At 71.9% G+C, this 230686-nt stretch carries 198 protein-coding genes, 1 other RNA gene and 3 pseudogenes (1 of these 202 cut by a window edge); 129 read left to right on the plus strand and 73 right to left on the minus strand.

The genetic code is table 11. The features are described from left to right. Window positions 1-382 precede the first annotated feature (382 nt). Window positions 383-2590: a 1,4-alpha-glucan branching protein GlgB gene (glgB, locus tag EDF34_RS07410; RefSeq protein ID WP_123370755.1), complete on the minus strand. Its 2208-nt coding sequence runs from the start codon at window positions 2588-2590 to the stop codon at window positions 383-385. A gap of 83 nt (window positions 2591-2673) precedes the next feature. After that, the gene (locus tag EDF34_RS07415) at window positions 2674-3714 is read right to left on the minus strand and encodes a LacI family DNA-binding transcriptional regulator (RefSeq protein WP_233575260.1); all 1041 of its coding nucleotides are present in this window, start codon (window positions 3712-3714) and stop codon (window positions 2674-2676) included. Window positions 3715-4097: 383 nt separating this feature from the next. On the opposite strand from EDF34_RS07415, the gene EDF34_RS07420 reads away from it, so the two are divergent. Together EDF34_RS07420 and EDF34_RS07425 are read left to right on the plus strand one after the other, a co-directional pair. Next, window positions 4098-5315, plus strand: a complete 1218-nt coding sequence (locus EDF34_RS07420; protein WP_233575261.1) for an AGE family epimerase/isomerase — start codon at window positions 4098-4100, stop codon at window positions 5313-5315. Continuing rightward, complete coding sequence (locus tag EDF34_RS07425) at window positions 5312-6202, plus strand: carbohydrate kinase (protein WP_123370756.1); 891 nt, start codon at window positions 5312-5314, stop codon at window positions 6200-6202. Before EDF34_RS07420 ends, EDF34_RS07425 begins: the two co-directional genes overlap by 4 nt. Window positions 6203-6205: 3 nt before the next feature. Here the strand turns inward: EDF34_RS07425 and EDF34_RS07430 are convergent, their stop codons facing one another. From EDF34_RS07430 to glgX, 5 genes are all read right to left on the minus strand, one after another. Then, window positions 6206-7453, minus strand: coding sequence for a phosphotransferase (locus EDF34_RS07430; protein WP_123370757.1), 1248 nt, complete (start codon window positions 7451-7453; stop codon window positions 6206-6208). Next, window positions 7450-9159: a maltose alpha-D-glucosyltransferase gene (treS, locus tag EDF34_RS07435; RefSeq protein WP_233575313.1), complete on the minus strand. Its 1710-nt coding sequence runs from the start codon at window positions 9157-9159 to the stop codon at window positions 7450-7452. The genes EDF34_RS07430 and treS overlap by 4 nt, the downstream gene beginning before the upstream one ends. Before the next feature lie 68 nt (window positions 9160-9227). Further along, on the minus strand, window positions 9228-11222 hold the full coding sequence (locus tag EDF34_RS07440) for an alpha-1,4-glucan--maltose-1-phosphate maltosyltransferase (protein ID WP_123371244.1): 1995 nt from the start codon (window positions 11220-11222) through the stop codon (window positions 9228-9230). 570 nt (window positions 11223-11792) lie between these two features. After that, a complete protein-coding gene (locus tag EDF34_RS07445) occupies window positions 11793-13451 on the minus strand; it encodes an FAD-binding dehydrogenase (RefSeq protein WP_123370758.1) in 1659 nt (552 codons plus the stop codon). Window positions 13452-13491: 40 nt separating this feature from the next. Then, on the minus strand, window positions 13492-15690 hold the full coding sequence (gene glgX / locus EDF34_RS07450; protein ID WP_233575262.1) for a glycogen debranching protein GlgX: 2199 nt from the start codon (window positions 15688-15690) through the stop codon (window positions 13492-13494). Window positions 15691-15805: 115 nt separating this feature from the next. Between glgX and EDF34_RS07455 the strand changes: the two genes are divergently transcribed. Together EDF34_RS07455 and EDF34_RS07460 are read left to right on the plus strand one after the other, a co-directional pair. Next, window positions 15806-16594 (plus strand): electron transfer flavoprotein subunit beta/FixA family protein, encoded by a 789-nt coding sequence (locus tag EDF34_RS07455; RefSeq protein WP_123371246.1) that lies wholly within the window; start codon window positions 15806-15808, stop codon window positions 16592-16594. Window positions 16595-16632: 38 nt separating this feature from the next. Continuing rightward, window positions 16633-17607 carry an electron transfer flavoprotein subunit alpha/FixB family protein gene (locus EDF34_RS07460; RefSeq protein ID WP_123370759.1) on the plus strand — a complete coding sequence of 325 codons (975 nt, stop codon included), beginning with the start codon at window positions 16633-16635 and terminating at the stop codon, window positions 17605-17607. Window position 17608: 1 nt separating this feature from the next. Here the strand turns inward: EDF34_RS07460 and EDF34_RS07465 are convergent, their stop codons facing one another. Beyond that, window positions 17609-18598 (minus strand): phosphotransferase family protein, encoded by a 990-nt coding sequence (locus tag EDF34_RS07465; RefSeq protein ID WP_123370760.1) that lies wholly within the window; start codon window positions 18596-18598, stop codon window positions 17609-17611. 70 nt (window positions 18599-18668) lie between these two features. On the opposite strand from EDF34_RS07465, the gene EDF34_RS07470 reads away from it, so the two are divergent. The 6 genes from EDF34_RS07470 to EDF34_RS07495 are packed head-to-tail and all read left to right on the plus strand — an operon-like array spanning window position 18669 to window position 25997. After that, window positions 18669-19850 (plus strand): cysteine desulfurase family protein, encoded by a 1182-nt coding sequence (locus tag EDF34_RS07470; RefSeq protein WP_123370761.1) that lies wholly within the window; start codon window positions 18669-18671, stop codon window positions 19848-19850. Continuing rightward, complete coding sequence (gene mnmA, locus EDF34_RS07475) at window positions 19850-20968, plus strand: tRNA 2-thiouridine(34) synthase MnmA (protein WP_123370762.1); 1119 nt, start codon at window positions 19850-19852, stop codon at window positions 20966-20968. The genes EDF34_RS07470 and mnmA overlap by 1 nt, the downstream gene beginning before the upstream one ends. Then, a complete protein-coding gene (locus EDF34_RS07480) occupies window positions 20965-21984 on the plus strand; it encodes a hypothetical protein (protein ID WP_123370763.1) in 1020 nt (339 codons plus the stop codon). Before mnmA ends, EDF34_RS07480 begins: the two co-directional genes overlap by 4 nt. After that, window positions 21981-22352, plus strand: coding sequence for a hypothetical protein (locus tag EDF34_RS07485; RefSeq protein WP_148076592.1), 372 nt, complete (start codon window positions 21981-21983; stop codon window positions 22350-22352). The genes EDF34_RS07480 and EDF34_RS07485 overlap by 4 nt, the downstream gene beginning before the upstream one ends. Before the next feature lie 28 nt (window positions 22353-22380). Next, window positions 22381-24741, plus strand: a complete 2361-nt coding sequence (gene ligA, locus EDF34_RS07490) for an NAD-dependent DNA ligase LigA (protein WP_370450037.1) — start codon at window positions 22381-22383, stop codon at window positions 24739-24741. Beyond that, on the plus strand, window positions 24738-25997 hold the full coding sequence (locus tag EDF34_RS07495; protein ID WP_123370766.1) for a GNAT family N-acetyltransferase: 1260 nt from the start codon (window positions 24738-24740) through the stop codon (window positions 25995-25997). Before ligA ends, EDF34_RS07495 begins: the two co-directional genes overlap by 4 nt. A 16-nt stretch (window positions 25998-26013) precedes the next feature. Here EDF34_RS07495 and EDF34_RS07500 read toward each other — a convergent pair whose 3' ends face one another. Further along, on the minus strand, window positions 26014-26664 hold the full coding sequence (locus EDF34_RS07500; RefSeq protein ID WP_123370767.1) for a ThuA domain-containing protein: 651 nt from the start codon (window positions 26662-26664) through the stop codon (window positions 26014-26016). 40 nt (window positions 26665-26704) lie between these two features. Next, complete coding sequence (locus EDF34_RS07505; RefSeq protein ID WP_123370768.1) at window positions 26705-27886, minus strand: ROK family protein; 1182 nt, start codon at window positions 27884-27886, stop codon at window positions 26705-26707. Window positions 27887-28047: 161 nt separating this feature from the next. Here EDF34_RS07505 and EDF34_RS07510 point away from each other — a divergent pair, with 161 nt between their 5' ends. The 9 genes from EDF34_RS07510 to gatB all read left to right on the plus strand — a co-directional run bounded on the left by EDF34_RS07510 (window position 28048) and on the right by gatB (window position 37803). Next, window positions 28048-29571, plus strand: coding sequence for a sugar ABC transporter ATP-binding protein (locus EDF34_RS07510; protein WP_199737726.1), 1524 nt, complete (start codon window positions 28048-28050; stop codon window positions 29569-29571). Further along, the gene (locus EDF34_RS07515; protein ID WP_123370769.1) at window positions 29568-30617 is read left to right on the plus strand and encodes an ABC transporter permease; all 1050 of its coding nucleotides are present in this window, start codon (window positions 29568-29570) and stop codon (window positions 30615-30617) included. Before EDF34_RS07510 ends, EDF34_RS07515 begins: the two co-directional genes overlap by 4 nt. Window positions 30618-30667: 50 nt before the next feature. Continuing rightward, entirely contained in the window at window positions 30668-31732 is a 1065-nt protein-coding gene (locus EDF34_RS07520) for a substrate-binding domain-containing protein (protein ID WP_123370770.1), read from the plus strand. A 130-nt stretch (window positions 31733-31862) separates the two neighbouring features. Beyond that, window positions 31863-33005, plus strand: coding sequence for a Gfo/Idh/MocA family protein (locus EDF34_RS07525; RefSeq protein ID WP_123371248.1), 1143 nt, complete (start codon window positions 31863-31865; stop codon window positions 33003-33005). Window positions 33006-33007: 2 nt separating this feature from the next. Continuing rightward, window positions 33008-34009 carry a sugar phosphate isomerase/epimerase gene (locus tag EDF34_RS07530; RefSeq protein ID WP_123370771.1) on the plus strand — a complete coding sequence of 334 codons (1002 nt, stop codon included), beginning with the start codon at window positions 33008-33010 and terminating at the stop codon, window positions 34007-34009. Between the two features lie 39 nt (window positions 34010-34048). Then, window positions 34049-34471 (plus strand): pilus assembly protein CpaE, encoded by a 423-nt coding sequence (locus tag EDF34_RS07535; protein ID WP_123370772.1) that lies wholly within the window; start codon window positions 34049-34051, stop codon window positions 34469-34471. Window positions 34472-34493: 22 nt separating this feature from the next. Then, window positions 34494-34793 carry an Asp-tRNA(Asn)/Glu-tRNA(Gln) amidotransferase subunit GatC gene (gene gatC, locus EDF34_RS07540; protein WP_118768119.1) on the plus strand — a complete coding sequence of 100 codons (300 nt, stop codon included), beginning with the start codon at window positions 34494-34496 and terminating at the stop codon, window positions 34791-34793. Beyond that, on the plus strand, window positions 34790-36298 hold the full coding sequence (gatA, locus tag EDF34_RS07545; RefSeq protein WP_123370773.1) for an Asp-tRNA(Asn)/Glu-tRNA(Gln) amidotransferase subunit GatA: 1509 nt from the start codon (window positions 34790-34792) through the stop codon (window positions 36296-36298). The genes gatC and gatA overlap by 4 nt, the downstream gene beginning before the upstream one ends. Then, complete coding sequence (gatB, locus tag EDF34_RS07550) at window positions 36295-37803, plus strand: Asp-tRNA(Asn)/Glu-tRNA(Gln) amidotransferase subunit GatB (protein WP_123370774.1); 1509 nt, start codon at window positions 36295-36297, stop codon at window positions 37801-37803. Before gatA ends, gatB begins: the two co-directional genes overlap by 4 nt. Window positions 37804-37841: 38 nt before the next feature. Here gatB and EDF34_RS07555 read toward each other — a convergent pair whose 3' ends face one another. Beyond that, entirely contained in the window at window positions 37842-38435 is a 594-nt protein-coding gene (locus tag EDF34_RS07555; protein WP_158615062.1) for a TetR/AcrR family transcriptional regulator, read from the minus strand. Window positions 38436-38529: 94 nt separating this feature from the next. Here EDF34_RS07555 and EDF34_RS07560 point away from each other — a divergent pair, with 94 nt between their 5' ends. Together EDF34_RS07560 and EDF34_RS07565 are read left to right on the plus strand one after the other, a co-directional pair. Continuing rightward, window positions 38530-39540 carry a hypothetical protein gene (locus EDF34_RS07560; protein ID WP_148076593.1) on the plus strand — a complete coding sequence of 337 codons (1011 nt, stop codon included), beginning with the start codon at window positions 38530-38532 and terminating at the stop codon, window positions 39538-39540. Between the two features lie 94 nt (window positions 39541-39634). Beyond that, on the plus strand, window positions 39635-40180 hold the full coding sequence (locus EDF34_RS07565; RefSeq protein ID WP_123370777.1) for a GNAT family N-acetyltransferase: 546 nt from the start codon (window positions 39635-39637) through the stop codon (window positions 40178-40180). 60 nt (window positions 40181-40240) lie between these two features. Here the strand turns inward: EDF34_RS07565 and EDF34_RS07570 are convergent, their stop codons facing one another. Beyond that, window positions 40241-40816 (minus strand): DoxX family protein, encoded by a 576-nt coding sequence (locus EDF34_RS07570; protein WP_123370778.1) that lies wholly within the window; start codon window positions 40814-40816, stop codon window positions 40241-40243. Between the two features lie 100 nt (window positions 40817-40916). Next, complete coding sequence (locus tag EDF34_RS07575; RefSeq protein ID WP_123370779.1) at window positions 40917-42263, minus strand: deoxyribodipyrimidine photo-lyase; 1347 nt, start codon at window positions 42261-42263, stop codon at window positions 40917-40919. A gap of 74 nt (window positions 42264-42337) precedes the next feature. Here EDF34_RS07575 and EDF34_RS07580 point away from each other — a divergent pair, with 74 nt between their 5' ends. After that, window positions 42338-43870 carry a peptide MFS transporter gene (locus EDF34_RS07580; protein WP_123370780.1) on the plus strand — a complete coding sequence of 511 codons (1533 nt, stop codon included), beginning with the start codon at window positions 42338-42340 and terminating at the stop codon, window positions 43868-43870. A 178-nt stretch (window positions 43871-44048) separates the two neighbouring features. On the opposite strand, the gene EDF34_RS07585 is transcribed toward EDF34_RS07580, so the two are convergent. Continuing rightward, on the minus strand, window positions 44049-45299 hold the full coding sequence (locus EDF34_RS07585; protein ID WP_123370781.1) for an HNH endonuclease signature motif containing protein: 1251 nt from the start codon (window positions 45297-45299) through the stop codon (window positions 44049-44051). Window positions 45300-45834: 535 nt separating this feature from the next. On the opposite strand from EDF34_RS07585, the gene EDF34_RS07590 reads away from it, so the two are divergent. From EDF34_RS07590 to EDF34_RS07605, 4 genes are all read left to right on the plus strand, one after another. Next, on the plus strand, window positions 45835-46497 hold the full coding sequence (locus EDF34_RS07590; RefSeq protein ID WP_123370782.1) for a VOC family protein: 663 nt from the start codon (window positions 45835-45837) through the stop codon (window positions 46495-46497). Window positions 46498-46631: 134 nt separating this feature from the next. Continuing rightward, window positions 46632-48494, plus strand: coding sequence for a dihydroxy-acid dehydratase (gene ilvD, locus EDF34_RS07595; protein ID WP_123370783.1), 1863 nt, complete (start codon window positions 46632-46634; stop codon window positions 48492-48494). Between the two features lie 26 nt (window positions 48495-48520). Continuing rightward, window positions 48521-48775 (plus strand): CopG family transcriptional regulator, encoded by a 255-nt coding sequence (locus EDF34_RS07600; RefSeq protein WP_123370784.1) that lies wholly within the window; start codon window positions 48521-48523, stop codon window positions 48773-48775. Then, window positions 48769-49113, plus strand: coding sequence for a type II toxin-antitoxin system PemK/MazF family toxin (locus tag EDF34_RS07605; RefSeq protein WP_123370785.1), 345 nt, complete (start codon window positions 48769-48771; stop codon window positions 49111-49113). Before EDF34_RS07600 ends, EDF34_RS07605 begins: the two co-directional genes overlap by 7 nt. A 6-nt stretch (window positions 49114-49119) precedes the next feature. On the opposite strand, the gene EDF34_RS07610 is transcribed toward EDF34_RS07605, so the two are convergent. Next, window positions 49120-49800 carry a TIGR00266 family protein gene (locus EDF34_RS07610; protein WP_199737728.1) on the minus strand — a complete coding sequence of 227 codons (681 nt, stop codon included), beginning with the start codon at window positions 49798-49800 and terminating at the stop codon, window positions 49120-49122. Window positions 49801-49912: 112 nt separating this feature from the next. Between EDF34_RS07610 and ilvD (EDF34_RS07615) the strand changes: the two genes are divergently transcribed. From ilvD (EDF34_RS07615) to EDF34_RS07675, 13 genes are all read left to right on the plus strand, one after another. Further along, complete coding sequence (gene ilvD / locus EDF34_RS07615) at window positions 49913-51628, plus strand: dihydroxy-acid dehydratase (RefSeq protein WP_123370787.1); 1716 nt, start codon at window positions 49913-49915, stop codon at window positions 51626-51628. Window positions 51629-51705: 77 nt separating this feature from the next. Beyond that, entirely contained in the window at window positions 51706-52434 is a 729-nt protein-coding gene (locus EDF34_RS07620) for a DUF2306 domain-containing protein (RefSeq protein WP_123370788.1), read from the plus strand. Window positions 52435-52444: 10 nt separating this feature from the next. Then, window positions 52445-53020, plus strand: coding sequence for a pyridoxamine 5'-phosphate oxidase family protein (locus EDF34_RS07625; protein ID WP_123370789.1), 576 nt, complete (start codon window positions 52445-52447; stop codon window positions 53018-53020). Between the two features lie 94 nt (window positions 53021-53114). After that, the gene (locus EDF34_RS07630) at window positions 53115-54059 is read left to right on the plus strand and encodes an ABC transporter ATP-binding protein (protein WP_233575263.1); all 945 of its coding nucleotides are present in this window, start codon (window positions 53115-53117) and stop codon (window positions 54057-54059) included. Next, window positions 54056-55048: a hypothetical protein gene (locus EDF34_RS07635; RefSeq protein ID WP_148076594.1), complete on the plus strand. Its 993-nt coding sequence runs from the start codon at window positions 54056-54058 to the stop codon at window positions 55046-55048. Before EDF34_RS07630 ends, EDF34_RS07635 begins: the two co-directional genes overlap by 4 nt. Before the next feature lie 164 nt (window positions 55049-55212). After that, window positions 55213-56142, plus strand: coding sequence for an ABC transporter ATP-binding protein (locus EDF34_RS07640; protein WP_123371250.1), 930 nt, complete (start codon window positions 55213-55215; stop codon window positions 56140-56142). Beyond that, window positions 56139-57131, plus strand: coding sequence for an ABC transporter permease subunit (locus tag EDF34_RS07645; protein ID WP_123370791.1), 993 nt, complete (start codon window positions 56139-56141; stop codon window positions 57129-57131). The genes EDF34_RS07640 and EDF34_RS07645 overlap by 4 nt, the downstream gene beginning before the upstream one ends. Before the next feature lie 264 nt (window positions 57132-57395). Then, complete coding sequence (locus tag EDF34_RS07650) at window positions 57396-59255, plus strand: acetolactate synthase large subunit (RefSeq protein WP_123370792.1); 1860 nt, start codon at window positions 57396-57398, stop codon at window positions 59253-59255. Between the two features lie 5 nt (window positions 59256-59260). Next, a complete protein-coding gene (gene ilvN / locus EDF34_RS07655) occupies window positions 59261-59785 on the plus strand; it encodes an acetolactate synthase small subunit (protein WP_123370793.1) in 525 nt (174 codons plus the stop codon). A 43-nt stretch (window positions 59786-59828) separates the two neighbouring features. Next, window positions 59829-60857 carry a ketol-acid reductoisomerase gene (gene ilvC / locus EDF34_RS07660; protein WP_123370794.1) on the plus strand — a complete coding sequence of 343 codons (1029 nt, stop codon included), beginning with the start codon at window positions 59829-59831 and terminating at the stop codon, window positions 60855-60857. A gap of 92 nt (window positions 60858-60949) precedes the next feature. Continuing rightward, complete coding sequence (locus tag EDF34_RS07665; protein ID WP_123370795.1) at window positions 60950-61390, plus strand: ASCH domain-containing protein; 441 nt, start codon at window positions 60950-60952, stop codon at window positions 61388-61390. A gap of 58 nt (window positions 61391-61448) precedes the next feature. Further along, window positions 61449-62507 carry a 3-isopropylmalate dehydrogenase gene (locus EDF34_RS07670; protein ID WP_123370796.1) on the plus strand — a complete coding sequence of 353 codons (1059 nt, stop codon included), beginning with the start codon at window positions 61449-61451 and terminating at the stop codon, window positions 62505-62507. A gap of 102 nt (window positions 62508-62609) precedes the next feature. Next, on the plus strand, window positions 62610-63719 hold the full coding sequence (locus EDF34_RS07675) for a branched-chain amino acid aminotransferase (protein ID WP_123370797.1): 1110 nt from the start codon (window positions 62610-62612) through the stop codon (window positions 63717-63719). A 55-nt stretch (window positions 63720-63774) separates the two neighbouring features. On the opposite strand, the gene EDF34_RS07680 is transcribed toward EDF34_RS07675, so the two are convergent. Then, window positions 63775-64440 carry a DUF6069 family protein gene (locus EDF34_RS07680; RefSeq protein WP_233575264.1) on the minus strand — a complete coding sequence of 222 codons (666 nt, stop codon included), beginning with the start codon at window positions 64438-64440 and terminating at the stop codon, window positions 63775-63777. Window positions 64441-64848: 408 nt separating this feature from the next. On the opposite strand from EDF34_RS07680, the gene cimA reads away from it, so the two are divergent. From cimA to EDF34_RS07700, 4 genes are all read left to right on the plus strand, one after another. Next, window positions 64849-66462, plus strand: a complete 1614-nt coding sequence (gene cimA / locus EDF34_RS07685; protein WP_123370798.1) for a citramalate synthase — start codon at window positions 64849-64851, stop codon at window positions 66460-66462. A gap of 77 nt (window positions 66463-66539) precedes the next feature. Beyond that, complete coding sequence (locus EDF34_RS07690) at window positions 66540-67427, plus strand: hypothetical protein (protein WP_148076595.1); 888 nt, start codon at window positions 66540-66542, stop codon at window positions 67425-67427. 2 nt (window positions 67428-67429) lie between these two features. Beyond that, window positions 67430-68506 (plus strand): biotin/lipoate A/B protein ligase family protein, encoded by a 1077-nt coding sequence (locus EDF34_RS07695; protein ID WP_123370800.1) that lies wholly within the window; start codon window positions 67430-67432, stop codon window positions 68504-68506. A 4-nt stretch (window positions 68507-68510) separates the two neighbouring features. Next, window positions 68511-68909 (plus strand): YccF domain-containing protein, encoded by a 399-nt coding sequence (locus EDF34_RS07700; RefSeq protein WP_123370801.1) that lies wholly within the window; start codon window positions 68511-68513, stop codon window positions 68907-68909. On the opposite strand, the gene EDF34_RS07705 is transcribed toward EDF34_RS07700, so the two are convergent. Together EDF34_RS07705 and EDF34_RS07710 are read right to left on the minus strand one after the other, a co-directional pair. Then, on the minus strand, window positions 68910-69221 hold the full coding sequence (locus EDF34_RS07705) for a DUF202 domain-containing protein (RefSeq protein WP_123370802.1): 312 nt from the start codon (window positions 69219-69221) through the stop codon (window positions 68910-68912). It abuts the gene before it with no gap. 13 nt (window positions 69222-69234) lie between these two features. After that, window positions 69235-69600, minus strand: coding sequence for a YidH family protein (locus EDF34_RS07710; protein ID WP_123370803.1), 366 nt, complete (start codon window positions 69598-69600; stop codon window positions 69235-69237). 71 nt (window positions 69601-69671) lie between these two features. Here EDF34_RS07710 and EDF34_RS17515 point away from each other — a divergent pair, with 71 nt between their 5' ends. Continuing rightward, entirely contained in the window at window positions 69672-69815 is a 144-nt protein-coding gene (locus EDF34_RS17515; RefSeq protein WP_158615063.1) for a hypothetical protein, read from the plus strand. Window positions 69816-69817: 2 nt separating this feature from the next. On the opposite strand, the gene EDF34_RS07715 is transcribed toward EDF34_RS17515, so the two are convergent. From EDF34_RS07715 to EDF34_RS07725, 3 genes are read right to left on the minus strand one after another with little or no spacing between them, the layout of a single operon-like run. Continuing rightward, window positions 69818-70525, minus strand: coding sequence for a YggS family pyridoxal phosphate-dependent enzyme (locus EDF34_RS07715; protein WP_123370804.1), 708 nt, complete (start codon window positions 70523-70525; stop codon window positions 69818-69820). 28 nt (window positions 70526-70553) lie between these two features. After that, window positions 70554-71045, minus strand: coding sequence for a Cys-tRNA(Pro) deacylase (ybaK, locus tag EDF34_RS07720; protein WP_370450038.1), 492 nt, complete (start codon window positions 71043-71045; stop codon window positions 70554-70556). Window positions 71046-71055: 10 nt separating this feature from the next. After that, a complete protein-coding gene (locus tag EDF34_RS07725) occupies window positions 71056-71640 on the minus strand; it encodes a VIT1/CCC1 transporter family protein (protein WP_123370806.1) in 585 nt (194 codons plus the stop codon). Between the two features lie 237 nt (window positions 71641-71877). Between EDF34_RS07725 and EDF34_RS07730 the strand changes: the two genes are divergently transcribed. Continuing rightward, a complete protein-coding gene (locus EDF34_RS07730; protein ID WP_148076596.1) occupies window positions 71878-72459 on the plus strand; it encodes a hypothetical protein in 582 nt (193 codons plus the stop codon). A gap of 43 nt (window positions 72460-72502) precedes the next feature. Here the strand turns inward: EDF34_RS07730 and EDF34_RS07735 are convergent, their stop codons facing one another. Next, on the minus strand, window positions 72503-75136 hold the full coding sequence (locus tag EDF34_RS07735; RefSeq protein WP_123370808.1) for a DEAD/DEAH box helicase: 2634 nt from the start codon (window positions 75134-75136) through the stop codon (window positions 72503-72505). Here EDF34_RS07735 and EDF34_RS07740 point away from each other — a divergent pair. Continuing rightward, window positions 75135-76280 (plus strand): N(5)-(carboxyethyl)ornithine synthase, encoded by a 1146-nt coding sequence (locus EDF34_RS07740; RefSeq protein WP_123370809.1) that lies wholly within the window; start codon window positions 75135-75137, stop codon window positions 76278-76280. The genes EDF34_RS07735 and EDF34_RS07740 overlap by 2 nt on opposite strands. 31 nt (window positions 76281-76311) lie before the next feature. On the opposite strand, the gene EDF34_RS17820 is transcribed toward EDF34_RS07740, so the two are convergent. Both EDF34_RS17820 and EDF34_RS17825 read right to left on the minus strand, forming a co-directional pair. Continuing rightward, window positions 76312-76842 (minus strand): GNAT family N-acetyltransferase, encoded by a 531-nt coding sequence (locus EDF34_RS17820; protein WP_233575266.1) that lies wholly within the window; start codon window positions 76840-76842, stop codon window positions 76312-76314. Then, window positions 76827-77669 (minus strand): SDR family NAD(P)-dependent oxidoreductase, encoded by an 843-nt coding sequence (locus EDF34_RS17825; RefSeq protein WP_123370810.1) that lies wholly within the window; start codon window positions 77667-77669, stop codon window positions 76827-76829. Before EDF34_RS17825 ends, EDF34_RS17820 begins: the two co-directional genes overlap by 16 nt. Window positions 77670-77800: 131 nt before the next feature. On the opposite strand from EDF34_RS17825, the gene EDF34_RS07755 reads away from it, so the two are divergent. Continuing rightward, on the plus strand, window positions 77801-79426 hold the full coding sequence (locus EDF34_RS07755) for an HNH endonuclease signature motif containing protein (RefSeq protein ID WP_123370811.1): 1626 nt from the start codon (window positions 77801-77803) through the stop codon (window positions 79424-79426). 32 nt (window positions 79427-79458) lie between these two features. On the opposite strand, the gene EDF34_RS07760 is transcribed toward EDF34_RS07755, so the two are convergent. Then, window positions 79459-80034 carry a hypothetical protein gene (locus tag EDF34_RS07760; protein WP_123370812.1) on the minus strand — a complete coding sequence of 192 codons (576 nt, stop codon included), beginning with the start codon at window positions 80032-80034 and terminating at the stop codon, window positions 79459-79461. A 77-nt stretch (window positions 80035-80111) separates the two neighbouring features. Between EDF34_RS07760 and EDF34_RS07765 the strand changes: the two genes are divergently transcribed. Together EDF34_RS07765 and EDF34_RS07770 are read left to right on the plus strand one after the other, a co-directional pair. Beyond that, window positions 80112-80840: a glutamine amidotransferase gene (locus EDF34_RS07765; protein WP_123370813.1), complete on the plus strand. Its 729-nt coding sequence runs from the start codon at window positions 80112-80114 to the stop codon at window positions 80838-80840. Between the two features lie 96 nt (window positions 80841-80936). After that, window positions 80937-82856, plus strand: a complete 1920-nt coding sequence (locus tag EDF34_RS07770) for a carboxypeptidase-like regulatory domain-containing protein (protein WP_158615064.1) — start codon at window positions 80937-80939, stop codon at window positions 82854-82856. On the opposite strand, the gene EDF34_RS07775 is transcribed toward EDF34_RS07770, so the two are convergent. Beyond that, window positions 82828-83730, minus strand: a complete 903-nt coding sequence (locus tag EDF34_RS07775; RefSeq protein ID WP_123370815.1) for a 3-methyladenine DNA glycosylase — start codon at window positions 83728-83730, stop codon at window positions 82828-82830. The two genes, EDF34_RS07770 and EDF34_RS07775, sit on opposite strands and share 29 nt — an antisense overlap. A 54-nt stretch (window positions 83731-83784) precedes the next feature. On the opposite strand from EDF34_RS07775, the gene EDF34_RS07780 reads away from it, so the two are divergent. The 8 genes and pseudogenes from EDF34_RS07780 (at window position 83785) to EDF34_RS07810 (ending at window position 91579) form a co-directional block, all read left to right on the plus strand. Next, complete coding sequence (locus EDF34_RS07780) at window positions 83785-84171, plus strand: DUF1304 domain-containing protein (RefSeq protein ID WP_123370816.1); 387 nt, start codon at window positions 83785-83787, stop codon at window positions 84169-84171. Window positions 84172-84238: 67 nt separating this feature from the next. Beyond that, complete coding sequence (locus EDF34_RS07785) at window positions 84239-85066, plus strand: methyltransferase domain-containing protein (RefSeq protein WP_123370817.1); 828 nt, start codon at window positions 84239-84241, stop codon at window positions 85064-85066. Window positions 85067-85094: 28 nt separating this feature from the next. Then, complete coding sequence (locus EDF34_RS07790) at window positions 85095-85880, plus strand: fumarylacetoacetate hydrolase family protein (RefSeq protein ID WP_123370818.1); 786 nt, start codon at window positions 85095-85097, stop codon at window positions 85878-85880. Between the two features lie 254 nt (window positions 85881-86134). Next, window positions 86135-87256 (plus strand): annotated as a pseudogene (locus EDF34_RS17675) (cytidylyltransferase domain-containing protein); the annotation flags it as partial. Window positions 87257-87373: 117 nt separating this feature from the next. Continuing rightward, the gene (locus EDF34_RS17680) at window positions 87374-88273 is read left to right on the plus strand and encodes an N-acetylneuraminate synthase family protein (protein ID WP_199737776.1); all 900 of its coding nucleotides are present in this window, start codon (window positions 87374-87376) and stop codon (window positions 88271-88273) included. 2 nt (window positions 88274-88275) lie between these two features. Then, window positions 88276-89295, plus strand: a complete 1020-nt coding sequence (locus tag EDF34_RS07800; protein WP_123370820.1) for a hypothetical protein — start codon at window positions 88276-88278, stop codon at window positions 89293-89295. 17 nt (window positions 89296-89312) lie between these two features. After that, window positions 89313-90815 (plus strand): glutamate--tRNA ligase, encoded by a 1503-nt coding sequence (gene gltX, locus EDF34_RS07805; protein WP_123370821.1) that lies wholly within the window; start codon window positions 89313-89315, stop codon window positions 90813-90815. Next, window positions 90812-91579: an HAD family hydrolase gene (locus EDF34_RS07810; RefSeq protein WP_123370822.1), complete on the plus strand. Its 768-nt coding sequence runs from the start codon at window positions 90812-90814 to the stop codon at window positions 91577-91579. The genes gltX and EDF34_RS07810 overlap by 4 nt, the downstream gene beginning before the upstream one ends. On the opposite strand, the gene EDF34_RS07815 is transcribed toward EDF34_RS07810, so the two are convergent. From EDF34_RS07815 to EDF34_RS07835, 5 genes are all read right to left on the minus strand, one after another. Continuing rightward, window positions 91548-92282, minus strand: coding sequence for a class I SAM-dependent methyltransferase (locus EDF34_RS07815; protein ID WP_123370823.1), 735 nt, complete (start codon window positions 92280-92282; stop codon window positions 91548-91550). The two genes, EDF34_RS07810 and EDF34_RS07815, sit on opposite strands and share 32 nt — an antisense overlap. Continuing rightward, a complete protein-coding gene (gene hisN / locus EDF34_RS07820) occupies window positions 92279-93085 on the minus strand; it encodes a histidinol-phosphatase (protein ID WP_123371253.1) in 807 nt (268 codons plus the stop codon). Before hisN ends, EDF34_RS07815 begins: the two co-directional genes overlap by 4 nt. 50 nt (window positions 93086-93135) lie before the next feature. Beyond that, the gene (gene rsgA, locus EDF34_RS07825; RefSeq protein WP_123370824.1) at window positions 93136-94191 is read right to left on the minus strand and encodes a ribosome small subunit-dependent GTPase A; all 1056 of its coding nucleotides are present in this window, start codon (window positions 94189-94191) and stop codon (window positions 93136-93138) included. After that, window positions 94191-95471 carry a 3-phosphoshikimate 1-carboxyvinyltransferase gene (aroA, locus tag EDF34_RS07830; RefSeq protein ID WP_123370825.1) on the minus strand — a complete coding sequence of 427 codons (1281 nt, stop codon included), beginning with the start codon at window positions 95469-95471 and terminating at the stop codon, window positions 94191-94193. The genes rsgA and aroA overlap by 1 nt, the downstream gene beginning before the upstream one ends. A 68-nt stretch (window positions 95472-95539) precedes the next feature. Next, on the minus strand, window positions 95540-96058 hold the full coding sequence (locus tag EDF34_RS07835) for a DoxX family membrane protein (RefSeq protein ID WP_123370826.1): 519 nt from the start codon (window positions 96056-96058) through the stop codon (window positions 95540-95542). Between the two features lie 308 nt (window positions 96059-96366). On the opposite strand from EDF34_RS07835, the gene EDF34_RS07840 reads away from it, so the two are divergent. Further along, window positions 96367-97005: a sigma-70 family RNA polymerase sigma factor gene (locus EDF34_RS07840; protein ID WP_123370827.1), complete on the plus strand. Its 639-nt coding sequence runs from the start codon at window positions 96367-96369 to the stop codon at window positions 97003-97005. Then, window positions 97002-97313, plus strand: coding sequence for a mycothiol system anti-sigma-R factor (gene rsrA / locus EDF34_RS07845; protein ID WP_123370828.1), 312 nt, complete (start codon window positions 97002-97004; stop codon window positions 97311-97313). The genes EDF34_RS07840 and rsrA overlap by 4 nt, the downstream gene beginning before the upstream one ends. Before the next feature lie 109 nt (window positions 97314-97422). Here rsrA and EDF34_RS18010 read toward each other — a convergent pair whose 3' ends face one another. Beyond that, entirely contained in the window at window positions 97423-97497 is a 75-nt protein-coding gene (locus EDF34_RS18010) for a 50S ribosomal protein bL37 (protein WP_123371254.1), read from the minus strand. Between the two features lie 139 nt (window positions 97498-97636). Between EDF34_RS18010 and EDF34_RS07855 the strand changes: the two genes are divergently transcribed. The 3 genes from EDF34_RS07855 (at window position 97637) to EDF34_RS07865 (ending at window position 100266) form a co-directional block, all read left to right on the plus strand. Beyond that, complete coding sequence (locus EDF34_RS07855; RefSeq protein ID WP_123370829.1) at window positions 97637-98725, plus strand: type IV pilus twitching motility protein PilT; 1089 nt, start codon at window positions 97637-97639, stop codon at window positions 98723-98725. Window positions 98726-98857: 132 nt separating this feature from the next. Continuing rightward, the gene (locus tag EDF34_RS07860) at window positions 98858-99661 is read left to right on the plus strand and encodes a DUF4097 family beta strand repeat-containing protein (RefSeq protein WP_123370830.1); all 804 of its coding nucleotides are present in this window, start codon (window positions 98858-98860) and stop codon (window positions 99659-99661) included. Beyond that, window positions 99661-100266: a PadR family transcriptional regulator gene (locus EDF34_RS07865; protein ID WP_123370831.1), complete on the plus strand. Its 606-nt coding sequence runs from the start codon at window positions 99661-99663 to the stop codon at window positions 100264-100266. The genes EDF34_RS07860 and EDF34_RS07865 overlap by 1 nt, the downstream gene beginning before the upstream one ends. A gap of 45 nt (window positions 100267-100311) precedes the next feature. On the opposite strand, the gene EDF34_RS07870 is transcribed toward EDF34_RS07865, so the two are convergent. The 4 genes from EDF34_RS07870 to EDF34_RS07885 all read right to left on the minus strand — a co-directional run bounded on the left by EDF34_RS07870 (window position 100312) and on the right by EDF34_RS07885 (window position 106970). Then, complete coding sequence (locus tag EDF34_RS07870; RefSeq protein ID WP_123370832.1) at window positions 100312-100905, minus strand: GDSL-type esterase/lipase family protein; 594 nt, start codon at window positions 100903-100905, stop codon at window positions 100312-100314. Window positions 100906-101064: 159 nt separating this feature from the next. Continuing rightward, on the minus strand, window positions 101065-104835 hold the full coding sequence (locus tag EDF34_RS07875; protein ID WP_123371255.1) for a multifunctional oxoglutarate decarboxylase/oxoglutarate dehydrogenase thiamine pyrophosphate-binding subunit/dihydrolipoyllysine-residue succinyltransferase subunit: 3771 nt from the start codon (window positions 104833-104835) through the stop codon (window positions 101065-101067). Window positions 104836-105121: 286 nt separating this feature from the next. After that, the gene (locus tag EDF34_RS07880) at window positions 105122-106222 is read right to left on the minus strand and encodes a cell wall metabolism sensor histidine kinase WalK (protein WP_123370833.1); all 1101 of its coding nucleotides are present in this window, start codon (window positions 106220-106222) and stop codon (window positions 105122-105124) included. Between the two features lie 4 nt (window positions 106223-106226). Beyond that, the gene (locus EDF34_RS07885; protein ID WP_123370834.1) at window positions 106227-106970 is read right to left on the minus strand and encodes a response regulator transcription factor; all 744 of its coding nucleotides are present in this window, start codon (window positions 106968-106970) and stop codon (window positions 106227-106229) included. 215 nt (window positions 106971-107185) lie between these two features. Here EDF34_RS07885 and EDF34_RS07890 point away from each other — a divergent pair, with 215 nt between their 5' ends. The 3 genes from EDF34_RS07890 (at window position 107186) to EDF34_RS07900 (ending at window position 111658) form a co-directional block, all read left to right on the plus strand. Beyond that, window positions 107186-108505, plus strand: a complete 1320-nt coding sequence (locus EDF34_RS07890; protein WP_199737730.1) for a hemolysin family protein — start codon at window positions 107186-107188, stop codon at window positions 108503-108505. Beyond that, window positions 108502-109557 carry a hemolysin family protein gene (locus EDF34_RS07895; RefSeq protein ID WP_123370835.1) on the plus strand — a complete coding sequence of 352 codons (1056 nt, stop codon included), beginning with the start codon at window positions 108502-108504 and terminating at the stop codon, window positions 109555-109557. Before EDF34_RS07890 ends, EDF34_RS07895 begins: the two co-directional genes overlap by 4 nt. A 430-nt stretch (window positions 109558-109987) precedes the next feature. Next, window positions 109988-111658 (plus strand): M15 family metallopeptidase, encoded by a 1671-nt coding sequence (locus tag EDF34_RS07900; RefSeq protein WP_148076597.1) that lies wholly within the window; start codon window positions 109988-109990, stop codon window positions 111656-111658. Window positions 111659-111720: 62 nt separating this feature from the next. On the opposite strand, the gene EDF34_RS07905 is transcribed toward EDF34_RS07900, so the two are convergent. Continuing rightward, the gene (locus EDF34_RS07905) at window positions 111721-112629 is read right to left on the minus strand and encodes an aldose 1-epimerase family protein (protein ID WP_233575267.1); all 909 of its coding nucleotides are present in this window, start codon (window positions 112627-112629) and stop codon (window positions 111721-111723) included. Between the two features lie 175 nt (window positions 112630-112804). Between EDF34_RS07905 and EDF34_RS07910 the strand changes: the two genes are divergently transcribed. From EDF34_RS07910 to EDF34_RS07995, 18 genes are all read left to right on the plus strand, one after another. Continuing rightward, entirely contained in the window at window positions 112805-114031 is a 1227-nt protein-coding gene (locus EDF34_RS07910) for a CpaF family protein (protein ID WP_123370838.1), read from the plus strand. 3 nt (window positions 114032-114034) lie between these two features. Then, window positions 114035-114898, plus strand: a complete 864-nt coding sequence (locus EDF34_RS07915) for a type II secretion system F family protein (RefSeq protein ID WP_123370839.1) — start codon at window positions 114035-114037, stop codon at window positions 114896-114898. Further along, window positions 114898-115827: a type II secretion system F family protein gene (locus EDF34_RS07920; RefSeq protein ID WP_123371257.1), complete on the plus strand. Its 930-nt coding sequence runs from the start codon at window positions 114898-114900 to the stop codon at window positions 115825-115827. Before EDF34_RS07915 ends, EDF34_RS07920 begins: the two co-directional genes overlap by 1 nt. A 69-nt stretch (window positions 115828-115896) precedes the next feature. Further along, a complete protein-coding gene (locus EDF34_RS07925; RefSeq protein WP_123370840.1) occupies window positions 115897-116115 on the plus strand; it encodes a hypothetical protein in 219 nt (72 codons plus the stop codon). A gap of 17 nt (window positions 116116-116132) precedes the next feature. Continuing rightward, window positions 116133-116483 carry a TadE family protein gene (locus EDF34_RS07930; protein ID WP_370450045.1) on the plus strand — a complete coding sequence of 117 codons (351 nt, stop codon included), beginning with the start codon at window positions 116133-116135 and terminating at the stop codon, window positions 116481-116483. Beyond that, on the plus strand, window positions 116480-116929 hold the full coding sequence (locus tag EDF34_RS07935; RefSeq protein ID WP_123370841.1) for a TadE/TadG family type IV pilus assembly protein: 450 nt from the start codon (window positions 116480-116482) through the stop codon (window positions 116927-116929). Before EDF34_RS07930 ends, EDF34_RS07935 begins: the two co-directional genes overlap by 4 nt. 77 nt (window positions 116930-117006) lie before the next feature. Further along, window positions 117007-117435, plus strand: a complete 429-nt coding sequence (locus EDF34_RS07940) for a hypothetical protein (RefSeq protein WP_123371259.1) — start codon at window positions 117007-117009, stop codon at window positions 117433-117435. A 136-nt stretch (window positions 117436-117571) separates the two neighbouring features. Continuing rightward, the gene (gene prfB, locus EDF34_RS07945) at window positions 117572-118687 is read left to right on the plus strand and encodes a peptide chain release factor 2 (protein ID WP_123370842.1); all 1116 of its coding nucleotides are present in this window, start codon (window positions 117572-117574) and stop codon (window positions 118685-118687) included. Window positions 118688-119481: 794 nt separating this feature from the next. Beyond that, window positions 119482-120573 carry a sugar ABC transporter substrate-binding protein gene (locus EDF34_RS07950; RefSeq protein ID WP_233575269.1) on the plus strand — a complete coding sequence of 364 codons (1092 nt, stop codon included), beginning with the start codon at window positions 119482-119484 and terminating at the stop codon, window positions 120571-120573. Window positions 120574-120752: 179 nt separating this feature from the next. Continuing rightward, on the plus strand, window positions 120753-121586 hold the full coding sequence (locus EDF34_RS07955; protein ID WP_123371260.1) for an ATP-binding cassette domain-containing protein: 834 nt from the start codon (window positions 120753-120755) through the stop codon (window positions 121584-121586). Next, window positions 121583-122857, plus strand: a complete 1275-nt coding sequence (locus EDF34_RS07960; RefSeq protein WP_123370844.1) for a sugar ABC transporter permease — start codon at window positions 121583-121585, stop codon at window positions 122855-122857. The genes EDF34_RS07955 and EDF34_RS07960 overlap by 4 nt, the downstream gene beginning before the upstream one ends. Before the next feature lie 29 nt (window positions 122858-122886). Next, window positions 122887-124155, plus strand: a complete 1269-nt coding sequence (locus EDF34_RS07965) for an ROK family transcriptional regulator (RefSeq protein WP_123370845.1) — start codon at window positions 122887-122889, stop codon at window positions 124153-124155. 148 nt (window positions 124156-124303) lie between these two features. Then, window positions 124304-124993 carry a cell division ATP-binding protein FtsE gene (gene ftsE / locus EDF34_RS07970; protein WP_123370846.1) on the plus strand — a complete coding sequence of 230 codons (690 nt, stop codon included), beginning with the start codon at window positions 124304-124306 and terminating at the stop codon, window positions 124991-124993. Continuing rightward, window positions 124993-125907 (plus strand): permease-like cell division protein FtsX, encoded by a 915-nt coding sequence (gene ftsX / locus EDF34_RS07975; RefSeq protein WP_123370847.1) that lies wholly within the window; start codon window positions 124993-124995, stop codon window positions 125905-125907. Before ftsE ends, ftsX begins: the two co-directional genes overlap by 1 nt. Before the next feature lie 2 nt (window positions 125908-125909). Beyond that, entirely contained in the window at window positions 125910-127292 is a 1383-nt protein-coding gene (locus tag EDF34_RS07980; RefSeq protein ID WP_123370848.1) for a peptidoglycan DD-metalloendopeptidase family protein, read from the plus strand. A 77-nt stretch (window positions 127293-127369) separates the two neighbouring features. Continuing rightward, window positions 127370-127840, plus strand: a complete 471-nt coding sequence (smpB, locus tag EDF34_RS07985) for an SsrA-binding protein SmpB (protein WP_123370849.1) — start codon at window positions 127370-127372, stop codon at window positions 127838-127840. A gap of 70 nt (window positions 127841-127910) precedes the next feature. Beyond that, window positions 127911-129191: a DUF2207 domain-containing protein gene (locus EDF34_RS07990; protein WP_123370850.1), complete on the plus strand. Its 1281-nt coding sequence runs from the start codon at window positions 127911-127913 to the stop codon at window positions 129189-129191. Continuing rightward, a complete protein-coding gene (locus tag EDF34_RS07995; protein WP_123370851.1) occupies window positions 129188-129520 on the plus strand; it encodes a hypothetical protein in 333 nt (110 codons plus the stop codon). Before EDF34_RS07990 ends, EDF34_RS07995 begins: the two co-directional genes overlap by 4 nt. Before the next feature lie 15 nt (window positions 129521-129535). Here EDF34_RS07995 and EDF34_RS08000 read toward each other — a convergent pair whose 3' ends face one another. After that, window positions 129536-130594 (minus strand): ATP-dependent DNA ligase, encoded by a 1059-nt coding sequence (locus tag EDF34_RS08000; RefSeq protein ID WP_123370852.1) that lies wholly within the window; start codon window positions 130592-130594, stop codon window positions 129536-129538. 225 nt (window positions 130595-130819) lie between these two features. Here EDF34_RS08000 and EDF34_RS08005 point away from each other — a divergent pair, with 225 nt between their 5' ends. From EDF34_RS08005 to EDF34_RS08020, 4 genes are all read left to right on the plus strand, one after another. After that, on the plus strand, window positions 130820-131740 hold the full coding sequence (locus tag EDF34_RS08005) for a S1C family serine protease (RefSeq protein WP_158615065.1): 921 nt from the start codon (window positions 130820-130822) through the stop codon (window positions 131738-131740). An 80-nt stretch (window positions 131741-131820) separates the two neighbouring features. Continuing rightward, window positions 131821-132190, plus strand: a transfer-messenger RNA (tmRNA) gene (ssrA, locus tag EDF34_RS08010). A 921-nt stretch (window positions 132191-133111) separates the two neighbouring features. Further along, on the plus strand, window positions 133112-133447 hold the full coding sequence (locus EDF34_RS18015; RefSeq protein WP_123370854.1) for a tyrosine-type recombinase/integrase: 336 nt from the start codon (window positions 133112-133114) through the stop codon (window positions 133445-133447). 145 nt (window positions 133448-133592) lie between these two features. Continuing rightward, window positions 133593-133823: a hypothetical protein gene (locus tag EDF34_RS08020; protein WP_123370855.1), complete on the plus strand. Its 231-nt coding sequence runs from the start codon at window positions 133593-133595 to the stop codon at window positions 133821-133823. A gap of 104 nt (window positions 133824-133927) precedes the next feature. Here the strand turns inward: EDF34_RS08020 and EDF34_RS08025 are convergent, their stop codons facing one another. Further along, window positions 133928-138184, minus strand: coding sequence for a DUF3883 domain-containing protein (locus EDF34_RS08025; protein ID WP_123370856.1), 4257 nt, complete (start codon window positions 138182-138184; stop codon window positions 133928-133930). A 644-nt stretch (window positions 138185-138828) separates the two neighbouring features. Here EDF34_RS08025 and EDF34_RS08030 point away from each other — a divergent pair. Next, window positions 138829-139155, plus strand: coding sequence for a hypothetical protein (locus EDF34_RS08030; protein ID WP_123370857.1), 327 nt, complete (start codon window positions 138829-138831; stop codon window positions 139153-139155). 961 nt (window positions 139156-140116) lie between these two features. Continuing rightward, window positions 140117-140566 carry a hypothetical protein gene (locus tag EDF34_RS17410; protein ID WP_148076598.1) on the plus strand — a complete coding sequence of 150 codons (450 nt, stop codon included), beginning with the start codon at window positions 140117-140119 and terminating at the stop codon, window positions 140564-140566. 412 nt (window positions 140567-140978) lie between these two features. Here the strand turns inward: EDF34_RS17410 and EDF34_RS08045 are convergent, their stop codons facing one another. Beyond that, entirely contained in the window at window positions 140979-142031 is a 1053-nt protein-coding gene (locus EDF34_RS08045) for a matrixin family metalloprotease (RefSeq protein ID WP_123370860.1), read from the minus strand. Between the two features lie 637 nt (window positions 142032-142668). Here EDF34_RS08045 and EDF34_RS08050 point away from each other — a divergent pair. Then, entirely contained in the window at window positions 142669-143433 is a 765-nt protein-coding gene (locus EDF34_RS08050; RefSeq protein WP_148076599.1) for a zinc ribbon domain-containing protein, read from the plus strand. Window positions 143434-143598: 165 nt separating this feature from the next. On the opposite strand, the gene EDF34_RS08055 is transcribed toward EDF34_RS08050, so the two are convergent. From EDF34_RS08055 to EDF34_RS18020, 3 genes and pseudogenes are all read right to left on the minus strand, one after another. After that, window positions 143599-144072, minus strand: coding sequence for a hypothetical protein (locus EDF34_RS08055; protein ID WP_123370862.1), 474 nt, complete (start codon window positions 144070-144072; stop codon window positions 143599-143601). Between the two features lie 17 nt (window positions 144073-144089). Further along, window positions 144090-144917: a hypothetical protein gene (locus EDF34_RS17835; RefSeq protein WP_233575271.1), complete on the minus strand. Its 828-nt coding sequence runs from the start codon at window positions 144915-144917 to the stop codon at window positions 144090-144092. Between the two features lie 59 nt (window positions 144918-144976). After that, window positions 144977-145162: pseudogene (locus tag EDF34_RS18020) on the minus strand (AAA family ATPase); the annotation flags it as partial. Between the two features lie 62 nt (window positions 145163-145224). On the opposite strand from EDF34_RS18020, the pseudogene EDF34_RS08070 reads away from it, so the two are divergent. Continuing rightward, window positions 145225-145410 (plus strand): annotated as a pseudogene (locus EDF34_RS08070) (ISL3 family transposase); the annotation flags it as partial. Window positions 145411-145539: 129 nt separating this feature from the next. Here the strand turns inward: EDF34_RS08070 and EDF34_RS08075 are convergent. The 3 genes from EDF34_RS08075 to EDF34_RS08085 are packed head-to-tail and all read right to left on the minus strand — an operon-like array spanning window position 145540 to window position 150510. Further along, entirely contained in the window at window positions 145540-146580 is a 1041-nt protein-coding gene (locus tag EDF34_RS08075; protein WP_123370865.1) for an Eco57I restriction-modification methylase domain-containing protein, read from the minus strand. A 2-nt stretch (window positions 146581-146582) separates the two neighbouring features. Then, a complete protein-coding gene (locus EDF34_RS08080; RefSeq protein WP_123370866.1) occupies window positions 146583-149870 on the minus strand; it encodes a DEAD/DEAH box helicase in 3288 nt (1095 codons plus the stop codon). Then, complete coding sequence (locus EDF34_RS08085) at window positions 149863-150510, minus strand: methylase (RefSeq protein ID WP_123370867.1); 648 nt, start codon at window positions 150508-150510, stop codon at window positions 149863-149865. The genes EDF34_RS08080 and EDF34_RS08085 overlap by 8 nt, the downstream gene beginning before the upstream one ends. Window positions 150511-151611: 1101 nt before the next feature. Here EDF34_RS08085 and EDF34_RS08090 point away from each other — a divergent pair. Both EDF34_RS08090 and EDF34_RS08095 read left to right on the plus strand, forming a co-directional pair. After that, window positions 151612-153051, plus strand: coding sequence for a CBS domain-containing protein (locus EDF34_RS08090; RefSeq protein ID WP_158615066.1), 1440 nt, complete (start codon window positions 151612-151614; stop codon window positions 153049-153051). A gap of 749 nt (window positions 153052-153800) precedes the next feature. After that, window positions 153801-154697: an SDR family oxidoreductase gene (locus EDF34_RS08095; RefSeq protein WP_123370869.1), complete on the plus strand. Its 897-nt coding sequence runs from the start codon at window positions 153801-153803 to the stop codon at window positions 154695-154697. On the opposite strand, the gene EDF34_RS08100 is transcribed toward EDF34_RS08095, so the two are convergent. Then, complete coding sequence (locus EDF34_RS08100) at window positions 154698-157415, minus strand: LuxR family transcriptional regulator (RefSeq protein WP_123370870.1); 2718 nt, start codon at window positions 157413-157415, stop codon at window positions 154698-154700. It lies immediately after the preceding gene. A gap of 109 nt (window positions 157416-157524) precedes the next feature. Between EDF34_RS08100 and EDF34_RS08105 the strand changes: the two genes are divergently transcribed. Further along, the gene (locus tag EDF34_RS08105) at window positions 157525-158610 is read left to right on the plus strand and encodes a class I SAM-dependent methyltransferase (protein ID WP_123370871.1); all 1086 of its coding nucleotides are present in this window, start codon (window positions 157525-157527) and stop codon (window positions 158608-158610) included. A 53-nt stretch (window positions 158611-158663) separates the two neighbouring features. Further along, window positions 158664-160838, plus strand: a complete 2175-nt coding sequence (locus EDF34_RS08110) for an alpha/beta hydrolase (protein ID WP_123370872.1) — start codon at window positions 158664-158666, stop codon at window positions 160836-160838. Window positions 160839-160900: 62 nt separating this feature from the next. Here the strand turns inward: EDF34_RS08110 and EDF34_RS08115 are convergent, their stop codons facing one another. Both EDF34_RS08115 and EDF34_RS08120 read right to left on the minus strand, forming a co-directional pair. Beyond that, on the minus strand, window positions 160901-163564 hold the full coding sequence (locus tag EDF34_RS08115; RefSeq protein WP_199737734.1) for a discoidin domain-containing protein: 2664 nt from the start codon (window positions 163562-163564) through the stop codon (window positions 160901-160903). A 755-nt stretch (window positions 163565-164319) separates the two neighbouring features. Then, window positions 164320-164979, minus strand: coding sequence for a hypothetical protein (locus EDF34_RS08120; RefSeq protein ID WP_233575272.1), 660 nt, complete (start codon window positions 164977-164979; stop codon window positions 164320-164322). Window positions 164980-165778: 799 nt separating this feature from the next. Between EDF34_RS08120 and EDF34_RS08125 the strand changes: the two genes are divergently transcribed. Continuing rightward, window positions 165779-167026, plus strand: coding sequence for an alkaline phosphatase (locus EDF34_RS08125; protein ID WP_233575273.1), 1248 nt, complete (start codon window positions 165779-165781; stop codon window positions 167024-167026). Window positions 167027-167033: 7 nt separating this feature from the next. Here the strand turns inward: EDF34_RS08125 and EDF34_RS08130 are convergent, their stop codons facing one another. Next, the gene (locus tag EDF34_RS08130) at window positions 167034-169088 is read right to left on the minus strand and encodes an acyltransferase family protein (protein WP_233575274.1); all 2055 of its coding nucleotides are present in this window, start codon (window positions 169086-169088) and stop codon (window positions 167034-167036) included. Window positions 169089-169261: 173 nt separating this feature from the next. Here EDF34_RS08130 and bglX point away from each other — a divergent pair, with 173 nt between their 5' ends. Continuing rightward, window positions 169262-171622 carry a beta-glucosidase BglX gene (bglX, locus tag EDF34_RS08135; protein ID WP_123370876.1) on the plus strand — a complete coding sequence of 787 codons (2361 nt, stop codon included), beginning with the start codon at window positions 169262-169264 and terminating at the stop codon, window positions 171620-171622. A gap of 232 nt (window positions 171623-171854) precedes the next feature. On the opposite strand, the gene EDF34_RS08140 is transcribed toward bglX, so the two are convergent. From EDF34_RS08140 to EDF34_RS08150, 3 genes are all read right to left on the minus strand, one after another. Continuing rightward, complete coding sequence (locus tag EDF34_RS08140) at window positions 171855-173645, minus strand: ATP-dependent endonuclease (RefSeq protein ID WP_123370877.1); 1791 nt, start codon at window positions 173643-173645, stop codon at window positions 171855-171857. Between the two features lie 264 nt (window positions 173646-173909). Further along, window positions 173910-174371 carry a phage tail protein gene (locus tag EDF34_RS08145; protein WP_123370878.1) on the minus strand — a complete coding sequence of 154 codons (462 nt, stop codon included), beginning with the start codon at window positions 174369-174371 and terminating at the stop codon, window positions 173910-173912. A 35-nt stretch (window positions 174372-174406) separates the two neighbouring features. Then, window positions 174407-175141 carry an IclR family transcriptional regulator gene (locus EDF34_RS08150; RefSeq protein ID WP_123370879.1) on the minus strand — a complete coding sequence of 245 codons (735 nt, stop codon included), beginning with the start codon at window positions 175139-175141 and terminating at the stop codon, window positions 174407-174409. An 87-nt stretch (window positions 175142-175228) separates the two neighbouring features. On the opposite strand from EDF34_RS08150, the gene hutH reads away from it, so the two are divergent. The 6 genes from hutH (at window position 175229) to EDF34_RS08180 (ending at window position 183716) form a co-directional block, all read left to right on the plus strand. Next, the gene (gene hutH / locus EDF34_RS08155) at window positions 175229-176758 is read left to right on the plus strand and encodes a histidine ammonia-lyase (RefSeq protein WP_123370880.1); all 1530 of its coding nucleotides are present in this window, start codon (window positions 175229-175231) and stop codon (window positions 176756-176758) included. Further along, a complete protein-coding gene (hutU, locus tag EDF34_RS08160) occupies window positions 176755-178416 on the plus strand; it encodes a urocanate hydratase (protein WP_123370881.1) in 1662 nt (553 codons plus the stop codon). Before hutH ends, hutU begins: the two co-directional genes overlap by 4 nt. Next, window positions 178413-179576, plus strand: a complete 1164-nt coding sequence (locus EDF34_RS08165; protein WP_123370882.1) for an allantoate amidohydrolase — start codon at window positions 178413-178415, stop codon at window positions 179574-179576. Before hutU ends, EDF34_RS08165 begins: the two co-directional genes overlap by 4 nt. Continuing rightward, window positions 179573-180889: a formimidoylglutamate deiminase gene (locus tag EDF34_RS08170; protein WP_123370883.1), complete on the plus strand. Its 1317-nt coding sequence runs from the start codon at window positions 179573-179575 to the stop codon at window positions 180887-180889. The genes EDF34_RS08165 and EDF34_RS08170 overlap by 4 nt, the downstream gene beginning before the upstream one ends. Then, complete coding sequence (gene hutI, locus EDF34_RS08175) at window positions 180886-182028, plus strand: imidazolonepropionase (RefSeq protein ID WP_123370884.1); 1143 nt, start codon at window positions 180886-180888, stop codon at window positions 182026-182028. The genes EDF34_RS08170 and hutI overlap by 4 nt, the downstream gene beginning before the upstream one ends. Before the next feature lie 254 nt (window positions 182029-182282). Further along, window positions 182283-183716 carry a glycoside hydrolase family 18 protein gene (locus tag EDF34_RS08180; RefSeq protein ID WP_123370885.1) on the plus strand — a complete coding sequence of 478 codons (1434 nt, stop codon included), beginning with the start codon at window positions 182283-182285 and terminating at the stop codon, window positions 183714-183716. 21 nt (window positions 183717-183737) lie between these two features. On the opposite strand, the gene EDF34_RS08185 is transcribed toward EDF34_RS08180, so the two are convergent. Together EDF34_RS08185 and EDF34_RS08190 are read right to left on the minus strand one after the other, a co-directional pair. Next, window positions 183738-184391 carry a 3-oxoacid CoA-transferase subunit B gene (locus tag EDF34_RS08185; RefSeq protein WP_123370886.1) on the minus strand — a complete coding sequence of 218 codons (654 nt, stop codon included), beginning with the start codon at window positions 184389-184391 and terminating at the stop codon, window positions 183738-183740. Beyond that, window positions 184388-185152 carry a CoA transferase subunit A gene (locus EDF34_RS08190; protein WP_123370887.1) on the minus strand — a complete coding sequence of 255 codons (765 nt, stop codon included), beginning with the start codon at window positions 185150-185152 and terminating at the stop codon, window positions 184388-184390. Before EDF34_RS08190 ends, EDF34_RS08185 begins: the two co-directional genes overlap by 4 nt. Window positions 185153-185295: 143 nt before the next feature. Here EDF34_RS08190 and pdhA point away from each other — a divergent pair, with 143 nt between their 5' ends. From pdhA to EDF34_RS08205, 3 genes are read left to right on the plus strand one after another with little or no spacing between them, the layout of a single operon-like run. Then, a complete protein-coding gene (pdhA, locus tag EDF34_RS08195) occupies window positions 185296-186426 on the plus strand; it encodes a pyruvate dehydrogenase (acetyl-transferring) E1 component subunit alpha (protein ID WP_123370888.1) in 1131 nt (376 codons plus the stop codon). Further along, on the plus strand, window positions 186426-187433 hold the full coding sequence (locus EDF34_RS08200) for an alpha-ketoacid dehydrogenase subunit beta (protein WP_123370889.1): 1008 nt from the start codon (window positions 186426-186428) through the stop codon (window positions 187431-187433). Before pdhA ends, EDF34_RS08200 begins: the two co-directional genes overlap by 1 nt. Continuing rightward, window positions 187430-188812 (plus strand): dihydrolipoamide acetyltransferase family protein, encoded by a 1383-nt coding sequence (locus EDF34_RS08205; protein WP_123370890.1) that lies wholly within the window; start codon window positions 187430-187432, stop codon window positions 188810-188812. Before EDF34_RS08200 ends, EDF34_RS08205 begins: the two co-directional genes overlap by 4 nt. Here the strand turns inward: EDF34_RS08205 and EDF34_RS08210 are convergent, their stop codons facing one another. Beyond that, entirely contained in the window at window positions 188813-189406 is a 594-nt protein-coding gene (locus tag EDF34_RS08210; RefSeq protein ID WP_123370891.1) for a TetR/AcrR family transcriptional regulator, read from the minus strand. 103 nt (window positions 189407-189509) lie between these two features. Here EDF34_RS08210 and EDF34_RS08215 point away from each other — a divergent pair, with 103 nt between their 5' ends. From EDF34_RS08215 to EDF34_RS08235, 5 genes are read left to right on the plus strand one after another with little or no spacing between them, the layout of a single operon-like run. After that, on the plus strand, window positions 189510-191108 hold the full coding sequence (locus EDF34_RS08215) for a carboxyl transferase domain-containing protein (protein WP_123370892.1): 1599 nt from the start codon (window positions 189510-189512) through the stop codon (window positions 191106-191108). A gap of 5 nt (window positions 191109-191113) precedes the next feature. Then, window positions 191114-193045, plus strand: a complete 1932-nt coding sequence (locus EDF34_RS08220) for a biotin carboxylase N-terminal domain-containing protein (RefSeq protein ID WP_123370893.1) — start codon at window positions 191114-191116, stop codon at window positions 193043-193045. Next, entirely contained in the window at window positions 193042-194226 is a 1185-nt protein-coding gene (locus tag EDF34_RS08225; protein WP_123370894.1) for an acyl-CoA dehydrogenase family protein, read from the plus strand. The genes EDF34_RS08220 and EDF34_RS08225 overlap by 4 nt, the downstream gene beginning before the upstream one ends. Continuing rightward, a complete protein-coding gene (locus tag EDF34_RS08230; RefSeq protein ID WP_123370895.1) occupies window positions 194223-194699 on the plus strand; it encodes a MaoC family dehydratase in 477 nt (158 codons plus the stop codon). Before EDF34_RS08225 ends, EDF34_RS08230 begins: the two co-directional genes overlap by 4 nt. Window positions 194700-194710: 11 nt before the next feature. After that, window positions 194711-195508 carry a CoA ester lyase gene (locus tag EDF34_RS08235; protein ID WP_123371262.1) on the plus strand — a complete coding sequence of 266 codons (798 nt, stop codon included), beginning with the start codon at window positions 194711-194713 and terminating at the stop codon, window positions 195506-195508. 1 nt (window position 195509) lies between these two features. Here the strand turns inward: EDF34_RS08235 and EDF34_RS08240 are convergent, their stop codons facing one another. Next, the gene (locus EDF34_RS08240) at window positions 195510-196532 is read right to left on the minus strand and encodes a LacI family DNA-binding transcriptional regulator (protein ID WP_233575275.1); all 1023 of its coding nucleotides are present in this window, start codon (window positions 196530-196532) and stop codon (window positions 195510-195512) included. A gap of 137 nt (window positions 196533-196669) precedes the next feature. On the opposite strand from EDF34_RS08240, the gene EDF34_RS08245 reads away from it, so the two are divergent. The 5 genes from EDF34_RS08245 (at window position 196670) to EDF34_RS08265 (ending at window position 203977) form a co-directional block, all read left to right on the plus strand. Further along, the gene (locus tag EDF34_RS08245; protein ID WP_123370897.1) at window positions 196670-198703 is read left to right on the plus strand and encodes a beta-galactosidase; all 2034 of its coding nucleotides are present in this window, start codon (window positions 196670-196672) and stop codon (window positions 198701-198703) included. Beyond that, complete coding sequence (locus tag EDF34_RS08250; protein ID WP_123370898.1) at window positions 198700-199623, plus strand: carbohydrate ABC transporter permease; 924 nt, start codon at window positions 198700-198702, stop codon at window positions 199621-199623. Before EDF34_RS08245 ends, EDF34_RS08250 begins: the two co-directional genes overlap by 4 nt. Further along, a complete protein-coding gene (locus EDF34_RS08255) occupies window positions 199620-200519 on the plus strand; it encodes a carbohydrate ABC transporter permease (protein WP_123370899.1) in 900 nt (299 codons plus the stop codon). The genes EDF34_RS08250 and EDF34_RS08255 overlap by 4 nt, the downstream gene beginning before the upstream one ends. A 69-nt stretch (window positions 200520-200588) precedes the next feature. Further along, complete coding sequence (locus EDF34_RS08260; protein WP_123370900.1) at window positions 200589-201923, plus strand: ABC transporter substrate-binding protein; 1335 nt, start codon at window positions 200589-200591, stop codon at window positions 201921-201923. Between the two features lie 5 nt (window positions 201924-201928). Next, entirely contained in the window at window positions 201929-203977 is a 2049-nt protein-coding gene (locus tag EDF34_RS08265) for an alpha-galactosidase (protein WP_199737736.1), read from the plus strand. Here EDF34_RS08265 and EDF34_RS08270 read toward each other — a convergent pair whose 3' ends face one another. Both EDF34_RS08270 and EDF34_RS08275 read right to left on the minus strand, forming a co-directional pair. Then, entirely contained in the window at window positions 203978-204283 is a 306-nt protein-coding gene (locus EDF34_RS08270; protein WP_123370902.1) for a DUF5808 domain-containing protein, read from the minus strand. Between the two features lie 62 nt (window positions 204284-204345). Next, window positions 204346-204966: a TerD family protein gene (locus tag EDF34_RS08275; protein ID WP_123370903.1), complete on the minus strand. Its 621-nt coding sequence runs from the start codon at window positions 204964-204966 to the stop codon at window positions 204346-204348. Window positions 204967-205110: 144 nt separating this feature from the next. Here EDF34_RS08275 and EDF34_RS08280 point away from each other — a divergent pair, with 144 nt between their 5' ends. Next, window positions 205111-206595 carry a hypothetical protein gene (locus EDF34_RS08280; RefSeq protein WP_148076600.1) on the plus strand — a complete coding sequence of 495 codons (1485 nt, stop codon included), beginning with the start codon at window positions 205111-205113 and terminating at the stop codon, window positions 206593-206595. A gap of 30 nt (window positions 206596-206625) precedes the next feature. On the opposite strand, the gene EDF34_RS08285 is transcribed toward EDF34_RS08280, so the two are convergent. After that, on the minus strand, window positions 206626-207450 hold the full coding sequence (locus tag EDF34_RS08285; protein WP_123370905.1) for an alpha/beta fold hydrolase: 825 nt from the start codon (window positions 207448-207450) through the stop codon (window positions 206626-206628). A 348-nt stretch (window positions 207451-207798) separates the two neighbouring features. Between EDF34_RS08285 and EDF34_RS08290 the strand changes: the two genes are divergently transcribed. From EDF34_RS08290 to EDF34_RS08305, 4 genes are all read left to right on the plus strand, one after another. Further along, on the plus strand, window positions 207799-209214 hold the full coding sequence (locus EDF34_RS08290) for a dicarboxylate/amino acid:cation symporter (RefSeq protein ID WP_123370906.1): 1416 nt from the start codon (window positions 207799-207801) through the stop codon (window positions 209212-209214). Window positions 209215-209377: 163 nt separating this feature from the next. Beyond that, a complete protein-coding gene (locus EDF34_RS08295) occupies window positions 209378-210748 on the plus strand; it encodes a ferric reductase-like transmembrane domain-containing protein (protein ID WP_123370907.1) in 1371 nt (456 codons plus the stop codon). Beyond that, entirely contained in the window at window positions 210748-211356 is a 609-nt protein-coding gene (locus tag EDF34_RS08300) for an FMN-binding protein (protein WP_123370908.1), read from the plus strand. The genes EDF34_RS08295 and EDF34_RS08300 overlap by 1 nt, the downstream gene beginning before the upstream one ends. A gap of 25 nt (window positions 211357-211381) precedes the next feature. Further along, window positions 211382-212110, plus strand: a complete 729-nt coding sequence (locus EDF34_RS08305; protein WP_123370909.1) for an FAD:protein FMN transferase — start codon at window positions 211382-211384, stop codon at window positions 212108-212110. A 4-nt stretch (window positions 212111-212114) separates the two neighbouring features. On the opposite strand, the gene EDF34_RS08310 is transcribed toward EDF34_RS08305, so the two are convergent. Genes EDF34_RS08310 through EDF34_RS08320 form a run of 3 tightly spaced genes read right to left on the minus strand, consistent with a single transcriptional unit; the run spans window position 212115 to window position 214734 of the window. Continuing rightward, on the minus strand, window positions 212115-213152 hold the full coding sequence (locus EDF34_RS08310) for an NAD(P)/FAD-dependent oxidoreductase (protein ID WP_123370910.1): 1038 nt from the start codon (window positions 213150-213152) through the stop codon (window positions 212115-212117). Beyond that, window positions 213149-213664 carry an isoprenylcysteine carboxyl methyltransferase family protein gene (locus tag EDF34_RS08315; protein ID WP_123370911.1) on the minus strand — a complete coding sequence of 172 codons (516 nt, stop codon included), beginning with the start codon at window positions 213662-213664 and terminating at the stop codon, window positions 213149-213151. Before EDF34_RS08315 ends, EDF34_RS08310 begins: the two co-directional genes overlap by 4 nt. After that, window positions 213661-214734 carry a type III polyketide synthase gene (locus tag EDF34_RS08320; protein ID WP_123370912.1) on the minus strand — a complete coding sequence of 358 codons (1074 nt, stop codon included), beginning with the start codon at window positions 214732-214734 and terminating at the stop codon, window positions 213661-213663. The genes EDF34_RS08315 and EDF34_RS08320 overlap by 4 nt, the downstream gene beginning before the upstream one ends. A gap of 80 nt (window positions 214735-214814) precedes the next feature. Between EDF34_RS08320 and EDF34_RS08325 the strand changes: the two genes are divergently transcribed. Next, a complete protein-coding gene (locus EDF34_RS08325; RefSeq protein WP_123370913.1) occupies window positions 214815-216161 on the plus strand; it encodes an NAD(P)/FAD-dependent oxidoreductase in 1347 nt (448 codons plus the stop codon). A gap of 8 nt (window positions 216162-216169) precedes the next feature. Here the strand turns inward: EDF34_RS08325 and EDF34_RS08330 are convergent, their stop codons facing one another. Beyond that, a complete protein-coding gene (locus tag EDF34_RS08330; RefSeq protein ID WP_123370914.1) occupies window positions 216170-216676 on the minus strand; it encodes a hypothetical protein in 507 nt (168 codons plus the stop codon). A 110-nt stretch (window positions 216677-216786) separates the two neighbouring features. Further along, complete coding sequence (locus tag EDF34_RS08335) at window positions 216787-217344, minus strand: hypothetical protein (RefSeq protein ID WP_123370915.1); 558 nt, start codon at window positions 217342-217344, stop codon at window positions 216787-216789. A 163-nt stretch (window positions 217345-217507) separates the two neighbouring features. Here EDF34_RS08335 and EDF34_RS08340 point away from each other — a divergent pair, with 163 nt between their 5' ends. Further along, on the plus strand, window positions 217508-219748 hold the full coding sequence (locus EDF34_RS08340) for a LuxR C-terminal-related transcriptional regulator (RefSeq protein WP_123370916.1): 2241 nt from the start codon (window positions 217508-217510) through the stop codon (window positions 219746-219748). A gap of 4 nt (window positions 219749-219752) precedes the next feature. Here EDF34_RS08340 and EDF34_RS08345 read toward each other — a convergent pair whose 3' ends face one another. Further along, on the minus strand, window positions 219753-220070 hold the full coding sequence (locus EDF34_RS08345) for a carboxymuconolactone decarboxylase family protein (protein ID WP_123370917.1): 318 nt from the start codon (window positions 220068-220070) through the stop codon (window positions 219753-219755). Between the two features lie 206 nt (window positions 220071-220276). On the opposite strand from EDF34_RS08345, the gene EDF34_RS08350 reads away from it, so the two are divergent. The 4 genes from EDF34_RS08350 to EDF34_RS08365 are packed head-to-tail and all read left to right on the plus strand — an operon-like array spanning window position 220277 to window position 221971. Next, entirely contained in the window at window positions 220277-220723 is a 447-nt protein-coding gene (locus EDF34_RS08350; protein ID WP_123371263.1) for a DUF6325 family protein, read from the plus strand. A 31-nt stretch (window positions 220724-220754) separates the two neighbouring features. After that, a complete protein-coding gene (locus tag EDF34_RS08355; RefSeq protein ID WP_123370918.1) occupies window positions 220755-221057 on the plus strand; it encodes an SHOCT domain-containing protein in 303 nt (100 codons plus the stop codon). 32 nt (window positions 221058-221089) lie between these two features. Then, window positions 221090-221467, plus strand: coding sequence for an SHOCT domain-containing protein (locus EDF34_RS08360; RefSeq protein ID WP_123370919.1), 378 nt, complete (start codon window positions 221090-221092; stop codon window positions 221465-221467). A gap of 36 nt (window positions 221468-221503) precedes the next feature. Beyond that, entirely contained in the window at window positions 221504-221971 is a 468-nt protein-coding gene (locus EDF34_RS08365; protein ID WP_123370920.1) for an NUDIX domain-containing protein, read from the plus strand. On the opposite strand, the gene EDF34_RS08370 is transcribed toward EDF34_RS08365, so the two are convergent. The 7 genes from EDF34_RS08370 to dinB form a co-directional block, all read right to left on the minus strand. After that, window positions 221968-222867 (minus strand): patatin-like phospholipase family protein, encoded by a 900-nt coding sequence (locus EDF34_RS08370; RefSeq protein ID WP_123370921.1) that lies wholly within the window; start codon window positions 222865-222867, stop codon window positions 221968-221970. The genes EDF34_RS08365 and EDF34_RS08370 overlap by 4 nt on opposite strands. Before the next feature lie 146 nt (window positions 222868-223013). Next, a complete protein-coding gene (locus EDF34_RS08375) occupies window positions 223014-223685 on the minus strand; it encodes an alpha/beta hydrolase (protein WP_123370922.1) in 672 nt (223 codons plus the stop codon). Continuing rightward, on the minus strand, window positions 223682-224863 hold the full coding sequence (locus EDF34_RS08380) for a glycine C-acetyltransferase (protein ID WP_123370923.1): 1182 nt from the start codon (window positions 224861-224863) through the stop codon (window positions 223682-223684). Before EDF34_RS08380 ends, EDF34_RS08375 begins: the two co-directional genes overlap by 4 nt. After that, complete coding sequence (gene tdh / locus EDF34_RS08385; protein ID WP_123370924.1) at window positions 224863-225906, minus strand: L-threonine 3-dehydrogenase; 1044 nt, start codon at window positions 225904-225906, stop codon at window positions 224863-224865. Before tdh ends, EDF34_RS08380 begins: the two co-directional genes overlap by 1 nt. Beyond that, a complete protein-coding gene (locus EDF34_RS08390) occupies window positions 225903-227471 on the minus strand; it encodes an AMP-binding protein (RefSeq protein WP_123370925.1) in 1569 nt (522 codons plus the stop codon). The genes tdh and EDF34_RS08390 overlap by 4 nt, the downstream gene beginning before the upstream one ends. Window positions 227472-227566: 95 nt before the next feature. After that, window positions 227567-227929, minus strand: a complete 363-nt coding sequence (locus tag EDF34_RS08395; RefSeq protein WP_123370926.1) for a VOC family protein — start codon at window positions 227927-227929, stop codon at window positions 227567-227569. A 33-nt stretch (window positions 227930-227962) separates the two neighbouring features. After that, a complete protein-coding gene (gene dinB, locus EDF34_RS08400; protein ID WP_199737746.1) occupies window positions 227963-229156 on the minus strand; it encodes a DNA polymerase IV in 1194 nt (397 codons plus the stop codon). Window positions 229157-229220: 64 nt separating this feature from the next. Between dinB and EDF34_RS08405 the strand changes: the two genes are divergently transcribed. Further along, the gene (locus EDF34_RS08405; protein ID WP_123371265.1) at window positions 229221-229583 is read left to right on the plus strand and encodes an AtzH-like domain-containing protein; all 363 of its coding nucleotides are present in this window, start codon (window positions 229221-229223) and stop codon (window positions 229581-229583) included. Between the two features lie 52 nt (window positions 229584-229635). Further along, window positions 229636-230686: the 5' portion of a threonine/serine exporter ThrE family protein gene (locus EDF34_RS08410; protein WP_123370928.1), read on the plus strand. It continues 200 nt past the right edge of the window; the window shows 1051 of its 1251 coding nt (coding positions 1-1051); the start codon lies at window positions 229636-229638; its stop codon lies off the right edge, out of view.

Here is a 230686-nt window from a genome sequence, read left to right on the forward strand (position 1 = left end):
GGTACTGCACTCGCCAGGGTGTGGGAGAGTAGGACGCCGCCGGACATCATTCAGCAAAGAGCCACCCCTTCGGGGGTGGCTCTTTCTGTTTCCCCGACACAATGCGCACAGGCGAACGCCGTACCGCCGGCCACTTCAAGCGCCCGATCCCAGCGCCGGGCGCGGCCCTTGCCGTGCGAGTGCGCCCGAAACAACGGGCGCACTCGAGCAGGATGGGTAGCAGTGGCGGCAGGCGAGGGCGGTGCACTCGGGCGGCGAAGGCCGTGCACGCGGCCGGCGCCGCGGTGCAAAGACGGGCTCACCTGCGTGGATGCAGGTGAGCCCGCCGTCGTCTCTTGGCCGTCGTGGAACTGTCAGCGCCCGGGATGGCGCGGGGAACGCGTCAGAAGAGGTCCGGGCCCGGTGCGGCCGTCGGCGCGACGAAGATGACCGCGCCCAGGGGCGGAATGCGCACCGATGCCGAGTAGGGCCGTCCGTAGTGGGGGTCGGGAAGGGCGTCGATGGCGCCCAGGTTGCCGACTCCCGAGCCGCCGTAGAGCTCGGCGTCGGAGTTGTACGCCTCGGTCCAGCGGCCGCCCTGTGGCAGGGCCAGGCGGTAGTTCTCGTGCGGCGTGCCCGCAAAGTTCACGACCACGACGACGTCGGGCGTGTCCACGCCGCGGCGGATGTAGGCGAGCGTGTTGCGGTCCGCGTCGTCCGAGTCGATCCACTCGAAACCCTCGGAGGAGTGGTCGAGCTGCCAGAGCGCGGGTGTCGCCCGATAGACAGCGTTGAGGTCCTTGAGCGCGCGCTGCACGCCCTGGTGGCCGGGGTCGTCGAGGGCCCACCACTCGAGGCCGTGCGACTCGGTCCACTCGTTCTGCTGCGCGAACTCCTGGCCCATGAACAGCAGCTGCTTGCCCGGGTGGGTCCACTGGTAGGCGAGCAGCGTGCGGACGCCGGCGAGCTTCTGCCAGTGGTCACCGGGCATGCGGCCGTACAGCGAGCCCTTGCCGTGCACGACCTCGTCGTGGCTGATCGGCAGGATGTAGCGCTCCGAGTAGGCGTAGACCATCGAGAAGGTGATCTCCCCGTGGTGGTACCGGCGGTGCACCGGCTCCTCCGCCATGTAGCGCAGGGTGTCGTTCATCCAGCCCATGTTCCACTTGAGCCCGAAGCCGAGCCCGTTGTAGTCCGTGGGCGCCGTGACGCCGGGCCAGGCGGTGGACTCCTCGGCGATCATCATCGTGCCGGGGGTGCGGCGGTAGGCGGTGGCGTTGGCCTCCTGGAGGAAGGAGATCGCGTCGAGGTTCTCGCGGCCGCCGTAGCGGTTCGGCCGCCACTGGCCCTCCTTGCGCGAGTAGTCGAGGTAGAGCATCGAGGCGACGGCGTCCACGCGCAGCGCGTCGACGTGGAACTCCTCGAGCCAGAACGTGGCGTTCGCGACGAGGAAGTTGCGGACCTCGGAACGGCCGAAGTTGAAGACGTACGTGCCCCAGTCGGGCTGCTCGCCGAGCAGCGGGTCCGGGTGCTCGTACAGTGCGGTGCCGTCGAACTGCGCGAGGGCCCACTCGTCCTTGGGGAAGTGTCCCGGGACCCAGTCGACGATGACGCCGATGCCGGCGCGGTGCAGCGTGTCGATCAGGTAGCGCAGGTCGTCGGGGTGCCCGAACCGCGAGCTCGGAGCGAAGTACGACGTGACCTGGTAGCCCCACGACGGCCCGTACGGGTGCTCGGCGACGGGGAGGAACTCGACGTGCGTGAAGCCCATTTCGAGGACGTACTCGGTCAGCTGGTGGGCGAGGTCGCGGTAGGAGAGCCCCTCGCGCCACGAGCCCAGGTGGACCTCGTACGCGCTGAGGGCCTCGGTGTGCGGGTCCCGGGCGCTGCGGGCCTCGATCCAGGCGTCGTCCGACCACGTGAACGCGGACTCGACGACGACGGAGCCGGTGGCGGGCGGGATCTCGGTGCCACGCGCCATGGGGTCGGCCTTCTGACGCCATGACCCGTCGTGCGCGAGGATCTCGAACTTGTACCGCGTGCCCGCCACGACACCCGGGATGAACAGCTCCCAGACGCCGCTCTCGCCGAGCGATCGCATCGCGTGCGTCGCGCCCTGCCAGTAGTTGAAGTCGCCGATCACGCGCACGGCGCGGGCGTTCGGCGCCCACACGGCGAACGACGTGCCGTGGACCTCGCCGAGCTCACCTGGGTAGGAGTGCACGTTCGCGCCGAGCACCGTCCACAGCTGCTCGTGCCGGCCCTCGCGGATGAGGTGGCGGTCGAGCTCCTGGACCGTGGGCAGGAAGCGGTAGGGGTCGTCGGCCGTCGTGGTGGTCTCGCCGTAGGTGACCTCGAGGCGGTAGTCCGGGACGGTGGTGCCGGGCAGCACCACCACCCAGACGCCGTCCTGCTCGTGCGTGAGGTCGTATCGCCCCGTCGCCGTGCGCACCGCGACGGCGTCCGCCATCGGCTTGACGGTGCGGATCGTGACCCCGGCCTCGCCCACGTGTGGGCCGAGGACTGCGTGGGGGTCGAACCACGCACCGTGGGCGACGGTTCGAAGGGTGTCGGAGTCGACGGGGACCGGGGGTGATGCGGCCGGGCTCATTGCACTACCCAACCACTGACGGCGTTCCCGTGCACCGCCAGCGCGCCGCGGGAGCGGGGCGTTCCTGCACGTCGGCGCCGAGATCAGGCCGGCGGACGCTCGCCGGAGCCGCGCGGGACCAGGTGGACGGGCACCTCGATCGCCCGGGTGGGTGCGTCGGGCTGGTCCAGGCGGTCGAGGACGCACTGCGCCGCGAGCCGGCCGAACTCGCGCATGTCGTAGGCGACGACGCTGAAGCCGAGGACGTCCGCGAGGTCGAAGTCGTCGAAACCGACGTACGCGAGGTCGCTCCGGTCGGTCCCCACGGCCCGCAGCAGGGCCGCGCTCGCGCGGTTGTTCCCCGTCAGGACCGCGGTCGGCGCGTCGGCCTGGTGCAGCACGTCGTGGATCGCGGCCTCGAAGTCACGGCCGTCGCCGTCGGTGCGTTCCCAGTGCGCGGTGTCGTGGACGCCGACGCGGGCGAGCGCCTCGCGGTAGCCGGCCAGCCGCTCGCGGTTCGTGTAGAGGTCGCCGGGGCTGCCGACGTAGGCGATGCGGCGGTGCCCGATGGCGGTCAGCGCGTCGACGGCCGCGGCGGCGCCGGCCCGGTTCTGCAGCAGGACCGTGTCCACGTGCAGGCCCGTCGGGGGACGGTCGACGCACACGATCGGGGTGCCCAGGCTGCGCTCGTGCTCGAGGTAGGCCTGGTCGCCCGCGATCGGGACGACGACGAGAGCGCGGACCCGCTGCGCCAGCAGGGAGCCGACGACGCGCTCCTCAGCCGCGGGGTCGTCCTCCGTGGCGGTGAGCACCATCGTCAGGCCGACGCGGTGCAGCTCGCGCTCCATCCCGGCGCCGAGCTCGAAGTAGAACGGGTTCGTGATGTCGCCCATCACGAAGCCGACGGTCTTGGAGACGGCGCCGTGGCGCAGGTCGCGGGCCAGGAAGTTGGGCCGGAACCGCAGCTCGGCGACGGCCGCCTCCACGCGCGCCCGGGTGGCGGGGGCGACCGTGTCCGTGTCGGTTACGACGCGCGAGACGGTCTTCGCGCTGACTCCGGCGAGGCGGGCGACGTCCGCGAGGGTCGCTCGGACGGTGGACGACGCGGTGCGGGGGGCGTCGTCGGCCGGGGGTCGGGTCACCACGGGCGCACCCTAGCAGCGCCCGGCAGGCGCCCGGCTGGTGCCCCGCTGGCGCCCGGCCGGGGCTCGGCAGGCGCTCGGCAGGCGGGAGCTGGGCTCGTCAGCAGACGCCGCAGCGGGGTCCCGGTATGCTCATGTCAGCGATGTCATCCGGCCACGGCGGCCGGGGTAGTCGCGACGCCGGGGTGGCGGAGCTCGCCCACTGCCGCCCGGCGTGACGCACGAGCACCGTTCTGAGCAGGGCAATCGAGCACCCCGATCGAGCATCGCAACCGAGCACCGCAACCGAGCACCAACGAGCTCCCAACCGAGCTCCCAACCGAGCACCGCAACCGAGCACCGCACGCGCCGGCCGCGGCCGGCTCGCAGGCACCTGGAGGAGACGCGTGATCGCCTGGCCCGACCTGCCCACCCACCGCGACTGGCTGGGGCGCGAGCTCGTCCGCCTGCTCGACTTCGGGCGGGAGCTGCCCGCCCCGGGAGGCGGTGCCGCGTGGCTCGACGACGACGGGCACCCCGACGGGTCGCAGCCGGTCCAGACCTGGATCACGGCGCGGACCACCCACGTGTACTCGCTGGCCGCGCTGCTGGGCGTCCCGGGCGCCGCGGCGATCGCCGAGGCGGCGCTCGCCGGGCTGACGGGTCCGCTGCACGACGACGAGCACGGCGGCTGGTTCGCCGACGCCGGCCCGGGCCGCGACGAGGGCACGAAGGCCTGCTACGACCACGCGTTCGTCGTCCTCGCGGCATCCACCGCGACGCTCGCCGGGCTGCCCGGCGGGCGCGCGCTGCTCGACGAGGCGCTCGCGACGCTGCTGACCCGGTTCTGGGACGACGAGGCAGGGATGTGCGTCGACGCCTGGGACCGCGGGTTCACCACCGTCGACCCCTACCGCGGCGTCAACGGCAACATGCACTCGGTCGAGGCGATGCTCGCCGCGTACGACGTGACCGGTGACGGGGCGTGGCTCGACCGTGCGGCCCGGATCACGACGAACGTCGTGGCGCACGCGGGCTCGAACGGCTGGCGCATCCCCGAGCACTACGACGCGCACTGGGTGCCGCAGCCCGAGCTCAACGCCGACAAGCCCGGCGACAAGTTCAAGCCGTACGGCGCGACGATCGGGCACGGCCTGGAGTGGGCGCGGCTGCTGCTGCACGTCGAGGCCGCGGGCGCGGAGGTGCCGGGCGGCGGGCTGGCCGGGGCCGCGGCCCTGTTCGACCGCGCGGTCGCCGACGGCTGGGCGGCCGACGGGGCCCCGGGGTTCGTCTACACGACCGACTGGTCGGGCGCGCCCGTGGTGCACGACCGGATGCACTGGGTGATCGCCGAGGCCACCGCGGCCGCGGCGGCGCTGTACCGCCGCACCGGCGAGACGCGGTTCGCCGACGACTACCGCCGCTGGTGGGACTACGCCGAGCAGTACGTGCTGGACCGCGAGAAGGGCTCGTGGCACCACCAGCTCGACGCGGACAACCGCCCGGCCTCGACCGTCTGGCCCGGCAAGGCCGACCTCTACCACGCGGTGCAGTCCGTGCTCATCCCGCGCCTGCCGCTCGCGCCAGCGATCGGCAAGGCCGTCGCGGACGGGCTGCTCGCATGAGCGTCCTCGTGGTCGGCGAGGCGCTCGTCGACATCGTCCGGCGCGCCGACGGCACGGTCGTCGAGCACCCGGGTGGGAGCCCGGCCAACGTCGCGCTGACGCTCGGTCGCCTCGGGCGCGCACCCCGGCTGCTCACGTCGTTCGGCGACGACGAGCGCGGCGCGGTGATCCGCACCTGGCTCGAGGAGTCGCACGTCGAGGTCGAGGTCGTCCCCGCCGAGCGGACGTCGACCGCCGCGGCCACGCTCGACGCGACCGGGGCGGCCAGCTACGAGTTCGACCTGTCCTGGGACCTCGGCGACGTCGAGCCCGCACCGGCCGACGTGCTGCACATCGGCTCGATCTCGGCGGTGCTGGACCCGGGTGGCCGGCAGGTCGCGGACCTGGTCGCGCGCGTGCGGCCGACGACGACCGTCACGTACGACCCCAACGCGCGGCCGGCGCTCATGGGCGACCCGGCCGAGGCCGCGGCGCGGGTGTGCGAGCTCGTCGCGCTCGCGGACGTGGTGAAGGTCAGCGACGAGGACCTCGCGTGGTTCTTCCCGGACCGCGACGAGTCCCTCACCGTTGAGGCCTTGCTGGACCTCGGCCCCACGATGGTCGTCGTGACCCGCGGCGGCAAGGGCGCATCCGTCTTCCGGCGGGCCTCGTTCGCGTGGGTGGAAGCCCCGAAGGTTGACGTGGTCGACACCGTCGGCGCGGGCGACACGTTCATGGGCGCGCTCATCGACGGCCTCATCGGTGCGGGCGTCGCGGGGGACCGGGAGGCCCTGCGCGCGATCGACGGCGAGGTGCTCAACCAGATCCTCGGGCGCGCTGCCCGGGCGGCTGCGATCACCGTGTCCCGCAGCGGGGCGAACCCGCCGCGGGCTGACGAGCTCGACTGATCCCTACCCGGCCAAGCGGTCCAGCGCGGCCATCGGGATGGGCAGCCACGTCGGCCGGTTGCGGGACTCGTAGACCGCCTCGTAGAGGGTCTTGTCCAGCTCGAGCGCTCGCGTGAGCACCTCGCCGTCCGTCGAGGCGTACCCGGCGCGCAGGGCGTCGCGCGCTTCGTCGGTCCAGGCAGCGGCGGCGTCGCCGGTCAGGCCGCCGACCGCCGCGGCGTAGTCGATCGAGCGGAGCAGCCCGGCCAGGTCGCGCACGGCCAGGTCGGGCTTGGTGCGCTGGTCGAGCGGGGCGAGCGGCTCGCCCTCGAAGTCGGTGATGAACCACGCGTCGCGCGCCCGCAGGACCTGGCCCAGGTGCAGGTCGCCGTGCACGCGCTGGCGCGGCGGCGTTGCCGGCAGGGCGCGCACCTCGGCCAGGACACGCTCGACGCCCGGTGCGTACGCCGCGAGCTGCGGGACCGCGGAGGTGGCCCACGCGAGTCGCTGGGCGATCCCGTCGGCGACCAGGGCCGGCCCGTCGGGAGCGTCGAGCCGGGGGAAGGCGGCGGCGAGCGCCGTGTGCATCGTCGCCGTCACGGTGCCGAGGTCCCGGGCCAGGTCCGCGAAGGACTCACCCCGCCCGGCGTACGCGCACGCGAGCTCGAAGCCGTCCTCGGCTCCCGAGACGAACGTGCTCAGCGCCCCGAGGTAGCCGCGGCGCGACGTCCCGTCGGCGTCGAACCACTCGCCCTCGAGCCAGGCCAGCGGGGCGGGCACGTGCGTCCAGCCGTGATCCACGAGGTGGCGCGGGACGTCGACGTCCGGGTTCTCGCCCGGCTGCAGGGCGCGCAGGACCTTGAGGATCGCCGTGTCACCCAGGATCACCGACGTGTTCGACTGCTCGCCGGTGATCATCCGGGCGGCGTCCGGGTCAGCATCGGTCCCCGGCCCGTCGGCCGCGGCGAGCCAGGCGCGCAGGAACGCCGGGTCGGCCGCTCCGTCGCGCACGTCCTGGTCGTCGAGCGTGCCGATGACCTCGCCCGTGCCCGGCCCGAGCACGACGGGCACCTGCAGGAGGGCGTCGATCGAGCCGGCCCGCGCGCGGACCAGCAGGATGCGGACCTCGTCGGCCAGCGGGAGCACGCCCGTGAGCGTGAGTGCGGCGGCTGCGCCCTTGGCGGGGAACCAGCGGCGCGCGGGGAGCCAGGGCGCGAGGACCTCGAGCAGCGCCTCGTCCAGCGGCGTCGCGGGCTGTGCGGCGATCGTCATCCGAGCTCCGGCGCGTCCTCGAGGGCGAGCCAGAAGAACTCGCGCGAGCCGAGCGTGAAGGTGGCCGTGCCGTCCTCGCCGACGATCCCGAACTGGGCGCCGCCGAAGACGTCGCGCAACGGGCGGCCGGCGTGCTCGGGGAGCTTGACCGTGGCGTGCCGGGCGGTCGAGGCGAGGTTGGCCAGGACCAGCAGCGACTCGTCGTCGGTGTAGCGCCGGAACGCGAGCACCGACTCGTTGTCGCAGTCCAGGAACTCGACCTCGCCCATGCCGAGCGCGGGGTGTGCACGCCGGACCGTGAGCATGCCGCGCACCCAGTGCAGCAGGCTCGTCGGCTGTGCCAGCTGGGCCTCCACGTTCGTGTGGCCGTAGTGGTAGACGAGCGACTGGACCAGCGGCAGGTAGAGCTTGCCCGGGTCGGCCGTCGAGAAGCCGGCGTTGCGGTCCGGGGTCCACTGCATCGGGGTGCGCACCGCGTCGCGGTCCGGCAGCCAGATGTTGTCGCCCATGCCGATCTCGTCGCCGTAGTACAGGCACGGGCTGCCCGGGAGGCTCAGCAGGAGGGCGTGCGCGAGCTCGATCTCCTTGCGCGAGTTGTCGAGCAGCGGGGCGAGGCGGCGGCGGATGCCGACGTTGGCACGCATCCGGGAGTCCGGCGCGAACCAGCCGTACATCGAGGCGCGCTCCTCGGTGGAGACCATCTCGAGCGTGAGCTCGTCGTGGTTGCGCAGGAACGTGCTCCACTGGCCGCCGCGGGGGATGGCGGGCGTGTCGGCCATGATGTCGACGATCGGTGCGGCCTTCTGGTCACGGATCGAGTAGAAGATCCGCGGCATCACGGGGAAGTGGAAGCACATGTGGCACTCCGGCTCCTCCTCGGAGCCGAAGTAGTGCACGACCTCCTCGGGCCACTGGTTCGCCTCGGCGAGCATGATGCGGCCCGGGTACTCGTCGTCCAGCATGCGACGGACCTTGCGCAGGAACGCGTGCGTCTCGGGCAGGTTCTCGCAGTTGGTGCCCTCGGCCTCGAACAGGTACGGCACCGCGTCGAGGCGGAAGCCGTCGACACCGAGGTTGAGCCAGAACCGGCCCACGTCGAGCATCGCGTCGACCACCCGCGGGTTGTCGAAGTTGAGGTCGGGCTGGTGGCTGAAGAATCGGTGCCAGAAGTACTGGCGGCGCACGGGGTCGAACGTCCAGTTGGACGTCTCGGTGTCGACGAAGATGATGCGCGCGTCCTGGTACCGCGTGCTCTCGTCGGACCAGACGTAGAAGTCGCCGTACGGACCCTCGGGGTCCGAGCGCGACGCCTGGAACCACGGGTGCTGGTCGCTGGTGTGGTTCATGACGAGGTCGACGACCAGGCGCATCCCGCGCGCGTGCGCCTCCTCGATGAGCTCGGTGAACTCCGCGATCGTGCCGTACTGGGCGGCGACGGCCGTGTAGTCGGCGACGTCGTAGCCACCGTCGCGCAGCGGGCTCGGGTAGAACGGCGGCAGCCACAGACAGTCGATGCCCAGCCACTGCAGGTAGTCGAGCCGGTTGATCAGGCCGCGCAGGTCGCCGCTGCCGTTGCCGGACGCGTCCGAGAAGCAGCGCAGCATGACCTCGTAGAAGACCGCCTTGCGGTACCACTCGGGGTCGTCGGACAACCCGCCGGCGCCGACGGCAGGGACCTGCGGCTGGCGGCTCGGCGGCAGCGTGATCTGCGCCGTGGTGGGCGCGGGCTCACGGACACGGGGCAGCGGCGCGGTGCGCGCCTGGGGCTCGATGGTCACGGTGCCTCCAACGCCAGGACGTGGGCGGGTCGCTCGGCGGGGTCGAGTCGGACGAACGCGGTCGAGCCCCACGTCCACTCCTCGTGCGTGAGCAGGTCGCGCGCGGTGACCTGCTCGGGCAGGCCGAGGCCCGCCAGGTCGATCTCGACCGTGCCGGCGCGCGTGTTCCACGGGTCGAGGTTCACGACGACGAGGACGGTGTCCGCCCGGCCCGTCGGGGAGTGCTCGGCCGACAGGTGCTTGGAGAAGGCGACCGTCGCGTCGTCGCTCGTCGGGTGCACCCGCAGGTTGCGCAGCTGGCGCAGCGCGGGGTGGCCACGGCGGATGGCGTTGAGGTTGCCGAGCAGCAGCGCGATGCCGAGGTGCTCGGCCTGCGACCAGTCGCGCGGCTTGAACTCGTACTTCTCGTTGTCGATCTGCTCCTCGACGCCGGGCCGGGGCACGTTCTCGACGAGCTCGTAGCCCGAGTAGATGCCCCACGTGGGGCTGCCGGTCGCGGCGAGGACCGCGCGGACCGCGAACCCGCGGCCGCCGGACGCCTGCAGGTACGGCGGCAGGATGTCGTGGGTCGTCGGCCAGAAGCTCGGACGCATCCACGCGCCGGACTCGCCGGAGACCTCCTCGAGGTACTCCTCGATCTCCTCCTTCTCGTTCCGCCACGTGAAGTACGTGTAGGACTGGTGGAAGCCGATCTTGGCGAGCGTGGCCATCATCGCGGGGCGCGTGAACGCCTCGGACAGGAAGATGACCTCCGGGTGGTCCTTGGCGACGTCCGCGAGCAGCCACTGCCAGAAGTCGAGCGGCTTGGTGTGCGGGTTGTCGACGCGGAACAGCGTCACGCCGTGGTCGATCCAGACCTGCAGCACCCGGCGGATCTCGGCCGCGATCCCGGCGGGGTCGTTGTCGAAGTTCAGCGGGTAGATGTCCTGGTACTTCTTCGGCGGGTTCTCGGCGTAGGCGATCGTGCCGTCCGCCCTCGTCGTGAACCACTCGGGGTGCTCGGTGACCCACGGGTGGTCGGGCGAGCACTGCAGCGCGAGGTCGAGCGCGACCTCCATGCGCAGCTCGCGCGCGCGGGCGACGAACGCGTCGAAGTCGTCGAACGTGCCGAGGGTGGGCTCGATCGCGTCGTGACCGCCGTCGGCCGAGCCGATCGCGTACGGCGAGCCCGGGTCACCCGGCTCGGTGAGCAGCGAGTTGTTGCGTCCCTTGCGGTTCGACGAGCCGATCGGGTGGATCGGGGTGAGGTAGACGACGTCGAAGCCCATCCCGGCGATGCGCGGCAGCTCGTCGGCCGCGGTGCGCAGCGTGCCCGAGATCCAGCGCCCGGCGTACTCGTCGTACCGCGCGCCGTGCGAGCGGGGGAACAGCTCGTACCAGGAGCCTGCCAGCGCGAGCGTGCGCTCGACGACCAGCGGGTAGTGCGGCGAGGCGCTGACCTGGTCACGCAGCGGCGTGCGGGCCAGCGCGCTGCGGACCCGGTCCGCGAGCGCGGCGTCGAGGCGCTGCTCGGGGGACAGGTGGATGTCGTGCAGCCGGGCCTCGGCGTAGCGCAGGGTCGCGGCGTCCTCGACCGGCATCGTCTCCCGGGCGGCGGCGCGGGCGAGCAGGATCGCGCCCTCGGCCAGCATGAGCTCGACGTCGATGCCGGCGGCGATCTTGATGGTCGCGTCGTGGACCCAGGTGGCCCACGGGTCGGACCAGCCCTCGACCCGGAACGACCAGCGGCCCACGCGGTCGGGGACGAGGCGTGCCTCGTAGCGGTCGAGCCCTGGCGCGATGTCGACCATCGGCGCGCTCGAGTGGTCCGTGCCGTCCGGCGCGACCAGCACGGCCGTCGCCGCGACCGCGTCGTGGCCCTCGCGGAAGACCGTGGCGTGGACCGGGAAGGCCTCGCCGACGACGGCCTTCGCGGGGAAGCGGCCGGCCTCCGCGACCGGGGCGACGTCGACGACCGGGATGCGGCCGATGGGGGCGTGGGTCGGCGTCACGTCCGCGGACCCGGCCGGAGCAGGGGCCGGTGCCTGTGCCTGTGCTTGTGCCGCCGGTACGCGCGCTCCGGCGGCCGGCTCCGGTGCGGCCGGGGTCGTCGTCGGCCGCGTGGGCTCGACGGACTCGGCGGCCCGCTTCGCCTTGCGCGAGGGCGGATCGACCCGGGCGGTCACGCGCGCCTGCTCGTCGGGCGACGTCGCCGCAGCGACGGGCACGACGACGTCTGCCGCGGAGGCAGGCGGTGCGCCGACACGTGCGTCGGCGGCGGCAACGGTCGGGGTTGCGGGGCTGGTGGCTGCGGGCTGGCGGCGGCCGTTCGAGCGGTGGCCGCGGCCGGGGCTCGCGGGGGGAGTCGTCACAGTCCCGAACCTATCCGCAGGGGCACCCACCCAGCATCCGCAACGCGTCCCGACGCCCGACGTCCACGGCCCGCCCGCACCCCTCCCCACGCCCGACCTCCCGCGAGTGCGCCCCTTGCGCATCCAGTGCGCCCCTCGTTTCGGGCGCGCTGGACGGGTAGGGGTAGCACTCGCGGGGAGTGAGGGGTGGGGGGTGGGGAGAGGGGGGGGTTAGGTCAGGGTGGAGGCGAGGGCGCGGCCTGTGGTGCGGCCGGTGAAGAGGCAGCCGCCCAGGAACGTGCCCTCCAGGGCGCGGTGACCGTGCACCCCGCCGCCGCCGAAGCCGGACGCCTCGCCGACCGCCCACAGGCCCGGCAGGACCTCGCCGTCGGCGCGCAGCACGCGGCCCTCGAGGTCCGTGTGCAGGCCGCCGAGGGTCTTGCGCGTGAGCACGGACAGGCGCACCGCGAGCAGCGGCCCGTGCGCGGGGTCGAGCAGGCGGTGCGGCTTGGCGACGCGGATGAGCTTGTCCACGACGTACTCGCGGGCCCGTGCCGTGGCGATGACCTGCAGGTCCTTGCCCAGCCCGGTCTCGATCTGGCGGTCGCGGGCGACGATCAGCGCCTCGAGCGCGTCGCCGTCGATGCGCGACGAGCCCGACAGGGCATTCATCTTCGCGGCGAGCTCGTGCGGGGTGTCGGCCGAGAGGAACTCGTCGGACTTCTGCGCGAACGTCTCGACGGGCCCGACCGCGCCGGGCAGCACGCGCTGCAGGAGCTGGGGGATGCTGCGGCCGGTCAGGTCCGGGTTCTGCTCCGAGCCGGACAGCGCGAACTCCGTGCCGAGGATCGTCTTGTCGAGGACGAACCACGAGTGGTCGTCACCCCGGCCGGTGATGTGCTGGAGCGCACCCAGGGAGTCGAAGCCGGGGAACAGCGGCACCGGCAGCCGGTGGCCGTCGGCGTCGAGCCACAGCGAGGACGGCCCGGGCAGGATCCGGATCCCGTGCTGCGACCACACGGGCGTGTGGTCGGTGACGCCCTCGGGGTAGTGCCACATCCGGTCCTCGTGGACGACGGCCGCGCCGGCTGAGCGGGCCGCCTCGATGCCGGAGCCGTCGACGTGGTCGGGGACGCCGGACAGCATGCGCTCAGGCAGGCGTCCGGCCGACGAGGGCCACAGCGACCGCACGAGCTCGTGGTTGGCGCCCACGCCGCCGGTCGCCAGCACGACGTGCGCCGCAGCGAGCTCGAAGGGTGCGACGACCTCTCGCGACGAGCGCTCGGCGCGCGCCACGTCGTCGGGGGCCAGGACGTCTCCGCGCACCCCTGTGACGCGTCCGTCCGTGGTGACGAGCGACGTGACCCGGTGCCGGAAGTGGACGTCGACGAGCCCGGCGGAACGCGCGTCGAGCAGCGCGCGCACGAACGGCTCGAGCACGCCCGGGCCGGTGCCCCACGTGACGTGGAACCGCGGCACCGAGTTGCCGTGCCCGTCGGCGAGGTAGCCGCCGCGCTCGGGCCACTGCACCAGCGGGAACCAGCGCACGCCCTGCCCGTGCAGCCACGCGCGCATGTCTCCCGCGGCGAAGTCGACGAAGCCCTCGGCCCACGCCCGGCCCCAGCGATCGCTGCCGTCGTCGGCGAAGTCCGCCGATCCGAACCAGTCCGCGAGCGCGAGCTCTGCGCTGTCGCGGATCTTCAGGCGGCGCTGCTCGGGGGAGTCGACCAGGAACAGCCCGCCGAACGACCAGAACGCCTGGCCGCCGAGCGACGCCGCGGGCTCCGCGTCGAGCAGGGTCACGTGGTGGCCGGCCGCGGTGAGCTCGGCGGTGGCGACCAGGCCGGCGAGGCCGGCGCCGACGACCACGACATCGTGGGAGTGCGTCATGCGACGGCACCCTACGCGTTGGACGCCCGTCCAGGAAGGATCACGACGCGAGCAGGTAGACCCGCATGCTGAGCGGCTCGAGCGCGGCCACCTCGCCCACCGCGGCGTGCAGGGCACCCGCGATCGCGGCCGCTCGCTGCTCGGACGGGTGCTCCCAGACGGAGTCCCACGCGAGCAGCCACCGGTCGCCCGGCTGGCCCGAGAGCGTGACGTCGACCGGCTCGAGCGAACCGTTGATGACCAGGAGCACGACGTCCTGCGGCTCGCCGGGCTCGCACCACGCGCGCAGCATCTGCAGCGTGCGGATCGACGAGTCGTGCCAGCGGGCGTGGTCGAAGGCCGTGCTGGTGGCGTCGAACCACGCGAGGTCCGGGCGCTGGCCGGCCGCCGCGGGGCGGCCGGTGTAGAACCGCGGCGAGCGCAGCGCCGGGTGGTCGCGACGCAGCGCGAGCAGCCAGCGCGAGGTCGCGAGCAGGTCCTGCCGGCTCTCGCTCAGGTCCCAGCTCATCCAGGAGATCTCGTTGTCCTGGCAGTAGGCGTTGTTGTTGCCGCGCTGCGTGCGGCCCATCTCGTCGCCCGCCGTGATCATAGGCGTGCCCGCGGCCAGCGCCAGCGTGGCGAACAGGTTGCGGATCGACCGACGGCGCAGGGGCGCGATGTCCGCCGCGGGGGAGTCGGGGTTGACCGGCCCCTCCACGCCGTGGTTCCACGAGCGGTTGTCGTCGCTGCCGTCGCGGTTGTTCTCGCCGTTGGCGCTGTTGTGCTTGTGGTCGTAGGAGACCAGGTCGGCGAGCGTGAAGCCGTCGTGCGCCGTGACGAAGTTGATCGACGCGACGGGGCCGCGCACCAGCGGCGGGTCGCTGTGGCCGAACAGGTCGACCGAGCCGGACAGCCGGGTGGCGAGGTCGCGGACCCGGTGGCCCGGCAGGCCGTGGGCCGCGCGGGACGGGTCCGCGAGCCAGAACGAGCGCGAGGCGTTGCGGAAGCGGTCGTTCCACTCGCCGAACGGCAGCGGGAACTGGCCCGTGCGCCACCCACCCGGGCCGATGTCCCACGGCTCGGCGACGAGCTTGAGGCCGTGCAGGCTCGGCGACGCGGCGGCCGCCACGAGCAGCGGGTGGTCGGGCGTGAAGCCGTCCGAGTCGCGCGCGAGGGTGACCGCCAGGTCGAACCGGAACCCGTCGACGCCCACCTCGTTCGCCCAGTACCGCAGCGAGTCGAGGGTCATCCGGACCACGGCGCTGCGCCGGAAGTCGAGCGTGTTGCCGGTCCCGGTCACGTCCGCCAGCGCGGCCGGGACGCCGCCGTCGTGCACGTAGTACATCGTCGGGTCGAGCCCGCGCCACGAGACGTGCTGGCCGGGCAGCCCGCCCTCGTTCGTGTGGTTGTAGACGACGTCGAGCAGCACCTCGATGCCCGCCTCGTGCAACGCGTGAACGGCGCCGCGCACCTCGGCGAGCACCGCGGCGGGGCCGGCGGCCTGCGCGGCGGCGGTGGCGTACCCGGCGTGCGGGGCGAAGAAGCCGAGGGTCGAGTAGCCCCAGTAGTTCGTCAGGCCCTTGTCGATCAGGTGCGGCTCGGTGGCCACGGCGTGGATCGGGAGCAGCTCGAGCGTCGTGACGCCCAGGCGTCGCAGGTGGTCGACGACCGCCGGGTGGGCGAGGCCCGCGTAGGTGCCGCGCAGCTCGGGCGGGACCTGCTCGTGCAGCATGGTCAGGCCGCGCACGTGCGCCTCGTAGACGACCGTGCGGTCCCACGGCACCCAGGGCCGGTTGGCGGCCGGGTCGGGGCCGGGCAGCGCGCGGGTGTCGACGACGACGGAGTACGGCACGAAGCCGGCGGAGTCGCGCTCGTCGGCCGGCCCGTAGGGGTCACCGCTCAGGTCGTCGGCCACCACGTGCCCGTACGTCTCGGGGCCGTACGTCATGTCGCCGACCAGCCCGCGCGCGTAGGGGTCGACGAGCAGCTTGGCGGGATTGTGGCGCAGGCCCGCGACCGGGTCCCACACGCCGTGCACGCGGAAGCCGTAGCGCTGCCCTGGCCGCACGCCGGGCACGTCGGCCCAGAACAGTCCCTGCGCGGGGCCGTCGAGCCGGACGCGGCGCTCGGTGCCGTCCTCGGCGAACAGGCACAGGTCGACGGCGTGGGCGTGCGTGGCCAGCACGGCGACGACGACGCCGTCGTCGGTCACGTGGACCCCGAGCTGCGGGGGTCGGCGGTGGGGGCGGGGGGTGGTCACGGCAACATCATGAAGGACGCGTGCGACGCAGATGTTTCGCGTCGCCGCATGTCGCCCGGTTCCGCCAGGCGAGCACGGCACCACGGACGGCCCGCCCGCGGGTAACGTTCCGGACGTGAGAATCGTCGTCTGCGTCAAGCACGTCCCGGACATCCAGTCGGACCGCACCCTCGGTGAGTCCGGGTACGTGGTGCGCGACGGAGGTGACGGCACCCTCAACGAGCTCGACGAGAACGCCCTCGAGGCCGCCCTCGCGCTCGCGGAGGCCGCCGGTGGCGAGGTCGTCGCGCTGACGGTCGGGCCTGACGACGCCGTCGACGCGGTCCGCAAGGGTCTGCAGATGGGCGCCGACGAGGCCGTCCACGTGGTCGACGACGCGATCGCCGGCTCCGACGTCGTCGGGACCGCCCGCGTCCTCGCCGCGGCGATCACGCACCTCGGCATCGAGACGCCCGTCGACCTCGTCGTCACGGGCATGGCGGGGCTCGACGGGCTGACGTCGCTGCTCCCGACCGCGCTCGCGGCCCTGCTCGACGTGCCCGCGCTGCCGCTCGCGGCGGAGGTCACGGTCGACGGGGGCACCGTGACGGTGCGCCGCAACCTGGACCACGCGACCGAGGTCCTCCAGGCCTCGCTGCCCGCGCTGGTCTCGGTCACCGACCAGGCCAACGAGCCGCGCTACCCGAACTTCAAGGGCATCATGGCCGCCCGCAAGAAGCCGGTCACCACGCTCTCGCTCGCGGACCTGGGACTCTCGCCCGCGGACGTCGGCGCGGCCGGGGCGCGCACCGCGGTGGTCGAGGCGGCCGCCCGGCCGGCGCGCGAGAACCGTGTGCTCATCAACGACCAGGGAGACGCGGGCACGCAGCTCGCCGCGTACCTCGTCGAGAACCAGCTCGCCTGACCGGCTTCCCCGCACCACGAGATCTGAGGACGCGACACGTGACCGACTCCCTGGTCCTGCTCGACCACACCGCCGACGGCACCCTGCGGGCCCCTGTGCGCGAGCTCGTCACGCTCGCTCGCGGGCTCGGCGGCGCGATCCACGGCGTGTGGGCCGCTGACGGCGCGGAGCCCGACGCCGAGACGCTCGCGGACCTCGGTGCGCTGGGGGTCTCGCGCGTGCACCGGCTCACCGCCGACGCCGACGTGCACCTGTCGGCCGTGCTGGCCGAGGCGGTCGCGAGCCTGCTCGACGTGACCGGCGCGGGGGTGCTGCTGGTGACCTCGACGTTCGAGAACAAGGAGGTCGCGGCGCGGCTCGCGGTCCTCACCGGCGCCGGCGTGGTCACCGACGCCGACGGCCTGGTCGTCGAGGACGGCCGGCTCGTGGCGAGCAAGACCGTGTTCGCGGGCACCTGGAGCACGCGCTGCGCGATCACCACGCCGCTGGCGGTCGTGACGCTCAAGGCCAACTCGGTCGCGGTCTCGCCGGCCGAGGGCGGCGGCATCCCCGACGTCGTCGACCACGCGGTCACGGCCAGCGCCGCCGCGCGCCGGGTCAGCCTCGTGGAGCGCACCGAGCGCCCCGCGAGCGGCCGGCCCGACCTGGGCAGCGCGCACGTGGTCGTGGCCGGGGGCCGTGGCACGGAGGGCGACTTCACGCTCGTCGAGGAGCTCGCCGACGTCCTCGGCGGAGCGGTCGGCGCGACGCGCGTGGCCACGGACGAGGGCTGGATCGGCCACGACGCCCAGATCGGCCAGACCGGCGTGACGATCTCCCCGCGGCTCTACATCGGCGTGGGCGTCTCCGGTGCCGTGCACCACCGCGGCGGCATGCAGGCCTCGGGCACGATCGTCGCGATCAACTCCGACCCCGACGCGCCGATCTTCGAGATCGCCGACTTCGGCATCGTCGGGGACCTCAACGCGGTGCTTCCTCAGCTCACGCAGGCGCTGCGCGCGCAGCGCGGCTGACTCAGGTCAGCTCGCGGAACCAGCGCACGGTCGCCATGCCCTGCGCGGCCTGGAACCGGCGCAGGTTCGGGATCCCGGGCGGCGCCGGCTGCAGCGAGCTCCAGACGAAGTAGCCCGCGAGCCCGGCCAGGCCCGCGCGCAGCTCGTCGTCGGACACGCCCTCGGACGCGGGCTGGGCGCGGAAGATCGTCGCCGGGTCCCCGCCGCCCTGCAGCGTCACGCTCGGCAGCATGAACGCGAGGTCGAGCCACGGCGCGCCCACGCTCGCGTGCGGCCAGTCGATCAGCCAGACCCGGTGGTGGTCGGGGTCGATGAGCACGTTGTCGGCGCGCAGGTCGCCGTGCACGAGGCCGTCGCCCGAGATGGCGCGCAGGGCCTCCTGCTCGCAGCGCTGCAGGTGCTCGAGGTTCTGGCGCGACCAGCGGCCGACCTCGCCGCCGGCCTCCTCGCCGCGGGCCTGCTCGGCGTCGTCCATCGCGGCGATCTTGCGCCAGCCGGTGAAGTCCTCGGCGAGCTGGTCGTCGGTGCGCGGCAGCGTGTGGCCGGGCAGCGGCTCCGCGTCGGCCAGGCGTGCGACGGCGTCGAGCACGGCGGTCAGCTCGTCGGGCACCCAGGGCAGCTCCGGCGAGCGACCGGGCACGACGTCGAAGCCCAGGATCACCCAGTCGCCGTCGTCGGAGGACCACTGCAGCCGGGGAGCCGGGACCTGCGGGGGCAGGCACGACGCGACGCGCGCCTCGGCGCGTGCCAGGTCCGGCGAGACGGGGTTCTCCGCGCTGGAGACCGCCTTGACGAAGACGCCCCGACCGTCGGCGAGCTCCAGGACCGCGGCGAACCCCGGGGAGAAGCCGCTCGTGGCGCTGATCTCGGCGGTGACCTGAGCGCCGGCGAGCTCGGCGATGCGCGCGCGGACGTGCCGGGGCAGGTCGCGCCAGTCGAGCCTCTGCCCGCTGAACGCGACCGGCAACGCGATGACGTCGTCGGCACTCACGGCGCACATCCTGCCAGGTCGCAGGGGGTGCGTGCGGGGACAGTCCGCTCCAGTTCGTAGACTTGGCGCCGTGACCGTCTACCTGGACCATGCGGCGACCACGCCCATGCTGCCGGGCGCGGTCCGCGCGCTGACCGACGAGATGACCCGCACGGGCAATCCCTCGTCGCTGCACGGCTCCGGCCGGGCGGCCCGTCGCGTGGTCGAGGAGTCGCGCGAGTCCCTCGCGGCAGCACTCGGCGCGCGACCCTCGGACGTGCTGTGGACCAGTGGCGGCACGGAGGCGGACAACCTCGCGGTCAAGGGCCTGTTCTGGGCCCGGAAGCGGCAGGACCCGGCCCGTCGGCGCATCCTCGTCTCGGCCGTCGAGCACCACGCCGTCCTGGACCCCGCCTTCTGGATGGCCGAGCACACCGGTGCCGAGCTCGTCCTCCTGCCGGTCGACTCCGACGGCGTGCTCGACGTCGACGCGCTGCGCGACGAGCTGGAGGCGCACGGCGAGCAGGCCGCGCTGCTGTCGGTGATGTGGGCGAACAACGAGGTCGGCGCGCTGCAGCCGCTCGACGAGGTCGTCTCGCTGGCCCGCCGGTACGGCGTGCCCGTGCACGCCGACGCCGTGCAGGCCGTGGGGCAGGTGCCCGTGGACTTCGTGGCCTCCGGGCTCGACGCGATGACGGTCAGCGGGCACAAGGTCGGCGGCCCGGGCGGCACGGGCGCGCTGCTCGCCCGGCGTGGCCTGGACCTCATGCCCGTGCAGCACGGTGGCGGGCAGGAGCGCGGCGTGCGGTCCGGCACGCTGGACGCCGCCCTGCTGGTCTCGTTCGCGGCGGCGGTCGACGAGGCCGTCGCCTCGCGCCCCGTCCAGGCGCCCCGCGTCGCGGCGCTGCGCGACGAGCTCGTCGCCGGCGTCCTCGCGGCCGTGCCGGACGCGGAGCTGCGCGGCCCGGCCGACACCGCGCGCCGCCTCCCCTTCAACGCCCACTTCACGTTCCCGGGCTGCGAGGGGGACTCGCTGCTCTACCTGCTCGACTCCGCGGGCATCGAGGCGTCCACGGGCTCGGCGTGCCAGGCCGGGGTGCCGCGCCCGTCGCACGTCCTGCTCGCGATGGGGGTCGACGAGCACGACGCGCGCGGCGCGCTGCGGTTCTCGCTCGGCCACACCTCGTCGGCCGACGACGTCGCCGCGCTGGTCGCCACGCTGCCGGCCGTCGTCGAGCGGGCTCGCGCCGCGGGCCTGGCGGGGGTGCGCTGATGCGCGTCCTGGCCGCCCTGTCCGGCGGGGTCGACTCGGCCGTCGCCGCCGCGCGCGCGGTCGACGCCGGCCACGACGTCGTCGGCGTCCACATGGCGCTGTCCCGCACCCGTGACCAGTTCCGCACGGGCTCGCGCGGGTGCTGCTCGATCGAGGACGCGGGTGACGCGCGTCGCGCGGCCGACGTGCTCGGCATCCCGTACTACGTGTGGGACCTGTCCGAGCAGTTCGAGCAGACCGTCGTCGCCGACTTCCTGTCCGAGTACGAGGCGGGTCGCACCCCCAACCCCTGCGTGCGCTGCAACGAGCACATCAAGTTCGCGGCGCTGCTCGACAAGGCGGTGGCGCTCGGGTTCGACGCCGTGTGCACCGGCCACTACGCGCGCGTCGTCGTGCACGACGACGGGACGCGTGAGCTGCACCGCGCGCTCGACGCGGCCAAGGACCAGTCCTACGTGCTCGCCGTGATGGGACCCGAGCGGCTCGCGCGCTCGATGTTCCCCCTCGGCGACGTGGCGTCCAAGGACGTCACCCGCGCCGAGGCGGCCGCCCGCGGGCTGTCGGTCTCGGCCAAGCCCGACTCCTACGACATCTGCTTCGTGGCCGACGGCGACACCCAGGGCTTCCTGCGTGCGCGGCTCGGGTCGCAGCCCGGCGAGATCGTCGACAGCGCCGGCGAGGTGGTCGGCGAGCACGACGGCGCCTACGCGTACACGGTCGGGCAGCGGCGCGGCCTCGCACTGGGCCGCCCGGCGGCGGACGGCAGGCCGCGGTACGTGCTGTCCATCGAGCCCGTGGGCAACCGGGTGGTCGTGGGGTCGGCCGACGAGCTGCTCGTGGACGTCGTCACCGCCGACCGGGCCGTGTGGTTCGGGGCACCCGGGGCCGAGCTCGACTGCTCGGTCCAGGTGCGTGCGCACGGCGTCCCGGTCGCCGCGCGTGCGCGCGTGACGGGGGAGTCCGTCGAGGTGACCCTCGTCGACGGCCTGCGCGGTGTCGCGCCGGGGCAGTCGCTGGTGCTGTTCGACGGGACGCGCGTGCTCGGCCAGGCGACGGTGACCGCGGCGCGGCGCGACTCGGTCGCGACCGCTGCGGCGGCGCCCCCGGCGGAGCGGTGACCGGCGTCAGCGGCGCGGGCCGGTGGCCCGGGTCGGACGCCCTCGAGGCCGCGTCCGTCGTCGTCGGCGACCTCACCGACCTGCCCGACGAGGTCGTCGGCCTGCCCTTCACGCCCACGCTGCCCGCACGCGGGCCGTGGGGCGACCGCGTCGGCCAGGCCGCCGCGGTCCTCGTCGAGCTGCCCACGGAGCTCGGCCCGCACGGCTGGAAGCTGGCCGACCGGCCCGGCGGTGACCTCGGCCGCGCCCAGGCCTACGCCCGGGAGGACCTCGACGCGCTCGCCGTCGCCGCGCACGGCTACGTCGGGCCGCTGCTCGTGCCCGTGCTCGGGCCCCTGACGCTCGCCGCGTCGCTGTACCTCGCGCGCGGCGACCGCGTGCTCGCCGACGCGGGAGCGGTGCACGAGCTCGCCGAGTCGCTCGCCGCCGGCATCGGCGAGCACCTCGCTGCGGTGCGCCGGGCCGTCCCCGGAGCGGACGTGCAGGTGCTGGTGCACGAGCCGCTGCTCGCGCAGGTGCTCGCGGGCGTCCTGCCGACGTTCTCCGGCTACTCCGCCCTGCGCCGCGTGCCCGGGCCCGTCGCCGGCGAGCGGCTGTCCGCGGTGGTCGCCGGCGCGCGTTCCGGTGGTGCCTCGACGGTCGCGGTGCACGGCGGCACGGCGTGGTCGTCGCTCCCCGCGCTGCGCTCGTCGGGTGCGGATGCCGTCGCGCTCGCGGTCGCCGGGCTCGGCGAGCCGGGCTGGGAGCGCGTCGCGGAGACCGTCGAGGGCGGGCTGCGGCTGTGGGCCGAGGTGCCGCCGCAGGCGTCCTCGCAGTGCGCCGGGCCGGACGTCGTCGGCCAGGCCGATACCGTGACGCGTCCGTGGCGATCGGTCGGCCTGCCGGCCGCCGGCCTGCGCGACGTGGTGATCCTGGCCGGCGACCCGCCGGCCGCTGCCTCTCCCGACGACGCCCGTGCGGCGCTCGCCGGTGCCGTGCGCTGCGCGCGGCTGGTGACCGAACGGAGCGAGACGTGAGCAACCCCGCCGTGCGCAGGGCTGTCCTGATGCTGGTGTCGACGGCCGCGGCGATCGTCGGGCTCGTGCTCCTCGTGGCCGCGTGGACGAACGTCGCGAAGACGACGATCGCCGCGACCGACGCGGGCGACACGCCGTGCCTCGTGGCGTTCGGCGCGACCGACGGCCCGCTGCAGCAGGCGAGCGTGCACTACGAGATCATGCCGCCCGCGTCGGTGTGCTCGTGGGTGGTCGACGGGGTGCAGGAGGACATCGTGGTGGCCGACACCTCGAGCACGCTCGTCACCGTCGCCATGGTCCTGCTCGTGGCAGGCGCCGCCGGGACGATCACGCTGCTCGTGCTCTCCCGGCGCCGCGCCCGGGCCTGACGCGGCTGTGGGCGGTCCGCGCGATGATGTGCGGGTGAGTGACGCGAACGAGGTGGAGATCCCGGCGGACGCCCGGCGGAGGTGGACCGAGCTGGCCGACCTGATCGAGGCGGACCAGTTCGCGTACTACATCAGCGACGCGCCGACGTCGTCGGACGCCCAGTACGACGAGCGGCTGCGCGAGCTGCAGGCGCTCGAGGACGCCCACCCGGGGCTGCGCACGCCGGAGTCCCCGACGCAGCGCGTGGGCGGCACGTTCTCCACCGAGTTCACGTCGGTCGACCACGTCGAGCGCATGCTCTCGCTGGACAACGCCTTCTCCGCCGAGGAGATCGGCACGTGGGCGGACCGCGCGCACCGCGACCTCGAGACGTCCGACCCGCTGCACTACCTGTGCGAGCTCAAGATCGACGGCCTCGCGATCGCGCTCCTCTACGAGAAGGGCCGCCTCGTGCGCGCCGCGACCCGCGGGGACGGCCGGACCGGCGAGGACGTGACGCTCAACGTCCGGACCATCTCCACGATCCCGCACGAGCTGGCGGGGGACCCCGCCACCCACCCCGACCTCATCGAGGTCCGCGGCGAGGTGTTCTTCCCCGTCGAGGCGTTCACGGCCCTCAACGAGGCGCAGGTCGCGGCCGGCCGCAGCCCGTTCGCCAACCCGCGCAACGCGGCCGCCGGCTCGCTGCGTCAGAAGGACCCGCGCGTCACGGCGGGCCGGGACCTGCGGATGTACGCGCACGGCATCGGCGCGCTGCGCTGGCCCGCGGGGTCGGGCACGACCGTCGAGCGGCAGTCCCAGGTGTACGACCTGCTCGCCGGCTGGGGGATCCCGGTCTCCGGGCACACGCGCGTGGTCGAGGGGCTCGACGGGGTGCGCGAGATGATCGCGTACTACGGCGAGCACCGGCACGACGTCGAGCACGAGATCGACGGCATCGTGGTGAAGATCGACGAGATCGTGCTGCAGCGACGGCTCGGCTCGACGAGCCGCGCGCCGCGGTGGGCGATCGCGTACAAGTACCCGCCGGAGGAGGTGAACACGCGGCTCGTGGCGATCGAGGTCGGCATCGGCCGGACGGGGCGCGCCACGCCGTTCGCCGTGATGGAGCCGGTGTTCGTCTCGGGCAGCACGGTGCGGCAGGCCACGCTGCACAACCAGGACGTCGTCAAGGTCAAGGGCGTGCTGGTCGGCGACGTCGTCGTGCTGCGCAAGGCCGGTGACGTGATCCCGGAGATCGTCGGCGCGGTCGACGCGCTGCGCGACGACGGCTACCCCCGGGTCGAGTGGCACATGCCCGTCGACTGCCCCGAGTGCGGCACGCCGCTGCGACCCATGCGCGAGGGGGACGTGGACCTGCGCTGCCCGAACGCGGAGTCCTGCCCCGCGCAGGTGCGCGGCCGTGTGGAGCACATCGGCTCCCGCGGCGGCCTCGACATCGAGGCGCTCGGCGAGGTGACCGCCGCGGCGCTCACGCAGCCCGACGTGCCGGAGACACCGCCGCTGCGCACCGAGGCCGACCTGTTCGACCTGGTGGGCTACGGCCCGGACGCGCCCGACGACGAGCGTGCGCGCGTCCGCGAGGCGAGCATGGCCCGGCTCGGCGAGATCGAGGTCGTCGTGCGCGACCCGGAGACCGGGCTGCCGCGCGAGGACGAGGACGGCAACCTCCGGCGGCGCACGCCGTTCCGCCGGCGACTGACCTGGACCAAGGCGCAGCGCGCCCAGGCGGCCGACGAGGGCCGCGACCTGCCGGACTGGGGGCCCTCGGAGGCCGCGCGCACGCTGCTCGACGAGCTCGACCTGGCCAAGACCAAGGACCTGTGGCGCGTGATCGTCGCGCTGAGCATCCGCAACGTCGGTCCGACGGCCGCGCGGGCGCTCGCGCAGGAGTTCCGCTCGATGGACGCGTTGCGGGCCGTGCTCGCCGAGCCCGAGGCCGGCGCGCGGCTGGCCGCGGTCGAGGGCGTCGGGCCGACGATCGCGCAGTCGATCCTCGACTGGTTCGCGGAACCGTGGCACGCGGAGGTCGTGGACCGGTGGCGGGCCGCGGGCGTGCGGATGGCCGACGAGGCGGTCGAGGGCCGCGAGCGCACGCTCGAGGGGCTGACCATCGTGGTGACGGGCGGCCTGGAGCGGTTCAGCCGCGACGAGGCCAAGGAAGCGGTCCTGTCCCGCGGCGGGAAGTCGGCCGGGAGCGTCTCGAAGAAGACCGACTACGTCGTGGTGGGGGAGAACGCGGGGTCCAAGGAGACCAAGGCGCGCGAGCTGGGGCTGCGGATCCTGGACGAGGCGGGGTTCGAGGCGCTGCTCGCGGAGGGTCCGGCGGGCGTGGCGCTCCCTGACGCAGCCGATGGGGACGCCGCCGCTGACGAGGCGTCGGCGTGAGCGCCGCACCGGCCATCGCCGTCGCGACCGGGACGCAGGTCGCCGACGCCGGGGCGCTGACCGCGGAGGCCTACCTCGCGGACCGCCTCGTCGACGCCGACGAGGACTACACGAGCGAGCTGCGCGACGCCGAGCGGCGTGCGGCCGAGGCGACGCTGCTGGTGGCGACCGTCGAGGCGACGGACGGGTCTCCCGTCGTCGTCGGGACGATCACGCTCGCGCCGCACGGGACGTCGTACGCCGAGGTCGCCGAGCCGGGCGAGCTCGAGCTGCGCATGCTGGCCGTCGCCCCCGAGGCGCGCGGCCGAGGGATCGCCGAAGCCCTCATGCGCGCGGCGGTGCGCCAGTGCGTGGTCGCGGGCGCACGACGGATCGTGCTCTCGACCCTGGACGCGATGACGACCGCGCAGCGGCTGTACGGGCGGCTCGGCTTCGAGGCGCAGCCGCAGCGCGACTGGGGCCACGTCGAGATCCACCTGCGCGTGTACACCTGGACCCCGCCGGACGCGCCCGGCGCCCTCATCGAGTCGGCGACGTGGCCGCCCGCGCGCGTGGAGGTCACGCCGGGCGGGTGGCGCGTCGGGCTGTCGGGCGGCGTGACCCGGCGGGCGAACAGCGCGGTGCCCGGGTCCGACACGTCTGCGGCGGCGATCGACGAGATCGAGGCGATCTACGCCGGCGCGGGGCTGCCGTCGATCGTGCGGGTGCGCGCGTCCGATGAGCGGGTCGAGGCGCAGCTGGCGGACCGGGGGTACGCCATCGCGTCCGACACCGACGTGCTCGTGCGCGACCTCGGCCCCGGCACCCCGGAGCCCTCTCGCCCGCACCTGCAGGTCCGCAGCGCCACGACGCCCGACGACGCGTGGCTCACCGCGTGGCTCGGCGTGAAGAAGGCCGGTGCGGACCGCGCGCTCGCCCGGCAGGTCCTCGTCGGCGCGCCGGCCGACTACCTCACGGCGATCGTGGACGGCAGGGTCGCCGGGGTGATCCGGGTGGCCTTCGCCGAGGACTGGGCCGGGCTGTCCAGCCTCGCGGTCGAGCCGTCCCTGCGGCGTGCTGGGCTGGGCCGCGAGCTCACGCTGCGCGCGCTCGCGGCCGCCCGGAACCGGGGGGCGCGGCGCGTGTTCCTGCAGGTGGAGGCGCACAACGCGGGTGCGGCGCGGCTCTACGCCGGGCTCGGGTTCCAGCCCGCCGACGCGTACCGCTACCGCGAGCTCGCGGCAGCGGAGGACGGGCCGCCCACGCCGGGCTGCTAGCGCGTCGGCTCGGTCCCTACCGGGCCGCCCAGAGCATGCCGCGCTCGATGATCGTCCGCAGCGCGGGCGTCTCCAGGTCCGCGAGGTGGTGGCCGGGCGTCGCCACGAACACGCGCCCGGCTCCCCAGCGGCGGGTCCAGACCGCGGGCGAGGTCACGGGTGCGTGCCACTCGTCGCCGGGGCCCGGCGTGATGGTCGTGGTGGCCAGGACCTCGTTGAGCGGGTCCGTGAGCAGCCAGTACTGCTCGGAGTGCAGCGCGAAGTCGTGCACGCCCTCGACGATCGGGTGCTCGGGCCGCGTGATCGACACGGTGTGGTCGACGATCCCGCCGGGGTGGGCGACGAACTGCGCGCCGACGAGCTGCAGGTAGTCGGTCGCCATCCGGAAGGAGTCGACGATGCCGCCGTGCCACCCGGCGAAGCCGGTCCCCGCGGCGACGGCGGTCCGCAGGCCGCGCAGCTCGTCGGCCAGGATGTCGCCCATCGTCCAGCACTGGACGACGAGGTCGGTCGAGGCCATGAACTCGGTGTCGGCGTACACCTCGAGCGAGCCCTCGACGGTGACGTCTAAGTCGTGCTCGCGCAGGAACGGCACGAACAGGTCGGCCGCCTCCTCCGGGGCGTGGCCGTCCCACCCTCCACGCACGACGAGTGCCCGACGGGTCACGGTGTCCTCCTGGTCTTCGTTGGCCGGTGGATCGATGGTCTCAGGCGATGTGGGCGTCGATCGCGGCGGCGGACAGCACGTGGTCGGCTGCCATGGCGCTCGCGCCCAGCACGCCCGCGCGCCCCTTGGTGCGGGAGGCGACGATGCGCAGGTGCTGCGTGGCCAACGGTAGCGACCGGCGGTACACCACCTCGCGGATCCCGGCGATGAGGTGCTCACCCGCCTCGGCGACCTGGCCGCCGATGACGATGACCGACGGGTTGAGCATGCTCACGCACGCGGCGAGCACGCCGCCGATGTGCCGGCCGGCCTCACGGACCTCGCGGCTCGCGTCCAGGTCGCCCGCGCGGACGAGGGCGACCACGTCCGCTCCGCTCGCGGCGGCCGTACCGAGCGCGGTGAGGGCGGAGGCGATCGCCGGTCCGCTCGCGACGGCCTCGAGGCACCCGGTGTTGCCGCAGCGGCACGGCAGGTCGAGCCCGCCGGGAACGGCGATGTGGCCGAGGTCGCCCGCCGAGCCCTGCGCGCCGCGGCGGATGGCGCCGTCGGAGATGATCCCCGCCCCGATGCCGGTGGCGACCTTGACGAACAGCAGGTGGTCGACCGTCGGCCACTGCGACGTGTGCTCGCCGAGCGCCATGATGTTGACGTCGTTGTCGACGAGCACCGGGACGTGCAGCCGCCGGCTGAGCAGGCCGGGCACGTCGGCGTCGTCCCAGCCGGGCATGATCGGCGGGTTGATGGGCCGCCCGGTGGAGTGCTCGACGGGTCCGGGCAGGCCCATGCCGACGCTGACCAGGTCGGAGACGGGCCTGCCCGCCGTGGCCAGCAGCTCGTGCGCGAGCTCGACGACGCGGTCGAGGACCGGCTCGGGGCCCTCGGCGATCGCGATCTGCTCGGCGTGCTCGGCGAGGACCGTGCCGGTGAGGTCGGTCAGGGCGAGGCGCGAGTGGGTCGCGCCGAGGTCGACGGCCAGGACCACGCGCGCCGCGGGGTTGAACCGGAACGTGGCCGGCGGGCGGCCGCCCGTGGAGGTCGCCTCGCCGGCGGGCGTCACGAAGCCGGAGGCCAGCAGCAGGTCGACCCGCGCGGCGATGGTCGAGCGCGCCTGCCCGGTGAGAGTGGCCAGGTCAGCGCGGGTGCGGGGCTGGCCGTCACGGAGGAGCTGGAACATCTCCCCGGCCCCGGTCGGCCTGGGGGCGAACTTGGTCAGCTCGTCCATGCGCACAGTGAACCACCCCCGTCTCCGTCACGAGCGCGGCTTCCGCGTCGTGGCCCTCGCGCCCTGATCCCGGACTTGTGCAGATCACGTTCGCATAACTCTGCCACAGAACTCTCGACTTTTGCTTGACGCCCGACAGAAGTGTCCCTAGGTTCGTCCGCATGGTCACCGACGACCCCCAGACAGCCGGGCTGCTGACGATGCGAGGCATCGTGAAGCAGTTCCCCGGTGCCCGCGCCCTCGACGGCGTGGACCTCGACATCCGTGCCGGCGAGGTGCACTGCCTGCTCGGCCAGAACGGCGCGGGCAAGTCCACGCTGATCAAGGTGCTCGCCGGCGCGCACCAGCCCGACGAGGGCGAGATCCTCATCGACGGCCGGCCCGTCACGATCACGCACCCGGTCGCGGGGCTGAAGCTCGGCATCGCGACGATGTACCAGGAGCTCGACGTCGTCGACGGGCTGTCGGTCGCGGAGAACGTCTACCTCGGTCACGAGCTCGCGACCGCCGGCTTCTCCCAGCGCCGCGCCGCGATCCAGCACACCAGGAAGCTGCTCGCGCGCCTCGGGCACAGCGGTATCTCGCCGCGCCGGGAGGTCGGCACGCTGTCCGCCGCCGGCAAGCAGATCGTCAGCATGGCGCGGGCCCTGTCGCACGACGCTCGCGTCATCGTGATGGACGAGCCGTCCGCGGTGCTCGACTCCGAGGAGGTCGCGAACCTCTTCCGCGTGGTGCGGGACCTGACCGCCGAGGGTGTCGCCGTCGTCTACATCTCCCACCGGCTCGAGGAGATCCGCCAGATCGGCGACCGGATCACCGTCCTCAAGGACGGGCGCACGGTCGCCAGCGGGCTCGCCGTGGCCGACACCCCGACCGCGGAGCTGATCCGCCTGATGACCGGTCGCAACGTCGAGTACGCGATCCCGCGTCGTCCGCCGGTGGCCGACGACGCCCCCACGCTCGTGCACGTCGAGAACCTGGGGCTGCGCGGGTCGTTCAGCGACGTCTCGTTCGACGTGCGCGCCGGTGAGGTCGTCGGGCTGGCCGGGCTCGTCGGCTCGGGGCGGTCGGAGATCCTCGAGACCGTCTTCGGCGCGCGGAAGGCCACCAGCGGTCGGGTGGAGATCGGCGGGACCGCCCTGCGACCCGGGTCGGTCCCCGAGGCCGTGCGCGCCGGGATCGGCCTGTGCCCGGAGGAGCGCAAGAGCCAGGGGCTGCTGCTCGACGAGCCGGTGTACCGCAACATCACGCTGACGAGCTTCTCCCGCACCGCCAGGGCCGGTTTCCTCGACGAGGCCGGCGAGAAGCGCGAGGCGGGAGCCCAGATCAGCGCGCTCGACGTCCGGCCCGCGGACGGCGACCGCCACGCGCGGACGCTGTCGGGCGGCAACCAGCAGAAGGTGCTGCTCGCCCGCTGGCTGGTGCACGGCTGCCGGGTGCTGCTCCTCGACGAGCCGACCCGCGGCGTGGACGTGGGCGCGCGCGCCGAGATCTACGCGTTGATCGCCGAGCTCGCCGCGCGCGGCACCGCCGTCGTCGTGGTCTCGAGCGAGATCGAGGAGGTGCTCGGCCTGGCCGACCGCGTCCTCGTGGTGTCCGAAGGGCGCGTGGTCCACGAGGGACCGACGTCGCAGATCGACGAGCACCGGGTGCTCGACCTCGTCATGGAAGGAAGTGCCGCGTGAGCGACCAGGACCTCACGGCGAAGGTGCCGGCAGCGGACGAGTCCGCCCGGGTGGAGAACGCGTCGACCGCCGTCGGACGCCGCAGCCTCCTGAGCGGCGGTGCCGGCCGCAACCTCGGCCTCGTCATCGCGCTGGTCGCGCTGTGCGTGGTCGGCGTCATCACCGCCGGTGACCGGTTCGCCAGCGTCAACAACCTCCTGACGATCCTGCGGCTGGCCGCGATCATCGGGGTGCTGAGCATCGGGATGACCTTCGTCATCACCGGCGGAGGAATCGACCTGTCCGTCGGGTCGGTGCTCGGCCTGGCGTCGGTCTGGGCGAGCACGGTCGCGACGCAGACGATGGCGAACGACACGCACTGGGTCGTCATGGTCGGCGTCGCGCTGCTCGTCGGGCTGGGTGCCGGGCTCGTCAACGGCGTGCTGATCGCCTACGGAAAAGTCGTCGCGTTCATCGCGACCCTCGCGATGATGGTCGCCGCGCGCGGCCTGGCGGAGATCATCGCCAACCGGCAGACCCAGATCGTCAAGGTCCAGGGCTTCCTGGACTTCTTCCGCGCCGACGTGCTCGGGATCCCCACGCTCGTGTGGATCTTCGTGCTCGTGGCCGTGGGCGCGTGGATCCTGCTCAACCGCACCACGTTCGGGCGCCGCACGATCGCCGTCGGCGGCAACCCCGAGGCCGCGCGCCTGGCCGGCATCAACGTCAAGCGCCACACCACCTACCTCTACGCGCTTGCCGGCCTCGCGGCCGGGATCGCGGGGGTCATGATGCTCGGCCGCACGTCGGCCGGCAGCTCCACCAACGGTCTGTACTACGAGCTCGACGCCATCGCGGCGGTCGTCGTCGGCGGCACGCTGCTCGCCGGCGGTCGCGGCACCATCGTCGGCACCGTCCTGGGTGTCCTGATCTTCTCCACCCTCACGAACGTGTTCACGCAGAACAACCTGTCGATCTCGGCGCAGGCGGTGGCCAAGGGCGTGATCATCGTCGTCGCCGTCATGCTCCAGCAGCGCATCGCCGAGCGCTCCCGTGCCAGCACCTGAGACCCGCACGCACTGACACCCCCTGCACCACCCGATCAAGGAGGATCGCCATGTCCGCAGCACCCCTGCGCCGCCGCTGGCTCGCCATCGCCGGCACCGCAGCAGCCCTCACGCTCGTCGTGTCGGGCTGCACCTCGAACACCCCGGAGGAGGACCCGAGCGAGGACACGTCGAGCGCGGCCGTCCAGCCGGGTGCGTCGTCGGGCAACGACGAGCCGGGCGACAAGGTCGTCATCGGCTTCTCCGCACCCGCCGCCGACCACGGCTGGATGGGCGCGATCACCAAGGGCGCTGTCGCCGAGGCCGGCAAGTACTCCGACGTGGAGCTCAAGCAGGCCGAGGGCACCAACGACCCCAACGTCCAGATCAGCCAGATCGAGCAGTTCATCAACGACGGCGTCGACGCCATCGTGCTGCTCCCGTTCGACGGCGCGGCCCTCACGGAGGTCGCCACCAAGGCGATGAACGCCGGGATCGTCGTCGTCAACGTCGACCGGGAGTTCTCCGACCCCAACGCCGCGCGCACCACGGTGCTCGGCGACAACTACGGCATGGGCGTCAGCGCCGGCGCCTACATCTGCGAGCAGCTCAAGGGCAAGTCCGACGCCAAGGTCGCCGAGATCGCCGGCATCGACTCCCTGCCCCTGACGCAGGACCGCAGCAAGGGCTTCGCCGACGCGCTCGGCACCTGCGGGCTCAAGGTCTCGAACCGCGTCGCGGCGGACTTCACGCCGCAGGGCGGCAACTCGGCCACCGCCAGCCTGCTCCAGGCGGCACCGAAGCTCGACGCCATCTGGAACCACGACGACGACCAGGGCGTCGGCGTCCTCGCGGCGATCGAGGAGGCGGGGCGTGACGAGTTCTTCATGGTCGGCGGCGCCGGCTCGAAGAACGTCATGGACGCGATCAAGGCGGACAACACGGTCCTCAAGGCCACGGTCATCTACCCCTCCACGCAGGCCGCGGACGGCATCAAGCTCGCCCGGCTCCTCGTGCAGGGCAAGTCGATGAGCGACCTCGTCGAGGTCGAGGTGCCGCGCAAGGTGCAGCTGTACGCACCCGTGGTGACCAAGACGAACGTCGACAAGTACCTGCCGACGGCCTTCGAGTCCTGACACCGACCGGGCGGGCCGCTGCAGCCCTGCGGCCCGCCCGGTCCCCAGCCCGGTCTCAGCACAGCGCCCGAGGAGGCTCTCCGTGACCGCACCCCCCGCAGCACCCGACCTGCCGCGCCTCGGCGTGGGGATGGTCGGCTACGCCTTCATGGGCGTGGCGCACGCGCAGGCATGGCGCAACGCGCCCCGGTTCTTCGACCTGCCGCTCGCCGTCGACATGGCGGCGGTCGCCGGCCGCAACGAGGCCGCGGTCCGTGCCGCGGCGGCCACCCAGGGGTGGCGCGACGTCGAGACGGACTGGAAGGCGCTCGTCGGGCGCGACGACGTGGACCTCGTCGACGTCTGCACGCCGGGTGACACCCACGCCGAGATCGCGATCGCCGCGCTCGAGGCGGGCAAGCACGTGCTGTGCGAGAAGCCGCTGGCCAACTCGGTCGCCGAGGCCGAGGCGATGGCCGCCGCGGCAGCGGTCGCCCCGGGGGTCGCGATGGTCGGCTTCACCTACCGCCGCGTGCCGGCGATCCAGCTCGCACGCAGCCTGGTCGCCGACGGCCGCGTCGGCACCGTCCGCCACGTCCGTGCGCAGTACCTGCAGGACTGGATCGCCGACCCCGCCGCGCCGCTGTCCTGGCGGCTCGACAAGCAGAAGGCCGGCTCGGGCGCCCTGGGGGACATCGGCGCGCACATCGTCGACCTCGCGCAGTTCATCACCGGCGAGCAGGTGACGGGCGTCTCGGCCGTGCTCGAGACGTTCGTGCACGAGCGCCCCGTCGCGGACTCGTCGAGCGGCCTGAGCGCGTCGTCGTCCTCGGGTCGCACCGGCCCCGTGACCGTCGACGACGCGGCGATCTTCCTGGGCCGGATGTCCGGCGGCGGCCTGGCCACCTTCGAGGCGACCCGGTTCGCCTACGGCCGCAAGAACGCCATCCGGCTCGAGATCAACGGCTCGGCGGGGTCCATCGCGTTCGACTTCGAGGACATGAACGTCCTGCACTACTTCGACGCCGCGGAGCCGGCCACGACCGCGGGGTTCCGGCGGATCGTCGTCACCGAGCCCGAGCACCCGTTCGTCGGGGCCTGGTGGCCCGCAGGCCACGGGCTCGGGTACGAGCACGCCTTCACCCACCAGGTCGTCGACCTCGTCGGCGGCATCGCCACCGGCGCGGCCCCGAGCCCCACGTTCGCCGACGGGCTGCAGGTGCAGCGCGTGCTGGACGCCGTGGAACGCTCGGCAGGAGCCGACTCCGTGTGGACCCCGACCAAGGAGAGCTGACCATGGCGCGACCGATCACCCTGTTCACCGGCCAGTGGGCCGACCTGCCGTTCGAGGAGGTCGCGCGGCTCGCGGCCGGCTGGGGCTACGACGGGCTGGAGATCGCCTGCTGGGGCGACCACCTCGACCCCTGGCGCTGGGACGACGAGGAGTACGTGGCCGGCCGGCGGGAGATCCTGGAACGCCACGGGCTCAAGGTCTGGGCGATCTCGAACCACCTCAAGGGCCAGGCCGTCTGCGACGACCCCATCGACCAGCGGCACCGCGACATCCTCCCGGACGTCGTGTGGGGCGACGGTGACCCCGAGGGCGTGCGGCAGCGTGCGGCGACCGAGATGCAGCACACCGCGCGCCTGGCCGCCAAGCTCGGGGTGAAGACCGTGGTCGGCTTCACCGGGTCGTCGATCTGGAAGTACGTCGCGATGTTCCCGCCGGTCTCCCAGGCCGCGATCGACGCGGGCTACCAGGACTTCGCCGACCGGTGGAACCCGATCCTCGACGTGTTCGACGAGGTGGGCGTGCGGTTCGCGCACGAGGTGCACCCCAGCGAGATCGCGTACGACTACTGGACGACGGTGCGCACGCTCGAGGCGATCGGCCACCGCGAGGCGTTCGGGCTCAACTGGGACCCGAGCCACTTCATCTGGCAGCAGCTCGACCCGGTCGACTTCATCGGCGACTTCGCGGACCGGATCTACCACGTCGACTGCAAGGACGTGAAGCTCCGCCTCGGCAACGGCCGCAACGGCCGGCTCTCGTCGCACCTGGGCTGGGGCGACCAGCGCCGCGGGTGGGACTTCGTCTCGACCGGCCGCGGCGACGTCCCGTGGGAGGCCTCGTTCCGCGCGCTCAACGCGATCGGGTACGACGGGCCGATCTCGGTGGAGTGGGAGGACGCCGGGATGGATCGGCTGGTGGGCGCGCCCGACGCGCTCGAGTTCGTGCGCCGCAACGCCTTCGCGGCGCCGACCGCGGCGTTCGACGCGGCGTTCAGCTCGCGCTGAGCGGGCGACGGGTCGTCGCGCCGGGGAGATACTGGCGCGATGATCTCCACCGACCTCGCGCTGCTGCTCCGGGCCTCGGGGCTGCGGTGGAACCCTGCGTCCGGTGACTCGTTCGTCGTGCTCGTCGACGGGCTGGACGAGGAGGTCTTCACGATCAGCGAGATGACGATCGAGGCGCACCGGTACGACACCGGCACGGTGCTGGGGTTCAACGGCACGACCGAGTGGGCGCTGGACTCCGTGGCGCAGGACGACGCGCTGTGGCTGCCGCGTGAGGACCAGCTGCGGTCGAAGCTGGGGAGCACGTTCCGCTCGCTGGCCCGCGCGACCGACGGCACGCACCAGGTGCTCATCGAGGTCTCGGGCCGGCCCGAGCAGCTGTTCACGGCCGACACCGCCGAGGACGCCTATGCGCAGGCGCTGCTCTCGTTGGTCACGGCGGCCGTCGACCGGGTGGTCTGAGCACCCCACTAGACTCGGACCCATGTCCTCCCTCTCCCGCGACGAGGTCGCGCGCGTGGCGGGGCTGGCCCGGATCGACCTGACTCCCGCCGAGCTGGACCGGCTCGCCGGCGAGCTCGACGTGATCGTCGAGTCGGTCGCGCGCGTGAGCGAGATCGCCACGCCGGACGTGCCGGCCACCAGCCACCCCCTGCCCCTGTCGAACGTGTTCCGCACCGACGTGCCGGTCGCGACCGTGGACCGTGACGCCGTGCTGGCGTCCGCCCCGGCGGCCCAGGACGGCAAGTTCCTCGTCCCGCAGATCCTGGGGGAGGACTCATGAGCGACCTCACGCGCCTGAGCGCCGCGGCGCTCGCGGACGCCCTGACGTCCGGCCAGGCGTCCAGCGTCGAGGCCACGCAGGCCCACCTGGACCGCATCGCCGCCGTCGACGGCGCGGTGCACGCGTTCCTGCACGTCAGCACGGACGAGGCCCTCGCCACGGCCGCGGACGTCGACGCGCGTCGGGCCGCTGGCGAGGAGCTGCATGCGCTCGCCGGCGTGCCGATCGCCGTCAAGGACGTCGTCGTGACGCAGGGGCTGCCCACGACCGCCGGGTCGAAGATCCTCGAGGGCTGGGTGCCGCCCTACGACGCGACGCTCGTCGAGCGGATCAAGGCGGCCGGCCTGCCGATCCTCGGCAAGACCAACATGGACGAGTTCGCCATGGGCTCGAGCACCGAGCACTCGGCCTACGGCAACACCCACAACCCCTGGGACCTCGACCGGATCCCCGGCGGATCCGGCGGCGGTTCGGCCGCGGCCGTCGCGGCCTACGAGGCGCCCCTGGCGATCGGCACGGACACGGGGGGCTCGATCCGCCAGCCCGCGGCCGTCACCGGCACCGTCGGCGTCAAGCCGACCTACGGCGGCGTGTCGAGGTACGGCCTCATCGCCCTCGCGTCGTCGCTCGACCAGGCCGGCCCGGTCACGCGCACCGTGCTGGACAGCGCGCTGCTGCACGAGCTCATCGGCGGCCACGACCCGCGCGACTCGACGAGCATCGACGAGCCGCTGCCGGACCTCGTCGGCGCCGCCCGCCTGGGCGCGAACGGTGACCTGACCGGCGTGCGCGTCGGCGTCATCACCGAGCTGCAGGGCGAGGGCTACCAGGCCGGCGTCCAGGCACGGTTCGACGAGTCGCTCGAGCTGCTGCGCTCCGCGGGCGCCGAGATCGTCGAGGTGTCCTGCCCGCACTTCGAGTACGCGCTCGCCGCGTACTACCTGATCCTGCCGGCGGAGGCGTCGAGCAACCTGGCCAAGTTCGACGGCATGCGGTTCGGCCTGCGCGTGGTCCCCGAGGACCACCCCACCGCCGAGCGCGTGATGTCCGCGACGCGCGGCCAGGGCTTCGGCGACGAGGTCAAGCGCCGCATCATCCTCGGAACGTACGCGCTGTCGGCGGGCTACTACGACGCCTACTACGGCTCGGCCCAGAAGGTGCGCACCCTCATCCAGCGCGACTTCGCCGCCGCGTTCGAGAAGGCCGACGTGCTCGTCTCGCCGACCGCACCGACCACGGCGTTCAAGCTCGGCGAGAAGCTCGACGACCCGCTGGCGATGTACCTCAACGACGTCGCGACGATCCCCGCGAACCTGGCCGGCGTGCCCGGCCTCTCGCTGCCGAGCGGCCTGTCCGACGACGGCCTGCCCGTCGGCTTCCAGGTGCTCGCACCCGCCAAGGCGGACGACCGCCTCTACCGGGTGGGCGCCGCGCTCGAGGCCCTGCTGGAGAACACGTGGGGTGGCCCGCTGCTGGGCCGCGCCCCGGAACTGGAGACCCGATGAGCGCCGCCCTCGTCGACCTCGTCGACTACGACGAAGCCGTCGCCCGCTTCGACCCCGTCATCGGCATCGAGGTGCACGTCGAGCTCGGTACCGCCACGAAGATGTTCGACGGCGCGCCCGCCGGGTTCGGCGAGGAGCCGAACACGTCGGTCACGCCCGTCTCGCTCGGCCTGCCCGGCGCGCTGCCGGTCGTCAACGAGAAGGCCGTGGAGTACGCGATCCGGATCGGCCTCGCGCTGAACTGCTCGATCGCGGAGAGCTGCCGGTTCGCCCGGAAGAACTACTTCTACCCGGACGTGCCGAAGAACTTCCAGACGTCGCAGTACGACGAGCCCATCGCGTTCGACGGCTACGTCGACGTCGAGCTCGAGGACGGGACCGTGTTCCGGGTCGACATCGAGCGCGCGCACATGGAGGAGGACGCGGGCAAGAACACCCACGTCGGCGGCTCGACGGGTCGCATCCACGGCGCGGAGTACTCGCTCGTCGACTACAACCGCGCCGGCATCCCGCTCGTGGAGATCGTCACGCGGCCCATCACGGGCGCGGGCGAGCGCGCGCCCGAGGTGGCGCGCAGGTACGTCCAGACCCTGCGCGACCTGTTCCGCGCGCTGGAGGTCTCCGAGGCCCGCATGGAGCGCGGCAACGTGCGCGCCGACGTCAACGTCTCGCTGCGCCCGACGCCCGAGTCGCCGCTCGGCACCCGCACCGAGACCAAGAACGTCAACTCGTTCCGCTCGGTCGAGCGCTCGGTCCGCTACGAGATCAGCCGCCAGGCGGCCGTCCTCGACGCGGGCGCCACGGTCACGCAGGAGACGCGGCACTGGCACGAGGACACCGGCAGCACGACGTCCGGGCGCATCAAGTCCGACGCCGAGGACTACCGGTACTTCCCCGAGCCGGACCTCGCGCCGATCGTCCCCGACCGCGCGTGGATCGAGGAGATCCGGGCCGCGCTGCCCGAGCTGCCCGCGGCCCGCCGCCGCCGGCTGCAGGGGGAGTGGGGCTACGCCGACGCCGAGATGCGGGACGTCGTCAACGCCGGTGCGGTCGAGCTCATCGAGGCGACCGTCGCAGCGGGCGCGTCGCCGGCCGCCGCGCGCAAGTGGTGGATGGGCGAGCTGGCCCGGACCGCCAAGCAGCAGGAGGTCGAGCTCGCCGACCTGCCGATCACGCCCGCCCAGATCGGCGCGCTGCAGTCGCTCGTCGACAGCGGCCGGATCAACGACAAGCTCGCGCGGCAGGTGCTCGAGGGCGTGCTGGCCGGCGAGGGCGAGCCCGAGGCGGTCGTCGTCGCGCGCGGCCTCGAGGTCGTGTCCGACGACGGCCCGCTGCTCGACGCGATCGACGCGGCACTGGCCGCGCAGCCGGACCTCGCGGAGAAGATCCGCGGCGGCAACCAGGGGCCGATCGGCGCCATCATCGGCGCGGTCATGAAGGCCACCCGCGGTCAGGCCGACGCCGGCCGCGTGCGCGAGCTGGTGCTCGAGCGCCTGAAGGGCTGACGCGCCCGGTCCGGCCCCCCACGCCGGGGGCCGGACCGTCAGCGCGGCAGGTACTTCTCCTGAACCCGCAGGTACGCGTCGCCGTCGAAGCCCGGGATGAGTGACGTCTGCACGATGTAGCTCTGCACGGCAGCGACGACCAGCACGCTCTGCTCGGCGCCGAGCGCGTCCGCCTCCGCAGGGTCGAGGCCGTGGGTGCGCTGCTGCCACAGCGAGACGTAGCGCCCCATGGTGGCGCGCAGCCGGTGGACCACCGACGCCGCGAGCTCGCGGATCGCCGGGTCGGTCACGCCCTCGCCCCACATCTGCAGCATGATCCCCGGCGCGCCGAGCTCGTGCTGCATCGCGGTGACGATCGTGCGGGGCAGGGCGGGCGGCGGCGGCATCGGGTCGAGCGTCGCGAGCTTCTCGATGTCGGCGATGCGCGCGTCGACGATGCGCGACGCCACGTCGACCACGAGCGACTCCTTGCTCGGGTAGTGACCGTAGATCGCACCGGCGGACAACCCCGACTCGGCGATGATCTCCGCCATGGACGTGGCGTGGAAGCCTTTGCGCCGGAACGCCCGCAACGCGGCGTCGGCGATCTCCTGACGCCGCGCGACGCGGTACTGCTCGGTGACCTTGGGCACACCCCAGCATAAAAACGAACGAACGTTCTTGACAACTCGAGAGACCGGGTCGCACCCTTGAACCAGAACGAACATTCGGTTTGAGGAGATCGTCATGTCCACCCTGCACACCCCCTGGCGCCGCCTGCTCGGCATCGGTGCCGCCCTCTCCGCGGTCGTCACCCTGCTCGCCCTGGCCTTCCTGTGGCCGAGCGCGACCTCGAAGGCGCACGACCTCCCGATCGCGCTGGCCGGCCCGTCCGCCGCCGTCGCGCAGCTGGACGCCGCGCTCGAGCAGCGGGCGCCGGGAGTGTTCGACGTCGTCGCGACGGGCGACCGTGCCGACGCCGTCGCGCTCGTCGAGTCGCGTGACGTGTACGGCGCGATCGTCGTGGGCGGGCAGCCCGAGGTCCTCACGACGACGGCGGGCAGCGCCGTCGTCGCGCAGCAGCTCGCCGCGCTCGCCCCCGTGCTCGCGCAGCAGCTCGGCGTCGAGGACGTGCCGGTGACGGACCTCGTGCCACTGAGCACGGGCGACCCTCGTGGCACGATCCTCGGGCTCGTCACGCTGCCCCTGGTGATCGGCGGGATGATCGGCGGCATCGGCATCTCGCTGCTCGTCGTCGGCGTCTGGCGCCGCGTCGCCGCCACCGGTGCGTACGCCGTGGTCGGCGGGCTGGCCGTCGCCGCCGTCCTGCAGGGGATGTTCGGCGCGCTGCAGGGCGCCTACCTCGTCAACGCCGCGATCGTCGCGCTGGCGCTGGCCGGGATCGCAGGCGTCATCGTCGGCGTCGTGTCGATCGTCGGCCGCGCGGGCATCGCCGTCGGCCCGGTGCTCTTCCTGCTCTTCGCCAACCCGATCGCGTCGGCGGCCGCGCCGTGGCAGATGCTGCCGGCACCGTGGGGCGCGATCGGCCAGTGGCTGCCGCCCGGCGCCGCCGCCGCGCTGCTGCGCGACCACTCGTACTTCCCCGCGGCGGGCACGGCGGGCCTCTGGCTGGCCCTGGTGGGCTGGGTCGTCGTCGGGCTCCTGCTCGCGACCATCGGGCACTTCAAGGACACGGGTGCCGCCACCCGCGCCGCGATCGAGGAGGCCGAGGACGCCCGCGTGGGCACCTTCTCCTGACCTCGGCGTGGGACCGGGTCCCGAGCGAGCGGGTCCCGGTAACCTCGTGGCCACACGTGCGCCGTACCGTCCGTGGGGACGAGAGGAGACGTCGATGGAGAAGCCGACGCTGCAGGGGGAGATGATCACCCTGCGCCCCATCCGGGCGGACGATTCCGACGCGATGTGGCTGTCGCTCGACGACCCCGAGGGCACGCGCCTGACCGGGACCACGGAGAAGTTCACGCGCGAGCAGATCGACGCCTGGTGCGCGAGCCGCGCCACCGCCGAGGGGCGCTACGACTTCGCGGTCACGGCGAACGGTGACGACAGCTTCCGCGGCGAGATCGTGCTCAACGAGGTCGACGAGGTGGTCCGCTCCGCGAACCTCCGGCTCGCGATGGGTCCGACCTACCGGGGGCGCGGGTACGGCACGGAGGCGATCCAGCTCGTGCTCGGGTTCGCGTTCGACGGCATCGGGCTGCACCGTGTCGAGCTCGACGTGCTGAGCATCAACGCGCGCGCCAAGTCGCTCTACGAGAACCTGGGCTTCCGGGTCGAGGGCCGCAAGCGCGACGCGTACCGCGACGGCGACGGGTTCTGCGACGCGATCATCATGGGCATCCTCGAGGACGAGTACCGCGCGGGTCAGCTCGACTGACCGCACGACGAAGGGCGCGAACCCCGTGGGGTTCGCGCCCTTCGTTCTCCTCCCTGGCCGTCAGCGGAGCCAGGAGTGCTTCTGCACGATCGGCAGGTTGGCCCACCAGCGGCCGAGCCCCCACGTGTCACCGGCGAACGTCAGCGCGGCGATGACCAGGACCAGCGCGTAGATCACGTGGTAGTCGATCAGCGGGTTGGTGGAGCCCTGCTGCAGCGGCCACTCGGCCACCCACATCATCGCCATGATGAGCGAGCCGGCGACGGCCGAGACGCGCAGGCCGATGCCGAGCATGACGGCCACGCCGACGCCGAGCATGCCGAGCATGAACAGCCAGTCGGTCAGCGGGCTGGCCAGGTTGGCGAAGACGTCCTTGAACGGGCCGATGGCGCCGAACTTCATGAAGCCCTGGCTCGGCGTCCCGCCGTTGATCCAGGAAGCGGTCGGGCTGCCCTCGGCCACGGCGGCGCCGGTGCTGTAGTGCAGGCCGAAGGTCTTGTCGAGGAAGGCCCACAGGAAGATGAATCCGGTGGCCAGGCGTGCCAGCGCGAGAGCGATGCGGGCCTTGCTCGACGTGACGACGGACGACTCGGTGACGGTGGCGGTGGGGACTTCGGCACTGCGGAGGGCGGTCATCTTCTTGGCTTTCCAGGAGGGCGGTGGGGCGTCGTCGTCGGCGCCGTAGCTCCACTCTTGTGTGCGTTCGGTGAAGAACCGCGGGACGTTTGTCCCGACTTCACCGACCCCGGCCGTACGCCTCCAGCGCGGCCTCGCGCTCGACCTTGTGATCGACGATCCGCTCGGGGTAGCCGGCCGGCACCCCGACCCGCCACGGCTGGTGCACGGCCTTGCCTGCGATGCCCCGCAGCTCCGGCACCCACCGCCGCACGTAGTCGCCGTCGGGGTCGAACTTCTCGCCCTGCAGCACGGGGTTGAACACCCGGAAGTACGGCGCGGCGTCGCGGCCGGTGCCGGCGACCCACTGCCAGTTCAGCTGGTTCTGCGGCACGTCGCCGTCGACGAGCCACGCCATGAAGTGCTCGGCGCCGCGCTGCCAGCGCTGGTGCAGGTCCTTGACCAGGAACGACGCGACGACCATCCGGACGCGGTTGTGCATCCACCCCGTCGCCAGCAGCTGGCGCATCCCGGCGTCGACGAGCGGGTAGCCCGTGCGGCCCTGGGTCCAGGTGACGAAGGCCTCGTCGGCCGCCGCGCCCTGCGCCCAGGAGTCCTCCGGGACGACGACCCGCAACGACCGGCTCGCGGCCGACGGGTGGTGCCACAGCACGTCCGCGTGGAACTCGCGCCACGCGAGCTCGGAGCGGAACGTGGCGACCGACGCGCCCTGCTGGGGGGCGAGGTCGGCGAGCAGCGTCCGGGGGTGCAGCTCGCCGAACTTCAGCGGGATCGACATCGACGAGGTGCCCTCGACGTCGGGGCGGTCGCGCTCGGTGCCGTAGTCGTCGAGCGCCTCGTCGAGGAACCGGTGCCAGCGGTCGTGTGCCGCGCGCTCGCCGGCCGGCGGGAGGTCGACGTCCGGTTCGGGTGCGTCGGGTACGCCGTCCGTCGGCACCTCTGCCCAGCTCGGCGAGCGGGGGAGCGGCGCAGGGGCGGACCAGCCGTGGTCGAGCCACGCGTTGCGGAACGGCGTGAACACCTGGAACGGGGTGCCCGCCCCGGTGCTCAGGCGGCCGGGCGCGACCGCGTACGGGGAGCCGGTGGGGATGAGCTCGGCGTCGTCGAGGGCCCGCGCGACGGCCTCGTCGCGTCGTCGCCCGTACGGCTCGGTCGCGGCGGTGACGTGCACGGAGCCGGCCCCCACCTCCCGGGCGACGGCCGGCACCACCTCGGTGGCCCGGCCGGTGCGCACGACGAGGCGCCCGTCCAGCTCCTCGTCGAGCGCGCGCAGGGACGCGGCGAGGTAGGCCAGCCGGGGCGCACCGGCGGTCCGCCACAGGGCCGGGTCGACGACGAACAGCGGGACGACGAGCCCGTCGTCGTCGCGTGCGCGGTCGACCGCGGCGACCAGCGCCGGGTTGTCCGCGAGGCGCAGGTCGCGTCGGAACCAGTGCACGCTCGCCACCGGGTCACCGTATTTCCCGATCCCGCACTCGGCGAACGCTGGTGCCCGGCGTGCTGACCGGCCACGATGGAGCGATGACCAGGGCGGACGAACCGGGCGGGCCTGACGTGGCAACGGTCGAGCACCACGTGGTTCCGCGAGACCATGCGTTCTTCGGCCACCCGCTCGGCCTCTTCACGCTGTTCGGCACCGAGCTCTGGGAGCGGTTCAGCTACTACGGGATGCGCGCCATCCTGCTGTACTACCTGACGGACTCGATCGCCAACGGCGGCCTCGGGATCGAGCAGACCTCGGGCGAGGCGCTCGTCGCCGCCTACGGCGCGTCGGTCTACCTGGTCTCGGTGCTCGGCGGCTGGCTCGCCGACCGCGTGATCGGCGCCCGCCGCTCGGTGCTCTACGGCGGCGTCGTCATCGCCGCGGGCCACGTCTTCCTGTCCGTGCCCGGCGCCGGCTTCACGTTCACGGGCATCGTCCTGGTGGCGCTCGGCACCGGCCTGCTCAAGCCCAACGTGTCGAGCATGGTCGGCGAGCTGTACGACCGCGACGACCCGCGGCGCGACTCGGCGTTCTCGATCTTCTACATGGGCATCAACATCGGCTCGCTCGCCGCGCCCTTCGTCGTCGGCGCGGCGAACGAGATCTGGGGCTACCACGCGGGCTTCGCGGTCGCGGCCGTCGGGATGGCGATCGCCCTGGTGTTCTTCGTGCTCGGCCGCGGGCTGCTCGGCGGCGCGGGCGAGGTCCCGCCCAACCCGCTGACGCGCGCGGACCGCGTGCCCGTCATCCGACTGTTCGTGGCGGTCGGGATCGGTGCGGCGGTCGCCGTGGTGATCGCCTACCTGGTCCAGGGCGACTTCACGGTCGACACGTTCGTCGACGCCCTGTCCTACATCGCCCTCGCGGCGCCGGTCGCCACGTTCTGGGTGATGTTCCGCTCGCCCAAGGTCTCGGCACCCGAGCGCTCGCGGCTGCGCGCCTACGTGCCGCTGTTCATCGCCGCGATGCTGTTCTGGATGATCTTCGAGCAGGCCTCGAGCACGCTGTCGACGTACGCGAAGGACTTCACCGACCGCACCGTGGCCGGCATCACGATCTCGCCGACGTTCTACCAGTCGCTCAACCCCGGCATGATCATCGTCCTCGCGCCGGTCTTCGCCTGGCTGTGGCTGAAGCTCGACGACCGGCCGCCGACCGCCGTGAAGTTCGCCATCGGGCTGACGTTCGTCGCGCTCTCCTTCGTGTTCCTCGGCGCCGCGGCGTGGGTGGCGGGGGACGAGAAGTCGCCGTGGTGGGTGCTCGTCGTGGTCTACCTGATCCAGACGATCGGCGAGCTGTGCCTCTCGCCCGTGGGACTGGCAGCCACGACGCTGCTCGCACCGAAGGCGTTCCGCGGCCAGGCCATGGCGCTGTGGTTCCTCGCCACGAGTGCGGGCAACGCCATCACCGCCCAGCTCGTGCAGGCCACCGCCGACGTGAGCAACTCGGCCTACTTCGGGGGGATCGGGATCGTCGCGCTCGTCTTCGCGGGTGGCATGTTCGCTCTCTCGCCGTGGGTCACCCGGCACATCCGCGAGGGCGCAGACGCCGTGGGTGGCCCCGCGAAGTAACGGCACGCGCGACACCGGGACGGGGCTTCGGCCGACGGGGTGCGGCGAGGACACGGGCTTCCGCCGACAGGGTGCGGCGAGGACACGGGCTTCCGCCGACGGGGTGCGCCGAGGGCGCGGGATTCCAGCCGACGAGGCGCCCTCAGCGGTCTCGCGCGACCGGCCGAAGGGGCAATGCTCAACCGGCGAGGCTGACCTGGGCCGAGAGGTCCTGGGTGCGCAGCGCGTCGAGGAATCGCGTCGGTGTACCGATGGCGCGTTGCCACCCGTCCCCGCCACGGTCCTCGCCACCGTCTTCCCCGCCCTCTTCCCCGCCTCGGCCCGGTCCGGCGCGGGTCAGTGCGCGCAGCCATGCGGGTGCCCGGACCTCGGGGATGCCGTTGCGGGTGCGGATCTCCCAGCCGGAGGTCTCGATGGTGCGGTGGTGGTACCAGCACAGCAGGCACCCGTTGGACGTGTGGGTGCCCTCGGGGTCGTCCTTGTGCGGCGTGATGTGGTGGACCTCGCACCACCCCGCAGGGACCTGGCAGCCGGGGATGACGCACCCACCGTCTCGCAGGGCGATGGCGCGGCGTTGCTGCCCGGTGAAGCACCGCTCCGGCGACCACAGACCCACGACCGCCCCGAGGTCGTCCAGGGCGATGCGCTGGATCGTGCCTGCGCAGGCGAGCTGCACGGTGGCGTCCATCGACAGGGGCAGTGGCCCACCGAAGCGGTCTCCGCTGAACGTCGCCGCGGTCCCGCGGCCGGCCTCGAGGTCGGACTGGCGCACGGAGACCAGCACGGTGGGGGAGTTGCCGGCCACCGACCGCTGCTCGGCCACGCGCGCCGCCGCACCGAGCGCCGTCGCGAGCACGTCGTGCATGAGCTGCGGCCGTGTGCGCGGGTCGTCGGGCAGAGCCGACGGGCTCAGAGGAGTGTCCTCTGCGCTCGGGTCGTCGCCGGGGTCCCACGCGTCGGCGTCGGCAAGGTGAGCGTCCGGAGCGTCCGGAGCGTTCAGCAGGTCCAGGGCGTCCGGGCCGTCGGCGGCCGAAGGCGGGACTGCGCCAGGAGCCGCGACGTCCGGCGTCCGAGGATTGGTGCAGGCGTCGGCGAACGCGGCGAGGGCGGCGGCGACCTCGGGCAGCAGCAGCCCGTTCAGCCGGACCAGCCCGCGGTAGGTGCCGCCCAGCCGCAGCGAGCGGTGCGCCAGGTCGGTCTCGGGCGGCTCGGTGCCGTCCTGGTCGAGGAACGCCGCCCATGTCGCCGCCTGGACGCGCACCGAGTCCGCATCCGCCGGCGGAACCCCGCCGGGCTCAGCCGCCGAGCACGCGGCCACGAGCTCCCTCTCGGCCACCGCCACCGGCGCGTCACCCGCTGCTGCTCGGACCGGGTCGAGGTGGTCGACGATCGTCAACGCCGCATCGGTGCTGATCCGCCCCTGTGCCATCGCGGCACCCCACGTGCGCGAAGGGGGACGGCAGCGGCTGACCTGTCAGGCCCGTCGACTCCCGAGTCGCCCGACCCAGGCGCAGCCAGCGTGAGACGGACGTCTGAGCGGCGCCCGTCACGCGTCGGATCAGCTCGCGCGAGGTGCGGCACCCTCGGCTCGCCGCCAGCCCGTCCCGCCCGTGGGCACGACTGCTGCGCTCGTCGACCTCCACCGCCATGGCGATGCGCCACGCGTCGACCTGCCGCGCGAGAGCCTCGACCGTGACCAGCCCGCCGAGGAGCTCGTCATCACCCCACGTCGTGATCTCGTGGCACGGCAGCGCAGACGGCCCGGCCCCGAGCGCGGCGCGCACGTGCGCCGCTGCATCGGTGACCGTGGCGGTGTCTGTCATGTGCTCATCGTCCCATCGACCACTGACACGACGTCGAACGTACGTGCGAATCAGAGGGCCCGTGGCCGATGTACTCGGTGGGTACGGGCGCGTGGTCGGGGCGTAGGTGCGGGTGTCAGTGGTGCGTGCCACGGTGGACGCATGGCCTCCTCGAAGCTGAGCTCGTCCGCTGTCACCGACGCCGTCGACGCCCGCCACTGGCGCGTGATGCTCCACCGCCTGCGCGCGACATTCACCGCGCCGGACTTCGCCGCCGCGGCGGCGTTCGTGGCGCGCGTGGCCGCGGTGGCCGACGACCACGACCACCATCCCGACGTCCTGCTGCGCTGGGGGCAGGTCACCGTCACGACCTCCAGCCACGACGTCGGCGGGCTCACGCAGCGCGACGTCGACCTCGCCGCCGCGGTCTCCGCGGTCGCCGACGAGCTGGGCCTGGGGACCGCGGTGGAGCGCTCGGAGATCCTCGAGATCGCGGTGGACGCGCTCGACATCGCGGCCGTGCGCCCGTTCTGGGCCGCGGTCTTCGGGTATGACACGGCCGACGACGGGAGCGAGGTCAGCGACCCGGCCGGGGTCGGGCCGACGGTCTGGTTCCAGCAGATGGACGAGCCGCGTCCGCAGCGCAATCGGATCCACTTCGACATCACGGTCCCGCACGACCAGGCGACCCAGCGCGTGGAGGCGGCCGTCGCCGCCGGTGGCCACCTGGTGAGCGACGAGGCCGCGCCGGCGTTCTGGATCGTCGCCGACCCCGAGGGCAACGAGGTGTGCGTGTGCACGTGGCAGGGCCGGGCGAGCGCCTGACCTGCGGCGCTGCGCCCCCTCGGGGCCCGTGGACCACGAGGCGGACGCCCCGCGAACGTCGCCGCAGGCAGACGTAGCCTGACGCGGCAGCCGCGCGGTGCGGCCGCTCTCGCGTGTTGAAGGAGCTGACCGGTATGAGCCGCCCCCTGCGCTCTCGGACGTCCACCCATGGCCGCAACATGTCCGGCGCCCGCGCCCTGTGGCGCGCGACCGGCATGGGCTCGGAGGACTTCGGCAAGCCGATCATCGCGATCGCGAACTCCTACACGCAGTTCGTGCCCGGCCACGTGCACCTCAAGGACATGGGCGACCTGGTCGCCTCGGCAATCCGCGAGGCGGGTGGCGTGTCCAAGGAGTTCAACACCATCGCGGTCGACGACGGCATCGCGATGGGCCACGCCGGGATGCTCTACTCGCTGCCGAGCCGGGACCTGATCGCCGACTCGGTCGAGTACATGGTCCAGGCGCACTGCGCCGACGCGCTCGTGTGCATCTCCAACTGCGACAAGATCACGCCCGGCATGCTCAACGCAGCGCTGCGCCTGAACATCCCGGTGATCTTCGTCTCCGGCGGCCCCATGGAGGCCGGCAAGGCTGTCGTGGCCAACGGCGTCGCGTCCACCCCGCTGAACCTCATCAACGCGATCAACTACTCGGCCGACGACAACGTGTCCGACGAGGCCCTGGCCGCCGTCGAGGAGGCCGCGTGCCCCACGTGCGGCTCGTGCTCGGGCATGTTCACCGCCAACTCGATGAACTGCCTCACCGAGGCCCTCGGCTTGTCGCTGCCCGGCAACGGCTCCACGCTGGCCACGCACGCCGCCCGCCGCGAGCTCTTCCTCGAGGCCGGCCGCACGATCGTCGACCTGGCCCGCCGCTACTACGAGGACGAGGACGACACCGCGGCGCCCCGCGGGATCGCGACCAAGGCCGCCTTCGCCAACGCCATGACGCTCGACGTCGCGATGGGCGGCTCGACCAACACGGTGCTGCACATCCTGGCCGCTGCTCAGGAGGGTGAGGTCGACTTCGACCTCACCGACATCGAGGGCCTGTCCCGCCGCGTGCCGTGCCTGTCGAAGGTCGCGCCGAACCACCCGAGCTTCCACATGGAGGACGTGCACCGCGCCGGCGGCATCCCCGCACTGCTCGGAGAGCTCGACCGGGCCGGGCTGCTCGACCACGACGTGACGTCGGTGCACACCCCGACCCTGCGCGCCTGGCTCGACGACTGGGACGTGCGCGGGGGCAAGGCGACGGAGCAGGCGGTCGAGCTGTTCCACGCCGCTCCCGGCGGCGTGCGCACCACCGAGGCGTTCTCGACGCAGAACCGCTGGGACCGCCTCGACACGGACGCCGCCAACGGGTGCATCCGCGACCTCGAGCACGCCTACACGGTCGAGGGCGGCCTCGCGGTGCTGCGCGGCAACCTCGCCGAGGACGGTGCCGTGCTCAAGACCGCCGGCATCGACCCGGACGTGTTCCACTTCGTCGGCCGCGCGCTGGTCTGCGAGTCGCAGGACGAGGCCGTCGAGAAGATCCTCACCAAGCAGGTCGAGCCCGGTCACGTGGTCGTCGTGCGCTACGAGGGTCCCGCGGGCGGCCCGGGCATGCAGGAGATGCTCTACCCGACGTCGTTCATCAAGGGACGCGGCCTGGGCAAGGTCTGCGCGCTGATCACCGACGGCCGCTTCTCCGGCGGGTCGAGCGGGATCTCCGTGGGTCACATCTCGCCCGAGGCGGCGGCCGGCGGGACGATCGGCCTCATCGAGGACGGCGACGAGATCGAGATCGACGTCGACACGCGCCTCATCCGGGTCAACGTGCCCGACGAGGTCCTCGCCGAGCGCCGCGCCAAGATGGAGGCCTCGGAGAACCCGTGGCAGCCGCTGAACCGCGACCGCTACGTGTCTCCCGCGTTGCAGGCGTACGCGGCGATGGCCACGTCCGCAGACCGCGGCGCGGTCCGCGACGTGTCGCTGCTGCGCCGCCGCTGAGCAGTCATACCGGTTATACTCGCCGCGTGAAGACGGCGATCTCGGTTCCTGACTCGACCTACAGCGCCGTCGAAGCGCGTGCCGCTTCGCTGGGCATCAGCCGCTCGGAGTTCTACACGCGGGGTGCCCAGCTGCTCCTGGAGCGCACCGACGCCGCGAGCGTCACTGCACGCATCGATGTCGTCGTGGAGTACCTCGGCGCGGCTGAGGCGAGCCACGAGGTCGCCGTCGCCGCAGGGCGTCGAGTGCTCGCGGACGGCGCCGACGAGGAGGCGTGGTGATTGCTCGGGGCGAGGTCTACTGGGCCGACCCGGGGGAGCCGGACGGGAGTCGCCCCGCCCTGCGTCGGCCGGTCGTCGTCGTGCAGGACGACGCGTACAACGCGAGCGCGCTCGCCACCACGCTCGTCGCGGTCATGACGAGCAACACCGCACTCGCAGGGATGCCGGGCAACGTGCTCGTTCCCGCCGGAGCGGCTGGTCTGCCACGCGACAGCGTCGTCAACGTGACGGCACTGGTCACGATGAACAAGCGTGAGCTGGTCGAACGAGCCGGCATGCTGCCTGCGGCCTTGGCCTACGACGTCTCCCGCGGGCTGGCCCAGGTGCTGGGCCTGTAGGCGCGCTCAGTTCGACGAGTCGTGCCGCGGCAGCCGGGCGTCGAGCCAGCTGATGAGGTCGGTCGTGCTGCGGGTCTGCATGAACACCTGCCCGGGCCCGACGAACTCGGCCACCAGCCCCTCGCCGCCCAGGAACGTGGTCTTCCAGGTGCCGGCCTTGCGGATCGAGTACTGCACGGTGCTCTCGAAGGCGACGATGTGCCCGGTGTCGATGACCATCCGCTCGCCCGGCGCGAGCGTCGCGCCGCGGATGCCGCCGTACGCCGCGACGAGCAGGTCGCCCTGGCCGGAGCACCGCAGGAGGATCAGGCCCGCTCCGGAGAAGAACCCCTTCGCCCCGCCCCACGACGAGTCGACCTCGACGCTGAGGTCGGAGGCGAGCCATCCGCCTGACTGCACGAGCAGCTCGTCACCGCCCGGGAGGTGCACCTGGGCGATGTCGCCGGGCAGCGCCGGTGCGATGCCCAACGTCCCGCCCGCCTTGGACGAGAACTCGTTGACGAAGAAGCTCTCGCCGCCGAACGCGCGCCGCAGCCCCTTCATGAATCCGCCGCGGGTGGAGGTCTCCACGGTGATGTCGCCGCGCTGGCTGGCCATCGCCCCCGACTCCACCCGGACCGATCCGCCCGGCTCCAGGGTGATCTCGGCGAATGCGAATGCGGGCCCGTCGTCGATCTGCACGTGCACGGTGGTCTCCTCCTGGCGTCGTCGTCCGGCCACGCCATCATGCCCGGTCCGGCCGCGACCCGTGGGCGGTCGCACGTAGCACCTGACCTGGGCCGGTCCTACACTCCGGAACATGACCGCTACGCCCGAAGTCACCGGTGACGTCGACATCAAGCCCCGCTCCCGCACGGTCACCGACGGGCTGGAGGCGACCGCCTCGCGCGGCATGCTCCGGGCCGTCGGCCTGGGCGACGACGACTTCGCGAAGCCGCAGATCGGCGTCGCGAGCTCGTGGAACGAGATCACGCCGTGCAACCTCTCGCTCCAGCGCCTCGCGCAGGCCGCGAAGGCAGGCGTGCACGCCGCGGGCGGGTACCCGCTCGAGTTCGGCACGATCTCGGTGTCCGACGGCATCTCGATGGGCCACGAGGGCATGCACTTCTCGCTCGTGAGCCGCGACATCATCGCGGACTCCGTGGAGACGGTCATGCAGGCCGAGCGTCTGGACGGCTCGGTGCTGCTGGCCGGCTGCGACAAGTCGCTGCCCGGCATGCTCATGGCCGCCGCGCGGCTCGACCTGGCCAGCGTGTTCCTCTACGCCGGCTCGATCGCGCCCGGCTGGGTCAAGCTCGAGGACGGCACCGAGAAGGACGTGACGATCATCGACGCGTTCGAGGCCGTCGGCGCGTGCGCGCGCGGGCTCATGAGCCGCGAGGACGTCGACCGCATCGAGCGCGCCATCTGCCCCGGCGAGGGTGCCTGCGGCGGGATGTACACCGCCAACACGATGGCCTCGGTCGCCGAGGCGATCGGCATGTCGATCCCGGGCTCCGCCGCCCCGCCGTCGGCCGACCGCCGCCGCGACGCCTTCGCGCACAAGTCCGGCGAGGCCGTGGTCGAGATGCTCCGCCGGGGCATCACCGCGCGGCAGATCATGACCAAGGAGGCGTTCGAGAACGCGATCGCCGTGGTCATGGCGTTCGGTGGGTCGACGAACGCGGTCCTGCACCTGCTCGCGATCGCGCACGAGGCCGAGGTGGACCTCACGCTCGACGACTTCTCCCGCGTCGCGGCTCGCGTGCCGCACCTCGGCGACCTCAAGCCCTTCGGTCGCTACGTCATGAACGACATCGACCGCATCGGCGGCGTGCCCGTCGTCATGAAGGCGCTGCTCGACGCCGGGCTGCTGCACGGCGACTGCCTGACGGTGACCGGCAAGACCATCGCCGAGAACCTGGCCGACGTGAACCCGCCGGACCCCGACGGCAAGATCCTGCGCGCGCTGGACAACCCGATCCACCGCACGGGTGGCATCACGATCCTGCACGGTTCGCTCGCGCCGGAGGGCGCGGTCGTGAAGTCGGCCGGGTTCGACTCCGACGTCTTCGAGGGGACTGCGCGCGTCTTCGATCGCGAGCGGGCCGCGATGGATGCGCTCGAGGACGGCACGATCGTCGCGGGCGACGTCGTGGTGATCCGGTACGAGGGCCCGAAGGGCGGCCCGGGCATGCGCGAGATGCTCGCCATCACCGGCGCGATCAAGGGCGCCGGCCTGGGCAAGGACGTCCTCCTGCTCACGGACGGGCGGTTCTCGGGCGGCACCACCGGCCTGTGCGTGGGCCACGTCGCGCCCGAGGCGGTCGACGGCGGGCCGATCGCCTTCATCCAGGACGGTGACCGGATCCGGCTCGACGTCGCGAACGAGACGCTGGACGTGCTGGTCACGGAGGAGGAGCTCGAGGGCCGCAAGGTCGGCTGGGCGCCGCTGCCCCCGACGTACACGCGCGGCGTCCTGGCGAAGTACGCCAAGCTCGTGCAGTCGGCGTCGAAGGGCGCCGTCCTGATCTGACGGTAGGGCAGACCCCCGCAACGGTCGGTGGGGCTGCCGCACAGACCTCGCCCGACGACGTCCCTAGCGTCGGAGCCATGACGACGACGGACACGACGCCCGCGCCCCGCCCGACCGCCGTGCGACAAGGGTCCCGCATCAGCTGGGCCGTCGTCGTGCTGACGTCCGTGGCGATCGCCACCTACGCGGTCAGCCCGTACCTGGTGCGGTCGCTGGAGGCACTCGCGTCCGACGACGTGGGGCTGGCCCCCGGGTACGCCGGCCGGGGAGCAGCGATCCTCGCGGCCTTCTACCTGCACGTCGTCGCGGGCGGGACCGCCCTGCTCGTCGGGCCGTTCCAGTTCTGGGCGGGGCTCCGCCGACGACGACCGGCGGTGCATCGCGCGCTCGGCCGCACGTACCTCGGCGCGGTCGGCGTCGCCGGCCTCGCAGCCCTGGTACTCGCGCCGGTCAACACCGCGGGCCTCGTCGGCTTCCTCGGGTTCGGCACGCTCGCCGTGCTCTGGCTGCTCACCGCGTGGCGCGGCTACCGGTCCGTCCGGTCCGGCGACGTGCGAGCCCACCAAGCCTGGATGATCCGCAGCTTCGCGCTCACGTACGCGGCCGTGACGCTGCGCGCGTGGACCGGCGTGCTGATCGCGGCGCAGGTCCCGTTCGTCTCGGGCACGTTCGACCCCGAGGCCGCATTCGCCAACGCCTACGCCGCCGTGCCGTTCCTGTGCTGGCTGCCGAACCTCGTGGTGGCCGAGTGGCTCGTGCGGCGCCGGGGCCTGCCGACGGTGCGGATCGTGGAGCTGCGGGACTAGCGTGCGAGGCATGGGAAAGGTGCACGAGTCGATCGACGGTCGCCTGCGGGCGTTCGTCGAGAAGCAGCCGGTGTTCTTCGTCGCGACCGCGCCGAGCGGGCCGGACGGGCACGTGAACGTGTCCCCGAAGGGGATCCCGGGCTCGTTCGTCGTGATCGACGACCACACCGTCGCCTACGTCGACCTCACCGCCAGCGGCTCCGAGACCATCGCGCACCTGCGGGAGAACGGCCGCATCACGATCATGTTCTGCGCGTTCGACGGCCCGCCGAACATCGTCCGGCTGCACGGCCGCGGCCGCTTCGTCACCCTGTACGACGAGGGCTTCGACGACCTGCTCGCGCTGTTCCCCGCCGACCTGCCCGAGGAGCGCGGCACCCGTGCGGTGATCGTCGTCGACGTCGAGCGCGTGTCCGACTCGTGCGGCTACGGGGTCCCGCTCATGAGCTACGAGGGCGAGCGCGACCTGCTGCCGCCGTACATGGAGCGCAAGGGCGTCGACGGCCGCGCGGACTACCGCCGCCTGAAGAACCGCGTGAGCATCGACGGCCTGCCGGGCTTCGACATGGACCCCGCGCCGCGCTGATCAGCGCGAACCCTCAACACCCGCCGCCTCGGTGCCGATGCGCTGAGCATGCCGGGGGTGCCGGCAGCGGGCCGCTCGAGGGGGACGACCAGGCGTGAGTGACGAACCGGCGATCCGGACCAGGGGCCTGCGCAAGACCTACCGGTCGTTCACCCTGCGTGAGGTGGTCGCCGTCGAGGGCCTCGACCTCGAGGTGCCGGTCGGCGGCGTGCACGCGTTCCTGGGGCCGAACGGAGCGGGCAAGACGACGACGATCCGCATGCTGCTCGGCCTGGAACGCCCCGACTCGGGCTCCATCCGGCTGCTCGGTCACGACCTGCCCGACGGCCTCGAGGCTGCGGTCGCGAAGGTCGGCGCGATCGTCGAGCAGCCGCGCTTCTACCCGGCGTTCTCCGGGCGCCGGAACCTGTCGCTGCTCGCCCAGGCCGTCGGAGCCGAGAAGAAGGTCGACGAGCTGCTCGCACAGGTCGGGCTCGCCGACCGCGCTGGTGACCGCTACCGGTCGTACTCCTTGGGCATGAAGCAGCGCCTCGCCGTCGCGTCGACCCTGCTCAAGGACCCCGAGCTCGTGATCTTCGACGAGCCGACCAACGGCCTGGACCCGGCCGGCGTCCACGACGTCCGGACGATCATGCGCACACTGGCCGACGCCGGGCGCACGGTCCTGGTCTCGTCGCACATGCTCGCCGAGGTCGAGCAGGTCGCCGACACCGTCTCGATCGTGGTCGGCGGGCGGCTCGTCGCCGACGGGCGGGTCGCGGACCTCGTGGGTGCGCACGCTCGTGGGGCCGTCCGGGTAAGCGTGACCGATCCCGTGCGAGCGGGAGAGGCGTTCGAGCGGTGCGGCTGGTCCGTGCGCCGGGACGGTGATGCGCTCGTCGTCGAGGGCGTGGACGACCCGGTCGAGGTCTCGCGCGTGCTCGCCCGCGAGGGGGTGGACCTGCGGGAGCTCGCGGCCGAGCGCCCCGACCTCGAGCAGGTCTTCCTCGCACTCACCGGCGCGCCGCGCGACGGACAGCCGCAGGGGGTCGGCGCATGAGGCTCCTGACAGCTGAGCTCGAGCGTTTCCGCTGCCGTCCGGTGCTGGGGCTGGTCGCCGGCCTGCTGCTGCTCGCCAGCGCGGGCTTCGTCGCCATGGCGTGGAGCAGCACGACGCCCGCGACTGCCGCGGAGATCTCGGCGGGCACGCAGGACTACGAGGCTGCCAAGGTCCGGTGGAGCGAGCTCAACGCGCAGTACGTCGAGCAGTGTCGTGCGAGGCAGGCCGACGGGCAGGGCGGCGACAGCGACTGCGAGCCGCCGTACGACTCCGACGACGCTCCGGGGCTCGACTCGTTCCTCCCCGCGCCGCCGTACTTCCCGGCGGAGGTCGGCAACGCGACCACCGGGCTGCGGCTGCCGGTCCTCCTCGCGGCCTTCGCGATGGGTGTCAGCTTCGTGACCGCCGAGTTCGGCGCCCGGACCATGGGCACGTGGCTCACGTTCGCGCCCCGTCGCAGCCGCGTCTTCGCGACGAAGTCCGCCGCGGCGGCGCTCGGCGCGTTGCCGGCCGCGGTCGCGGCCCTCGGGCTCGCCATCGGCGGGATCGCACTCGTCTTCCTGGTCCGCGGGGCAGCCATCGAGGGCGAGGGCGCGTGGAGCGCGCCCCTGGGTGACGCGGCGCACCTGCTCCCTGCGGTGCTCGCAGCCGCTCTCCTCGGAGCCGGGCTGGCGTTCGCGGTGCGCCACGCCGCCGCGGTCACGGGCATCGTCGTGTGGTGGGCGCTCGCCGTCGAGTTCACGCTGCCTCAGGTCGCGCCGCGCCTGGCACCGGCGACGTTCGGCCTGAACCTCCGGGCCTGGTTCGAGGGCAGCGCGAGGTACGCGGTGACGGAGTGCGGGCCGGACCCGGACCTGGCCGGCGCCGTGGGGTGCCACGACGTCGACCGGAGCATCGGCGCCTCGCAGGGTGGCCTCTTCCTCCTGCTCGCGACTGTCGCCGTCCTCGCGCTGGGCGCCGTCGTGTTCCGGCGTCGCGCGGTCACCTGACAGCGCTGCTCATCTGACCGGTCGTTTCGCCCACATCGCGGCCGTGCGACGGGTACGGTTCGGGCAGTCGCGACGACGGGGGCGCGCACGACGAAGGGGGCTTCGTGACCGCTGACCTGGCGATCTCGACGCGTGGGCTGCGCAAGACCTACCGCAAGCTCAACATGACGCGGTCCGTGGCGGTCGAGGGCCTGGACCTCGATGTCCCGGTCGGCGGGGTGCACGGCTTCCTCGGCCCCAACGGCTCGGGCAAGACGACGACCATCCGGATGCTGCTGGGTCTGATCAGCGCCGACTCCGGCACGATGCGCCTGTTCGACCAGGAGCTGCCGAAGGCGCTCCCGGACGTCGTCGGGCGCGTCGGTGCGATCGTCGAGCAGCCGAAGTTCTTCCCCAACTTCTCCGGCCGCCGCAACCTCACGCTCCTCGCGGGGGCCATCGGCGTCGACCCGAAGCTCGTGGACGTCGTCATCGCCGACGTGGGCCTCGCCGACCGCGCGAAGGACCGCTACCGCGGGTACTCGCTCGGCATGAAGCAGCGGCTCGCGATCGCCGCGACGCTCCTCAAGGACCCCGACCTGCTGATCTTCGACGAGCCGACCAACGGCCTCGACCCGGCGGGCATCCACGAGATCCGCGGCATCATGCGTGGCCTGGCCGACCGCGGCAAGACCGTGCTCGTCTCGAGCCACATCCTCAACGAGGTCGAGCTGGTGGCCGACACCGTCTCGATCATCGCCCAGGGTCGGCTCGTCGCGAGCGGCACGGTGAGCGGGCTGCTCGGCGCTGCGGCGACCACCGCGGTGCGCGTCGGGGTGCCGGACCCGGCCGCGGCCGGCCCGGTGCTGGCCGCGCAGGGCTGGACCGCGCGGCTCGACGGGAACCTGCTCGTCGTCGAGGGAGCGCCCGATCCTGGCCGGATCACGCAGGTGCTCGCCGGTGCGGGGATCTTCGTCCACGAGCTCGTCCCGGTGCGCGCCGACCTCGAGTCCGTGTTCCTCGAGCTCACTGCCGGGCAGGGCCCCGGCACGCGTCCGGAGTCGGCGGGCCACGCCCCGCACGGTCGCCGCGCTCAGCAGGGTGGTGCCGAGTGACGCGGCTGGTGCGGGTCGAGCTCGCGCGATTCTTCGCCCGCGTCCTGCTGTGGTGCGTGGCCGTGGGACTCGTCCTGGTCTCCGGGCTGATCGTGGTCGAGGCGTGGCGCTCGTCGGCGCCGCCGTCCGAGGCCCAGATCGCGGAGGCTCAGGGGTACTACCAGGACAACCTCGCCGACTGGCAGGCGAACCACGAGCAGTACGAGGCGGACTGCCTCGAGCAGATCCAGCAGGCGAAGGACAACGGCGACGACACGACCGGCTGGACCTGTGACAACCCCGCGCCCACGCTCGAGAACTTCATCAACGCCAACCCGCCGTTCGCCGAGCAGGGGGCGAACAAGCTCAGTGCCCTGGCCATCCCGCTCGTCCTCGGCCCCTCGCTCATGGCCGTCAGCTTCATCGCGGCCGAGTTCGCGACCGGCGCGATCAGCAACTGGCTGACGTTCGCCCCGAGGCGCAACCGGGTCTACTGGAGCAAGGTCGTGGCGGCCGTCCTGGGCGTGGTCCCGGCCGTCCTGGTCGCGACCGCGGTCGCCGCCGTCGGCATCTGGCTGGCCTACCGCTCCCACGGGACGATCGGCGACCTCGGCCCGCACGGGTACCGCCCCTACGTCGACACGTCCCTGCGGCTGGTGGCCCTCGGCCTCGGCTTCGCGGCCGGCGCCGCAGCGCTCGCCTTCCTGCTGCGGCACACCGCAGCGGTGCTCGGCGTGGTGATCGGCTGGGCCGTCGTCTGGGAGGGCGTGATCGGCAGCGCGATCGCGGGGATGCGGCCGTACACGCTGACGTTCGACATCGCCGCGTGGGTCCAGGGTGGCGCGAGCTACTACGTCGAGGAGTGCACCCGGCAGGACGGGGGAGAGGTGAGCTGCGTCGGCGTCGAGCAGGTCCTGCACATGACGCAGGCGGGCTGGCAGCTCGCAGGTGTCGTCGTGGCGCTCGTCCTCGTCGCGTGGGCGGTGTTCCGGAGGCGCGACGTCGCGTGAGCCAGTTCCACAGAGTGGTCCCGTGAACCACGATGTGAGACGGCGTGACAGCCAGCCTACGGAGGCGTAGCCTCGCTGGCGTGCAGACGATCATCCTCGTAGTACTTCCTGAGCGCGCCGGCTGAGGCCACCCGCACAGGCCTCGTCAGCGCGCTCACCCCTCGTCCGGCCCACGTGGCCTCGAGGGGTTTTCTGTTGTCCGGCCCGGACGACGACCGCAAGGCACGACCCCGCAGCACCACCGCACGCAGGGAGAGAACACCGATGACCGGTCCCCACCCGGCACCGCCGCGCACGCCCGCTCCGCCCGCAAACGGCCCCGCCGTGGTCGCCGCGCAGCGACCCTCCGCCACCCCGGCGGCGAGCTCGATCAGCGAGCCCGTCACCGGCGCGAAGTCGATCGTCCGCTCGCTCGAGGAGGTCGGCGCCGAGGTCGTCTTCGGCATCCCCGGCGGCGCGATCCTCCCGACCTACGACCCCCTGATGGACTCGACGCGCGTCCGCCACATCCTGGTGCGCCACGAGCAGGGCGGCGGCCACGCGGCCGCCGGCTACGCGTCGGCCACGGGCAAGGTCGGCGTCTGCATGGCGACGTCCGGCCCGGGGGCGACCAACCTCGTCACCGCGATCGCCGACGCGCACATGGACTCCGTGCCGCTCGTCGCGATCACCGGGCAGGTCGCCGCGTCGCTCATCGGCACGGACGCGTTCCAGGAGGCCGACATCGTCGGCATCACGCTGCCGGTGACCAAGCACAACTACCTGGTGACGGACCCCGACGACATCCCGCGGGTCATCGCCGAGGCTTTCCACATCGCCTCGACGGGCCGGCCCGGTCCCGTGCTGGTCGACATCGCGAAGTCGGCGATGCAGTCGCAGACCACGTTCACCTGGCCGCAGGAGATCTCGCTGCCCGGCTACCACCCGGTGACCAAGCCGCACGCCAAGCAGATCCGCGAGGCGGCCCGGCTGCTCGCGACGGCTCGTCGGCCCGTCCTCTACGTGGGCGGCGGTGTCATCCGCGCCCGCGCCGCCGCGCAGCTGCGGGCCCTGACCGACGCCTCGGGTGCTCCCGTGGTCACGACGCTCATGGCGCGCGGCGCGCTGCCCGACTCCCACCCGCAGAACCTCGGCATGCCGGGCATGCACGGCACGGTCCCGGCCGTCGCCGCGCTGCAGAAGGCGGACCTGGTCGTGGCGCTCGGCGCCCGGTTCGACGACCGCGTGACCGGCCTGCTGTCGAGCTTCGCGCCCGACGCAGCCATCGTGCACGCGGACATCGACCCGGCCGAGATCAGCAAGAACCGCACCGCGGACGTGCCGATCGTCGGCGACCTGCGCGAGGTGCTTGCGGACCTGCTGCCCGAGCTCGCACGCGAGCACGCGCAGCACGGCAAGCCGGACCTCGAGGCCTGGTGGACGTTCCTCGGCGGCCTGCGCGACTCGTTCCCGCTGGGGTTCGACGAGACGAGCGACGGCCTGCTGGCACCGCAGCACGTCATCTCCCGGATCGGTGAGCTGACCGGGCCCGAGGGGACCTTCGTCGCGGGCGTCGGCCAGCACCAGATGTGGGCCGCGCAGTTCATCAAGTACGAGCGCCCGAACGCGTGGCTCAACTCGGGCGGCCTGGGCACGATGGGCTACTCGGTCCCCGCGGCGATGGGCGCCAAGGTGGGCGAGCCGGACCGCACCGTCTGGGCGATCGACGGCGACGGCTGCTTCCAGATGACCAACCAGGAGCTCGCGACCTGCACGATCAACGACATCCCGATCAAGGTCGCGGTGATCAACAACTCCTCGCTGGGTATGGTCCGCCAGTGGCAGACCCTGTTCTACGAGTCGCGCTACTCCCACACGGACCTGCACACCGGCCACGGCACGCGCCGGGTGCCGGACTTCGTCAAGCTCGCGGACGCCTACGGCGCCGTGGGCCTGCGGTGCGAGTCGAAGGCGGACGTCGACGCGACGATCAAGCGCGCGCTGGAGATCAACGACCAGCCCGTCGTCGTGGACTTCACGGTGTCCCGTGACGCCATGGTCTGGCCGATGATCGCGTCGGGCGGCAGCAACGACAAGATCGAGTACGCCCGTGGCATCAGCCCGGCGTGGGACCGGGAGGACTGATCCAGATGAGCCGTCACACACTGTCGGTGCTCGTCGAGAACAAGCCCGGCGTGCTCACGCGCGTCGCGGGCCTGTTCGCCCGGCGATCGTTCAACATCCACTCGCTCGCGGTCGGCCCCACGGAGCACGACGAGATCTCCCGGATCACCGTCGTCGTGGACGTCGACGAGCTCCCGCTCGAGCAGGTGACCAAGCAGCTGAACAAGCTGATCAACGTCATCAAGATCGTCGAGCTGGAGGATGCCGCGTCGGTGCAGCGTGAGCTGCTGCTGGTCAAGGTGCGCGCCGACGCGTCCCAGCGCACCGGCGTCCTGGAGATCGTCAACCTGTTCCGGGCGCACGTCGTCGACGTGGTGCCCGACTCGGTCGTCATCGAGGCGACCGGGTCACCGGGCAAGCTCGAGGCGCTGCTCGCGGCCCTCGACCCGTTCGGCGTCCGCGAGATCGTGCAGTCCGGCACGGTCGCCATCGGACGCGGCTCCCGCTCGATCACGGACCGGGCGCTCGAGCGCGTCTCGCGCTCCGCCTGATACCTCTTGTCTCGCACGCCCACATCACCTAAGGAGTTCCACCGTGGCTGAGCTGTTCTACGACGACGATGCCGACCTGTCGCTGATCCAGTCCAAGAAGGTCGCCGTCATCGGCTACGGCAGCCAGGGGCACGCGCACTCGCTCAACCTGCGCGACTCCGGCGTCGACGTCACCGTCGGCCTGCGCGAGGGCTCCGCGTCCCGTGCCAAGGCCGAGAACGAGGGCCTCAAGGTCGCCACGGTCGCCGAGGCCGTCGCCGGCGCCGAGGTCGTCGTGATCCTCGCGCCCGACCAGGTCCAGCGCATCGTCTACCGCGACGAGATCGAGCCCAACCTGCAGCCGGGCGCAGCCCTGGTCTTCGGCCACGGCTTCAACATCCGCTTCGGCTACATCAAGCCGGCCGCCGAGCACGACGTGTTCATGGTCGCCCCCAAGGGCCCCGGCCACCTCGTGCGCCGCGAGTACGTCGACGGCCGCGGCGTGCCCGTGATCGTCGCCGTCGAGCAGGACGCCTCGGGCTCCGCCTGGGCGCTCGCGCTGTCCTACGCCAAGGCGATCGGTGGCCTGCGCGCCGCCGGCATCAAGACGACCTTCACCGAGGAGACCGAGACCGACCTGTTCGGTGAGCAGGCCGTCCTGTGCGGCGGCGTCAGCCAGCTCATCCAGTACGGCTTCGAGACCCTGACCGAGGCCGGCTACCAGCCCGAGGTCGCGTACTTCGAGGTGCTGCACGAGCTCAAGCTCATCGTCGACCTCATCTTCGAGGGTGGCATCACCAAGCAGCGCTGGTCGGTCTCCGACACGGCCGAGTACGGCGACTACGTCTCGGGCCCCCGCGTGATCACGCCGGACGTCAAGACGAACATGCAGGCCGTGCTCGCCGACATCCAGAACGGCGCCTTCGCCGAGCGGTTCATCAACGACCAGGACGCCGGCGCGCCGGAGTTCAAGGAGCTGCGCGACAAGGGCCAGAACCACCCGATCGAGCCCGTGGGCCGCGAGCTGCGCAAGCTGTTCGCGTGGGTCAAGCCCTCGGACTCCGACTATGTCGAGGGAAGCGCCGCGCGCTGACCTCACATCTCACCGAACGGCACCCCGGACACCCGGGGTGCCGTTCGTCGTTCGTGCGCAAGGATGGGCGCAACGACGACGAAGGGCTGGCGATGACCGACGAGACGACCGGTGACGACGCGGTGACCGGGGACGACCAGTACGGGGCGCAGAACATCGCGACGGACGCCGACGACCGCATCACGGCGTTCTGGCAGGCCGCCCGCGGCCACGTGGGCTTCGGCAAGATGGAGTCGATCGTCGGCGGCAGCCCGCTGGACGTCGTCCCGCCGCCGTCGTTCTCGTTCGGCGCGGGGGAGGAGGCCGACGCGCTCCTCGCCGAGGTGCTGGCGGGGTCGCGGACCTCGACGTCCGCCCCGCGCGACGAGTTCGGCGACGAGCTGCCGCGCGTCGGCGACCTCGCGATCGTGCTGGACGGTGCCGGCGAGCCCCGCGCGCTGATCCGGACCACGGAGATCGAGGTCGGCGTCGAGGTCGTCGAGCGCTTCGAGCTCGTCTACCCGACGAGCGGCCCGACGCCCGCGGTCGACTGACCGCCACTAGGTGAGATGGGCGTCCCGAGACGTGGGACGCCGGTCTAGGGTGCCAGACATGAGCAGCCACGCCGACGCCCGCACCATCAACCTCGCCGTCGTCGCCGGTGACGGCATCGGCACCGAGGTCGTCGAGCAGGGGCTGCTCGCGCTCGAGGCGGCGCTGACGGGCACCGGCGTGGGCGTCGCGACGACGGACTTCGACCTGGGTGCGCGCCGCTGGCACGCGACCGGCGAGACGCTGACGGACACGGACCTCGACGCGATCCGCACGCACGACGCGATCCTGCTGGGCGCCATCGGCGACCCGAGCGTCCCGAGCGGCGTGCTCGAGCGCGGGCTGCTGCTCAAGCTGCGCTTCGCGCTGGACCACTACGTGAACCTGCGCCCGAGCAAGCTGTTCCCGGGCGTCCCGACCCCGCTGGCGAACCCGGGCGAGATCGACTTCGTCGTGGTCCGCGAGGGCACCGAGGGCCCCTACGTCGGCAACGGCGGTGCGATCCGCGTCGGCACCCCGCACGAGATCGCCAACGAGGTGAGCATCAACACCGCGTTCGGCGTCGAGCGCGTGGTCCGCGACGCCTTCGCCCGTGCGGCGGCCCGTCCGCGCAAGAAGCTCACGCTCGTGCACAAGCACAACGTCCTCGTGCACGCGGGCCACCTGTGGCGCCGCACGGTCGAGGCCGTCAACGCGGAGTTCCCCGACGTGACGGTCGACTACCTGCACGTCGACGCCGCCACGATCTTCCTGGTGACGAACCCGGCGCGGTTCGACGTGATCGTCACGGACAACCTGTTCGGCGACATCCTCACCGACCTCGCCGCCGCGATCACGGGCGGCATCGGCCTGGCCGCGTCCGCGAACATCAACCCAGACCGCACGGCCCCGAGCATGTTCGAGCCCGTGCACGGCTCCGCGCCGGACATCGCGGGCCAGGGCAAGGCCGACCCGACCGCCACCGTGCTGTCGGTCGCGCTCCTGCTGGACCACCTGGGCCTCGCGACCCAGGCGCGCGCCGTCGAGGCGGCCGTCGCGGCCGACATCGCCGAGCGCGCCGGGCGAGTACGGTCGACGGCCGAGGTGGGCAAGGACCTCGCCGCGCGCATCGCCGGCTGACCCTCGCGCGTGCACCCCGGGCCTGCGCCCGCGCGGTTCACCTGTCCTCCCGGCCGTCGTCACCGGTAACGTCAACTCGACCCTGGTGAAAGGCCCCCGCACATGAGCACCCTCACGTCCCCCACGTCGGCAGACCTCTTCGAGGTCCACCGGACCACCACGCCCGTCCCGGACGAGCAGCGCGAGGCAGCGCTGGCCGCCCCGAAGTTCGGCACCGTGTTCACCGAGCACATGGCCCGCGTCTCGTACACGAACGAGTCGGGCTGGCAGGACCGTCGCGTCGAGAAGTACGGCCCGCTGCAGCTGGACCCCGCGACCGCTGTCTTGCACTACGCGCAGGAGATCTTCGAGGGGCTCAAGGCGTACCGGCACCCGGACGGCACCGTCTGGACGTTCCGGCCGAGCGCCAACGCCGCCCGCTTCGCGCGCTCGGCCCAGCGGCTCGCGCTGCCCGTGCTGCCCGAGGCCGACTTCCTGGGTGCGATCGAGGCGCTCGTGCGCACCGACCTGGCCTGGGTGCCGGCCGGCGAGGAGACGAGCCTCTACCTGCGCCCGTTCATGTACGCCTCGGAGTCGTTCCTCGGTGTGCGGCCGTCGCTCGAGGCCGAGTTCCTCGTCATCGCCTCGCCGGTCGGCCCCTACTTCGCGGGCGGCGTGCGGCCCGTCGCGATCTGGGTCGACCAGGAGTTCCACCGCGCGGGGGCCGGTGGCACGGGTGCGGCCAAGTGCGGCGGGAACTACGCCGCGAGCCTGCTGCCGCAGCAGAACGCCTACGACAAGGGCTTCGAGCAGGTCTGCTTCCTCGACGCGTCGACGAACACGCTGCTCGAGGAGCTCGGCGGCATGAACGTGTTCCTCGTCAACGCCGACGGCAGCGTCTCCACGCCGCAGATGTCCGGCTCGATCCTCGAGGGCGTGACGCGCTCGTCGATCATCCAGCTGCTCGTCGACGCCGGCCACGAGGTCTCCGAGCGCCCGCTGCCGATCGCCGAGGTCCGCGAGGGACTGGCCGACGGCTCCGTCGCCGAGGTGTTCGCGTGCGGCACGGCGGCCGTCATCACGCCCATCGGCCGGCTCGCGAGCGACGACTTCGACCTGGTGGTCGGCGACGGCGAGGCCGGTCCGGTCACGACGCGCATCCGGGCCGAGCTCACGGACATCCAGTACGGCCGGTCGACCGACCGGCACAGCTGGCTGCACCGCCTGGTCTGACCACGACGACGAAGGGCCGCCCCGACGCTCGGGGCGGCCCTTCGTCGCGTCCGGGTCAGAGTGCGGGGACGAGCCTCGCGGTGCGGGACAGCACGCCCGAGAGCAGGGACCAGATCGCGATGCCCATCACCAGGTTGACGGCGCCGGCCGAGAGGGCGCGGTCGGTGTCGTCGGTCCAGGTGAGCGGGAGGAGCGCGGCGACGAGCGTGGTCAGGCCCATGATCCAGCCGAAGAACGCGCGCGGCCGGGGCGTCGAGATCACCAGCAGGTGCAGCAGGCCTCCGGCGACGACGGCCGCCACGGCCCCGCCGACCATGTACGCCGCCGTCGCCGAGTCGGTGTCGAACGGGTCCTGGTACGTGAGCTTGATGTCGAGGATGCTCTCGAAGATCACGACGCCCGCCAGGCCGATGAGGGCGGCGACCACGGCCGTGGCGACCACGCCGCCCCAGTAGGGTCCCGCGGCCAGACCGGCCCGCGGCGGCGCGCTGGGAACGGTGGGCAGTGCGGGGTTCGGAGCCGGGGTGGTCGCCCAGGCTGGCGGGGCGACGGCTGGCGGCGCGCTCCCCGGCTGCGGAGCCGGGGGGACGGCGGCGGCCGGGGGGACAGCAGCGGCCGGAGGGACGGCTGCGGCTGGGGGGACGGCGTCGGCCGGCGGCGGGTCGAACCGGCCCGCGGCGGGGATGCGGGTGGTCGGCGGCTGGTCCGGGGGTACTGACATGAGGGCTCCTCGAGCTCGGGTGCCTGGGTCGCACGGCGGGACGGTCGCGCCGGCACGACGCCGGCATCCCGGCCAACGTAGCGAGCGGCGCGCCCGCCAGCCCGATGAACGGGAGGAATCGCTCGAAGGGAGCATGTCCACGACGTGGAACGCGTGACCGCACGCCGGGACGTGTGCCACGATGACGCTGTGACCACCACCTCACGCCTGGCGCTCATTATCGAGTAGCGCATCGACCACCACGTCGATGCGCAGACCTCCCGTACCCCGGGGGGTCTTTTTGTTGGTCGGGCCACCCGCCCGTGCGACTAGCGTCTCGACATCGTCGTCATTCCCGCACCACCCCCGCGGCGCAGGACGACGCAGCACCCGCAGAGCCAGCAGGACCCGGACCGAAGAGAGCCGATCGTGACCGTCCCCTCGTCGCCCCAGTTCCACGTCTACGACACGACCCTGCGCGACGGCGCGCAGCAGGAGGGGATGAACCTGTCGGTCGCCGACAAGCTCGCCATCGCCCCTCTGCTCGACGAGCTGGGGGTCGGGTTCATCGAGGGCGGCTGGCCGGGCGCGGTGCCGAAGGACACCGAGTTCTTCAAGCGCGCGGCGAAGGAGCTCGACCTGCGCAACGCCGAGCTCGCGGCGTTCGGCTCGACCCGCAAGCCGGGCGTCCGCGCGGTCGACGACCCGCAGGTGCGCGCGCTCGTCGACTCGGAGGCCCCCGTCGTCGCGATCGTCGCGAAGCACGACCTGCGGCACGCCGAGCGCGCCCTGCGCACCACGGGCGAGGAGAACATCGCGATGATCGCGGACACGGTCGCGTTCCTCGTGCGCGAGGGGCGGCGCGTGGTCGTCGACGCCGAGCACTTCTTCGACGGCTACCGGTTCGACGCGGACTACACCCGCGCCGCGGTCGTCGCCGGGTTCGAGGCGGGCGCCGAGGTCGTCGCCCTGTGCGACACCAACGGCGGCATGGTGCCGACCTGGGTCGCGGACATCGTGCACGAGCTGCGCGGGGTCGTCGGCCCCGACGCCGTGCTCGGCATGCACGCGCACAACGACTCCGGCTGCGCCGTCGCCAACACGCTCGCCGCCGTCGAGGCGGGGTGCAGCCACATCCAGGGCACGATCAACGGCTACGGCGAGCGCACCGGCAACGCCGACCTGCTCGCGATCGTCGCCAACCTCGAGCTGAAGTACGGACGCTCGGTGCTCGCGGCGGGCGACGGCGGTCTGTCCGAGCTGACCCGGATCGCGCACGCGATCAGCGAGATCACCAACATCTCGCCGTTCGCCCGCTCGCCGTACGTGGGGGCCAGCGCGTTCGCGCACAAGGCCGGCCTGCACGCGTCGGCGATCAAGGTGGACCCGGACCTCTACCAGCACATCGACCCGGCGCTGGTGGGCAACGACATGCGGATGCTCGTCAGCGACATGGCCGGCCGCGCGTCGATCGAGCTCAAGGGCCGCGAGCTGGGGTTCGACCTCGCGGGCCGCTCGGAGCTGCTCGGCCGGGTGACGGACCGGGTCAAGGACGCCGAGGCGAACGGCTACACGTACGAGGCGGCCGACGCGTCGTTCGAGCTGCTGCTGGTCGAGGAGATCGACGGCGAGCGCCCGCAGTACTTCCGGGTGGAGTCCTGGCGCACCATCGTCGAGCGCAGCGGGAGCCGCGGCACGCCCGCGACGGCGGAGGCGACGGTCAAGCTGCACGCGGGCGGCGAGCGGCACGTCAGCACGGGGGAGGGCAACGGCCCGGTCAACGCCCTCGACCACGCGCTGCGGCAGGCGCTCATCAAGGTCTACCCCGAGCTCGAGGCGTTCGAGCTGATCGACTTCAAGGTGCGCATCCTCGACTCGATGCACGGCACGGACGCGGTGACGCGCGTGCTCATCGAGACCAGCGACGGGCAGACCGCGTGGAGCACGGTCGGCGTCGGTCCGAACCTGCTCGAGGCCGCCTGGGAGGCCCTCACCGACTCGGCCATCTGGGGGTTGCGCAACCGCGGCGTCGCGCCGCGCTGAGCGAGTCCGCTGCGCGCACGCGCGTCGCGGCATAGCCTCGGAGGGACAGCACGGACGACGACGAGGGGAGCGGCCCGTTGGCCGGCACACAGCCGCAGCCGCCCGGACCTGGCGCGTCCTCCGAGCAGGTGGAGGAGCGTTCGCGCTGGTGGTGGTGGCTCGTGGTGGTCGCCGTCGTCGTGGTCGTCGTCCTGCTCGTCGTCCAGCCGTGGGCCGAGCACCAGACCGAGCCGCCCCCCGGGACGAGCCCGTCGTCGGCCTCGGACGTGCCGAGCGCGCCCAGCACGGCCCCCAGCCCCACCTCGACGACGCCCGCCACACCGGCGCCCGTGCCGGGTGCTGACGCGGTGTTCGACACGACCACCCTCGCCACCCTGTTCGTCACGGACGCCGACCTCGTCGCGGACGTCCCGGCGGCCGCGGGCACCCCGCTGCAGCCCGGCATCGGCGCGGGCGACCTGGCGTGGGGGCTCCCGAGCGGCTCGACGATCGAGCCCGCGTCCTGCACCACCGCCGTCACGGTGGTCGACTCCGAGCCCGACGCGTTCGACGCCCGGTCGTCGTCGAACGAGGCGCTCGACTGGGAGCAGCGCGTCACCGTGCTCGACGACGGGACCGACGCACGCGAGGCGTTCGCCGACCTCGTCACGACGGTCGACGCGTGCCCCGAGTACAGCCAGGTGAACCCCGGGGTCGACGGCTCGAGCTGGGTCGCCCAGCCCGCGATCGAGGGGCAGGGTGCCTACCCGTCGATCGTGCAGGAGATCACCCACCGCTCGGAGGGCAGCTCGCTGCCCGAGTACCGTGGCCACATGCTCGTCGGGAACGCGATCGTGACCTGGACAGCCACCTCGCTGGCCGTCGACACGGCACCGGACGCCGCCCTCGCGACCCTGGGTGACCCGGCCAGCCTCAACGCCATGGTGCAGGCCCGCGCGCAGCAGGCCGTGGGCGGGCTGGGCTGAGGATGCACGGCGAGTACAAGGTGCCCGGCGGCAAGCTCGTCGCGGTGGACCTCGAGGTGCGCGACGGCGTGCTGGCCGACGTCGTCGTCAGTGGCGACTTCTTCCTCGAGCCCGACGAGGCCCTCGACGTGCTCGGTCCGTCGCTCGACGGCCTCCCCGAGGACTCCACGCCGGCCCGGCTGGCCCAGGCGGTCACCGACGGTCTGGCTGCTGCCGAGTCCGCCGGGCGGATCGCCGGACCGGTCTCGATGGTCGGTTTCGACGCCCGTGCCGTCGCGCTCGCGGTCCGGCGGGCGCTCGGCTACTCGACCGCCTGGTCGGACCACACGTTCGAGCTCATCCACCCCGGGCCGATGTCGCCGGCCGTGAACGCCGCGCTCGACCAGGTGCTCACCGCCGAGCTCGCCGCGGGCCGCCGGGGGCCGACGCTGCGGTTCTGGGAGTGGGTCGAGCCGGCCGTGATCATCGGCTCGTTCCAGTCGCTGCGCAACGAGGTCGACCTCGAGGCGGCGCAACGGTACGGGATCACCGTGGTGCGCCGGATCTCCGGCGGCGGCGCGATGTTCATGGAGGCGGGCAACTGCATCACCTTCTCGCTCGTCGTGCCGGCCTCGCTCGTCGACGCGATGACCTTCGAGGAGTCCTACGCGTTCCTCAACCAGTGGGTGCTGGGCGCGCTCGCGGACGTGGGTGTGCAGGCGTTCGTCACGGGGCTCAACGACATCGCGTCGCCCGCCGGCAAGCTCGCCGGCTCCGCGCAGAAGCGGATGGTCGGGGGCGCGGTGCTGCACCACGTGACGATGAGCTACGACATCGACGCGGACAAGATGCTCGAGGTGCTGCGCATCGGGCGCGAGAAGCTGTCCGACAAGGGCACCACGTCGGCGAACAAGCGCGTCGACCCGGTCCGCTCGCAGACGCAGCTGCCGCGCGAGGCCGTCATCGAGGCGTTCGCCGCGCATTTCCGCGCGCGGTACGACGTCGTGGACGGCGCGCTCACGGACGACGAGCTGGCGCAGGCGCACGAGCTGGTGCGGACCAAGTTCGCGGACGACGCCTGGACCGCGCGCGTACCGTGACGCCATGAAGACGATCCTGAACATCATCTGGCTGGTGCTCGCGGGCTTCTGGATGGCGCTCGGCTACGTGGCGGCGGGCATCCTGTGCTGCATCCTCATCATCACCATCCCGTTCGGGATCGCCTCGTTCCGGATCGCCGGGTACGCGCTGTGGCCGTTCGGCCGGACGGTCGTCGACAAGCCCACGTCCGGCGCGTGGTCGGTCATCGGCAACGTCGTGTGGTTCATCGTGGCCGGCATCTGGCTGGCCATCGGGCACATCGCCACCGGCATCGCGCTGTGCCTCACGATCATCGGGATCCCGCTGGGCATCGCGAGCTTCAAGATGGTGCCGATCTCGCTGTTCCCGCTCGGCAAGGACATCGTGCCGTCCGACCGGATGATGGCGGCGTACGGGCAGTAGTCAGCGACCGATCGCGAAGACCAGCGCCCCGAGCCCGAGCAACGCGGTCACGACGGCGCACGCGGTGACGAGCCGGGCGCCCGCGATCTGCTGGCTCGCGCGGCGGTAGGAGCCCCACGCCAGGGCACCGGCCAGCACGATGCCGACCATCCCCAGCGCGATCGCGCCCGGGCCGAGGACAGGCTCCAGCACCTTCACCGAGGCGATGGAAGCGCCGAGCAGCGCCAGGCTCGTGCGTCGCCAGGCCAGCTGCGTGCGGTGGGGCTGCAGCCCGGCGTCGCCCTCGTGGCGCGTGGGCCAGGCGTCGGTCATCCCCGGTCGACCCTCACAGCAGGCTGCCGACGAGGACGACGACGCCGGCCAGGATCACGCCGAATGCGAGCAGCGCCGACCCGGTGGGCGCGGGGAGCGGCACGGACGTCCGGGCCGCGCGCTCGGCACGCGCCCAGCCCAGCCAGGCCCACAGGGGCGAGGCGATGCCGAGCAGGATGAGCAGGATCGACGCGCTGGTCCGCCAGGGTCCGGAGATCGGCAGCTCGATCGCCTCGAGCGCGACGCCGCCGGCCAGCAGCGCGAGGGACGTGCGGATCCAGGCGAGGAACGTGCGCTCGTTGGCGAGCGTGAACCGCGGGTCCGGTTCGGAGCCCACGCCGAAGACCCAGCGGGGACGGCGGGAGTCGGGGTCGGCCACAGCACCAGTATGGCCGCCGAGGTATCTGCGGACGGGGACGTCGGCTCCTGGCCTGCGACGAAGGAGGACCGATGTCGCCCCAGCTGGACCGAGAGCTGCGTCGCCTGTCCGTGCTGCAGGCCCGTGAGGTGGTCGCGCGCCGGCGGCGCTCCGTGCGCGTGCGCCAGGAGGTCGTGCTCCGCGGCGGGCGAGCGGTCGCGCGCGCGTCCCGCTGAGGTCAGCGCGCCCCGAAGACCGCCGAGCCGATCCGCACGGTCGTGGCTCCCTCGGCGATCGCCGGTTCCAGGTCGCGGCTCATGCCCATCGAGAGCCCGGTCGCGGTAGGCACCGAGGCGGCGACCTCGTCGCGCAGGTCGCGCAGGCGGGCGTAACCGTCGCGCACCACGGCGTCGTCGGTCGAGTTCGCGCCCACGGTCATGAGCCCGACGAGCCGCAGTCCGTGCAGCGCGGCGACGGCCAGCGCGACGTCGACCGCCTCGTGAGCCGCGACGCCGTGCTTGGTCGGCTCGTCGGACACGTTGACCTGGACCATGACGTCGAGCGCGTCGGCCCGTGCCGCCAGGCGCGTGGCGAGGTCGAGCGACGCCACGGACTCGACGCAGGACGCCCACCGCAGCGCCGCGTTCACCTTGTTCGACTGCAGCGGCCCGATGACGTGCCAGGTCGGCTCGAGGTGGACGAGCTCGGGCGCCTTCGCGACGAGCTCCTGCACCCGGTTCTCCCCGAGGACGACACGCGCCAGGCCCGGCTCGCGGTCCTCGTCGGCGGCCAGCGCCGCGGCCACTGCCTCGACGGACATGGTCTTGCTCGCCAGCAGGAGCTGGACCTCGGCCGGGTCGCGCCCGGCGGTGACGGCGGCGTCGACCACCCGGCGGCGGACCACCGCGAGGCGAGCCGCGACCACGTCCCGCACGTCGTCGTCCATGGGTGCAGACCGTACCCGTCGGGCGCGGTCAGTCCCGGCCGATGTCCGCCACGGTCGCCTCGGTCAGGCGGATCAGGTCGTCGGGCGCGAGCTCGACGTCCAGGCCGCGGTGCCCGCCCGAGACGAGCACGGTGTCGAACAGCACCACGGTCTCGTCGATCACCGTGGGGTGGGGCATGCGCTGGCCGAGCGGGGAGATGCCGCCGACGACGTACCCGGTGGCCCGCTCCGCGTCGTGCTGGTCGGCCAGGGCGGCCTTCTTGGCGCCGCACGCGTGCGCGAGCGCCTTGAGGTCGAGCTGGCCGGTCACGGGCACGACCGCGACGGTCAGGACACCGTCGACGTGCGTGACCAGCGTCTTGAACACCTGCTCGGGCGGGACGCCCAGCGCGCGGGCGGCCTCGAGGCCGTAGCCGAGGTCGGACGCGGGATCGTGCTCGTAGGCGTGCGCGGTGTGCTCGATCCCCGCGGCCACGAGCGCGACGAGGGCAGGCGTCCCGGCGGCTGCCTTCTTCGTCACCCTGCCCACCCTAGAGGGCGAGGCCCACCAGGGAACCGACCGCGTAGGTCACGATCATGGCGATCGAGCCGCCGGCGACGTTGCGGAGCACGGCGCGACGGACGTCGGAACCGCCGATGCGCGCGCTCACGGCCCCCGTCACGACGAGCGCGACGACGACGGCGCCGAACACGGCCGGGACGATCGCCGAGCCCCACGGGGCGAGCGCCACGAGCAGCGGGACGAGGCCCCCGACGACGAACGCGAACAGCGACGCGACCGCGGCGTGCCACGGGTTGGTGAGCTCCTCGTCGGGCGTGGCCAGGCCCGCGCGCTCGGCGTCGCGCTGGCTGCTCACCGAGACGTACTCGCCCGTGGCCATCGACAGCGCGCCGGCCACGAGACCGGCGACGCCCGCCGTGACGATCGAGGCGGTCGTCGACGAGGCGCCGGCGACGCCGACGACGATCGCGGCGACCGAGACGATGCCGTCGTTGGCGCCCAGCACCCCGGCGCGCAGCTGGTTGAGTCTGCTGCCGGTCAGCGGTGCGGGCGCGGCGGCCCGGTCCGACGCGGGCGCCGGACGGGAGATGAGGTGGGCCGAGATCGTGCTCATGGGGCCCACCGTAGGACGGGAAATCGTGGTTGTCATCGAAGCAAAGCCTCCCCTGACCTGCATAAACACAGGGGAGCCTTGCCTCATTCCCGCCCGGTCTGCATACCGTCGGACCGGCCAGATCCATCGTTACCCGATCGTGATCCAAGTGCGCCCGGGGGCTTTTGTCGCATGTCTACGGTGTGGCGACCCGGCGCACGGGCTGCCGGGCGAACCTCAGGGGAAGCGAGAAGAGCGATGACGCGACTGACTCGATCTGTGCTGGCCGTGGTGCTGGCGACGGGCGCCGTGGCGCTGCCGGGAGCGGCGGCGCAGGCGGCGCCGACGGCGTGCGATGCGAACTCGCAGTGGATCAACAGCTGGAGCTCGAAGACCACGAGCAACGTGATCACGCACGCGTCGGGCGTGGTGATCGCGAAGGGCTCGACGGCGACCCGCACCGAGTCTGCGTCCGAGCAGACGACGCTGACCGCTGGTGTCTCGTTCAGCACCACGGCGAAGGTCGGTGTGTCGTTGCCGATCGCCGAGCTCGGGGCAGAGGTCGGGACGACCTTGTCGGCGTCTGGATCGAAGACCAGCACGAGTGCGGTGTCCGTCGCGACGACGTTCACCAACTCCGGGACGTACATCGTCTTCCGGGGCTACCGCAGCGCCACGGGGTACTTCAGCGGAGGCAAGTGCTCGTCCAACGGCCAGACCATCACGAAGGTGAGCGGCAGGGCGTACAGCTACTCGAAGGTGCCGTACTCGGGCGCTGTCTGGTGCAAGGAGACCGGCGTGACGGGCTTCAAGGCGGCGGCCAAGAAGTTCTGCGACTGACGAGGCGCGCCGCCCCGGCAGGCCCCGGGGCGGCCGCCCGCCGTCAGAGCGCGCCGACCGCGGCGATCCGCAGCCGGATCTCGCCCACCTCGTCGGACGCCGCGAGGTCGACGACCGCGTCGATGCGCCAGTCGTGGTCGCCCTCGGCCTCGTCGAGCACCTGCCGCACGCGCCACGTGCCCGGTGCGGGCGTGACCTGGAAGAGCGCCGGGCCACGGGCGGGCGGCCCGGTGAGGATCTCGTCGTGGTCGTCGTAGAACGGGTCGAGCGCGGCGGACCAGCGGTCCGCGGTCCACGGCTCGCCGTCCTCGTCGACGTCGCCCAGTGCGGCCAGCGCTCCGTAGGCCTCGCGCGCGGCGAGCTCGACGCGGCGGAACATGGCGCCGCGGACCAGGGCGCGCAGCACGCGGGGGTTGGCCGTGAGCGGCTCGGGCGTGTCCTCGTCGACCCCGCCGGGGGCGTCGGCACCGTGCTCGTCGAGCGGGTTCGACAGGCGCTCCCACTCGTCGAGCAGGCTCGAGTCGGTGCGGCGGACCAGGTCACCCAGCCATTCGATGAGCTCCCAGAGCTCCTCGGTGCGGGCGTCCTCGGGGACGGTCTGGCGCAGCGTGCGGTAGGCGTCCGCGAGGTAGCGCAGCAGGATGCCCTCGGTGCGGTCCAGCTGGTAGTGCGAGACGTACTCGGCGAACGTGGACGCGCGCTCGTGCATCTCGCGGACCACGGACTTGGGCGACAGGGTCAGGTCGGCCACCCACGGGTTGGTCTGGCGGTAGAGCACGAACGCCGCGTCGAGCAGCTCGGCGAGCGGGCGCGGGTAGGTGACGCCCTCGAGCAGGGCCATGCGTTCGTCGTACTCGATGCCCTCGGACTTCATGGCCGCGACCGCCTCGCCGCGGGCGCGGTTCTCCTGCGCCGCGAGCACCTGGCGCGGGTAGTCGAGCGTGGACTCCAGGACGCTGACGACGTCGTGCGCGTAGGCGGGGTCCTCACGGTCGAGCAGGTCGAGGGCCGCGTAGGCGAACGGGGACAAGGCCTGGTTGAGCGCGAAGTTGGCGGGCAGGTCGTGCGTGAGGCGCACGGTGCGACGGCGGCCGTGCGGTGCGCTCGGGTCCTCGACCCAGGTGCGCTCGACGACGCCGGCCGCGCGCAGCGAGCGGTAGACGGCGATCGCCTGGCGGACGTGGCGGCCCTGCGCGCCCTCGGGCTCGTGGTTGTCGGTGAGCAGTTTGGTCATGGCGGCGACCGGGTCGCCGCCGTCGACGCTGCGGGCCAGCACGTGCAGGACCATCGCGTGCGTCACCTGGAAGCTCGACGTCAGGGGCTCGGGCGGGGCGTCGCGCAGCCGCTCGAACGTCTTGTCGGTCCAGTTGACGTGCCCCTCGGGGGCCTTCTTGCGGACGATCTTCTTGAGCTTCTTCGGGTCGTCGCCCGCCTTCTCCAGCAGCTTGCGGTTCTCGATCACGTGGTCCGGCGCGAGCACGATGACCTCGCCGACCGTGTCGAAGCCGGCGCGGCCCGCGCGTCCCGCGATCTGGTGGAACTCGCGGGCGGACAAGTGCCGCATCCGCACGCCGTCGTACTTGACCAGGCTGGTGAGCACCACGGTCCGGATGGGCACGTTGATGCCGACGCCGAGCGTGTCCGTGCCGCAGACGACGGGCAGCAGGCCCTTCTGCGTGAGGCGCTCCACGACGCGGCGGTACTTGGGCAGCATCCCCGCGTGGTGCACGCCGACGCCGTGCCGCAGCAGGCGCGACAGGGTCTTGCCGAAGCCGGGCCCGAAGCGGAACGCGCCGAGCTCCTCGGCGATCGCGTCGCGCTTCTCGCGGCTGGCCAGCGGCGTCGACAGCAGCGACTGTGCGCGCTCGACGGCCTCCTTCTGCGTGAAGTGGACGACGTAGACGGGGGAGCGCTGCGTCTTGACGAGCTCGTCGAGCAGCTCGTGCAGCGGCTCGATCGCGTAGGCGAAGTTCAGGGGGACCGGGCGCTCGGCGGTCTGCACGACCGCCACCTCGGTGCCCGTGCGCTTCTGGATGTCGTCGGCGAAGAACGAGACGTCGCCGAGCGTCGCGGACATCAGCACGAACTGGGCGCGGGGCAGCTCGAGCAGCGGCACCTGCCACGCCCAGCCGCGCTGCGGGTCGGCGTAGAAGTGGAACTCGTCCATGACGACCTGGCCGACGTCCGCGCCCGGGCCGTCGCGCAGGGCGAGGTTGGCCAGGATCTCTGCCGTGCAGCAGATGATCGGGGCGTCGTTGTTGACCGACGAGTCGCCCGTCATCATGCCGACGTTGGCCGACCCGAAGGCCTCCACGAGCGCGAAGAACTTCTCGCTGACGAGCGCCTTGAGCGGCGCGGTGTAGAACGTGCGCCGGCCCTGCGCGAGGGCGACGAAGTGGGCCGCCGTCGCGATGAGCGACTTGCCCGAGCCGGTCGGGGTGCTGACGATGACGTGCTCCCCGGAGACCAGGGCGAGCAGCGACTCCTCCTGGTGCGGGTACATGCTGAGCCCGCGCTCCGTGGTCCACCCGACGAACGCCTCGTAGAGCGCGTCCGGGTCGGTGGGGTCGGCCGGGATGCGGTCGGCGAGGGTGGGCACGGCCCGATCCTCGCACGCGCGCTGGGGCTCGTCGGGCGCACGTGTGCGATGGTCGAGGCCTACGGAAGGTGGCCACATGGCCAGGCTGTCCCTCGGGGTGCCGTGCACCTCGGGCAAGGAGAACGAGTCCCGACTTCCCATCCACCCGCAGCACCTCGAGCGGATCGACGAGGACCTGCGGGCCTCGATCTACCTCGAGCACGGGTACGGCGCGCAGTACGGCGTGCCCGACGAGGTCCTGAAGGCGCAGGTCGCAGGCCTGCGGACGCGGGCCGAGCTGCTCGCAGAGTCCGACGTGGTGCTGCTGCCCAAGCCCGTCCTGTCCGACCTGGAGCAGATGCACGAGGGTCAGGTCCTGTGGGGCTGGCCGCACGCGGTGCAGGACGCGGACCTCGCGCAGGCCGCGATCGACCGGCGGCTGACCCTCGTCGCCTGGGAGGCGATGAACCACTGGAGCCCGTCGGGCCGGTTCGTGCTGCACGTGTTCAACCTGAACAACGAGCTCGCGGGGTACGCGTCGGTGCTGCACGCGCTGACGCTCACGGGGTCGACGGGGAGCTACGGCCGCCCCCTGACCGCCGCGGTGCTCGGGTTCGGCAACGCGGCTCGTGGGGCGGTCACCGCGCTGCACGCGCTCGGCGTGCACGACGTCACCGTCCTGACCCTGCGGGACACGATGGCCGTCGCGTCACCGATCCCGTCCGTGGTGATGGAACAGCTCGAGCGGGTCGACGACGACTCCGGGCGCACGCTCGTCGTCACGCGCGAGGAGTCGGTGCCCACCGCCGAGTTCCTCGCGCACCACGACATCGTCGTGAACTGCGCGCTGCAGGACACGGACGCGCCGCTGATGTTCGTGACGAACGACGAGCTGGCGCTGTTCGCGCCCGGCACGCTGCTCGTCGACGTGTCCTGCGACGCGGGCATGGGCTTCGAGTTCGCCGACCCGACGCCGCTGTCCGCCCCGACGTTCACGGTCGGCGACGGCGTCACGTACTACGGCGCCGACCACAGCCCCGGGGTGCTCTGGCGCAGCGCGACCTGGGGGATCAGCGAGGCCGTGCTGCCGTTCCTGCGCTCGGTCATGGACGGTCCGACGGCATGGGACGACGACCCGACGATCGCCCGCGCCATCGAGATCCGCGACGGCGTGGTGGTCAACCCGAAGATCCTCGCGTTCCAGGGACGGTCGGCCACCTGGCCGCACCCCGTCGCGGGCTGAACCGGTCGGCCCGCCGTCGTGGGCTGACCGGTCAGCTCGGCTCGCGTGGCGCGCCGTCGCTCGCGTCGAGCGTGCGCTGCACCCAGTGCACGTCGCGCCACGCGCCGAGCTTCCACCCGACCTCGCGGTAGGTCCCGACGGGCTCGAAGCCCAGGGCGCGGTGCAGGCCGGCGCTCGCGTCGTTGGGCATCGTCATGCCCGCGACGGCGGTCCGGAAGCCGCGCTCCGTGAGGGTCGCCAGCAGGTGCTCGTAGAGCGCGCGCCCGATGCCCTCGCCCTCGTGCCCCTTGCGCACGTAGGCGCTGACCTCGCAGGTCCACCGGTAGGCGGGCCGTGCGCGGAAGGTGCCGGCGTACGCGTAGCCGACGATGCGGTCGTCGGGCTCGTCGGACTCTGCCACGAGCCACACGTGCGCGGCGGCGATGCGGCGCGCCATCTCGTCGGGCGACGGGGCCTCCGTCTCGAACGTGACGGCGGTGTCGAGCACGAACGGTGCGTAGATCCGGGCGCAGGCGGCCGCGTCGGCGGACGTCGCGGGCCGGATGGTCAGGCGTCGATCCACGACCGCGTCGCCGTCGTCACCGTCGATCCGTCGAGGTCGGCGAGCTTCATGCCCACGAACGCGCTCGCGGTCGGCGAGGTCTGGACCCGGAACGCGGGGGCCGAGCTCTCGAGCGCGTCGAGGATCACCGCGCCGACCCCGTCGGCCTCCTGCGCGTTGGCGAACGCCCCGGCGGTGCGCGCGAGGTACGCGCGCAACGAGTCGGCGTAGGGCCCGGCCCCGGCGAGCAGCGCGTCGCGGTCGCTCACAGCCGTCCCGGCGAACGACGTGGCGACGGCGCCCGGCTCGACGACGACGACACCGACCCCGGCCGCCGCGGCGACCGGGTGCAGGCTCTCGAGGAAGCCCTCGACGGCGAACTTCGCCGCGCAGTACGCCTCGTTGAACGGCTGCCCGACGATGCCGCCGACGCTCGAGACCGTGACGAGGCGCCCGCGGCTCGCGCGCAGGTGGGGGAGCGCCGCCTTGCTGACGGCGACGACCGCGAAGAAGTTGACCTCCATGCAGCGGCGGAAGTCGTCGAGGGTCAAGGTCTCGACCGTGCCGACCAGGCCCGCGCCGGCGTTGTTGACGACGGCGTCCAGGCCGCCGTAGGTCTCGACGACGTCCGCGACGAGGGCGTCGACGTCGTCGGTGCGCGTCACGTCGAGCGCGCGGACGTCCAGCGCGACGCCCTCCTTCTCGGCCCTGTCTCGGAGGGCGTTCGCCCGTGACGGGTCGCGGAGCGCCGCGACCACCTGCCAGCCGCTCTGGGCGGCGAGCACGGCGGTGGACAGGCCGATGCCGGAGGACGTGCCGGTGACGACGAGGGTGCGCGGGGTGGTCATGGGGCCAGTCTGCGCCGGGTGGGGCGGGCGTGTCGTCTGTCCGGCGCGTTTGCTCGGGGGACGGGTCGCGGCCGCGCCTCCTTCGAACGTGTGTTCGAGGTTGTGTCAGTGGTCGGTGGGAGAATTCAGACATGACGGAGGCGGTGGTGGTCGATGCGGCGGCGCTGGTGCGCGCTGCGCTCGATGCGCCGTGCTCGGGCTTCGAGGTCTCGGGCTGGGCCGACGATGACGTCCTGGCTGGTCTGGTGAGGTTGGAGGCGATCGGTCGTCAGGTCGATGCGTGGCGGGCGGCGTTGGCGGTGGAGGTCGACGAGCGCAGCGGGCGTGGCCGTGACGGGTTGGCGGCGGGTCGTGGGTGCCGCAGCTCGCGTGAGCTGCTGCGCCGGGTCACGGGATCGGCGAACACGACGGTGTCGCGGTGGTTGCGGTTGGGGCGCGCGGTCCAGGAGTCGACGGGGTTGAGCGGTGCGCCGGTGCCGGCGCCGTTCCCTGCGGTGGCGGCCGCCGTGGCTGCGGGGCGGATCAACATCGATGCCGCTTTGACGATCGTGGACAACCTGAACCTGGTGCGTGCGGTGGCCGGGGACGGCGATGTCGCTGTCGCGGAGGCCGAGCTGGTCGCGGCGTGCCTGGCCGACGAGCCGGGTGGGGTGCCGCCGGTCGATGCGGACTCGGTGCGGGTGCAGGCGGGGACGTGGGCGGGGTTCCTCGACCAGGACGGCACCGCCCCACCCGAGACCGACCTCGCGCGACGGGCGTTGCGCCTGGGTGGGTTGCACCGCGGGCTGGTGCGGATCAACGGGCTGCTGCTGCCCGAGGTCGCCGCCGCCCTGTCCGCGTTCGCCGACGCCTGCACCAACCCCCGCACCCCCGACGTGACCAACCCCGCCACGACAGGCGCGGCGGACGACGAGGCTGCCGCTGAGGCGGGCGGTGACGATGCCGCTGCGCCTGACGACTGCTCGGCCGCCCTGTTCGACCTCGCGGCCGACGTCGACATCGACGACCTGGGAGGCGATGGTCCGCTGCGCTGCGAGCAGGTCCCGGCCGACCCCAGGACCGGGCCGCAGCTGATGCACGACGTGCTCGCGATGGCCCTGGGGGCCGCGGCGCGGGTCGCCGATCAACGCTCCGTGGCGGGTAACTCCCCGACCGTGCTGATCTCGGTGCGCCAGGACGACCTGCAAGCGCGCCGCGGCACCGGTGCCACGTTCTCCGGTGACCGGTTCGGGGGCCCGCTGCCGATGTCGATGGCCGCCGTCGCCCAGCTCGCCTGCTCCGGGACCACCCAACGCGTCGCCCTGGACGACCTCGGCGCCGTCATCGGCCTGTGGTCACCCGAACGGTGCTTCACCGGCCACCAACGCCGCGCCATCGCCCTGCGCGACGGCGGGTGCATCATCCCCGGCTGCCACGTCCCAGCCGGCTGGTGCGAGGTCCACCACATCACCGCCCACAAGGACGACCCCGACGGCACCCACACCTCCAACGGCGCCCTGCTGTGCTGGTACCACCACCGCACCATCGAGACCTCCGGCTGGCAGATCCGCGTCCGTAACGGCGTCCCCGAAGTCCGCGCACCCGCCTGGCTGCGATCCCTCACCCGAGCCGGACCACACCCAGCCCCCGGAACGGACAACGACGAGGGCCGCAGCTCAGATGATCACGGGTGGCACCGAGCCACCAGCTCACCCACCCGCATCCTCGACGTCCTCGACAGCCAGTACCGCAACACGCTGAGCAGCCTCGCCAGCTGAACGCGGCTCGTCGTGCCTTCGCCGAGATCAGCTCAGGACCAGGACCAGCTCGCGAGCACGGCCTCGACGGTCGGTTGCTGTGACGCGTCGTCGGCCGGGTGGAGGTAGCCGACGCCCCACGTCATGCCGTCCCGCTCGGTGAACCACTCGGTGAGTGTCTTCGCGCCGACGACCGACTCCGTCCGGATCGCCCGGCCGTAGGGGCTGTGCACCTCGGTGGCGGTGGGCAGCGTGCGGATGCTCCCCGTCGGGTGGGCGATCTTCTCGGCGACGAACGACTCGAGGTCGCCGGTCGTCGAGGTCGTGTTCATGCACGTCAGCAGGAGGGCAGAGTCGTTCGCGTCGAGCATGAGTGCGCGCGCGTTCGACCCGGGCGTCCCCATCACCCGCGCCGTCGGGATCCGCACCGAGTACCCCCGGCAGCCCTCAGCGGTGGACTCCACGTCGAGGCGTTGCGGGAGCGCGATGTCGGGGTTCGCGGCAATCGTCTCGACCGCCATCGGCGGAAGGTCGGGCGTGCCACCGCCGCGCAGCACGAGCACGCATGCCCCCGCGACGCCCGCGAGCAGCACGAGCACCCCGACGAGTGCCACCCGGAACGCGGTCATGGCGCTGCATCGGCACGATGCTGGGGCGACCTGAGCCCCGACGGGTGGCGGGCGCCTCACCTGGTTAGCCTCGGAGGATGCTGCCGTTCGTCCTGCTGGCGACGCGCGCCGAGGACGTCGCTGCCGACGGCGAGTACGCGGCGATGCTGCGCTACTCCGGCCTGAAGCCGTCCGAGCTCGTCCGGATTCGGCTCGAGGCCGGACCGATGCCCCCGATCGACCTGGATGCCATCTCGGGCGTGATCGTCGGCGGCAGCCCGTTCGACGCGAGCAGCACCACCAAGTCCGACGTGCAGGTGCGCGTCGAGGCGGAGATGGCCGCGCTGCTCGACCGCCTCGTGCCGGCGGACTTCCCGTTCCTCGGTGCCTGCTACGGCGTCGGCACGCTCGGCGTCCACCAGGGTGCGGTCATCGACGGCACGTACGGAGAGCCCATCGGCCCGGTGACGATCACCCTGACCGACGAGGGTCGCGCGGACCCGCTGCTCGCCGGGATGCCGGCTGCGTTCGAGGCGTTCGTCGGGCACAAGGAGGCCTGCCGCGTGCTGCCGCCGGGTGCCACCCTGCTCGCGTCCTCACCGACCTGCCCGGTCGAGATGTTCCGGGTCGGCACCCACCTGTACGCGACCCAGTTCCACCCCGAGCTGGACGTCGAGGGGATCAGCAGCCGGATCCGCGTGTACCGCGACTACGGGTACTACCAGCCGGGCGAGGCCGACGACGTCCTCGCGGGCGTGCGCGGCGCCGACGTCCGCCACGCCCACCGCGTGCTCGCGGCGTTCGTCGAGCGGTACGCGCGCGACTGAAGCGTCACCCGTTCGGCTGCTGCCGCGGCACATCGTGACTCTGACAAGGTGCCCGTGGCACGCGATGAGCGCGCGTCGCAAAGCAGGGGGACCGCCGTGAAGGCTCGATTCGTCGTTGTGGTGACCGCGCTGGCGGTGGTGCTGGGGGTCGCGGGAGCGCCCGCGGCAACTGCGGCTGGCACGTATGCGCTCACGGTCACCGTGGTGTCCGGCACGGGCAAGCCGCTTTCGGGTGAGCTGGTCGAGGTGTGGGTGCCGGGCTCCGACCCGACCCTCGACGCCAACTCCGACGGCATCCCGGACGGGCGTGTCGTCGTGGGGAACACGTACGCAGGGGGTGGCGTCCTGTTCCCGACCGTCCCCGAGGGTGACTACACGGTCCGGGTCTCGAGCATCTACGACTGGAACGCGTCGTACGACACCGCCGTGACCATCGCCGGTGCGCCGGTCTCGATCTCGGTCGTCGACCAGCACGTCGCGACGGTCTCCGGCGCCGTGCGGGACGCGGTGACCGGCAAGGGTGTTCCGTGGGCCGAGGTCTCCGGCTACAGCACGACCGCGAACGCGTCCTTCGATGTCCGAGCGGACGCCAAGGGCGCTTTCACCGCGCAGGTGCGCACTGGCAGCTACTCGGTCCAGGCGACTGCCGACAACTACCGCACCGACGCCCCTCGGCAGACGCTCGCGGTGCACGATGGCGTCGATCTGCTCGCCGCCGACGTCCGCATCTACGCGACGTCGTGGGTCGGTGGGCGCGTGACCCTGGGCGGCAAGGGCCTCGACTCCTTCGTCTGGTTCGGCAACGTCGCGTCGCACTCGTCGTCGGCCGGTGTCTTCCACGAGCAGGTCGAGCCCGGCACGAGCGTCTCGCCGTGGGTCGACAGCGGCAGCTCGAACTTCCGGACCTACTACGGCAACACCGTGCGCAAACCGGATGCGAAGAAGGTCACCGCGAGCATCGGGCGCTCCGTGACGAACGCCGACATCGCACTGGTCGCCAGCGCGACGGTGACGGGAACCGTGGTCAACCGCAGCGGGAAGCCCGCGAAGCACGTGTCCGTCGAGGCGCAGAGCGTCGGCCGCGCTGGCTCGGCCAAGGCCACCACGGACTCGAAGGGTCGCTACACGCTGCGTGGCCTTCCGTCGGGCAAGGTCACGATCAGCGTGTGGGGTGGCACGCGCAACGTGCCAGCCCACGGCGTCAAGACGGTGACGGCCAGTCAGGGCCACAAAGTCACCGCGTCGCGGTTGACGCTGTCCCAGGACGCGATCGCCTACGGTCGGATCAAGACCAGCGGCTCACGCGTATCGAAGCAAGACGTGTCGCTCCTCGCATCGAACGGTCAGTGGCTCGGCACGTTCCGGCCCGACAGCGATGGCTGGGTGGGCTTCGCCGGGCTCCGCTCAGGCACGTACTGGGTGCACGTCGACGGCTCGAACATCCGCAAGAAGATCACCGTCAGGGCTCACACGCAGGTCTCGTTCGGCACGATCACTCGCGGGAAGCAGGTCACTGTCAAGGGTGTCGTGCGGACCGCCGCCGGCAAGCCCGCGAAGTCTGCTCTGGTCACCGTGGCCGACAGGTACGGAATGGTCTACGCCGAGGTCAGGACCAACAGCCGCGGCGCCTACTCCGTCAAGGCGGCCGTCGCCGGCGCCTACACGATCACCGCGAAGCCGAAGTCCGGATCCGACGGCTGGACCCGCGTCGGCGTCACCGTGAAGAAGGGCAAGTCCCTCGCGAGGAACCTGCGGTTCGCCAGGGGGGCGGCGATCACAGGAACCGTGCTCAACTCCCGGGGCAAGCCGGCAGTCGGCGTGAGGGTGGAGACGCTCGACGGCCGGAGCGCGAAGACGAACTCGTCGGGCGTCTACACGATCACCGGGGCCCGTGCCGGGCGAACCGACCTCCGGGTGTCGGACCCCACCTACGTCGGTGGCTACCGCAACGCCTACGTCGCGGCCACGGCGAAGGCAGGCAAGACCGTCAGGGCGAAGACGGTGTCGGTGCGCTGAGGTCGCAGGCGGCGACCAGCCGCATGCGCAGGATGTTCGAGCGCTCCGCGTAGCTGCGCTGCCGCGCGACGTACTCGGCCTTGCCCTCGGGCGTCTCGATCGCCACGGGTGTCAGGCCGTACGACGAGAAGTCGTAGGGCGAGGCCGCCATGTCGGTGTACCGGATCTCGCGTGCGAGCTCGAAGCAGTCCAGCAGCAGGTCACCCGGCACGAGCGGGCCGAGCTTGGTGGCCCACTTGTAGACGTCCATCGCGGCGTGCAGGCAGCCGGGCTGCTCCATCGCCACCTGGTTGGCGCGGGTCGGCTCCAGCGTGTTGCGCGAGGTCGCGTCCGGGGTGAAGAAGCGGAACGCGTCGAAGTGGGTGCAGCGGATGCGGTGCGACTCGACGACGGCGTCGGTGCCGGCACCGCCCAGGCGCAGGGGGAGGGGGTGGCGGTGCTCGTCGTCGGCCTCGCGGTAGACCATGGCCCACTCGTGCAGGCCGAAGCAGCCGGTGAACGCCGGCCGTGAGGCGGTGGCGCCCAGCAGCCCGACGAGGAACCGCGCAGCCTCCCCGCGCTCGGCGAGGAACCCGTCGAGGTCGAGCGTCACCGCGCCCTCGTCGTCGGTCGTGTACCAGCGCTTGGTGCCCAGGAGGGACGGCCCGTCAGGCCCCGGCTCGAGGACGACCCCCGCCCCGGGGTGCCACACGCGCAGGACCGCGGGCTTCGTCGGGTAGTACTCGAACAGGAAGTCCTCGACCGCGTGCTTCTCGCCGCGGGACCGGCGCTCGCGGTGATCGGCGGTCAGCGCGTCGGCGCGCGCGGCGTGCTCGTCGGCCGCCGCGGTCCACGACGAGGCCGGCAGCCGGGTCGGGGAGGCGGTGATCGTCACGGTCCCAGGGTAGGTGTGCTTGTCCCCGTGCCGAGCCCCCGACAGACTGCGACGGTGCTCACCCTCGCCCTGGTCCTCGCCACGCTCGCCGCCCTCCTGCACGTGATGTTCTTCGTGATGGAGTCGGTCCTGTTCACGCGGCCGGCGGTGCACAGCCGGTTCGGGACGCGGGCGGAGGACGTCGAGGCGGCCAGGCCGTGGGCGTTCAACCAGGGGTTCTACAACCTGTTCCTCGCGGTCGGCACGATCGTCGGGGTGGTCCTGGCGACCGGGGACGACCCCACGACGGGTCTGGCGCTGATCCTGCTCGGTTGCGGCTCGATGGTCGCGGCGGCGCTCGTCCTGGTGATCCCGCAGCCCCAGATGGCCCGAGCGGCCGCCATCCAGGGCGTGCTGCCCGCGTTCGCGGTGGTTCTCGCGATCCTCGAGCTCGTCGACTGATCTCGCATCGCGGACGAATGCGTCCCGGGCCTTGAACTCCGCCCCCCGGGACGGCCTACAGTTCCGTGTGAGCACCGACGCATCCCCCGCCCCGCAGGACGTCTACACCCACGGGCACCACGAGTCGGTCCTCCGGTCGCACCGGTGGCGCACGGCCGAGAACTCGGCCGCCTACCTGCTGCCGCTGCTGAGCCCCGGGCAGAGCCTGCTCGACGTGGGCTGCGGTCCGGGCACGGTGACGATCGACCTCGCGCAGCGGCTCGCGCCCGGTGAGGTCGTCGGCGTCGACACCTCGTCGGCCGTGATCGAGATCGCCCGCGCGGCTGCGAAGGACGCGCAGGCGAACGTCACCTTCGACGTCGCGGACGCCTACCGCCTGCCGTTCCCCGCCGACTCCTTCGACGTCGTGCACGCCCACCAGGTCTTGCAGCACCTCACCGACCCCGTCGCCGCGCTGCGCGAGATGCGGCGCGTGACCAAGCCCGGTGGCATCGTCGCAGTCCGCGACGCCGACTACTCCGGCATGACGTGGTTCCCGCGCTCCACGGGGCTCGACGAGTGGCTCGCGCTCTACCACGAGGTCACCCAGGCGAACGGCGCCGAGGCCGACGCCGGCCGCCGCCTGCTGTCGTGGGTGCGCGAGGCCGGCTTCGACCCCGCGGGCATCGCGCCGAGCGCAGGGACGTGGTGCTACGCGACGCCCGAGGACCGCGAGTGGTGGGCCGGGCTGTGGGCCGACCGGTCGGTCGCCTCCAACTTCGCCGCGCAGGCGATCGAGCACGGCCTGGCCGACGAGGTCGGCCTCGAGCTGCTCGCCGACGCCTGGCGCGAGTGGGGCCACCAGCCCGACGGCTGGTTCACGGTGCTGCACGGCGAGGTCCTCGCCCGCGCCTGACGCCCGGTCGGCCGACTAGGCTGCTCCGGTGCGTATCGCGAGATTCACCACCGGCAACGACCCCCGCTACGCGCTCGTCGACGGCGAGCCCGGCCACGAGGAGCTCGTCGTCGTGACGGGCGACCCGCTCTACATGCCCGTGCAGCCCACGGGGGAGCGGATCCCGCTGGACCAGGACGACGTGCGGCTGCTCGCGCCCGTCATCCCGCGCTCGAAGATCATCGGCGTCGGCCGCAACTACGCCGACCACGCGGCCGAGCTCGGCAACGAGCTCCCGCCCGCGCCGCTGCTGTTCCTCAAGCCCAACACCTCGGTGATCGGCCCTGACGACCCGATCGTCCTGCCGTACTGGACCGAGCACGTCGACCACGAGGCCGAGCTGGCCGTCGTCATCGGCAAGGTCACCAAGGACGTCCCGATCGAGCGCGCCCTCGACCACGTCTTCGGCTACACGGTCGCCAACGACGTCACCGCGCGCGACATCCAGCGCAGCGACGACCAGTGGACCCGCGCGAAGGGCTTCGACGGCTCGTGCCCCATCGGCCCGTGGATCGTCCCCGGCCTGGACGTCTCCGACCTCGCGGTCAAGGCGCGCGTGAACGGCGAGACCCGCCAGGACGGCCGCACCTCGCAGCTCGTCTTCGACGTGGCCTACCTCGTCTCCTACATCTCCGAGGTCTTCACCCTCCTGCCCGGCGACGTCATCCTCACCGGCACGCCCGCGGGCGTGGGCCCGATCGTGGACAGGGACGTCGTGGAGTGCGAGGTCGAGGAGATCGGCGTGCTGAGGAACCCGGTGCTGCGCCGCGCCTGACCCTGCCACGCCGTCGCCGCGGGAAGGCGAGCGTGCTGAGGAACCCGGTGCTGCGCCGCGCCTGACCCTGCCACGCCGTCGCCGCGGGAAGGCGAGCGTGCTGAGGAACCCGGTCCTCCGCCGCGCCTGACGGCGGCGGCTGACCACGCGCCCGGGCGCGTCGTTCAGCCACCGTTCACCGGCTGTACCGAGCGTTCGCCCGCGCGGTGCTCGGGCGTCGACCGCGGGTCATCGCCCGTCGTTACGTTCGCGGCATGTCAGGAACCAGCCGACGCGACGAGCAGTCGCCGACGGCACCCGGTGTGCTCGTGGTCATCCCCGCGCGGGGTGGCTCGCAGGGCGTGCCGCTGAAGAACCTCGCCGACGTCGGGGGAGCCTCGCTCGTCGGCCGCGCGGTCGACTCCGCGCTCGCGGCGCCCGGCGTCACGCGCGTCGTGGTCTCCACCGACCACGCCGGAATCGCCGACGAGGCCCGCCGCCACGGCGCGGACGTCGTCGAGCGCCCCGCCGAGCTCTCGGGCTCGACGGCCTCGTCGGAGTCCGCGGTCCTGCACGCGCTGGACGCGCTGGACGACGAGTTCGCGGTCACCGTCCTGCTGCAGTGCACCTCGCCGTTCGTCGACCCGGCGGACCTGGGCGCCTCGGTCGCCCGGGTGCTGGCCGACGAGGCCGACGTGGTCATCGCCGTCGCCCCCACCCACGACTTCCAGTGGGTGCTCACCGACGGCGCCGTGACGCCCGTCGGGCACACGCTCGACCACCGTCCGCGCCGGCAGGACCGGGCGCCGCACTTCCGCGAGACGGGCGCGTTCTACACGATGCGCACCACGGGCCTGCGTGAGGCGGGCACCCGGTTCTTCGGCCGGGTCGCGCTGCAGGCGGTCGACGAGCGCACCGCGATGGAGATCGACGAGCCCGCCGACCTCGAGCGCGCACGGGTCCTCGCCGGTCCCGCACCGACGGGCGAGCTCGACGTCGACGCCCTGGTCACCGACTTCGACGGCGTCCACACCGACGACCACGCCTACGTGGACGGCGCGGGCGTCGAGTCCGTGCGCGTGCACCGCGGCGACGGCATGGGCGTCGACCTGCTGCGCCGCGCCGACGTGCCGCTCCTCATCCTGTCGACGGAGCGCAACCCCGTGGTCCGCGCGCGCGCCGACAAGCTCGGCGTCGACGTGCTGCACGGCATCGCCGACAAGGCCTCCGCCCTCGACGAGTGGATCGCCGTCAACCGCCTGGACCCCGAGCGCGTCGCGTACGTCGGCAACGACGTGAACGACCTGGGTGCCATGTCCCGCGTCGGGTGGCCCGTGGCCGTCGCCGACGCCCACCCCCGTGTCCGTGCCGCCGCCCGCCTGGTCCTCGACCGGCGCGGCGGGGACGGCGCTGTCCGCGAGGTCTGCGACCGCATCGTCGCAGCTCGCACCCCCACAAGAACGACCCGTCACGACCGTCCGGCCGCGACGACGACCCCTGGAGGGATCACCCGCATGACCGCCACCGACGCCCGTACCGACATCACGCCCGTCAGCATCGGCCAGCACCTGGTCGGCGACGGCCAGCCCGTGTACGTCATCGGCGAGATCGGCCTGAACCACAACGGCGACGTGGACATCGCGCGCCGCCTGATCGACGTGGCCGCTGACGCGGGCGCGCAGGCCGTCAAGTTCCAGAAGCGCACCCCGGAGATCAGCACGCCGGTCGACATGCGCGACAAGATCCGTCAGACGCCCTGGGGCGAGATGACGTACCTCGACTACCGCTACCGCGTGGAGTTCGACCGCGAGCAGTACCAGAAGGTCGCCCAGCACGCCGCCGAGCGTGGCCTGCAGTGGTTCGCCTCGCCGTGGGACGTGCCGTCGGTCGAGTTCCTCGAGGGCCTCGACGTGCCGACCCACAAGGTCGCGTCCGCCTCGCTGACGGACACCGAGCTGCTCGGCGAGCTGGCCCGCACGGGCAAGCCGATCATCCTGTCGACCGGCATGTCGACGCTCGAGCAGATCGACGACGCGGTGGACATCCTGGGCACGGATAACCTGGTCATCCTGCACGCGACGTCGACCTACCCCCTTCCTCCGGAGGAGGCCAACCTGCGCACCATCGACACCCTGCGCGAGCGCTACGGCGTCCCGGTGGGCTACTCGGGCCACGAGCGCGGCCTGCAGATCTCGCTGGCTGCGGTCGCCCTGGGCGCCGTCGCCGTCGAGCGGCACATCACGCTCGACCGCACGATGTGGGGCTCCGACCAGGCGTCCTCGCTCGAGCCGGCCGGCCTCGAGCACCTCGTGCGCGACATCCGCATCCTGCAGGAGGCGCTCGGCGACGGCGTGAAGCGCGTCATGCCCGGCGAGCTCGCCCCGATGTCGCGCCTGCGCCGCGTGGGCGCCTGACCATGGGCACCGCGTCCGTCGCCGTCGTCGAGTCGCCCCTGCAGCTGCTGGGGGCGCTCGAGGCGCACGCCGCCGGCCTGGCCGGGGCACGCACCGAGATCCGGGTGCGCTCCGGCGTGCCCGCGCTCGACGCCGCCGCACGGACGCTCGACGCCGCGGGGCTCCCCGACGGTGTCGTCCTGCACCTGGGGGCCACCGCCGACGACGCGTCGTCGGCCCCCCGGGGTGCCTGGCTCGTCGGCGACGCGTTCTCCGGGCAGTGGCAGGCCGCCTTCGTGCGGCGCAGCCCGCGCGGACGCGTCGTCCTGCTCGACGACGGCCTCGCGACCGTCACGCTGGCTCGCGCGCTGGTGGCGGGATCACCCGCCGTCCGCGCGAGCCGGCGCTCCGGCGGCGTCGCGGGTGCGGCGCGCCAGGGCCTCGGCGCCCTGGTGACCCGCAGGCTGCGCAAGCTCGCCCAGCAGGGCCGGGTCACGATGTTCACGGCGATGCCGCTCGACGTCCCGCTGATGACCCACCTGCACGGGATCGGCGTCGAGGTCGTCTCGCACCGGTTCGAGTGGCTCGCCACGCAGCCGCCGCCGATCGCACCGGCCGAGCCCGTGGTGGTCGTCGGCTCCGGCCTGGTGGCCGACGGCTGGGTGCGCGCCGACCCCTACGTGCAGTGGATCGAGAGCCTCGCCGAGTTCGGTCCGGTGGCCTACCTGCCGCACCGCCGCAGCGACCCCGCGGTCGTCGCACGGCTGGCCGCGCTGCCCGGCGTGCGGGTCGACGAGGCGGGCCTGCCGGTCGAGATGCGTCTGCGCGGGCTGCGGGCGCCGCAGCGCGTCGTCTGCCTGCCGTCGACCGCGTACGTCCTGCTGGACGCGCTGCACTCCTCGACCGGCGTGCGCGTCCAGGCTCGTCCGGTGCCCGACGACTGGTGGACCGGCAACGCCGCCCCGGACGTGCGCGAGCACCTGTCCAGCGTGCTGGCGCTGCGCCCCGCGAACCGCCTCAACCGCGAACGTGCGGTGTCCTGAGCGCCTACCCTTGACCGGTGACCACCACCCCTTCGCCGGCCGTCCGTGTGCGCTTCTGCCCGTCCCCGACGGGCCTGCCGCACGTCGGGATGATCCGCACCGCGCTGTTCAACTGGGCCTACGCCCGGCACACCGGCGGGACATTCGTCTTCCGCATCGAGGACACCGACGCCGCGCGTGACTCCGAGGAGAGCTACACCCAGCTCCTGGACGCGATGCGGTGGCTCGGGCTCGACTGGGACGAGGGCGTCGAGGTCGGCGGCCCGCACGAGCCGTACCGGCAGTCGCAGCGCTACGACCTCTACACGGACGTCGTCCGCCGCCTCGTCGAGGCCGGCCACGTCTACGAGTCGTACTCGACGCCCGAGGAGACCGAGGCGCGCCACCGCGCGGCGGGGCGCGACCCCAAGCTCGGCTACGACGGCTTCGACCGCGACCTGACGGACGAGCAGAAGCTGGCCTTCCGCGAGGAGGGCCGCGAGCCCGTCCTGCGCGTCCGGATGCCCGACGAGGACGTCACGTTCACCGACCTCGTGCGCGGCGACGTGACCTTCAAGGCCGGCTCGGTGCCAGACTTCGTCATCGTCCGCGGTAACGGCCACCCGCTGTACACGCTGGTCAACCCGGTCGACGACGCCCTCATGGGCATCACCCACGTGCTGCGCGGCGAGGACCTGCTGTCCTCCACGCCGCGCCAGGTGGTGCTCTACCGGGCGCTGCTCGACATCGGCGTCGCGACCGTCATGCCGCAGTTCGGGCACCTGCCCTACGTCATGGGCGAGGGCAACAAGAAGCTGTCCAAGCGCGACCCCGAGTCGAACCTGTTCCTGCACCGGGAGCGCGGGTTCCTGCCCGAGGGGCTGCTCAACTACCTGTCCCTGCTGGGCTGGGGCCTGTCCGCGGACCGCGACGTGTTCACGCCCGACGAGCTCGTCGCCGCGTTCGACGTCGCCGACGTGAACCCGAACCCGGCGCGCTTCGACCTGAAGAAGGCCGAGGCGATCAACGGCCAGCACGTGCGCCTGCTCGCACCCGAGGACTTCCGCGACCGCCTGGTCCCGTACCTGCACGCCGCGGGACTCGTGCCCGCCGACTCGTTCGCGGACCTGTCCGCGACGCAGCAGGACCTGCTGACGGCCTCCGCGCCGCTCGTGCAGGAGCGCATGACGCTGCTGGGTGAGGTCGTCGGGATGCTGGGGTTCCTGTTCACTCCCGACGACGAGCTGGCGGTCGCCGACGACGCGCGGGGTGCGCTGCGCGAGGAGTCCGCCGCCGTGCTGGACGCCGCCGCGGCCGTGCTCGCCGAGCTCCCGGAGTTCACGACCGCCGCGACGCAGGAGGCCCTGCAGGCGGCGCTGGTCGACGAGGGCGGCCTGGGGATCAAGCCGCGTGTCGCCTTCACGCCGCTGCGCGTGGCGGTCAGCGGCCGCCGCGTCTCGCCGCCGCTGTTCGAGTCGATGGAGCTGCTGGGCCGCGAGTCCACACTGGCCCGCATCGCCGCTCTGCGCGCCACCCTGTGACGGGCCTCGAGGGGGTCCTGTTCGACATCGACGACACGCTCGTCGCGACCCGGGAGGCCTTCGGGCACGCGTGGTCCGCGACGGCTCGCCGCTACCTGCCGGACCTGCCGCCGGAGCGCGACGCCGAGCTCGTCACGATGTGGCGCGAGGACATCAACGGGCACTACTCCGCGTACACGCGCGGCGAGGTCGGGTACGTCGAGCAGCGGCTGGCGCGCGCCAACGAGGTGCACGCCGCGTTCGGGGGACCCGTGCTGGACGCCGGGACGTTCGACGAGTGGGACGCGGTGTTCGACGGCGGCTTCCGGGCCGCCTGGGTGGCGCACGACGACGCGTCGGCCGTGGTCGACGCGCTGCTCGCGGCCGGGCTCGCCGTCGGGGCGCTGTCCAACGCGTCCGTGGCGTACCAGACCGACAAGCTCGAGCGGTCCGGGCTGCTGGCGCGCGTGCCGATGCTCGTCGGCGTCGACACGCTCGGCTTCGGCAAGCCCGACGCGCGCGTGTTCCTCGAGGCCTGCCGCCTGCTCGGCACCGACCCCGCGCGCACCGCGTACGTCGGCGACGAGCTCGACGTCGACGCGGTCGCGGCGCGAGACGCGGGGCTCGTCGGCATCTGGGTCGACCGCCCCGGCGGCCGCCGGCACGCGATCAGCGACGCGGAGATCGCCGAGGCGGACGTCACGACGATCGCCTCGCTCGACGAGCTGCCGGGCGTGCTCGGGCTGCTCGGGATCAGCGCCGGGACGCCCGCCACGCGCGCGTGACGTGCGGCAGGTCCACGACGTCCTGACCCGCGAGGGCGGGGTGCGTGGCGACGAGCGCGTCGACCTCCGCGAGGCGTGACTCCCGCTCGTCGGGCGCCATCGTGAGCAGGAACGAGCGGCTGGCCGCCAGGGCGCGCAGGTTCGCGGGGCGGAAGCGCTGCGTCCAGCGGAACTCGGCGGCCTCGATCGCCTCGAGCTCGCCGCCGAACGCGGGCTGCACGTAGTGCGTCGGCATCGGGTCCCCGCGGTGCAGGATCTCGCCGAACGCCGCGACCCACGGCTCGGCTTCGTCGCGCACGTTCCACAGCACGGTGACCCGGCCGCGCGGCCGGAGGACCCGGGCGATCTCCGCCGACGCGGTCGCGGGGGCGAACCAGTGCCACGCCTGCGCGACCGTCACGGCGTCGACCGACGCGTCCGGCAGCCCGGTGGCGTCGGCGGTTCCCGCCAGCGCGCGCACGTCGGGGAGCAGTCGCGTGAGCTCGGCGCGCATCGCCGCCGACGGCTCGACCGCGACGACGTCGAGCCCGCGCGCGACCAGCGACGCCGTGAGCTTGCCCGTGCCCGCCGCGAGGTCGAGCACGTCGCGGGCGCCCGGCGGGATCGCCCAGTCGACGGCGGCGTCCGGGTAGTCCGGGCGGCTCGCGGCGTAGTCGGCCGCGCCCCGCTCGAAGGACCCGGCGCGCTCGCCGTGCGACGTCATGACAGGGCGGGCAGCGGGTCGAGGTGCGCGAGCGCCTCGTCGTGCAGCAGCCCGTTGGACACCAGCGCGGACCCGCCGAGCGGCCCCGGCACGCCGCGGATCGAGGTGAACCGCCCGCCCGCCTCGGTGACGATCGGCACGAGCGCCGCCATGTCGTGCAGCTCGAGCTCGGGCTCGGCGGACAGGTCGACCGCGCCCTCGGCGACGAGCACGTGGGACCAGAAGTCGCCGTACGCGCGTGTGCGCCACACCGAGCGGGTCAGGTCGAGGAAGCCGTCGAGCTTGCCGTGCTGCTCCCACCCGGACAGGCTCGAGTAGGACAGCGACGCGTCCGCGAGCCGGTCGACCGCGGAGACCCGCAGGCGGGAGGCCGCCGCGAGCGACTTGCCGCTCCATGCGCCCGTCCCCTGGGCGGCCCACCAGCGCCGCCCCAGCGCGGGGGCGCTGACCAGGCCGACGACGACCTCGTCGCCCTCCATGAGCGCGATCAGCGTGGCCCACACGGGCACGCCGCGGACGAAGTTCTTGGTCCCGTCGATCGGGTCGACGACCCACCGACGCGGCCCGTGGCCGGTGTCCGAGCCCTCCTCGCCGTGCACCGCGTCGCGCGGGCGGGCGCGGGCGAGCTGGCCGCGGATCAGCTCCTCGGCGGCCTTGTCGGCGTCGGAGACGGGCGTCAGGTCGGGCTTGGTCTCGACGCGCAGGTCGAGCGCCTTGAAGCGGGACATCGTCAGGCCGTCCACCTGGTCGGCCATCACGTGCGCGAGGCGCAGGTCGTCGTCGTACCCGGGGCGCAGGCTCATGGCGCCCACGCTAGTGGTCGGGCCCGTCCCGATCGGGGAGGGCCCACGTCTCAGGACCGGTCGACGTCGCCGAGGCGGCTCGCGAGCAGCCGCCGGAACGACTCCAGCCGCGCGCCGCGGGCCGCCTTGGTCTCGTCGTCGGGCGCGTCGGCGACCCACTCGTCGAGCAGGCAGTCCGGGGCGTCGTCGGCGTGGGTGCAGCCGCGGGGGCACTCCTCGGCGACCTCGGCGAGGTCCGCGAACGCGCCGAGCAGGTGCTGGGGGTCGACGTGCGCGAGCCCGAAGCTGCGCACGCCCGGGGTGTCGATGACCCAGGTGGGCTCGTCGGTGCTGGGCACGCGCAGCGCCACCGCCGAGGTCGACGTGTGCCGGCCGCGGCCGGTGACGTCGTTGACGATGCCGGTGGCGCGCAGCGCGTCGGGCACGAGGGCGTTGACGAGGGTCGACTTGCCGACGCCGGAGTGGCCGACGAGCACGGACATCCGCCCGTCGAGCGCCGCCCGCAGGTCGTCGAGCCCGTGGATGACCCGCTCGTCCTTGGCGCCCGAGGTCTGGGTGACCACGACCTTGACGCCGATGGGGGAGTACATCGCGACCAGCTCGGCCGGGTCGGCCAGGTCGGACTTGGTGAGCGCGAGCAGGACGTCCATGCGCGCGTCGTAGGCCGCAGCGACGCAGCGGTCGATCATGCGCGTGCGCGGCTCGGGGTCGGCGAGCGCGGTGACGATGACGAGCTGGTCGGCGTTCGCGACGATGATCCGCTCGACCGGGTCGGTGTCGTCGGCCGTCCGGCGCAGGACCGTGCGGCGCTCGGTGATCCGCACGATGCGGGCCAGGCTGCCCTCGTCGCCGGACGAGTCCCCGACCAGGTCCACGCGGTCGCCCGGGACCACGCGGTCGCGGCCCAGCTCGCGCGCCTTCATGGCCACGGTGCGGTGCTCGTCGGGCCCGCCGGCGTCGACGAGGACGGTGTAGCGCCCCCGGTCCACGCCCGTGACCAGTGCGGACACCGCGTCGGCGTGCTCGGGGCGCTGCTTGGTGCGCGGTCGGGAGCCGCGGGTCGCGCGGACCCGGACGTCGCGCTCGTCGTACTTGCGCTGCGCCATCAGCTGCCCAGCATCGCGGTCCAGAGGCCGACGAAGTCGGGGATCGTCTTGGCCGTCGTCGCGACGTCCTCGACCTCCACGCCGGGGACCCGCAGGCCGACGAGCGCGCCCGCGGTGGCCATCCGGTGGTCGGCGTAGGTGCGCCAGGCACCGCCGGTCAGTGGTCGCGGCGTGATGACCAGGCCGTCGGACGTCTGCTCCGCCTGGCCGCCGAGCCGCGTGATCTCGGCGGCGAGAGCCGCCAGGCGGTCGGTCTCGTGACCGCGCAGGTGGGCGATTCCCCGCAGGCGGGTGGGGGAGTCGGCCAGCACGGCGAGGGCGGCGATCGTCGGCGCGATCTCGCCCGCCGCGTGCAGGTCGAGGTCCACGCCGTGGATCGCGCCCGTGCCGGTGACCGAGAGCACGTCGCCGTCGAGCGAGGTTCGCGCGCCCATCCGCTCGAGGAAGCCGGGCAGCAGGCCGCCGGGCTGCGTGGTCTGCGCGGGCCAGCCGGGCACGGACACCGTGCCGCCGGTGACCATCGCGGCGCACAGGAAGGGGGCGGCGTTCGACAGGTCCGGCTCGACGCGCACGTCGCGGCCGGCGATGCGGCCCGGCGCGACCTCCCAGATGGCGGGGCGGGAGTCGTCGACCTGCACGCCCGCGGCCCGCAGCACGGCGACCGTCATCTCGATGTGCGGCAGGCTCGGCAGCGTCGGTCCGGTGTGGCGCACGACGAGGCCCTGCTCGAACCGCGCCGCGGCCAGCAGCAGGCCCGAGACGAACTGGCTGGACCCCGACGCGTCGATGTCGACCTGACCGCCGCGGACCGAGCCGCGGCCGTGCACCGTGAACGGCAGTCGTCCGGGCTCGCCCTCCTCGTCGACCCGCACGCCGAGCGCCTGCAGCGCGCGGATCACCGGCCCCATGGGACGCGCGAGCGCCTCGACGTCGCCCTTGAAGTGCACGGGCCCGTCGGCGAGCGCGGCGACGGCGGGCAGGAAGCGCATCACCGTGCCGGCCAGGCCGCAGTCGATCGTCACCGACCCGCGCATGACGGCGGGCTCGACGCGCCAGTCGGTGCCGCGGTCCACGGTGATCCCGAGCGTCTCGAGCGCGGAGGCCATGAGGTGGGTGTCGCGCGAGGCGAGCACGCTGCGCAGCAGGCTGGGGGAGTCGGCGAGGGCCGCGAGCACCAGGTAGCGGTTGCTCAACGACTTCGAGCCGGGCACCGCGACGACGGCGTCCAGCGGCCCGGTCGCGAGGGGGGCCGGCCAGAGGGGAGCGGTCGCGGTCGTCATGCGGCTCAGGCTAGTCGCCGGGCCGTGCGCGGCCGGGGCGCGCTCGCGGAACGGACGGGCCGGACCCGTCAGTCGTCGGACGCGGGCTTGTGGTGCTCCCAGGCGTTCTGCGCACGCCACGAGACGCCGGGCCGGGCCTCCCATGCGTCCTGCACGCGACGCGTGACGCCCGGACGCCCCTCGAGATCGATCCCGGCGAGGATCGCGCCGCCCGTGAACGCCAGCGCACGCACGAGCCGCTCGCGCCGCGCCTTCTTCAGCGTGGCGTCGCGGTCGGCCTCCTTGTCGGGCAGGTTCACCACGATCAGCGGAGCCGTGAGGACGGCGAGCGCGAGCGCGGCCGTGCGCGGGGCGCGCCCCACGGCCAGCAGGGCGCCGGCGCCCGCGAGGGCCACGCCGTGCGCCTGGACGGCCGTCGTGAGCTGGCGGTCGCTCAGCTCGGGGACGTCGACCGAGAACCGCTTCTCGAGCAGCTTCAGCGCACCACGGGCGTCGGCGGCGTGGGCGGCCGGGTGGCGGACCACGTCGAGACCCTCGGTGATGAACCAGGTCGCGAACAGCGGGCGGGCGATGCGGCGCAGCAGCACAGTCACTCCTCGTCGTCGGCCCTCGTCGGGCGACGTGACACGGACCGCGCGTGCCGGCGGCCCTCTGCGGTCACGCTAGTCCGCGGCGGCGACGCCCGCGACGGGTGCGGGCCGGGAATGCGCGCGGGGGCGTGGCGGTTGTGCCGCGTATGCCCTGTGCCGCCCCGACACGTCCCTCGACGCGACCCGTCGACCGACTGCCGACCCCGTACGCCCCGGCCCGCTACGACGTGGCCGACCTGACCCCGTGGCAGTCACCCCCGACGCCGCGCGGTGACACCCAGGTTTCCGGCATAGGCTCATGGGCAATGAGCGAGGACATCGACGGGGACACGAACCGGGCTCCTGAGTCCGAGGACGACGCAGCCCGCAACGCACGTTTCGAGGCCGAGGCGCTGGTCTACCTGGACCAGCTGTACGGCGCTGCCCTGCGCATGACGCGCAACCCGGCGGACGCCGAGGACCTGGTGCAGGAGACGTTCGCCAAGGCGTTCGCCGCGTTCCACCAGTACCGCCCGGGCACCAACCTCAAGGCCTGGCTGTACCGCATCCTCACGAACACGTACATCAACTCCTACCGCAAGAAGCAGCGCGAGCCGCAGCAGTCGCACGCGGAGGAGATCGAGGACTGGCAGCTGGCCAGGGCGGAGTCGCACACCTCGTCGGGCCTGCGCTCGGCCGAGGCGGAGGCGCTCGACCACCTGCCGGACTCCGACGTCAAGGACGCGCTCCAGCGCATCCCCGAGGAGTTCCGCATCGCGGTCTACCTCGCCGACGTCGAGGGGTTCGCGTACAAGGAGATCGCCGAGATCATGGGCACGCCCATCGGCACCGTGATGTCGCGGTTGCACCGGGGGCGTGGGCAGCTGCGGGAGATGCTGGCGGACTACGCGCGAGGACGCGGTCTGGTCGCGGCAGCTCCGGCCGGCACGGAGGGTGAACGATGAGCGAGTGGACCGAACCCGGAGCGGGCGCTGCTCCGGTGGCGCAGGACTGCGGCTGCGACGAGGCGGTCAGCGAGCTCTGGGCGTACCTGGACTCGGAGCTGGAGGGCCCGGAGGCCGAGCGCGTCAAGCAGCACCTCGAGGGGTGCGTCGGCTGCCTCGACGAGCACGACGTCGAGCTCGTCGTGAAGAAGCTCGTGCGGCGTTGCTACTCCCAGGACGAGTCCGCGCCCGACGAGCTGCGCGCCAAGATCCGCGCGCACATCGTCACTCTGCAGGTCCGTACGACGATCGTCGAGCGCTCCAGCTGACCTGAGCACTGGTACGACCCACTGGTACGACCCACTGGTACGACGAAGGCCCCGGCGCAGCTGCGCTCGGGGCCTTCACCAGTTCGCGGACCGGCCGCGTTCCATCGCCTCAGGCGTTGGGACGCTTGCCGTGGTTCGCGGAACTCCCTGCACGGGAGCGGCGCTTGCGACCACGCTTGCTCATGGGATCTCCTCTGGGTTGTGCACAACGCCGGTTGCACGGCGTGCACGACGACCCTGCATCCTCCCACAGACCCGCCCGCAGACGGGAATCGGACCCCTGCGCGCTCAAGTTCGGGCGTGCGCGGGCCGATGCAACGGACGTGAGCCAGCCGACACAGTCCGTGATCCCTTTCCTGCACGCCCTCGCGAGCACGGGCGGCTCCGACCTGCACTGCAAGGTGGGTTCGTCGCCCCGCGTGCGGGTCGACGGTCGGCTGCGCAAGCTCCAGGTGCCCGAGCTCAAGCCGGCCGACACCGAGCGCATGCTCGAGGAGGTCCTGCCCGACGACCTCGTCGCCGAGTTCCGCCAGACGCACGAGGCCGACTTCGCGTACTCGCTGCCGGGCGTGGGTCGGTTCCGCGTCAACGCCTACCAGGCGCGCGGCACGTACGGACTGGTCTTCCGCCGCGTCGCGGTCGGCGCGCAGTCGCTCGGCGACCTGCACGTGCCCGAGGTCGTCGGCGAGCTCGCGCTCGAGCCGCGCGGCCTCGTGCTCGTCACCGGCCCGACCGGCTCCGGCAAGACGACGACGCTCGCGTCGATGGTCGACCTCATCAACACCTACCGCGAGGTCAACATCGTCACGATCGAGGACCCGATCGAGATCCTGCACCAGGACAAGAAGGCGATCGTCTCCCAGCGCGAGATCCGCCAGGACACGGCCGACTTCACCGCGGCCCTGCGTGCCGCGATGCGCCAGGACCCGGACGTCATCCTCGTCGGCGAGATGCGCGACATCGAGACGGTGCGCGCGGCGCTGTCCGCGGCCGAGACCGGTCACCTCGTGCTCTCGACCCTGCACACGATCGACGCGCCCGAGACGATCAACCGCATCGTCGACTTCTTCCCCCTGCACGAGCAGAAGCAGGTGCGCGTGGCGCTCGCGCAGGCGCTGCGCGGCATCGTCTCGCAGCGTCTCGTGCGCCGCGCGGACGGCAACGGCCGTCGCCCGGCGATCGAGGTCATGGTCAACACGGGCCGCACGGCCGAGGCGATCCTCGACCCGTCCGACGCGCCGCCGCTGATCGACCTCATCCGCGAGGGCGACTACTACAAGATGCAGACGTTCGACCAGCACCTGTTCCAGATGGTGCGCGACGACATCATCACGCAGGAGGAGGCGGTCTCCGCCTCGTCGAACCCCCACGACCTCATGGTCGAGCTCCGCCAGGCCGGCCTCGTCGCCTGACCTCGGACCCCTCCAGACGAACGGCGCGCGGCCCCCGGCCGCGCGCCGTTCGTCGTCCCGGCCAGTTGATTTCGCGAAAGACGCGATATAACGTGTCTGACAACACGAGATATATCGCGAATGGAGCGAGCAATGCCTACCGAGTCCTGGGTCGTCGCCGGCCCGCAGATCATCGAGGTCGAGCAGGTCGACGCGCTGCGCGTGCAGCTCGTCGGCGGCCGCGTGGACGTCGTCGCGCACGACGAGCCGACGACGCGCATCGAGGTGCACGCCGTCGACGGCCGACCCCTGGAGGTGACCCTGAGCGACGGGGAGCTGCGCGTCGGCTACTCGTTCACCCTGGGCGGCTGGGAGGGGTTCCTCGAGAAGTTCCGCAACTTCCGCGACAAGGACCGCGCGGACGTGCACATCGCCATCCCGCGCTCGGTGCGCGCCAAGGTCGGCACGGTGAGCGCCGAGGGCCTGCTCGCCGGGGTCGACGAGGACGCGTCGGTCTCGACGGTCTCCGGCTCGCTCGTCACCGACGGCACGCGCGGGCGGCTGTCGGCCAACACGGTCTCCGGCGAGATCGTCGTGCGCGCCCACGCGGGTGCGCTCAAGCTCAACACCGTCTCCGGCGAGCTCGCGGCGTCGGGCGAGCTCACGCTCGTGCAGGCGAACTCGGTGTCGGGTGACCTGTCGCTCGACGTCACCACGGGCTCGTCGTCCGTGACCGCCTCGACCGTCTCCGGCGACGTGACCGTGCGGCTGCCGCAGGAGCAGGGCGTGCGCGTGCAGGCCCAGTCGGTCTCCGGGCGCCTGGTGATCGACGGCCGCGAGTACAAGGACGGCAAGCCCGCGCAGCGCAAGGTGGACCTGACGACGGGCGACGGCGGTTGCTTCGTCTCGGCGAACACGGTCTCCGGCCACGTCACGGTCCTGCGGAGCGCGCCGTGATGGCCCCGGTGTTCGCCCACGGCCAGCTGCGCCTCTACCTGCTGGCGCTGCTCGAGTCCGGTCCCAAGCACGGCTACGAGCTGATCACCGCCCTGTCCGCGCGGTTCGACGGCACCTACCGGCCCAGCGCCGGCACGATCTACCCGCGCCTGTCCCGGCTCGAGGACGAGGGGCTCGTCACGCGCACCGACGAGGAGCGCAAGAGCACCTACGCGCTCACCGACGCCGGCCGCGTGGAGCTCGAGGCTCGCCGCGACGAGCTGACCCACCTCGAGGCCGGCATCTCCGAGACGGTCCGCGACCGGGCGTTCCAGGTCCGCGACGACGTGCGGGGCTCGATGCGTGGGCTGCGCAAGGACCTCGAGGAGCAGGCGCGTCAGGCCCGTGCGGCGGCGAAGCCCGGCCACGACCCGTCGTCGGACGCGCGCCGCGACTCCCACGCCCGCTGGGCCGAGGCCGACGGGCTGGTGACGCGGTTCCGCGACGAGCTGCGTGCGGACCTCAAGCGGGCGTCGGCGCACGGACGTGTCGATGCCGAGACCGTCGAGCAGGTCCGGCGCGCGCTGGACGACGCGCGCCGCGCCCTGCGGGACACCCTGCGCTGAGGAAGGACCGAGCCGATGTACCCACCGGTGATGGTGCGGGTGCTGCTACGCGCCGTCGTCGGGATGACCGAGCCAGGCGTGCCAGCCGGTGTGCAGCACCAGCCACGCCATGAGGCCGTACCCCGCCTGGCCCGGCAGCTCGCCGTCGCCGGCGGCCATGTCGCCGAGCCACTGCTCGTGGGCGGCGAGGGGGGAGTAGGTGTCGACGTAGGGCACACGGCGCCGCGTCGCGACGTCGCCGAACGCGGCCGAGAGGTCGCCGAGCCGGTCGCTGTCGGTGGCGGGGCCGGGGGGAGGGCCGACGACGAACGCCGGCAGCTTCCACTGGTCGGCGACGTCGAGGATGTTCGCGAGGTTGAGCCGGCTGCGCGCGAGGGACAGGTTCGCGCCCAGGTCGGCACGGCCGAGCCCGACGACGAGCCGGTTGTCGGCCGCGGGGTCGAGCCGCCGCCGCACCTCGTCCTCCCAGCGGGACCCGAGCGCGGTCGTCGTCTCCCCGGGCACCGCGAGCGCCACGGTGGTCAGCCGGTCCGGCGCCGAGGTGCGGGCGGCGACGCGCCCCACCCAGCCGAGCGCCTTGGGATCCCCGGCACCGGCGACGAGCTCGTCACCGATCACCACGAGCCGCAGCTCACCCACCAGTACCACTCCTTCGCGTAGCCGAGGTCCCAGTCTCTCAGGGGGCCACGGTCCGCGGCGGCGGGCTCAGCGCGTGTCGCAGCGCCGGGAGGTCCGACGGTGAAGGGTTCGTCACGCCAGGCGTGACGAACCCTTCACCGTGCACGGGTCTCTGCGGAGTCAGCGGGCGAACGCCTGCTCGACGAGCGTGGCCTGCTGCGCCTGGTGCTTCTTCGCCGACCCGGCGGCCGGCGACGCCGACTCCGAGCGGGACACGACGCGCAGCGTGCGGTTCAGCAGCTGCGGCAGGTGCATCGAGACGAACGACCACGGGCCCTGGTTCTGCGGCTCGTCCTGCACCCAGACCAGCTCGGCACCGTCGAACGGCGCCAGCGCTGCGGCGGCCGACTCGACGTCGAGCGGGTAGAGCTGCTCGAAGCGGACGATCGCGGTGCGCTCGTCGCCCGACTTCACGCGCTCGGCCAGCAGGTCCCAGTAGACCTTGCCCGAGCACAGCAGCACGCGGTCGACCTGCGAGGCCTTCGCGGCGGCCAGGTCGTCGCCGATGACCGGCCGGAACGTGCCGGTCGTGAAGTCCTCGACCGCCGACGACGCCGACTTCAGGCGCAGCATCGACTTGGGCGTGAAGACCACGAGCGGCTTGCGCGGGCGCTGGTAGGCCTGACGGCGCAGCAGGTGGAAGTGCGACGCGGGCGTCGACGGCTGCGCGACGAACATGTTGTCCTGCGCGCACAGCTGCAGGAACCGCTCGATACGGCCCGACGAGTGGTCCGGCCCCTGGCCCTCGTACCCGTGCGGCAGGAGCAGCACCACGGAGGAGCGCTGCGCCCACTTCTGCTCGGCCGACGAGATGAACTCGTCGATGATCGTCTGCGCGCCGTTGACGAAGTCGCCGAACTGCGCCTCCCACAGCACGAGCGCGTCGGGGCGCTCCACCGAGTAGCCGTACTCGAAGCCGAGCGCGGCGTACTCCGACAGCGAGGAGTCGTAGACCCAGAACTTGGCCTGGTCGCCCGAGAGGTAGAGCAGCGGGGTCCACTCGGCCCCGGTCTCGCGGTCGTGCATGACCGCGTGGCGCTGGACGAACGTGCCGCGACGCGAGTCCTGGCCGGCCAGGCGCACCGGGGTGCCCTCGGCCAGCAGCGACCCGAACGCGAGCAGCTCGCCGTAGCCCCAGTCGATGCCGCCCTCGCGGGACATCTGCTCGCGCTTGGCCAGCAGCTGCGCGAGCTTGGGGTGGACCGTGAAGCCCTCCGGCGGACGCACGTGCGCACGGCCGATGCGCTCGATGAGGCTCGCGTCGACGGCGGTCTTCCAACCGACCATCACGCCCGCGTCCTCGAGCTGAGACTCCGGGCGCTCCAGGCCCGCGACGGCCTCGGCCTCGGCGGGGGGCGGCGTCCAGCCGTCCTCGCGCGTCTCGGCGAACACCCGCTCGAGCTGCTGCTGGTAGTCCTGCAGCGCCTGCTCGGCGTCGGTGATCGTCAGGTCGCCGCGCGCCACCAGCGTCTCGGTGTAGAGCTTGCGCACCGAGCGCTTGGCCTCGATGAGGTTGTACATGAGCGGCTGCGTCATCGAGGGGTCGTCGCCCTCGTTGTGACCGCGGCGGCGGTAGCAGAGCATGTCGATGATGACGTCGCGGTCGAACTGCTCGCGGTACTCGAACGCCAGCTCCGCGGCGCGCACGCACGCCTCGGGGTCGTCGCCGTTCACGTGGAAGACCGGCACCTGCAGGCCCTTGGCCACGTCCGTCGCGTACTGCGAGGAGCGCGACGACGAGGGGCCCGTGGTGAAGCCGACCTGGTTGTTGATGATCACGTGGATGGTGCCGCCGGTGCGGTACCCGCGTAGCTGCGCGAGGTTCAGCGTCTCGAACACGACGCCCTGCCCCGCGAAGGCCGCGTCGCCGTGGATGAGGATCGGCAGCACGGAGAAGCCGTCGCCGCCCAGGTCGATGCGGTCCTGCTTGGCGCGGACGATGCCCTCGAGCACCGGGTCGACGGCCTCGAGGTGCGACGGGTTGGCCGCGAGGTACACCTGGGTCGTCGCGCCGGACTCGGCGGTGAACGTGCCCTCGGTGCCCAGGTGGTACTTCACGTCGCCCGAGCCCTGGACGGACTTGGGGTCGGCGTTGCCCTCGAACTCGCTGAAGATCTGCGCGTAGGACTTGCCCGCGATGTTCGCCAGGATGTTGAGGCGACCGCGGTGGGCCATGCCGATGCCGACCTCGTCGAGGCCGTTGTTCGCGGCCTTCGACAGGATCGCGTCGAGCAGCGGGATGACGGACTCGCCGCCCTCGAGCGAGAAGCGCTTCTGGCCGACGTACTTGGTCTGCAGGAACGTCTCGAACGCCTCGGCAGCGTTGAGGCGGCGCAGGATCCGCAGCTGGTCCTCGCGCGGGGTGCGGGCGTAGCCGGACTCCAGGCGCTCCTGGAGCCAGCGGCGCTGACGCGGGTCCTGCAGGTGCATGTACTCGATGCCCGTGGTGCGGCAGTACGAGTCGCGCAGCAGGCCGAGGACGTCGCGGAGCTTGGCGTTGTTCTTGCCCGTGAAGCCGCCGGTGGGGAAGGAGCGGTCCAGGTCCCACAGCGTCAGGCCGTGGGTCTGGATGTCCAGGTCCGGGTGCTTGCGCTGGCGGTAGGCGAGCGGGTCGGTGTCCGCCATGAGGTGACCGCGCGAGCGGTAGGAGTGGATGAGCTCGGCGATGCGCGCGGGCTTGATCGCCTCGGCGTCCGGGTCGCTCGACGTGTCCCGCACCCAGCGGACGGGCTCGTAGGGCACGCGCAGCGACGCGAAGACGCGGTCGTAGAAGCCGTCCTCGCCGAGCAGCTTGACGCCCAGGATCCGCAGGAAGTCACCCGACTGGGCGCCCTGGATGATCCGGTGGTCGTAGGTGCTCGTGAGCGTCAGGACCTTGGAGATGCCCATCTTGTTCAGGCGGTCCTCGGACGTGCCCGCGAACTCCGCGGGGTAGTCCATCGCGCCGACGCCGATGATCGTGCCCTGGCCCTGCATCAGGCGCGGCACCGAGTGGACGGTGCCGATCGTGCCCGGGTTGGTCAGCGAGATGGTCGTGCCGGCGAAGTCGTCGACCGTGAGCTTGTTGCCACGGGCGCGCCGCACGACGTCCTCGTACGCGCTCCAGAACTGCGCGAAGTCGAGGGTGTCGGCCTTCTTGATCGAGGGGACCATGAGCTGGCGGGTGCCGTCCGGCTTGGCCAGGTCGATCGCGATGCCCAGGTTGACGTGCGCGGGCTGCGTGACGCCCGGCTTGCCGTCGATCGGGGTGTAGGCCGCGTTCATCGCCGGCATCTGCGCGAGCGCCTCGACCAGCGCGTAGCCGATGAGGTGGGTGAACGAGATCTTGCCGCCGCGACCGCGCGTGAGGTGGTTGTTCACCACGATGCGGTTGTCGACCATGAGCTTGGCCGCGACCGCGCGCACCGACGTGGCCGTCGGCACCTCGAGCGAGGCCTCCATGTTGACGACGACGCGCGCGGCCGGGCCGCGCAGCTTCTGGACCTCGTCGGTGACGTCGTCGGTCTGCGGCGTGCTCTTGAGCGCGGCCTCGGCGTACGGGGCCGTGGCCGGCTGCGCCGTGGCGACGGGGGAGGTGTGCGGGGCCGGCTCGCGCGACGGCTTCGCGACGGGCGTGGGCTCGTCGGTCGGCTTCGGGACGGTCGGGGTCTTGGCGTCCGTCGACGTCGCGGTGGCGGGCTTGACGTCCACCGGCTTCTCGGGCGCGGGCGTCGGAGCGGCAGCGTTGCCGTTCGTGCTCGCGGGCTTGCCGTCAGGAGCGGCGTCGACGTCCTCGGGCTTGTAGCCCTCGAAGAAGTCCCACCACGCGGGGTCCACCGCGTTCTTGTCCTTCAGGTACTGCTCGTACAACTCGTCCACGAGCCATTCGTTCGCGCCGAAAACGGCGCGCATCGAGTCAGGCTCAGCCTTCTGGGACACGCGAGGATCGCCCACTTCCGCTGCGGACCTGGTCCGCGTCGTTGCCGGTTCTGTCGGTGTCAACACTACGGCCTCCGGACCTTCGTCCCATGCTCGAAGCGGCCATCTTGGACACCGGACCAGTGCTCTTCACTCGCTCGACACACGCGGGTCAACACCGGGCAATTGCGAGCCTTTGCCCGGCAAAAGCCCTGGTCGGCGGACCGTCTGCCAGGTCATGTCTTGGCCGCGCCCCCGAGACGCCCGGGATCGGGACCGGTCAGAGCGTGGTGAGGGCGATCTCGCCCGTGGGCGGGGCACCCGCGCCCGGGAGCGTGACCCGCATGGTGCAGCCGGACTCCGTGTCGGCGACCTCGATGCGGCCGCCGTGCAGCTCGACGGCCCAGCGGACGATGGCCAGCCCGAGCCCGGTCCCGCCGGTCGAGACCTGGCCGGTGGTGGACGGGCTGTTGCCGCGCACGAACCGCTCGAACACGTGGGCCCGCTGCGCCGCGGCGATGCCGGGGCCGTTGTCGATCACGTCGATCTGCACGTCGCCGGCGACGCGGGTGGCGACCAGGCGGACCTCGTCGTCGTCCGGGGAGTGCCGGACCGCGTTGTGCAGGAGGTTCGCGACCACCTGGTGCAGCCGCTCGGGGTCCGCGGGGACGGACAGGTCCGCCGGCTCCACGGTGACCGGGAAGCGCAGGTGCTTGGTCGCGCCGACGAGCTGCGCGCCCTCGGCAGCCTCGCGCAGGAAGTCGGCCAGCCGCACCTGCTCGATCTCCAGGGGGGCGTCGCCGGCCTCGAGGCGCGACAGGTCGAGCAGGTAGGTCACCAGCCGGCCGAGCCGCTCGGTCTGCGCGAGCGCGGCCTCCATGGTGGCGGGGTCCGCCTCGTCGACGCCGTCGACGATGTTCTCGAGCTGCGCCTGCAGCGCGGTCACGGGCGTGCGCAGCTCGTGCGAGACGTTCGCGACGAGCTCGCGGCGGAACTGGTCGTTCTGCTGCAGGTCGTCGGCCATCGTGTTGAACGCGGAGGCGAGCTGGCCCACCTCGTCGGCGCTCGTCGCGCGCACGCGCCAGGAGTAGTCGCCCGACGCCATCTGCCGCGCGGCGTACGTCATCTCGCGCAGGGGGGACGTCATCCCCCGCGCGAGCACCTGCGTGACGACGAGCGAGATGACGATGGCGAGGGGGAGCGTGCGCGTCGGCCCGAGGTGCCGCGAGAGGCCCACCCAGGTGATGAACGAGGCGAGGGTCACCGTCGCGGCGACGAGGATCCCGAGCTTGATCTTGATCGAGCGGAACTGGTCGAGCGGGCGCACGTCGGGCAGCAGGGGCCGGGCCGAGGCGCCGCGGACGTGACGGGGGGACGCCACGTGCTCAGGCGCCGTCCTGCTCGTCGCCGTCGGCGGGCTCGAACGCGTACCCGACGCCGTGCACGGTGCGGATCAGGTCCGGGCCAAGCTTGCGCCGCAGGGCCTTGACGTGCGAGTCCACGGTCCGGGTGCCGCTCGCGTCGACCCAGTCCCAGACCTCGGCGAGCAGCCGCTCGCGCGTGAGGACCGTCTTGGGGGTCGCGGCCAGCGCGAGGAGGAGGTCGAACTCGGTGGGCGTCAGGTGCACCTCGGCGCCGGCCCGCTGGACGCGGCGCTGGGCGCGGTCGATGACCACGTCGCCGATCTCCACCGGGGGGTCGGGGTGCGCGGCCTGCGCGATCTCTGCGGCACGCGCCGCGCGCTCGGTCCGGCGCAGCAGCGCCTTGGTGCGGGCGACGAGCTCGCGCATCGAGAACGGCTTCGTCATGTAGTCGTCGGCGCCCACGCCGAGGCCGATCAGCATGTCGGTCTCGTCGTCCCGGGCCGTGAGCATGAGGACCGGCACGGGACGGTCGGCCTGGATGCGGCGGCACACCTCGAGGCCGTCGATCCCGGGGAGCATCACGTCGAGCACGACGACGTCCGGCTGCAGCCGGGCCGCTGCGGCGACGCCGGCGAGCCCGTCGCCGACGGCCTCGACGGCCCATCCCTCGGCCGTGAACCGGCGCGCGATGGCCTGCGCGATCGCCGGCTCGTCCTCCACCACCAGCACGGTCGTGCCGTTGCGGCCGCCGCTCGTCGTCATCATCCCCTCACCTTGGCACAGGGCCGTGGGAGTCGCGGGGAGATCGGCTCGGACGCCTGTGGATCACCCCTGGCGACGCGGCCGGGGACCTTTATGATGGGCGGCACCATGAGCAGCTCAAGTCGCTGCCGGCGTCCCGCCCGGGGCTCGATCCCCGGGCCCGACCATGCCGGCCACCCCACTGAACTGTCCGCCGCCCCGAGCATCCGGGGCCCCCTGTGCTGAGCGAGTGGCTCCTCGTCGCCCTCGGCATCGTGCTCACCCTCGGGACCGCGGTGTTCGTCGCGAGCGAGTTCTCGCTCGTCACGCTCGACCCGGGCGTCGTCGAGAAGCAGACCGCGCAGGACGACCGCCGCGGGCAGGGCGTGCTCCGCGCGCTGCGGCGCCTGTCCACCGAGCTCTCGGGCGCGCAGGTCGGCATCACCGTGACCACCGTCCTGCTCGGGTACACCACCCAGCCGGCCGTGGGCCGGATGCTGCGCGACCTGTTCGACGGGTGGGTCAGCACCGCGCTGAGCGGGGTCCTGGCCGTCGTCTTCGCGGTCGTCATCGTCAACGGCTTCTCGATGGTCGTCGGCGAGCTCGTCCCCAAGAACTTCGCGATCGCGCGGCCCCTGGGGACCGCGCGCGCCGTCGTGCCGATCCAGTCCGGCTTCACCACGGCGCTGCACCCGGTGATCGCCTTCTTCAACGGCAGCGCCAACGCGCTGCTGCGCCGGTTCGGCATCGAGCCGCGCGAGGAGCTCTCCGGCGGCCGCTCGCCGCAGGAGCTCGCCGCGCTGGTCCGCCGCTCCGCGCAGGAGGGCACGCTCGACGAGTCCACGGCGACGCTGCTGACCAACTCGATCGACTTCTTCGAGCTGACCGCGGTCGACGTCATGACCGACCGGCAGCGCCTCGTCGTCGTGCGCCGCGACGACTCCGCCGCCGACGTGACGGCCCTGGCGCGGGCGACCGGCCACTCGCGGTTCCCCGTGATCGGGGAGTCGAACGACGACATCGTCGGGCTCGTGCACGTGCGTCGGGCCGTCGCGGTGCCGTTCGCGCGCCGCGCCGAGGTCCCCGCCGCTGCGCTCATGGTCGACGCGCCGCAGGTCCCCGAGACCGTGCACCTCGGCCCGCTGATGGTCGAGCTGCGCGAGCAGGGGCTGCAGATGGCGGTCGTCGTCGACGAGTACGGCGGCACCTCGGGGGTGGTCACGCTCGAGGACGTCATCGAGGAGCTCGTGGGCGACGTGGCGGACGAGCACGACCGCCGCCGGACGTCGGCCGCGCGCGCCGCGGACGGGTCCTGGCACCTGCCGGGCGTCCTGAGGCCCGACGAGCTCACCGAGACCACCGGCCTGAAGGTGCCCGACGACGGCCCCTACGAGACGTTGGGCGGCCTGCTCATGGCCCGCCTGGGTCGCATCCCGACCGAGGGCGACGCGATCGACGTGGACGGCGTGCTGCTGCAGGTCGAACGGATGGCCGGCCGCCGCGTGGAGCGGCTGCGCGTCGTCGCGCTGGAGACCGAGGACGGGGAGGGACGGGCATGAGCAGCACCACCGCGCTCCTGATCGCGATCGCGCTCCTGGCCGCCAACGCCTTCTTCGTCGGCGCCGAGTTCGCCATCATCTCCGCACGCCGCAGCGCCATCGAGCCCCGCGCCGAGGCCGGCGACCGCCGCGCCAAGACCGTGCTGTGGGCCATGGAGAACGTCTCGCTCATGCTCGCGTGCGCGCAGCTGGGCATCACGGTCTGCTCGACGAGCCTCGGCGTGGTCGCCGAGCCGGCGATCGCCCACCTCATCGAGGACCCGCTCGAGGCTATGGGCGTCAGCAGCGACCTCACGCACCCGATCGCGTTCGTCGTCGCGCTGCTCGTCGTCGTCTACCTGCACGTGGTGCTCGGCGAGATGGTGCCGAAGAACCTCGCGGTCGCCGGCCCGGACCGGGCGGTGCTCATGTTCGGCCCGCCGCTGGTGTGGGTCGCGCGCGTGGTCAAGCCGATCATCGTGGTGCTCAACTGGATCGCGAACCACACGCTGCGCGCCGTCGGCGTCGAGCCGAAGGACGAGGTCTCCTCGGCCTTCACCGCGCAAGAGGTGCAGTCGATCGTCGAGCGCTCGCAGGCAGAGGGGCTGCTCGAGGACTCCGAGGGGCTGCTGCGCGGCGCGATCGAGTTCTCCGACCGCACCGCGGGCGAGGTCATGGTCGCCACGGCCGAGCTCGTCACGCTCCCCGCCGACGTCACGCCGGACGCGGTCGAGCGGCTCGTCGCGCGTACCGGCTTCTCCCGGTTCCCCGTGCTGGACGAGGCCGGGCTGCCCGTCGGGTACCTGCACCTCAAGGACGTCCTGTACGCCGACGCGGAGTCCCGCACCCAGCCCGTGCCGTCCTGGCGCGTGCGGGCGCTGGCGCTGGTCGGCCCGGACGACGAGGTGGAGGACGCGCTCGCCGCGATGCAGCGCTCCGGTGCCCATCTCGCGCGGGTCGAGGACGCCGGGGTGATCGTCGGCGTCGTGTTCCTCGAGGACATCCTCGAGGAGCTGGTCGGCGAGGTGCGCGACGCCATGCAGCGCGAGCAGTGGCCGGGCGCCCGCCGCTGACCGGCTGGCTCTTCTCGCGCGTCGACGGCTCGCCGGTTCGTTGTCATCTCGCCGATCCAGGTCGGCGAACCGATGCCGAACCGGCGAGCTGACGGCCGGGTGCCCGCACGCACCGTGGGCCGGTCGAGTGAAACTGCACACACCCTTCACAAACCAGGCCGTGGTCGAACCCTGAGCGGCGCGGCGGCTCGACGGCGGCGTGTCGCACGGCGTGTCGGCACAGGCTCGCCGCACAGGTGCCCAGGGTGTCCGCTGGACATCCGTCCAGGGGCTTGGAACCGATCCCACGAGCCGTTATGGTTTCGTGATCGCGCCGGCGTCGACGTCGGCACGTCCTCGCGTCACGCGGGGGCGGATCGATGTCGAGCGGAGTCTCGACGGGCCGGACCAGGTCGCCTCGGCGGCCGCCATCGTCGGAGCGGGAGGTGTCGTGGGGTCGGTCGAGAGCGCATCCCCCCTGGCACCGCTGACCCGACGTGAGCTCCGTGAGGCCGAGCGTCGCGCCCAGGAGGCAGCCGCCGCCGCGGCAGCCCCGGCTCCCGCTCCCGCCGCCCCGACGCGTGCGGCCCAGCGCGCGATCTCGAGGCCCGGCACGTCGGACCACCCGGCCGGCGTCCCGGCCTGGACCTCGGGCGCGGCAGCCCACCCGGCACGCCCCACGTCCGCACCGCGCACCACGCACGGCGCGTTCGTGTCCGGCGCCGACCGGCCCGACGCCGTCGACCCCCGTCCGGCCCCGCGCGGCACGGCCAGCGCGCACACGCCGCACGGCGTGACCTCGAGCCTCGACCCGCGCGCCGCGATGCCGACGACGCGACCCGAGCCCGCTCGTACCCCCGAGCCCGAGCCCGAGCAGCCGCGCCCGACGACGGCCTTCTCCACGGCGCGCTACGGCGTGAAGCCGCCCGCCGCGCGCCCGGCCCCGGCACCCGCGGGCTTCGTCCCCGCCCAGGTGAACGGGTCGTGGCAGTCGGACATCCGGGCGGTCGACGCGCGGCTGGTCCGCGAGACGCCGGCGGAGCCCGCGAGGGGCGTACGTCCGGCCGAGGCGCCGGCTCGGCCCGCGAAGCAGCAGCCCGACGAGCGCCGCGCGGCCGCCCCCGCCGCGCCGCTCTACCCCGCGGTTGCCCCGGAGGAGCTGTCCGCCGCCGAGGCCGTCACGGAGGCCGTCACGACGGCGATCCCGGCCGCGACGCACTCGTCGCCCGCCTTCCCGGCCGTCGCGCCCGAGGTCGATCCGGCGCCCCTCGCCGCATCCCCGTCGACCGACGGCCCCGAGCCGGACGCCCAGCCCGCCGCCGCGCTCCAGCCGAGCACCCACCACCTCTCGCGCGCGCTGCGCCGCCAGGCCGCGGCACCCACCAACGCCAAGAAGTCGCACCGTCGGCCGGCCCGCGCCGCGACCCGCCTCGGCGTCCTGACCGCGCTGGCCGCCGTCACGGTCGTCATCCCGGTCAGCCAGGGCGCCATCGCCGGCACGGCCGTCATCTCCGGTGAGCCGCTGACCAACGCGACGCTCCCCAGCACGGTCAGCGCGCTGACCGCCGCGCCGGCCTCGATGCTCCCGCCGGCCTCGCTCGTCCCGACCGACGGCGCCGTCTCCGTGCGGGCCCTCGCCGCGGCCGCGAGCCGCGACGAGACCCGCTCGCTCCTGCCGGGCTGCGACCCTGCCGTCCGCGCGCCGGGCAGCAACGGCCTGCTGGCCGAGAAGGACCTGTGCACCCTGTGGGACGGCCACACGCGCCTGCGCGCCGACGCCGCCTCGAGCCTGGCCGAGTTCAACGCGGCCTACGTCGCGCGGTTCGGCGCCGACATGTGCCTCGCGAGCGGCTACCGCACCCTTGCCGAGCAGCGCAGCGTCAAGGCCACCCGCGGCGGCCTCGCGGCGGCCCCCGGCAAGTCCAACCACGGCTGGGGCCTGGCGACCGACTTCTGCAGCGAGCTGACGTACGGCGAGCGCTGGACCTGGATCAACGCGAACGCGCCGACGTTCGGCTGGGAGAACCCCGCCTGGGCCAAGCCCGGCGGCAGCGGTCCGTTCGAGAAGTGGCACTGGGAGTACACCAAGGGCGTCAAGGCCGACGGCGAGTACTACGGCTGAGCAGCCCCTCACCAGAACGAGGCCCCCACTCCGCGGAGTGAGGGCCTCGCGTCGTTCGGGGGTCACTCCAGGCGCAGGCCCCAGGTGATCTCGTGCACGTCGCCCGCGGCCAGCTCGACGAGGTCGTCGCCCGTGCGGAACGCGTCGGCGATACAGCTCATCGGCTCGATGGCCACGCCGCGGCGCTCGATGAGGGGGATCCCGTCGCCGGTGCAGATCTGCCACGCGGCGCAGCCCGCGTCGGCCCACATGGCCACGGTCCGGCCGTCGGCCGAGGCGAGCCGCGCCCAGGTGAGCCCGTCGTCGTCCCGGTCGGGGGAGACCCACGCGTCGTCGAACGCGACTCCGCGCAGCGCGACCCCGCCGCGCAGGTCGTCGATACCCTCGACGGGGACGTCGCCGGTCGGCAGCAGCCGGTCGTCGACCGTCACGTGGCGCGAGGCGCCGAGCGTGAGCGTGCAGTCGTCGACCGCGGCGTCGCCGGGGGACAGCCACGGGTGGAACCCGACGCCGTACGGGGCGACGCCCGAGCCGACGTTGTCGGCCGCGGTGTGCACGCTCAGGCCGGCCTCGCTCAGGCGGTAGGTCACGCGGATCCGCACGGCCCACGGGTAGCCGGGGGTCGGGACGATCGTGTGCTCGAGGGTCAGCGACGTGCCGTCGTCGGCCCGCTCGGTGAGCTCGAACGCGACGTACGCGACCAGGCCGTGCAGCGCGGTGCGGCGGGCGTGCTCGGAGACGGGGACCTCGTAGGTGCGGCCGTCGCGGTCGTACTCGCCGTCGCGCAGCCGGTTCGGCCACGGCGCGAGGACGGCGCCGGAGAAGGCGGGGGCCAGCACGTCCTCGTCGAACGGGAGCACGACGTCGCGCGCGCCGACGCGGTACTCGCGCAGGCTCGCGCCGACGGCGGCGACGACCGCGTGCTGGTCGCCGAGGGTGAGGGTGTGCTGGGTGCCGGTCGGGATGTTCACGTTGACACGGTAGTGGCCGACCAGTGCTGGGACGGCCGCTCGCCCACAGGGCGTGTCACCCGGTCGGGTGAGTCGTGTCCTGGTTGTGGACAACGGGCTGTGCGGGCCCGCGCGTTCCCCTAATGTTCGGGTCCACATAGCGGGGCAGAACGGCAGGAACCGGGCGGGGGGTCCGATGGACGGCGTGGGGATTCTCGAGGGTGAGGTGCGCGAGCTCATCCGACGGCGGGGGCTGGACCCCGTGCGCGACCGCCCGGGGATCGACGCGCTCGTCGCGGACGCGATGGCGGACTACGACGAGCGCTCGGTCATCGGCTCGGTCCCCGTCCTGCCGGACCCGGCCGCCGCGCACAAGGCCGTGGTCGACGCGGTGGCGGGGCTCGGGCCGCTGCAGCGGTACCTCGACGACCCGGAGGTCGAGGAGATCTGGATCAACAGCCCCTCGCAGGTCTTCGTCGCCCGACGAGGCGAGGCCGAGCTGACCACCACGATGCTGACCGACGCGCAGGTGCGCGACCTGGTCGAGCAGATGCTCAAGGCATCCGGGCGCCGGCTCGACCTCTCGAGCCCGTTCGTCGACGCGTCCCTGCCCGGTGGGGAGCGGATCCACGCCGTGATCCCGGACGTGACCCGGCGGCACTGGTCGGTGAACATCCGCAAGTACGTCGTGCGGGCCTCGGGGCTCGACGAGCTCGTCGCGCTCGGCTCGCTCACGCCCCACGCGGCGGCGTTCCTGGCCGCGGCCGTCCGGACCGGGCTCAACGTGCTGGTCTCCGGGGCGACCCAGGCGGGCAAGACGACCATGCTGAACGCGCTCGCGGGCTCGATCGGGCCGCGGGAGCGCGTGGTGAGCTGCGAGGAGGTCTTCGAGCTGCGGCTCGCGGCCCGCGACTGGGTGGCGATGCAGTGCCGGCAGGCGAGCTTGGAGGGGACCGGCGAGATCCCGCTGCGGCGGCTCGTCAAGGAGGCGCTGCGCATGCGGCCGAGCCGGCTCATCGTCGGCGAGGTGCGTGAGGCCGAGGCGCTCGACCTGCTCATCGCGCTGAACGCTGGCGTCCCCGCGATGTGCACGATCCATGCCAACTCCGCCCGCGAGGCGCTGACCAAGCTCTGCACGCTGCCGCTCCTGGCGGGCGAGAACGTCTCGGACCGGTTCGTCGTGCCGACGGTCGCGTCCGCCGTGGACCTCGTCGTCCACCTCGACCACGACGCCTCCGGTCGCCGCCGCGTGCGGGAGGTCGTGGCCGTGCCGGGTCGGGTGGAGCAGGGGGTCGTGGAGACCGCCGACCTGTTCGTGACGCGCGGCGACCGGCTCGTGCGCGGGGACGGCTTCCCGCCGCACGCGGAGCGCTTCGCGCGCAACGGCATCGACCTCGCGGCGCTGCTGCGGGCCAGGGACTGAGCGGTGGGGGTCGTCGTCGGGCTCGTCCTCGGTGCTGGGCTGGCGTGCGTCTGGTGGTCGTTCTGGCCGCCGTCGCCGCCCGACGAGACGGCGTCGCGACTCACGTGGCGCACCCGCACCCAGGACACGCTCGTCCAGGCGGGGGTCGCCGGGGTCACGCCGGGCGGGATGGTCGCGGCGAGCGCGCTGCTCTCCCTGGTGGTGCTGGTGATCGGGCTCGCCGTGACGCGGACGCCGTCCATCGCGCTGTGCTTCACGGTGTTCGCCGCGTTCGGGCCGTGGGCGCTCCTGCGCGGGCGCGCCCGGCGACGGCGTGTGCGGCTGCGCGAGCTGTGGCCCGACGTGGTCGACCACCTCGGCTCGGGCATCCGGGCGGGGCTCGCGCTGCCCGAGGCCGTGGCGCAGCTCGCCGAGCGCGGGCCGGTCGAGCTGCAGGCGCCGTTCCGCGCGTTCGCGGAGGACTACCGGGCCACCGGGCGGTTCGGGGAGTGCCTCGACCGGCTCAAGGCCACCCTGGCCGATCCGGTCGCCGACCGGATCATCGAGGCGCTGCGCCTCACGCGCGACGTGGGCGGCACTGACCTCGGGCGGCTCCTGCGGACCCTGTCGGCGTTCCTGCGCGACGACCTGCGGACGCGCGGTGAGCTCGAGGCGCGGCAGTCGTGGACGGTGAACGCCGCACGCCTCGCGGTCTCCGCGCCCTGGGTGGTCCTCGCGCTGCTCTCGACGCGTCCCGAGGCGGCGCAGGCGTACGACACCGTCGCGGGGTTCGCGGTGCTCGTCATCGGCGGGGCGTGCACGGTGGTCGCCTACCTGCTCATGCTGCGGGTGGCGCGGCTGCCCGACGAGCCACGGGTGCTGCGGTGATCGCCCCGCTGACGGGCGCCGCCATCGGGCTGCTCGGCGGCCTCGGGCTCGTGCTCATCGTCTCGCGCCTCCGTTCCCGCCGGATCACGCTGGACCAGCGGCTGGCGCCCTACCTGCGACCGCAGCGCACGGCGTCCGCGCTCCTCGGCGAACCGGTCGCGCGAGGTCCTCTCAGCGCACTCGAGCGGCTCGCCGCTCCGCTCATGGCCGACGGGGTGCGGCTCGTCGGCCGGGTCGGGTCGCCGACCGCGGACGTGCGGCGGCGGCTGGTGCGGGCCGGGCGGTCCGAGTCGGTCGAGCAGTTCCGTGCCGGGCAGGTCGTCGGGGGAGTGCTGGGCCTGGCCGCCGGGCTCACCCTCGCCCTCGCCCTCGCGGCGACCCGCCATACCGCGACGCCCGCGCTCGTCGTGCTCGTGGCGATCTGCGGCGTCACCGGGCTGCTCGCGCGGGACTGGCTGCTGACGCGGCAGGTCCGCGCGCGCGAGGCGAGGATGCTCGCCGAGCTCCCGACCATCGCCGAGCTCATCGCGCTCGCGGTCACCGCGGGCGAGGGCGCGACGGGGGCGCTCGAGCGGGTCGTGCGCACGTCGCACGGCGAGCTCACCGCCGAGCTCGCCCGCACCCTGGCGGACGCGCGCTCCGGCACGCCCGTGACCACAGCGCTCGACCGGCTCGCGGGCCGCACTGGGCTGGCGCCCCTGGCACGGTTCGCCGAAGGCGTCGCGGTCGCGTTGGAGCGCGGCACGCCCCTGGCGGACGTCCTGCGCGCGCAGGCGCAGGACGTGCGCGAGGAAGGGCGGCGCAGCCTCATGGAGTCGGGTGGTCGGCGCGAGGTCGCGATGATGATCCCGGTCGTCTTCGTCATCCTCCCGGTGACCGTCGTCTTCGCCGTGTTCCCGAGCCTCGTCGTGCTGCGGGTGGGCCTGTGAGCCCCGCCGCCCGACCACCGAGCAGCCCAGCAGCACCCCACCGACCGCGCACCACCAGGGAGGACCACCATGACGACGACCACGCGAACAACCCGACGATCCCGCCCCCGTGCAGCCTGGGCCGCACTGCTCCGGCGCCTGCCCGGGCCGGGCAGCGACCGCGGCGACGTCCCCGGCTGGGTGCTCGTCACCCTCATGACCGCCGGCCTGGTCACCGCACTGTGGGTCCTGGCCGGCGACACCCTCAGCGACGTCTTCTCGGACGCCATCAAGAGCGTCCACGGCTGACCGACGCGGGCTCCGCGATCGTCGACTTCGCGCTGATCGGCGCGCTGGTCACCGTGCTGTTCGTCGCGATCGTGCAGCTCACGCTCGTGCTGCACGTGCGGAACACGCTCATCGACTCGGCGAGCGAGGGCGCCCGGTACGGCGCGCTCGCGGGCAACGACACCGACGACGCCGTCGCCCGCACCCGCCAGCTGGTCGACGGCGCGCTGTCATCGCGGTTCTCCGACGACGTCGCGGCGCGACGGGTCGAGCGCGACGGGCTCGAGCTCGTGCAGGTCGACGTCACCGCGCCGCTGCCTGCCCTCGGCTTCGTCGGCGCCGTCGGATCGCTCACCGTCCACGGCCACGCGCTCGCCGAGGTCCCGTGAGCCGGTGGGAGCTCCCGCGCGGCGACGAGGGGAGCGCGATCATCGAGTTCATCGGCGTCTCGCTCGTCCTGCTGGTGCCGCTCGTCTACCTGGTGCTCGTGCTGGGCAAGATCGAGGCCGCGACGTTCGCCGTGGAAGGTGCGGCGCGCGAGGCCGCGCGCGTGTACGTGCGGTCGGACTCGGCCGACGAGGGCTCGCGGGCCGCCGTCGCCTCCGTGGGCATCGCTCTGCAGGACCAGGGATTCACCGACGACCCCGCCGGGGCGCTCACCGTCGTCTGCTCCGAGGACCCGTGCCTCACGCCCGGGGGAGACGTCGAGGCCGACGTGGAGATCAGCGTGCCTCTGCCGTTCGTGCCGGGGTTCGTGCGCGACGCCGTGCCGCTGGCGGTGCCGGTCAGCGCCACGCGCTCGGCGCCGGTCGACGAGTACCGGGCGGGCGGGTGACGGCGGCGGTGAGCCGGTGGAGAACGACGTGGCGCCGGCGATCGCTGGTGCGGCGAGGCGGCGACGACGGGCAGATCATGCTCCTGACCATCGGGTTCGTGGTCGTCGCGCTGCTGCTCATCTCCGTCGTCGCGTCGGCTGCCGGCGTGCACCTCGAGCGCAAGCGACTGCTCGCGCTCGCGGACGTGATGGCCCTCGAGGCCGCCGACGCCGTGGACGACGACGCCTACTTCGCCCCCGGCGCCGGCCGCGGCGACCCCGGCACCGAGCCGGCAGCGATCTCGACGGCGACCGTCCGCGCCGCCGCCGCCGAGTACCTGGCCGACAATCCGGCAGCGACCGCCCGGTGGCGCGACTTCGGCTACACCGCCGCGGCCGTCGACGGCGGGGCGACCGCGCACGTCGAGCTCGCCGCGGTCGTGCGGCCGGTGATCATCTCCTGGGTGCTCGCTCCGTGGTCCGACGGCATCACGATCACCGCCGAGTCGGACGCGAGCGCCCGCTGAGCGATCCGCGTGACGCCCCCGGCGGCCCTGTGGCGGCCCCGTGGCACCCCCGTGGCCGGCGTCGCAGGTGCTGTCGCACGTGATGCAGCCGGGCCGTGTGTGCCGCGCACGTCGATGCCCGGTAGCCTGGACGGTCGTGGCCACCACCGACTTTCCCGCCGAGATCCGTGATCTGCGCAGCACCCTGGGCTCGATCCAGGCCGTGAGCGACCCGACCACGCTGAAGGCGAAGATCGCCGAGCTGTCCGAGCAGGCGTCGGTCCCCAACCTGTGGGACGACCCCGAGGCGGCCCAGAAGGTCACCAGCGCGCTGTCCCAGACACAGTCCGAGCTCGACCGCGTGAGCAAGCTCGGCGGCCGGATCGACGACCTCGAGACGCTCGTCGAGATGGCCGTCGAGATGGACGACGAGGACACGCTCAACGAGGCCGACGCCGAGCTGGTCAAGATCCGCAAGGACCTGGGCGAGCTCGAGGTCCGCACGCTGCTGGCCGGCGAGTACGACCAGCGCGAGGCGGTCGTCACGATCCGCTCGGGTGCCGGTGGCGTGGACGCCGCCGACTTCGCCGAGATGCTGCTGCGCATGTACCTGCGCTGGGCCGAGCGCCACAACTACCCGACCACCGTGCTGGACACCTCCTACGCGGAGGAGGCCGGGCTGAAGTCGGCCACCTTCGAGGTCAAGGCGCCGTACGCGTTCGGGCACCTGTCGGTCGAGGCCGGCACGCACCGCCTGGTGCGCATCTCGCCGTTCGACAACCAGGGCCGCCGCCAGACGTCGTTCGCCGCGGTCGAGGTCATCCCGCTGATCGAGCAGACCGACTCCGTCGAGATCCCCGAGTCGGAGATCAAGGTCGACGTCTTCCGCTCGTCCGGCCCGGGTGGGCAGTCGGTCAACACGACCGACTCCGCCGTGCGCATGACGCACATCCCGACCGGCATCGTCGTGTCGATGCAGAACGAGAAGTCGCAGATCCAGAACCGCGCCGCCGCCCTGCGCGTGCTCCAGTCCCGCCTGCTCCTGGTCCGCAAGGCCGAGGAGGACGCGAAGAAGAAGGAGATGGCCGGCGACATCAAGGCCAGCTGGGGCGACCAGATGCGCTCCTACGTGCTGCAGCCGTACCAGATGGTCAAGGACCTGCGCACCGAGCACGAGGTCGGCAACCCGTCCGCCGTGTTCGACGGGGACATCGACGACTTCATCGAGGCTGGCATCCGGTGGCGCAAGGAGCAGGAGATGGCGAACAGCTGACGTTCGTCACACCGCCGGCCGCCGCCCGCGAGCCCCAGCCGGCAGCACCTTCCCGCCGCGCGTCGCGGGGGGTTGTGTTCAGCGTTGATGCCGCTAGGTGCGATCAAGGCTGAACACAAGCGGCGGTGAACCTTCCCGCGGCTCCCCGGGTCGCAGGGGTCTCGCCCCGACGCCGGCCGCTGCCCGCGTCGCGCACTGATCCCCATGCGGCGCCGGGCCCCGCGTCCTCTCCTCGGCGCGCGGGCGCTTGTGTTCAGCGTTGATGCCGCTATGTGTGATCAAGGCTGAACACAAGGGTTCTGCAGCGAGGGGAGTGGCCCGGAGCGGTGGTCGACCGCGACGGGCGTCACCCGTTCGCGTGACTTCGGGCGCGCGGCACGGGACGGACCCCGCTCGAGCCATCGACGCCGCGAGCAGGTGGCCTCGGGGCCGCGAGCCACGCGCGGCCCGACGCTGCCCGCGCCGCCCGACGAGCCCTCGGCGCAGCCCCGCAGCCCGCCGAGCAGCGTGTTCGTGCCCCAGCCGCCGGGCTCAGGGCTTGCACAGGGTTTGTTGCGGCACCCAACATGAAGTGATTGCCGGGGGCATGTCGGACAACGGCCACCAGGGTCGAAGGTCCCAGGAAGGTCACGATTCGGCGACGGATCCGGTGTTCATGCTTGTGAGGACGCCGGGACGGACATATGTTGTGGCCCGCAACAATAGTCCGGCCGCTCTGATGCGCCGGCTGGAGACGGACGCGACGAGGCGTCGTCACGAGAGGGAGCACAATGCGACGGAGCATGATGCTGGGGATGGCCGCCATCACGGCGACCGGACTGCTGCTGGCTGGATGTAGCAGCGACGACTCGCCGGGCAGCGGCGAGAGCAGCGGGTCCACCGATGGTGGAGCCAAGCCGAAGGTCGGCGTGATCCTTCCGGACACGAAGTCCTCGGCCCGGTGGGAGACCGCCGACAAGAAGTACCTGACCGAGGCCTTCGAGGCCGCTGGTGTCGACTCCGACATCCAGAACGCCCAGGGCGACGCGACGCAGTTCCAGACGATCGCGGACCAGATGATCACGAGCGGCGTCAACGTCCTCATGATCGTCAACCTGGACTCCGGCTCGGGCAAGGCCGTCCTGGCCAAGGCCAAGCAGGCCGGCATCGCCACGATCGACTACGACCGCCTGACGCTGGGCGGCGGCGCGGACTTCTACGTGTCGTTCGACAACAACAAGGTCGGCCAGCTCCAGGGCGAGGGCCTGCAGAAGTGCCTCGACGACGCCGGCAAGACGAAGGCCAACATCGCCTTCCTCAACGGCTCGCCGACCGACAACAACGCCACGCTGTTCACGGCCGGCGCCAAGGAGGCGCTGAAGGCCAAGATCGACAGCAAGGACTACACGGTCGTCGCCGAGCAGGCCGTCGACAAGTGGGACAACCAGATCGCCGGCACGGTGTTCGAGCAGATGTACACCGACACCTCCGGCAAGATCGACGGCGTCTACGCCGCCAACGACGGTCTGGCCAACGCCACGATCGCCATCCTGAAGAAGAACGGCACCAACGGCATCCCGGTGACCGGTCAGGACGCGACGGACCAGGGCCTGCAGAACATCCTCGCGGGCGACCAGTGCATGACCGTCTACAAGGCCGTCAAGAAGGAGGCCGACGCGGCCTCCGCGCTGGCCGTGGCGCTCGCCAAGGGTGAGGACCCGTCCTCGCAGGCGACCGGCTCGGTCACCGACACCGAGACGAACCAGGAGGTCAAGGCGGTTCTTCTGGACCCGCAGGCCATCTACTTCGACAACGTGAAGGACGTCATCGCCGACGGCTACACCACCAAGGAGAACGTCTGCACCGCGGACCTCGCTGCCAAGTGCACCGAGGCCGGCATCTCCTGACGCTCCACCCCGGGGCGACCGCTCACCGGCGGTCACCACGGTGACGGCTGGGGCCGGTCCGCGACAGCGGCCGGCCCCAGCCTGGCGTCCGTCAAGGACGCCGCAACGGGTCGCAAGGACGCGACCTGCTCAGACCCGCGACGACGCGGGGTGACTCGATGTACGTGACGAGGTGGACGATGACACAAGCAGCGCATGCCGCACCCAACCAGGCGCCCCCGCCGATCCTCGAGGTCCGCGGAGGCCGCAAGAACTTCGGCGCTGTGCACGCCCTGCGGGGTGTCGATCTCGTGGCGCGAGCCGGCGAGGTGACCGCTCTCGTGGGCGACAACGGGGCCGGCAAGTCGACGATGATCAAGTGCATCGCCGGCATCTACGGCTTCGACGCCGGTGAGGTCCTGTTCCAGGGCGAGCCCGTGCACATCACGGACCCCGCCGAGGCCAACGACATGGGCATCGAGGTCGTCTACCAGGACCTGGCCTTGTGCGACAACCTCGACATCGTCCACAACATGTTCCTGGGCCGCGAGCTCAAGCGGGGCATCCAGCTCGACGAGCAGGCGATGGAGGCCCGTGCCGCGGAGGTGCTGGCCTCGCTGTCGGTGCGCACCGTGCGCTCGATCCGCCAGCACGTCGCCAGCCTCTCGGGCGGCCAGCGCCAGACGGTCGCCATCGCGCGCGCCGTGCTGTGGAACTCCAAGCTGGTCATCCTCGACGAGCCGACGGCCGCCCTCGGCGTCGCGCAGACCGAGCAGGTGCTGCAGCTGGTGCGCCGCCTGGCCGACGCCGGACTGGCCGTCGTCCTGGTCTCGCACAACATGAACGACGTCTTCGAGGTCGCCGACGCCATCAACGTGCTCTACCTGGGCCAGACGGCCGCGCAGGTCCGCACCAAGGACAGCTCGCGCTCCGAGGTCATCGAGCTCATCACGAGCGGATCGGCCAACGGCAACGCTGCCACCCCGGCGCTGAGCAAGACCACCCCCACGGCGAACGGGAGCAACCCGGCATGAGCACGTCCACCCGCCCCCCGGAGTCCGCGGCGCCCTCGCTGCTGGCCGGCTCCGTCGAGCAGCCCACGTTCGGTGAGGCCGTCTCCAACTACGTGCGCAAGGTGCGCGGCGGCGACATGGGCTCGCTGCCCGCGATCCTCGCGCTCGTCGTCCTCGCGCTCGCCTTCTACGCGCTGCGGCCCGAGAAGTTCTTCTCGGCGCTCAACATCGCCAACCTGTTCCAGCAGGGCGCGACCGTCACCGTCATCGCGATGGGCCTCGTGTTCGTCCTGCTGATCGGCGAGATCGACCTGTCCGCCGGCGTCACGTCGGGCGTGTGCGGCGCGACCCTCGCCATCGCGCTGACCAAGTGGGACTGGCCCTGGTACGGCGCGGTCGCGGCGGCGCTCGTCGTCGGTGTCGTGATCGGCACACTGCTGGGCACCTTGGTCGCGCGAGTCGGCATCCCGTCGTTCGTCACGACCCTGGCGGCGTTCCTGGCCTTCCAGGGCGTCGTCCTGCTGATGATCGGCACGGGCGGCAACATCTCGATCACGGACAACGTGATCATCGCGATCGAGAACAAGAACCTGCCGCCGTGGCTCGGCTGGGCGATCGGTGCCCTCGCGGTCATCGCCTACGCCGGCGCGAGCCTCTACGGCTGGTCGCAGCGACGCGCACGCGGTCTGCTCGCGGCCCCGCTCGGTGTCATCGTCGCGAAGATCGCCGCCGTCGCGATCGCGGTGCTCGGGCTCGTCGCCGTGCTCAACCAGGAGCGCAGCGTCAACCCCGTCCGCTCGATCATGGGCGTGCCGATCGTCATCCCGCTGATCGCGGTGCTCGCCCTGATCCTGGGCTTCATCCTCACGCGCACCGCGTTCGGCCGGCACATCTACGCGGTCGGTGGCAACGCCGAGGCGACGCGTCGCGCGGGCATCAACGTCCCCGCAGTGCGCACGGTCTGCTTCATGATCTGCTCGACGATGGCGGCCTTCGCCGGCATCATCGCCGTCTCGCGCGCTACGTCGGTCGACCCCAACGCGGGTGGCTCCAACGTGCTGCTCTACGCGGTCGGCGCGGCGGTCATCGGTGGCACGTCGCTCTTCGGTGGCAAGGGCCGCATCATCGACGCCCTCATCGGTGGCGCTGTCATCGCCGTCATCGACAACGGCATGGGGCTGCTCGGTTACTCGTCCGGCGTCAAGTACGTTGTCACCGGCGGTGTGCTCGTCGCAGCTGCGGCCGTCGACGCGATCTCGCGCCGCCGGGCACGAGCCACCGGACGTCTCTGATCACAGCGCTGACAACGGGGGTGGAGTAGGTGCGGCTCGGCGCAGGTCCGCAGGTCAGACCTGCCGATGCGTCCGCGCAGGACGACGTCCGGCGGGCCAACCTGTCCGCCGTGCTGCGCCTGCTCCACTTCCACGGTCCGGCCACGCGCTCGGACCTGGTCGCCTCCACCGGTTTCAACCGCTCGACCGTCGGGTCGCTCACCTCCGAGCTCACCAAGCTCGGGCTCGTGCGTGAGCGGCCCGGCGTCGTCGGCGGCAAGGGCCGCCCGTCCAACGTCGTCGAGCCCCTGAGCACGGGCGCTCACGTGCTGGCGTTCGACGTCACGCCCTCGAGCGTGGGCGCGGCCCGCGTGGGGCTCGGGGGCTACATGCTGCAGGTCCGACGACGGCTGCACAGCACGTCCCCGCACGACGTGCCGGCCGTCGTCCAGCTCATCGCCACGCTGGCCACCGAGATGCAGGCGCGCGCCGCCGCCGGGTCGGTCTGCCTGGGCATCGTCGTGTCCGTCATGGGCAGCGTCCGGCAGCCCGACGGCCTGGTCCGCCGCTCTCCTCCGCTCGGCTGGTACGAGGTCCCGCTCGCGGACCTGTTGCGCGAGGCCACGGGCCACAAGTACCCGGTCGCGGTCGGCAACGACGGCGACCTCGGCGTCGTCGCCGAGTACCTGCGCGGTGCCGCCCGCGGCTCGCAGGACGTCCTCTACGTCCGCGGCGAGGTCGGCGTCGGTGGCGGCGTCGTCGTCGACGGCGAGCTCCTCAAGGGCGCCGGCGGCTACGCCGGCGAGGTCGGCCACATCGTCGTCAAGCCCGGCGGCCGCGTCTGCTCGTGCGGAGCCCGCGGGTGCTGGGAGGCCGAGGTCGGCGACGGCGCCATCATCCGGTCCGTCGGGCGCGACCCGCGCGAGTCCGAGATCGAGGACGTGCTCAGCGACGTCGCGATCGGCAACCGCCGCTCCATCGCCGGCGTCCGCAAGACGGGGGAGTGGGTGGGCCTCGGCCTGGCCAGCCTCGTGAACATCTTCAACCCGCGCATCGTCGTGCTCGGTGGGACGCTCGGTGCGCTCTACCCGACGATGGAGCCCACGCTGGCCGCCAGCTACGCGCGTGCGCTCGGCCCCATGCGGGAGCAGGCGATGCTGGTCCGCTCCGAGCTCGGGTCCGACGCGCAGCTCGTCGGCGCCGCCGAGGTCGCGTTCGCCGACGTCCTCGAGGACCCCGCGGGCACCCTCGACGACCGCACGCGGCAGGCCGACGAGCACGAGGATCACCCCCTGCGCGTGCTGCACCAGGCGGGGTAAACAGGGCATATCGCCCGGTCGCAGCGCCGGAGGCGTACTCACAGGTAGGCATCGGCGTGTCACCGCCCGGTCGCACAACGGGCGGTGCCTACCCTCGACGAGGCCAGCAGTACCTCCGCCTGTCCCCGAACCTGGCCCCGCGAGCATCGTGATCCGTTTTGAGAATGTCACCAAGGTCTACGCGCGCGGCGCCCGACCGGCGCTCGACCGCGTGTCCATGGACGTCGAGCGCGGCGAGTTCGTGTTCCTCGTGGGCTCGTCGGGCTCCGGCAAGTCGACCTTCCTGCGCCTCGTGCTCCGCGAGGAGCGCGCGTCGGCCGGCAAGGTCTTCGTCGCGGGCAAGGAGCTCGGCACGCTGTCGAGCTGGAAGGTGCCGCAGCTGCGCCGCCAGATCGGTGCGGTGTTCCAGGACTTCCGCCTGCTGCCGAACAAGACGGTCTTCGAGAACGTCGCGTTCGCGCTGCAGGTGATCGGCAAGCCGCGTCACCACATCCTCACGACGGTCCCGGACACGCTCGAGATGGTCGGCCTGGCCGGCAAGGAGAAGCGGCGCCCGCACGAGCTGTCCGGTGGCGAGCAGCAGCGCGTGGCCATCGCGCGCGCGTTCGTCAACCGCCCGCCGATCCTGCTGTGCGACGAGCCCACGGGAAACCTCGACCCGACCACCTCCCTGGGGATCATGCGCCTGCTCGACCGCATCAACCGCACCGGCACCACCGTGGTCATGGCCACGCACGACGACGAGATCGTCGACCAGATGCGCAAGCGCGTCGTGGAGCTCAGCACGGGCAGCATGGTCCGCGACCAGTCGCGCGGCGTGTACGGGTCGGACCGCTGATGCGCCTGCAGTTCATCCTGTCCGAGATCGGCATCGGGCTTCGTCGCAACCTGTCGATGACCATCTCGGTCATCCTCGTCACCTTCGTCTCCCTGACCTTCGTCGGGAGCGCGGCCCTGCTGCAGATGCAGATCGGCAAGATGAAGGACGACTGGTACGACAAGGTCGAGGTCTCCGTCTTCCTGTGCCCCGCGAACTCCTCGGAGAAGACCTGCGCGGGCGGTGAGGTCACCGACGAGCAGAAGCAGGAGATCCGCGACGCGCTCGAGGCCCCCGAGGTCAAGCCGTACATCGAGAAGATCTACTTCGAGACCAAGGAACAGGCCTTCAAGTCGTTCCAGCGTCAGTTCAAGGACCAGTTCTGGGCGTCGGCGACCACGCCGGCGGACATGAACTCCTCGTTCCGCATCAAGCTGACCGACCCCGAGCAGTACCAGGTGGTCTCCGAGGTCGTCTCCGGCAGGCAGGGCGTCGAGGCCGTCGAGGACCAGCGCCGCCTGTTCGACCGGCTGTTCCTGGTGCTCGACCGCGCGACGCTGCTCGCCGGTGGCCTGGCCGCGGTCATGCTAGTGGCGGCGGTCCTGCTCATCACGACGACGATCCGCCTGTCCGCCCTCTCGCGACGCCGCGAGACCGGCATCATGCGGCTCGTCGGCGCCTCCACGATGTTCATCCAGCTGCCGTTCATGCTCGAGGGGGCGATCGCCGCGACCATCGGCTCGCTGCTTGCCGTGGGCGGGCTGTGGCTGGGGGTCGAGTACCTCATCACGGACTGGCTCGGCACGTCCGTGGGCTGGATCCCGTACGTGAGCACGTCCGACGTGATGACGGTCGCGCCCTTCCTGGTCGCGGCGGCGATCCTGCTCGCCGCGATCTCCTCCCTGGTCACGCTCAGTCGCTACACGAAGGTGTGAGCATGCGTCGTCGTCCTCTGCGTCTCGTCGCGGCCCTCGCCGTCGGCGCGGTCGCCGCCACCCTGACCTTCGGTGCCGTCGCCTCGCCGGCCGCGGGCGACTCGATCGACGACAAGCGCGCGGCCGCCGAGAAGGAGAAGAAGCAGAACGCGGCGGAGCGCGAGGCCGCCGAGGACACGATGGAGGGCGTCAACGCCAAGATCCAGGAGACGTCCGACCGGCTGCTCGAGATCCAGGGGCAGATCCCGGACGCGCAGGTGAAGCTCGACGAGGCCAACGCGGTGCGGGACAAGGCGCAGCGCGAGGCGAAGCTCGTCGCGGACCGCCTGCAGGACGCCAAGGACCAGAAGGTCACGCTCGGCGAGACGATCACCAAGGACACGGACGACGCGACCAAGACGCGCGCAGCGATCGGCCAGATGGCCCGCGAGGCGTACCGCACCGGGGGAGCCGTCTCGGGCGTCGAGGTCATCCTCGACTCGACCAGCACCGACGACTTCATCGAGCGCTACGGCCTGATGACCACCGCGCTGCGCACGCAGGCGCAGGTGCTCGACGACCTCAAGACCTCCGAGGCGACCAACAAGAGCGCGCACGTGCGCCTCGAGGCCGTCGAGGGCCGCATCACCGAGCTCAACGACCAGGCGCAGGACAAGCTCGCCGAGGCCAAGACCGCGGCGACCAAGGCCGAGGCGGCCCGCAAGGCGCTCGACAACCTCGTCGCGGAGCAGAAGAGCAAGCAGGTCTCGCTCGAGTCCCAGCGCGCCGCGGTGCTGGCGGAGATCGCGCAGGCCGACGCCGAGGCCAAGCAGATCCAGAAGGAGATCAACGCGCTCAAGTCGCAGGCGAAGGCGCGTGACGCCGAGCTCAAGCGCAAGCGCGAGGAGGCGGCCCGCAAGGCTGCGGCCGAGGCGGCGAAGAACGGCGGCAAGCCCGCGATCAAGCCCGGTCACTCGTCGTCCAAGCCGCTGGGCGGCGCCCTGTTCAGCAACCCGACGAGCGTCAACCCGATCCACGTGACGTCCGAGTACGGGATGCGGTTCCACCCGATCCTGCACTACACGCGTCTGCACGCCGGGATCGACCTGCGCACCTACTGCAACACCAAGGTGTACGCCGGCCGCGACGGCATCGTCATGTGGTCCAAGTTCCGGTTCGGCTTCGGCAACCAGGTGATGATCGACAGCGGCACGGTCAACGGCAACTCCCTGGCGGAGAGCTACAACCACCTGACGCGCGGCGTGGTCCACTCCGGCCAGTACGTCGAGCGCGGCGAGCTCATCGGCTACTCGGGCAACACCGGGACGTCGGCCGCGTGCCACCTGCACTTCGAGGTGTACGTCAACGGCTCGACCGTGAACCCGCGCCCGCTGCTGGGTCTGTAGATTTCCGCTCGTCGTACCCCCGGGTGGCCCAGGTAGGCTCGTCCGTCGGCAGTCAGACGAAACAAGGGACGACGATCATGCCCAAGGAGACGGGCCGCAAGGTCATTGCCTCCAACCGCAAGGCCCGGCACGACTACACCATCGAGGACGTGTTCGAGGCGGGCATCGTGCTGTCCGGGACCGAGGTCAAGGCCCTGCGGATGGGCCGGGCGTCGCTGATCGACGGCTTCTGCGAGATCGACGGCCACGAGATCTGGATGCTCGGCGTCCACATCCCCGAGTACTCCCAGGGCAGCTGGACCAACCACGGCCCGCGTCGCAAGCGCAAGCTGCTGCTGCACCGCGACGAGATCGACCGCCTGGAGTCCAAGACGCGCGAGAAGGGGCAGACGATCGTGCCCCTGTCGCTGTACTTCCTGGACGGCCGCGCCAAGGTCGAGATCGCCCTCGCGCGAGGCAAGCGGGAGTACGACAAGCGCCAGGCGCTGCGCGAGCGGCAGGACAACCTGGAGGCCGTGAAGGCGATCCGGGAGAAGCGGGATCGCTGACCTCTAGACAGCCGCTATATCTAGGCTTTACCTTTCGCGTATCCGCTGTTGGGGTGAGCGAGGGGGAACGATGAGAAGCGTTGCTGTCGCAGTCGCCGGGTTGTTCGTCGGGCTGGTGCCCGTCCTTGCTGCGGGTCCCGCCGCGGCCGACGGGGACCAGCAGATCACTCACTACGCCGAGTCCGTCCAGCTCGACTCGGACGGCACCGCGCACGTCGCGATCGACCTGTCGTTGGACTTCGCCGACACGCCGGGTCACGGCCCCTACCTGACGGTCCCCGTGCGGGAGGCGACCGACGACGGGCGCACCCGGGTCTACACCGTGGCCGACGTGTCCGCGTCCTCGCCGAGCAACGCGCCCGCGGACGTCGACGTGCAGGACGACGGCACCACGGTGGAGATCCGGATCGGCGACCCGTCGATCGGCGACATCGACGGGGTGCAGCAGTACCACGTCGAGTACACCCTGCTCGGGCTGATCAACACCGACGCGACGACCGGCGACGGCGACCAGCTGTACTGGGACCCGATCGGGCCGGACTGGGAGCTGCCGCTGTCCGACGTGACGGTGTCGGTGGCGGGGCCGTCCGGTGCGGAGCGGGCGGAGTGCTACGCCGGGGAGGTCGGGTCGACAGACTCGTGCTCGTCGTCGGGCGTGACGTCGGACGGCGCGGTGTTCGCGCAGGACGCGTTGTCGCCCGGTGAGGCGCTGACCGTCGTTGCGGGGTGGCCGGCGGGGACGTTCCCCGGGGCGACGGCCATGTTCGACGACGAGCCCGACAGCTCCAGCGACGACGCCTGGGCCGAGGAGGGGCTCCCCGAGGGGCCGCTCGAGCTCGACGAGAACGGGAACCCGCCGTCGTTCGTCCAGGGGCCCGACGGCTCGTGGAGCGAGGTGGGCGCCGACAGGTCCGCCTCGAACGGCGGCGCGGCGTTCGGTGGGCTGATCGGGATCGGCATCCTCGGGGTGGTCATCACGATCATCGTGATCGTCGTGAAGTCCGCGTCGGGCCCGTCCGGTCCGCCGGCCGTCGTCGAGTCGCTCGCCGCGCGCGGCTACCTGCGGATGGACCCGGTCGCTCCTTCGGGTGCGGGCGGGCGGGCCAACTGGATGCTCACGCCGTTGATGCCGATGGACTCCCGCATGAGCGCGCGGGAGCGCGCCTGGTACAACGCCATGTTCTTCGGCGGGATGGTGCCCGTGTACTGGTCGCACGTGCGGCCGCCGGTGTTCCACTCGACGGGGACGTCGGTGTTCAGCTCCGGGTCCGGGGCTGGGGGCGGCGGCGGGTTCGGCGGCGACGGCGGTGCCGGGGGCGGCGCGGGCGGCGGGGGAGGTGGGTCCTGGTGAGCGGGCTGCCGGGGGTCGGAGGTCTCGCCGTGGTGCTGGCGATCGTCGCTGTCGTCCTGGTCGCTGTTCGCGCCTCGTCCGGGTCGGCGCGGCCCGGATCTCGGCGCGATCGGTTCGGGGCCGGGGACGGCGGTGAGGGGTACGGCGGCTTCGGGTACGACGACGGTGGCAGCGGGGATGCCGGGCACGGTCACTCCGGCCACAGCGGGCACGGTCACTCCGGCCACAGCGGGCACGGGCACTCCGGGCACGGCGGCTTCGGGGATGGCGGCTTCGGCGACGGGGGCGGTGGCGGCGGCGACGGGGGAGGGGGCGGGGGCGGCGACTGACGCGCCGCGGTCGCCCTAGCTGCCGAGGATGTCCGCGAGGTCGAAGCGGATCGGCTCCTCGAGCTGGTCGTAGGTGCAGCTGGCCGCGTCGCGGTCGGTGCGCCAGCGGCGGAACTGGGTGGTGTGCCGGAAGCGGTCGCCCTCCATGTGGTCGTAGGCGACCTCGACGACCAGTTCCGGCTTGAGGGGGACGAACGAGAGGTCCTTGCCGGCGTTCCAGCGGCTGACGCTGCCGGGCATCCGCTTGCCCTCGTGCGCCGACTGGTCGGCCCACTGCCCCCACGGGTGGTCCTCGATCTCGGTGCGCAGCGGCGCGAGCTCCTCGACCAGGCTCGCGCGCCGGGCCATCGGGAAGCTCGCGACGACGCCCACGTGCTGCAGCCGCCCGTCGTCGGTGTAGAGCCCGAGCAGCAGGGAGCCGACGATGTCGCCGCTCTTGTGCCACCGGTACCCGGCGACCACGCAGTCCGCCGTCCGCTCGTGCTTGATCTTGAACATGGCGCGCTTGTCGGGCTGATAGGTCCCGTCGACGGGCTTGGCGACGACGCCGTCGAGCCCCGCACCCTCGAACTGGGTGAACCACTGCTGGGCCACCGCGAGGTCGCTCGTCGCGGGGGTCACGTGGACGGGGGCCTTGGCGTTCTTGAGGGCGGCCTCGAGCCGTCGTCGGCGCTCCGCGAAGGGGGTCTGCGTGAGGTCCTCGTCGTCCAGCGCCAGCACGTCGAACGCGACGAACGACGCGGGCGTCTGCTCGGAGAGCAGCTTCACGCGGCTCGCGGCCGGGTGGATGCGCTGCTGGAGGGCCTCGAAGTCGAGCCGGTCGCCCGTGACGATGATGATCTCGCCGTCGAGCACGCACCGCTCCGGTGTGTTGGCCTTGATCGACTCGACCAGCTCGGGGAAGTACCGCGTCATCGGCTTCTCGTTGCGGCTGCCGAGCTCCACCTCGTCGCCGTCGCGGAACACGATGGTCCGGAACCCGTCCCACTTGGGCTCCACGTGCCCCACGTCGGGGATCTCCTTGACGGACTTGGCGAGCATCGGCGCGACGGGCGGCATCACGGGCAGGTCCATGCCGCCATCCTGCACCTGATCACCCACAGGAAGCCCACGGGTTCACCTCAGGGCTTTGCCGGGTACGCCCGGTTGTGTGTTCCTTGACGGCGCCACCGGGGCGCCGACGAGGAGGCCGGGACGATGGACGAGCAGCGCGAACCCACGAAGCCCACCGACGAGGCGACGGTCGGGCGGCCGTCACCTTCGCAGGGTGCCGCAGCACCTTCGTCGGACGATTCCTTCGTGCCGGAGGGCGGCATGCTCGCGCCGCTCCTGGCCTCCTCGCCTCCCATCGTCCCGGAGGCCGCCGCGATCCCGGCCGACGAGCCGCGCGAGCTGGCCCTGGCGGGTGCCTCCTCATCCGGCCGAGGCCGGCTGCAGCGTGGTGCGGCGTTCGGCGCGGCGCTCGTCGTCGGCGCTGCCTTCGGTGCGGGTGGGGTTGCTGCGCTGGAGCGGCCGTCGTCGACACCCTCGTCGGCCGAGTCGGACCCGGTCGCTCCCACCTTCACTCCTGCCGAGGTGCAGCAGGCGCCGGCGTGGCCGGGCGTCTCCACGGTCTCGGCCTCGGGCGTCGTGACCGTGACCGCGCTGACGGAGGACGCGAACGGCCAGGTCAGCGCCGCGGCCGCCGGCACCGCGATGATCCTCACCTCCGACGGCGTCGCGCTGACCAACAACCACGTGATCGAGGGTGCGTCGGCGATCCAGGTCACGGACCCCTCGTCTGGGCAGTCGTGGACCGCGACCGTCGTCGCGACCGACACCCGCGCGGACGTCGCCGTCCTGCAGCTCGCCGACGCGTCCGACCTGGCCACCGTGACCCTGGACGACGACACCGGCGCGGCGGTCGGTGACGACGTGACGGCCGTCGGCAACGCGGAGGGCGGGGGAACCCTGGTCGCCGCGTCCGGCTCGGTCGTCGCGCTCGACCAGACGGTCACGACCTCCACGGAGTCGGTCTCCGGCCTGCTCGCGTTCTCCTCGCCGGTCGTCGAGGGCGACTCGGGCGGCCCGGTGTTCGACGACGAGGGGGAGGTGGTCGGCATGACCACGGCGATGGCGACCGACGGGCGGTACACGGTGGCGTACGCGATCACGATCGAAGACGCGCTGGTCGTGGCTCGCGAGCTCGACCCGTCGCTGTCCGTCGGCGCGGCGGTCTGACGGGAATGAGGGTGCCCGGCTCGACGTTGGACGGGTAGGCTGGACAGCGGTCCCTCGGGGCCGGCTTGAAAACTGAACATGGGGGTGATCGGTTTCGACGGTGATCGTCGAGCCAGGAGAAGCGGGTCGAGGATGCACGGTTATCTCGTAAACGATCCGTGCAAACCAATAGGTGCCGATTCCAAGCGCACCGACTTCGCACTCGCCGCCTGAGCGAGTCTTCGAAGTCCGTTGGCCTGAGTACGCTCTCGACTCAGTAACCAGCGTCATCTAGAGAGCCACTGCTGGTCGTCATCGTCAGTGTGACGGCCGGGACTCTTAGCTGACTGAGCCCGTCCATCTTCCTGTCTGCGGGGAGATGGGGGCCGAGAAAATCATCAGCAGACTGCACCCGGAGAAGTCCTGGTTTCTCGTCATCGGACGCGGGTTCGATTCCCGCCACCTCCACCGTTCTGACCTGCGGAAACGCATGGTCATGTTGACAGGAAGTAGCCTCTCGTTGACGCGGGGGGCTACTTTCGTGTCTATGGCATCCATTCGGGAGCGGGTACGGGCCGACGGGACGCCGTCGTTCGCGGTGCTGTGGCGCGACCCGGACACCAAGCGGCAGAGCTCGCTGACGTACGACGAGGAAAACGACGCCCGGGTCGCGAAGCACCTCCTTGAGGTGACCGGTGGGCACACCGACGAGGCGGCGCGGATCGCCGACGCCGTCCGGCACCACGGGCCGTCCGTTGTCGAGGCCGTCGCGGAGCACATCGACCTGCTGACCGCCGTGGGCCCGGATAACCGCGCGAGCTATCGGACGCACCTTCGCCGACACATCGCGCCGACGCTCGGGTCGTATCCCGTCGCCGTAATCTCCTACCGGCACGTCGCAGGGTGGATTCGCTCCATGAGTGACAGCGGTCTGTCGCCCAAGACCATCGCGAGCATCCACGGACTGCTCTCTGCGTCGATGTCGACAGCCGTGCGACTTGGGTACCGAACGGACAACCCTTGCGTCGGCGTGCAGCTACGCAAGTCGCAGCTCACGCAGGTCGAGATGACGGTGCTGACTCGCGGCGAGTTCGCGCTGCTCCTGTCGCATGTCCAACCGCTCTACCAACCGCTGGTGCTGTTGCTCGTTGCGACCGGCCTCCGATGGGGCGAAGCAACTGCATTGACCCCTGGTGACTCGATCTATTCGCCGAACTGCCCACGCTCCGCGTCACGAAGGCGTGGAAGCGCGACGGTGATCGTCATTGGTATGTCGGCCCACCGAAGACCAAGCGAGCGCGTCGGACGGTTTCACTTCCGGACGAACTCGTCGACGTACTCATGCCGTTGGCCGCGTGAAAGCCTTCAGACGCACTCCTTTTTACCAACACAGTGGGCCAACAGATTTCGTCGTCGCGCTTTTGGACTACGACTTGGACACCCGCGCTCGACGCGGCGACCCACCCAAGGCGTGCCGACGGCACGCCGGACCCGGACGCTCCGCGACTTAGGCGACGCCCACGAGTGCACGACCTGCGGCACACGCACCCGTCGTGGATGATCGCGGCTGGCACGGACTTGTTCGTCCTGCAGCGCCGACTAGGTCATGAGTCCATCACCACTACAACGGAGACGTACGCCCACCTGTTGCCGGACCAGCAGGTCGCCGCCGCGGCGGCGGCAGGACGTGCGCTAGGCGGCCTCAGCCTTGCCCCACGGACTTACTAACCCTTACAGGACTTCGGGCCATCGGCCCGAATGACGAGCGCAAGCATCGATCCGCTGGATGGCGAGCGCACTGAGCGGTGCTACGACTACTGCGGGACGCCGAGAATTCAGGACGGCACGTGCTGGGCGAGCGGCTCGACGACGCGTGACGGCCCAGGGCGCGCTCGACCGTTCCGAGGTCGACCGGGTGTTCGGAGAGGAGCGGATCAATGTCGGTGAGTCGGCTGTTGGGATGGCGATGGCGCAGCGCACCGGTTTCGAGAACGTCGGCGTGCATCGGCTCGAGCTAGAACTCAGGGAGCTGGTGCGGTCGATACTGCCCCCGTCGAGCGCGCTGCGCCATGGCGCGACCTGTCCCCTGCATCTGATCGTCTGATCGACCCTCTTGCCGACGCAGGCGGGATCAGGATTTCGTCCTTGCTCGCTCCGTCGTCGAGTTGCGCCGAATTGAGGTCGCCAGTGTTCTGCGGTCGCACTGCTCTAGCCCATGCCGTGGGTGCCTTCATCCTCTGCCCCGACAGTTAAGGACATGGTGGCGTTGCGGAGGCGCATCTCGCCCCTTTTGTCGAGAATCAAGCCGAAGGGGTCGCGGAACCTAGTGATCGTCGGAGTCTCGCCCAGCGTGTCCGTGACGCGGTAAATGAAATACCGATCGCGGTGGACACCGGCCAGGACGATCTCGTTGTAGGAGATCACGAAGGCATCTCTCGGATCGGAACTGGTCGTTGACTTGACCTCGATATAGATGACCTGGCCACCTTCGACGCTCGAGATGTCGTATGGCGCCAGCTCGTTGTGCTCCGACTCCCACTTCACCTGCGCTGGGTCGAGCCCAGCCTCGACGAGCCGCTCCCGCTCCTTTTGGTAGGCGAGCCGCTCACCATGCTTGCCGACATCCCGATTGCGCTGGTTCTCCGCGGCTGTCGGCGCCGACGAGGCTCCGCCGCCACCGTAACCGCCGGTACTTGGCTTGGATGGCACCGGGGAGACGATCGCTCCTGGCTTAGCGTCGATCATTTCGACCTTGGACACGTCGACTGCCGGAGGAGCGAGCGGGATGACGACAATCGGCTCGGGCGGTTCGGAAGTGACTGGAGGCGTCGGGGTCGCTTGGCCTACGGCGCCCGGTCCCGGTGCAGGGGTGGAGACGGTGGTGCCCGTGGCTGAGTTCGCAGCGGGCGCTACAGGCAGGTCGAACCCCGGTGATGTTGGAAGTAGACGATTGAGGATCCCTGTCTGCTCCTCATCGAGTTCTTCGGGCAGGTCCAACCGACGTCGAGCGTCGGCCACATCGACTGGCTCAACCGAGTGCTGGGCAAGCATGCTGTCGCGGTTCTCACCGGTGGTCGTGAAGATCATGGCGATGGCATCCGACAACGTCGGCACGCCGAGGAACTCCGCAAGTTGGCTTGAGAAGGCGTGCCAATCGGGCTGAGGCCTAATTCCCGGCTCGAGGCGGAGATAAGCGGTGCCGATTCGACGGTTGACACTCCCCACGCGCTGGACACGGGTATCTATGAAGCACGGCGCAGCCGGACGAGGGATCTCGATCTCGCCCCGCTTGTAGCGCAGCGCCAACTCCTCGCAGACGACGACCTCGAGCCAGCGCAGGGCCCGTTCGGCTCGTTCGTCGGAACCTGGATGCTCAGCCCTGATCAGCGCCAGGGTGTGCGGCTTGCGAGCGTCGATCCGTTCGCGGACCCATCGATCCGGCTCGCTGCCGCGCTGGTAGTCACCGATGACGGCATCTGGGATGGTGTCGACGGCCTCATCAAGGTCGACGAGTGTCAGGTAATTCGCCAGCCGACTTGGCTGATTGTCGGCTACGAGGACCGGCTCGCGCTCCTCCCATGCTTCGCGCATCAGGCGGTCGACGGCGTAGGCCGGCTGCGCCACGAACGCCTTGACGCCGTGCTCGGACGTAAGTAGTCGCACGGTCTCTGGTGCGGAGTGTGGCTGGCTATCGCGGTGCAGGTTGTCGTTGATCCTGCGCTGTACCCACCGGGCGGCGTAGGCAATCTCGTTGCTCACTTCGCCGACTTCATCTGCGTCGATGGACAGGCGACCGAGAAGAGTGAGGAGGTCGTCGATGCGCGGCCGAGCAACATCGGTCAGCCCGAGGTCGGCCGCGAGCATCGTGCCGCCCTTGAGTTGGCGTAGATCGTCGGAAATGAGCGGCAGATGGACGCGGATACCTCGTGGTGTGTCGGGAGCCTCGTACCAGGCATCCTGAGGCACTGAGAGCTCGTCCGCGTCGCCACGCCTGACTGGGACCCAGGCGCGCGAGCGCAGGGTGTACGCCAAAAGGGAGTCAGTTGTTCGGTCCCGCGGACCGGCGTGACTTACGCTCGCAATGCAGTGAAACGTCGCAGTCATGGCGGGCTTGTAGAGGTCCCAGTGCAGGGCCAACTGCCGCCAGAGGGTCATCAGCCGACGCCAGTCCTTGGAGTCGAGGATCTCCGGAAGACGGTCGAGGCGGTACGACTTGTTGAGCCGTTGAGATGCCGAATGCCCCATCTGGCAGCCGCCAGCCAATTCCTGCGTTCTCGGTTGGCTCCACCACTGCGAGAACGCCGGATCGCGGCTATGCGGATGGGTCCATCCAGTGTGGTTGCTGGTTTCGCTGTCTATGCGCGGATGCCCAACTACGCCGAGCATCTCGTAGAAACCGACCGCCTCTTCCTTCTGGTCTGCGTCCTGGGGTGGCTCGACGTCGAGGAACTCAGCCTGGCTGAACGGCCCGTACAGCACTTCGAGGTCGGTCGACTCGGTCCAGGAGGAGCCAAAGTACAAGTCGCCGCTCCGCCGCAGCTGCTCCCGCTGCGCACCGTCTGAGCTTCGGGCTGGGAGCAGCACGTCGGCTAGCACCGCTGGTACAGCTTCACCGACGCGCTGCTGGTTGTAGGCCTCGAGGCTGGCCAGTGCCTGGCGCCGGAGCCCGTCGTCCGCGTCCGGATCCCGAAGCACATGCATGAGGTAGTTCTCGATGATCGTGCGCCACTGGAACGGCTTGACTCCCAGCGCTTCGAGGAACTTGTCCAGGTCGTGCGAGTCGTCCGGCAGAACAGCGATCGGGACCGGGATGCCTTCTGGGATAGAAGCTTCGCCTCGGCTCCGCGGCAAGAAGACCGGGGTCTGGCCCGGTGCTAGCCACTCGCCGTGTGCGGTCGGTACACAACGAACTTTCGCGAGTGCCCTCGTGAACACGTCGCCCATCGCTTCGCGGCAGGCTAGGAGGAATTTGTAGTAGTCGGTCAGCTCGTCCGGCTCGACTGCGTGCAGGTGTGAGACGAACTCATCGGCACTGAGCTCAGCATCCTTTGCCAAGCCCTTGATCAGGTGGCGTACTGCCCGCACCCCCTCCAGGTCTGGCCGCAGCATCGTGTTGGGGTCGATGTCGACGAAGCGGTGCGCAGCCGCGGCATCCGGGATGGCCGAAGGCAGCATGCGGAGTGCGGCGGGCGATCGGAGTGTGCCGCCGGCGGTCGGGATGAACGCCGACCGAGCCAGCGCACCGATCCACCTCTCGCGAAGCCCGCTACCTGCCCCCGGGGAGACAAGTGTATTGAGTCCCGGCGTCAGGAAATGGACGGCTGGGCGACTGAACTCGAACCGCTTCACCAGATCGATGGCGTACGTGTCGGCCACGAAGTTCGCGACCTCGTCGAGGATGGCGTCGTTGAGCAGCCTTGCTTCTGGCGTGTCTGCGACGTGCTTGCGGTCGAGAGTCAGCACCCACTCGGCATGGATCGATGCCCTCAGACCCGCGAAGGCCTCCGTCGGGAAGTAGACGCTCAGCGGATAGGGCATCTCGGTCTTCGGTTGCCCAGCCTCGTCCAGTGGCACCCCAATTGACACTTGGATCGCTTCGACGTCGATCCAGCCCTCGCCCAGAGGCTCGAGCAGCTCGCGTGCAGGCGAGAAGCGATGCCGGTAGATGAGCCACTGTTCGAACTGGTTGCCGTACTCAAGCAAGGCGCTCCAAGCGACTCCGTCACGTTGATGGACGATCGTGGCGACGAAGTCCCCGCTCGTGCCGTGCAGTTCGATCGTCTGGATACTCGGTAGGAAGAGCAGCAGGCTTGGGAAGAGATGCTCCAGGAGGTGTCCTTCGACGGTCTCCCGCGCCATCTTCTCGGTGAGCGGCAGTCGGATGACCGTCGTATAGCCCTCGCCCCGGAGTCGCTGGATCTCATCGGCATCTTCGCCGAGGTCGCCGGCCGACAGAGGAAAGGGGAAGGCGTAGACCGGGAACCGCTGGCTACCTGGCAGGGCACCGAGGATTCTTTCTACCTCCTCGCGCACCCGTTCGCCATCGAACTGGAACTCGCCGCCCGTGGAGACGATCTGCGGACGAGCCGTGATCTCGCCTACGGACATGAAGCCAAGGCCCTTGTGCCCGATCGCCGTGCCAGGACCTTTCGATGAGTCACCGAGTGAGCAGATCGAGCGGATCTGGCGATCGCCGAATCCAGCGCCGTTGTCCGCCACGATGAGTGCGGAATCGGTCAGCAGGAAGTATGCGCTGCGTCCCTCATCGAGGCTGCTCTCCTTGGTGGCGTCGTTGGCGTTCTGGAGCAGCTCAAACGGGTAGCGCCCCGAGTACTGCTGGCGGATGAGCTCCTGCGCCTTACCTCGCTCGCTGAGCTGCTTGCGCGCATGGTCGGGGTTGCCATCGCGCACGGCACTTCGGATCGACTGCAGCTCAGCAGCCCGAAGGTGCTCGGTTGTGTCCACTCCGGATCTCCACCTGTCGTTAGCAAACGGGTGCAACTACCCACCGATGCTCAGTCCACGGGAGGCGACGACGGCCAGGCGATGTTCGCTGGGGCCGGCCCTCAGTGGCTTCACCACCGGATGAATCTGGCACGCATCGAGATGTGCGCGGCCCGAGGGACCGGCACGAGTGGGTGCCTATTGTTCTGCCGCGAGCAACTCCGCCCAGGTTGGGTTCTTCTGACCAGGTACTGGGACCTTCGAGCTGCACCTTGTGCACACCATCAAAGTCCGGCCCTTGATGTCGCGTTCCTCAAGGGTCTTGAAGTCTCGATCGACACGGCACACGGTGCATGGTCGGTGGGTGTACTTCGGCCGCGCCATGGTCGAGAGGCTATCGAAGGGCCCGTCAGGAAGGCATCCGTTGGCCGAGCGCACTGGGTGAAGTCGCCCGAGGCTGCGAGGCTGCGAGGGTGCGCTGCAGCGGCGCGTGGCGCCGCGCTGCTGTCAGCCCGCGGGACGGATGTGATGGGCGGGCTCCGGGATCGATGGGCGCTCGTCCATCCGGACCCAACTCACAAACCGGTCGGGCACGAGGTGTCACCTATCCGTGCGGCAGTCCAATCCGCGGCCGATCGCGGTCCGAGTCCGGAAGAATGTGAGCCATGCTGCTGCGTTTGATCTCCTGGGCGGGCGTGTCTGCCGTGATGATGCTTGTTGGCACCATCATTCAGGCGCGAGCCTCTCTCCGAGAACTGGGCGAGCGGGATCCGCTGGTCCGATCGGCCACCTTTACGAGCGACCTGCGCGCCGACATTCCGTGGTGGCGCCCGAGGAAGCGGGCCGCCCACCAGAAGCTCGTAAGGGAGTTGCTGCGAGAGAGTCCGGATGAGAGTGCTGCATACCGGCGAACGCTGTCCGCCATCAGAGGCTGGTCGATCCTGGCAACAGCTGCACTCGTTGCCTTGGTGGGCATCGTCATTGGCGAGTAGCTCCACCGCCCGTGAGGCTTGAATCGGGCGGTCGCGCCTGCTCTGTCGGCACCAGCGTCAGCGTCATCGTCATCACCTTGTCTATCGGGTCGTGCAAGGGAGCCCAATAGACAAGGGCCGGCGGCCCTGCTGCGCCACAGTCACCCGGCGCGATCTGGGGTTGGTTCAACGACTCCGACGACTGCTACTGGCGCAGGGCCGAGCAACCCCCGCCCCCGACGGACACGATCTGGGCGGGTCACTACCCGGACGGCGCCATCTACTCGGTGGCGTGTGCCCCGACACACGGAACAGGCCCCGGCGGGTGGGTGTGGGCCCCGACCGATCCTCCGGGCTACGGCGGCACGGGCGTGACGCCGCAGCAGCTCGCGCAGCAAGCGATTGCGCGGATACAGCTGAGCGGGCCATCGATCCGCATGACGATCGAAGGCAGCGAGATGGGCATCGTCGGGTCCCGGTCTGGCTGTGGACCGAAGTCGGCCCGACGACGTGGGGGCCCAATTCGGCCACAGCATCGTTGCCGGGCCTTGCCGTCACGGCGACGGCAAAGGCGCAGCAGATCGTGTGGGACATGGGAGACGGGAACTCGGAGACTTGCCGAAACCCGGGGACCGCGTACTACACGGGCGGGATCACGTCCCCGTCGTGTCAGCACATCTATCAGGAGTCTTCCGGCGGGCAGCCAGGTGAGGCATACCCGGTCACGGCGACGACGACGTGTGACGTGACCTGGACAGGCGGCGGGGCCTCGGGCTCGCTGAGCGTTACGCGGCAGGCGACAGCGCGCGTGCGCATCGGCGAGGTGCAGGTGCTTTTGACGCAGGAGTAGTGCCGCACCGCGCTCACAGCACGACGAGACCGCGGCGGGGCGGGTAGCGCCACGTACAAACGGCGCACTGAGCTCAGCGGGTGCAAGACACCGGCGTCACCGCTCCACGGCCTGGTGTGGAATCGTCCAGCCATGGATGCTGCACCCCGACGCGGACCTCGCCAACTCGACGACCCGTACCCCGACGTGCTGGAGCGGGCGCTGCGCGCCGTGGTCGCCGGCGATCTCGAGGGCGGACGGACTGTCCTCGAAGAGACTCACTTCGAGCCACCCGCACGACACGATGCCAAGCGGTGGCCGTCCACCGCCACGATTGCGCGGATCTATGCCAGGGACCGCTACCAGTGCCGCTACTGCGGCGAACGGACCATCCTCACACCCGTGATGCGCCTCCTGTCACGCCTCTACCCCGACCAGTTCCCCATGCACGCGAACTGGAAGTCGGACTCGACGCATCCAGCCTTCATCGCACGCTCCACGACGCTCGACCACCTTGTGCCCGCGCAGGTGGAGGCGACCCCGTCGCAGAGACAAACTTGGTCACCGCGTGCTGGGGCTGCAACCGTCGCAAGGGCGCCCTGAGGCTCAGCGAGCTCGGCTGGCAGCTTCGCGACCCGGCCGACCCGAACTGGCGCGGGCTGACCGAGCTCTACGAGCCCGCTTGGGTCGCAGCCGGCCGACCGCACTCGGACCGAGCGAGCTGGCGTGGATGCGCGCGACCAAGTAGCACGGGCTGGAGGGACGCAGGACGCACGGCAACCACGGCCGACCGCGAGCCAACACTCGTGCCCGCCTGCCCGACACCGACCTGCTCAGCTACCTCACCGCCTTCGACCTGCCCCACCTGGACGCGTTCGACGAGTTCTCCTACCGCGCCCACCCTGAGGCGACCACCGGCCCGAGTTGCCACCGAAGGGCTCGCAGTCCACCCGTTCGCACCGCACAGGTCATCGGCCGGCGCGCCGGAGCTCGTCGCGGGTCAGTCGGGTGGCGCTCAGAGCCGCGGTTCGCACGCCCCGGTGCCAAGTGCGGCAAGCCCGGTCAGGTCGCCGGCCGCGAAGGTTGTCACGCCTTCCGTGCCGACCGGGTTCATCAGCTGGGTGGGGTCATCGACGTGGGCAAGGCCGACGAGGTGTCCGAGTTCGTGCTTGACCACCGAGGAGCCGTTGCCCTCGAGCTGCTCGAGCTCAGCAATCTGGGGGGCGTCCAGGGACACGACGCCGGTGACGTTCACCAAGTGGGCGCCGTCCACGCTGACCGACACCGGACCGCCGTAGCCGGCCGTGCCGCCGACTAGCCGCGTGTTGGTCTGCGGTGTGGCCCAGGAGATGAGGACCGGGGACCACCGGTCGCCGTACCGGTCGGGCAGCGACAGCGGCCGGGGCGCCGCGGCGTTGTCGACCTCGTCGGTGGCGCCGTCGTTGATGAACACGAGCCCCGTGGCGGCGTGCACGGCGGCCACGGCATCCGCGACCATTTGGTCGCCCCCCGCGGGGGCGCCCGTGGCGCTCGTGACGTAGTGGATGGGCCGACACGGGTCCCAGGTGACGGGGGTGATGCCGTCTGGTTGCGTCTTGAGAAACGCGAACGACGAGCTCGAAGTGGCCGCCTGCCTAGGGACGCCGAGCGGCGTGGCAGCGGCCTCGTACCCGGGGGTGGGGAACCCGAGCGCCTTGCGTGCCGCGTCCGGCACCGCCTGCTGACCGGCGATGTCCGAGGCCGGGCCCGCGTGGGTGCTCGGCCGACCGGGGATAGCCAGCAGCGGAACGTTGGTGTCGCCCCACAGTCCGAATTTGGCGGCGCCTGCTGCTGCGAAGGCCGCGAGGACGAACGTGGTCATGATGGCGTTGTAGGCGGGACTGCCGCGGAACCGGCGGCGCGCGGGGCGTGGCAGGGCGACGGATTGCCGAGTCAGCCTGCGGATGCGGCGATCAGACGCCCGTGCCGGCCGCAGCTCTCGGCGGGTAACTGGCCCGGGAACAAGCGTGGCTGGCCCGGCTCGCCACGGCTCCGGGGTGGCGGCATGCCCGCGGCGGGCTTCGTCCATGACCCACTGCGGGGTGCGTCCGGTTGGGGAGCGCGGCAGGTCATCCAGCGGTCGGTGCCTACCAGTCACTATCGCGCCCCCTCAGGTGTTTGTCCTTCCCCGTGCATCGGTCGACGACGCGTCGCACTGAAGTGGTGTGAACGCCCTCACCTGCGACATCAGGCCCGACGGCGTCCGAAGGCACGGACCGGCACCGAGGAGGGGCAGACCGAGAACCCTTGGTCGTCGATCGACCCCCGCCTGGACCGAACCGCGGGCGGCGACGAGCACGGGCCTACTTGCTTGGATTCGCCGTGCCTGGCCGCCGGTGAGATCCATAAGTTGTCGCATCCCAGCACTGGACGAGTCGTGGCCCCACATCGCGTGCGCCGGCCGTTCGTCGGTGGAACCACGCCCTCGCCGCGCTCTACAAGGGGACAGGCGTGACCACGCCGAAGGTCCCCAACAACTGAGGCGGCGACGCCGAGAGCCAGTTGTTGACGGTGGCGCCGCGGCCCGCGCGGGGCTCGCAGGGCGGACGAGTCCCAAGGGGAGTCTTCACCCCGTGCCGCCGCGTGAACCAGGTCCTGGGGTGATACGCCCACTCCGGGCGGCGTCACGTCCGGGCCGCGTGGCGGCAGGCTGCACGCGGCTCGCGATGAGCGGCGAGACACTCAACAAACCAGCCCCGCTGACCGATAGGACATTCAGAGGCCATGGTGCAGAGGAAGCGCTGAGAGAGATCGTCGCGCCGGACGGATGGGACCGCATGACTGAACAACCACCGGCTCCGACGCGCGTCTGCCCACATTGCGCTGCACTTTCGCAGGCACCAGGAGCTTTCTGCCCGCACTGCGGCAAGCCGTACGTGAAGCAGGGCACGAGCAAGCAGACCCTCCTGCGCATCGGCGTCGGAGTCGTCGCAGTGCTCGTGGTGGCCGGCATCGGAGCGGCCGTAGCCGTGACGCAGAACCAGCAAGCCGCGGACAATCGCGCAGCGGAGGCATCCGCATCCGCTGCCGCTGCCGCTGCCGCTTCCGCATCTGCTGCAGCTTCGGCATCCGCCGCTGCTGAGCAGGTTGCCGCCGAGCAAGCCGCAGCAGACAAAGCAGCCGCGGACCAGCAAGCAGCGGACGACGCCGAGCGCGAGGACCGCGCTGCAACCGTCGAGCAACTTGAAGCTACGGTCAAGAAGGACGCGAAGGGTTCCGTCAAAGCGGGGACGCTCACAGGGCCGATCAAGCGCGCCGAGTGCACGGCGACTGGTGGCGGATCGACTGACGACCTCGACGCTAAGTCAACGACCTACAAGTGCCTCGCTGTGAACAAGGACAATGCCGACGGTACCTACGAGGGCTGGATCTACAGCGGGCTGATCGACTGGACGGCTGGAACGCTCTCCTGGCACCTGGAGAGCAACTAGCAGTAGCGATCCGATGAGACCGGCGACCCGCTCCCCCTGCGGTGGGTCGTCCGTGAGGTCGACGGGACAGAGCAGTCCGCCCCTGGCATAGCGGCGGATGTGCCAGGCATGGAATCGAAGCGTGCGCGTGGAGCCGGTCGTCGCGAACGGGTGCAGGGTGGTTGGTCACCTGGTCAGGGTCGGTGTCCGCGTTGGCGCCGTGCTGGCGGTCGGGGGGCGCCGGTCGAGGTGTGCGGCGTGCGCGGCAATGGCCGCGAGCCAGTCGGCGCGAGCGTCGGCGGTGTCCGGTGCGGGTCCGAGCTGCTCGAGCCACGCCGGTGAGCTGCGCAGGGCGCTGTCGGTGAGCGTCGCGGCGCGGTCGGTGTTGAGGTCTTCGACCTGTCGGAGCAGCGCCCAGCCGTCGGCGTCGAGGCCGTCCGCGTCGTGCACGGTGGGCAGGTTGCTGCTGTCCTCGCTGTGTCGGTGCAGCCAGGCGGTGGCGCGGCCGAGCAAGTCACTGGCAGGGTCGGTCGACAGCGTGCTGTCGGTGAGCGTTCTGAGGGCGGAGTTAGGGTCGGCCGCGCTGGTTGCGATGCGATCCAGGGTCGCGAACAGCTGCCCGGCCGCCGGCGACCTGCGGATTGCACGCAGCGTGTCCATCTCTACGCCGAGTTCGGTCAGCTTGATGGCCCATCGCTGTTGGGCTGCGTTGGCGTAGAGAGGGTGCGGGCGATGGGTTCGAGTCGGCGCAGTGAGGTGGCTTGGTCGAGGCGGGCGGCGATGGTCGCGGTCGCGGACTGTTCGGCGCCGGTGGTGGCCAGGATGGTGGCCAGGATGTCGTGGGGGTCGCCGGTGGCGTGTGGGTCGGGTAGCTCGTCGCAGTCGGTGTCGAGTCCGTCGAGGGCGAGGTAGACGTGGTTGGTGTCGCGGCCGCGGGTCATGGCGACGTACAGGTTCTCCCGGGTCATGCCGGCGTGGGCCAGGACGTGGGCGGTGTCGACTGTGATGCCTTGGGCGCGGTGGGTGGTGGTCGCGTAGGCGAGGTCGACGTGCTCGAGCGCGTAGCCGGCGGGCAGGCGGACCGGTGATGCTTCGTCGGATCCGGCGGTGCCGACCGTGCCGCGGCGCGCGAGCCGGGTGGCGGCGGGCACAACCACGAGCGACCCGTCCTGCTCGACGTGGCGCACGTCCCGCAGGTCCCCGTTGCGCACGTACCCGCCGGCCCGCCGCAGGTGCCGGTCGTTCAGATCGGTCACCACCCGGTCACCCACGCCGATGTTGACGCCGTCGCGGGTGGTGATCCCGTCGGGGTGGACGAGGCCTTCTTGGACGCGGTCGTTGTGCGCGCGGGCGTTCAGCCCGGTCACGGTCGCGGCATCGGGGGCGAGCAGGATCGTGGTGGCCCCGGATGCGACGTCCGTCGACCAGGCGTTGTAGGCGTCTTCGAGCATGGAGTCGCCGGGGCCGGCGTGGATGCGTTCGGCGTCGTCGAAGACCTCGAGCACCCGGGGTCGCCGATGCGCAGGGACGCGGTGGCGGCGGCTTCCCAGGGGTGGGTGAACCGCCACAGGGTGCGCAGCTGGGCGCCGCCGGGGCGGTCGATCAACAGCCCGAACGCGCCCCCGGCGTCGACGGCGGACAGCTGGGCGGCGTCGCCGACCAGGAGCACGTTCGCGCCGGCGGTACGGGCTTGGGTCGTCAGGTCCCGCAGCGTCAGGGTGCCGGCCAGGGACGCCTCGTCGACCAGCATGAGCTGGCCCTCGTGCAGGCACCACCGCTGTTCCTCGGCGGTCAACGCCACGGTCGCGGTGTCGCTGCGCCGAGGTGCTGGCCTACCTCGATCGACTCGGTACCAGCAACGGACCCATCGGAGCCTTGAACGACCGACTCGAACACCTGCGCGGCTCCGTCCTCGGGTTCGGCAACATGGCCAACGCCACCGCCAGAAGCCTGCTCGAAACCGGAGGATTCAGACGCCGGCTACACCCTGACTTGTGATCAGCCGGTCTTGGTCATGATCGACGCGCATGTGGCGATGCCCCGTTTTGCCGAGCCTGGGGGATGCCTAGTGGGCGCTCGGGCACCGAGGTTGTCCACTGTCGTCCCTTAGCTCGATTCGCTCGGCGACTACTCCATCGGCTTGACTCTGGTCTCGATAAAGGCGATCTCGTCGGAGTCGAGCTCGTACTTGGCGTACAACTGGGCATCGATCTGCGGGATCGGCACCGACCAGTCAATGTCAGACCCCGCGGTGAAGTCCTGCAGCGGGACGTGCTTCCATTTGATGGCTGAGTTGTGCTGGGTGGTCTTCAGGATTCCGAGCATCGCCCTCGCGAACTTCGTCCGCATGTAGGTGGCGCACGCCTCAGCCGCAGCCTCGGAGTCGAACTTGCCGACGGACATGAACGTCTGGGTGAAGCCGGTGCCGGGCCCGACGACCGTGGGCATGCCGACGACCCTGCCCGACTTGACGGCGGCTCCATCGGCGCCGGCGATGATCGCCTTGTAGCTGCCGACGACCTCGGGGGCGACCACGTAGTCCTTGCGGACCCATCGCACCGCTCGCTTCCGATTCGCCAGGCCCATGATCCGCACGTACTCGTGGCCGTCTTGCGGCTCGGACGTGAGGCAGACCTCGCCCATCCGCTCGAACGTGTTGGTCTTCATGCGCAGACCGCTCGAGGCGGGGATGCGCTCACGCAGCTCCGGATGGTCGACAAAGACCTGCTCGTTCCAGGAGCAAGGGTGCTCGGTGATCATCGAGGCCAGGGACTCAGTTGAGTGCGCAGACACCGAGTCGACCAGTGACTTCCCCGTGTCTGACAGGTGTGAGTGGCTCCCGATAGGGCCGAGGACGCGCGTCGCGTCGCGATAGGTCACGACGATCCCGCCATCAATCGCGGTGCCGGGGAAGATCGTGGAGGACGAGGGCTCGAAGATGGCAACTTTGAGGTGCTCGTCGGAAAGAGTCTTCTCGTTCCAGGACTTCGGGGTCTGGCCCGCGTTCGACAGGAATCGGGCGGGTGTCACCAGCACAGCGCGCTCGGCGACCGCGAATGCCACATCCATGAAGAGGTGGTAGATCGGCGGCGACTTCGCTTCGTTGTCGCCGATCAGGTCATCCTGGTATGGCGGGTTGCCGATGACGACGTCGAACTTCTTGCTCATGGTCAGTTCCCTTCCGTCAGCATCTGGTCGAGCATCGCCTGACGCTCCTCCGTGGTCATGCGTGCGAGATTTCCGACCGTGAAGTGCCCGGACTTGTCGAGCCACGCCTTGCGTTCCGCAACGCCGCCGGAGACTGCTTCCAGGGTGATGCGGTGCAGGATCTCGTTGTGGCTCATTTCGAAAATCTGTGACGTCATGATGTGCTGAAGTCGCTCGTCCTGGTCGGGGAAGACATCGGCGAGCCCCGTGTCGAGGCGGCGCACGAGTTCCATCAGAAAAAGACCGGCGGTCGAGAACAGGTCCGCGAATGTCTTCTCCGGGTCGGTGAAAATATTTGGGTCCTCGGCTTCGAGAACCTCGACCATCAGCTTGACCACGGACTGCGGAGTGAAGACCAGCGACGTCTTCTGCTGCGGGATGTATGCGAAGATGTCTTCGGTTTGCGAGTCAGAGAAGTAGTCGGCGAGGGCTTCCTTCTTGTTCAGGAACTCCTGGACGGCCTGATCGAAGACAGCCTCGTCGAACATGCCCGGAACCTTCGTCACCACGCCGTTCTCGTCGGTGACGTCCTGGCCGTCGCGCAAGAGCCGGAACTCGGCTTCGCTGATGCCGGTGATCTCCTCGAAGACGTCGTTGGGCGTGTAGTCGTCGAAGTTTGACAGCCGGATGCCTCGGTCGCCGTAGGCCATGAGAAACATAGGGATCGTGCGCGCGAAACCTCGGAGGTGCGAGCGGGCGTCGTCCATCGTCTTGTTGGCGCGCTTCTGTTCCTTCTTGGTCTCCTCACGCGTCACCACCTCGGGCACGATCAAGTCCATCGTGTCCTCGACGATGGCGAGGATGTTCTCCTTGAACGCCTCCGCCTGCTCGGCCTTCTTGGTCTCGATGATGCTGGCCTCGGCATCGGTGGCTGCGCTCTTGAGTTCGTCCTCGACGTGCTTGCTGGCGATCTTGTGCTCGGTGTACGCGCGCTCGACACGGTCCTTGATGACCTGCTCTGTCCGCTTCATGTCCCGCTCGACCTGCGCGGCGGTGAGCCCGTACTCCACCTTAAGCTCTTCGCGCTTGGCCCGACTCTGCTCGGTCACCGCCTTCGCGATGGCAACTGCTGTCGTGGACGCTGGCGCGTCGGGCTCAGCGGTTGGGATGTCCTCGATGCGGTAGACCGGCTTGCCGAGCTTCTCCGTCTTGTTGATGACGGTGGCCACGTCGACCTGCACGCTTCCGTCGGGGTCGGTGACAACCGGCGGCTGCGGGATCTCGATGGGGTCGCCCGCCTTGACTTTGCCTTCCTTCGCGGTGGGCAGCTTGTCCAGGATCCCCTTGATGTGCTCGGAGTACCGGAAGATGCCGGCGACGTTCGCGAAGAGCAGGTTCGACAGGAACCCCCGGCGCACGACCTCGCGGGCCTTGAATACCTGCGGGAAAGTCAGCACCTGGGAGGCGTCGAGTTCGATCATCTCGCCCTCGGCGTCTTCGCCAATGACAGGGAAGAAGTTCAGAAGCGCGCGGATGTTCTCCTGGCGTGCTCCGGGGTCCCCAGAGGGGTTCGGGTGGAGGTTGTTTGCAAAGGCGTCGAAGATCGTCAGCGTGCGCTCGGGGGCGAAGTCGAAGATGTACGCGTTTTGCTTCCGGTAGACGTGTCCGGCGCGCTCGAAGATGCCGGGGTTCTGAGCGCGGAACGCCGCCTGCATGTACTGGGCCGGTGAGGACAAGCTCGACAGCATGATGACCGCGGTCCACTCGGGCACTGTGACGCCCACCGTCAACTGCCCGACAGACAGGGTGATGGTCTTGCCGTCGTTCTTCTCAGCCTCCGCGATCGCCGTTCGCACCTTGTCGAGTGACTTGCCGACGGCGACGACGTCAGTGTTATCGTCGCTCTTCCCGTCACCGGCGGCCAAGACGATTGTGTAGTCCTTGAAGACCTCGTGACCCTTGAGGAGCTTTTCCAGAGCCTTCGCGGAGGCGACACGGTTGAGCAGCCAGAACGAGTGGCGGATCTCGTCGCGCAGCGCGGGCGTGGAGAACGGGTACTTTTCATTGGCCGCCAGGCAGTCGAGGAACTTGATGATCTCGACCTCGTGCTCGAAGAAGCCGTTCTCCTTGGTTGCGAAGAACTCGTTCAGGTCGAACGTGTAGTCGATGTTCGCTTCGTCCTCAGCGATAGCGACACCTTCGGCGAGGCGCTCGGTGATCATCCGCGAGATTTGGTAGGTCAGCAAGTTGAGTTTCGGCAGGGCGGCGTACGGGTTCTCCTGACCGTTGTCTTGCCATTCCTTGCGGGCTGTCTGCTCGTCCTCGTAGGTCCAGTTGAAAATCTGGTCCTGGTCGAACTTGCCCGAGGCCAGGGCTTTGAACGGTGTGCCCGACAGGTGCAGCGTCCAAGTGCGCTTGATCTGGTCGAAGGCGACGTCGGTCTTGGTGGTGTCGATGCCCTCGTGGGCCTCGTCGATGACGAGCAAGTCCCAGTCGAACTTGGCGATGTGCTTGAGCTTGTCGTACGCACCACCGAAGTACTGCGAGCCCTTCATGTCCTGCAGTGAGAGGAACTCCACGATGCGGGGGTCCTCGTCCTGGTGGTTGCCCGAGTAGGTAAACCACTGGGCGCGGGTCATGGGCGCGCGACCGGCAAGCGAGGGCGACTCCGAGACAAAGCGGAAAGTGGTCTGGTGGCCGATGAAGCGCGTGAAGTCGTCGAACCACGAGTTCGCGATCGCCGGGCGGTTCGTGACGATCAGGACGCGGCGCAGGTCCAGGGTCCGCATCAGGTCGTACGTCGTGAGCGTCTTGCCGAACCGTGGCTTGGCGTTCCAGAGGACAGCCTTCTTGCCCGCCTTGAAGGCTTCCTCCGCCTGGTCGACGGCTGCTTGCTGCTCGGGGCGCAAGGTGTAGTCGTCCGTACCGCTACTACCCGGCAGGGCAGGGAAGTCCTGGCCGGCGAAGTCGTTGAAGTAGTCGAGCGACGCCTTGGGTGCAGTGGCGAAGTGGTGCCACTCCGTGCGCTTCGGGTGGGTCTCTCGCTCCACGCTCTGCTGCGCGAGGTAGGCGTGGAAGTCCGTGTCCGTGAACCGTCCGCCGCTTTCTGACGTGAACAGTGCCCGTCGGGACCACAGCTTCTTCTTTTCGACGGAGAGCTGGGATGCCTGCTGCGCGATGCGTATGTCAGCGGTCTCCTGCTCGGTGTAGCCGATCTTCTCCCAGCCGTCGTACTTGGGGATGTCCGGAGTTGTCCAGGAGTAGACCAGCGGGGTGATCTCGCGAAAGGCGCTGATCTTCGGGCTAGACATCGGCTCTCACTTCTTCGTGGACGGTCTCGATCTGGCACGCCTGATAGCTCGCGTAGTTGGTGAAGTCTAGGGTGTCTCCGGCCAGCGAGGAGAGCGCGAAAGGCATACGCTGCACCATCCCGGGCGCTGCGTCGATCCGGTTCCACCACGAGAACTGGATGTCTTCACCCGTGGTAGTCTTTCCGGTCAAAGTGTTGCCGGAGACGATGTTTCGGTCAATGAGGAACGCTGCCGCCTTGCGCAAGACAGTGTCGCGTTTGCCTGGATTGCCGCGCTTCTGGTGAAAGCGCAGGAACTCGGCGAGCATGATCGCTTTCGCGTCCTGGTGGTTGTCCTCGAGCAGCTCGACACCGTAGATCGATGCCAGCGCGAACAGTGACTCCTGTCGCCACTGCTCGGCGGGGTACTGCTTCTCGATCGCATGGAGCTTGCGGCGCAAGATCGCCACGAGGAAGTTGCCGTCACCGGCTGCGGGCTCCAGGAACGTCTTGTCGACAAAGCCGGGGCCTTCCAGGTCCTCTTGGACCAGGTCGAGCATCTCTTCGACCATGTGGCGGGGAGTGAATACCTCTCCGTAGGTCCTGACGCGATGCCGCGACTTCACAAGCTGCTCCTCGACAGTCTTTTCCGTCACCGTCATTTGTGGGCTCTCATGCCGGGCGGTATGCACGCAGCGAAGCCGTCGCGGCGCGGGGGTTTTGGCTCGCGTTCGCCCGCATGACTTGGTTGGCACACCGACTTACGCGTGCGGCTTCTGTGCGATGGTCTTGTCGTCCCCCAGCCGCGTGTGGAGACTGAGAGGCGACAGGTCGTAGGAAGGCCCCGGGCATTCCCTCGAGGAGGAAGCCGTCCCTCGGGCTGAGGGACTTGTCGCGGTAAGACTGCCCCAGACCCGACGGCGCTGGCTGCGTCGGCTCCAGAGCGGCGTTCGAGGGTCGTGGGACCCGCAGCAGCAGCAAGATCGAGCCGCGCTCGTGCTCCTTGAATGACCCTCGCAGCTTGTCCGCGACCTCTAGTTGAACGCGACCTCGTCCTGGGGCCCTGCGGCTGCGGCATCTAGCCCTCTCGTTTCCCTGTTCCCCGCCCGATCGTGCACGGCGGTCCTGCACCACGGCGATGCTATCGGCGATTCGGTACCGAGCCACGAGGTTCGGCCGCGCCGCGCACTTGGGCTTCCCGCCGCCGCCCAAGGCGGTGCGTCGGCGTCCAATCTGGCCTGCGACGAGTTCGGCTCACGAGGTTGTCGATGGTCGCGGAAGTCCGTAACCCGTTGCCGCCTTGCGCGGGAGCCAACGCGGGACGGGCCTCACGCGCGCTTCCGCTACCAGAAGTTCAGGACGAGGCGTTCTTGGCGCGTGCAACTTCCGCGTTGTCGTATCGGTTGGTTACCCCCAAGCCCCGCGCCCCGCCCCCGGGTGGCACACGCTCAGTCTCCCGGGTCGCAGCAAGGAAGGTCACCGACGGACGCGACCCGTCCGGGCGACCTCGGCGTTCTGCTGCCTGCACAGGTGCCCAGCCCTCGATGACAGCACCAACCTGGATCGCCGGAATTCATCGGACGCCGCATGTCTGGCGTATCGGCCACAGCGCGGCCCTGGCCTGGGTACGGTTGACGCGTCCGGTTTCGGCGACTGCGGGGGTCTGAACGGTGCCACGTGCGTGGATGGTGCGGGCTGGGCGCGACGGTGAACGGGAAGCAGCTGCTTTGGACCAATCCCGCTCGATAGCGGGATGGAGCGAGTTGGCCGACATCTCTGACTGCCGTTCGCGGGAAGAAGTGAAGGCCGCGATTCGAGAGGCATACGGCGACCAGATCTCGGCAGCCGTGCTCGGTAACTGGTCCGGACAGTTGTGGCGATTTCTCGAGGTCATGCAGGTTGGGGATCTCGTCGTGATGCCTCTGAAGAAGACCAGCGACTCGGTTGCCATCGGGTATGTAGAAGGCCCCTACTTCTACGACGCCGACCAGCCCGCCGGCATGCGCCATTCCCGGCCGATACGGTGGGTGCGGCCCGTGGTCGCCAAGTCAGAGCTCGGCTCCGACCTCCTTGCATCACTTGGTTCGTTGCTAACTGTCTGTGAGTTGTCTCGGCGCAACATTGCGGCGCGTCTGGCTCAGGTTGCTGAGGGACACGACGACCCGGGCGCGCAGATGCAGGACTACGATCCGTTGCCCGCGAACGTAGGCGAGCTCGTCGACGTGGCTCCACGCAGCATGACTGTCCGCGAACTTCTTGACCTGTGGGGCTTCAGGCGTCGTACTGCTCGAATCGTGGAGGAGGTGACCGACGACCTCGCCGAGCTGGGACTTCTGGCGGTGCCGTCTATCGCTGCAGGGTGGATCGATAGTCTCGTTGAAGTTATTCCGGTACCTGGGCAGACCGGGGAGGCATCCGAATCCGCGTCAGCGGTCAGCGAGGCCGTGGACGTGGCAGAAGCGACGGCTGAGGCAGTCATCGGCGGCGCCGTGCACTACTCGGTCAGCACCATGGACACCGCACTTTGCGAGGTCATGAGCGCCCGGCCCGACGACCTGCTCGCAGTCGCTGTGACCAACATGGCGTTGAAGGACTACTCCCAGATCGCAGTCGTAGACGCCGATGACCGACTGATTGGAGCAGTGTCGTGGGAGTCAATCGCCCTCGCCTGGATGTCGGGCAGTCCCAAGGTCGTGCGCGACGCGATGCGATCAGCACCATCCGCGGCGCCAGAGGATGAGTTGCTGCAGCAGGCGGAAGTGATATACCAGCACGGTTTCGTCTTGGTGCGTACTCACAGAGGCGAGGTACAGGGCATCATCACGAGCGCGGACCTAAGCCGTCGGTTCGGCAACGACCATCGACCCATTGTGCTCCTTGACGAAATCGAGCGGCGCCTGAGCAGCCGGATCATGGGCTACTGCACGACCGACGATCTCAAAGACAACGGCGTTCACGTACCCTTATATGGAGCCACGTTGGGCACCTACGTCACGGCGCTTTCCAAGGCGCCACTCTGGAGCAAGCTGATGTGGCAAGGACTGGCCCAAGGTGAGTTCCATGAACAGCTCGAGCGGGTCCGCGTCATTCGCAACCAGCTCATGCACTTCAGCCCGGACCCAATCACCGCCGACGACATTGAAGTGCTGGAGAAGACGGCGCGGGTGCTGCGACTTGTAACGTCGGACCGCCAGCCGAGCTAGGCGGGCATCGGGGCAATTAGGCGCACCCATGTTGGCCCGATGGTCTCGTGTGGCTGGCGCTGGGGTGCAGGTCCTCGGCCGCTGCACGGCCGAAGCAATAGTTCACGGTGGTCGAGTTCAGATCGCCCCGGATCCACTGCGAATCGGCGAAGGTGCTCGACGATCGGCTGCCACGGTTCCTCCGACAGTGTTCGCCGTGGTGATGCCGGCGCTTTGTCAACGAGGACGCCGTCACACGTTCGCCCTGCGACTCAAGCAGCCCGGCGGAGCGTGGCACCGGGACGAGCGGCGCCATGGTGACTGACGAGGCGAGCATCGCCACCGCGGTCAACATGACGATGAGCAGACGCCGCGGAAGGACGGGAGTGCCGTGAGAGTGGCACTCCCAGCGGATCGGGACGCGGGTGACATTCGTTCCGACTTCGGAGGACGTGGGTGGGCGTCTCCCGATGCCGATTCACGGCAGGCACGAGCGCCCAGGGGTCGTCCCGCGTGCGGACGATCATGACCTTTGTGAGTCCGGTGCTGCGGACCGCGACGAGGCGACGCTGCCTGAGTCCGGGTCGGCTACTGCGCAGATCGCCCTCGCGCGGCAGCTCTGTGCCCCTGTCCGACTCGAATGACGACATTCGGCTGGTGTTGGCGGTGACGGCGGCCGATCGGACTCGCGTCTCCGCCCTCGCCGCTATCGTCGCGGCATGGCGTCGGTGCCATTTGGCGCCATTCCGGCTTCCGCGAAGGAGACCCGCATGCCGCCCGACCAGCTCACGTTCGACAACCCGGTCGAGCGCCACGCCCACATCAAGCCCCACGCCAGCTGGCAGCCCCTACCAGGCCTCGACGCCGAGATCGACCCCAAGGCGGACCACGGCGAGACCACGTACCGGGGGACAGGAAGGCTCCCCGGCCGCAAGGCGCTCATCACCGGCGGCGACTCGGGCATCGGCGCGGCGGTCGCCATCGCATTCGCCCGCGAGGGCGCGGACGTGGCGCTGAGCTACCTCCCGGAGGAGCAGGTCGACGCAGAGGCCATCGCCGCGCACGTGCGCGCGGCGGGCCGGAAGGCGGTGCTGCTGCCTGGCGACATCCGCGACCGCGAGTTCTGCCGGTCGCTGGTGGCGGACGCGGTGGAGGGGCTCGGCGGGCTCGACATCCTGGTGAACAACGCGGCGCACCAGGTGTACCACCAGTCCTTCGACGAGCTCGACGAGGCGGACCTGGACCGCACGATCCAGACCAACCTGTACGCGATGTTCTGGATCACCCGGGACGCCCTGCCGCACCTGCCGCCCGGGTCGACGATCATCAACAGCACGTCGGTGCAGGGGTACAACCCGTCGCCGATGATCATCAACTACGCGTCGACCAAGTTCGCGATCATCGGGTTCACCAAGGCGCTCGCCGCCGACCTCGCACCGCGCGGCATCCGTGTCAACGCCGTCGCGCCGGGGCCGGTGTGGACGCCGCTACAGGTCACGGACGGGCAGCCGAGCGAGAAGCTGGACGGGTTCGGGGAGTCGTCGTGGCTCGGCCGGACGAGCCAGCCGGTGGAGCAGGCGCCCGCGTACGTGTTCCTCGCCTCGCCGGAGTCGAGCTTCGTCGTGGGCGAGGTCATCAACGTCAACGGCGGGGCCAACGTCCCCTGATCAGGGGCGGTCCGCCATCGCCGTCGTCAGCTCCGCGCGGGAGCGCACCCCGAGCTTCGCGTAGACATTGCGCAGGTGGTACTCGATCGTCTTCGGACTAAGGAACAAAGCCGCGGCCGCCTCGCGCGTTGTCCGGCCGACGGCGAGCGTGCGCGCCACCTGCAGCTCCTGCGGGGTGAGGTGGTCGAGCCCGGTGACGTCGCGGCGGTGCGCCGTCTCGCCGGTGGCGCGCAGCTCGGCGGCGGCCTGGTCAGCCCACGGGGCGGCGCCCAGGGCATCGAACGTGGCCAGGGCGGCGCGCAGCGGTGGGCGGGAGTCGACGCGGCGGCGGGCCAGGCGCAGGCGGTGGCCGTAGGCGAGCTGGGTGCGGGCGGTCTCGAAGGTGTCGGGAGTCCGCGCGTGGAGCTCGAGCGCTGCGCCGAAGTGGTCGTCGATCGAGTCGTCCGGCGCGGTGAGGCCGAGTGCGCGGGCGGCGCGGGCGAGCGCCCACGGTTGGCCCTTGTCGGCGGCGCGTTCTGAGAGGCGCGTCGCCAGAGCGAGCGCCTCCGGAGCCCGGTCGAGCCGCATCAGGGCGTCGACCATCTCCGCCGCGGGCCACACGTCCACGTCGTCGAACCCGAGTGCCGCGGTGTGGTCGACCAGCGACTGGTACGCGTCGAGCGCCTCCTGGGCACGACCAGAACCCAGAGCCAAGTCGCCGAGCGCCGTGTACGCCCAGGTCTGGAAGAAGCCGATGTGGTGCTCGGTCGCCAGGGCCAGCGCCTCCTCCGCGTGGGCCAGCGCGGACGACGAACCCCGGCGCGCCTCGACGCACGCCAGCCCGGCCAGCCCCGCGACGAGGTCGGTCACCTGGCCGGCCTCGCGTGCCAGCGCGATGCCCTCGGTGTAGGTGGCAACCGCGTCGGTCCAGCGGTCGGTCGTGCCCTGGTCGCGGGCGACGTAGAACAGGAGGATCGGCAGCCCGCCGAGGTCGGCGCGGCGGCGGACGTGGCCGACGACGGTGGGGATGACGGAGCGTTCCGCACCGGCCTCGCGGAGGAAGAGCGGGCCCATGACGAGCCAGGGAGCGAGCCGGGGGTCGGCGAGCAGCGCGGGGTCGTCGATCGCCTGGTCCATGGCGGCGCGGATCCGATCGGGGCCACCGTGGCCGACGATGATGCCCGCGAGGCCGGCGGCCATGGTGCCGAGCCAGATCGTCCGGGGGGTGCGGACGTGGGGGAGCAGGTCGTCGATGCGGGCCGCTGCTTGGGAGGCGGCGGCGATGTCGCCGGCGAACTGGGCGGCCAGGATGCCGTCGGCGAGGAGCTCGACGGCGCGATCCGCGTCGGTGACGGTGGACGCCGCTTCGAGGAGCAGGTCGCGTGCGTGCTCGACCGCGCCGGTCCGGATGGAGACCGCGCCCTCGAGCGCGGCAGCCCGGAGACGCAGGTCCGGGGTGGACGGCAGGGCAGACACCGCCGCCAGCGCGTCGAGTGCTGTCGACGGCTGACCGGCGCGCCAGGCGAACTCGGCGCCCGCGAGGAGGCGAGCAGCGCGGAGAGCGGCATCAGGTGTGAGCCGTGCGGCTCGTTCGTATCCCGCCGCCGCGACGGCGTGAGCGCCCCGGGCGCCGGCGCGGGCGGCGGCCTCGTCGAGTGCTGCCGCGACGGACGAGTCTGGCGACGTCGTCGCCTCGCCGAGGTGCCACGCGCGGCGGTCGGCGTCGTGAGAGCCGAGGACGGCCGCCAGGGCGAGGTGGACGGCTTGGCGGGAAGCCGGAGTCGCCTCCGCCCAGACCGCAGAGCGCACGAGGTCGTGCCGGAACGCCACATGACCAGCGGACACGGTGAACAGGCCGGCGACGACCGCCTCGTCGAGGTCGGCGGCGCTGACGCCCAGATGAGCACAGGCCGGTTCGGTCGTCGTGAGGTCGCCGCCCGCAGCCGCCGCCACCAGGAGCGCGGTGCGCGCCGCGGGGGAGAGGGCGTCGGCGCGGACGGCGAAGGCGCGCGCGAGGGAGGCGGGCACGGGGACCGGAGCGTCGTCGGGCAGGGCGGCGAGCGATGCGTCGTCGGGCAGCTCGAGCAGGGCCAGCGGGTTGCCGCCCGTCGCGGCGAGCAGGCGCGACCGCGCCGACGGGGGAAGCCCGCGGCCGGCAAGCAATGCGTCCGCGGAGTCCGCAGCGAGCCCGGTGACCGCGAGGACGGGAAGGCCGACCGACGTCACCAGAGACTGCTCGCCCTCCCGCACCGCGAGCACCACCGCGACCGGGTCCGACGACAGCCGGCGGGCCGCGAACGTCAGCGCCTGCGCGGTGGGCAGGTCCAGCAGGTGCGCGTCGTCGACCACCAGCACCAGCGGCGCGTCCTCCGCGACCCGGCTCAGCAGCCCCAGCACTGCGGCGCCGACCGCGAACCGCTCGCTCTCCGCACCCGGCCGCAGCGCGAGCGCGGCGCCAAGCGCATCCGCCTGCGGCGAGGGCAGGCCGTCGAGGTGGTCGAGCACCGGTCGCAGCAGCTGCAGCAGCCCGCCGAAGGGGACCTCGCGTTCGGCCGACACACCCGCGGCCTGCAGCACCCGCATCCCGGCATCGAGGGACGACGCGACGAAGTCCGACAGCAGCGCGGACTTCCCGATCCCCGCCTCGCCGACGACGACCAGCGTCCCGCCCTCGCCGACGCGCGCCGCCGCGGCCAGGGACCGCAGCACCTGGCGCTCGCGCTCGCGGCCGACCAGCACCGGCCCAGTCTAGGGAGAACCCCAGGGGGACCCCCCGATGCGATGCGCTTCCGCAGGACGCGAGAGTCGAAAGAGGACAAATCGTCCGCAGCAACAGAGGAGCACACAGATGACCATCCAGGCCGACGCACCCCAGCGCGTCATCGACCCCGACAAGCTCATGGCCTTCGTCTTCCGCGCCGTCGAGGAGGTCGGCGCGACGCTCAACACCGCCCTGGTCGTCATGGGCGACAAGCTCGGCTACTACCGGGAGATGGCCGACGGCCGACCCATCACGCCCGGCGAGCTCGCCGAGCGCACCGGCACCGGTGAGCCGTACACGCGGGAGTGGTTGTCCGCGCAGGCGGCCGGCGGGTACGTGACCTACGACGCCGAGACGCGCAGATACACGCTGCCCGCCGAGCACGCCGTCGCGCTCGCGGACCCGACGAGCCCGGCCTACCTGCCCGGCTTCTTCCAGCTCGCGCACGGCGCCGTGCGTGACGCGCCGGAGATCCTCACCGCCGCGACGGACGGCGACGGGCTCGGCTGGCACGCGCACAACGGCGACGTGCACCACGGGTGCGAGCGGTTCTTCCGCACCATGTACAACGGGCACCTCATCGGCGAGTGGCTGCCGGCGCTCGACGGCGTCGTCGCGAAGCTCGAGGCGGGCGCGCGGGTCGCGGACGTCGGGTGCGGGCACGGGGCGTCGACGATCCTCATGGCGAAGTCGTTCCCCAACTCCACGTACGTCGGGTCCGACTACCACGCGGAGTCGATCGAGATCGCACGGTCGCGGGCCGACGAGGCCGGCGTCGCGGACCGCGTGACCTTCGAGGTCGCACCCGCCACCGGGTTCTCCGGGACGGGGTACGACCTGATCACGATGTTCGACTGCCTGCACGACATGGGCGACCCCGTCGGCGCGGCCCGGTACGTGCGGCAGGCCATCGCCGACGACGGGACGTGGATGGTCGTCGAGCCGATGGCCGGGGACCACATCGAGGACAACCTCAACCCCGTCGGGCGGACGTACTACGGGTTCTCGACCCTGGTGTGCACGCCCGCGGCGCTGTCCCAGGAGGTCGGGCTCGCGCTCGGCACCCAGGCAGGGCCGGCACGCATCCGGGACGTCGCGACGACCGGCGGGTTCACCAGCTTCGGCACCGCCGCGACCACGCCGTTCAACAACGTGTTCGAGATCCGGCCGTGAGTCCCTTCACCGAGAGGGGTGACCCGGGAGCCGTGGCGGTCCACACTGCGAGTGTGAGCCACGGCCCCCGGGCCACCCGCCCGGTTGTTGCCCCGGATCCGAGTCGCGCCGCCGATCCGGACCTCGAGGGCGTCGCGGAGCGGGACGGGGTGCGGCTCGCGTACGCCGTGTACGGCGACGCGCACGCGCCGACCGTCGTGCTCGTGCCGACGTGGTCGATCGTGCCGTCGCGGTTCTGGAAGGCGCAGGTCGGGTACCTCGCCCGGCACTACCGGGTGGTGACGTTCGACGGGCGGGGGAGCGGAGCCTCGTCTCGCCCGGCGGGGGCCGCCGCGTATGAGGACACTGAGTACGCGGCGGACCTGCTCGCGGTGCTCGATGCCACCGGCACGGACACGGCCGTGCTCGTGTCGCTGTCCTGCGGCGCCGCCTGGTCGGTGCACGTCGCCGCGAAGCATCCCGAGCGCGTGCTCGGGCTCGTCGCGATCGCCCCGTCGTGCGGCATGAACGTGCCGACGCCCGGCCGCGACCACGTGCCGTGGGACGAGCCGCTCGACTCCTCCGACGGTTGGGCGAAGTACAACAAGCACTACTGGCTTGGCGGCGGGTACGACGACTTCGTCGAGTTCTTCTTCGCGAAGATGTTCGCGGAGCCGCACTCGACGAAGCAGATCGAGGACTGCGTCGACTGGTCGCACGAGATCACGCCGCAGGTGCTGTCCGACTCCACGGCCGGGCGGCTCGGGTGTGAGGGGGCCGTCTGCGAGTCGATCGAGCCGCTGGCCCGCGCGGTGCGGTGCCCCGTGCTCGTCGTGCACGGGACCGACGACCAGATCCGGCCGATCGCGTTCGGCGAGCGACTCGCGGAACTGACCGGCGGCGAGCTCGTCGCGATCGACGGCGCCGGGCACGGGCCGCCCGCGCGAGACCCCGTCAAGGTGAACCACCTGATCCGCGACTTCGTCGACAGGGTCGTGCCGCGGGCTCCCGCGCGCCGGACCTGGACACGGGCCGCCCGGCGGACGCCGCGCGCGCTGTACCTGTCCTCGCCCATCGGGCTGGGCCACGCGCAGCGCGACGTCGCCATCGCCGCCGCGCTGCGCGAGCAGCGCCCCGAGCTGGAGATCGACTGGCTCGCGCAGCACCCCGTGACCCGCGTGCTCGCGCAGCACGGCGAGCGCGTGCACCCGGCGTCGGCGTGGCTGCGCAACGAGTCCGGCCACATCGAGCACGAGGCCGGCGAGCACGACCTGCACGCGTTCCAGGCGATCCGCCGCATGGACGAGATCCTGGTCAACAACTTCATGGTGTTCGCCGACGTGGTCGCCGAGGGGCACTACGACCTGGTGATCGGCGACGAGGCGTGGGACGTCGACTACTTCCTGCACGAGAACCCCGAGCTCAAGCGCTTCTCGTTCGCGTGGATGACGGACTTCGTCGGGTGGCTGCCGATGCCCGACGGCGGCCCGCGGGAGGCCGCGCTGACCGCGGACTACAACGCGGAGATGCTCACGCAGCGGGCGCGGTTCGCGCGGGTGCGGGATCGGTCGGTGTTCGTGGGGTCGCCCGACGACGTCGTCGACGTGCCGTTCGGGCCGGGGCTCCCGTCGATCCGCGGGTGGACCGAGGAGAACTACGACTTCGCGGGGTATGTGACGGGTTTCGACGCCGGTGCTGCGGCGGCCGGTGCCGCTTCCGTGCGTTCGTCGCTCGGCGTGGGCGAGGACGAGCGGCTGTGCGTCGTGACCGTCGGCGGGTCCGGGGTGGGGGAGTCGCTGCTGCGCCGGGTGCTCTCCGCCGTTCCCCGGGCACGCGAGCTCGCACCCGACCTGCGGTTCGTCGTCGTCGCCGGCCCGCGCATCGACCCGTCGTCCCTGCCTGCACCGGACGGGGCGACCGTGCTCGGCTACGTGCCGGACCTGTACCAGCTGTCGGCCGCGTGCGACGTGGCCGTGGTGCAGGGTGGGCTGACCACGTGCATGGAGCTGACCGCGCTGCGCAAGCCGTTTGTCTACGTGCCGCTGCAGCACCACTTCGAGCAGAACATCCACGTGCGAAACCGGCTCGAGCGCTACGGGGCCGGACGGCACCTGCCCTACGCCGACGCGCTCGACCCCGACGGGCTGGCCGAGGCCGTGGCCAAGGAGCTCGGCACCGAGGTGACCTACCGCGAGGTGGAGACCGACGGGGCGCTGCGGGCGGCGCGACTGCTGGCCGACCTGGTCTGACGCGTACGAACGCCGGCCGACCCGTCGCAACGGGCCGGCCGGCGTCCTTCAACTACGGACGATCACGGGTAGCTCAGCATGTACGCATTGTTCGTCCCGCTGTTCACCCCCGGCCCGGCGTCGTTGATCACGTGGGAGATGCTCCCCACCCCGCCGAGCGACACGATGGCCATGTTCTGCCAGCGCACGTTCGCATTCACGGGCGCCTCGAACGTGTGGGACAGGTTGACCGAGGGGTTGGCCTGGAAGAACACGTAGCTGCCCAGGCCTTGGCCCAGGAACGACGTCACCGAGTCCGCGACCTTGATCGACGCGTAGCCCTGCAAAGAGCCGTTCATCCACGCGGCCTGGTTCGGCGGGTCGTACGGCTTCTCGTTCTGGAAGAAGATGATCCGTCCGCCCTGGCCGTTCCAGATGACCTCGTACTTCTGGTAGTGCTCGACGAACAGGCCGGTGGCGAGCACGTTGTTGCCGTTGACCACGAGGCCGGTGTCGGCCGTGTTGATCGTCCAGCCGACGGTGCCGCCGTTGCCGTGGTCGGCGCGCCACATCCAGGTGTGGTCGACGATCGTGTTGCTGCTGTTGACGACGAGCGAGTTGGTCGCCTTGCCGGCCACGCGGCCGCCGATGCGGAAGAAGACGTCCTGCACGGTCACCGGGTTGGCGGCGCGGCTGGTGCCGATGCCCGCGGTGGTGCCGACCGTCATCAGCGAGGTGCTGTTGGTGGTGCCGGCGTCGATGAACATGCCCTTGACGCGGACGCCGTCGACGTCGCCGACCGAGATGGCCGTGACGCCGCCCTGGGGGACCAGGGTGGCGTAGCCCATGCCGAGCAGGACCGTGTTGGCCCGGTTCACGACGATCGGGGCGTCGAGGTTGTAGACGCCCGGGGAGAACACGACGTGGCAGCCGCCCGCGATGCGTGCGTTGATCGTCGCGGCGCTGTCCGAGGGGCGTGCCACGAAGACCTGGCTGAAGCTCACGGACGTGCCGGGGGTCGGCGCGCCGACGGCCCAGCTGGGACCGTTCGCGTTGGTGCGCAGGTCCGGCAGGAACAGGCGGTACTCGTTGTTGGCGAAGTAGATGTACGGGACGTCACGCGACGCCGGCGTGCTGCCCACGTTCGTGTGGTGCACCCCGCTCGGGGCGGTGGAGAAGTTCGTCGCCGGTGCGCCGTTGACGCCGGAGAAGACCATGTTCCAGTTGGAGCCGCTCCAGCTGCCGAACGTGCTGTCCTTGCTGTACCACTGCTGCTGGGACGCCGACTCGACGGAGCCCGTGACGCGGGTGTCCGAGATGTAGCCGCCCGAGGACCAGCCGTACGACGCCGGGAACAGGTCCAGCCCGCCGAGGACGTTCATGCGGCGGAACGGCGCGGCCTGGGACACGCCCCAGCGGTTGCGGCCGCCGTTGGTGTTGATCGTCAGGTTCTCGGCGCTGCGCCAGAAGTTCTGCGTCGCGTTGCCGGCGTCGCTCGCGTTGAACGCGTCGACCGTGACGGCGCCGTTGATGGTCACGCCGTCGGGGTTCTGGGCCAGGCCCTGGATCGAGGTGTTGAAGCCGATGTTGGCGTACACGTTGTAAGAGCCCGGCTTGAACAGGAAGGCGTCACGCCGGTCGTGGAACTGGTCGGTCTGCGTGTCCTTCTGCGCCTCGAAGACCTCGTTCAGCGAGGCCTGGATGGTGGCGTCCGGGGTGCTGTCCTCGAAGACGCGGACGTTCGGGCCGAAGTCGGGGACGGTCGGCTGGGCGGCGCACGTGGTCGGGTTCGTCGTGCCTCCTCCTGTTGTGTTGATCTGGACGTCCCACAGCGAGTAGCCGTAGGCCGTGGCGCGGACCGTGCCGGTCAGGCGCACGTAGCGCCCGCTGCCGGTGACCGTCGCGGTGTCGATGCCGCCGTCACCGGTCGTCGTCGAGAAGATCGTCGTCCACGGGCCGGTCGACGAGTCGCTCGTCTGGACCTGGTACGCGCGGCCGTAGGCCGCCTCCCAGTTGAGCACGACGCGGCAGATGCTCTGCGTGCTGCCCAGGTCGACCTGCACCCACTGCGGGTCGGACGCCGCGCTGGACCAGCGGGTGGTCGCGCTGGCGTCGAAGGCGCTCGCGGCCGGGGTGCCCGCGTTCTCCGTCGACGAGGCCGACGACGGCTTGTTGAGCGCCGCGTTCGCGTCGGTGTTGCAGCCGGACGGGGTGGTGGTGCCCGCGCCGAACACCTGGAACTCCCACAGGGAGTACCCGTAGCCGGTGGCGCGCGCCGTGCCGTTCATGCGGACGTAGCGGCCTGAGCCGGTCACCGCGAGGGTGTCCACGCCGCCGTCGCCGGTGGTCGTCGAGTAGACGTTGGTCCACGGCCCGGACGCGGAGCTGGAGACCTGGATCTGGTAGGAGCGCGCGTACGCGGCCTCCCAGTTGAGGACCACCTGGTCGATGGCGACCGTCGCGCCCAGGTCGATCTGGATCCACTGCGGGTCGGCGGCGGCGCTCGACCAGCGGGTGCCCGTGTTGCCGTCGACGGCGTTCACCGCGGCGGTCCCGCCGTTCTCGACCGAGGACGCCGTGACCGGCTTGCCCTGCGAGATCAGCGGTCCGGCGGCGTGCGCGGAGGGGACGAGCGGGGCGATGGCGACGAGCGAGACGATCATCGCCAGCGCCGTCAGCATGACGATGATCAGGCGCCGCGTGAGCGACGCGGGTGCCACGAATGTGGTCCCAGCAGATGGGGACATGGGTAGTGCTCCTTGGGGGAGTCGGGAAGACGCGCCGATGCAGGGAGAGGTGGGAGCGCGCGAGGGTCGACCCGCGCGAGGACGATCACGACCTTGTGAGTCCGGTGCTGCCAGTCGGGACGCGGCGACGCTGCCCTGCCTCGATTGGCCTACTGACCAGACAGTAAGTGCAAAACGCCCGTTTGCGCCAGAGGGGGACAGACGGGACTTCGGCCCTGGGGGTGGGCTCCGTAGAGCGCGTGGGGACCGTCAGGTCGTCGGGCAGGTCTCCTGCGACGAGCCGAGCGAAGGAAGGTAGGTGCTGGCTGCTGCGATGGTGGCCACCGCGGGTGGGATCTTTCTCGGCAGCATCGATCGAGCACCGGCCGACGCGATCGCCGGGTGCACTGGCTCCGCCGTCTGCGAGGCCGACGCCTCACCTTGCCCGAGGCGCCTCCCGAGTCCCGGGCGGTTCGGGGACGTCGCGCTTGTTGGCTTCTGCAGGCATCGCGACCGGGTCGTCACCCGGACTCAGCACGGGGGCTCGATGCCACAGTCTCGGCAGTGGTCACCGAGCCGGAACCCGATTGCCTTGCCGTCGCCGAGGTGGTGTCGGCACCGCACGTTCTTCGCGGTCCTGCCGGCCCGGAGGCGTATCCCGGCCACACGGGCGTAGCGCGGCCGCGTGACGTGCGGGCTCTGGGGTGTGGCGATGCCGCACCCCAGAGCTCCGCAGTCGCCAAAGCTTGCACGGCGAGGAGCGGTCGCGCTTCCGGCTACTTGACGACCTTGAGGGTCTGCTTCAGCGTCTTGGTCTTCGTCGCAGACCACTTGGAGCTCGTCTTGTAGAGCTTCTTCGGATTGCCGTCGGCGTCGACCGGAGTCACCTTTGCCGAGAACTTCTTGCCAACGATCGGGAGGACCTCGTTGGGGTGCGAGACAAACGAGTCGCCCCAGATGTTTGGTCCCAGGAGGTCGCGCATGTCAGCGTCGTCCCACCAGCCTGCGCGAGCTTGGTAGACGCCGTTGAAGGCCCCCCTGCACTCGAGGAACATGAGCTCGACGTCGTAGCCCTCGACGTTGTTGGTCTCCACGTCGGCGACAGTGCAAGACATCGCAACGGCCTTCGAGCCGTTGGAGACGAGGCTCGTGGAGGTCGACTTCGTCTTGTACTTGACGGTCGTCGTCACCTTGTAGGTGCCCTTCGCGAGCTTGACCGACGTCTTGTTCTTCGCGACGGATGCGCCTCCCTTCGTGACAGACAGCCGCTTGGACGACACCTTGACGTTCTTGCCGGTCTTGACCTTCGGCTTCACGGTCTTGGACTTCGCCCCTGCGAGCTTGACTGTCGGGATCTTGCTGATGGCCACGCTCGTGGGCGATGCGGCCTGCGCGGCCGTCGGGGCGACGAGAACGGCACCAAGCGCGAGGCACATTGTCAGGGCGGCTGCACCAACAGCCCTGCGGGATCGGGGGTTACGAGTCTTCACGGATAACACTCCAGCTGGAACGTAGTTTCGGGGCAGAGGTAAAAGGCGCGGCCAGTCACATGTCGACGCCCGGCCGGCGCACGGACGGATGCCCCGGAAGCGCCCTGCGCGGTCGCTTCCTTGACCTTGTCCGCCAGACACGTATCCGGCTCCTGGCTCGACCGACGCAGCGAACAACTGTTGCGACGCCGCCTCCATCTCTATCGGCGACGACCTCCGGCGGCATGAGCGATCCTCTCGACTTCGCCGCACCGGCCCGATGGAGAGCCGCGCCGCGGGGTGGTGGGCGCTGCCTTGACCGGGCTTGATCGACCCGAACCGCAGTCGGGACGCGCACGTGGCGACGCCACCGCAGAACTGGCGACCGCGTTCAGCAGCTCCTCCGCCGACTGCGACGGCCCGCAGGCCTTCGATGCTCGGGCGGAAGTTAGTCGACCTTCGCCGGTGCGCGGCACGGGTCGGCGGCCGATCGAGGGCTGCCGTACTGACCGATGGGCCGACTTTCTCGCACGGCGGGTGCACGGGCTCACAGCGGCGTCGAGAACCTGGTGGCGTGGTGTGACCAGCAGACGGGAGGTGGGGAACGGCACCCGGAGATGCGCCATTCGGGTGACCGGCTGACGATGGAGGGGGGCGCCGGCAAGGTCGCCGACGCCCCACACCAACCCGAACAACGACGTTCGACTGGGGGTGCACGATGAATGGCAGCTCACGACACGCATGGATCGCCGCAGCAGGAGCCGCGGTGCTTGCGACCGGCCTGGCCGCCAGCGGGGAGCCACGCGGCCACCACGACAGCGGCAAGAGCGACAGCAAGACGGCGAAGAACGTGATCCTCGTCGTCGGCGACGGCCTGAGCATCGCCGCGCGCGAGGCCATCCGGCTGAACACCGTCGGCAAGGACGGCGAGCTGGCGATGGACTCGCTGCGCTACGCGGGCTGGACCCACACCGACTCGCTGGACCCCGACGAGGCCGTCACCGACTCGGCCGCGGGAGGAACCGCGTTCGCCACCGGGGTCCGCACGTACAACGGTGCCGTCTCGGTCGACGTGGACGGCAACTCCGTCAAGACGCTGCTCGAGCACGCCAAGGACCTGCGCAAGGCGACCGGGCTGGTCACGACCGCCCAGGTCACCGACGCGACGCCCGCGGCATTCGGCTCGCACGTGCCCGACCGCGCGGACCAGAGCGAGATCGCGCGCCAGTTCATCGAGGAGACCAAGCCGGACGTGATCCTCGGCGGCGGGGAGGACTGGTGGTACCCGACGGGCGACCCGGGCGCCTACCCGGACGACCCGGCCGACACCCGGCCCGAGGTCAGCCGCAGCGAGATCGGCAACCTCGTCGACCTCGCGGAGGACGAGGGGTACGACTACGTCAACACCGCCGCCCAGCTCAAGGCCACGAAGTCCGACCAGATCCTCGGCCTGTTCGCGAACGAGGAGATGTTCGAGCAGGCGCCGGAGGGCCAGGGCGACGCGTACGCGCCCGTCGTGGCCCTCAAGACCATGACCGGCAAGGCGCTCGACGTGCTGTCCGACAACCACCGTGGCTTCTTCCTGCTCGTCGAGGAGGAGGGAATCGACGAGATGGAGCACGCCAACAACGCGGGCCTGATGCTGAAGGCCGGTCGGGCGCTCGACGACACGGTCGCGCTGATCACGAGCTTCGCCAAGAAGCACCCCGGCACGCTCGTCGTCTTGGTCGGTGACCACGAGACCGGTGGCCTGGCGATCGAGAACGTCGCGTCCGACGACGAGTCCGGCGACCCGGCCAGCACCGTGCCCAGCGTGGTGCAGAGCACCGAGGACGGGCCGTTCGACATCGCCGGGAGCGACCTGCAGTTCACGATCGACTGGACCACCGGTGCGCACAGCGGCGGGGCCACGCCGGTGACGGCGCAGGGCCCGGGTGCGGTCGAGCTTGCGCGCGTGCAGCACAACACCCACGTGTTCGACGTGCTGCTGGACGCGATGCGCGGGCGGAGGTAGGCCCCGCTCAGCTCGACGGGAGCAACGGCTCAAGCCGGTCCGCGAGGTCGTCCGTCAGGGAGTCGACGAACGTCTTCGTCAGGTGCGACGTCGAGCGGTAGGTCAGCACGTTGCCCATGACCGCCGGGCAGGTGCCACCCGGGCAGATGACGTCGTTGAGGTCGACGACGTGCGCTTCGTCGACCCGCTTGGCGGCCCGGGCCTGGACGTCCGCGGTGGGCGTCCGGGCCGGGAACGAGCACTGCGAGACGTCGTGCCGGTGCTCGGCGACGCACTCGTACAGCACGCCCGGCGGTCCGGGGTTGCCGGCGAGCGCGACGACGGTGATCCCGGCGTCGGCGAGCGTCTGCCAGCGACTCGCGAGGGCATCGACCATCGCGTCCCGGCTGTAGTCCGACGACGGGTCGTCGGGGTCGACGAGGGCCTGGTACTCGCGCTGGGTCGTGACGACCACGGCCGGCTTCGCGGCGAGCAGGGCGTCCATCGCGTTGTCGTTCCACGTGCTGCAGTCCGGGAACGGCCTGCCGCGCGGCAGGAGCAGCGCGCCGTCGCTGAACGCGCACGAGCCCTTGATGAGGGTGATCAACCGGACGTGCTCCCGCTGGGCGATGGTGTCGAGGGCGGGCTGCCACTGGGCCGCCTTGGAGTCGCCGACGAGCGCCATCGTCCACGTGCCGTCTGGGTCGCCGTACTCGCAGACCCGGGGCGTGGTCTCGCCGTCGGGGGACTGGCAGTGGTCCGCGTACAGGGCGGGGACGTCCTTCGTGGCTTCGCTCGGGTCGGGCGTGATCGACACCGGGTCGTTCACGAACCAGTCCGCTCCCTCGTCGAGCACGCGCGCGCCGAGCGCGGGTGCCGTGGGGGAGTCCGACGACATCGACGGCAGCACGACGAGCGCCCCGGCCAACGCGCCGACCGCGGTGCACGCGGCACCGATCGCCAGCCCGCGGCGCGCACGGGCCGCGACCCACGTCGACGCGCGCACCGGGGTCTCGACGAACCGGTGGGACAGCCACGCGGGGACCAGCGAGGCCGCGACGACGACGAGCCCCTTCTTGGCACCGAGCTCACCCCACGCCCCCTCGGCCGCGATCAGCACGGGCCAGTGCCAGAGGTACAGCGAGTACGACAGGCCACCGATCCAGACGAGCGGTCGCACGCCCAGGACGCCGGGCCGTGCGGCCGCCGCCCCGCCCACGATCACCGCAGCCGTGGCCAGCACGGGGACGAGCGCGAGCGAGCCCGGCCAGGCCGCGGTGCTCCCGTCGATCAGGAGCGCGGCACCCGCGATCGTGCCGAGCCCGGCCCAGACGAGTGCCCGCGCGAGGCCGGCCGGGAGGCGCGACCAGTGGGCCGCCCCGAGGGCGATCGCGCCGCCGATCGCGAGCTCCCACATCCGCGTCGTCGTGACGAAGAACGCCGGAGCGGGGTCGGCGCCGGTCTTCCAGATGCTGAACGCGAGGGAGGGGATCCCGATCGCCGCGATGCCCGCGGCCATCGCGCCGCGCAGCGGCCACCCGTACCGGCGGGCGGCGACGAGCACGAGCAGGATCACGAGCGGCCAGACGACGTAGAACTGCTCCTCGACCGCCAGCGACCAGAAGTGCTGCACCGGCGAGGGCGCCACACCCTCGGCGAGGTAGTCGACCGAGCGGTCGGCGAGCCGCCAGTTCACGACGTAGAACGCCGCGGCGACCACGTCCCCGCCGAGGATCGCGCGCTGGGTCTGCGGCAGCCAGAGCCAGGTGACGGCGGCCGCCGCGATGAGGACGAGTGCGGTCGCGGGCAGCAGGCGCTTGGCTCGTCGGGCGTAGAAGCCTGACAACGAGAGCCGACCGGTCGACTCGACCTCACGGAGCAGCAGACCCGTGATCAGGAACCCCGAGATCACGAAGAAGATGTCGACCCCGATGAACCCGCCCGGGAGCTGGCGCACGCCCGCGTGGTAGACGAGGACGAGGCCGACGGCGACGGCCCGCAGGCCCTCGATGTCCGGGCGGAAGCGGCCGGACCTTCGCACGCGAGCCGGAGCAGACGGCCGTTCGAGGGCTGCCGTGCTCACGGGCGGACCTCCTGACTCCGCGTGCACGGGCGCACGACGGCGTCGAGAACGTACGGGAGCCAGCGGAACTGCAGGTGAACGGCGGTCGACTCCGGGCCGGCATGCGGGAAACACCGGACGGGACGACAGTGGAAAGTTCGGCTTTCACAGCAGGCACACAAGGAGGTGTTCCCATGGCAAGGATCGGACGACGGACGGCCGCGGTCGGCACGGCGTTCGCACTCGTGCTCGCGGCGGGCGGCAGCGCCCTGGCAGCTGGCACGTCCAGCGAGGACCAGGCGTTGGCCCCGACGCGGCAACCTGCCGCCAAGACGATCGAGCAGAAGGTCAACCGGCTGCTCGCTCGCATGACGACGAAGGAGAAGCTGCAGCAGGTCCAGCTTCTCTCCGACGGCCAGATCACCGACGCCGACGCCAAAGCCGGCGTGGGATCGGTCTTCAGCCTGGTCGACGCCGCACAGATCAACCACTTCCAGCACATCGCGGTCGAGCAGTCGCGGCTGCACATCCCCATCCTGTTCGCCTACGACACGATCCACGGCTACCGCACGATCTTCCCGGTGCCGCTGGGTGCCGCGAGCTCCTTCGACCCCGTCGTCGCGCGGACCGACGCCGCCGTCGGCGCGAAGGAGTCCGCGATCCAGGGCCTCAAGCAGGTGTACAGCCCGATGGTCGACGTCTCGCACGAGCCGAGGTGGGGTCGCATCGTCGAGGGTGCCGGTGAGGACCCCTACCTGGGCTCGGTGTTCGCCGCCGCCCGGGTCAAGGGCACGCAGGGCAGTGACTACAGCGCCCCCGACAAGGTCGTCGCGAGCGTGAAGCACTACGTGGGGTACGGGCAGCCCGAGGGCGGCCGTGACTACAACACCACCGACATCTCCGAGTCGCGGCTCCGCAACCTCTACCTGCCGCCCTTCAAGGCGGCGATCGACGCCGGCGCCGACACGGTGATGTGCTCGTTCAACTCGCTCAACGGCGTTCCCGGCTGTGCGAACAAGTACACCGAGACCGACATCCTGAAGAAGGAGTGGGGCTTCGACGGCTTCATCGAGAGCGACTACACCGCCGTCGCCGAGCTGCGCGCCTGCCCTCCGGTCAAGCCGGACGACGGGCCGTGCGGGCACGGCATCGCCGCCGACGGTCCCGACGCCGGGGCCGCCGCCCTGATGGCGGGCACCGACTCGGAGATGGTCAGCACCTACCTGCGCGACTACGGCACGCAGCTGCTCAGCGACGGGATGATCTCGATCTCCCGCCTCAACGACGCGGTGAAGCGGATCCTGCGCGTCAAGTTCCGCGCCGGGCTGTTCGACCACCCGTACGTCGACGTGACCAAGGCCAGCGACCCCGCGAGCTACGGCAAGCCGGCCGACCTGGCGAAGGCCCGCTCGGCCGCAGCCCGGTCGATGGTGCTGCTCAAGAACGGCGGCGGCGCGCTGCCGCTCGACGCCACCAAGTCGACGGCCCTGATCGGCCCGTTCGGTCAGACGGTCGACGAGATGCTCGGCCCCTGGTCGGGACGCGGCGCCGACGACCTCGCCCCGAAGTTCGTCACCCTGTTCGACGGCCTCAAGGCGGCCAGCTCGGGCGCGGTGACCTACACCGCGGCGTGCAACCTCGCGCACAACTTCGACCCGCCGAACAACGCCGTCCCGCCGATCACCCCGGACGACGAGGTGTGCGCCGGCCCTGGCGTCGACGGCACGACGATCGCGGACGCCGTCGCGGCGGCCAACGACGCCGACCAGGTGGTCCTCGCCCTCGGCGAGAGCGGCTTCATGAGCGGCGAGTCCAACGCCCGCAGCTCGCTCGACCTGCCGGGTCACCAGGAGGAGCTGCTCGACGCGGTCGCGGCGACCGGCAAGCCGGTGGTCGTCGTGCTCTTCAACGGTCGCCCGCTCGACCTGACGGGCGTCGTCGACAAGCCGGCGGCGATCCTCGAGGCCTGGTTCCCGGGCACCGAGGGCGGCAACGCCGTGGCCGACGTGCTCTACGGCAAGGTCAACCCGGGCGGCAAGCTCCCCGTGACGTTCCCGCGGGGCGTGGGCACGGTGCCGACCTACTACAACCACGAGCCGTCGGGCCGCCCGTGCGACACGACGTTCAAGTGGAACGCGCGCTACCGCGACCAGGACACCTGCGCTCCGCTCTTCGAGTTCGGCTACGGGCTCAGCTACACGACGTTCGACGTCTCGAAGCTGACCCTCAACCGGTCGAGCGTCAGCCGCAACGGGCAGGTTTCCGTGTCGATGGTCGTCAAGAACACCGGCGACGTCGCAGGTGACGACGTCGCGCAGCTGTACATCCACGACCCCGTCGCGAGCCTGTCCCAGCCGGTGCGCCGGCTGCGCGGGTTCGAGCGGGTGACGCTCGCACCGGGGGAGTCGCAGAAGGTGACGTTCACGCTCGACAAGAGCGACTTCGGGTTCTACGACAACCGCGGGAAGTTCGTCGTGGAGCCGGGGGAGATCCAGGTGTTCGGCGGGGACTCGTCGAGCGCGACGCTGACGAAGTCGTTCACCGTGAAGCCGTGACTTCCTGAGGACGCCGCGGCTTCCGCTTCGGCGGGAGCCGCGGCGTTCCTAGCTCATGCGCCGCTCGGACGCTTCGCGTACTGGCTCGTACGCGGGGAGCTTCGCCGCATGGCCAGCTGTGACTTGGGCGTAGAGCAATCTGCAGGTGCGGGTCGGAGGATGCCCTACGGGTATCAATTTCCGACCCTCAGTGAACCCCGTCCCTTTCGGCGCGGAATCGAAATCGGGCACGCTATTCGCGTGTGATGAGGTCCTCAATCGCACCAAGGACCATCCGGACTTCGGCGGGAACATCTGCGGCAGGCACTGCCTTAGCAAGCGAGTGAATGTTCAGCGTCCGGGCGCCACGGCCTTGTAGTCTCGAGTTCAGCAGGCGAATTGATAACTTAGCATCCACGATGCGCAATTTGCCCTCGATGCTCGCCCATTCCGCGTTAAACTCCTCGACGGCAGCGCTAAGGAGCGTCTTTGGCGCCCTACCCGCTGCTTTCGTCCCCTTAAGCGCCTTCTCCTCAATGCGTGCAGTCTGCAACGCTAGCATTGCTTCTGATTTGCCCTCCTCAAGCGTCTCGGCGAGCAAATCCTGCGCGGCTCCAAGTGGAATCCCGGCGACCTTTGCTATCGCACTTGGAACTAGCAGATAGTTCTCAAGTTCGCGCCGCTTCCAGAGATGCACCTTTGCGCCGGCCTTTTCAAGCGTCGCGATTTCGCGACTGCGCACTTCGGTGCTACGCAAGTCGCCATCGAGCAGCACGTAGGTTCGGACCTGGGTCCCGAGAGCATGCATGGTCTCGGCAAATGCGCCCGCAACTGAATTGCGGCTAAACCCGCCGAGCGGCACGGTGGCATAAGAGTCCGATGACGCGACGGCCATTAGTCCGACGCGTCGCGCAAGGTGCGCCAAGATTGGGGCGTCATCTCCCTCGACGAAGAGTGTGGTCCTACTCCTGAGCGCCCTGCCCACGCCGAGCTCGTAACCACTCCCGAGGCGCCTGCCCATGAGCGCCAGTGCGCCGTCGCCCTTCGGCCTCTCCGCCGACCGCCTCGATCTATCGATCCAGGCGGCGCTCCCTGGCTCGGCTTCAGCAAGCATCTCGATGCTGTGGGTTGCAAGTATCGTCTGCTGGCTGCCAGAAAAGAGCGTGCGGGCCAGCCTCCGCTGAAGGTCCGGATGAAGAAACACGTCGGGCTCGTCGAGAATCGCGACCGTCGCGTTTCGGTTTGACCAAAGGTGATATAGAGCCTGTAGCCAAATCTGTATTCCGTCACCCGCCCATCCTATTTCACGCTCGCGCCGATTTCCCTCTTCCTTGTAGAAGAGGTCGAAATCGTCATCGGGTGTACCGATTGCGCGATGTAGTTCGAGATCACTAATCTCCGGGGTCCGTTCGTAAACGTACGACGTAAACTCGATCCACTCGTCGGTTTGTAAGCGATAAAGAGCATTGCGGAAGTATCGACTCGATCGTCGGCTCGTTCGATTTCGACGCAGTGTTTCGTCGCTCACGAAGGCTTCGCGATCGTCCAGCGGTGTCAACGTCGGCACCACCGCGATCTCAGGCACGAGGTCTCGGGCGGCGGTCCTGGGGGCGATCAACGGTCCGCCGTCAGGAGGGAACACGAAGTAGGTGCCCTGAGGTGGTCGCTCGCCATCATCGAGGTCACGCACACGGGGCCAGGATGCGACGAGACGAACACCATTGCTCACGGTCGCCTCGACCCGGGTTTCGTCAGGTCGGAAGTCGTGTCTGATGTTCTCGTCCGAGAACGATGAGGCTTCGACTGCGGCAGTCGTAATTGGCCACCCGCGCTGCATTCGTCCCTCGATTTCACCCGTTCCGTTCGGGTGGATGCGTCTCGCCTGCGGAATCATCGCTGCGAGGAGGCGCAGGGCGCCTAGGGCCGTGGATTTGCCGGCATTATTTGCTCCGATCAACACATTGCCCGACCTGAAAGTGATCGTGTGATTCGCAAAGCCCTTGTAGTTGACGAGCTTCAGTGACCTGAGAGTAGGGTTTGACATTTGCGGGCACCTTTGCTCGGTCAGGTCGTCTTGTCACGCTCTCAGAGCACGCGCGTTTCACGTGGACGTGACCCGTATGCGCTCCGGTGGCCAACTTCTTACACGCTCCGAATTCGCTCACTTCTCATGGTTCGCATCGGTCGGTGGCCCTAAGGACTTGAGCGGCGATGGTGATGAACTGGTGATCTGGTGGCTCGGCGGAGACGTTCTCAAGGGTCAGCTTCGGAGCGGTGGGCGGGAGGTGTCGGTCCGTCGGAGGAGTTCCTAGTGCTCGCTCTTGATCACGAAGTACGAGCCGCGGATCGTCCCCGCGAGCTTCGACTTCTGCCGCGCGAACTTGAACGCGGAGAGCTCGTCGGGAACCTCCATGCCGTCGGACAGCTTGAACCCGACCGCGCGCTTGCCGCCGGCCTCGAGCGCGTACAGCACGTTGATCGACAGCCCGGACTCGTAGAACACGTAGGCCCACCGGTGCCCGTCGACGACGAACTCGGTCGCCTCGAGCGGGGGCGAGGCGATCACCATGTCGCGCTCGGACGCGAGGACCTCGTGCACCCAGTCGACGGTCTCCCGGGCCGCGGACGCGGGCTGGGTCGTGAACACGTGGTCGTACTTGTTCTTGAAGTAGCGCGCCTCGTTGGCGCGCAGCCCGGCGAGGGCGTCGGCAACAGGTGAGGACTCGAGCCCGACCGTGGACACCTCGGTGAAGTCGACGACGTACGACACGTGAACCCCCAGATCCGAAGCGGACACCGAAGAAACTAGACCCTGCGGGCCAGCTCCGTGGCTGCGGCGCGGATGGCGCGGAGGAACGTCGCGGGGTCCTGGCCCTGGGCGAACGTCACGGCCAGGCCGGCGACCGGGTGGCCCGTGCGGTCGCGGACCGCGACGGCGATCGACGCGAAGCCGGGGGTCACGTCGCCGTGCTCCTCGGCCCAGCCGTCGCGGCGCACCTCGGTGAGGATCGTGCGGAGCTCCGAGAGCTTCTGCGGCCCGATGCCGGTGCGGTCGACGAAAGCCTCGCGCGACGGGAACAGGGCCCGGACCTGCGCGGACGGGAGGTCGGCCAGGATCGCGCGGCCGCTGGCCGTGAGGTGGGCGGGGAGGCGGACGCCGACGTCGGTCACCAGCACCGGGCGGCCCGCGGCGCGCTCCTCGACGACGTACAGGACGTCGCGGCCGTGCAGGACCGCCAGGTGGGCGCTCTCGCCGACCTGGTCGACGAGGCGCGCGAGCACCGGTCGGGCGGCGCGGGCCAGCGGCGCCTGGCGGGAGTAGGCGGAGCCGAGCTCGAACGCCGCGAGGCCGAGGCCGTAGCGGCGCTCCTCAGGGAGGTGGACGACGAAGCCGTGCTCCGTGAGGACGGTGAGCAGGTGGTACGTCGTCGAGCGGGGCAGGTCCAGGGCGGTGGCCAGCGAGGCCGCGGGCAGGGGGCCTGTGCGGGACAGGTGGCGCAGGAGGCGCAGGGTGGCGTCCGCGGCGGGAACCGAGCTCATCGAGCACCTCCGGCAACGTCTGGGATACCAGACGGTATCGCGCGCCGGGGTCTTCGGGAGGAGCGGGGCGGAGCGGTGTCATGAACCATGGACACCAGCACAGCGACGGTCGTCGTCGGCACCGGGCCCGTCACCATCGACGAGGTCGTCGCGGTCGCGCGGCACGGCGCGGGTGTCCGCCTCTCGGAGGAAGCGCTGGCCGCCATCGCTGCCGGCCGGGAGGTCGTCGACCGCCTCGCCGCCGACACCCAGCCGCACTACGGCATCTCCACCGGCTTCGGCGCCCTGGCCACCGTCTCGATCCCGGCCGAGCGACGCCGCGACTTGCAGCGCAGCCTCGTGCGCTCGCACGCGGCCAGCACCGGGCCGGAGGTCGAGCGCGAGGTGGTCCGCGCGCTCATGCTGCTGCGGCTGTCGACCCTCGCGACCGGCCGCACCGGCGTCCGGGTCGAGGTCGCGACCGCCTACGCCGCGATGATCGACGCCGGCGTCACGCCGGTCGTCCGCGAGTACGGGTCGCTCGGCTGCTCGGGCGACCTCGCCCCGCTGGCGCACTGCGCGCTCGCGCTGATGGGCGAGGGGGAGGTCCGCGACGCCGCGGGGACGCTGACCACCCCGACCCAGGCGGGGCTGACGCCCGTGACCCTCACCGAGAAGGAGGGGCTCGCGCTCATCAACGGGACCGACGGCATGCTCGGCATGCTGGCGCTCGCGCTGCACGACCTCGACACGCTCCTGACCAGCGCGGACGTCGCCGCGGCGATGTCCGTCGAGTCGCTGCTCGGCACCGACGCGGTGTTCGCGGCCGACCTGCAGGGGCTGCGGCCGCATCCCGGCCAGGCGGTCTCCGCCGCGAACATCCGGGCCGTGCTGGCTGGTTCGGGCATCATGGCGAGCCACAAGACGCCCGAGTGCACCCGCGTGCAGGACGCCTACTCGCTGCGCTGCGCCCCGCAGGTGCACGGGGCGGCGCGCGACACGGTCGCGCACGCGCGCGCCGTCGCGGAGAGGGAGCTGACGGCCGCCGTCGACAACCCCGTCATCACCCCCGACGGCCGCGTCGAGTCCAACGGCAACTTCCACGGCGCCCCGGTCGCCTACGTGCTCGACTTCCTCGCGATCGCCGCCGCCGACGTCGCGAGCATGTCCGAGCGCCGCACCGACCGGTTCCTCGACGTCGCCCGCAACCACGGGTTGCCGCCGTTCCTCGCGCACGACCCCGGCGTCGACTCCGGCCTGATGATCGCGCAGTACACCGCGGCCGGGCTCGTCTCGGAGATGAAGCGGCTGGCCGTGCCGGCGAGCGTCGACTCGATCCCGTCGTCGGCCATGCAGGAGGACCACGTCTCGATGGGGTGGCACGCGGCCCGCAAGCTGCGCCGGTCCGTCGACGCGCTGACCCGGGTCATCGGCATCGAGATCCTCACCGCCGCGCGCGCGATCGACCTGCGGGCGCCGCTGCAGCCGTCACCCGTCACCGGGGGTGTCCGCGACCTGCTGAGGGCGCGCGGGATCCCCGGCCCCGGGCCCGACACCTACCTCTCGCCCGACCTCGAGACCGCCTCCGACGCCGTCCGCGAAGGAGCCGTCGCCGCACTGCTAGGAGCTCGCGCATGACCGGTCCCCGCCCCGTCCGCGCCCCGCGCGGCACCACCCTGACCGCCCGCAGCTGGCAGACGGAAGCGCCGCTGCGCATGCTCATGAACAACCTCGACGCCGAGGTCGCCGAGCGGCCCGACGACCTGGTCGTCTACGGCGGCACCGGCAAGGCCGCGCGGTCGTGGGACGCGTACGACGCGATCGTCCGGACGCTGACCACGCTCGGCGACGACGAGACGCTGCTCGTCCAGTCGGGCAAGCCCGTCGGCGTGCTCAGGACGCACGAGTGGGCGCCGCGGGTCCTGATCGCCAACTCGAACCTCGTCGGCGACTGGGCGACGTGGCCCGAGTTCCGCCGGCTCGAGCAGCTCGGGCTGACGATGTACGGGCAGATGACGGCCGGCTCGTGGATCTACATCGGCGCGCAGGGCATCCTGCAGGGCACCTACGAGACGCTGGCCGCCGTCGCTGCGAGCAAGTTCGGCGGGACGCTCGCCGGCACGTTGACCGTGACCGGCGGCTGCGGGGGCATGGGCGGCGCGCAGCCCCTGGCCGTGACGCTCAACGGCGGCGCGTGCCTCATCGTCGACGTCGACGGCGACCGCCTGCACCGGCGGGTGCGCGAGCGCTACCTCGACCGCGTCGCTGGCAGCCTCGACGAGGCGATCGCGCTGGTCACGGCCGCGAAGCACGCCAGGCAGGCGCTGTCCGTCGGCGTCGTCGGCAACTCCGCCGAGGTACTCCCGGAGCTGCTCCGGCGCGGCGTCGAAGTCGACGTCGTCACCGACCAGACGTCCGCGCACGACCCGCTGTCCTACCTGCCCGTAGGAGTCGACGTGGCGGACTGGGCGGACTACGCCGCGGCCAAGCCCGAGGAGTTCACCGACCGCGCGCGCGAGTCGATGGCGCGGCACGTCGAGGCGATGGTCGGCTTCATGGACGCCGGCGCCGAGGTGTTCGACTACGGCAACTCGATCCGCGACGAGGCCCGCCAGGGCGGCTACGACCGAGCCTTCGACTTCCCCGGCTTCGTGCCCGCCTACATCCGGCCGCTGTTCGCGGAGGGCAGGGGGCCGTTCCGGTGGGCGGCCCTTTCCGGCGACCCACGCGACATCGCCGTCACCGACCAGGCCGTGCTCGACCTGTTCCCCGAGAACGATCACCTGCACCGCTGGATCCGCGCGGCGCAGGACCGCGTCGCGTTCCAGGGGCTCCCGGCGCGCATCTGCTGGCTCGGGCACGGGGAGCGGGACGTCGCGGGGCTGAAGTTCAACGAGCTCGTAGGGTCGGGCGCCGTGACGGCGCCGCTCGTCATCGGCCGCGACCACCTCGACGCCGGCTCGGTCGCGTCGCCGTACCGCGAGACCGAGGGCATGGCCGACGGGTCCGACGCGATCGCCGACTGGCCGCTGCTCAACGCGCTCGTCGCCGCGTCGTCGGGCGCCACCTGGGTGTCGATCCACCACGGCGGCGGCGTCGGCATGGGGCGCTCGATCCACGCCGGGCAGGTCTCGGTGGCTGATGGCACCGACCTGGCCGCGCGCAAGCTCGCGCGCGTCCTGTCGAACGACCCCGGGATGGGCGTCCTGCGGCACGTCGACGCCGGTTACCCGCGGGCCGACGAGGTCGCGGCGGCCAACGGGCTGCGCATCCCGATGCGCGAGGGCGACGAGTGACGTTCGCCAGCACGTGGGCCGACCTCGCTCCGGTGGGCCGCACCGACGACGGCGGCTACCGCCGGTTCGCGTGGACCGCTGAGGACCACACCCTGCGCGAGTGGTTCGCGGGGGAGGCCTCGTCGCGCGGCCTCGACCTGGTCACCGACCGGGCCGGCAACCAGTGGGCGTGGTGGGGCGATCCCGACGACACGCCGGGCGTCGTCACCGGCAGCCACCTCGACTCGGTGCCCGGCGGGGGCGCGTTCGACGGACCGCTCGGGGTGGTCAGCGCCTTCGCGGCGCTCGACGACCTGCGCGCGCGTGGGATCACGCCCGCACGCCCGCTCGGCATCGCGAACTTCGTCGACGAGGAGGGCGCCCGCTTCGGCGTCGCCTGCGCCGGCTCGCGTCTCATCACGGGCGTCCTCGACGCGGACCGGGCGCGCGGCCTGCGCGACGCCGACGGGGTCACGATGGCCGACGCACTGCGCGCGGCCGGTCGGGATCCCGACGAGCTGGGTCGCGACGACGAGGCGCTGCGGCGGATCGCGTCGTTCGTCGAGCTGCACGTCGAGCAGGGGCGCGGGCTGGTGCACAGCGGCGACGCCTTGGGCGTCGGGCGGATGATCTGGCCGCACGGGCGCTGGCGGGTCGAGCTGCGCGGCGAGGCCAACCACGCCGGCACCACCCCGCTCGCCGACCGGCGCGACCCGATGCTCGACCTCGCGGCGTTCGTCGGGCACGTCCGTGCGGCCGCGCTGGAGCACGGCGCACTGGCGACCGTCGGCAAGCTGCGCGTGGACCCGAACGGCGTCAACGCGATCCCGTCGCTGGTGACGGCCTGGCTCGACGTCCGCGCGGAGTCCGAGGCTGCGGTTCGCGCGGTGCTCTCGGCCCTCGCCGGGTACGGCCCAGCGCAGGAGTCGTGGACGCCGGTCACCGTGCTCGACGCCGACCTCGCGGACACCGTCGTCGACGCGCTCGGCGGCTCGCCGCGGCTGAGCACGGGCGCGGGCCACGACGCCGGCATCCTCGCGGCGGCCGGCATCCCGACGGCGATGCTCTTCGTCCGCAACCCGTCCGGCATCTCGCACGCCCCGGCCGAGGACGCCGACGAGGCCGACTGCCTCGCGGGCATCGATGCGCTCGCCGCGACGCTGGAACGGTTGCTCGCGTGACGAACTACTGGGCCGCGCAGGCGTGGCTCCCGAGCGGCCTGGCGTCCGACGTCCGACTCACTACGGCCGACGGCCGGTTCACCTCGGTCGCGCCCGGGGCAGCGCCCGAGCCCGGTGACCATCGTCTGCCCGGCGTCGTCCTGCCCGGCTTCGCCAACACGCACTCGCACGCGTTCCACCGCGCGCTGCGCGGCCGGACGCACGACGACGGCGGCACGTTCTGGACCTGGCGTGAGCGGATGTACGCGCTCGCGGCCACCCTCGCGCCGGACACCTACCTCGACCTCGCGCGCGCGACCTACGCCGAGATGGTGCTCGCCGGGGTCACGGCCGTGGGGGAGTTCCACTACCTGCACCACGCGCCGGGCGGCACGCCGTACGACGACCCGAACGTCATGGCCGAGGCGCTGCGCACCGCCGCGCGCGAGGCCGGCCTGCGCCTCACGCTGCTCGACACCGCGTACCTGACCGGCGGGATCGACGCCCCGCTCCAGGGAGCACAGCTGCGGTTCGGGGACGCCGACGCCGACGCGTGGGCCGCCCGCGTCGCCGCGATCCGGCCCGACGAGACCCTCACCGTCGGCGCCGCGATCCACTCCGTGCGCGCGGTCCCGCTCGACGACCTGCCGCGCATCACCGCTCACGCCACGGGCCGGCCGCTGCACGTGCACCTCTCCGAGCAGCGCCTCGAGAACGAGCAGGCCCTCGCCACGTTCGGTGCGACGCCGACGCGCGTCCTGGCCGACGCCGGCGCCCTCGGCCCCGCGACGACGGCCATCCACGCCGTGCACCTCACGCCCGAGGACATCGCCACGCTCGGCTCGACCCGGACCGGCATCTGCCTGTGCCCGTCCACCGAGCAGGACCTCGGCGACGGCATCGCACCCGGCGCGGCCCTGCGTGCCGCGGGGGCACGGCTGTCGGTCGGCAGCGACCAGCACGTGCGGACGGACCTGCTGGCCGAGGCGGCGACGGTCGAGCTGCATGAGCGCCTCGCGGGACAGACGCGCGGCGTGCTGAGCCCCGCCGCCCTCGTCGACCTGCTGACCACCGGCGGCCACACGAGCCTGGGCGACCCGACGGGCGGCCGCCTCGCGCCCGGAGCGCCCGCCGACCTCGTCGCCATCCGCACCGACACCCCGCGCACCGCCGGCGCCGACCCGAGCCAGCTCGTGCTCGTCGCGGGCAGCGCCGACGTCGACACGGTCGTCGTCAACGGCGTCGTGCGTGTCGAGGGCGGTCGGCACGTCCTGGGCGACGTCGGCGCGATGCTGGGCACGGCGATCCGCGCCGCGTGGGAGGAGACCCGATGACGTCGCACCTGGTCACGGGCATCGGCGAGCTCGTCACGCACGACCCGCGCTTCGACGGTCCGCTGCTCGACGCCGCGCTCGTCGCCGTGGACGGGCGCATCGCGTGGGTCGGGCCGGCCGCCGAAGCGCCCGCGGCGGATCGTCGGACGGACCTATCCGGCGCGGCCGTCGTGCCCGGGTTCGTCGACTCCCACACGCACCTCGTCTTCGCGGGCGACCGCGCGGCCGAGTTCGAGTCCCGCATGGCCGGCACGCCGTACACGGGCGGCGGCATCGCGACGACGGTCGCCGCGACCCGGGCCGCGACCGACGACGAGCTGCGCACGCGCCTGCGGTCGCTGGCCGACGAGGCGCGCGCGCAGGGCACCACCACGATCGAGATCAAGAGCGGCTACGGCCTGGACGTCGACACCGAGGTGCGCCTGCTCCGCCTGGCCCGCGAGGTCACCGACGAGACCACGTTCCTCGGCGCCCACGTCGTCCCGGCCGGCATCGACCGCGACGACTACCTCGCGCTGGTCACGGGGGAGATGCTCACCGCCTGCGCGCCGCACGCCCGCTGGGCCGACGTGTTCTGCGAACCCGCCAGTCCCGTCGCGTTCGACGGCGACGAGGCGCGCGCGGTCCTCGTCGCTGCCCGGGCGGTCGGACTGGGGCTGCGCGTGCACGGAAACCAGCTCGGCCCTGGCCCGGGCGTGCAGCTCGCCGTCGAGCTCGGCGCGGCGAGCGTCGACCACTGCACGTGTCTCACCGACGCCGACGTCGCGGCACTCGCCGACGGTGACACCGTCGCCACCCTGCTGCCCGGCGTCGAGTTCTCGACCCGCTCGCCCTACCCGGACGCGCGCAGGCTCCTGGACGCTGGGGCCGAGGTCGCGCTGGCGAGCGACTGCAACCCCGGGACCTGCTTCTCGACGTCGATGCCGCTGATGATCGCGCTCGCCGTCCGCGAGATGGGGATGACGATCGCGGAGGCCGTGCGCGCGGCCACACTCGGCGGCGCGCACGCGCTTCGCCGCGACGACCTCGGGCACCTGCGCGTGGGCGCCCGGGCCCACCTGGCCGTGCTCGACGCGCCGAGCCACCGCCACCTCGCCTACCGCCCGGGCGTCCCGATCGCGCGCGGCGTCTCGCTGTAGCCGGCCCCATCCCGCCGCACTTGTGACAGGAGTGCGCTCCTGAGGCGGCTGCGAGGCAACTCGAGTGCACTCGCGTCACAAGTGCGGCGGGATTGGTCGACGGAGCTCCCGACTCGGCGCGAGCGGCACGAAGCGAACGCGCGGCCCGCACCGGTGGAACCGGACTCTTGACACGAATCGGACACCGGGACCTATCGTGGGGGTACTGCAATAACGCAGGGATACTTACTAATCCAGCGCAGGGAGAACCCCCCATGCTCCGTCCCCGCCGGTTGTGCATGGTCGCCGCGGTCGCACTCGGTCTGACCGCGGCCCTCGTCGTCCCGCAGTCCGCGCAGGCTTCATCGTCGAAGCCGTCGCCAGACGCCCCCAAGAAGGTCGTGACCGCCTACTTCGCCGACTGGAACGTCTACGGCCGCGGCTACTACGTCAAGGACATCCCCGCCGACAAGCTCAACGTCATCCAGTACGCGTTCGGCGTGCCGAACTACAACGAGGCGACCGGGGCCGCGAGCTGCGACGTGCTCGACCCGTGGGCCGACTACCAGCAGGTCTACTGGGGCCCGGAGAACACGGTCGACGGTGTCGCCGACGACCCGAGCAACCCGGACCAGCACCTGTTCGGCAACTTCAACCAGCTGCGCAAGCTCAAGGCCGCCAACCCGGACCTCAAGGTGGAGATCTCGCTCGGCGGCTGGACCAAGTCGACGTGGTTCTCGACGCTCGCCTCGACGCCTGAGCTGCGCAAGTCGTTCGTCTCGTCGTGCATCGACACGTTTATCAAGGGCAACCTGCCGGGCGGCGGCTGGCCCGAGAACGCCGGGGGAGACGGCGCCGCGGCGGGGATCTTCGACGGCATCGACATCGACTGGGAGTACCCGACCCAGGTGGCGGGCGGCAACGTGAACGTCGGCCCCGCCGACCGGCACAACGCGACGCTGCTCGCCGCGGAGTTCCGCAAGCAGCTCGACGCGTACGGCAAGACAACCGGCAAGCACTACCTCCTCACCGCGGCGCTGCCGGCGGCGACGAGCGCGACCAAGTACTTCGAGCTCAAGGAGATCTCGAAGTACTTCGACTGGGACAACGTGATGACGTACGACTTCAACGTCGCCAGCGGCCCCAAGGCGTCGCCGAACACGCTGTTCACGCCCGACCCGCGCGACCCCAACGCCAAGAACCTCACGTGGAACACGAGCGGCACCGTGGCGTACTACCTGCTCAAGGGCGTGCCGGCGAGCAAGATCGTCGTGGGCGTCCCGTTCTACGGTCAGCAGTACCTGCGCACGTCGACGAAGAACGACGGGCTGTACTCGGCGTTCGACAACACCGGCACGGACTCGAACTCGCTGGTCGTCGACGTCGCACCGCAGCCGACCTACCACGCGCTGGTCGACGAGGGCGGGTACGTGAACTCGGCCGGCACGGTCGGCGCCAAGGGCTACCAGGCGCTCTGGAACCCGTGGGCCGGTGAGCCGTACCTGTTCAACCCGGCCGCGGAGCACCCGAACCTGACGACCGGCGCGGCGACGGTGCCGACCGTCATCGCGTACTCGAGCCCCAAGTCGATCGGGGAGCGGACCAAGCTCATCAAGGCGCTGAACCTGCGCGGCGCGATGGCGTGGGAGATCAGCCAGGACTCGAACGACCACGCGCTGATCAGCGCGCTGTCGCCGATCCTCAAGTAGGGCCGGGAGCGGGGCCGTCCGTCACGGGGCGGCCCCGCTCAGCTGCACCGTGAGCGGCACCTCGGAGGTCGCGGCCACGACGTCGGCGACCGACACCCCGGGCGCGCACTCGCGCAGGACCAGGCCGCCGGGCGTCACGTCGAGCACGGCCAGGTCGGTGATGATCCGGTCGACGACCCCGACGCCGGTCAGCGGCAGCGAGCACTCCGGCAGGATCTTCGCCGACCCGTCGCGCGCCACGTGCTCCATCAGCACGACGATCCGTTGCGCCCCGTGCACCAGGTCCATCGCGCCGCCCATGCCCTTGACCATCTTCCCGGGGATCATCCAGTTGGCGATGTCCCCGCCCGACGAGACCTGCATCGCGCCCAGGATCGCGACGTCGACCTTGCCGCCGCGGATCATCGCGAACGACAGCGCGGAGTCGAAGAACGACGCCCCCGGCGCGACCGTGATCGTCTCCTTGCCGGCGTTGATGAGGTCCGGGTCGACGTCGGCCGACGCCGGGTACGGCCCGGTGCCGAGCACGCCGTTCTCCGACTGCAGCACGAGCTCGACGCCCGGCGGCACGTAGTTCGGCACGAGGGTCGGCAGGCCGATCCCCAGGTTCACGTAGGACCCGTCGACCAGCTCGAGGGCCGCCCGCATCGCCATCTGCTCGCGCGTGAGGCTCATGAGACCGTCCTCCGCTCGATCCGCTTGTCGCTCGCCTCGGCCGGCGTCAGGGGAAGCACCCGGTCGACGAAGATGCCCGGCAGGTGGATCGCGTCGGGGTCGAGCGAGCCGACGGGAGCGAGGGTCTCGACCTCCGCGATCGTCACCGCGCCGGCCGCGGCGCACAGCGGGTTGAAGTTCCGGGCGGACGCGTGGAACACCAGGTTCCCCTGCCGGTCGCCGGCCGCGGCGCGCACGAGCGCGTAGTCCGCGGTGATCGCCTCCTCGCGTACGAACTCGTGCGGGACGCCTCGCACCTCGAACGTCTCGACCGGCTTGGGCGGTGAGGCGACGACGACCGAGCCGTCGGCGCCGTACCGCCACGGAAGCCCGCCGGAGGCCACCAGCGTGCCGACGCCCGTGCGTGTGTAGAAGGCCGCGATGCCGCTCCCACCTGCACGAAGACGTTCGGCCAGCGTGCCCTGGGGCGTGAGCTCGACCTCGAGCTCGCCGGCCAGGTACTGGCGCGCGAACTCCTTGTTCTCGCCCACGTACGAGGCGATGATGCGCCGGATGCGACCGGCCTGCAGCAGCAGGCCGAGCCCCCAGTCGTCCACCCCGCAGTTGTTGCTGACGACCTCCAGGTCCGTCGCGCCGGAGTCGAGCAGAGCGTGGATCAGCACGCTCGGGATACCGCACAAGCCGAATCCACCGACCGCGAGGGTCGCCCCGTCGGGGATGTCGGCGACCGCCTCGACGGCGGACTGGACGACCTTGTCCATCACTGCCTCCTTCGACGAGGTCATTGTGCGCCGACGTGTCGAGGCTCGCGCCAGGGCAGGCGCGGGGATACGTTGGCCGGACATCAGGCAATGGGGCCTAGCTTCACAAGAGCGACGGCTCCGCCACCCAGACGGAGCGAAACATGTTGCGTTCAGATGTGTCACCCGGCCGCGCCCTGCCCGCCAGAGCCCCCAGCGCCGACGATCTCGTCCAGCTCGTGACGCCCGACGGCGTGCGTCACCCGGACCCCGTGCACGACGTCGTGATCGCCGACGTCGACGACGAGCAGCTGACCGACCTCTACGAGGACATGGTCGTCGTACGCCGCTTCGACACCGAGGCGGTCGCCCTCCAGCGGCAGGGGCAGATCGGCCTGTGGCCGCCGCTGCTCGGCCAGGAGGCCGCGCAGGTCGGCTCGGCTCGCGCGCTGCGCGCCGACGACTTCGTGTTCACCAGCTACCGCGAGAACGGCGTCGCGTACTGCCGCGGTGCGCAGCCGACCGACCTCGTGCGCGTCTGGCGCGGGACGGCCCTGACCGGCTGGGACCCGCGCAGCATCGGGATGGCGACGCCGCAGGTGATGGTCGGCGCGCAGACCCTGCACGCGACCGGGTACGCGCTGGGCTGCGCGAAGGACGGCGTCGACTCGGTCGCGGTCGCGTACTTCGGCGACGGCGCGACGAGCAAGGGCGACGTGCACGAGGCGATGGTCTTCGCCGCGAGCCTGGCGGCGCCGGTCATCTTCTTCTGCCAGAACAACCAGTGGGCGATCTCCGAGCCGGTCGGCCTGCAGGCGCAGCGCCCGATCGCCGACCGGGCGCCCGGGATGGGGATCCCCAGCATCCGCGTCGACGGCAACGACGTCCTCGCGGTCCTGGCCGCCACGCGCATCGCGCTCGACCGCGCGCGCCGCGGCGACGGCCCGACGTTCATCGAGGCCGTCACGTACCGGATCGGCCCGCACACGACGTCCGACGACCCGAAGCGCTACGTCGACGCGGCCGACGAGGCGCAGTGGGCGGCCAAGGACCCGATCGCCCGCCTGGAGCGGCTGCTGCACGCGCGCGGCGCGTTGTCCGACGAGCGGGCGAGCCGGATCACCGCGAAGGCCGACGCGTTCGCCACGGCGATGCGCGACGGCTGCTACGGCCTGACCGACCCGGGTCCGCTGGGCCTGTTCGACGACGTCTTCGTCGAGCGGACGCCGTCGCTCGAACGGCAGCGCAGCGAGCACGCCGCGTACCTCGCGATGTTCGAGGGGGGCGAGGAGTGATGGCCACCATGACCCTCGTCGGCGCCCTGAACTCCGGCTTGCGACGCGCGCTCGACGACGACCCGACCGTGGTGCTCCTCGGCGAGGACATCGGCCGGCTCGGGGGAGTGTTCCGCGTGACCGACGGCCTGCAGCGCGACTTCGGGGCCGACCGCGTGATGGACGCGCCGCTCGCCGAGGCCGGGATGATGGGCGTGGCCGTCGGGCTCGCCTACCGGGGGTTCCGGCCGGTCGTCGAGATCCAGTTCGACGGCTTCGTCTACCCCGCCCTCGACCAGCTGGTGACGCAGGTGGCGCGCATCCACTACCGGACCGCCGGCGCGGTGCGCATGCCGATCACGGTCCGCATCCCGTACGGCGGCGGGATCGGCGCGGTCGAGCATCACTCCGAGTCGCCCGAGGCGTACTTCGCCCACACGCCGGGCTTGCGCGTGGTCACCTGCGCGAACCCGCAGGACGCGCACACGATGATCCGCCAGGCGATCGCGTGCGACGACCCCGTCGTCTTCCTCGAGCCCAAGCGGCGCTACTGGGTCAAGGGCGAGGTCGACGAGGACCTCGCCCTGGACCCGCCGCTCGACCGGGCCCGCGTCGTGGTCGAGGGCGCCGACGTCACTCTGGCCGCCTACGGGCCGCTCGTCGTGACGGCCCGGGACGCCGCGCTCGCGGCGCTCGACGAGGGTCTCTCGGTCGAGGTCGTCGACCTGCGCTCGCTGGCCCCGCTGGACCTCGACACGCTCGAGGCGTCCGTCCGCAAGACCGGCCGGCTCGTCGTCACGCACGAGGCGCAGCGCACCGGCGGGCTCGGCGCGGAGATCGCCGCGAGCATCACCGACCGGTGCTTCGACGTCCTGAGGGCCGCTCCCGTGCGCGTGACCGGCTTCGACACGCCGTATCCCGCGTCGAAGGTCGAGGACCACTTCCTGCCGGACCTCGACCGGCTGCTCGACGCGGTCGACCGCGTGATGGGCAGAGCGCACTCGCTGACCGGCTGGAGGGCGTCATGATCCGCACGATCACGCTGCCCGACCTGGGTGAGGGACTGACCGAGTCCGACCTGGTCGAGTGGACGGTCGCGGTGGGGGACACGGTCACGCTCAACCAGGTGGTCGCCGAGGTGGAGACCGCGAAGGCCTTGGTGCAGCTGCCCTCCCCGTACGCCGGGGTGGTGGCCGAGCTGCTGGTCGCGGCCGGCGCGACCGTGCCGGTGGGTGCCCCGCTGATGACGATCACGGTCGACGAGCCGAGCGTCGTGCCCGACGGCGCAGGACCACTCGTGGAGGACGCCGCCGACGAGCCCGCGAAGGCGCCTGAGCGGACCGCGGTCCTCGTCGGGTACGGGCCGCTCGTCGAGGCCTCGTCCCGGCCGCGGCGCCGGGAACGGTCGGCGGCCTGGGTGGCCGCGCACGTGGTTGACGCGGTTGCCCTCGCCGGCCGACCGATCGGCCCACGCGTCCTGCCGCCGGTCCGCAAGCTCGCGCACGACCTCGGCGTCGACCTGAACCGGATGGAGGGGACCGGCAAGGACGGGCTGATCACGCGCGAGGACGTCCTGCACGTCGTCTCGGGCGACCGCTCCGCGCCGGTGGCGGGCCGCAACGCACCCGCGCGCCCGGCGCCCGTGCGCAGCGTGTCCGCGCGCCCGCCCCTGTCCCCGCCGCGGGTCACGACGTCGCAGGGATCGACCCGCGAGCGGCGTACCGCCGTCACCGGCGTCCGCAAGCAGACCGCCGCCGCGATGGTGACCAGCGCGTTCACCGCCCCGCACGCCTCGACGTCGGTCACGGTCGACGTCACGCCCGCCCTCGAGCTGCTCGAGCACCTGCGTGCCGACCGCGCGATGGCCGGGCACCGGCTCACGATCCTCACGCTCGTCGCCAAGGCCGTGACGATCGCGATCGGACGCAACCCGTCACTCAACGCGCACTGGGACGAGAAAGCCGGGGAGATCGTCGAGTACGCCTACGTGAACCTCGGCATCGCGGCGGCCACCGCGCGAGGGCTGCTCGTCCCGAGCATCAAGGACGCCGACGGGCTCCGGCTCCCGGCCCTGGCTGACGCGATCGACGCGCTCACCGAGGCCGCCCGGGCGGGCACGACGACGCCCGCCGACCTCGCGGGCGGGACGATCACGATCACCAACATCGGCGTGCTCGGCGTCGACACCGGGACCCCGATCCTCGTGCCCGGGCAGGCGGCGATCCTCGCGATGGGCGCGATCCGGCGACGGCCCTGGGAGCTCCAGGACGAGATCGCGCTCCGGCACGTGATGACGCTGAGCGTCTCGTTCGACCACCGCCTCGTCGACGGCGCCGAGGCGGCGCACTTCCTCACCGACGTCGCGGGGGTCCTCGCCCGGCCCGGGACGGTGCTGAGCCTGGTCTGACTACGGCCGGCCCAGGGCGGCCAGCGCCATCTCCTCCAGCAGCGCCCGGGTCCGGGACGCCGTCACCGACCGGGCGCTGTGCGGGGTCGAGTTGAGCAGGCCGAAGGTGGCCTGCGCGCGCATCCGCAGCTCGGCGCGCTCGGTCGTCGGGCCGAGCCGGTGCAGCACGTCGACCCACAGGTCCACGTAGCGGCGCTGCAGGGCGCGCACGGACTCGCGGTCCTGCGGGGACAGCGCCGCCAGGTCGCGGTCCTGCACGCGGATGACGTCGGGGTCGCGCAGGGCGAAGTCGACGTGGAAGCGCACGAGGGCCGCCAAGGCGGAGGCGTCGTCGGCCGCGGCGTCCACCACGGCGCGGCCCCCCGCGAGCAGCCCCTCGCTCACGCCCACGAGCAGCGCCGCGAGCACGGCCTGCTTGCTGGCGAAGTGCCGGTAGACGGCCGGCCCGCTCACGCCGACGGACGCCCCGAGGTCCTCGATCGACACGCCGTCGAACCCGCGGGCGGCGAAGAGCCGGCCGGCCGACGAGAGCAGCGCGTCGCGGCGCTCGGCCTTCGCGCGGCCACGCGCGGTGGGCAGGACCTCGGCGCTCATCGGGCTCCTTCGTGGACAACGCGGTGGGAGAACTGTAGCCTCCTTTCAGTTAGTGATCCCTAACTGAGTTGTCCTCTCCAGCCACCCCTTGGAGACAGCGTCGATGGAGATGCTCACCAGCACGGCCGTCCCGTCCGCGGACTCGTTCCGCGCCAACGACGAGTCCCAGCGCGCGCTCGTCGGGCAGCTGCGCGACCGGCTGCGCACCGCGGCGCTCGGCGGACCCGAGCGCTCGCGCGAGCGTCACGTGGCCCGCGGCAAGCTGCTCCCGCGCGAGCGGATCGACGTGCTGCTCGACGACGGCAGCCCGTTCCTCGAGGTCGCGCCGCTCGCCGCCTACGAGCTCTACGACGGCGAGGCGCCCGGCGCCGGGGTCATCGCGGGCATCGGCCTCGTGCACGGCCGGCACGTCATGGTGCTGTCCAACGACGCGACCGTGAAGGGCGGCACGTACTTCCCGCTGACGGTCAAGAAGCACCTGCGGGCGCAGGAGATCGCCCTGGAGAACCGGCTGCCCTGCCTCTACCTCGTCGACTCCGGCGGTGCGTTCCTGCCCAAGCAGGACGAGGTGTTCCCGGACCGCGACCACTTCGGGCGGATCTTCTTCAACCAGGCGCGGATGTCCGCCGCGGGGATCCCGCAGATCGCGTGCGTGATGGGCTCGTGCACCGCGGGCGGCGCGTACGTGCCTGCGATGAGCGACGAGACGGTCATCGTGCGCGACCAGGGGACGATCTTCCTGGGCGGCCCGCCGCTGGTGAAGGCGGCGACCGGCGAGGTCGTGACCGCCGAGGAGCTCGGCGGCGGCGAGCTGCACGCGCGTACGTCCGGCGTCACCGACCACCTCGCGGAGAACGACGCGCACGCGCTGCAGATCGTCCGCGACATCGTCGCGACCCTGCCCGCGCCGCGCGGCACCGCGTGGGACGTCCACGAGAGCCGGCCGCCCGCCGCGGCCGAGGACGAGCTGTACGGCGTGGTCCCCACCGACCTGCTCACCCCGTACGACGTGCGCGAGGTCATCGCGCGGCTCGTCGACGGCAGCGAGCTGCACGAGTTCAAGCGCGAGTACGGCACCACGCTGGTCACCGGGTTCGCGCGGCTGCACGGGCACCCCGTCGGGATCGTCGCGAACAACGGGGTGCTGTTCGCCGAGTCCGCGCTCAAGGGTGCGCACTTCGTCGAGCTGTGCGACCAGCGCGGCATCCCGCTCGTGTTCCTGCAGAACGTCAACGGCTTCATGGTCGGCCGCGACTACGAGGCGGGCGGCATCGCGAAGCACGGCGCCAAGATGGTCACGGCGGTCGCGACGACGCGCGTGCCCAAGCTGACCGTGGTGATCGGCGGCTCGTTCGGCGCCGGCAACTACTCGATGTGCGGGCGGGCGTACTCGCCGCGGTTCCTGTGGATGTGGCCCGCGAGCCGGATCTCGGTGATGGGCGGACCGCAGGCGGCCTCCGTGCTGGCCACCGTCCGCCGCGAGCAGCTCGGCGACGGCTGGAGCGCCGAGGACGAGGAGGCGTTCAAGGCGCCGCTGCGCGAGCAGTACGAGACGCAGGGCAGCCCCTACTACGCGACTGCGCGCCTGTGGGACGACGGGATCATCGACCCCGCCGACACCCGACGTGTGCTCGGCATGGCCCTCGACGTGTGCGCCACGGTGCCGCTCGGCGAGCCGCGCCTCGGCCTGTTCCGGATGTGAGCGCGATGTTCGAGGCCGTGCTCGTGGCGAACCGCGGGGAGATCGCCGTCCGCGTGATCGCGACCCTGCACCGGCTCGGGATACGCGCGGTCGCCGTCTACACGGACGCGGACCGCGGCGCGCTGCACGTCGCGCGCGCGGACGCCGCAGTCCGGATCGAGAGCTACCTGTCGATCGACGAGGTCGTGCGTGCCACCTCCGCGTCGGGCGCGCAGGCCATCCACCCCGGGTACGGCTTCCTGTCGGAGAACGCGGACCTGGCCCGCGCGTGCGAGGCCGCGGGCATCGCGTTCGTCGGCCCCGGGGTCAAGGCCCTCGAGGTCATGGGCGACAAGGTCCGCGCCAAGGAGCACGTCGCGGCGGCGGGGGTGCCCGTCATCCCCGGCGTCGCGCTGACCGGCGTGCGGGACGACGAGGCCGCCGATCGGCTCGGCTACCCGCTGCTGGTCAAGCCGTCCGCCGGTGGCGGCGGCAAGGGCATGGTCGTCGTCGACTCCGCGGCCGGCCTGGCCGCCGCGCTCGCGGGCGCCCGGCGCGTGGCCGCGGCCGCGTTCGGCGACGACACCCTCCTCCTCGAGCGCCTGGTCCGGACACCGCGACACATCGAGGTCCAGCTGCTGGCCGACGAGCACGAGCACGTCGTCCACCTCGGGGAGCGCGAGTGCTCGCTGCAGCGCCGGCACCAGAAGGTGATCGAGGAGGCGCCGTCGCCGCTGCTCGACGAGGCCACCCGCGCCCGGATCGGGGCCGCGGCCTGCGACGTCGCGCGCAGCGTGGGCTACTTGGGCGCGGGGACGGTCGAGTTCCTGGTGTCCGACGAGGCGCCCACGGAGTTCTTCTTCATGGAGATGAACACGCGCCTGCAGGTCGAGCACGCGGTCACCGAGCTGGTCACGGGGCTGGACCTGGTCGAGTGGCAGCTGCGCGTCGCCGCAGGGGAGCGCCTGACGATCGCCCAGGAGCACGCCGTCCTGACCGGCCATGCGGTCGAGGCGCGCGTGTACGCGGAGGACCCGGCGCGCGAGTTCCTGCCGTCAGCCGGCCGGGTGCTCCTGCTCGAGGAGCCGTCGGGGGAGGGCATCCGGGTCGACAGCGGGCTCGTCGAGGGCCTGACGATCGGGTCGGTGTACGACCCCATGCTCGCGAAGGTCGTCGCCTGGGCGCCCACCCGGGCCGAGGCGATCGCGCGGCTGGACCGCGCGTTGGCGTGCACGACCGTGCTCGGCGTCCGGACCAACGTCGACTTCCTGCGCCAGGTGCTCGCGGACGACGACGTCCGCACGGGCCGGCTCGACACCGGGCTGCTCGGCCGCCTGATCCCGCAGCTCGCGCCGCGCACCCCACCTGTGGCGGCGTACGCCGCGGCGGTCCTCGCCCGACGGGAGTCCGGTCGCGGACCGTGGCAATCCGATGGCTGGCGCGTGGGCGAACCGAGCCCGGTCCGGTACGACGTGGGCGGCGTCGAGGTCGCGGTGCTGGGTGATCAGGTCACCGTCGGCGACCACCCGCCCGTCCGCGCGGTCGTCGGCGGTCCCGGCCTGGTCGAGGTCGACGGCGTCGTGCACCGGACGAGCGTCGCCACCAACGGGGACGTCACCTGGGTCGGCGAGCGGGGCGCGGCGTTCGAGCTGCGCGTCCGGAGCCGCATCGAGCGCCTGGCCGACGAGCTCTCGGCTCGCACGCGCGGCGCGCGCCCCGTCGACCCGGAGGTCCGCTCCCCGATGCCCGGCACCGTGGTCTCGATCGAGGTGGAGTCCGGCGACGAGGTCGTCGTCGGCCAGGTCCTGCTGACGATCGAGGCCATGAAGATGGAGCACCGGATCGCCGCGCCCAGCGCCGGCGTCGTCACGCTCTCGGTCCGACCGGCCGAGCAGGTGGCCCTCGACCGCGTGGTCGCCACCATCACGTCCACCCCCCCACGAAGGGATCCGGCATGAGCCTGCGACTGACTCCTGAGCAGCAGCGACTGAGCGACGAGGTGCGCGACTTCGCCGACACCGTCGTCGCCCCCGCGGCGTACAAGTACGACACGCTGCGCGAGCTGCCCTACGAGATCATCGGCCAGATGGGCGAGATGGGGCTGTTCGGCCTGCCCTTCCCGCGCGAGTACGGCGGCCAGGGACGCGACTACGTCGACCTGTGCCTCGCCGTCGAGCAGCTCGCGCGCGTCGACCAGTCCATCGCGGTGACCCTCGAGGCGGGCGTGGGGCTGGGCGCGATGCCGGTGTTCCGGGACGGGACCGAGGCGCAGAAGCAGGAGTGGCTGCCGATGCTCACGGCGGGGACCGCGCTCGCGGGCTTCGGGCTGACGGAGGCCGACGCGGGCTCGGACGCCGCGGGCACGCGGACCACGGCGGTGCTCGACGACGGGCAGTGGGTCATCAACGGCACCAAGCAGTTCATCACCAACTCGGGCTCGAAGATCACGCGCCTGGTGACCATCACGGCGGTGACCGGCGAGAGCGTGCGTGCCGACGGGTCCGTGAAGAAGGAGCTCACCGCGATCCTCGTCCCGAGCGGGACGCCCGGCTTCACGGTCCTGCCCGCCTACGACAAGGTCGGCTGGCACACCTCGGACACCCACCCGCTGCGCTTCGAGGACGTGCGCGTGCCGGAGGCTAATCTGCTGGGGGAGCGGGGGCGCGGCTTCGCGTCGTTCATCCGGACGCTCGACGAGGGCCGGGTGGCGTTCGCCGCGCTGGGTGCGGGCGCCGCGCAGGGGTGCCTGGAGGAGGCGGTGCGCTACGCCAAGAGCCGGAACGTGTTCGGCCACCCGATCGGCGAGAACCAGCACATCGCGTTCACCATCGCCCGGATGCAGACCCGCGTGCACGCCGCTCGCCTGGCCTGGTTCGACGCCGCGACCCGGCTGGCGGCGGGCCGGCCGTTCAAGCTCGAGGCCAGCCTGGCCAAGCTGATCGCGAGCGAGGCCGCGATGGACAACGCGCGCGACGCGACGCAGATCTTCGGCGGCTACGGGCTGATGAACGAGAACCCCGTGGCCCGGCACTACCGCGACTCGAAGATCCTCGAGATCGGCGAGGGGACCACCGAGATCCAGCTCATGGTCATCGCCCGCGAGCTCGGGTTCGCGGGGGCATCGGGGGCACCGCGATGACTCGCGACGTCGTGCAGCGCGGGCTGTACTACGAGGAGATCGAGCCGGACGTCCGCTACCTGCACCGCCCCGGGCGCACGCTGACCGAGGCCGACAACGTCCTGTTCAGCACGTTGACGATGAACGGCCAGGCGCTGCACCTCGACGCGGCCTGGTCCGCCGACCAGCCGTTCGGGCAGCGGCTGGTGAACTCGATGATGACCCTGGCCGTCCTCGTCGGCAGCTCGGTCGACCAGCTGACCCAGGGCACGATCGTCGCCAACCTCGGATTCACCGACGTGCGCTTTCCGCACCCGCTGTTCCACGGCGACACGCTCTACGCCGAGACGGTCGTCACCGCGAAGCGCCTCTCGGTCTCGCGGCCCGGCCAGGGCGTGGTCACGCTCGAGCACACCGGCCGCAACCAGGACGACGTCGTGGTCGCCACCGCCACCCGGTCGGTGCTGTTCTGGTGCCGGGACGCCGCGCCGTGACGGGCTTGTCGATGGGCCCGGCGATCCTGTTCTGCCCGGCCGACCGGCCCGACCGCTACGCGAAGGCCGCGGCGCGGGCCGATGCCGTGATCCTCGATCTCGAGGACGCGGTGTCGCCCGACGCGAAGCCTGCGGCCCGGCGCTGCCTGGTCGAGACGCCCCTGGACCCCGCGCGCACGATCGTCCGCCTGAACCCCGCGGGCACCGACGACCTCGCCGAGGACCTCCACGCGCTCGCCGCGACGCCCTACCGCACGGTGATGCTGGCCAAGACCGCCGCCGCGTCCGACGTCCGCACGCTGGCCCACTACGACGTGGTCGCGCTGGTCGAGACGGCCGCCGGCGTCGTGAACGCCTCGTCGATCGCTGCGGCGCCGAACGTCGTCGCCCTGATGTGGGGAGCCGACGACCTCGTCGCGTCACTCGGCGGGACCTCGAGCCGGGGACCGGACGGCGCGTACCGGGCGGTGGCGACGCACGCGCGCTCGACGGTGCTGCTGGCGGCGGGCGCGGTCGGCAAGACCGCGATCGACGCGGTCCACCTGGACCTCGACGACCTGGACGGGCTCGCCGCCGAGGTCGCCGACGCCGCGGCCAGCGGGTTCGGCGCGACGGCCTGCGTCCACCCGGCGCAGGTGCCGGTAGTCCGGGCCGCGTACCGCCCGTCCGACGCCCAGGTGCGGTGGGCGCGCGACGTGCTCGCGGCCGCCGTCGGCCAGCGCGGGGCGTTTCGCTGGGAGGGGTCGATGGTCGACGGCCCGATCCTGCGGCACGCCGAGCACGTGCTGGCGCGCGCGGCGAGCCGCTGAGCTACGCGGACCCGCGCCAGACGACCGGCGTCTCCAGGACGATGCCGTCCACCTCGGGCTCGGAGCCGGCCACCTGCCGCAGCACCGACTCGGCCGCGCGCTGGCCCAGGCCCGCGGCCGGCTGGTGCACGGTCGAGAGCGGTGGCTGGCAGCGGGTGGCCCAGGCGCTGTCGTCGAACCCGACGACGCCGACGTCCTCGGGCACCGAGCGGCCCGCCTCGCGCAGGGCCTCCAGCGCCCCCGCGGCGACCGCGTCCGAGGCCGCGAAGACGCCGTCGACGAGCGGCTCGCGCGCGAGCAGCGCGCGCATGCCCTCGAGCCCCGCGCCGTAGGAGTACAGCGGCACGCGCTCGACGAGAGACGGGTCGAACCCGTCGCCCAGGGCCTCGGTGAAGCCGGCGAGGCGGTCCGCGCCCGAGTCGCGGTCCAGGGCCGCGGCGATCATGCCGACCCGCGAGCGCCCGGTCTCCAGGAGACGCGACGTGATGGTGCGGGCCGAGCCGCGGTTGTCGATGCCGACGAACGCGGCCGTCCCGAGGTCGGGCGGGTGGCCGACGAAGGCGGCGGGCAGCGAGAGGCGCTCGACGACCCGGGTGATGGGGTCGTCCTGGCGGGCCGAGACGATGATGACGCCGTCGACGAAGCCGCCGCTGAGGTAGCGCGCAACGCGCTCGGTGTCGCGGTCGGAGTCCACGATCAGGCAGACCATCTGGTAGTCCGAGGCCGACAGCGCGGTGTTGGCGCCGAGCAGGATCTCGCCGATGTTGGGATCCTCGAGGAACAGCGAGTGCGGCTCGTGGACGATGAAGCCCACCGCCTGCGATCGCTGCATGACCAGCGTGCGGGCCGCGGTGTTCGGGACGTAGCCGACCCTCTTGATAGCCGCCTCGATGGCCTCGCGCGCGGTGGCCGAGACGTAGCCGTCCCCGTTGATGACGCGGCCGACCGTGCCGCGCGAGACGCCGGCCTCTGTGGCGACGTCGTGGACCGTGGCGCGGCGTCGTCGGCTCGGGGGAGAGGTCACGATCAGGACTCTATCGTCGCGACCCGTTGACGAGCCGGGACCGCCCATGCCAATGTGTGCACGTACACACAAACCCCGGCGCTTCTCAGCTCGGTGCAATGTGTGCACGTGCACACACGCAAAGGAGCGGGTAGACGATGGAGTCACGGGCACAGCGGCGCAACGCCGTGCCGCACGGCCACGGGTTCGTCCACGAGGGCATCGCCTTCGGCTGCGACTACAACCCCGAGCAGTGGGACGAGTCCGTCTGGGTCGAGGACGTCGCGCTCATGCAGGCCGCCCGGATCGACCTCGTCGCCATCAACATCTTCGGCTGGTCGCACCTGCAGCGGCCCGACGGCGCGATCGACTTCTCCGGCCTCGACACGGTCGTCGGGCTCCTGCACGACGCGGGCATCCGCATCAACCTCGGCACCGGGACGGCCTCGCCGCCGCCTTGGCTCACGACGCGGCACCCGGAGATCCTGCCGGTGGCCGAGGACGGCACCACGCGGTTCCCGGGCGGCCGGCAGGCCTGGTGCCCGAGCTCGCCTGTGTTCCGGCGCTACGCCCTCGACCTCGTCGAGCAGGTCGCGGCCCGGTACGGCGACCACCCCGCCGTGGCCGTCTGGCACGTCTCCAACGAGCTGGGCTGCCACAACGCGCTGTGCTACTGCGACGAGAGCGCGGCCGCGTTCCGCCGCTGGCTCGAGGCGCGGTACGGCACGATCGAGCGCCTGAACGCGGCGTGGGGCACCACGTTCTGGAGCCAGCGCTACTACGGCTGGGACGAGATCGGCACGCCGCGGCTCACGCTCTCGACGCGCAACCCGGGCCAGGTGCTCGACTTCCAGCGCTTCAGCTCGGACGAGGTGCTCGGCCACTACCTGGCCGAGGCCGCGACGATCCGCCGGCACAGCCGCGTCGCGGTGACGACCAACTTCATGGTCACCGCGCACATCCGCAACCTCGACTACTGGGACTGGGCCGGCCACGTCGACGTCGTCGCGAACGACCACTACCTCGACCACCGCCTCGCAGACCCCACGGCCGAGCTCGCGTTCGCCGCCGACTCGACCCGCGGGCTCGCGCAGGGCGCGCCGTGGCTGCTCATGGAGCACTCGACGGGCGCGGTGAACTGGCAGCCGCTCAACCTGGCCAAGGGACCGGGTGAGATGGTCCGCAACTCGCTGACCCACGTCGCGCGCGGCGCCGACGGCGTCTGCTTCTTCCAGTGGCGTGCCTCGCAGCAGGGCTCGGAGAAGTTCCACTCCGCGCTCGTGCCGCACGCCGGCACGGACAGCGCGAGCTGGCGCGAGGTCGTCGCGCTCGGCGACCTCGTCGACCGCCTCGGCGAGGTCGCCGGGACGCGCGTGGAGGCCGACGTCGCGCTCGTCTTCTCCTGGGACAACTGGTGGGCCGCCGAGGCGGAGATGCGCCCGAGCCACGACGTCACCTACCTCGACCAGGTGCACGCGCTCTACGGCGCGCTGCACGCGGCCGGCGTGACCGTGGACGTGGTGCGGCCCGGCGCGGATCTGTCCGGCTACCGCGTCGTCGTCGTGCCCGGCCTGTACCTCGTCTCGGACGCCGCTGCCACGGTGCTCGACGACTACGTCCAGTGCGGCGGCACCGCGCTGGTCACCTTCTTCAGCGGCATCGTCGACGAGGACGACCGCGTGCGGCTCGGCGGCTACCCCGGGGCGTTCCGCGACCTGCTCGGCGTCCGGGTCGAGGAGTTCGCCCCCCTGCGGGCCGACGAGTCCGTCGCGCTCTCGTCGGGCGCGACGGCACGCCTGTGGACCGAGCGGCTCACGACGACGACGGCCACGGCGGTCGACGCCTTCGTCGACGGCCCCGCGAGCGGCGTCGCCGCCGTCACCAGGAACGCGCGGGGCCGGGGGACCGCCTGGTACCTGGCCACGACGCTCGACACCAAGAGCCTGGGCGGGCTCGTCGAGCGCGTGCTCGCCGAGGCCGGCGTCGACCGCCACCCGGCCGGCGGCAACGGGCTGGACGTCGTGCGCCGCAGCGCCGCCGACCGGTCCTACCTCTTCCTCATCAACCACCGCACGGACGACGTCGACGTGGACGTCGTCGGGCACGAGCTGGTCACCGGCACCTGGGCGGACGCCTCGGTCACCGTGCCCGCGGGTGCCGTGCGGATCATCCGAGAGAGGAGCGCGGCATGACCGCGACACTCACCACCCCCACCCCTGGGCGCACGGGCGGGCGCAAGCGCCGGACCAAGGTGCACCACAAGGGCGCGATCTTCGCGTTCGTCGTGCCGTTCGGCGTGCTGTTCGCCGCCTTCTACCTGGTCCCGATCGGCTACGCGATCGTCCAGTCGACGCTCGTCGTCGAGCGCGACGGCACGTTCGGCAAGGCCACCGAGGTCTTCGGCGGGCTGCAGCAGTACGCGCTGGTCTTCCAGAACGCGCCGTTCTGGCGCTCGGTCGGGCGGGTGCTGCTGTTCGGCGTCGTGCAGGTGCCCGTGATGCTCGGGCTCGCGCTGCTCTTCGCGCTCCTGCTCGACTCGCCGCTGGTCAAGGGCAAGAAGTTCTTCCGGCTCGCGTTCTTCGTGCCGTACGCGGTGCCCGGCGTCATCGCGGCGATCATGTGGGGCTTCCTGTTCTCGCCCGACCTGTCGCCGTTCACCGCGCTGACCCAGAACGTGCACTTCCTCTCGGCGGACCTCGTGCTGTGGTCCATCGCCAACGTCGTGACCTGGGTGTTCGTCGGTTACAACATGCTGATCATCTACTCCTCACTCCTGGCGATCCCCACCGAGGTGTACGAGGCGGCGCGGCTCGACGGCGCGAGCCAGGCGCGCATCGCGTGGTCGATCAAGATCCCGATGGTGCGGCCCGCGATCGTCCTGACGGCGATCTTCTCGATCATCGGCACGCTCCAGCTGCTCGCCGAGCCACAGGTGTTCCGGTCGTTCAGCTCGGCCGTGACCAGCACGTTCACGCCGAACATGACGGTCTACGCGACCTCGTCGATCCCGAACTTCAACCTCGCGGCCGCGTTCTCCGTCGTGCTCGCGCTGGCGACGTTCGTCCTGTCCTTCACGTTCCTGAAGTTCACGCAGCGAAAGGACGCGTCATGAGCGTCGCCACCGCCGAGCGGACCGCCGCGTCGTCCACCAGGCCGCGCGCGACGGGCGTGCGCGAGTCCCTGCTGTCCCGCACGGGCGCGATGCTCGTCATGGGGATCTTCACGGTCTACTTCCTCATCCCGATCTGGTGGCTCGTGGTCGCGTCCACGAAGTCGTCGGGCGACTTCCTCTCGTCGAACCCGCTGTGGTTCGGGGACCTCGACCTGGTCGGCAACCTCAAGGCCCTCTTCCAGTACCGCGACGGGCTCTACCTGCACTGGCTCGGCAACAGCGTCCTGTACGCCGGAGTGGGTTCGTTCGTCGCGACGCTCATCGCCGGCATGTGCGGCTACGCCCTGGCCAAGTACCGGTTCCCCGGGCGCGAGCTGCTGTTCAACGTGGTCCTCGGCGGCGTTCTCGTGCCGGCCACCGCGCTCGCGCTGCCGCTGTTCCTGCTGTTCAGCAAGGTGCACCTGACGAACACGTACTGGGCGGTGCTCCTGCCGAGCATCGTCAGCCCGTTCGGCGTGTACCTGGGACGGGTGTTCGCCGCGGCGAGCGTGCCCGACGAGCTCCTCGAGGCGAGCCGCATCGACGGCGCCGGCGAGGTGCGGACGTTCTTCACGGTCTCGGTCCGGCTGATGATGCCCGCCCTGGTCACGGTGTTCCTGTTTCAGTTCGTCGCGATCTGGAACAACTTCTTCCTCCCGCTGATCATGCTGCGCAGCGAGAAGCTCTTCCCGGTGACCTTCGGGCTCTACACGTGGAACTCCCAGCTCAACCAGTTCCCCGAGCTGCGCACCTTCGTTCTCGTCGGAGCGCTCGTCTCGATCGTGCCGCTCGTCGTCACCTTCCTCCTCCTGCAGCGCTTCTGGCGCACCGGTCTGGGTACCGGCTCGCTGAAGTGACCCCCTGACTGACCCACCCCCATGCCGTGCTGTCCGCACGGCACCACCCCCACCAGGAAATGGATCACCATGTTCACCAAGAGAGCGGCCACCGTTGCCCTGCTCGCTGCGGTCGCCCTGGCCGGTTGCTCGACCTCGGGCGGGAGCACCGAAGGCAGCACCGACGCCGCCGACGCGGGCGCCTGCGCGCCCTCGGGCGGCAACGTCACCCTGCAGTTCACGTCGTGGATCCCCGGCATCGAGGACGTCGTGAAGCTGTGGAACGACAAGAACCCGGACATCCAGGTCACGGTCCAGACCGGTCCCAACGGCAACTCGGGGACCTACCAGAACTTCTTCAACCAGCTCAAGGCCGGCAACGCGCCCGACCTCGGCCAGATCGAGTACGACGCCCTGCCGAACTTCCGCGTGCAGGACGGCCTCGAGGACCTGTCCGCGTGCAAGGACGTCGTCGCGGCCAAGGACTCGTTCGTCGACTGGACCTGGGGCCAGGTCACCCTCGGCACCGAGTCCTCCGTCTACGCCGTCCCTCAGGACTCGGGCCCGATGGCGCTGTTCTACCGCTCGGACCTGTTCAAGAAGAACGACATCGCCGTGCCGACCACCTGGGCCGAGTACAAGGACGCCGCCAAGAAGATCCGCGCGCTGGGCGGCTACATCACCAACTTCTCGCAGTCGGACATCAACCAGTTCGCGGGCTTCGTGTGGCAGGCCGGCGGCAGCTGGTTCGCCAACGACGGCGACGACTGGACCGTCGACATGACGTCGGGCGCCTCCAAGCAGGTCGCCGACTACTGGCAGGACCTCATCGACGAGGACCTCGTCTCGACCTACCCGGCGTGGACCGACGAGTGGAACAACGCCTACAACTCGAGCAAGGTCTGGACCTGGAACTCGGCCGTGTGGGGTGCCAACTCGATCGCGAGCGGCGCGCCGGACACCTCCGGCAAGTGGTCGGTTGCCGACGCCCCGCAGTGGAACGCCGGCGACAAGGCGTCGGGCAACTGGGGCGGCTCGTCGACCGCGGTGCTCAAGGGCAGCAAGCACGTCTACGAGGCCGCGAAGTTCGCGCTGTGGCTCAACACGTCCGACGAGGCGCTGACCGCGCTGAACAAGGCGGCGAACCTCTACCCCGCCACGAAGGCCGGCCTCGAGCTGCCGGTGCTCAAGGAGGGCGTCGAGTTCTACGGCGGCCAGCCGATCTACGACGTGTTCGCCAAGGCCTCCGGCGAGGTCAACCCCGACTTCGTGTGGGGCCCGACCATGACGCAGACCTACGCTGACGTGTCCGACGGCTTCAAGTCCGCCGCCAGCGGCAAGGGCACCCTGCTCGACGCGCTGACGTCCGGGCAGCAGTCGACGATTGACACCATGAAGGCCCAGTCGATCCCGGTGAAGGGCTGACCAAGTTGCTCCACCACCTCCGTGCCGCGGGCGTCAGCGTTCTCCTCGACGCCCGCGGCACGGGCGTGCCCCGCGTCGTGCACTGGGGTCGTGACCTCGGCGACCTGACCGACGAGGACCTCGCGGCGCTCGCGGACGCGACGGTGCCCGCGGTGCCGCCCAGCTCGGTCGACCACCCGTTGCGGGTCTCGCTCGTACCTGGGCTCGCCGAGGGCTGGAGCGGGCGGCCCACCGTGGCCGTGCACCGCCCAGGCGGGCCGCTCGACCTCGACCTGCGTTCCGCGGGCGGCCTCGCGAGCCGGGACGAGGCGGCCGGCGTGGCCGTCGAGACCGAGGTCGAGCTGACCCCGCAGGGCGTGCTGCGTCTGCGGCAGTCCGTCCGCAACGAGGGGTCGACGCCGCTCGCGGTCGATGCGGCAGCCGTCGTCGTCCCCGTCCCGGACCGGGCCCGCGAGGTGCTCGACTTCTCCGGCCTGTGGAGCCACGAGCGCCGCCCGCAGCGGCACCTGCCCCCGCACGGCGTCTGGTCGCGCGAGTCGCGGCACGGGCGGCCGGGGCACGACGACGCGTTCCTGCTGACCGTCGGCGTCCCCGGGTTCGGCTTCCGGCACGGCGAGGTCTGGGCGGCGCACGTCGCGTGGAGCGGCGACTCGGTGTCCTGGCTGGAGCGCTCGTCGCTGGGGGTGTCCCTCCTCGGCGGCGGCGAGCTGCTCGCGCCCGGCGAGGTCACGCTCGCGCCGGGGGAGACGTACACGGGGCCGTGGACGGTGCTCGTCTGGTCGGACGCTGGCCTCGACGGGCTGTCCGATCGGCTGCACCCGTGGATCCGGTCCTGGTCGACCATCGGCCGGCCGCGCCCCCTCGTGCTCAACACGTGGGAGGCCGTGTACTTCGACCACTCGCTCGAGCGCCTCGAGCCGCTGGTCGACGCCGCCGCCGCGGTCGGCGTCGAGCGGTTCGTGCTCGACGACGGCTGGTTCCGCGGCCGCGACGACGACACCCGGGCGCTGGGGGACTGGTTCGTCGACCTCGCGAAGTGGCCCGACGGCCTGACCCCTCTGATCGACCGGGTCACCGGCGCGGGGATGGAGTTCGGCCTGTGGGTCGAGCCGGAGATGGTCAACCCCGACTCCGACCTCGCCCGCTCGCACCCGCAGTGGCTCGTCGGCGCCGGGACGTGGCGCCACCAGCGCGTGCTCGACCTGACGCAGCCGGCCGCGTACGCCCACGTGCGCGACCGGCTCGACGCGCTGCTCACCGAGTACCCGATCGCCTACCTCAAGTGGGACCACAACCGCGACCTGCTCGCGTCCGCCGCGCACGGGCAGACAATCGCGCTGTACGCGCTGCTCGCCGAGCTGCGGGCCGACCACCCGTCCGTCGAGATCGAGTCGTGCGCGTCCGGCGGCGGGCGGATCGACCTGGGCATCCTGCCGCTCGTCGACCGGGTGTGGACGAGCGACACGAACGACCCGCTCGAGCGGCAGTCGATCCAGCGCTGGACGGGGCTCGTGATCCCGCCCGAGTACCTGGGCAGCCATCTCGGCGCGGCGCGTGCGCACACGACCGGGCGGACGGCCGCGCTGTCGTTCCGGCTGGTCACGGCCCTGTTCGGGCACGCCGGGATCGAGTGGGACCTCACGCGTGCGTCGGCCGACGAGCTCGCGGCGGTCACCCGGTGGACCGCGCTGTACCGCTCCTCGCGCGCGCTGCTGCACGGCGGCGTCGTCGTCCGCGGGGACGCGAGCGACCCCGCGTGGCTCACGCACGGCGTCGTGGCGACCGACCGGTCCGAGGCGTTGTTCGCCGTGGTCGCGCTCGGCACCGCGCAGGGCGCTTTGCCGCCGGTGATCCGGCTGCCCGGCCTCGATCCGTCGCGGACCTATCGCGTGAGCGTGGTCGACGTGGGCGCGGAGCCGACGTTCGTCCAGCCGCAGGCGCCTCCGTGGTGGCCCGGAACGACGCTGCCGGGCCGCGTGCTCGCGGAGGTCGGGCTCGCGGCTCCGCTGCTCGCGCCGGAGAACGCGGTGCTGCTGCGGTGCGAAGCTGTCTGACTAGCCTGCGATCTGCTTCCGCGCGACCGCCACCACCTTGCCCAGGTTCACAGTCCACCCGACCCCGAACACGCGCGGGTTGATCACGTGCGAGGACTCGGGGTCCCACAAGCGTTCCTTGAGCCGCGCGACGGTCGGGATCCGGAAGTCGTAGGGCACGAAGCCGACGACCGTGCCGTGCCACTCGCGCTCGTCGGCCGGGGTGCGCACCTCCTTGACCACGGCGGCGACCGCGAGGCCGAGTGTGACCAGCCGGATGAGTCGCTGGATGTCGCGCGGGCCCTTGGCGTGCTTGGCTGACGTCATCTCGGCTCCCTGGGTCGGCTGTGGTGTTCCACTATCCTCCGAATGACGTTCAGGCGGGCTGGTTACTTCTGCTGCCCGACCGGCCCGATGTCCATCTTCACGGCGTCCTTCTTGTACCCGATCCGGTTCTCGGAGCCCGGCTTGGAGTACAGCTCGAGGTTGACGACCGTGAACGTGCGGTCCGCGCCCAGCAGCACCTCGCCGAAGCAGAGCGTGTACTGCGCGGCGTCGGCGCTCGAGTCGGACGCGGCCAGGCCGACGACCTGCTCGCCGTTGGCGATGTTCACGTAGACGCCGTACTCGCGGAAGCTGCCGGTGCCGTTCTCCAGCGCGGAGTAGCTGGACAGGGCGATCGCGGCGATGTCCGGGTGCCACGTGATGGTGATGGTCTCCAGGGCGCCGGGTGTGCGGATGTCGCCGGAGTGGCGGACCGCGCCCTCGGGGGTGCTCAGAACCTCGTCGGCGTTCGCGGCACCGACGTAGACCAGGCGGCCGTCGCGGTAGCGGACCAGGGCCTTGAGGTCGTAGTCCTTCTTCTTCGCGGTCCAGCCGTTGCTCACCTCGATGGTCGGACGCTCGGCGGCCGACTTCGTCAGGGTGATCCGCGAGCCCTTGGTCAGGCTGACCGTGGGTGCGGCCGCCGCGGGGGCAGGCTCGGGCTTGGAACGGGAGAACAGGCCCATCGGGACTCCTTGGTGCGGCGCGAACGGGATCGGTCCCACCGTAGCGAGTGACGACGTGCATCGGTTCGGTGACGGGATGTCGGTCCAGGTCAAGGCGGCGGCGATGCGCGCCGATGACGACTCACGAGCATCGAGGGGGCCGGCATGCGGGGATCTGGACGGGCGATGGCGGCCGAGCTGGCCTGGCTGACGCATCCCGTCACGCTCGTCGGGCTCGCGCTCCTGGTGGTCAACGACCACGTGCTCAAAGCCGCGTACGGGTCCTGGTGGACCGGCAAGCTGTCCGACGTCGCCTGGCTGGTGCTCGCGCCGCCGCTGGTGGCCGGGCTCGTCGCGCTCGCGGGCCGTGTGCTGGCTCGCGACCTCCGGCTCGGTCCCGGGGTGTGCGTCGCGGTCGTCGGCGCCGTCTTCGTCGTCACCAAGGCGACGGCCGTCGGCGCCGCGGCTGCCGCGGGGGTGCTGACGGCGCTCGCCGGCCCCAGCGTGGTGCTGGACGACCGCACGGACCTGCTCGCGCTCCCGGCACTCGGCCTCGCGCTGCTGACCGCGCGTCGCAGCGCCTCGGGCCCGGCCACCCGCCTGCGCTCCAACCTCGCCCTGCTCGTCGTCCTGCCAGTCGCCGTGCTCGCGACGGCCGCGACGAGCACCTCGGGGCCTACCGGGGCAGCCGAGGTCGGGGTGGTCGACGGGGTCCTGTGGGTGGGGGACTCGTCGGGCCACGGCGAGGGCGCCTACTGGTACGGCACGACGGACACGGTGACCTGGGACGACATCGGGTATGGGCAGCCCGGCTCGGACCAGTTCGCGCAGGCGGGTGGCACCGCCGTCTCGGCGTGCGCCCCCGACGAGAAGCAGTGCTTCCGCGTCGGGAGCAGCGCCCTCAGCGTCGAGCGCAGCGACGACGGTGGCGCCACGTGGGCCACCGACTGGTCCGTCCCCGACGAGGACCTGGCCGAGCTGGCCGGCCGGTACGAGGGTGAGGTCCGGCCGCTGCGGACGGTCGGGGTCGCCATCCTGCCGACCGCCGACGGCTTCCGCGTCGTGGCGGCGAACGGCGGCGACGGGCTCGCCGTGCGCGACGAGGACGGCACCTGGACGCGGACCGGGTTCACCTACCGGGCCTACGACTCCCAGCCTGCGGTCCCGCTGCCGGGCGAGCAGGTCGCGATGACCTACCCGATGCCGCTGGGCGTCCTGCTCGGCCTGCTGGCTGCGATCGTGGTCGTGGTGGGGTCGCCTCGATCGACCCGGTCATCGACGGGGCGGACGACCGCGGGGCGGTGGCTCGTCGCGGGGGCAGTCGTCGTATGGCTCGTCGCGCTCGCGGCGGACCTGCAGTGGGGAGTCGTGCGAGGCCAACCCCTCGGCGCGACGATCACGCTGGGGCCGGTCGTGCCGGTGCTGCTCGTCGGCGTGCTCACGGCGCTCGCGACCGCATTGCTCGCGTGCGGGTCGGGCCTGGCCCGGGGAGCGCGGACCACCTGGTTCGCCGTCGCGACCGGGCTCGCGGTCGCCGTCGTCGTCGCCCTCGTCCCGTGGCGGCCGGCGCTGCTCGTCGCCCTGGCGGTCGCGCTCGCGGGGCTCGTCGTGAGTCGCGTCGCGCCGACCGTCGACGAGCGCGAGGCCTGAGCGGCAGGCCACGCGCTCGTCGGCACGTGGTCAGGACTGGATGAACTCCAGCAGGTCCGCGTTGATCGTCGCGGCCTCCGTCGTCGGCATGCCGTGCGGGAAACCGGCGTAGGTCTTCAGAGTGCCGGCCGACAGGAGCTTCGCGGACAGCGGGCCCGAGTCCGCGTAGGGGACCACCTGGTCGTCGTCGCCGTGCATGACCAGCACCGGGATGGTGATCGCCTTGAGGTCCTCGGTGAAGTCGGTCTGCGAGAACGCGACGACGCCGTCGTAGTGCGCCTTGGCGCCGCCCATCATGCCCTGGCGCCACCAGTTCGCGATGATCGCCTCCTGCGGCTCGCGGCCCGGCCGGTTGAAGCCGTAGAACGCGGTCGACGGCAGGTCGCGGTAGAAGGCGGACCGGTTGGTCGCCACCTGCTCCTGGATGCCGTCGAAGACCTCCTTGGGCAGGCCGCCGGGGTTCGACTCGGTCTTGACCATGATCGGGGGCACCGCGGCGATGAGGACCGCCTTGGCGGCACGGCTCTCGCCGTGGCGCGCGAGGTAGTGCACGACCTCGCCTCCGCCGGTGGAGTGGCCGATGTGGACCGCGTCGTGCAGGTCGAGGTGCTCGACCAGCGCGGCGAGGTCGTCGGCGTAGTGGTCCATGTCGTGGCCGTCGCTCGTCTGGGTCGAGCGGCCGTGCCCGCGACGGTCGTGCGCGATCACGCGGTAGCCGTGCTGGACGAAGAACATCAGCTGGGCGTCCCAGTCGTCGCTGGACAGGGGCCAGCCGTGGCTGAAGACGAGGGGCTGGCCGGTGCCCCAGTCCTTGTAGAAGATCTCGGTGCCGTCCGGGGTGGTGATCGTGGCCATGCCAGTCCTCCAGGTGAGCGGTGGGGCGATTCGGCTGATCAGGCCAAACGTACAAGTCGGTCACCGGCGAGCGCGCGGCCGGGAGGTAACCGGTGTGTGAACGCGAACACGGGCGCTCGTGTGACCTCGCTCTCGTCGCCCGATTGCCGGAAGAAACTGGCGCAGACCCCGGTTGCCCCCGAAGGCCGCCGATCCCGGCCGTCGATCCCGAGTCCCCCTGGAGTCCTCGTCGTGAGTCCGTGGAACCTGACCGAGCGCCGCACCGTCGACCTGCACCTGGTCGCCAGCGCGCTCTGTCGGCGGTAGCCGCACCCGCCGACCACGCGTCCCCCCACACGAAGGCTCCCCGTGACTGACACCACCGCCGCGCCCAAGCGCCGGCTGCACTTCCCCTCCTTCACCGTCCAGGTCCTGCTCGGCCTCGGCCTCGGCGTCCTGCTCGGCTGGATCGCCCTGCAGATGGGCGAGACCGCGGGCGGTGACCCGAACTGGCTCACGACGACGCTCGACACGATCGGCTCGTCGTTCATCACGCTGCTCAAGGCCATCGTGCCGCCGCTGGTGTTCCTCGCGATCGTCACCTCGATCGCCAACCTGCAGCAGGTGACCAACGCCGCGCGCCTCGCGTGGCAGACCCTGCTCTGGTTCGCCATCACCGCGGCGATCTCCGTCGCGGTCGGCATCGGCCTGGGCCTGCTGTTCCAGCCCGGCGCGCACTCGACCCTCAGCCCCGAGGCGGGCACCGACCCCGGCGTGAGCGCGAGCTGGCTCGACTTCCTCGACGGCCTGATCCCGGGCAACTTCCTGGGCCTGGGCGCGTCCACCGACGCCTCCGCGATCGACGGCGGCGGCATCGACGCGAGCACCTCGATCTCGTTCAACGTCCTGCAGATCGTCGTCATCGCGATCGTCGTCGGCATCGCCGTCCTGCGCACCGGCAAGGCCGCCGACCCGTTCCTCGGCTTCACGCGCTCCGCGCTGGCCGTGGTGCAGAAGGTGCTGTGGTGGGTCATCCGCCTCGCGCCGCTGGGCACCCTGGGCCTGATCGGCAAGGCCGTCGCCACCTACGGCTGGGACCTGCTCGAGCCGCTCGGCACCTTCGCGGTGGCGATCTACGTCGGTCTCGCGATCGCGCTGTTCGTCGTCTACCCGGTGATCCTCAAGAGCAACGGCCTGCGCGTCGCGAGCTTCTTCCGCGGCGCGTGGCCGGCGATCCAGCTCGCGTTCGTGTCCCGCTCGTCGGTCGGCACCCTGCCGCTGACGCAGCGCGTGGTCGAGCGCAACCTGGGCGTGCCGCGCTCGTACGCGTCCTTCGCGGTGCCGCTCGCGGCGACCACCAAGATGGACGGCTGCGCCTCGATCTACCCGGCGATCTCGGCGATCTTCGTCGCGCAGATCTTCGGCATCCACCTGTCGCTGACGGACTACCTGCTCATCGCGTTCGTCTCCGTGGTCGGCTCGGCCGCGACCGCGGGGCTCACGGGCGCGGTGGTCATGCTGACCCTGACGCTCTCGACGCTGGGCCTGCCGCTGGCCGGCGTCGGGCTCCTGCTCGCGATCGACCCGATCCTCGACATGGGCCGCACCGCGGTGAACGTCGCGGGGCAGGCGCTCGTGCCGACGGTGGTCGCCAAGCGCGAGGGGATCATCGACCTGGCGCAGTACGAGTCGGCCTCCGCGGAGGACCTGTTCTCGGACGACGAGCCTGCTGACGAGTCGCGCGAGGCCGGTGCCGCCGTGCCGGAGCTGGCCGGGGCTCGCTGAGCCGCTGACCGCCACGCCCCGGCTGCTGCTCTGCGCTGGTCGCCATGGTGGGGGTCGGGTTCGTGCCGTACCGGACCTTCGAGCGCCGCCGCTGGCTGTGACTCATGGCGGGCGCACAGGAACCTCCGAGAGTCCTCGGAGAACGGACCCGCACAGTGGTGCCATGACCACGACGACACGCGTCGCCCCGCCGACGATCACGCCCCGCGCCCCGCGCTCGCCCGCGCCGCGGCGCCGGGCGTCCGCCGTGCTCGTCGCGACGTGGGTCGGGTGCCTGGCCGTCCTCGCGTTCTGGTGGCAGGGTGCCTCGCCGGCCGTCGCCGCGGCCCCCGGTGGGGCGCTCATGAGCGTGGGGGAGCTGGCCGGACTGCTCGCCTCGTTCCTGGTGTGCGCGCAGGTGCTGCTCATCGCCCGCGTGCCGTGGTTCGAGCGGTCGGTCGGGTTCGACCGGCTCGTGGCGTGGCACCGATCGCTCGGCACCACCGTCGTGCTGCTCGTGGTGACGCACGTGGCGCTGATGATCGTCGGCGGGGCGCTGCTCGACCAGGTGACCGTGTGGGCCGAGGTGCCCTCGGTGCTGCGCACGCAGCCGTACCTGTGGTGGGCGCTGATCGGGACCGTGCTGTTCCTGGCCGTCGGCGTCTCGAGCGCGCGGCTCGCGCGGCAGAGGCTGCGGTACGAGGCGTGGTTCGCGATCCACCTGACGATCTACGCGGGGATCTTCCTCGCGTTCTTCCACCAGATCGCCGGCGGGACGCACTTCGTCGCCTCCCCGTGGGCCCGCGTCGCGTGGATCCTGCTGTACTCCGCGACGGCCGGCGCGATCCTCGTCTGGCGCGTCGTCCTACCGCTGCTCGACCACCGGGCGCTGCAGCTGCGCGTCTCGGCCGTCGTGCCCGAGGGGCGTGGGCTGGTCAGCGTGTGGCTGACCGGTGCCGGGCTCTCCCGGCTGCACGCCCGCGCGGGTCAGCACCTGCTCGTGCGGTTCGTCAGCCGCGGGCACCTGGGCACGGCTCACCCGTACTCGCTCTCGATGGTCCCGACCGACGACCGGCTGCGGCTGACCATCGGTGCGCTCGGCGACCACTCGGCGGCGGTGGCCGGCCTCCGGCCCGGGACGCGGGTGCAGGTCGAGGGGCCGTTCGGGCGGTTCACGGCCGACCGCGCCACGACCCACCAGGTGCTGCTCGTCGGTGGCGGGGCCGGCATCGGGCCCGTGCGGGCGCTCGCGGAGGACCTGGTGCTGCGCGGGCACGAGGTCGTCGTGGTGCATCGTGCGCACACCGCCGACGGGCTGGCCCTGGCCGGCGAGTTCACGCCGTCCGCGCGGCTGCGCTACGTGCCCGTCCCCGGGCGCCGCGCGCTGCTCGGCTACGACCCGCTCGCGCCCGCGCACCTGCGCGGGCTCGTGCCGGACATCGCCGCACGCGACGTGTTCGTCTGCGGACCCGAGGCCATGATCACGACCGTCGTGCGCTCCGCGCGCGCCCTCGGGGTGCCCGCGTCCGCGATCCACCGAGAGGAGATCGGCTGATGGCTGCCCGACCGTGGCGGGGAACGCTGCTGTACGTGGGGGCGGTGGCCGCGATGGCGGCCGCCGGGATCGCGAAGTTCGCCGGCGTGGCGCCGGAGGCTGCGGCCGCCGCTCCGGCGACGGGCACGACGACGGGCACGGGGTCGTCGTCGGGTTCGGGCTCGTCCTCGGACGCGCCCTCGGACTCGTCGAGCTCCGACTCGTCCTCGGCGGCCGGGTCGAGCGACGGCGGCGCGAGCGACGGCTCGACCAGCGGCTCGACCAGCGGATCGACCAGCGGATCGACCAGCACCGAAACGGGCGGCGACAGCTCGTCGGGCTCGTCGTCCGCCGACGCCGTCACGATCGTCGGCGACGTCGAGCAGACCCGCTACGGCCCGATCCAGCTCTCCGTGACGTTCTCGGGCGACACGATCACCGACATCCAGGCGCTGCAGACGCCGAGCCGCGAGCGCGAGAGCGAGCGGATCAACCAGCAGGCCGTCCCGATGCTGACGCAGGAGGCGCTCGCGGCCCAGTCCGCGCAGATCGACACCGTCTCCGGGGCGACGTACACCTCGCAGGGCTACGCGCAGTCGCTGCAGTCGGCCATCGACCAGAGGGGCTGAGCGGGTGCGTCACCAGGAGACCGTGATGGGCATCCCGATGTCGCTGGACGTCCCGGGTGCGCGGCGCGAGGACGTGTGGGGGCTCGTGACGGACGCGTTCGAGCAGCTGCACGCGGCGAACCGGCAGTTCAGCCGGTTCGACCCGGGCAGCGAGGTCAGCCGGTACGGCCGGGGTGAGGTCGCGCCCGACGACCTGTCCGACGAGCTGCGCGAGGTGCTGGCGGTGGCCGAGCGGGCGTCGGCCGACTCGGGCGGCGCGTTCTCGGTGCGCCGGCCCGACGGCTCGCTCGACACCGACGGCGTCGTCAAGGGCTGGGCGGCGCAGCGGGCCGTCGACGTGCTGCGTGCGGGCGGGCTGAGCTCGTTCTGCCTGAACGCCGGCGGCGACGTCGCGGCGGCAGGCGAGCCCGAGCCCGGGCGCGGCTGGAGCGTCGGCGTGCGGCACCCCGCCGACGCGGAGCGGGTGCTCGCCGTGCTCGAGGTGCGCGACGGCGCGGTGGCCACGTCGGGCCTCTACGAGCGCGGCCACCACGTGTGGGACGGCCGGACGGGGGAGACGGCCACGGAGCTGGTCGCGGCGACCGTCGTGGCCGGGGACCTGATGACGGCGGACGTCCTCGCCACGACCGTGCTGGCCCTCGGCCCGCCCGGAGTCGAGTGGGCGCACGCGCACGGCGCGGCGGCGGTCATCGCCGTGCTGCCCGACGGCCGCGTCCTGACCGGCGGCGCCGCGCGCCAGGCGGTGCCCGCCTGACGCGTCAGCGGGCGAGCCGCTCGACGATCGTGCCGTACAGGCGCGGGGTCGCGGCCGCCAGGGGCACGATCCCCGCGCGCAGGGGCGAGCCCGCCGCGGCCAGCAGCCCGGACGTGAGCACCCGGTAGCTGCGCGTCGCGCGCGACCACGCGCGCTCGTACTGCGCGTTCGCCGCGGCCACGTCGGGCCCGAGCGACGCGATCGCGGCGTGCGCCTGGGCGAGGCCCACCCGCACTCCCTCGCCCGTGAGCGCGTCGACGTACCCGGACGCGTCACCCACGAGCCGCACGCGGCCGGCGGTGCGGGCCGACGTGCGCTGCCGCAGCGGCCCGGCGCCGCGCACGGGGCCGATCGTCGGCGCGCCGGCCAGGTGGCGGCGCAGCCCGGGGAACGCGTCGAGCGAGTCGTCGTAGTCGCGGTGCGGCGGTCCGAGCAGCGCGACGCCGACCACGTCGTCGTCCACCGGCGTCACGTACGCCTCGACGTCGCGGCCCCAGTGCACCTCGACGAGGTCGGTCCACGCAGCCACCCGGAAGTGGCGCCGGATCCCGTAGCGGCGACCCGGGTGCGAGCCGCGGGGCGCGACCTCGAGGCCCAGGCCGCGTCGCACGGGGGAGTGCAGGCCGTCGCAGGCCAGGAGCCAGCGGGCGCGGATGCCGGCGCACGTGACGGCGTCCGCGTCCTGCTCGACGGCTCCGGCCCTGCCGGTCACGATCTGCGCGCCGAGCTCGTCGGCCCGGCGCGCGAGCGCGGCCTGCAGCGTCGTGCGGCGCACCCCGCGGCCCTGCGACGTCGCGAACAGGTGGTCGGCGACCCGTGTGCCCGACAGGTAGCGGATGCCGGCCAGGCGGTGTCCGGCGGGGTCGACACCCAGCCGCGCGAGGGCCGCGACGGCCCCCGGCATGAGGCCCTCACCGCACGCCTTGTCCACGGGGGTCGCGCGCGGCTCGACGACCGTGACGGACAGACCGGCCAGGCGCGCCTCGATCGCGGCCGCGAGCCCGATCGGCCCGCCGCCCACGACGAGGACGTCGAGCGTCATGCCGTGATCGCCTGCAACGCCCGCTCCTCGGTCGGGATCCGGAAGCGCAGCAGCAGGATCGCGTTGAGGACCGTGAACGCGATCGCCGTGACCCACGCGGTGTGCACGAGGGGCAGGGCCAGGCCCTCGACCGCGACGGCCACGTAGTTGGGGTGCGCGAACCAGCGGTACGGCCCGCGGCGCACGAGCGTGGAGCCGGGCACGACGATCACCCGCGTGCTCCAGTGCCGGCCCAGCGTCGTGATGCACCACCAGCGCAGCGCGTTGGCCGCCACCACGAACGCGAGGGCGGTCCACCCGAGGGCGGGCAGGAACGGGCGGTCGGCGGCGTGCACCTCGACGACGCACGCGACCAGGAGGCCGGTGTGCAGCGCGACCATCGGTGGGTAGTGCCGCTGCCCGGACTCGACCCCGCCGTGCGCCAGGGCCCAGGTCACGTGCCGCTGGGACACGACGAGCTCGGCCACCCGCTCGAGCGCGATCACCACGATCAGCCAGTCGTACGGGGTCACGGCGTCTCCTCGGGCCAGCGGAGCAGGACGGTCTCGGTGCAGACGCCCGGACCGATAGCGAACAGCACGCCGGCCGACCCGGGGATCTGCCCGCCGGTGCGCAGGGCGTCGGCCAGCACGTGCAGGACGCCCGACGAGGACAGGTTGCCGACCCGCGCCAGCGAGGCCCAGCTCGCCGCGAACGCGTCGTCGGGCAGCTCCAGCGCGCGCGTCGCGGCCTGCAGGATGCGAGGGCCCCCGGTGTGGGCGACCCAGGTGCCCACGTCGCTGACCTTGAGCTGGTGCGCGGCCAGCAGGTCGACGATCCCGGGGGCGAGATGCTCCTCGACGATGTCCGCGAGGCTCGCCGCGAGCACGATCCGGAACCCGGAGCCGCCGACGTCCCAGCCGAGCGCGTCGGTGGTGTCCGGGACGAGGGCCGCGCGGCTGTCCACGACGTCCACACCTGGCGCGTCGACCGCGCGGTCGTCGCCGAGCATGACGGCCGCGGCCGCGCCGTCGCCGAACAGGCCGCTGGAGACGATGTTCGCCATCGACGCGTCGCCGTGCTGGAGCGTCAGGGAGCACAGCTCGACGGAGACGAGCAGCGCGACGTCCTGCGGGTGTCCGACGAGGTGGTCGCGGACACGAGCGATCCCCGCGGCCCCCGCGACGCAGCCCAGCCCGAACGAGGGCACGCGCTTGACGTCGCTGCGGAGCCCGAGCCTGGCGACGAGCAGCGCGTCGATGGACGGCGTCGCGATCCCGGTGACCGACGTGAAGAAGATCAGGTCGACCTCGGCGGGAGCGACGCCGGCGTCGGCCATCGCCCGGCGGCAGGCTTCGGCCGCGAGGTCGGTGCCCGCACGGATGAAGGCGTCGTTGGCCGCACCGAACGTGGTCAGGCCCGCGTAGGCGTCCAGGGGCAGCGCCGTGTGCCGCGTCGCGACGCCCGTGTGGGCGTGGATCCGCGCGATCGTCGCCAGACGCCGGGGGTCGGACGTCAGGAGGGGGGCGATGGTCGCGGTGATCTCGGCCTGGGGGTGGACGTGGCGAGGCAGGACGGGGGCGATCGAGGCGATGCGCACCATCCGCGCATCGTGCCACGCGGTTCCCAGACCGGCGAGCGTGCGGAGGTGCGGGCGTCCGCGGCCGCGCCTAGCGTCGATGGATGGACACGCCCCTGCACCACGTCGTCATCGTCGGCTCTGGTTTCGGCGGCCTCTTCGCGGCGCAGGCGTTCGCGCACGCGCCGGTCCGGGTGACGGTGCTCAGCGGCACCAACCACCACCTGTTCCAGCCGTTGCTCTACCAGGTGGCCACGGGCGTCCTCTCGTCGGGCGAGATCGCGCCGCCCACGCGCGAGGTGCTCAAGCGCCAGCGCAACGTGCGCGTGCTCCTCGGCCTGGTCACCCACATCGACCTCGACGCGCGCGAGGTCGTCTCCACCTCGCCGCTCGGCGAGCGGCGGACCAGCTACGACAGCATCATCGTGGCTGCCGGCGCCGGGCAGTCGTACTTCGGCAACGACCGGTTCGCGCAGTTCGCGCCCGGCCTCAAGAGCCTCGACGACGCTCTCGAGGTGCGGGGACGCATCCTCGGTGCGTTCGAGCTCGCCGAGCTGTCGACGGACGACGAGACCCTCGACCGGTTGCTGACGTTCGTCGTCGTCGGTGCGGGCGCGACCGGTGTCGAGATGGCGGGTCAGATCGCCGAGCTGTCTCGCCGGACCCTGCCCGGGACGTTCCGGCACATCGACCCGTCCCGAACCCGCGTCGTCGTCATCGACCCGGTGCCGCAGGTGCTGCCCGGGTACAGCGACAAGCTCTCCCGCGCGGCCGCCGACCGCCTCGAGTCGCTCGGCGTCGAGCTGTGGATGGGCCGCAAGGTCGTCGACGTCGACGAGGACGGGGTGGTCGTCGTGGACGGCGAGGGGCACCGGACGCGGCTCGAGGCGGCCTGCAAGGTCTGGGCTGCCGGCGTGGGCGCGTCCCCGCTCGCCGCGCAGCTGGCCGAGGACGCGGGCGCGCCGACCGACCGCGCCGGACGCATCGAGGTGGAGGAGGACTGCACGCTCCCGGGCCACCCCGAGGTGTTCGTCGTGGGTGACCTGATGACGATCAACGGCTACCCCTGGGTCGCGCAGCTCGCGATGCAGAGCGGGACGTACGCGGCCAAGGCGATCACCCGGCGCGTGCGGGGTGAGGAACCCGGTCCGCCGTTCCGCTACCGGGACAAGGGGATGATGGCGACGGTCGCGCGGTTCCACGCCGTCGCCAGGATCGGCAGGTTCGAGACGGCCGGGCTGCTCGCGTGGCTGCTGTGGCTCGGTGTGCACCTGCTGTACCTGATCGGGTTCAAGAACCGCGTCTCCACGTTGATGCACTGGGTCGTCAGCTTCGTCGGGCGATCACGGTCCGAGCAGGTCGCGACGTGGCAGCAGGTGGTCGGGCGCAATGCCCTCCGCCGGGAGGGCAGCCCGCCGCTGCAGGCACAGCCGGGCACCGACCCGACGTGATCACCGGGTCAGTGGTGCAGCCCCATCTTCAGCGCCGCGAGCGCGACGCCGAGCAGGCCGCACAGGAGGGTCGACCCGATGCGCGTGAGACCCGTCATGCCGCTGACGGAGCTCATCCGCCAGCCGACCACGAGCAGCATGGCGAGGTTCACCCCGAGGGCGATGTCGATGCCCGTCCCGACGTCGACGCCGAGCACAGCCTCACCGACGAGGACGACCCCGGGGATCAGGCACGCGGCGATGAGCGGGACTCCGTCGCGGAACACCTCGCGGCGCTCGTGCGCGGTCATGCTGCGTCTCAGGACCGTGCGGGCCGCAATCATGTGCGCGTAGGACTCCGCGGCCCAGTACACGGCGAGCGTGCCGAGCAGCAGGAGCGCGATCCGGACGAGGCCGAGCTCGAGCGGTGCGGCCGCGAGGACCGACCCGGTCACGACCAGGCCGTACAGGTGCGCGGCACGCCGGCGAGCGGAGTCGGGCTCGCCCTTGGGCGGTGAACCGTCGAGCGCTGTCACCTCAGGACCTCCTCGGGAAGGGAGCGGACCACGACGCGACGGGCGCCCGGTGCCTCGGTCGGTCGCCGCAGCCACCGGGACCCAGGTTCCCTCGACCGGACGCCCGCCGGCTAGTGCTGGGTCATCGCCACGCGCAGACGGTCGTCGGCGGTCAGGAGGCGGCCCGCGGAGGCCGAGTCCAGCTGGACCCAGTGGATCGTGCCCGTGAACACGCCGGTCTGCGCCGCGTAGTGCGACCCGAGCGTGGCGCGGGTGCCCTCCGCGCTCTCCTCGGCCGCGTGCACCGGTGGCCGGGCCGCCCCGACGTGTCCCTCGCCGACCCGCGCCCCGTCCAGGAACAGCGCGACGTCGCCGCCGGGTGCCGGGGCCTCGTCGTCCGCGAGGAAGTCGGCCCGCGCCTGGTGCACGCCGCCAGCCAGTCGGGTGCGGCCGACGACGATGAACTCGCGCGTGCCGAGCACGTCGTAGGCGAAGCACAGCCGCCCGCCGTGGCAGTACAGCGCCCAGCTGTCGAAGCGGCCACGCTGCGCGCGGATCAGCCCCTCCGCGCCGCCGGTCGGGACCGTCACGCTCGCGGTGAGCGAGAACCCGGCGCCGCCGTGGTCCCACGCGTGCGGGCCCGGGGCCACGGTCGCCGGAGCCGGTCGGTGCAGGGTCGCGGGGTGCATGGGTGCGTCCGATCCTCGAGGGGAGTGCGCTCCCGACGCTAGGAGCCGGTGCCGTGCGGCACATCACGCAGACCGCGTGAGAGGCAGCGGTGTGCCGCGGCCGCTCAGAACCGGGCGCCGCAGGGTGTGGTGCCGGGGGTGACCGCCGCCCTAGGGTCCCCCTATGGGGGAATTGCCGGAAGCGGGTCCGGCGGGCGGGCGCCTCGAGGACGTCCTGGTCGCCACCAAGCTCTCCGTGCCGCGCGAGAGGCCCGGGGCGGTCAGTCGCGCCCCGCTGGTCGCGCGAGCGCGGGCGAGCGGCCGCCCGGTCGTGGAGGTCAACGCGCCGGCGGGCTACGGCAAGTCCACGCTGCTCGCCCAGTGGGCCGCCTCCGATCCGCGTGCCGTCGCCTGGGTGGGCCTGGAGGCTCCGGACGACGAGCCCACGATCCTGCTCCAGCTCCTGGCGGCCGCGCTGTCGAGGGCGGGCGTCGTCGAGCCCGGTGTGGTCGAGGAGATGAGCGGCGCCGGGATCGCCGTGCTCGGGCGGGCGGCGCCCCGCCTCGCCGCCGCGGTGCGCACGAGCCCCGTGGACTTCGTGCTGCTGCTCGACGACGTCCACGAGCTGCGCGCCAGCGCGTGCCACGACGCGCTGGGGCTGGTGGTCGCCGCGCTGCCCGAGGGATCCCAGCTCGTCATGGCGAGCCGCGCGGAGAGGCCAGACCTCGCGCGGCTGCGCGCGTCGGGCGCGGTGACCTGGATCGGCGCCGCGGATCTCGCGCTCGACGTCGAGGGCGCGCGGCAGATCCTGTCCGCGGCGCACGTCCCGGTCACGGCCGAGTCGGCGGCGCTGGTCACCGAGCGCACCGAGGGCTGGCCCGCGGGGATCTACCTCGCCTCCCTCGTCGCCAGCGAGCAGGGAGCCGACGCGGGACCGCTGACCGGCGACGACAGGTACGTGGCGGACTACCTCCAGCGCGAGGCCCTCGGCCAGCTGTCCCCGCAGACGCAGCACTTCCTGCGCCGGACGTCGGTGCTCAGCCGGCTCAGCGCGTCGCTGTGCGACGCCGTGCTGGACGAGCGCGGCGCGGCCGAGCGGCTTCGCGAGCTCGAGGAGTCGAGCCTGTTCCTCGTCGCGCTCGATCGCCACCGAGGCTGGTTCCGGTACCACGCGCTGTTCCGCGAGTTCCTCCTGGCGGAGCTCCGACGCGTCGAGCCGGACGAGGAGATGAAGCTCAACCTGCGCGCCGCGGACTGGTACCAGGCGAACGGCTCGCCGACGCGGGCCCTCGAGCACCTCATGCTCACGGGCGAGCACGACCGGTGCGTCCAGCTCGCGGCGCAGCTGGCTCTGCCGACGTACCAGGCCGGGCAGATCGCGACCGTGCAGCGCTGGCTCCGCGACCTCGGGGACGTGCTCGTCGAGGGGTACGCGCCCCTGGCCGTCGCCGCAGGCCGCATCGCCGTCGGCACCGGGCGCACGGCCGAGGCGCTGCACTGGGCGGCGGTGGCCGACGCGGCGACGTTCGACCGGGTGCCCGTCGACGGCACGGCGTCGTTCGAGTCGGCGCGCGCGATGTTCCGGGCGCTGCTCTGCGCGTCCGGTCCCGCCAGGATGCTGGCCGACGCGTCGGTCGCGATCGACGCCGAGCCGGAGTGGAGCCCCTGGCGGCCGACCGCGACCGTCCTGGGTGGAGTCGCCGCACTGCTCCTCGGGGACCCCGAGTCCGCCGTCCGCCTGCTCGAGGAGGCAGCCGAGCGCGGGCGGGAGCTCGGCAACGCCGACGTGGTCGTGGTCGCCGAGTCCGAGCTGGCTCTCCTCGACATGGATGCCGACCGCTGGGACCGGGCGGTGGAGCGGGTCGGCATCGCGCTCGCGGCGATCGACGACCACCGGATGCTGGACTACCCCACGAGCCTCGTGGGCTTCGTCGCCGGCGCCCGGCTCGCGGCGCACCGGGGGGACGCGGCCGAGAGCGCGCGCCAGGTCGTCCGGGCGATGCGCGTCCGGCCGACGTGCGGCGTGCTGCTGCCCTACCTCGCGATCGGCGGCCGGCTGCAGCTGGCGCGCGTCTGCGCGGGCGACGACCCGACGGCGGCCCGGCACCTGCTGCGCGAGGCGGACGACCTCCTCCTGCGTCGACCGGACATGGGCACGCTGGTCCGCGAGGCCCACGAGGCGCGCACCCTGCTCGAGGCGGCCGGGCACGACGACCCCACGGGCGCGTCACCGCTGACCCCCGCGGAGCTGCGGCTCCTGCCGTACCTGCAGACCCACCTGACGATCCGCGAGATCGGTGAGCGGCTGTTCGTCTCGCGCAACACGGCCAGCTCGGAGATCGGCTCGATCTACCGCAAGCTCGGGGTGTCCTCGCGCGGCCGGGCCGTCGAACGGGCGCTGGAGATGGGCCTGCTCGGCCAGTAGGTCCTCAGGCGCCTTCGGCCTCGAACGGGTCGTACCCGAGAGCCAGCGAGAGCATCGGCGCGGCGGCGACGACGCTGGGCAACCCGACGATGGGGACGGCCGCGGTGAGCACGTCGACGATCTCGGCCGTGGTGGCGCCCGCGCTGACGGCGGCGTCGACCTCGGTGCCGTAGGTCGGCTCGGCGCCACCGACGGCGACGAGCGCCGCGAGGCGGACGAGGGCGAGCGACTTGGCGTCGAGGACGCGAGCCTCCCTCGCGACCTCGTCGACGACGCCCGGGTCGTTGAGCGCGAGTCGTCGCAGTCGGTCGATGTAGTCCACGAGATCGCCTCGGTCGGGTCGTCGGAGTGAACACCCATTGAGGCACGGGCCAGGCGTCGACGCATCACGTCGATCGTGTGACGCGCGCCGGGCGCGAATCATGCGTTCTGCGTGACGACGCGCACGCGGGCGAGATCCAAGGTGGAAGTCGTTCCGGAGTGAGGGCTCGCGACCGTCGAGCCTCGGCCGGGGAAAGGCGGATGACCATGAGTCAGGACGTGGCCGACCTCGAGCAGACGGGCCCCATCGACTACCTCGTCGTCGAGTTCCCGCCGGGCGGGATGAAGGGCGAGGCGTTCCCCCTGCTGGTCGACCTGGTGGACCGGGGGCTGATCCGCATCCTCGACCTCGTCGTCGTGCGCAAGGAGACCGACGGCTCGCTGTCCGGCCTCGCGCTGGACGCCCTCCCCGACGGCGCCGCCGACCTGACCCTCTTCGAGGGCGCGACCTCCGGGCTGCTGGGTGACGACGACCTGCAGGAGGCGGCGAACGCGATCGAGCCCGGTGCCGCTGCGGCGGTCCTGGTGTACGAGAACGTCTGGGCCGTCCCGTTCGCGGTCGCGCTGCGCCGGAGCGGCGCGCAGATGGTCGCGAGCGGGCGCATCCCCGTGCAGGCCATCCTCGCGTCGCTCGACGCGATCGAAGCCGGCTGAACCACACCGACTGACAGCTAGGAGGACTGACATGCCTGGACTCATCCGCGGCGTCGCGCGCACGGCCGTCGTCGCCGGGACGGCGACAGCCGTCTCGAACCGTGTCTCTCGCCGGCAGGCCGGGCGCTGGTCCGCCCAGGAGCCTGCGCCCGCCTACGCCGAACCGACGTACGCCGCTCCGCCGCCACCCCCGCCCCCGGCGCCGGCTCCGGCGGCGGGCCTGGACATGGACGCGAAGCTCGCGCAGCTGACGCGCCTCGCCGCGCTGCGGGACCAGGGCGTGCTCAGCCCGGCGGAGTTCGAGGTGCAGAAGGCGCAGATCCTGGCCGGCTGACGGCCCCCACCCTGCTCGAAGGAGGTAATGCGGTGAACAGCTTCATGCAGTGGTTCTGGCTCATGGTGTGGTGGTTCGCGTTCGTGATGTACCTGATCGTCCTGTTCCAGATCGTCACGGACCTGTTCCGGGACAAGGACCTCAGCGGCTGGTTGAAGGCCCTGTGGCTGATCGGCCTGATCCTGCTGCCGTTCCTCGTGGCGCTCATCTACGTCATCGCGCGGGGTCGGAGCATGGCGGAGCGGCAGGCTGCGCGCGCCCACCAGGCGCGGTCCCAGACCGAGAGCTACATCCGGGACGTGGCGTCGGCCTCGCCGTCCGCCGACATCGCCCGGGCCAAGGAGCTGCTCGACGCCGGCGTGATCGACGCGGGCGAGTTCGCGCAGCTGAAGGCGAAGGCCCTGGCCTGACGTCAGGGGTCGCCACGCTCCGCCTACGATCGGCGCGTGGCGATCCCTGACTTCATCCTCGCGCTGCGCGCGGCTGTCGGCCACGAGTCGCTGTGGCTGAGCGGCGTCACGGCCGTGGTGGTGCGCGACGACTCCCACGTGCTGCTCGTGCGCCGCGCGGACACCGGCGCCTGGACGCCCGTCACCGGGATCATCGACCCGGGTGAGGAGCCGGCCGCCGCGGGCGCCCGCGAGGTGCTCGAGGAGGCCGACGTGGTCGCCGTCCCCGAGCGCCTCGCCTGGGTGCACGTGCTGCCCCCCATGACCTACGACAACGGCGACCGGGCGCAGTACCTCGACGTGGTGTTCCGCTTCCGGTACGTGTCCGGCACGCCCGCGCCCGCCGACGGGGAGAACACCGACGCCGCGTGGTTCGCGCTGGACGCCCTGCCGCCCATGTCGCAGGACATGGGCGGCAGGATCCGCCGCGCGCTCGAGTCGGGCGAGGCAGAGTTCGGCCGCTAGACCCAGAAGGTCGCCAGGCGCCCGGCGAGGGCCCTGCCCTGCTCGTAGCCGCCCCGGGCTGCCTGCGGACGGGTCGACGGATCCATGGCGCGGGCGTCGAACACGTCGCCCGCGCTCGCGTCGGGCACCACCACCTCGACGCTGCTGCCCCCGGCGCGCAGCTCGGCGACCTGCGCGGCGAGGTCCGTGCGCCACGCGAGCGGGTGCCGCGTCCGGCCGCCGAACGGCGACAGCACGAGCACCCGCCCGTACCCCGCCGCCAGGTCCGCGTTCTCGTTGCGTCGGTAGCCGCCGTTGATGAACCGGCGCTCGCCGACGCCGTACGTGCCGGCGAAGCCGTTGCTGGTGCTCGCGGCCACGGCGTCGACCAGGTCGATCCCGCTGTCGCGGTCGAGCACGACCGGCTCGCCGGTCCGCGCGTCGACGACGGCGATGCGCACGAGCCGTGCGGGCCAGTCCCGGCGGGGGAGGCGCGCCGCGACGGTCTCGCGCCAGCGCCTCGTGCTCTCGTCGTCGGCCGTGTCCTTGGCGAGCGCCGCGGCGCCCATCCGGCGGCGCATGTCCGACGGGTCGGCCGACGACGCGATGATCGTGTCCGACCAGTCCATGAAGCTCTGGGAGGTGGCTCTCGCCGGGCGAGCAGGGCCAGGCCCGGCTGGTGGGGCCTCGGCGACGACGGCCGCGTACAGGTCCGCGGGCCGGGCGCCGCTGGTGATCTGGGCGGCGGCCGTCGACCCGGCCGAGGTGCCGACGACGAGGTCGGCGTCGGTGAGGTCGACGCCGGCGGCCGCGAGACCGGCGACGAGGCCGAGCTCCCAGGCGTTGCCGGCCGCGCCGGCACCGGCGAGCACCAGGGCTCGGTCGTTCGTGGTCGTGCGTGGTTCAGGAGTGCTCATGGGAATCGCCTTCCGCGATGTTCCTGTGGCGCTCCCCGTCGCGACGAGATCAGTCGCGGGCCGCGGAGAGCACCCGGTGGGGTCCTGCGTCCATGGGTGTCACCTCCTGAGGTCGGTCGTGAATCACTGGGACGCTAGCACCGCGGTCAACCGAGATAGCCGGCGATCAGCGCACCGATCGGTCCCGGGTGGCTCAGCGGTGCGAGGTGCCCGCCGGGGACCACGTCGGGTTCGACACCCAGGCGCTCGCGCGCGACCCGATGCTGCAGGGCGAGGGGGAAGAGCCGGTCGTCGCGGGCCGCGATCACGTGGATGGGCACGTCGGGCCAGGTGAACTGCGCGGAGTCCGCGAACACGGCGTCGGACTGCGGCTTGTCGTGCCGGGCGACCTCGCGGACCAGCGCGGGCGCGAAGCCGTCGAGGAAGTAGACCTCGTCGGAGAACTCCGTGGGGTAGCCGCCCTCGCGGGCAGCCGCCTCCCTGGCCTCGGTCGACCCCACGTGCTCGCCCCACTCGCCGACCGTCTCGCCCGGCAGCGGGATCATCGCGTTGACGAGCACGACCATCCGGACGCGCACCCGTGACGAGACCAGCGGCGCCGTGAACCCGCCCATCGACTGCGCGACGAGCACGACGTCCGTGCGCCCGCCGATCGCGTCGACGACCGCGTCCGCCGCGGCCGCGAGCCCGTCGTGCGCACCCGCCGTCGGCAGGTCGACCGCGAACGCGTCGAGCCCACGCCCTCGCAGGTCCGTGACCAGGGGGTGCAGGAACCAGCCGTCACCGCCCGCGCCCGGGATCATCGCGACCGTCGTCACCGGGCGACCTCGTCGCGTGCCGCCGCGAACGCCTCGACGCACGCCCGGATGTCCGCCTCGGTGTGCACCGCGGACAGCTGCACCCGGATCCGGGCCTTGCCCCGCGGCACGACCGGGTAGCTGAACGCGGTGACGTAGACGCCGCGCGCCTCGAGGGCGCGTGCGACACCGGCTGCCAGCACGGCGTCGCCGAACATCACGGGCACGATCGGGTGCGAGCCGGGGAGCAGGTCGAAGCCCGCGTCGGTCATCAGCGCGCGGAAGAGCGCCGCGTTGGCAGCCAGCGCCGCGCGTGCCTCGTCGGACGAGGCCACGAGCTCGAGCGCTGCGAGCGTCCCGGCGACGACCGACGGCGCGAGCGTGTTGGAGAACAGGTACGGCCGCGCGCGCTGGCGCAGCAGGTCGACGACCTCCTGCTGCGCGGCGACGTACCCGCCCGACGCGCCACCGAGCGCCTTGCCGAACGTGCCGGTGAGGATGTCGACGCGGTCGGCCACGCCGAACAGCCAGGGTGTGCCGCGTCCGCCGTCGCCGACGAACCCGACGGCGTGCGAGTCGTCGACCAAGACCATGGCGTCGTACCGCTCGGCCAGGTCGCAGATGCCGTCGAGGGGCGCGTAGGAGCCGTCCATCGAGAACACGCCGTCCGTGACGACGACCCGCGTGCGCGCACCGGCCGCGGCGACGAGCTGCGCCTCGAGGTCCGCCAGGTCGGCGTTGCGGTACCGGAAGCGCTGCGCCTTGCACAGGCGGATGCCGTCGATGAGCGAGGCGTGGTTGAGCTCGTCGGAGATGATCGCGTCGTCGGCGCCGAACAGCACCTCGAACACCCCGCCGTTCGCGTCGAAGCACGACGAGAACAGGATCGTGTCGTCGCGCTGCAGGAACTGCGAGACGGCCCGTTCCAGCTCGAGGTGGATGTCCTGCGTGCCGCAGATGAACCGGACGCTGGCCAGCCCGAAGCCGCGGTCGCGGATCGCCGCCACGGCGGCGGCCTCGATGCGCTCGTCGTCGGCCAGGCCCAGGTAGTTGTTGGCGCAGAAGTTCATCAGGCGCGCCTCGCCGAGGCCGATGTGGGCCGACTGCGTGCTGCTCAGCGGCCGCTCGTGCTTGGTCAGCCCCGCGGACTCGATCTCCGCCAGCTCGTCGGCGAACCGCTGCCTCGTCGTCGCGTGCATCAGATCTGCGTCCAATCGATGATGACCTTGCCCACCCCGCCCGACGCGGCCGCGTCGAACGCCTCCCGCCACTGCGTGGCGGCGAACCGGTGCGAGACGAGCGACGCGATGCGCCCGCGGAGCACCTCGCTCGTGTGCAGCATGGCGCTCATGGAGTTCCACGTCTCGAACATCTCGCGACCGTAGATCCCCTTGAGCGTCAGCATCCTCGTCACGACCACGCCCCAGTCGATGCTGAACGGCTCGCTCGGCAGGCCCAGCATCGCGATCCGACCGCCGTGGTTCATGTTGTCGATGACCAGCGGCAACGCGGTCGGTGAGCCGCTCATCTCGAACGCGATGTCGAACCCCTCGCGCATGCCGACCTCGTGCTGCAGCTCGTGCAGGTTCTCGCGCGTGACGTTCAGGCCCCGGTCGGCGCCCATCTCCCGGGCAAGGGCGAGGCGCGCGTCGTTGACGTCGGTCGCGACGATGAACCGCGCGCCGGCGTGCCGGGCGACCGCGATCGACATCAGGCCGATCGGGCCGCAGCCGCTGACGAGCACGTCCTCTCCGACCACCGTGAACGCCAGCGCGGTGTGCACGGCGTTGCCGAGGGGGTCGAACAGTGCACCGACCTCGGGCTCGATCGCGTCGTGGTGCACCCAGACGTTCTCGGCGGGCAGCACGACGAACTGCGCGAACGCGCCGTCGCGCTGCAGCCCGACGCCGACGGTGCGGATGCACATCTGCCGACGGCCGGCCCGGCAGTTGCGGCACGTGCCGCACACGATGTGCCCCTCGCCGGAGACCAGGTCGCCCTCCGTGATGTCGTGCACGCCGGCGCCGACGTCGACGATCTCGCCGCAGAGCTCGTGCCCGGGGATCAGGGGCGCCCGGACTGCGCCCGCCGCCCAGGGGTCCCACCGCTCGATGTGCAGGTCGGTGCCGCAGATGCCGGTGCGCAGGACGCGGATCTTGACCTCGCCCGGCCCCGCCTCGGGCTCGGGGCGGTCGACGAGCTCGAGCCCCGGGCCTGCGGCCGCCTTGTAGAGCGCCTTCATCGGGTGCGCAGGTCCTTGCGCAGGATCTTGCCCGACGCGGACTTCGGGACCGCGTCGATGAACTCCACCCGCCGGATCTTCTTGTGCGCCGCGACCCGCTCCGCGACCCACGCCATGAGCGTCTCCGCCGTGAGGTCCTGCGACGCGCGCACCACGAACGCCTTGGGCACCTCCTGCCCGTCGTCGTCCGGGACGCCGATCACGGCCGCGTCCTGCACGTCGGGGTGCGTGAGCAGCAGCGCCTCGAGCTCCGCGGGCGGCACCTGGTAGCCGTGGTACTTGATGAGCTCCTTGAGCCGGTCGACGACGTAGAACGCGCCGCTCGCGTCGACCGTCGCGATGTCGCCGGTGTGCAGGAAGCCGTCCGCGTCGAGCGTCTGCGCGGTCGCGTCGTCGTCGCCGAGGTACCCGGTCATCACGTTCGGGCCCTGGCACCACAGCTCGCCGGGCTCGCTCATGCCCTCGTCGGGGACCGGGATGTCGTGCCCGTCGGTCGGGTCGACCAGGCGGCAGACCATGTTCGGGATGACCAGTCCCACCGAGCCGCGCGGGATGTCGGTGCGGTCCGCGGGGACCGCGTGCGAGACCGGGCTCATCTCGGTCATCCCGTAGCCCTGCACCACCCGGCAGGACAGCCGCTCGGCGACCGCGTCGGCCAGCGCGCCGTCCAGCGGCGCCGCGCCGGACAGGATCGTGTGGACGCTGCCCAGGTCGTGCTCCGCCACGAGCGGGTGCCGCGCGAGGGCGAGCGCGATCGGCGGTGCGATGAACAGGTAGGTGCAGCGGTGCTCGGCGATCGCGCCGAGGAACTGGGCGAGGTCGAACCGTGGGAACGTCACGAGCTGCGCGCGGGCGAACAGCGACAGGTTGAGCAGCACCGTCATGCCGTAGATGTGGAAGAACGGCAGCACCGCAGCGACCCTGTCGTCCGGGCCGAGCGTGATGATCCCGATGGTCTGGGCGACGTTCGCGACGAGGTTGCGGTGCGTGAGCATGACGCCCTTGGCCAGCCCCGTCGTGCCCGACGAGTACGGCAGCACCGCCAGGTGCGTCGCGGGGTCGATGCTCACCACCGGCGCGGTGCGGGCCTCGCCCAGCCAGTCGGCGAGCGACTCGTGCCCCTCGGCGCCGTCGACGACCATCACCGTCCCGACGCCGGCCGCCGCCGCACCCGCGGCCATGTTCTCCCGCAGCACGCCGACCGTGATCGCCAGCCGCGCCCTCGAGTCGGCGAGCTGGCGGCCGATCTCGTCGCCCGTGTAGAGCGAGTTCACGGTCGTGACCGTGGCACCCGCACGCAGGATCCCGTGGAACAGTGCGACGAACGCGGGGGAGTTCGGCGAGTGCAGCGCGACGACGTCGCCCGGTCCGATCCCTCGGGCGGCGAGCGCTCCCGCGACGCGGTCGACCTGGTCGAGCAGCTCGCCGTAGCTGGTCGCCCGCCCCGACACGGAGTCGAGGACGGCGGTGCTGGTCAGCGCGCTGCCCGGCAGGTCGCGGAACAGGAAGTCGTACACCGGCAGGTCGGGGATCTCGACGTCGGGGAACGGGCTGGTGATGGCCACGGGCACTCCTTGCAGCGACGTACGACCGCGCACGTCGTTGTGCGCGGTCTTCTCGGCACGCTACCTCCGCGGCGGCCCCGCTGCAGGGGGCACGCTCATCCCCAGCAGAGGCAGAACGGGTGCCCGGCGGGGTCGGCGTACACCTGGAAACCCTCCGGGCCGTCGGGATCCTCGGCGGCCTGCAGCAGCTCGGCGCCCAGGGCCATCGCCTCGGCGTGCGCGCCGGCCAGGTCCGTGATGTACAGGTCGAGGTGGATCTGCTGGGGGACGCCGTCCGGCCACTGCGGGCGCCGGTGGTCCGGGGCGAGCTGGAAGCCGAGCTGCGGCTGCTTGTCGACGTAGACGGTGTGCCAGTCGTCCTCGGCCTCGACGGTCCCGCCCAGCAGCCCGGCCCAGAAGGCGGACTCGGCGGCGAGGTCGGCGGCGTCGAAGACGGTGATGCGCTTGGTGATCTCCATCCGGCCATGCTGCCGCGGCCCTCCGACACGCGCTCAGTCGGGCAGCATCGGCACGGAGAACCCGTCCCCGGACCTGATCAGGCTCGCCCGCATCACCGCGCCGCTGCCGAACCGCGCGGCGACCGCGTCGACCGCGGCGTCCATCCCGCCCGTGTCGACGGGCCCGAACGACAGCCGCGGCTGCACCACCGCGTCCGACTCGAGGTTGGTCAGCGCGACGCCGACCAGCGTGAGCCCGCGCTCGCGGACGAGCGGCCCGGCGGCGTCGAGCAGCATGGTCGCGGTCGCCGCGAGGTCCTCGCCGGACGAGGTCGCGTGCGCGAGCGAGTGCGACCGGGTGGCCTTGGTGTAGTCCTCGAACCGGAGTCGCAGCACGACGGTCCGTGCGATCCGGTGGGCGGAGCGCATGCGACGGCACACGCGGTCGACGAGTCCGAGCAGCGCGGCCGTGACGAACTCGGGGGAGTGCCGGCCGTGCCCGATCGCCCGCTGCGCGCCGATCGAGCTCCGTCGCCGGTCGGTGACCACCCGCTCCGGGGTGCGCCCGTGCACGACCGCGAACAGGTGCCGTCCCGCGGCGGGGCCCAGCAAACCGCGCAGCACAGGCTCGCCGAGCGTCGCCACGTCGCCGGCCGTGCGGAGCCCGTAGCCCTCCAGCTTCGTCGCCGTCACCTCGCCGACGCCCCACAGCATCGTCAGCGGCAACGGGTGCAGGAACGCGTCCTCCGCGTCGGGCGGCACGAGCAGGAGCCCGTCCGGCTTGGCGACGCGACTGGCGACCTTCGCGAGGAACGGGGTCCGGGCCACGCCGACGGTGATCGGCAGCCCCACCTCCTCACGGATCCGCGCGCGCAGCCGTGCCCCGATGTCGACCGGCGCGACGTCGATCCGGTGCAGCCCCGCCACGTCGAGGAACGCCTCGTCGATCGAGACGCCCTGGACCTGCGGTGTCGTGTCCCGGAAGACGTCGAACACCGCCTTGCTGGCCTCGACGTAGGCGTCGAACCGCGGCGGCACGGTGATGACGTCGGGGCAGAGCATCCGCGCCTGCCGGCCGCTCATCGCGGTCTTCACGCCGCGCCGCTTCGCCTCGTAGGAGGCCGCGAGAACCACGCCGCCGCCCACCACGACCGGCCGGTTGCGCAGGCGCGGGTCGTCGCGCTGCTCGACCGACGCGTAGAACGCGTCGAGGTCGGCGTGCAGGATGGCGGCGCGCGGCTCAGGCATAGAACACATGTTCTACCCGGGGTCCGACATCGCGCCAGGCTCGGCCGCGGACCACACTGGGCCGATGGACGTCACGGCGTGGGTCGGGGAGTACGAGCGAGCGTGGCGCGAGCGTGATGCGGCGGCGGTGGAGCGCCTGTTCACGCACGACGCCGTGTACCTGCGGTCGGGGTACGACGACGGGCTCGTGGGGCTCGAGGCGATCCGCGACTTCTGGGACGACGAGACCCCGTTCACCCTGGCGTGGTCGCCGCTGGCCGTGGACGGCGACACCGCGGTCGTGCGGGCCGAGGTCGCCTACGGCGGCGACGAGCCGCGCGAGTACCGCGACCTGTGGATCCTGGTGTTCGCCGACGACGGGCGCGTGCGGCACTTCGAGGAGTGGGCGCAGTGGCCCGGCGCGCCCTGGACGCAGTCGCAGCCCTGAGCCACCCGCGTCGATACGCTCGCGGCTGACGTCGTCGTGAACGGGAGGGTGCGTGCGTCCCACTGAGCCCGGCACGGGTCGGCCGGCGCGCGCCGACGACGTCGACCAGCTGGTCGTGGAGCTGGCCGCGCTGCTCGTCGCGTGGAGCTTCGAGGGCACCGTCAGCACCGAGGACCGGCTCACGCGCGTCGCCCGCGCGTACGGCAAGGAGATCGAGGCCGTGGTCCTCGCCGACGCGGCGATCGTGACGGTCGGCGGTGTCACGCGCGTCGCCGCCGGGCACCCGGACATCCCCGCGCTCGACCAGATCGCCGCCCTCAACGACCTGATCGACGCGATCGAGGCCGACCCGCCGCCCGTGGCGGTCGCCCGCGCCCGGGTCGCCGAGCTCCGCGCGCAGCCCGGCCGGTTCGGGCCGGCGCTGCGCGTCCTGGGGGCGGTGCTGTTCACGATCGGGTTCGGGGTCTCGATCCAGGCGACGTGGCAGGAGGTCGTCGCGGCCGGGCTCGGCGGCGTGGTCGTCGGGCTCGCCTTCGTCGCCATGCTCTCGAGGCCGCGGCTCGCGCTGGTGGCCCCGCTGATCTCCTCGACGGTCGTCTCGATCGCGGCGATCTCGGCCTACGAGCACGGCTGGATCCACGGTGGGCCGATCCAGCTCATGGCGCCCGTGCTGTTCCTCTTCATCCCCGGCGACGCACTGAGCGCCGGCGCGCTCGAGCTGGCCGCCGGCCGGTACACCGCGGGCGCGAGCCGGCTCGTCTACTCCTTCTTCGTGCTGGTCTTCCTGGGCCTCGGCGCCGTCCTGGCGCTCGGGCTGCTCGGCGCCGACGCGTCCGACCTGTTCGACCCCGACGTCGTCAGCACGCTGCCGTGGTGGGGCGTCTGGTTCGGCTGGGTGCTGTTCGCGGTCGGGGTGATGCTGGTGTTCTCGATGCGGCCGCGCGACTTCCCGTGGGCGCTCGTCACGATCCTGCTCACGTTCGGGGCCGCGCAGCTGGGGACCTGGGCGTTCGGCGAGATCCCGGGGACGTTCCTGGGTGCGATGGCGATGACCGCGCTCGTGCTGGTCCTGTCGCGCCCCGTGGGCAGGCCCGCGCCCTACG

The sequence above is a fragment of the Cellulomonas sp. PhB150 genome, from assembly GCF_003755175.1.
Classification (GTDB): domain Bacteria; phylum Actinomycetota; class Actinomycetes; order Actinomycetales; family Cellulomonadaceae; genus Cellulomonas.

What these genes read in the sequence shown, in the direction of transcription:
- EDF34_RS08305 (WP_123370909.1), top strand. Translation starts at nt 211,382, where the DNA reads ATGGGCATCCCGATGTCGCTGGACGTCCCGGGTGCGCGGCGCGAGGAC.
- hutU (WP_123370881.1), top strand. Translation starts at nt 176,755, where the DNA reads ATGACCGGTCCCCGCCCCGTCCGCGCCCCGCGCGGCACCACCCTGACC.
- aroA (WP_123370825.1), bottom strand. Translation starts at nt 95,471, where the DNA reads ATGACGACCGCGACCGCTCCCCTCTGGCCGGCCCCCCTCGCGACCGGG.
- EDF34_RS08350 (WP_123371263.1), top strand. Translation starts at nt 220,277, where the DNA reads ATGAGTCAGGACGTGGCCGACCTCGAGCAGACGGGCCCCATCGACTAC.
- EDF34_RS08250 (WP_123370898.1), top strand. Translation starts at nt 198,700, where the DNA reads ATGACCGCGACACTCACCACCCCCACCCCTGGGCGCACGGGCGGGCGC.
- EDF34_RS17515 (WP_158615063.1), top strand. Translation starts at nt 69,672, where the DNA reads ATGTCGCCCCAGCTGGACCGAGAGCTGCGTCGCCTGTCCGTGCTGCAG.
- EDF34_RS07950 (WP_233575269.1), top strand. Translation starts at nt 119,482, where the DNA reads ATGGCCGCCATCACGGCGACCGGACTGCTGCTGGCTGGATGTAGCAGC.
- EDF34_RS07705 (WP_123370802.1), bottom strand. Translation starts at nt 69,221, where the DNA reads ATGACCGACGCCTGGCCCACGCGCCACGAGGGCGACGCCGGGCTGCAG.
- EDF34_RS07570 (WP_123370778.1), bottom strand. Translation starts at nt 40,816, where the DNA reads ATGACCGCCCTCCGCAGTGCCGAAGTCCCCACCGCCACCGTCACCGAG.
- smpB (WP_123370849.1), top strand. Translation starts at nt 127,370, where the DNA reads ATGCCCAAGGAGACGGGCCGCAAGGTCATTGCCTCCAACCGCAAGGCC.
- EDF34_RS08180 (WP_123370885.1), top strand. Translation starts at nt 182,283, where the DNA reads ATGCTCCGTCCCCGCCGGTTGTGCATGGTCGCCGCGGTCGCACTCGGT.
- EDF34_RS07960 (WP_123370844.1), top strand. Translation starts at nt 121,583, where the DNA reads ATGAGCACGTCCACCCGCCCCCCGGAGTCCGCGGCGCCCTCGCTGCTG.
- EDF34_RS07925 (WP_123370840.1), top strand. Translation starts at nt 115,897, where the DNA reads ATGACGACGACCACGCGAACAACCCGACGATCCCGCCCCCGTGCAGCC.
- EDF34_RS07735 (WP_123370808.1), bottom strand. Translation starts at nt 75,136, where the DNA reads ATGTGGCCACCTTCCGTAGGCCTCGACCATCGCACACGTGCGCCCGAC.
- EDF34_RS07715 (WP_123370804.1), bottom strand. Translation starts at nt 70,525, where the DNA reads ATGGACGACGACGTGCGGGACGTGGTCGCGGCTCGCCTCGCGGTGGTC.
- EDF34_RS08380 (WP_123370923.1), bottom strand. Translation starts at nt 224,863, where the DNA reads ATGCACGCGACGACGAGGCAGCGGTTCGCCGACGAGCTGGCGGAGATC.
- ilvD (WP_123370783.1), top strand. Translation starts at nt 46,632, where the DNA reads ATGAGCCGCCCCCTGCGCTCTCGGACGTCCACCCATGGCCGCAACATG.
- EDF34_RS08295 (WP_123370907.1), top strand. Translation starts at nt 209,378, where the DNA reads ATGACCACGACGACACGCGTCGCCCCGCCGACGATCACGCCCCGCGCC.
- EDF34_RS08270 (WP_123370902.1), bottom strand. Translation starts at nt 204,283, where the DNA reads ATGACGTCAGCCAAGCACGCCAAGGGCCCGCGCGACATCCAGCGACTC.
- EDF34_RS08320 (WP_123370912.1), bottom strand. Translation starts at nt 214,734, where the DNA reads ATGGTGCGCATCGCCTCGATCGCCCCCGTCCTGCCTCGCCACGTCCAC.
- EDF34_RS07990 (WP_123370850.1), top strand. Translation starts at nt 127,911, where the DNA reads ATGAGAAGCGTTGCTGTCGCAGTCGCCGGGTTGTTCGTCGGGCTGGTG.
- EDF34_RS07675 (WP_123370797.1), top strand. Translation starts at nt 62,610, where the DNA reads ATGAGCACCCTCACGTCCCCCACGTCGGCAGACCTCTTCGAGGTCCAC.
- EDF34_RS07815 (WP_123370823.1), bottom strand. Translation starts at nt 92,282, where the DNA reads ATGACGTCGCACGGCGAGCGCGCCGGGTCCTTCGAGCGGGGCGCGGCC.
- EDF34_RS08255 (WP_123370899.1), top strand. Translation starts at nt 199,620, where the DNA reads ATGAGCGTCGCCACCGCCGAGCGGACCGCCGCGTCGTCCACCAGGCCG.
- EDF34_RS07635 (WP_148076594.1), top strand. Translation starts at nt 54,056, where the DNA reads ATGAGGCTCCTGACAGCTGAGCTCGAGCGTTTCCGCTGCCGTCCGGTG.
- EDF34_RS08000 (WP_123370852.1), bottom strand. Translation starts at nt 130,594, where the DNA reads ATGGACCTGCCCGTGATGCCGCCCGTCGCGCCGATGCTCGCCAAGTCC.
- EDF34_RS07760 (WP_123370812.1), bottom strand. Translation starts at nt 80,034, where the DNA reads ATGACCGCGTTCCGGGTGGCACTCGTCGGGGTGCTCGTGCTGCTCGCG.
- EDF34_RS08245 (WP_123370897.1), top strand. Translation starts at nt 196,670, where the DNA reads ATGGAGTCACGGGCACAGCGGCGCAACGCCGTGCCGCACGGCCACGGG.
- EDF34_RS07955 (WP_123371260.1), top strand. Translation starts at nt 120,753, where the DNA reads ATGACACAAGCAGCGCATGCCGCACCCAACCAGGCGCCCCCGCCGATC.
- EDF34_RS08085 (WP_123370867.1), bottom strand. Translation starts at nt 150,510, where the DNA reads ATGACGGTGACGGAAAAGACTGTCGAGGAGCAGCTTGTGAAGTCGCGG.
- bglX (WP_123370876.1), top strand. Translation starts at nt 169,262, where the DNA reads ATGGCAAGGATCGGACGACGGACGGCCGCGGTCGGCACGGCGTTCGCA.
- EDF34_RS07740 (WP_123370809.1), top strand. Translation starts at nt 75,135, where the DNA reads ATGGCCAGGCTGTCCCTCGGGGTGCCGTGCACCTCGGGCAAGGAGAAC.
- EDF34_RS08185 (WP_123370886.1), bottom strand. Translation starts at nt 184,391, where the DNA reads ATGAGCCTCACGCGCGAGCAGATGGCGATGCGGGCGGCCCTCGAGCTG.
- EDF34_RS07640 (WP_123371250.1), top strand. Translation starts at nt 55,213, where the DNA reads ATGACGCGGTCCGTGGCGGTCGAGGGCCTGGACCTCGATGTCCCGGTC.
- glgB (WP_123370755.1), bottom strand. Translation starts at nt 2,590, where the DNA reads ATGAGCCCGGCCGCATCACCCCCGGTCCCCGTCGACTCCGACACCCTT.
- EDF34_RS08395 (WP_123370926.1), bottom strand. Translation starts at nt 227,929, where the DNA reads ATGGAGATCACCAAGCGCATCACCGTCTTCGACGCCGCCGACCTCGCC.
- EDF34_RS07670 (WP_123370796.1), top strand. Translation starts at nt 61,449, where the DNA reads ATGAGCAGCCACGCCGACGCCCGCACCATCAACCTCGCCGTCGTCGCC.
- EDF34_RS08200 (WP_123370889.1), top strand. Translation starts at nt 186,426, where the DNA reads ATGGCCACCATGACCCTCGTCGGCGCCCTGAACTCCGGCTTGCGACGC.
- EDF34_RS07665 (WP_123370795.1), top strand. Translation starts at nt 60,950, where the DNA reads ATGACCGACGAGACGACCGGTGACGACGCGGTGACCGGGGACGACCAG.
- EDF34_RS08230 (WP_123370895.1), top strand. Translation starts at nt 194,223, where the DNA reads ATGACTCGCGACGTCGTGCAGCGCGGGCTGTACTACGAGGAGATCGAG.
- EDF34_RS07885 (WP_123370834.1), bottom strand. Translation starts at nt 106,970, where the DNA reads ATGATGACGACGAGCGGCGGCCGCAACGGCACGACCGTGCTGGTGGTG.
- EDF34_RS08140 (WP_123370877.1), bottom strand. Translation starts at nt 173,645, where the DNA reads ATGTCAAACCCTACTCTCAGGTCACTGAAGCTCGTCAACTACAAGGGC.
- mnmA (WP_123370762.1), top strand. Translation starts at nt 19,850, where the DNA reads ATGCGCGTCCTGGCCGCCCTGTCCGGCGGGGTCGACTCGGCCGTCGCC.
- ftsX (WP_123370847.1), top strand. Translation starts at nt 124,993, where the DNA reads ATGCGCCTGCAGTTCATCCTGTCCGAGATCGGCATCGGGCTTCGTCGC.
- tdh (WP_123370924.1), bottom strand. Translation starts at nt 225,906, where the DNA reads ATGAAGGCGCTCTACAAGGCGGCCGCAGGCCCGGGGCTCGAGCTCGTC.
- EDF34_RS08225 (WP_123370894.1), top strand. Translation starts at nt 193,042, where the DNA reads ATGAGCCTGCGACTGACTCCTGAGCAGCAGCGACTGAGCGACGAGGTG.
- EDF34_RS08190 (WP_123370887.1), bottom strand. Translation starts at nt 185,152, where the DNA reads ATGGACAAGGTCGTCCAGTCCGCCGTCGAGGCGGTCGCCGACATCCCC.
- EDF34_RS07530 (WP_123370771.1), top strand. Translation starts at nt 33,008, where the DNA reads ATGGCGCGACCGATCACCCTGTTCACCGGCCAGTGGGCCGACCTGCCG.
- rsgA (WP_123370824.1), bottom strand. Translation starts at nt 94,191, where the DNA reads ATGGCGCAGCGCAAGTACGACGAGCGCGACGTCCGGGTCCGCGCGACC.
- hisN (WP_123371253.1), bottom strand. Translation starts at nt 93,085, where the DNA reads ATGAGCCTGCGCCCCGGGTACGACGACGACCTGCGCCTCGCGCACGTG.
- EDF34_RS08205 (WP_123370890.1), top strand. Translation starts at nt 187,430, where the DNA reads ATGATCCGCACGATCACGCTGCCCGACCTGGGTGAGGGACTGACCGAG.
- EDF34_RS08370 (WP_123370921.1), bottom strand. Translation starts at nt 222,867, where the DNA reads ATGAGCACTCCTGAACCACGCACGACCACGAACGACCGAGCCCTGGTG.
- EDF34_RS08285 (WP_123370905.1), bottom strand. Translation starts at nt 207,450, where the DNA reads ATGGCCACGATCACCACCCCGGACGGCACCGAGATCTTCTACAAGGAC.
- EDF34_RS07765 (WP_123370813.1), top strand. Translation starts at nt 80,112, where the DNA reads ATGCTGCCGTTCGTCCTGCTGGCGACGCGCGCCGAGGACGTCGCTGCC.
- EDF34_RS08120 (WP_233575272.1), bottom strand. Translation starts at nt 164,979, where the DNA reads ATGTGCCTCGCGCTTGGTGCCGTTCTCGTCGCCCCGACGGCCGCGCAG.
- EDF34_RS08220 (WP_123370893.1), top strand. Translation starts at nt 191,114, where the DNA reads ATGTTCGAGGCCGTGCTCGTGGCGAACCGCGGGGAGATCGCCGTCCGC.
- EDF34_RS08340 (WP_123370916.1), top strand. Translation starts at nt 217,508, where the DNA reads ATGGGGGAATTGCCGGAAGCGGGTCCGGCGGGCGGGCGCCTCGAGGAC.
- EDF34_RS17680 (WP_199737776.1), top strand. Translation starts at nt 87,374, where the DNA reads ATGACCGCCACCGACGCCCGTACCGACATCACGCCCGTCAGCATCGGC.
- EDF34_RS07510 (WP_199737726.1), top strand. Translation starts at nt 28,048, where the DNA reads ATGGTCACCGACGACCCCCAGACAGCCGGGCTGCTGACGATGCGAGGC.
- EDF34_RS07535 (WP_123370772.1), top strand. Translation starts at nt 34,049, where the DNA reads ATGATCTCCACCGACCTCGCGCTGCTGCTCCGGGCCTCGGGGCTGCGG.
- hutI (WP_123370884.1), top strand. Translation starts at nt 180,886, where the DNA reads ATGACGTCGCACCTGGTCACGGGCATCGGCGAGCTCGTCACGCACGAC.
- EDF34_RS07585 (WP_123370781.1), bottom strand. Translation starts at nt 45,299, where the DNA reads ATGGCACAGGGGCGGATCAGCACCGATGCGGCGTTGACGATCGTCGAC.
- EDF34_RS07875 (WP_123371255.1), bottom strand. Translation starts at nt 104,835, where the DNA reads ATGCGCGCCGTTTTCGGCGCGAACGAATGGCTCGTGGACGAGTTGTAC.
- EDF34_RS08115 (WP_199737734.1), bottom strand. Translation starts at nt 163,564, where the DNA reads ATGTCCCCATCTGCTGGGACCACATTCGTGGCACCCGCGTCGCTCACG.
- EDF34_RS07560 (WP_148076593.1), top strand. Translation starts at nt 38,530, where the DNA reads ATGTCCACCCTGCACACCCCCTGGCGCCGCCTGCTCGGCATCGGTGCC.
- EDF34_RS07590 (WP_123370782.1), top strand. Translation starts at nt 45,835, where the DNA reads ATGGCCTCCTCGAAGCTGAGCTCGTCCGCTGTCACCGACGCCGTCGAC.
- EDF34_RS08300 (WP_123370908.1), top strand. Translation starts at nt 210,748, where the DNA reads ATGGCTGCCCGACCGTGGCGGGGAACGCTGCTGTACGTGGGGGCGGTG.
- pdhA (WP_123370888.1), top strand. Translation starts at nt 185,296, where the DNA reads ATGTTGCGTTCAGATGTGTCACCCGGCCGCGCCCTGCCCGCCAGAGCC.
- EDF34_RS08260 (WP_123370900.1), top strand. Translation starts at nt 200,589, where the DNA reads ATGTTCACCAAGAGAGCGGCCACCGTTGCCCTGCTCGCTGCGGTCGCC.
- EDF34_RS17825 (WP_123370810.1), bottom strand. Translation starts at nt 77,669, where the DNA reads ATGACCACCCCGCGCACCCTCGTCGTCACCGGCACGTCCTCCGGCATC.
- EDF34_RS08030 (WP_123370857.1), top strand. Translation starts at nt 138,829, where the DNA reads ATGCTGCTGCGTTTGATCTCCTGGGCGGGCGTGTCTGCCGTGATGATG.
- EDF34_RS08335 (WP_123370915.1), bottom strand. Translation starts at nt 217,344, where the DNA reads ATGCACCCCGCGACCCTGCACCGACCGGCTCCGGCGACCGTGGCCCCG.
- EDF34_RS07980 (WP_123370848.1), top strand. Translation starts at nt 125,910, where the DNA reads ATGCGTCGTCGTCCTCTGCGTCTCGTCGCGGCCCTCGCCGTCGGCGCG.
- EDF34_RS08150 (WP_123370879.1), bottom strand. Translation starts at nt 175,141, where the DNA reads ATGAGCTCGGTTCCCGCCGCGGACGCCACCCTGCGCCTCCTGCGCCAC.
- EDF34_RS07430 (WP_123370757.1), bottom strand. Translation starts at nt 7,453, where the DNA reads ATGACGATCGCCGCACAGCCCGCGACGCCGCTGGACGAGGCGCTGCTC.
- EDF34_RS07840 (WP_123370827.1), top strand. Translation starts at nt 96,367, where the DNA reads ATGAGCGAGGACATCGACGGGGACACGAACCGGGCTCCTGAGTCCGAG.
- EDF34_RS07520 (WP_123370770.1), top strand. Translation starts at nt 30,668, where the DNA reads ATGTCCGCAGCACCCCTGCGCCGCCGCTGGCTCGCCATCGCCGGCACC.
- gatA (WP_123370773.1), top strand. Translation starts at nt 34,790, where the DNA reads ATGAGCGACCTCACGCGCCTGAGCGCCGCGGCGCTCGCGGACGCCCTG.
- EDF34_RS07895 (WP_123370835.1), top strand. Translation starts at nt 108,502, where the DNA reads ATGAGCAGCACCACCGCGCTCCTGATCGCGATCGCGCTCCTGGCCGCC.
- EDF34_RS07425 (WP_123370756.1), top strand. Translation starts at nt 5,312, where the DNA reads ATGAGCGTCCTCGTGGTCGGCGAGGCGCTCGTCGACATCGTCCGGCGC.
- EDF34_RS08105 (WP_123370871.1), top strand. Translation starts at nt 157,525, where the DNA reads ATGACCATCCAGGCCGACGCACCCCAGCGCGTCATCGACCCCGACAAG.
- EDF34_RS07910 (WP_123370838.1), top strand. Translation starts at nt 112,805, where the DNA reads ATGGACGGCGTGGGGATTCTCGAGGGTGAGGTGCGCGAGCTCATCCGA.
- EDF34_RS08050 (WP_148076599.1), top strand. Translation starts at nt 142,669, where the DNA reads ATGAGCGGCGAGACACTCAACAAACCAGCCCCGCTGACCGATAGGACA.
- EDF34_RS17410 (WP_148076598.1), top strand. Translation starts at nt 140,117, where the DNA reads ATGGATGCTGCACCCCGACGCGGACCTCGCCAACTCGACGACCCGTAC.
- EDF34_RS08210 (WP_123370891.1), bottom strand. Translation starts at nt 189,406, where the DNA reads ATGAGCGCCGAGGTCCTGCCCACCGCGCGTGGCCGCGCGAAGGCCGAG.
- EDF34_RS07860 (WP_123370830.1), top strand. Translation starts at nt 98,858, where the DNA reads ATGCCTACCGAGTCCTGGGTCGTCGCCGGCCCGCAGATCATCGAGGTC.
- rsrA (WP_123370828.1), top strand. Translation starts at nt 97,002, where the DNA reads ATGAGCGAGTGGACCGAACCCGGAGCGGGCGCTGCTCCGGTGGCGCAG.
- EDF34_RS07620 (WP_123370788.1), top strand. Translation starts at nt 51,706, where the DNA reads ATGACGACGACGGACACGACGCCCGCGCCCCGCCCGACCGCCGTGCGA.
- gatC (WP_118768119.1), top strand. Translation starts at nt 34,494, where the DNA reads ATGTCCTCCCTCTCCCGCGACGAGGTCGCGCGCGTGGCGGGGCTGGCC.
- EDF34_RS08355 (WP_123370918.1), top strand. Translation starts at nt 220,755, where the DNA reads ATGCCTGGACTCATCCGCGGCGTCGCGCGCACGGCCGTCGTCGCCGGG.
- EDF34_RS07940 (WP_123371259.1), top strand. Translation starts at nt 117,007, where the DNA reads ATGCTCCTGACCATCGGGTTCGTGGTCGTCGCGCTGCTGCTCATCTCC.
- EDF34_RS08280 (WP_148076600.1), top strand. Translation starts at nt 205,111, where the DNA reads ATGCGGGGATCTGGACGGGCGATGGCGGCCGAGCTGGCCTGGCTGACG.
- EDF34_RS07730 (WP_148076596.1), top strand. Translation starts at nt 71,878, where the DNA reads ATGACGCGACTGACTCGATCTGTGCTGGCCGTGGTGCTGGCGACGGGC.
- EDF34_RS08405 (WP_123371265.1), top strand. Translation starts at nt 229,221, where the DNA reads ATGGACGTCACGGCGTGGGTCGGGGAGTACGAGCGAGCGTGGCGCGAG.
- EDF34_RS08215 (WP_123370892.1), top strand. Translation starts at nt 189,510, where the DNA reads ATGGAGATGCTCACCAGCACGGCCGTCCCGTCCGCGGACTCGTTCCGC.
- EDF34_RS07725 (WP_123370806.1), bottom strand. Translation starts at nt 71,640, where the DNA reads ATGAGCACGATCTCGGCCCACCTCATCTCCCGTCCGGCGCCCGCGTCG.
- EDF34_RS07700 (WP_123370801.1), top strand. Translation starts at nt 68,511, where the DNA reads ATGAAGACGATCCTGAACATCATCTGGCTGGTGCTCGCGGGCTTCTGG.
- ilvD (WP_123370787.1), top strand. Translation starts at nt 49,913, where the DNA reads ATGACCGCTACGCCCGAAGTCACCGGTGACGTCGACATCAAGCCCCGC.
- EDF34_RS07580 (WP_123370780.1), top strand. Translation starts at nt 42,338, where the DNA reads ATGACCAGGGCGGACGAACCGGGCGGGCCTGACGTGGCAACGGTCGAG.
- gatB (WP_123370774.1), top strand. Translation starts at nt 36,295, where the DNA reads ATGAGCGCCGCCCTCGTCGACCTCGTCGACTACGACGAAGCCGTCGCC.
- EDF34_RS07865 (WP_123370831.1), top strand. Translation starts at nt 99,661, where the DNA reads ATGGCCCCGGTGTTCGCCCACGGCCAGCTGCGCCTCTACCTGCTGGCG.
- EDF34_RS08325 (WP_123370913.1), top strand. Translation starts at nt 214,815, where the DNA reads ATGGACACGCCCCTGCACCACGTCGTCATCGTCGGCTCTGGTTTCGGC.
- EDF34_RS08095 (WP_123370869.1), top strand. Translation starts at nt 153,801, where the DNA reads ATGCCGCCCGACCAGCTCACGTTCGACAACCCGGTCGAGCGCCACGCC.
- EDF34_RS07445 (WP_123370758.1), bottom strand. Translation starts at nt 13,451, where the DNA reads ATGACGCACTCCCACGATGTCGTGGTCGTCGGCGCCGGCCTCGCCGGC.
- EDF34_RS08055 (WP_123370862.1), bottom strand. Translation starts at nt 144,072, where the DNA reads ATGGACACGCTGCGTGCAATCCGCAGGTCGCCGGCGGCCGGGCAGCTG.
- EDF34_RS08275 (WP_123370903.1), bottom strand. Translation starts at nt 204,966, where the DNA reads ATGGGCCTGTTCTCCCGTTCCAAGCCCGAGCCTGCCCCCGCGGCGGCC.
- EDF34_RS08045 (WP_123370860.1), bottom strand. Translation starts at nt 142,031, where the DNA reads ATGGACGAAGCCCGCCGCGGGCATGCCGCCACCCCGGAGCCGTGGCGA.
- ilvN (WP_123370793.1), top strand. Translation starts at nt 59,261, where the DNA reads ATGAGCCGTCACACACTGTCGGTGCTCGTCGAGAACAAGCCCGGCGTG.
- EDF34_RS07650 (WP_123370792.1), top strand. Translation starts at nt 57,396, where the DNA reads ATGACCGGTCCCCACCCGGCACCGCCGCGCACGCCCGCTCCGCCCGCA.
- EDF34_RS08080 (WP_123370866.1), bottom strand. Translation starts at nt 149,870, where the DNA reads ATGTCTAGCCCGAAGATCAGCGCCTTTCGCGAGATCACCCCGCTGGTC.
- EDF34_RS08075 (WP_123370865.1), bottom strand. Translation starts at nt 146,580, where the DNA reads ATGAGCAAGAAGTTCGACGTCGTCATCGGCAACCCGCCATACCAGGAT.
- EDF34_RS07505 (WP_123370768.1), bottom strand. Translation starts at nt 27,886, where the DNA reads ATGGACGAGCTGACCAAGTTCGCCCCCAGGCCGACCGGGGCCGGGGAG.
- EDF34_RS08235 (WP_123371262.1), top strand. Translation starts at nt 194,711, where the DNA reads ATGGGCCCGGCGATCCTGTTCTGCCCGGCCGACCGGCCCGACCGCTAC.
- EDF34_RS07695 (WP_123370800.1), top strand. Translation starts at nt 67,430, where the DNA reads ATGCACGGCGAGTACAAGGTGCCCGGCGGCAAGCTCGTCGCGGTGGAC.
- EDF34_RS07625 (WP_123370789.1), top strand. Translation starts at nt 52,445, where the DNA reads ATGGGAAAGGTGCACGAGTCGATCGACGGTCGCCTGCGGGCGTTCGTC.
- hutH (WP_123370880.1), top strand. Translation starts at nt 175,229, where the DNA reads ATGGACACCAGCACAGCGACGGTCGTCGTCGGCACCGGGCCCGTCACC.
- EDF34_RS07525 (WP_123371248.1), top strand. Translation starts at nt 31,863, where the DNA reads ATGGTCGGCTACGCCTTCATGGGCGTGGCGCACGCGCAGGCATGGCGC.
- EDF34_RS07680 (WP_233575264.1), bottom strand. Translation starts at nt 64,440, where the DNA reads ATGTCAGTACCCCCGGACCAGCCGCCGACCACCCGCATCCCCGCCGCG.
- EDF34_RS08310 (WP_123370910.1), bottom strand. Translation starts at nt 213,152, where the DNA reads ATGACGCTCGACGTCCTCGTCGTGGGCGGCGGGCCGATCGGGCTCGCG.
- dinB (WP_199737746.1), bottom strand. Translation starts at nt 229,156, where the DNA reads ATGCCTGAGCCGCGCGCCGCCATCCTGCACGCCGACCTCGACGCGTTC.
- EDF34_RS07565 (WP_123370777.1), top strand. Translation starts at nt 39,635, where the DNA reads ATGGAGAAGCCGACGCTGCAGGGGGAGATGATCACCCTGCGCCCCATC.
- EDF34_RS07755 (WP_123370811.1), top strand. Translation starts at nt 77,801, where the DNA reads ATGACGGAGGCGGTGGTGGTCGATGCGGCGGCGCTGGTGCGCGCTGCG.
- EDF34_RS07800 (WP_123370820.1), top strand. Translation starts at nt 88,276, where the DNA reads ATGGGCACCGCGTCCGTCGCCGTCGTCGAGTCGCCCCTGCAGCTGCTG.